The sequence below is a fragment of the Pseudorhodoferax sp. LjRoot39 genome, assembly GCF_964253035.1.
Taxonomy (GTDB): domain Bacteria; phylum Pseudomonadota; class Gammaproteobacteria; order Burkholderiales; family Burkholderiaceae_C; genus Pseudorhodoferax.
Map to the genome: position 1 here is coordinate 4,508,915 of NZ_CAXUQL020000001.1, position 215,565 is coordinate 4,724,479.

Genomic DNA, 215,565 nt, shown 5'->3' on the forward strand with positions numbered 1-215,565 from the left:
ACAACGGCACGGACTACCGGCGCCGCACCATGGAGCAGGTCAAGCTCTACCACACACCGCTCGGCCCCGAGGCCGATGCGCAGATGACGGAGGCGTTCAACCGCCTGGCCGACCACAGCGACGAGGATCCGCTGCTGCACATCGAGGCACGCGAGATCCGCGCCCGGCGCAAGGCGGGCGGCGTGGTCTGGTTCGACTTCCGCACGCTGTGCGGCGGCCCGCGCTCGCAGAACGACTACCTGGAACTGGCCAGCCGCTTCCACACGGTGCTGCTGTCCGACGTGCCGGCCATGCCGGTGCGCATGGCGTCCGAGGCGCGGCGCTTCACCTGGCTCGTGGATGTGCTGTACGACCGGCGCGTCAAGCTGATCATGTCGGCCGCCACGCCACCCGAGGAGCTGTATACCGAAGGCCCTCTGGCGCACGAGTTTCCGCGAACCGTGTCACGCTTGAACGAAATGCAGTCCGTCGAATTCCTCGCGCTCGAGCACCGCACCGTGGACACGGGGCTCACATGAAGGCCGCACGCCTGTGCGCCGGCCTGGCGCTGCTCTGGGCTGCGCAAGCCTGGGGCCAGAGTTCCACTGCGGTGAGCCCGGAGCAACTGGCGGCCGAGCGTGCGCGCATCGCCAGCGAGCGCGCGGCCATCGCCACACGCTTCGCCGCGGAAGAGCGCGCCTGCCACCAGCGCTTTGCGGTCACCGACTGTCTGAACCGCAACCTGGCCTGGCAACGCGCGGCCCTGGCCGACCTGCGGCGCCAGGAAATCGCGCTCAACGATGGCGAGCGGCACCGGCGCGCGGCCGAGCGCCTCGACAGCCTCGAAGAGAAGAGCCGCGCGAGTACGGCAGACCAGGCCGAGCGGCCCGTGGCCGATCCGCGCACGCCCCATGTGGCATCGCAGCCCGGTGGCGGCAAGCTGCCGAAGGCCGGCGCGCCCGCATCGCGCGTACCCGACCAGGCCGCCATCCGCCAGCACCAGGAACGCATGCAGCACAAGCAGGAGCGCCATGCCGAGGCCGAGGTCCAGCGCGCCGAGAAGGCCGCGCAGGGCGAGGACGAGGCTCGTCGCAACGCCGCGCGCGTGCGCCAGGCCGAGGAACGCAAGGCCAGCGTGCTGCGGCGCAACGCGGCCGAACCCAGCAAGGCCCGGGCGCTGCCCGACCCTGCGCCCTGAGTCGCTTCAGGCCAGGTCTTCGATCACGAGCCGGCGGTACTTCTCGGCGAACGAGAAGGGCGCCTGGCGCACCACGCGCATGACCGCCTCGGTGTCGTCGGCGTCTGGCGCATGCACCATGACAGCCCAGTGGCCCTGGCCTGCCAGCGCAGCGTATTGGCGCACGGTGGCAGCTTCGGTGCCTGCCGAGGGCAGGGGGATGTCGGCGCTGCCCACGGTCCGGACCACCTGTTCCAGGATCTGCTGTGGCGACAGCAGCATGACCGGCTTTTCCGACAGGCTGTCGCGCTCCAGTGCCTCGGCGGTGCTGCGGGCATCCTGCTCGGTGGGAAACATCGCGAACACGTAGCCGGTGGGATAGAAGACGCCAGCCAGCGTGAGCATGTCTGGGTCAAGTGCGAAGGCATGCATGTGGAACTCCTTGTGGTGTTCCTGCCATTGCAGCCCACACCGGGTACCGCCGCTGTCGGCCGCTGCGGCTGCCCGGTGTAGGACGCGCTCAGAGGCTGCCGGCCGGCAGCGGCTCCAGGCGCATCGTGGGCTCGCCGACCACACGGGCCTGGCTCTGCAGCGCATCGACCACGCGGTTGGCGAAAAAGCTGTTCTGCGTGTCCGGCTCCAGCGCGGCCACGACCAGGTTGGCCAGGGGCTGAGACAAGGGTACGTAGTAGCTGCCCATGGGCGTGTCGAGCACACCGCGGGCCAGCGCCACCTCCACCTGCACGATGGGCGCGGCGTCGGCGATGGCGCCGCGCACGTCGCTGCGCTCGCCGCTGGTGCGTGCGGTCTCGCGGTAGCTCTCGCCCAACACGGCACCGGGTTCGGCCACGCGCATGACCTGCACGCCGAGTTGCTGCAGGCGCTCCACGGCCTGGGTCGCGGCGGCCGCCAACCAGTAGCCGCAGGGGCGGCCACGGGTCTTGAGCGGGCGCAGCTCGAGCGCGGAATTCCAGTCCACGTCGATGGAGCGGTCGGCGCCTGTGGCCGGGTCCAGCATCACGAGCGCGCGGCGCTGCGGCGTCGGGCCCGCGCTGGTCACCATCTCGCCGCGGCAGGCGTTGCCGGCAGCCTCGCGGTCCATGTAGGAGCGCACCTTGCCGAGGTCTTCGGCGCGTTGCGAGGCGCTTTGCAGCACGCTGGTCAGCGCCACCACCTGGGTGTGCACGCGGCGCTGGATGTGCAGCCGGCCGATGCCCACGCCGCGCGTCTCCAGCAGCAGGCTGACCGAATTGCGCAGGCCGAAGACATTGCGGCCGGTGTCGGGCTGGGTGCCGCCCATTGAGATGCGCAGGTCGTTCGGATCGGTCGAGGTGGTGTAGTACCACTCGTTGGACAGGCCCTCGCGGTTCAGCGCGGCCACCAGCGGGCGGCGGAACCACTCCTCGGAGGCACGCGGCATGAACTCGGACAGGTTGGCCGTGGTGGCGTACTGCAGCAGCGCGTCGAACTTCTGGATGGCACCGAACTTCTCGAGAAAGCGGCCGACCACGGTGTACTCGTGCGCGTCCACGGTCACGGCGGGCTGGTAGTCGCGCTGCAGGCGGGCCAGCGCGCGTGCCTCGGGCGTGCGCAGCAGCAGGTGGTCGCGGTTCATGTCGATGCCGCCGGCCGTCACGCGCTTGCCGGCAGCTGCGCCATCGGGATTGGCGCGCGGCAACAGCACCACGTTGATGCGGTCCAGCAGCGGCTCGAGCCGGCCCCGGGCCAGCTCACGCGCGAGCACCAGCAGGGCCTCGGCCGGGGCCGGTTCGTCGCCATGCTGCTGGCCCACCAGGAGCACCGTGGGCTTGCCACTGGCCAGCAGCGCCGCCGGGTCGGTCGATGCTGCGCGTGTGAGCACCAGGGCCTCGAGCGGCGTGCCGCTCTGCGAGGCGCCCAGGCCGAGCAGGCCGATGCGGCTGCGGCCACCGCCCGCGGCCGCCAGGTCGCGCAGCCAGCCAGAGATCTCGCTGTTGCTGCTGAACTGGTCGCGGCCGCTGGCCAGGCCCGGCGTCTGGTAGACGGTGGACGGGTCGGGGAAGCGCGCGGCGACCTCGGGGCCGTAGGGGGCCGCGGCAGCTTCGGCAGGCGCTGCCGCACTGGCGGCGCCCGGTGGCGGCACGGCTGCGACGATGACGGCCTGCGCCGGGCTCGCCGCCGCGGGCGCACTGGCGGCAGCGCTGCCCATGTTGACGACGGCCGGCGCCGTGCGTGCAGCCGCGCGGTCGGAGGGCCAGGGCGGCAGGGGCGTGCTGCCACAGGCGGCGAGCAGCGCGAGCGCGGCCGGGGCCAGCGCGCGCAGGACATGGGGACGAAGCTTCATGGGGCGTCGGGCAGGGGGGTCAATACTGGCTCTGGCTGGGCGGTGCCAGCACCGCCATCAGCGCCTCGGCGGTGACTTCGAAGGACAGCAGCTTGCGCTCGGTGCCAGGCAGCGAGGCCAGCAGTTCGCGCGTGTTGTCCAGTTCATGGCGCAGGCCCTTGATGGCGTCGAGATCGCCCCGATGCGGTGCCAGCAGCAGCTTGACTGCCGCCAGCAGGGCCAGCTGCGAGCCGGCGGAATCATCAGGGTTCAGGGGCATGGAGGTCTCCGTCGCTGGATGCGTGAGGCGCACAGTATGCCTCGCATGTTTTTCCGGCCGGCCAAGGGCACAATGCCGCTCCGATCGAAGCTCCATGGGACCCGTCGCCGCGCTCTCTCGCCCGCACGCCCGCCGTCTGCGCGAGGTCTACCGTTCCGCCGGCTGGCCCTGGCAGGACGTGGTGGAACTCGAACTGCTGGCGCTGGGCCTGCTCGAGCGCCTGCACGCCGACGGGCGCGACAGCGTGCGCCTGACGGAGGCCGGCATCCAGGCCGTGGCGCAGGCGGCGGTGCGCAACCAGCGGGCGCGTTCGGCGCACGAGGCGTTGGTCGAGCGCGTCGCGCGCGAGCAGGGGCGGGCCGGCCGCATCGCCTGGCGCGGGCTTGCCCTGCGCGCGCTGCTGCCGGCAGCGACGGATGGTGCGGCGCCCAGCTGGTGCGTGGCGTGTCCGGACGTGTTCTCGATCCGCAACACCTCGGTGGCCAGCTATGTCGAGCCCGTGGTGCACGAGATCAAGGTCAGCCGCGCCGACCTGCTCGGCGACCTGCGCAAACCGGCCAAGCGCCAGGCCTACCTGGACCTGGGAGGCCAGTGCTGGTATGTGCTGGGCCGCGACGCGCGTGGGCGTGCGATCGGCGATGCGGATGACGTGCCGGCCGAATGCGGCGTGCTGCTGCAGCAGGAGGACGGCCAGCTCAGCGTGCAGCGCAATGCCCAGCGGCGCGAGCGCCTGGCCTTGCCTTTCCACGTCTGGATGGCGCTGGCCCGCGCCACGCCCTGCGCCGGCCTGGACGAGGATGCCCAGCAGGCGCTGCGCGCCGGCTGATGCAAGTCCCTGCTGCGTGTGCGGTGCGCGGGAACTTCCTGCCATGGGCGTGGCCTACACTTTCGCGCAGCCCGCTTCCCAACGACATGATCCACCGGCCCTCCCGCATCCTCGCCCTCGGCGCGCTGTCGCTCGCGCTGCTCAGCGGCTGCCAGCTGCCACGGCAGAAGCTGGCGCCCCAGGAGCATTTCGATTCGAGTTCGACCTATTCGCGCAGCTTCGGCGCCACGCCCGCGGAAACCTGCGAGGCCGCGCGCCGTGCGCTGCTCAGCCAGGGCTACCTGATCAACACCTCGACCAAGGACCTGGTGGACGGCCGCAAGAACTTTCAGCCGGGCGTGGACACCCATGTGCAGATGGAGATCCGCGTCGTCTGCGCACCCGAGACGCGCAGCGGCAAGAGCACGCTGGGCTTCGTCACCGCGCAGCAGGACCGGTTCTCGCTCAAGAAAAGCGCCACGGCGGCCAGCCTGGGCGTGGGCGCGGTGGGCTCGGTGTCGCTGCCGTTCGCAGCCAGCGACGATTCGCTGGTGCGCATCGGCAGCGAGACCATCGACGCCCAGGAGTTCTACGAGCGCCTGTTCCAGCTGATCAACCGCTTCCTGCTCGACGACGACGAGGAAGACCGGCAGCAGGAAGGCGGCGGCCGGCCGCCGCATCCGGACCAGCCGGCCGCGTGAGGCCGGTAGGCCGGCGCGAGACGCCGCTGTAGGGCGTTTTCCTACAGGGCGGACCGGCGAGGGAGACGCAGCGTCCAGCCAACCCCCGACTCAACAGCTTTTGGGTGGCAACCACAATCCATTTCAACGGATCACGACCCCTCGCCTGCAGTAGACGCAGGCCTTCGGATCCGGTGACTTGCCAAGGAGTGCCGCCATGAACACCGACCAGATCATTGCCGAGATCCGCGAAGCCAACCTCACCTACCTGATGCTGGCCCAGAACCTGATCCGCCAGGACAAGGCGGCGGCACTGTTCCGCCTGGGCATCCAGGAAGAGGCGGCCGACATCCTGGGCACGCTGTCGGCTGCGCAGATCCTCAAGCTGGCCTCCAGCAACATGCTGCTGTGCCACTTCCGCGTGGACGACAACCTGGTCTGGAACCTGTTGACCAACCACGACGTGAAGAAGGTCGGAAACGAGGCCACCAACAAGCTGCACGCCAACATCCTGATGGCCGGCCGCCTGGCCGAAGTCATCTAAGCACCCACCGCCTGCAGGAGAACAGCCATGGCCGCCGCCTCGACCAAGAGTGTGCTGAACGACTCGCGCCAGATCGAGCGCGCCGCGATGCTGATCCAGATGGGCGCCCGCATGCAGGTGCTGGAGTCCGAGACGGACCTCTCCTACGAGCGGCTGCTGCGGCTGTACAAGGAGGTGGCGGGCAAGTCGCCGTCCAAGGGCCAGCTGCCGTTCTCCACGGACTGGTTCCTGTCCTGGCAGGAGAACATCCACTCCTCGCTGTTCCTGAACATCTACGAGTACCTGTCCAAGAGCATGGACATGGACCCGATCGACATGCTGACCAAGGCCTACCGGCTGTACCTGGAGCAGGTCGAGGCGGCCGAGATCGACCCGCTGCTCTCGTTCACGCGGGCCTGGCGTCTGGTCAAGTTCGTCGATGCCAACATGCTCAACATGACGGCCTGCAGCAGCTGCGGCGGCAAGTTCGTCTCCGAGCTGTACGAGAACCCGCGCACCTACCTGTGCGGCCTGTGCAACCCGCCGGCGCGCGCGGGCAAATGCAAGGGCGAACGCTCGCTGATGCTGCAGTAAATCAGCTCCACAGATCCAGCGGCGGCTCGTGCGCCACGGCGCGCACGATGTCGCTGCGCGAGACGAAGCCGACCACGGCCCCCGCGTCGTCCACCACGGGCAGGCCGGGCAGGCCGTCCTCGTGCAGCACGGCGGCCACGCGGCGGATCTCGTTGTCGGCCGAGGTGCTGGGCACGGGCGTCCACATCAGCGCCGACACCGGCTGCGCCATCAGCGCGGCCCAGGCCTCCTGCGACAGTTCCGGCACAGCCATGCGGTCGGCCGGGAACAGGTCGACGCGCAGCAGCAAGCCCACCAGCATGCCGGAGGCACTCACCACGGGCGCCTGCGCGTAGCCGTGGTAGGCCAGCAGTTTCCAGGCTTCCAGCACGGGTGTGTTCTCCGGCAGCGTGAGCACGGGCTGGTGCATGACCTCGGCCACGCGCGTGAGCGGCTGGCGCTGGGTCTCGGGCGCGCTGGTCTGGGCATAGGCGGCCAGCGCCGTCCGGCTCGCCACCGTCGTGCCGGCGGACGGCTCCAGCGTGGTGTTCAGCGTGGGATCGGCCGAGACGCGCTCGGGCAGCACTTCCTCGTTGGGATCGATGCGGCGCGTGCGCGCGGCCGCGTTGACGCGCTCGATCTGGCGCAGTTGCTCGGCCGAACCGGTGAACTGGCGACCGCTGACGCCGTAGACGGAAAACATGGGGAGCCTCCTTGGCGCGTGCGTGGGGCTGGACTGCGCCGGAAATTACCACAGCGCCCGCTTCCTACAATCGCCGCATGCTTCCTTTCGATCCCCCGGCCGCCGATGGCGCGTCGCCGCTGCTGCGCCAGCTCAATCCCGAACAGCTGGCCGCCGTCACCCTGCCGCAGGAACACGCGCTGATCCTGGCCGGCGCCGGTTCCGGCAAGACCCGCGTGCTGACCACCCGCATCGCCTGGCTCATGTCCACCGGGCAGGTCTCGCCCGGCGGCATCCTGGCCGTGACCTTCACCAACAAGGCCGCCAAGGAGATGATGACGCGGCTGGGCGCAATGCTGCCCGTCAACGTGCGCGGCATGTGGATCGGCACCTTCCACGGCCTGTGCAACCGCTTCCTGCGCGCCCACTACAAGCTGGCCAACCTGCCGCAGAGCTTCCAGATCCTGGACACGCAGGACCAGCTCTCGGCCATCAAGCGGCTGCTGAAGCAGCACAACATCGACGACGAGCGCTTTCCGCCCAAGCAGCTGCAGTACTACATCAGCGGCAACAAGGAGGAGGGCCTGCGCGCCCACAACCTCACGGGCCGCGACGAGGACACGCGCAAGAAGATCGAGCTCTACCGCCTGTACGACGAGCAATGCCAGCGCGAGGGCGTGGTCGACTTCGCCGAACTGTTGCTGCGCAGCTTCGAGCTGCTGCGCGACAACGATCCGATCCGCGAGCACTACCAGCGGCGCTTTCGCCACATCCTGATCGACGAGTTCCAGGACACCAACACGCTGCAGTACGCCTGGATCAAGATGCTGGCCGGCAAGGCCGAGATCGACCGCGGCCTGCCCCCAGGCCATGCCGGCAGCGTGCTGGCCGTGGGCGACGACGACCAGAGCATCTACGCCTTCCGCGGTGCGCGCGTGGGCAACATGTCCGACTTCGTGCGCGAGTTCGACGTGCGCCAGCAGATCAAGCTGGAGCAGAACTACCGCAGCCACGGCAACATCCTGGATTCGGCCAATGCGCTGATCGAGCACAACAGCCGCCGCCTGGGCAAGAACCTGCGCACCGACCAGGGCCCGGGCGAGCCGGTGCGCGTGGTCGAGCAGAGCAGCGACTTTGCCGAGGCGCAGTGGATGGTGGACGAGATCCGCCAGTTGGTGCGCGACGACGTACCGCGCAAGGAAATCGCCATCCTGTACCGCAGCAACGCGCAGAGCCGCGTGATCGAGACGGCGCTGTTCAATGCCGGCATGCCTTACCGCGTGTACGGCGGGCTGCGCTTTTTCGAGCGGGCCGAGATCAAGCACGCGCTGGCCTACCTGCGGCTGCTGGAGAACCGGCACGACGACACCAGCTTCCTGCGCGTCGTGAATTTCCCGCCGCGCGGCATCGGCGCGCGGAGCATCGAGCAGCTGCAGGACGCCGCGCGCACGCTCGGCTGCTCGCTCAACGACGCCGTGAGCAGCCTGACCGGCAAGGCCGGCAGCAACCTGACGGCCTTCGTCGCGCGCGTGGACGTCCTGCGCGAGCAGACCGCCGGCCTCACGCTGCGCGAGATCATCGAGCAGGTGCTGGACAACAGCGGCCTCGTTGAGCACTACAAGGCCGACCGCGAGGGCGCGGACCGGGTCGAGAACCTGGAGGAACTCGTCAACGCGGCCGAGAGCTTCGTGACACAGGAAGGCTTCGGCCGCGACGCCGTGGCGCTGCCGCTGGACGAGCATGGCCTGACCCAGTCGCCAGCCAGCCAGGGGCTGGACCCGAACGCGCCGGTCGTCGACGCGCCCTTGCCCGATGTGTCGCCCGACACCGGCGAAACCCTGTCGCCGCTGGCGGCCTTTCTGACCCACGCCGCGCTGGAGGCCGGTGACAACCAGGCCCAGGCCGGCCAGGACGCCGTGCAGCTCATGACCGTGCACTCGGCCAAGGGCCTGGAGTTCGACTGCGTGTTCATCGGCGGCATGGAGGAGGGCCTGTTCCCGCACGAGAACAGCATGACCGAGCGCGACGGCCTCGAAGAGGAGCGCCGCCTCATGTACGTGGCCATCACGCGCGCGCGCGACCGCCTGTACCTGAGCTTCTCGCAGACCCGGCTGCTGCACGGCCAGACCCGCTACAACCTGCGCAGCCGCTTCTTCGAGGAACTGCCCGAGGACGCGCTCAAGTGGATCACGCCGCGCCAGTCGGGCTTCGGCATGGGCAGCCGCGGGGCCGCACCGGGCCGCTTCGGCATCGAAGCAGGCAACTTCCCGTCTGCCGCCGCACCGCTGCCGCCGCAGAAGGCCGCGCCAAGCCACGGCCTGCGCGCCGGCATGAAGGTGTTCCACACCAAGTTCGGCGAGGGGACGGTCAAGCTGCTGGAAGGCAACGGCGACGACGCGCGCGCGCAGATCGACTTCCCGCGCCATGGCGTGAAGTGGCTCGCGCTGGCCGTGGCCAAGCTCACTCCCGTGCCCTGACTACTGGTTTCGCTCTATTTCCGAACTAATTCGTTCGGATATTGTGGGTAGATTCTGAGCTCTGGCGGCCCAAAACGGCCGGTTCCCACATGGCTGCAGCATCCGCTCCGCGTTCCCTCGGCACCGCCCAGCGCCTGGGCATCCTGATCGCCTGCGCGCTGGCGGGCGTGTTGGCGCTGTCCGCAGCCTTCCTGTGGTCCGAGCGCAGCCTCATCATGGAGGAGCGCCAGGCCAGCGTGCGCCAGAACGTGGAGGCAGCCCACAGCGTGCTCGTGCACTACCAGCGCGAGGCGGCCGCGGGCCGGCTCTCCGAGGCCGATGCCAAGCGCCAGGCCATCGCCACCATCAAGGCCATGCGCTACAGCGGCGCGGAGTACTTCTGGATCAACGACTTCACGCCGACCATGGTGATGCACCCGATCCGGCCCGAGCTGGACGGCAAGAACCTGTCGGAAAACAAGGACCCCACGGGCAAGCGCCTGTTCGTCGAGTTCGTCAACGTGGCCCGCGCCGCGGGCGCGGGCCACGTGCCCTACCTGTGGCCCAAGCCGGGCAGCGACAAGCCGGTGCCCAAGACCTCCTACGTGCAGGCCTTCCAGCCCTGGGGCTGGATCATCGGCTCGGGCGTCTATGTGGACACTGTGGAAGCCACGTTCCTCCAGCGCCTGCTGCGCTTCGGCCTCGCGGCGCTGGTGCTGGGCGCGGTGCTGGTCGGCGTCGGCGTGCTGGTCGCGCGCGGGCTGCTGCGCCAGCTGGGCGGCGAGCCGGCCTATGCGGTCGAGGTCGCGCAGCGCATCGCCCAGGGCGAACTCGACGTGGCCATCGCCGTGCCGGCCCGGGCCGAACGCAGCCTGTTGCATGCGATGCGCGGCATGCGCGACAGCATCGCCGGCATCGTGGGCGGCGTGCGCCAGGGTGCGGATGCGATCGCTGCGGCCTCCAGCGAGATCGCGGCGGGCAACCATGACCTGTCGGCGCGGACCGAGCGCCAGGCCAGCGCGCTGGAGCAGACAGCTGCCTCGATGGAGCAACTGACCGGCACCGTCAAGCAGAACGCGGACAACGCACGCCAGGCCAGCCAGCTGTCGGCCACGGCCTCACAGGTGGCGGGCAAGGGTGGGGCGGTGGTGACCGAGGTGGTGGCGACGATGGAGACGCTGACGGCCTCCTCGCGCAAGATCGTGGACATCATCGGCGTGATCGACGGCATCGCGTTCCAGACCAACATCCTCGCGCTGAACGCGGCCGTGGAGGCGGCGCGCGCCGGCGAGCAGGGCCGGGGCTTCGCGGTGGTGGCCGGCGAGGTGCGCCATCTGGCACAACGCTCGGCCGAGGCGGCCAAAGAGGTGCGCACGTTGATCCAGGCCTCGGTGCAGAACGCAGAGCACAGTAGCGGCCTGGTGCACCAGGCCGGCGCGACCATGCAGGAGATCGTGGACAGCGTGCAGCGCGTGTCGGCCATCGTCGCCGAGATCGCCGCCGCGAGCCAGGAGCAATCGCAGGGCATCGACCAGATCAACCAGGCGATCGCCGACATGGATGCCGTCACGCAGCAGAACGCGGCGCTGGTGGAGCAGTCCGCGGCGTCGGCCGCCGCGATGCGCACCCAGGCCGACCAGCTGGCGCAGCAGGTGGGCGTGTTCCGCATCGGCATGGGTTGAAGGCCCGGTCCGACACGATTGCGCCACATTCCGGGGAAGGACTGGCGTCACAGTCCGGGCACCGCCAAGGAGCCTGACACCGCGATGAGCCTGTTCCCCAGCCTGTTTCCCGAAATGAGCATCCGCCTGAAGTTGCTGGGTGCCTTTCTGGTGATGCTGGCGGGCTTCATCGTTCTGGCCGGCGCGGCCGTGGTGTTGCAGCTGGTGGGCGCGCAACGTGCGGCGCTGCAGGAGGCACAGCATGTGGCCGTGGCGGTGGCGCGCATGTCGGACCAGTCGGGCCCGGCGCAGCGCGACCGGCAGAGTTACTTCGACAGCCTGGGCGTGCTGTTCGACCGCGACATCTTCCTCGTCGATGGCCACGGTGTCGTGGTCGCCGCCACCGACCGCCGCGTCATCGGTCAGACCTACGATGTGCCCGAGATCGCGCAGGCCGTGGCCGAGGGCCGGCCGCGCGACTTCGTCGGCCCCGACGTGTCCGGCGGCAGCGAGGCGCACCAGGTCGTGGTGCCGCTGCCGGCGCCCGACGGGCCGGCCAGCCTGCATGGCGGCGATGCCGTGGTGTTCGAGTACACCCAGGTCTACGACACGCTGATGGCCGAGGCCAAGCAGGCCGCGCTGCTGACCGTGGTGGCGACCTTCGTCCTGGCCGTGCTGGGCTGGATCATGGCCTTTCGTGTCACGCACGCGCTGGTGCGCCCCCTGGCCGAACTCGAACAGACGGTGGCATTGGTGGCAGCCGGCAACCATGGCGCGCGCCTGCGTGTACGTTCCCACGACGAGGTCGGCCGGCTGGCCGCAGCCGTCAACCGCATGGCGGCGGACCTGCAGCGCCAGCACGCTGCGCTGCAGGAGCGCCATGCCGACCTGGCACGCAGCAATGCGCTGCTGCAGGACGGCATCACGCGCCAGCAGGAAGCTGCCGAGCGCATCGAGTACCTGGCCTACCACGACAGCCTCACGGCCTTGCCCAACCGCAACCAGTTTGGTGCGCTGCTGGCCGACGCGGTGGCCCGCGCCGAACGCGGACACCACCCCTTCGGCTTGTTCTTCGTCGACCTGGACCGTTTCAAGCAGATCAACGACACACTGGGGCATGGCGCCGGCGATGCGCTGCTGCAGGAGGTGGCCCACCGCCTGCGCCAGACCCTGCGCGCCGGCGATGCGATCGCGCGTTTGGGAGGCGACGAGTTCGTGGTGCTCGTGGACGAGTTGCGCAGCGACCGCCATGCCGAGGCCGTGGCGCACAAGATCCTGCAGGCCGTCGCCAAGCCCTTCGCCATTCCCGGCTACGAACTGCGTGTGACGGCCAGCGTAGGCATCAGCCGCCATGGGCGCGACGGCAGCGATGGGCAGACACTCATGAAGTACGCCGACATCGCCATGTACCAGGCCAAGGCCGCAGGCAAGAACAGCTTCGCCTTCTACTCCCCCGCGCACGACGACAACTCGATCGCCCGGCTGGAACTGGAGTCAAGGCTGCGCTGCGCGCTGGAGCTCGGAGAGCTGGAGCTGCACTACCAGCCCAAGCTCGACCTGCGCAGCGGCCGCATCACGGGCATGGAGGCGCTGCTGCGCTGGCCCAGCCCGGGCTTGGGCATGGTCTCGCCAGAGCAGTTCATTCCCGTGGCCGAGGAAACCGGGCTGATCGTGCCGTTGGGCAAGTGGGCGCTGCGCCAGGCCTGCCGGCAGAACATGGCCTGGCAAGCCCAGGGGCTGGACGGCCTGACGGTGGCCGTGAACCTGTCGCCACGCCAGTTCAGCGATCCCGACCTGTTGACCGACATCGTGTCCATCCTGCACGAGACCGGACTGGACGGCCGCCGGCTGGAGCTGGAGATCACCGAGAGCGCGATCATGCAGGACGCAGAGGCCGGCCGCCGGCTGCTGCGCTCGCTCAAGTCGCTGGGCGTGCGGATTGCCATCGACGATTTCGGCACCGGCTATTCCTCGCTGTCCACACTCAAGCAGTTCCCGATCGACACACTCAAGATCGACCGCTCCTTCATCGCCGACCTGGCCAGCGATCCGGAGGACCGCGGCCTGACCGAGGCCATCTTGCAGATGGCGCGCACGCTCAAGTTGCACGTCGTCGCCGAGGGCGTGGAGAACGAGGTGCAGCGGACCTTCCTGCAGGAGCGCGGCTGCGACGAACTGCAGGGGTTTCTGTTCAGCAAGCCGCTGCCGGCCGAGGCGTTCGTGGCGTTCGTGCGCAGCCAGAGCGGCGTTGACCGGCTGGCGTACTCGGCTTGAGTACAGCCGGGCAAGTGGCCTTGCCTACGGTCAGCGGGTACCTACGGCCGCAAGGCCCTTGCCGCGCTCCGCACCGTCATTGCCAGCGACGATCAGTTGCCGCTGACCATTGGGCAAGTTGAAGCTGACCGCCACTCCGTAGAAGCCTTGGCCCGAGCGGTTGCAGTTGGTGGAAACGTTGAACGCCAACGAGAAGTCGTAGACGTTTTTATTTGATACGCGCGGCTCCAGCTTGCCGCCGACTGCGCAGTAGTTGCCGCTTGCGCCATAGAGTGTGCCGTTCGCCGAGACATTGAAGGTCAAGGTCTCTCCTGCCAGAGTCGTCATCGTCCAACTGCCTGTGACATCGGACTGCACAGCAGGCGCGCTGTAGTCATATCCGTCTGCCAATGACTGGCCGTCCAGAGTCCAGACGGTGCTGCCGAATGTGAACGTGCCTTTGATGGATTTCTGTGCCGCGTCGTAGCTGGATTCGAGTTTGCCGGCGGGGGATGGCGACGCGCTGATGTTCACCGCATCGGGCACGTTGTATTGGCCGTTGCTGGAGGTCCCCGACCCTTGGACGAAGCCCGTCATGCTGAGCACGCCCGATGGTGACTTGTAGCCGTACAACGACCACAGCGCACCGTTCTCCAGTACCAGCGCGAGGAAGGTGTTGTTGTCTCCTGCGCCGCTCAGGCTGCCGCCATATACGCCCTCTGCGGATGCGTCGGGTGTCGGGACCGGCGTCGCAGGGTTCGTGGGTGTCACCACGGCATTCGGCTCGTCCTCGCCGCCACCGCAGGCTGCCAACAGCGCGGCCAATGTGACCGTCAATGCAAATTTGGGGCGGAATACGGATCGGGCTTGTCGCATGATTTGTTTTCGGTGCCGATGGCAGCATGGTTGTAAAAACTGCTTTCATTATAGAAATCGAGTGTGGACAGTTTTAATTCGCAATCTCTGATGTGCACATGAACGGCCGGGGCAGTGGCATCTCCTCCACTTGTCCTACGGCAGCAGTGCCAAAGCACGACGGCGCGCCTCCTTGAGGACCTCTTAAGCTGCATGCATGGTCTGCGCGCGTTCGTGTGTGTCTGTGCAGATCGATGGATAGGAGCATTCATGGACAAAGGCAGCGACTTTTCTTCCGACCCGCTTTCTGCTGACGGCACGCTGCAGCGCGGCATCCACAGGGTGGGCGACAGCCTGCATGGCGGCATCGACAAGGTGGTCGATCCTGTGCACGGCGTGGTGGAGCGCGCATCGGCAAGTGCACACCAAGCCGTGGACCGACTGGCCAGTGGTGTGGCGAGTGCGGCCCAGAATTTAGACGAACGGCTCGACAAGGCCCGTGCCACACCCCGCCATGCCGTAGATTGCGCGCGCGACTACGTGGCGGCACGCCCGCTCAAGGCCGTGGCTCTGGCATTCGCAGTGGGCTGGGTGTGGGGGCGCATCGGCGCCAACCGCTGAACAGGCACCGGCGACGCCGCGGCCGCCGGCACAATGTGCGGCCATGAAATCCAAAGTGCAGTTCCGCCTGCGCATCTACCGCGACGACAGCATCGCCATCGGGCCCGGCAAGGTCGCCCTGCTGGAGGCCGTTGCCGAGACCGGCTCGATCTCGGCGGCGGCGCGCCACCTGGGCATGTCCTACCGCCGGGCCTGGGTGCTCATCGACGAGACCAACCGTGCGCTGGCGCTGCCTGCGGTCAACACCGCGGCGGGCGGCGCGCACGGCGGCGGCACCGCACTGACCGAGGTGGGCATCGAACTCGTCACACGCTACCGGGCGATTGAAAACACGGCACGCCTGGCCGCCGCGGCCGACATCACGGCACTGAACCGCCTGCTCGCACCCTAGGCGGCCGGCTGCTTCGGGCGGGTGTGCCAGAATCTGCGCTGTATCTTCATGGACACGACGCGCGCACTCCTGGCCGGCATGGACTGGCATCCCCTGATCCTGTCGCTGCAGGTGGCCGCCTGGGCCACGGCCGTGGCGCTGGTGCTGGGCATGGCCCTGGGCTGGCTGGTGGGGCGTTGCCATTTCCCGGGCCGCCAGCTGCTCGAGGCCGCCTGCATGCTGCCCCTGGTGCTACCGCCCACCGTGGTCGGCTATGGCATCCTGGTGCTGGCCGGCCGGCGCAGCCCGCTCGGCGCCTGGCTGCGCGAACATTTCGACTACTCCATCATCTTCAGCTGGCATGGGGCCGTGGTGGCCTCGGCCATCGTGGCGCTGCCGCTGGTGCTCAAGTCGGCCAGCGCAGCGTTCGCCGGTGTGGACCGCTCGCTGGAGGCGGCTGCCAAGACACTGCGCCAGTCGCCGCTGTCGGTGTTCCTGCGCGTCACGCTGCCGCTGGCCTGGCCCGGCATCCTGGCCGGCACGCTGCTGGCCTTCGCGCGGGCCATGGGCGAGTTCGGCGCGTCGCTGATGGTGGCCGGTTCCATCCCGCAGCAGACGCAGACGCTGTCCATGGCCATCTATGACGCGAGCCAGGCCGGGCAGGACGATCTCGCGCTGCTGCTGGTCCTCATCACCTCGGTGTTGTCCATCACGGTGCTCGTGCTGTCCAATCGCTTGCTGGCGCCGCGCTGAACATGGCCGCACGCATCGATGTCGATCTGCAACTGACCGTGGCCGACGGGCGGCGCAGTTTCACGCTGTCGGCCGCCTTCGCGTCCGACGCCGCCTTCGTCGCGCTGTACGGCCCCTCGGGGTCGGGCAAGTCGCTCACGCTGCAGGCCATGGCCGGCCTGCTGCGGCCCGGCGCCGGCCATGTGCACGTGGCCGGTCGCACGCTGTTCGACGCGGCCACCGGCGTGGACCTGCCACCGGCCGCGCGTCGCGTCGGCTACCTGTTCCAGGACTACGCGCTGTTCCCGCACCTCACGGTGCGCCAGAACATCGGTTTCGGGCTGACCTCATGGCGCAGCCGGCGGCTGACGCCAGTGCAGCAGGCGCGCATCGACACGCTGCTGCAGAACTTCGGGCTGTCCGCCATGGCCGACAGCCGGCCCCAGACCCTGTCGGGCGGCCAGCGCCAGCGCGTGGCGCTGGCCCGGGCCCTGGCCTGCGAGCCCCAGCTGCTGCTGCTGGACGAACCCTTCGCGGCGCTGAACCCGATGCTGCGCGATGAGTTGCGGGTCGAGCTCGCGAGCGCCTGCCGGCAGGCCGGCATCCCCGCGCTCATGATCACGCACGACGTGGAGGATGCGCTGGCGCTGGCCGACGAGGCCTTCGTCTACGAGGAGGGCTGCGTCGTGCGGCGCGTGGACCTGCGCGCCGGCGTGCAGGTGGAACTGCGGCGCGCGGCGCTGGCCGGCGCGGCCCCGCTGGCCGCCACGCCCTCGCGCGCCAGGCTGCAGCGCATGCTGCTGGGCCGCTGAGCTTCAGGCCTCGCTGGGCAGTGCCGGCGTTTCGCTTTCCACGAAGCAATCGCGGAAGCTGAAGTAGATCGAGGTCGACATCATCGCCGCCATCAGGAAGGCGAACGGCATCATGACCATGCTCGCGGCCTCTGCGCTGCCGACCAGCGAAGCGAAGATCGCGATCACCATGCCCATGGCCATCACCAGGCCGGCCCAGGCCAGTCCGTAGACCAGGAAGGCGCGCGCATTGCGCAGGCAGGCCACGATGCTGAAGAACAGGCTCTTGGCCGGCGAGATGCCATGCCAGTGCACGAGCGCGGGTGCGTGCCAGAACATCAGGAAGATCGGCAGGTGCAGCAGCAGCGTGAGCAGCACCGCGCCACTGACCTGCTGGGCGGCGGCCGGCGTGCCGGCCGCGGCGGGAACCTCAGGCGTGGGCAGCAGCGCCGACACGATCAGCGACACCAGCGTGGACAGCACGGCATAGGCCAGGCCCAGCGCCAGCATGGCCTTCATGCGCTGCTGGCCGGCGCGGAAGGCGCTGGCCAGCACGGTCGGCATCGGGAAGCGCCCCTGCGCGGCCTCGCGCGTGGCGGCCATCAGGCCCAGCGTGCTGGCGGGCACCAGCACGCCAGCCAGCAGCACGCCGATGCCCGGCAGCTGCGAGACGATCAGCATGACCGCCATGTACATGAAGAACAGGCCGACCAGGGCCAGCGGCTGGCGGAAGAAGGTCTGGATGCCCTCGCGCACCCATTGGATGCCGGTGCGGGCGGGGACGATGTTCAGATTCATGCGAAGGCGGGCGCAAAGCGCGTCGCGCGGGCGCGCAGCACGCGCTCGAAGTGGCCGGGGTCGTGCGGGGTCAGCAACGCGGCTTCGCGCGGCAGGTGGAAGTCCCACAGCCGCGAGATCCAGAAGCGCAGGGCGCCGGCGCGCAGCATGGCGGGCAGCAGTTCGCGCTCGGGGCCGGTGAGCGCGCGCTCGGCACCGTAGGCCTGCAGGAAGGCGGCGGCGCGCTTGTCGTCGGCCTGGCCATCCGCAAGCAGGATGCACCAGTCGTTCAGGCACACGGCGATGTCGAACAGCCAGGTGTCCACGCCCGCGAAGTAGAAGTCGAAGAAGCCGGTCAGCACCGGGGCCTGGCCCGGCTGCTGCTCGAACATCACGTTGTCGCGGAACAGGTCGGCGTGCACCGGGCCACGCGGCAATGCCGCGTAGGCGGCCGAGGCAGCGACGTGGTTCTGGTAGGCCAGTTCGCTCTGCAGCAGCGCGGCCTGTTCCGGCTCCAGATGGGGCAGGACCATGGGTGCGGTTTCGTTCCACCAGGGCAGGCCGCGCAGGTTGGGCTGGTGCCGGTCGTAGTCGCGGCCGGCCAGGTGCATGCGCGCCAGCATGGCGCCCACGGCGGCGCAGTGCGCAGGGCCCGGGGACAGCTCGCTCGCACCGCGCAGCCGGTTGACCAGGGCGGCCGGCTTGCCGTTCACACGGTGCAGGATGCTGCCCTCGGCATCGGCCTTTGGGTCGGGCACCGGGATGCCGCGGCGCGCCAGGTGCTGCATCAGATGCAGGTAGAAGGGCAACTGCGCGAACGACAGGCGCTCGAACAGGGTCAGCACATACTGGCCGTGTTCGCTGTCGACGAAGTAGTTGGTGTTCTCGATGCCGCCCTGGATGCCGCGCAGGCCGCGCAGCGCGCCCAGCCCCAGGGTGTTCAGCAGGGCCTGGGCATCGTGTTCTGTGACCTCGGTGAAGACTGCCACGGTGTCAGAAGCCGAGCACTTTCCAGACGCGCTGCCCGGCATTGCCCTGGGCGTTGTCGCGTTCGTTGCCGGGGCGCACGCGCGCGCCGTTGTGCGGCACGATCTCGTAGGCCGGCATGGCGCTGTTGAGCGGCTGCACGGTGATGCTTTGCGGCTCGCCGCCGTAGCGCAGTTCGTCGATGCGCGCGCCCTTGTCCTCGATGCGGATGTGCTCGATCCGCTTGTCGGTGCCGGGCTGGCCCGGGTTGTCGGCCACCAGCGGCGGCGGGGCCGCGGCCGGGGCCTGGCCAAAGGCCGAAACCGTGGCCGCCAGGCTGAAACAGAGGAGGGCGAGTGCGCGCATGGATGGCATTGTAGGTGGCCGCAACGCCCTGGGCGCCGAAGGCACAATGCCCCGATGAGCGACACGAATACCCTGCTGCTGGTCGATGGTTCCAGCTATCTGTACCGGGCCTACCACGCGCTGCCGGACCTGCGCGGCCCCGACCAGTTCCCGACCGGCGCGCTCCACGGCATGGTGGCCATGCTGACCAAGTTGCGGGCGCAGTTCCCGTCGGCCCATGCGGTCTGCGTGTTCGACGCGCCGGGCAAGACCTTCCGCGACGACTGGTACCCCGAGTACAAGGCCAACCGTGCCGCCATGCCCGAGCCGCTGGTGCAGCAGATCGGCCCGATCCACGAGGTGGTGCGGCTGCTGGGCTGGCCGGTGCTGTCGATCGCCGGCATCGAGGCCGACGACGTGATCGGCACGCTGGCGCGTTCCATGGCGGCGCGCGGCGGTACGGTGGTGGTGTCCACCGGCGACAAGGACATGGCGCAGCTGGTCGACGACCACGTCACGCTGATCAACACCATGAGCAACGAGACGCTGGACCCGGCCGGCGTGCTGGCCAAGTTCGGCGTGCCGCCCGAGCGCATCGTGGACTACCTGTCCCTGATCGGCGACACGGTGGACAACGTGCCCGGTGTGGACAAGGTCGGCCCGAAAACAGCCGTGAAATGGCTGACCGAGCACGGCTCGCTCGACGGCGTGATGGCCGCCGCGGGCAGCATCAAAGGTGTGGCCGGCGACAACCTGCGCAAGGCGCTGGACTGGCTGCCGCTGGGCCGCAGGCTCGTGACCATCCGTACCGACTGCGACCTGGCCGAGCACGTGGCCGGCTGGCCGGCCGAGGCCGGCTTCGATGCGCTGAAGTTCGCCGAGCCCGATCCTGTGCAACTGCTTGCCTTCTACCAGCGTTACGGATTCAAGACCATGGCCCGCGAGCTGGAAGCGCGCATGGCTGCCACCAAGCCCGCGCCGGCCGGCACCGACGACCTGTTCGCCGAAGGCCAGGGCGACACCGAGGCACCGGCCGCCACGGCCTGCGAGCCGACACCGCCCAGTGGCAACTACCAGACCATCGCCACCTGGGAACAGCTGGACGCCTGGATCTCCCGCCTGCGCGCCGCGCCGCTGGCCGCCATCGACACCGAGACCGACTCGCTGGACCCGATGCGCGCGCGCATCGTCGGCATCTCGTTCGCGCTGCAGGCACGCGAGGCCGCCTACATCCCGCTCGCCCACAACTACGCCGATGTGCCCGACCAGCTGCCGCTGGACGAGGTGTTGGCCAAGCTGCAACCCTGGCTGGAAGACGAGGCCGCCGGCAAGATGGGCCAGAACATCAAGTACGACAGCCACGTGTTCGCCAACCACGGCATCACGGTGCGCGGCTGGCGCCACGACACGCTGCTGCAGAGCTATGTGATCGAAGCACACAAGCCGCACAGCCTGGAGAGCCTGGCCGACCGCCACCTGGGCCGCAAGGGCCTGTCCTACGAGGAGATCTGCGGCAAGGGCGCCAAGCAGATCCCGTTCGCCCAGGTCGACGTGCAGACCGCCACCACCTATTCGGGCGAGGACAGCGAGATGGTGCTGGACGTGCACCGCGTGCTGTGGCCCGAGCTCGAAGCCGAGCCGGCCGCCGCGCCGAGCCGGCGCTACGTCTACGAGCAGATCGAGATGCCGACCAGCGGCGTGCTGCAGCGCGTGGAGCGCCATGGCGTGCTGGTCGATGCGGCCGTGCTGCACAAGCAGAGCCAGGCCCTGGCCGAGCGCATGATCGCCCTGGAGCAGGAGGCCTACGACCTGGCCGGCCAGCCCTTCAACATGGGCAGTCCCAAGCAGATCGGCGAGATCCTGTTCACCAAGCTTGGCATCCCGGTGCAGAAGAAGACCGCGACGGGCGCGCCGTCCACCGACGAGGAGGTGCTGGAGAAACTCGCGGCCGACTACCCCTTGCCCGCGCGCCTGCTCGAGCACCGCGGCCTGTCCAAGCTCAAGAGCACCTACACCGACAAGCTGCCGCTGATGGTCAACCCGATCACCGGCCGCGTGCACACCAACTACGCGCAGGCCGTGGCCGTGACGGGCCGGCTGTCCAGCAACGAGCCCAACCTGCAGAACATCCCGATCCGCACACCCGAAGGCCGGCGCGTGCGCGAGGCCTTCATCGCGCCGCCGGGCCACCAGATCGCCAGCGCCGACTACTCGCAGATCGAGCTGCGCATCATGGCCCACATCAGCGAGGACCCGGGCCTGCTGGCCGCCTTCGCCGAGGGCCGCGACGTGCACCGCGCCACCGCGGCCGAGGTCTTCGGTGTAGCCGTGGAGGCCGTCAGCAGCGAGCAGCGCCGCTACGCCAAGGTCATCAACTTCGGCCTGATCTACGGCATGGGCGCCTTCGGCCTGGCCAGCAACCTCGGCATCGACCAGAAGGCGGCCAAGAACTACATCGACCGCTACTTCGACCGCTTCGCCGGCGTCAAGCGCTACATGGACGAGACGCGCGCCAAAGCGGCGGAGCAGGGTTATGTGGAGACCCTGTTCGGCCGGCGCATCGTGCTGCCCGAGATCCAGGGCGGCAGCGGCCCGCGCCGCGCCGCGGCCGAGCGCCAGGCCATCAACGCGCCCATGCAGGGCACGGCGGCCGACCTCATCAAGCTGGCCATGATCGCCGTGCAGGCCGAACTCGACCGCACCGGCCAATCCACGCGCATCGTGATGCAGGTGCACGACGAACTCGTGTTCGAGCTGCCCGAGCAGGAAGCCGACTGGGTGCGCACCGAGGTGCCGCGGCTGATGGCCGGCGTGGCCAGCCTCAAGGTGCCGCTGCTGGCCGAGGTGGGCTTCGGCGCCAACTGGGACCAGGCGCACTGAACCCTGCGGGCTGGCGCGACTGCGCTACCGTCGCGCGCGACCGCCCGGCACGGAACTGTCGGCGCCGGCGCGGCTCAGTCCACTTCCATCCACCCAGGAGCCAGCATGCTGCGTGAAGATCTCCAGTCCGATTTCGACTCCTTGCTGCCCGGCAGCACCACCGAACAGGGCGCCTCGCGCCGCACCGCGCTGAAAGCGGCGCTGGGCGTGGGCTACGCGGCCTCGGTCCTGCCCACGATGGCGCAGACGGCGGTCAAGACCTCGTCCGAGGGGCTGACCGTTGGCGAGGTCGGCTTCGAGGTCAACGGCTTCAAGGTGCCGGCCTACCGCGCCGCGCCGGCCGGCAAGACCGGCCTGCCTGTGGTGCTCGTGGTCCAGGAGATCTTCGGTGTGCACGAGTACATCGCCGACACCGCGCGCCGTTTCGCCAAGGCCGGCTACCTGGCGATCGCCCCCGAGCTGTATGCGCGCCAGGGCGATCCGGGCCAGTACGGAGAGATCGCCAGGCTGCAGGCCGAACTGGTGTCCAAGGTGCCCGACGCGCAGGTCATGGCCGACCTGGACGGCGCCGTCCAATGGGCCGGCGCCAACGGGGGCGACGTCACCAAGGTCGGCATCACCGGCTTTTGCTGGGGCGGCCGCATCACCTGGCTGTACAGCGCGCACAGCCCCAACGTGAAGGCCGGCGTGGCCTGGTATGGCCGCTTGGTCGGCAATGCCAGCGCCACCACGCCGCACCACCCGGTCGACGTGGCGGGCCAGTTGCACGGGCCGGTGCTGGGCCTGTATGGCGCGGCCGACACCGGCATCCCGCTGGACACGGTGGAGAAGATGAAGGTCGCGCTGGCCCAGGGCAGTGCGGCCGCCAAGGCCTCCGAGTTCGTCGTCTATCCCGACGCGCCGCATGCCTTCCATGCGGACTACCGGCCCAGCTTCCGCCAGGGCCCGGCCGAAGACGGCTGGCAGCGCGCCCTGGCCTGGTTCAAGGCCAAGGGCGTGGCCTGATCCGGGGCGGCGCTGCGGCCTGCGCCTACGGGCGGCTTCGGGCCTGGACGACGCCGCGGCTGCCGAGGCGCGCCGACCATGGGGACATGTCCCGCGACGGGACCTTGTTCAACCTGAGCGAAGGAGCACCACCATGGCAGCAGCCGACGAACGCGATCTGCGCGACCAGCGCAACCTCGATCCCATCACCGAAGCACCCGGCGCGCATCCTGTAGGCACCGGTGTCGGCGCCACCGGCGGCGGCGTCGCCGGTGCGGCCATCGGCGCCGTCGGCGGCCCGATCGGCGCTGCCGTCGGCCTGGTCGCCGGCGCCATCGTGGGCGGCCTGGCTGGCAAGGCCACGGCCGAGCGCATCAACCCCACGGTCGAGGAAGCCTACTGGCGCGAAAGCTATACGCGCGAGCCCTACTACGAAGCCGGTCGCAGCTTCGACGACTATGGCCCTGCCTATGCCTACGGCTGGGGTGCCACCACGACCTATCCGGGCCCGTTCGAGGAGGTCGAACCGGCGCTGGCGCGCGACTGGGACAGCCGGCGCGGCAACTCGTCGCTGGACTGGCAGCAGGCCCGCCCCGCCACGCGCGCCGCCTGGGACCGCGTGCAGGCGCCAGCCACCAGCACGGGCGACTACGACCGCGACGAGGTGCTGGAGTCGCTGGACGACCTGCTCAAGACCTGCCGCGACGGCGAGAAGGGCTTCAAGGAGGCAGCCGAACACACGCGCACCGCCAGCCTGGCCACCTTGCTGCGCGACCGCGCCCAGAGCTGCGCCCGCGGTGCCGAGGACCTCGTCGCGGCGATCGGTCGCCTGGGCGGTGAGGCCAACGACCGCGGCAGCGCCACGGGCGCGTTGCACCGCGGCTGGGTCAGCGCACGTGGCAGCGTCGGCGCCTTGAGCGACCTGGACATGCTGGAGGAATGCGAGCGCGGCGAGGATGCGGCGCTGGCCCGCTACCGCAAGGTGCTGGCGCAGGCGCTGCCGGCCGATGTGCGCACGCTGGTGCAGCAGCAGATGGCCGGCGCCCAGCGCAACCACGACGAGATCAAGCGCCTGCGCGATGCCGAACGCGCGCGCAAGGGCTGATCGCGGCGCTCAGCCGCCCGTGGCGACCGGACGGCTCCGGTCGCTGCACCAGTCGCTCCAGCTACCGGCATAGAGCGCGGTGGCAGGGTAGCCGGCCACCTGCATGGCGAGCAGGTTGGGCACGGCGCTGACGCCGCTACCGCATTGGTGCACCACGCTGGCCGGGTCGCGTCCGGCCAGCAGCGCGTCGAATTCGGCGCGCAGTTGCTGCGCGGGCTTGAAGCGCCCGTCTTCGCCGATGTTCTGGGCGAACGGGCGGTTCAGCGCGCCCGGGATGTGGCCGGCCACCGGGTCGAGCGGTTCGGTCTCGCCACGAAAACGCGGGCCTGCGCGCGCATCGAGCACGGTCTGCGCGGGACTGTCCAACCGCGCCAGCACCGCATCGGCATCGACGAGGCGCGCCAGCGGCGCACGCAGTTCGAAGTTGCTGCGGAAGTGGCCCGGCTCCTCGCCGGCCACCACCTCGCCGCCGCTGGCCTGCCAGGCCTGCAAACCGCCATCGAGCACGGCCACGGCCTCGTGGCCGGCCCACTTGAGCATCCACCAGAGCCGGCCGCAGTAGTTGGCGCCCTGGCGGTCGTAGACCACCGCCTGCATGCCATTGGCAAAGCCGACGCTGGACAGCCAGATCGCGAACTTCTCGCGGTTGGGCAGCGGGTGGCGTCCACCCGAGGCCGGCGCGTCGGCCGCCTGCGCGGTCAGCGTGCCGTGCCTGCCCGGTGCGCCGTGCATGGCGCTCAGGTGGCGGTCGAGGTCGGCGCGCACAGCGCCGGGGATGTGGGCGTCGCGGTACTGGGCGTCACCGGCCTGCGGCTGCATGAGTTCGAAGCTGCAGTCGAACAGCATCTGCGGCTGGCCGCTGGCGCGCAGGGCGCGCAACTGTTCCGGCGTGATCAGGGTGGTGTACATGGGCACTCGGCTTCGTGTTGGACACGCCATTGTGGCGCCCCGGGCCTCAATGCTCCTCCGCCGGTGCCTTGGGCACGGCGCGCTGGCGCAGCACCGTGGCCACCACCCCGCTCGCGATGACCAGGCCCATGCCCACCACGCCCGTCGTGTCGATCACGTCGTCGAACAGCAGCACGCTGAAGATAGACGCGAAGACGATGCCCGAGTACTGCAGATTGGCCACCACCAGCGTGCCGGCCTGGGTCTTGGCCTGGGCATAGGCGCGCGTCATGCACAGCTGGCCCAGGGCCGCCAGCACGCCGATGGGCAGCAGCCACAGCGCGTGCAGCCAGTTCCAGGGCGACAGGCCGGTGAACAGCATCCACAGCCCGCCCATCGCGGCTGCGCCGAGCGCGAAATAGAACACCGTGCGCGTCTCGGGCTCACCGATGCGCGACAGCGCGATGACCTGCAGGTAGGCGAAGGCCGCCGTGAGGCCCGAGATCAGCCCCACCATGCTGGCGAAGCCCTGGCCGGGGTTCACGTCGGGCTTCAGGATCATCACCACGCCGGCGAAGCCGACCAGCACCGTCAGCGCCAGCACGCCCTGCAGCGGGGGCAGCGGCACGCGGCCGTCGCGGCCCGGGATCGGCACCCAGGCCAGCAGCGCGCCGCCGACCAGGAAGGTGGCGATCCAGATGCTGCTCATGTAGTTCAGCGTCATCGCCGCCGACAGCGGGATGTGCGCGATGGCGTAGAACCAGCAGCCCAGCGAGAAGGTGCCGATCACGCTGCGCCAGACATGCATGCCCGGGTAGCGCGTGGCCAGCGAGACGCCCTGGCGCCGGGCCAGCACGCCGATGAAGACCACGCCGACGATGCCGCGCCAGAACACCAGTTCGGCGCTGTTGAACGAGGCCGATGCGAACTTGACGCACACCCCCATGGCGGCGAACAGGAACGCCGACGCCACCATCCAGAGACCTTGCATGACCGCTCTTGCTTGTTGTTGTGAGGGGGAAAAGAAAAAGGGGCCGAGGCCCCTTGGCAGACGGGCGGGTGCTCAGCGCTCCCGCGTCTGGAACGGCCGCGCCAGCGGCACGCCCCGCAGTTGCCGCCGGTACCACTCGTGGAAGTGCTGCATGCCGTCTTCCATCGGACTCTGGTAGGGGCCGGCCTCGTCGTCGCCGCGCTCCATCAGCGCCTTGCGGCCGGCGTCCATGCGCAGCGCGATCTCGTCGTCCTCCACGCAGGTCTCCATGTAGGCGGCCTGCTGGGCCTGGACGAACTCGGGCTCGAAGGCGGCGATCTCCTCGGGATAGTAGAACTCCACCGTGTTGAGCGTCTTCTGCGGCGACACCGGGTACAGCGTGGACACCGTCAGCACGTGCGGATACCACTCCACCATCACGGTGGGGTAGTAGGTCAGCCAGATCGCGCCGTAGCGCGGGGCCTCGCCGTTGCGGTAGTCCATCAAGGCCTTCTGCCAGCGCTGGTAGGCCGGGCTGCCGGCCTTGCCCAGGCGGCCGGCGATGCCCACGGTCTGCACAGAGTGGTGCTCGCCGAACTCCCAGCGCAGGTCGTCGCAGGTCACGAAGTTCCCGAGGCCGGGATGGAACGGGCCGACGTGGTAGTCCTCCAGGTAGACCTCGATGAAGGTCTTCCAGTTGTAGTCGCACGTGTGCAACTCCACGCGGTCGAACACGTAGCCGTCGAAGCAGAGGTCGGCGCGCGGCCCCAGGCGGGCCAGCTCGCGCTCGACGCGGCCGGGCTCGGCGCCTTCGAACAGCAGGCCGTTCCAGTTCTGCAGCGGGTAGTTCGCCAGGTTCAGGCAGGGGTCCTCGGCGAAATGCGGCGCGCCCAGCAGCGTGCCCGCCTTGTCGCCGCGCCCGCCGCTGTAGGTCCAGCGGTGCAGCGGGCAGACGATGTTGCCGCCCGCGCTGCCGCTCTGCGTATTCGCCAGCGAGCCGCGGCCCTGGAGGATCACGGCCTGCCGGTGGCGGCAGACGTTGGACACCAGGTCCACACCCTGCGGCGTGCGCACCAGCGCGCGGCCCCCGCGTTCCTGCGGCAGCACGTGGTAGTCGCCGACCTGCGGCACCAGGAGTTCATGCCCCACGTAGCGGGGCCCGCGCTGGAAGATCGTCTCCAACTCGCGCTGGAACAGCGCCTCGTCGAAATAGCTGGAAACGGGAAGTTGGCTTTCGGCCTGCTGAAGTTGAAGACTTAAATCAGACATGCACGTCCTGACCTAGAGACTCCCCCTATGAAGGGGCAGGGTAGGCGCCTGTTCCGACGGCACCAAGGCACCAGTGGAGATTTGCGCGGGAGGGGTGGATCGGCTGAGCCGCCGAGGCTCCTTTCGAAGCGTTGCCGCTTGCTAGGGAAAAAGAGGCGCGATTGTAGCCCCGACCGATGTCAGTTCGCCCTGTAAGGAATGCGCGGCGGCGCAGCGCCTAAAATCCCGCCCTTCGCCCCAACTCGCTCCAGATTGCCCATGCCCAAGGCCGCCGCCTCGCCCCCACCCGCCCCGGTCAGCTACGAGGCCGCGCTGCAGGAGCTGGAAGCGCTGGTGGGCCAGATGGAATCGGGCCAGATGCCGCTGGACGGCCTGCTGACCGGCTACCGCCGCGGCGCGGACCTGCTGCAGTTCTGCCGCGGCCGGCTCGACGCCGTGGAAGAGCAGATCCGTGTGCTGGACCAGCAAGGCCAGGTCAAGCCCTGGAGCGCCGAATGAGCGCCGTGCCTGCCTTCGCTGATTTCGATCTCGCCGCCTGGAGCACCGCCACGCTGGACCGCGTCGAGAGCGCGTTGTCGGCCTGGGTCGCACCCGACACGGCCGATGACGACGGCCACGAGGCCCCCGCTGCGCTGCGCGAGGCCATGCGCTATGCCGTGCTGGACGGCGGCAAGCGGCTGCGGCCCCTGCTGGTGCTAGCGGCCCGCGCGGCCGTGGGCGGCGCCGAGCCCGAGGGCATGGCCCGTGCGCTGGACGATGCGGCGCTGCGCGCGGCCTGCGCGGTCGAACTGATCCATGCCTACTCGCTCGTGCACGACGACATGCCCTGCATGGACAACGACGTGCTGCGCCGGGGCAAGCCCACCGTGCACGTGCGCTTCGGCGAAGCCCAGGCCCTGCTGGCAGGCGATGCCCTGCAGGCCCTGGCCTTCGAACTGCTGACGTCCGAGCACGCCACCGCCCCGGCCGGCGTGCAGGCCAGGCTGTGCCGCCTGCTGGCACGCGCCGCGGGCTGCGAGGGCATGGCCGGTGGCCAGGCCATCGACCTGGCCAGCATCGGCCGCAGCCTGTCGGAAGACCAGTTGCGCGACATGCACCGGCTCAAGACCGGCGCGCTGCTGCAGGGCAGCGTGATGATGGGCGCGGCCTGCTGCGATCCGCAGAGCAGCTGCAGCGCGCAGGCGCTGCAGGGCCTCGCGGCCTACGGCGCCGCGCTGGGCCTGGCGTTCCAGGTCGTCGACGACATCCTGGACGTGACGGCCGACTCCGCCACCTTGGGCAAGACCGCCGGCAAGGACGCCGCGCAGGACAAACCCACCTACGTCTCGGTGCTGGGCCTGGCGCGTTCGCAGGCCTATGCCCAGGAACTGCTGGGCCAGGCCCTCATGGCGCTGGATGGCGCCGGCCTGGCCGACACGCGCGCGCTGCGCGCCCTGGCCGACATGGTCGTGAACCGCTCGACCTGAGCGTTACGGAGAGATGAACCCCATGGCGAACCCGGACGCAGCGGCCTACCCGCTGCTCATGCGCATCAACGATCCGGCCGACCTGCGCCGGTTGCCGCGCCACGAACTCAAAACGCTGGCCGACCAGCTGCGCGCCTACGTGCTGGACAGCGTCTCCAGGACCGGCGGCCACCTGAGCTCCAACCTGGGCACCGTGGAGCTCACGGTGGCGCTGCACTACGTCTTCAACACGCCCGCCGACCAGCTGGTCTGGGACGTGGGCCACCAGACCTATCCGCACAAGATCCTGACCGGCCGGCGCGACCGCATGCCCACGCTGCGCCAGCTGGGCGGCCTGTCGGGCTTCCCGATGCGCAGCGAAAGCCCGTACGACACCTTCGGCACGGCGCATTCCTCGACCTCGATCTCGGCGGCGCTGGGCATGGCCATGGCGGCCAAACAGAAGGGCGAGGACACCCACGCCGTAGCCATCATCGGCGACGGTGCGTTGACGGCCGGCATGGCCTTCGAGGCGCTCAACAACGCGGGTGTGTGCGACTGCAATCTGCTCGTGATCCTGAACGACAACGACATGAGCATCAGCCCGCCCGTGGGCGCGCTGAACCGCTACCTGGCCCAGCTGCTGTCGGGCAACTTCTACGCGCGCGCCAAGAACGTCGGCAAGCAGGTGCTCAAGGCCGCGCCGCCGCTGTTCGAGCTGGCCAAGCGGCTGGAGCAGCATGCCAAGGGCATGGTCGTGCCGGGCACCATGTTCGAGCAGTTCGGCTTCAACTACATCGGCCCGATCGACGGGCACGACCTCGAATCGCTGATCCCCACGCTGGAGAACATCCGTCACCTCAAGGGCCCGCAGTTCCTGCACGTGGTGACCAAAAAGGGCCAGGGCTACAAGCTGGCCGAGGCCGATCCCGTCGCCTACCACGGGCCCGGCAAGTTCGATCCGCGCGTGGGCCTGGTCAAGCCCAGCACGCCGGGCAAGCCCACCTTCACGCAGGTGTTCGGCCAGTGGCTGTGCGACATGGCCGCGCACGATCCGCGCCTGGTCGGCATCACGCCAGCCATGCGGGAAGGCTCGGGCATGGTGGAGTTCGAGCAGCGCTTTCCCAAGCGCTACTACGACGTCGGCATCGCCGAGCAGCATGCCGTGACCTTCGCTGCGGGCCTGGCCACCCAGGGCCTCAAGCCCGTGGTGGCGATCTACTCGACCTTCCTGCAGCGCGCCTACGACCAGCTGATCCACGACGTGGCGCTGCAGAACCTGCCCGTGGTGTTCGCGCTCGACCGCGCCGGCCTCGTGGGCGCCGACGGCGCCACGCATGCGGGCGCCTACGACATCCCGTTCCTGCGCTGCATTCCCAACATCGCCATCGCCTGTCCGGCCGACGAAGGCGAATGCCGCGGCCTGCTCAGCGCCGCCTTCGCGCAGGAGCATCCGGTGGCCGTGCGCTATCCGCGCGGTGCCGGTGTCGGCGCCACCGTGGCCACCGACCTGCAGCCCTTGCCCTATGGCAAGGGCGAAGTGCGGCGCCAGGCGCAACGGCCAGCGGCGGGGCGGCGCATCGCCATCCTGGCCTTCGGCAGCCTGCTGTACCCGGCGCTGGAGGCGGCCGAGCGGCTCAATGCCACGGTGGTCAACATGCGCTGGGCCAAGCCGCTGGACACCGAACTGCTGCTGCAGGTCGCGGCCGAACACGACGCGCTGGTGACGGTGGAAGAGGGCGCCATCATGGGCGGCGCCGGCAGCGCCGTGGCCGAGGCACTGGCTGCAGCCGGCCTGGTCAAGCCCCTGCTGCAACTGGGTCTGCCCGACCGCTTCATCGAGCACGGCGACCCGGCCAAGCTGCTGGCCTTGCAGGGCCTGGATGCGCCGGGCATCGCGAAGGCGATCGAGGCCCGCTTCCCGTCTCTCGTCGAGCAGGCCCAGGCCGCACTCAAGCTCGTTGCATGAACCCCTCGTTTGGGGGTAAACCCGCAAGAAGCGGCTTGTAACCGCTTTCTACAATCGGCGCCGACCTTGTGTCCCCGTTTCTCCAAAAGGGAAGCGGGTTTTTCTTTTGTTGAATCTTCGGAGAGCTTTTCAATGGATCGTCGTTCCGTCATCAAGAATGCAGGCATCGCCGGGGTGCTGGCCACGGGCATCGCGCCGGCCGTCCACGCCCAGGCCGCAGTGCGCTGGCGCCTGGCTTCGAGCTTCCCGCGCTCGCTGGACACCATCTTCGGCTCGGCCGAAATGCTGTCCAAGACGGTCAAGGCGCTGTCGGGCGGCAAGTTCGAGATCTCCGTGCACCCGGCCGGCGAACTGATGCCCGCATTCGGCGTGGTCGATGCGCTGCAGGGCGACAACATCGAAATGGCGCAGACCGCGGCCTACTACTTCACCGGCAAGGACCCGGTCTTCGCGTTCAGCTGCGCCGTGCCCTTCGGCCTGACGACGCGCCAGAACACCTCCTGGAAGGACCACGGCAACGGCCGCAAGCTGCTGGACGCCTTCTTCGCGCAGTACAACTTCAAGACCGCCAGCGCCGGCAACACCGGCACGCAGATGGGCGGCTGGTACCGCAAGGAGATCAAGACGGCGGCTGACCTCAAGGGCCTGAAGATGCGCATGGGCGGCGGCGTGTTCGGCGAAGGCATGGCCAAGCTGGGCGTGGTCTCGCAGAACATGCCGGCCGGCGATGTCTACCAGGCGCTGGAAAAGGGCACGCTGGATGCGGCCGAGTTCGTCGGCCCCTACGACGATGCCAAGCTGGGCTTCAACAAGGTGGCCCCGTACTACTACTACCCCGGCTGGTGGGAAGGCGGCGCCGACCTGGAGTTCTTCATCAACGTGAAGAAGTACAACGCGCTGTCCGACGAGAACAAGGCCATCCTGGACGCTGCCTGCAAGGTGGCCGCGACCGACATGACGGCCAAGTACGACGCCTTCAACCCGGTCGCGATCAAGAAGCTCGTGGCCGAAGGCACCAAGCTCATGGCCTTCCCCAAGGCCGTGATCGATGCCGGCTTCAAGTCCTGCATGGAAGTGTTCGCCGAGCACGAGGCCAAGTCGCCCGAGTTCAAGAAGATCCACCAGGACATGCGCGCCTTCCAGCGCGACCAGATCCTGTGGAACCGCTTCTCCGAGTTCCCGTTCAACCAGTACATGAACGGCGTGAAGATCTGATCCTTCAGGCCCCAAGCAAAAAGCCCCGCGGCGCAGGCCGCGGGGCTTTTTTTCATGGTGGGGCAGCTCAGGGCTTTTGCTGCTTGAGCGCGTCCTGCATGGCCTTCATCGGGTCGTCGTCGGCGGCGACCGGGGCCGCCTCGGGTGCCGGCACGGCCGGCGCGGATGCGCCGCCCTCGGGCTCCGCCGGCTTCTCGTCGGCGCCGTAGCCGCCATCGGCACCGTAGCCTTCGCCACCGCTTTCGGGTTGCAGCCCTTCGCGCATCTGTTCGCCGACGGCCTTGAGGTCGTAGCTCTGCACCTTGTCCAAACTGCCCGTGACCAGGCTTGGGAAGGCGATCATCACGCCCACCATGAACAGCTGGATGAACAGGAAGGGAATCGCGCCCTTGTAGATCTGCATGGTCGTGACCGGGTCCATGACCTTCTTGGTCACGCGGTCCACATAGGGTTTGTCCGGCGCCACCGAGCGCAGGAAGAACAGCGCGAAGCCGAACGGCGGGTGCATGAACGAGGTCTGCATGGTCATGGCCAGCAGCACGCCGAACCAGATCAGGTCGATGCCCAGCTTGTTGGCCACCGGTGCGAGCAGCGGCACGACGATGAAGGACAGCTCGAAGTAGTCCAGGAAGAACGCCAGGAAGAACACCAGCAGGTTCACGAAGATCAGGAAACCGATCTGTCCGCCCGGCAGGCTGGCCAGCAGGTGCTCGACCCAGATCGGGCCGTCCGCAGCCTGGAACACCAGCCCGAACACGGTGGCGCCGATCAGGATGAACATCACGAAGCTGCCCAGCTTGGTGGTGCTGGCCAGTGCCTGCTTGAGCAGCGCCAGGCCGAGCCGGCCGCGCATCCACGCCATGACGATGGCGCCGATGGCTCCCATGGCACCGCCCTCGGTCGGCGTCGCCACGCCCAGGAAGATCGTGCCCAGCACCAGGAAGATCAGCAGCAGTGGCGGGATCAGCACGAAGGTCACGCGCTCGGCCAGTCGCGAGAGCAGGCCGAGGCCGGTGAGCTTGTTCAGCAGCGCGATCAGCAATGCCACCATGGCACCGCCGCACATGGCGACCACGACCTTCTCGTCGGTGGCCACCGTGGTGATCTCCTTGTCCAGCCACCAGCTGTGCACCTCGGGCATGTGGCGCGCCAGCACCATCGACACCAGGAAGGAGATGATCGCCAGCGCCAGCAGCGAGGGGTAGCCGCCGCTGCCGTTGGGCTCGCGGTAGATGCGCGCTTCGGGCGGCAAGGCCGGCACGCTGGCCGGCTTGAAGATGGCCAGCGCAGCGATGTAGAGCACGTAGCAGCCCACCAGCAAGAAGGCCGGCACGAAAGCCCCCTTGTACATGTCGCCCACGCTGCGGCCGAGCTGGTCGGCCATGATGATCAGCACCAGCGAGGGCGGGATGATCTGCGCCAGCGTGCCCGAGGCCGCGATCACGCCGCTGGTGAACTTACGGTCGTAGCCGTAGCGCAGCATGATGGGCAGCGAGATCAGGCCCATGGAGATCACCGAGGCCGCCACCACACCGGTGGTGGCCGCCAGCAGTGCGCCGACAAAAACCACGGCGAGCGCCAGGCCGCCGCGCATCGGGCCGAACACCTGGCCGACCGTGTCGAGCAGATCCTCGGCCATGCCGCTGCGCTCCAGGATCAGGCCCATCAGCGTGAAGAACGGCACGGCCAGCAGCGTGTCGTTGGCCATGATGCCGATCAGCCGCTGCGGCAGCCAGGCCAGCACCGAGGCGGGGAACACGCCGAGTTCGATGCCGATGATGCCGAAGCTCAGGCCGCAGGCGCCCAGGCTGAAGGCCACCGGAAATCCCAGCAGCAGAAAGCAGATCAGCCCCGCGAACATGATCGGGGCGAAGTTGGTGGTGATGAATTCCATCGTTGTCGTCTCTGGCGCGCGCTCAGCGGGCCGCCGCAGGGGCCTCGGCGGCCTCGCCCTGCTCGCGTTGGCGCAGGATCTCGGCCAGTTCTTCTTCAGCGCTTTTCTCCCCGGCCTTGACGGTCGGGTCCGGTCCGTCGCCGGTCAGGAAAGCGATGCGCTTGATGAGCTCCGACCAGCCCTGCAGCATCAGCAGCGTGAAGCCCACCGGCAGCGCCAGCCACACGGGCCAGCGGATCAGGCCGCCGGGGTTGCCGGACATCTCGCCGCTCTGGTATTGCTGCAGCGTCATCGGCACGGTGTAGTACAGCACCAGCAGGCACAGCGGCGTGAGGAACAGCGCAAAGCCGACGATGTCGATCCAGACCTGCGCCTTCTTGGGCAGGCGGCTGTTCAGCACGTCGATGCGCACATGCTCGCGGTTGAGCAGCGTCACGCCGGCGGCCACGAGGAAGGACCAGGCGAACAGGTACCACTGGACTTCGAGGTAGGCGTTGGAACTGGTGTTGAACACCTTGCGCACCACGGCATTGATCGCACTGATGGCGGTGGACGCCAGGATCAACCAGATCACCCACCTGCCCACCTGGGCGTTGAGCCAGTCGATGGCCCGCGATAGCTTTAACAAGCCTTGCATGTCTTCCTCGTTGGTGTTGGATGCCCCGGATGCGAAAGCACCCGACACACCGGCGTTGTGCGCCAGCAGGTCGGGTGCGTGAGGCGCGCGGATTTTATAGGCTGTGCCGGTGCGGTCTTCCGCGTGGGAACCCGGGCCGGCGGCCGTGCCCATAATGGCCCATGCCAACGTCTTCCGCCGCTACGCTGTCCGCGTCCGTGGACACGCCCGCCTTCCGCCGCGCCGGCCGCGAGGCCTTGTCGCTGGCCCTGATGGACGCGCGCAACCACACGCTGCACTTGCTGGGCCTGTGCGAGCGCCATGGCGCGGGCATGGCGGGCCGGGCGGGCGATCCTCTTTGGCTGGCCGGCCATGCGGGCTGGTTCGCCGAGCGCTGGATCGGCCGCAACCCGCAGCGCCACCAGGGTGCGGCCTGTCCGCCCCAGCCGCTGCGCCTGGCCTCCATCGAGCCCCGGGCCGACCTGTGGTGGGCCGATGGGGCCGAGCAGGGGCCCGATGCGGCCACCACGCGAGCCTATCTGCTGGAGCAGCTGGAGAGCACGCTGGAACTGCTGGAGAAGGCGCCCGACAACGATGCCGGCCTGTACTTCTTCCGTTTGGCGGTGCTGCACGAGGACCAGCGTGGCGAGGACATCCTGGTGCAGGCCCAGCGCCTGGGCGTGCCGGTGCCGCTGCTGGCGCGCGAACCGCGCCGCCCGTCCGCGCCGCTGCTGGTGCCGGCCACGCGCTGGCAGCTGGGCGCGATGCCCAACGGCCTCGTGCTCGACAACGAGCAATGGGCCCATGCGGTGCAGATCCCCGAATTCGAGATCGATGCCCAGCCAGTCAGCTGGGCCCAGTTCGTGGAGTTCGTCGACGACGGCGGCTACGACCGCGCCGAACTCTGGCAGCCCGAGGGCTGGGCCTGGCTGGAGCGCGCGCAGGCCCAGGACGACGGCCGGCGCGGGCCGCGCTACGTGGAACAGATCGGCGTGGCCAGCGGCGCCGTGCTGCAGCAGCGCTTCGGCCGGCCGGTGCGCATGGCCGCCGAGCACAGCGCCACACACGTGAGCTGGTGGGAAGCCGACGCCTGGTGCCGCTGGGCCGGGCGGCGCCTGCCGGCGGAGGCCGAATGGGATTGCGCCGCGCACACCGCGGCGCGGCGTGGCTTCGACTGGGGCATGGTGCACGAATGGATGGCCGGCACGCTGCAGCCCTGGCCCGGCTTCACGCCGGGGCCCTGGGCGGAGATGAGCCAACCCTGGATGCGCCGCGCGCGGGTGCTGCGCGGGGCCTCCTTCGCCACGCGTGCGCGGTTGCACGACCGTGGCCTGCGCGGCTTCGCGCTGCCCGACGACGACTGGCGCTTCGTCGGTTTTCGCAGCTGCGCGCTCTGAAACTCAGGGCTTGGCGGCGGGCGCCGGTTCCGGCGCGCCGATGGCGGCGTCCAGCTTCTTGCGGATGGAGGCTTCCAGCGCCTTGAGCTTGGGCTCCATGTCGCCGCGCACCTCGGGGCCGAGCTTCTCGGCCAGCGGGCGGAACATCTCTTCGTTGATCTGCTGGTACTTGCGGAAGGCCGGCGCCTCCAGCGCGCCGATCAGCTGCTTGAGTTCGGCTTCGGAGAACTTGGCCTCCAGCACGGCGCCGGTGGTCGAGGGCAGCAGGCGCACCGCGCCTTCACGCAGGACGGGCGTGCTTTCCTCCACGAACTTGCGCACGTCGGCCTGCACCTCGCGGATCAGCGCCTCGCGCTTTTCCAGCGGCACGCGCTGCTGGATCACGGCATTGACCGACTGCATGATCGCCACGGCCGGCCGCTCGGCCAGTCCGCGCACCTGGGTCTCCACGATGGGGCGCTGCAGCTGCAGCACCTTGTTCACGAGCTCCTTCTTGGCGGGCGAGGTTTCGGCGTGGGCCAGGGTGCTGGCCGCGACCAGCAATGCGGCGGCGAGGATCTTGTTCAAAGCGTGTTCCTGTCTTGGAAGAAGCGGGCGTGCCGGCCATTATCACCACGCCCGGTGACACGGCCGGCGCCAGGGTCAGCGCGCCGCCAGCAGCGCCACGAGCTCGGGCAGCAGGCGATCGCCGTTGCCGGCCTGCACCGCCTGCTCCAGCGTCTGGCGCACGCCCTGCGCCACGTCGCGCGCGGCACCGCCGTCCTCGGCCATCTGGGTGTAGTAGTTGAGGTCCTTGAGCGCGTTGGACATGGAAAAGCGCAGGCCCGAGCTGTCCTGGGCCAGCAGGAAGGGCTTGAGCCGTTCCAGCGCCGCGCCGCCGCCGCCACCCTTGGCCAGCACGTCGACGAAGACCTCGGGCGCCACGCCGGCGCGCTGGGCGCAGGCCGCGGCCTCGGCCAGCAAGGTCACGAAGCCCAGCGAGACGTAGTTGTGCAGCAGCTTCATGCGGTGGCCCGCGCCGATGGGGCCGGCATGCGTGATGTTCTCGGCGAAGCAGGCCAGGATGGGCCGGCATTCGGCGAATAGCGCCGCGTCGCCACCGACCAGCAGGTTGAGCCGGCCCTCGTGCGCCTCCTTGGGCGTGCGCGTCATGGGGGTGTCCAGGAAGCGGCCGCCCGCGGCCTGCACGGCCTGCGCCACGCGCTCGGTGGAGGTCGGTACCGCCGTGGAGCAGTCGATCACCACGGTGCCGGGCTTCAAGCCCTCCAGCACGCCGCCCGCGCCCAGCAGCACGGCCTCAACCTGGGGCGTGCCCGTCACGCACAGGATCACGACCTCGGAGGCTGCGGCCACGTCCTTGGCGCTGGTCTGGGTCGTCACGCCCGCGCCCTTCAGTTCGTCCAGAGGCTGGTTGCCGGCGTGCTCGAGCACGGTGAGCGGGTAGCCGTGCCTGGCGATGTTGCGCGCGATGCCGTGGCCCATGAGGCCGATGCCGATCATGCCGATCTTCTGTTTCATGCCGTTGTCCTTGCGTGTTGGCGGAGAGGGAAAGGGGGCCTGCGGCGCCGGATTGTCTGGCATATTCGTCGGCCAACCACCGAGGAGACGAGACAGCCATGCGCAGCTACGACATCGCGACCATCGAAGGCGACGGCATTGGCCCGGAGGTGTGCCGGGCCGCCGTCACCGTGCTCACCGAGGCCTGTGGCGCCAGCGTGCTGCGCTTTGCCAACTTCGACGGCGGGGCCTTGCACTACCAGCGCAGCGGCGCCGTGCTGCCCGACGACACCTTCGCGGCCTGCCAGAGCATGCACGCCATGCTGCACGGGGCGGCCGGCCTGCCGGGCGTGACCTATCCGGACGGCACCGAGGTCGGCAACGACCTGCACCTGCAGCTGCGCTTCAAGCTCGACCTGTTCGCCAATGTGCGGCCGATCCGGCTGTACGCGGGCGTGCAGTCGCCACTGTCGGGCTGGCAGGCAGGCCAGATCGACTATGTGATCGTGCGCGAGAACACCGAGGGCCTGTACGCCAGCCGCGGTGCGGGCGTGAACCTGCGCGGCGAGGTGGTCACCGACCAACTGGTCGTCACGCGCAAGGGCACGGAGCGCGTGGCCAGGTTCTCGTTCGACCTCGCGCGCCGGCGCCAGGGCGCACCGCGCGACGGCAAGCGCCGCGTGACGGTCTGCGACAAGGCCAACATCCTGCGCAGCTATGCGTTCTTCCGCGCCGTCTGCGACGAGGTGGCGGCCGGCTACCCGGACGTGGAGATCGACTACGCCTACGCCGATGCGATCACCGTGCACATGCTCAAGAAGCCCGACTTCTACGATGTGGTCGTGGCCGAGAACATGTTCGGCGACATCATTTCCGACCTCGGCGCCGGCACCGTGGGCGGCCTGGGGATCGCGGCCTCGGCCGAGCTCGGCGAACGCCATGGCCTGTTCCAGGGCGCGCACGGTTCGGCGCCCGACATCGCGGGGCAGAACCTGGCCAGCCCGGTCGCCACCGTGCTGTCGGGTGCGCTGATGCTGCGCTGGCTCGGCGAGCAGCATGGCGACGAGGCACTGCACACGGGCGCCGCGCGGGTCGAGCAGGCCGTGGAAGCGGTGCTGGCCGAGGGCCGCGTGGTACCGCGCGACCTGGGCGGGCAGGCCAGCTGCACCGAGATGACCGCCGCGATCTGCCGGCGCATGAAATGAAACACCCCCGTTTGGATTTCTCACTGCGTGTAGAAATCCCATCCCCCCTCCAGGGGGCGCACCCGGCGGCCTGGCAGAGCCAGTTCCGCGGCTGCGCTGGCACGGCCCGCTCCGCGGCCTTCTGAACTGCTGCGTGCGAGCCGGTTTCGTGCGCTGCGGGTGGCGCGCCGCGCCGTGGGGAATCAGAAGCTGTGAATGAACCGATCGCGGCCACGACGGGGTGCGCCGGGCCACAGGCGTAGGCGCAGGCCGCTGCCCGGGCTCGTGCCCGGGCAAGGACTGCAACGCCCGCATGTGGCCTGGCGTGCCCCGGCCCGAAGGGCGAGGCCCTGGGCGCGGCGATGGTGTTGGAAACCACTGGTCATCGGGCCTCGCGTGGTCGTGAGGGGTTCGTTCACAGCTTCTCAGTCCGCGCTCTGCTGTTGGGCGATGCGCTGGTACATCGCGTTGGAGCGCAGCAGGTGCGCGCGCATGGCTTGTTCGGCTGCGTCGCCATCGTGCGCCGCAATCGCATCGACGATGCGCCGGTGCTCGGCCAGCGTGAGTTGCTCGGCGCCGGGCGCGCGCACCAGCGGCTGGTAGTAGTCGCTGCCCCAGCGGAAGATGGCCTCCACGATCGCCGGGAAGATCGGGTTGCCGCTGATGCGCGCGATCTCGCGGTGGAAGGCCATGTCGCGGTCGAGGAAGCGGTCCAGCTGGGCCAGCGAGGCCTCGTGCTCGGCGATGCGCGCCTGCAGGGCCGCCACGTCTTCTGGCGCGGCACGTGCGGCCGCCATGCGTGCAGTGCCGGCTTCCAGAAACACGCGTGCGTCCTTGAGGTGCTCCAGCGTGTCGGGCTGCATGCTCAGCAGGTGCCGCGCGCCGCTGCCGATCTGGCGGATCAGGTCGTCTGCCGTGGGCACGACCACGCGTGCGCGCTCGCCGTGCGAGATCTCCACGATGCCCGAGCGCTCCATGGCCTGCAGCGCCTCGCGCACGGCGGGCCGGCCCACGCCGTAGAAGTCCATGAGTTCGCGCTCCGGCGGCAGTTGCTCGCCGGGGCGGATCTCGCCGCTTTCGATGCGGGCCATCAGGCGGTCCCGGACCTCCTGGTAGAGCTTGCGTTTCTGGATCGGGCCGGTGGTGCTCATGCGAAAGGCGCGGACGGGCAGGGTGGTGCCGGCGCATTATCCGGTGGCCGGATCCAGGGCCCCGTCGCGCACCCGGGCGAAGAAGTCAGCCCCGCCCATCTGGCCGCCCTTCAGCACGATCTCCAGGCCATCGCGCGCGGGCACGGCCGACCAGGCGCGGCACAGCGGCGCGCCGGGCGCCAGGCCGGCCGCCACCGTCAGCGCCGTGATGCCGAGCGCGGCCGCCACCTCGCCGGAACTGTCGCCACCGGCCACGGCGATGCGCCGCAGCGCAGGCACGCGCTCCAGCAAAGCGCGCACCAGCGCGGCCAGCAGTTCGCCGGTGCGCTGGGCGGCCTGCGCACGCGACAGGCCGGCGCTGGCGGCAGTGGCGTCGAAGGCCTGCACGGCCGGATCGTCGGGGCCGCGCGCGGTGTAGAGCAGCGGGCTGGTGCCCCGGTCCAGTGCCGTGCAGGCCGCATCGAGCACGCGCGCCAGTTCGGCCTGCGCCCCGGTGCCCAGCGCGCGCTCCAGGTCGATCCGCAGCAGCGCGAAGCCATCGGCCCCCGCCTGGTCGATCTGCCGTGCCGTGGCGGGCGAGCAGCTGCCGCTGACGGCCGCGATACGGCCGGCCGGCCTGGCCGCCGGCAACGGCGCGGCCGCAGGCAGCAGTCCTTGCGCGCGCCACCAAGCCGTCAGCGCGTACTGCAGGCCGGAAGAGGAGGCCGTGAACACGCCCGCGCCGCGCTGCTCCCAGACCAGGCGGCCGGCCTCGGCCAGCGTCTGCTCGTCCAGCACATCGATCAGCACCACGGGTGACGTGCGGTTGTTGTGCAGGCACTGGGCGAGCGCCTGCGCGCCGTGCCCGGCCTGGAGCTGCGTGAAATCCACCAGCGCGCACGGCCGCCCGGTCTGCGCGCCCAGGTGGCGGCGCAGGTCGGCCTCGGCCATGGGCGTGACCGGGTGGCGCGACATGGTGGGGTGGCGGTCCAGCCGCCAGCCCTGGCCGTCGGCCACGGCGAACAGGTTGCCGAAGGCCTGGTAGCGGCCCAGCCGCGGCGCACCGACCACCATGGGCGACCAGTTGCCCGGCATCAGAGGCACGCCGATGTCGATGGCGCAGCCGATCGAGCCGGTGCCGGGAGAAGAGTCGAAGGTGGAGCAGACCTTGTACTGCAGCAGCGGCGCGCCGAGGCCCGCCAGCGCCTGCAGGGCCGGGCGCAGGTGGGCCTGCATCCAGGCCGGGTCGCGGCCGCGCGAGGGGCCGGCCAGGCCCACGCAGCGTGCCTGCGGAAAGCGGGCCAGTGCTGCCGCATCCGGCGTCTGCAGGAACAGCACGGTGGGCACGCCGGCCGCCGTGAACGCCTCCAGCACATCGGTGGAACCCGTGAAGTCGTCGCCGTAGTAGGCCAGCAACAGACCGGGGGGCAGCGTCGGTGCCGCCATCACCAGATCCCCAGCGCAGCCTGCAGTTCGGCGTGCTGGCGCGCGTGCTGCGCCAGTGGCACGCCGGCCTGCGCGGCGTCCCAGGCCTGACGCATGGCGGCCACGCCGGCCTGGACGCCGCCCGGGTGGCCCAGGATGCCGCCGCCGGCCGCGTGGATCAGGTCGCAGCCGCCGACGGCCGCATGCGTGGGCGCGGCCTGCAACCCGGTCTGGCCGGAACTGAACACGGGCATGGCGGCCATGGGATGGTCGTCGAAGGCGGGCGCCAGCACCGCTTGGGCGGCCGCGACCACGCTGGCATCGGGCTCGCTGAACTTGTTGGCCAGCCCGTTCACGTGCAGGTGGTCGGCGCCGGCCAGGCGCCACAGCAGTTGCCAGGGCGCGTAGTCCCAGCCCAGGGCCGGGCTGCGCGAGAGGTAGCCCCAGCCGGCACGGTGGGCGTGGATCGGCAGCTGCGCATGCTTGCGCAAGGCCAGCAGGCCGGCGATGCCGATAGCGTTGAGGTTCACCATCACGCAGGTGCCACCAAGCGCCAGCACGAGGTCGTGGCGGCTGCGCATCTCGTCCAGGTCGCCCGTGATGTTGAAGGCCACCATGGCCTTGCGGCCGCTGCGCTCGGCTGCGTCATTGACGACCTGCATGACGGCGCGCGCGCGTTCGTCGAACGGGCAATGCGGCCCGTCGGCCTGCAGCTCATCGTCCTTCACGAAGTCGATGCCGCCTGCCACCAGCAGCCGTACCGTGTCGGCCGTCTGCGCCGGCGACAGGCCCACGCTGGGCTTGACGATGGTGCCGATCAACGGGCCGCTGGCCACACCAGCCAGCCTGCGCGTGCCGGCGATGCCGAAGGCCGGGCCCGGCGCGGCCGTGGCGAATGCCGCCGGCAGCCGCAGATCCAGCAGCCGCAGCCCTGAGACCTGGCGCAGCTCGAACAGGTTGCCGGCCACGGTGGACACGAGGCTGGGCAGCGAAGGCCCGAAGTTGTCGAGCGGCCAGGACAGCGTGAGCCGGCAGCGCGTGTAGCGTGCCGACACCATGCCGCCGGGCAGGCTGGGGCGGTCGCTGTGGTCGATGACCTCCAGCTGTTCCACGCGCGCACCGGCGCGCGCCTTGAGTTCGGGTGTCTCGCCCGGAACGGCCGTGAAGGTGCCGCTGGACTGCTCGCCCGCGATGACCTCGGCGGCGCGCTGCGGGTCGTCGCCGGTTTCCAGCCAGTAGCTGGCGTGGACACGGCCGTCGGGCGATTCGAAGCGGGCCGTCATGCGCTTACTTCACGTCCTGGATCTTCTTGATGTTGTCCGCGCCGAACTCCTTGGCATACGCCACGTAGGCCGGTTTCAGCGCCTCCTGGAACGCGGCCTTGTCGACGGTGCGCACCACCTGCATGCCTTGGCTCTCCAGCAAGGCCACGCCATTGGCATCGTCCTCGTCGACCTTCTTGCGCTGCGCCGCGGCACTGGTCTTGGCGGCATCGAGGAAGACGCGCTTGTCCGCCTCCGACAGCTTGCTCCAGACCGCGTTGGACAGCAGCAGCAGGGCGGGCGAGTAGACATGCCCGGTCAGCGACAGGTGCTTTTGCACCTGCGAGAACTTGGAGCTGGTGATGACCGGGATCGGGTTCTCCTGCCCGTCCACCGTGCCCTGCTGCAGCGCCGTGAAGACCTCGGGGAAGGCCATCGGCGTGGGCAGCATGCCGAAGGTGCGGTAGCCGTCCATGTGCACCTTGTTCTCCATCGTGCGCACCTTCAGGCCCTTGGTGTCGTCGGGGCGGGCGATGGGCCGGCGGCTGTTGGTGATGTGGCGAAAGCCGTTCTCGGTCCAGACCAGCGCGACCAGGCCTTTGGGCGGGAACTTGGTCAGCAGGTCCTGGCCGATGGGGCCGTCGAAGACCTTGCGCGCGTGGTCGTAGTCGCGGAACAGGAACGGGATGTCGACGATCTTGACCTCCGGGACGAAGTTGCCGACCGGGCCGGTGGACGTGATCACCGCGTCCTGCGTGCCCAGCTGCACGGCCTCGATCTGCTCGCGTTCCCCGCCCAGCGCGGAGCTCGGGAACTGCTGGCACTTGAAACGGTTCTGGGTGTTCTTCTCGACCTCGGTGCAGAAGGCGGTGGCGCCGACCCAGTAATGCGAGTCCTTGGCGGGCGTGTAGCCGATCTTGAGCACGGTCTGGGCCTGGGCGCCGATGGCCAGCAGGGCCAGGGCGGCAGCGATGCCGGTGCGGGCGAGGGTGTGCGTGAGGGCGCTGCGGGGCATGCGGTGTCTCCTTTTTTCGTTGTGAACGGTGGCGATCAGGTGATGCGCCGGATGCTCTCGGCGATCTCGTCGCGCTCGAACACGCCCTTCCAGTCCTCGCGCATCAGCCGTGGCTTGCCGAAGGTGATGGCCTTGTTGCAGGCGTCCGAGAACTGGCCCGGGATCTCCTTGAAGATCACCGCCGAGAGGATGGTCATGTGGCCGAGCAGGAAGTCGCGTGCCGCATCGGCCGGCACGCCGCGGCCGACGACCTCGTCCATGGCCTCGCGCATCACGTCCAGGAGCGTGGCGCAGACGGTTTCCGAGAGGCCGGGCTCCAGCAGCGCCATCTGCTCCACCGTCACGCGGTATGAGCGCAGGATGGGCGCATAGATGGTCTTGGCGATCTCTTCGCCCAGGTCGAAATCGGCCGGCGTGCCCTGCATCAGCGCGCTGACAACGGACTGCGGCGCGTGGCCGCCGCCGAAGAAATCGGGCACGCCATCCTTGCGCAGCTCGGCGCTGAAGATCGGTGGGTGACAGGGGTGGGCCACGAAGTAGACGAGGTCGGCCCGCTCGGGCAGGTGGCCGGCGAACGGGGCGGCAGCGTCGAGCAGCATCACCATGGTGCCGGGCGCCAACTGCGGCGCAATGGCGTGGGCGATCTTGCCGATCAGCGTGTCGGGCACGGCCAGGATGACCACCTGTGCGCCGTCCAGCGCCGTGGCCTGGTCCACGCAGTCGATGCCGGCTTCGTCCAGCAGCCGCTTGCGGCCGATCTCGCCCACCTCCACATGGCGCACCGCGAAGCGGGAGCCCTGCAGGTTCTTCGCCAAGCGTACACCCATTTTTCCGCCTGCACCCAGCAGGGCAATCGTTGTCGTCATCGCGTCTCCATTGGTCAACTGGCATGATGGTATGACGACTAGGCCAGATCTGGATGACTGGGATTGTCGTTCTGCGGGTAACTCCCAGGGGCCGCGACGCTGCTGCGGCGCGCGGGCTCAGCGTTGGCCGAGCTTGCGGTAGACCGTCGCGCGGCTGATGCCGAGCCGGCGCGCCGCAAGCGCCACGTTGCCGCGCGCCGCGTCCACGGCCTGGCGGATGAGGGCGTCTTCGACGGTCCTGAGCGGCAGCGGCGCCGCGCAGTCCGCGCGCTGGTCGGCCGCGTGGGCCTGCGCCCAGATGCGCAGCCCAGACCACAGCGGCACGTCGAACGGCCGGCCCAAGCGCGCGGCGTCGAACAGGTTGGCGTGTGGCATGGCGAACAGCGCATCGGCGTGCATCGCAGCGCCGTGCGGCGCCAGCGCCAGCATGGCGCGCGCCGCCGGGTTCGCGGCCACCACCAGGCCGTCGGCGTCCAGGCCCAGCAGCCCGTCGCTGTCGCCGCCGGGCAGGGCGCCGGGCCAGCTCAGGCGCAGGGCCAGCGCGTGCGGCACGGCCAGCGCCAGCGCGTTGTCGATGCTGCGCGCGGCCTGCGCGGCCAGGTGCTGCAGTTCGGGCCGCTCGGCCACGTCGATGCCGGTCAGATCGAGCATGCCGGCCAGCTGCCCGTCCGCCCCGCGCAGCGGCGCGCCGGCGCAGCTGTAGGCGCCCGTGTCGGCGAAGAAGTGCTCGGCCCGGTGCAGCCAGACCGGCTGCTGCTCGAACAGCGCGGCGCCGATGGCGGTGGTGCCCACGCGCTGCTCCGACAGGTCGGCGCCGGTGCGCGTGATCAGCAGGGCGCGCCGGTCGCTGCGGTCGATGGCACCATGGGCATCGACCACCACGCCCTGGGCGTTCGCGAGGATCGCGAAGTAGCGCGTGTGTGCCAGCGCCTGCGCAACGCGTTCCAGCACCGGGCGCGCCGCAGCCACGAGGCGGCGGTTGCTGTCGGCCGCCGCGCGGGCCTGTGCCGGCGACACCGCGTCGAAGCCCAGCGCTTGCTCGGGCCTGTGGCCTGCCGCAAGGCAGCGCTGCCAGGAGCGTTCGATCCACGGCGCCACCAGTCCCTGGACGGCGGGCACGCGCTCGCCCAGCACCTGTTGGCGTGCGCGCCGGATCGGCTCGGTGCGGTCGGGCAGGGGCGGCGGTGAGGGCTGCAGCATGGTCTTCGTGGCGGCGCGCGCATTGTGCGGCTGTTTCATTTTGAGAATATGTTCAGGGCGCTCGCAGGTCCAAGGGTTTCGCCTAGGTGATGTACCGTGGTGCCTCCGAACAATGCGTGCGGACCCCACACCCCACAGATGGAGAAACATCCTATGCAGGTACAACTGACGGTCAACGGCAAGCAGGTTGCGGTGGACGTGCCACCCAACACCCTGCTGGTCCAGACGATCCGCGAACACCTTCACCTGACCGGCACCCACGTGGGCTGCGACACCGCCCAGTGCGGCGCCTGCACCGTGATCCTGAACGGCCGCGCCGTGAAGTCCTGCAACGTGCTGGCGGCCCAGGTGGCCGGCGCCGAGATCACCACCATCGAAGGGCTGGCCAAGGAAGACGGCACGCTGCACCCGATGCAGGCGGCCTTCAAGGAGTGCCACGGCCTGCAATGCGGCTTCTGCACCACCGGCATGGTGATGAGCGCAGTCGACCTGTGCACCCACCATCCCAAGGCCGACGAGACCGAGATCCGCGAGCTGCTGGAAGGCAACATCTGCCGCTGCACCGGCTACCAGAACATCGTCAAGGCGGTGGTGCTGGGCAAGACCAACATGGCCGCTGCGGCCTGAGCGCGAAGGAGCGACACCATGGGCGCTTCCGACTTTTCCAAGCTGCCGCACATCGGCGAGGCCGTCCTGCGCAAGGAGGACTACCGCTTCCTGACCGGCGCGGGCAACTACACCGACGACATCCACCTGGCCCAGGAACAGCAGGCCGTGTTCGTGCGCTCGCCGCACGCACACGCCGTGATCAAGGCCATCGACACCGCCAAGGCCTCCGCCATGCCCGGTGTCATGCGCATCTTCACGGGCAAGGACGTGGAAGGAAAGATGGGCGGCCTGCCCTGCGGCTGGCTCATCACCTCGACCGACGGCCAGCCCATGAAGGAGCCGCCGCACCCCATCCTGGCCCAGGGCAAGGTGCGCTACGTGGGCGACCACGTCGCCATGGTGGTGGCCGCCACGCTGGAGCAGGCCAAGAACGCGGCCGAGGCGGTGGAGGTCGACTACGAGGTGCTGCCCTCCGTCGTCAAGGTCAGCGATGCGGCCAAGGCCGCGGCGCTGCACGAGGCCGCGCCCGACAACTGCTGCTACAAGTGGGCCATCGGCGACAAGGGCCAGGTCGATGCGGCGTTCGCCAACGCCGCGCACATCACCAAGCTGGACCTGACCAACAACCGGCTGATCCCCAACGCGATGGAGCCGCGCGCCGCCATCGGCAGCTACAACCGCGGCGCGGACGAGTACACGCTCTACGTGTCCAACCAGAACCCGCACGTCGAGCGGCTGCTCATGACGGCCTTCGTGCTGGGTCTGCCCGAGCACAAGGTGCGCGTGATCGCGCCCGACGTGGGGGGAGGATTCGGCTCCAAGATCTTCCTGTACGCCGAAGACGTGTGCCTGACCTGGGCCGCCAAGCAGCTCAACTGCAGCATCAAGTGGACGGCCGACCGCAGCGAGGCCTTCCTCTCGGACGCGCACGGGCGCGACCACGTCAGCCACGCCGAGATGGCGATGGACAAGGACGGCAAGTTCCTGGCCATGCGCGTGCACACCGACGCCAACATGGGCGCCTACCTGTCGACCTTCGCTTCGGCCGTGCCGACCATCCTGTACGCCACGCTGCTGGCCGGCCAGTACACCTGCCCGCAGGTGTATGTGGAGGTGGACGCCTGGTTCACCAACACCGCGCCGGTCGACGCCTACCGCGGCGCGGGCCGGCCCGAGGCCACCTACCTGCTCGAGCGCCTGGTCAGCCGCTGCGGCTGGGACATGGGCCTGTCGCAGGACGAGATCCGCAAGCGCAACTTCATCACCCAGTGGCCGTACCAGACGCCCGTGGCGCTGCAGTACGACGTGGGCGACTACATGCAGTGCATGACGAAGGCGCAGGAACTGGCCGACGTGGCAGGCTTCGACGCGCGGCGGCAGGCCAGCGAGGCCAAGGGCCTGAAACGCGGCATCGGCTACAGCAGCTACATCGAGGCCTGCGGCATCGCGCCATCGAACATCGCCGGTGCGCTGGGTGCGCGCGCCGGCCTGTTCGAATGCGGCGAGGTGCGCGTGCACCCGACCGGCAGCGTGACCGTGTTCACGGGCTCGCACAGCCATGGCCAGGGCCACGAGACCACCTTCGCGCAGGTCGTGGCCGGCCGGCTCGGCATTCCGGTCGAGAACGTGGACGTGGTGCATGGCGACACCGGCCGCGTGCCCTTCGGCATGGGCACCTACGGCTCGCGCTCGATCTCGGTTGGCGGCGCTGCCATCATGAAGGCGCTGGACAAGATCGAGACCAAGGCCAAGAAGATCGCCGCGCACCTGATGGAGGCGTCCGACGCCGACATCGAGTTCGCCAACGGCGAGTTCACGGTCAAGGGCACGGACAAGAAGATCCCGTTCGGCCAAGTGGCGCTGACGGCCTACGTGCCGCACAACTACCCGCTGGACAAGCTGGAGCCCGGCCTCAACGAAACCGCCTTCTACGACCCGACCAACTTCACCTTCCCGGCCGGCACCTACATCTGCGAGGTCGAGGTCGACCCGGCCACGGGCGTGGTGCGCGTGGACCGCTTCAGCGCAGTGGACGACTTCGGCACCATCATCAACCCGATGATCGTGGAGGGCCAGGTGCACGGCGGCATCGTGCAGGGCATCGGCCAGGCGCTGATGGAGAACTGCGTCTACGACGAGCACACCGGCCAGCTGCTGACCGGCTCGTTCATGGACTATGCGATGCCGCGCGCCGACGACTTCCCGCATTTCAAGCTGGACACCGTCTGCACGCCGTGTACGCACAACCCGCTCGGAACCAAGGGCTGCGGCGAGGCCGGTGCCATCGGTTCGCCGCCGGCCGTCATCAACGCCGTACTGGATGCGCTGGCGCCGCTGGGCGTGAAGGACTTCGACATGCCGGCCTCGCCGGCCCGTGTCTGGGAAGCCATCCAATCCGCCAAGGCCTGAACGCAGGGAGAACACCATGTACGCATTCACGATCGAACGTCCTGCCAGCGCGGCCGATGCCGCCAAGCTCGCAGCCGCAGGCGCGCGGCCCCTGGCCGGCGGCCAGACTTTGCTGGCCTCCATGAAGCTGCGCCTGGCCGACCCCGGCCAACTGGTCGACCTGGGCGGCATCGCCGACCTGGCCGGCATCAAGAAAGAGGGCGATGCCATCGTCATCGGCGCCATGACGCGGCACCTGGCCGTGGCCAACAGCGCCGAGGTGCAGGCCGCGATCCCTGCGCTGGCCGACCTGGCCTCGCACATCGGCGACCGCCAGGTGCGTGCCATGGGCACGCTGGGCGGCTCGGTGGCCAACAACGATCCCTCGGCCTGCTACCCCAGCGCCGTGCTGGCCCTGGGCGCCACGGTCATCACCACGCAGCGCGAGATCGCCGCCGACGATTTCTTCACCGGCATGTTCTCGACCGCACTGGAGGAGGGCGAGCTGATCACCGCGATCCGCTTCCCGATCCCCAAGCGCGCGGCCTACCTCAAGTTCAAGCAGGCGGCCTCGCGCTTCGCGCTGGTCGGCGTGTTCGTCGCCCAGTTCGACAGCGGTGTGCGCGTGGCCGTGACCGGAGCATCCACGTGCGTGTTCCGCCACGCCGACCTGGAGGCTGCGCTGAGCAAGAGCTTCACGCCCGAAGCTGCGGCGGCCGTGAAGATCGACGCGAGCGACCTCAACGCCGACATCCACGCCTCCGCCGCCTACCGCGCCAACCTGGTCAGCGTGCAGACGCAGCGGGCCGTGGCCAAGGCCCTGGGATAAATTCAGGGTTCCACCGCGTGCGCCAGGCCCCGTTCTTGCGGGGCCTTTTTCCTTGCATGCCATCTGCATGAGGTCGTGCCTTGAGTTGCCCTTTTCCTTCGATCGATGCCCTGTCGGCCGCGCTGGCCGAGGCCGGCTACTTCGCCGACCGCCGCCTTGCCACGGCCGTGTTCCTGGCCTTGAAGCTGGAGCGCCCGCTGCTGCTGGAGGGCGAACCCGGCGTGGGCAAGACCGAGCTGGCCAAGGCCTTGTCCAAGGCCCTGCAGCGCGAGCTGCTGCGCCTGCAGTGCTACGACGGCCTGGAGCAGCGCGAAGCGCTCTACGAATGGAATTACGCCGCCCAGTTGCTGCACATGCGCGCGGCCGAGAGCCATGAAGACTCGGCCACCCTGGAGCGCGAGGTCTACCAGCCGCGCTACCTGATCCGCCGCCCGCTGCTGCAGGCGCTGCAGACGCCCAGCCCTGGCGCCGTGCTGCTGGTCGACGAGGTCGACCGCGCCGACGAGCCCTTCGAGGCCTTCCTGCTCGAGTACCTGGGCGAGTACCAGGTCAGCGTGCCCGAGATCGGCACCATCCGCGCGCTCGTGAATCCCGTGACCATCCTCACCAGCAACCGCACGCGCGAGCTCAACGACGCCGTCAAGCGCCGCTGCCTGTACCACTGGCTCGATTACCCCGAGCGCGAACGCGAGCTGGCCATCGTGCGGGCGCAGGTGCCGCAGGCCAGCGCGGCGCTGTCGGCCCAGGTGGCCGAGGTCGTGGGCCGGCTGCGCAGCGCGCCGTTCGCCGACGCCTTCCAGCGCGCGCCCGGCATCGCCGAGAGCGTGGAATGGGCCAAGGCGTTGGTCGCGCTGGACACCTTGGCCGTCGATCCCGAGGTGATGGCCGATACCGCCGGCATCCTGTTCAAGCAGCGCGAGGATGTGGCCGCGCTGACGCAGGACATGGCCACAGCGCTACTCAAACCTGCGGAGGCTTGATTGCTCCTGGGCGACGCACGCCGCGGCAAGCTGGCCGACAACATCGGCGGCTTCGGCCGCACGCTGCGCCGCGCTGGCGTGCGCGTGGACCCGGCCCGCATCGCGCTCGCGCAGCAGGCCGCGCAGCTCATCGACATCGGCCGCCGCGACGAGCTGGCCTATGCGCTGGAGGCCGTGATGCTGAGCCGCGAGCAGGACCGCACGGTGTTCCGCGAACTGTTCGACGCCTACTTCCGCAACCCCGACGTGGCCAACAAGCTGCTCGCGCAGATGTTGCCCACGAGCGAAGGGCGGGCCGAGCCCAGCAAGCGGCGCCCACGCGTGAACGAGGCGCTGGCGCCGCAGCGGGCCTTCGCCCAGGCCGTGCCGCCCAAGAAGGAAGACGACAAGATCGACTTCGACGCCGCGATGACGGCCAGCGATCTGCAGCGCCTCAAGCAGGCCGACTTCAACACCTTGTCCGCCAGCGAGTACCGGCTCGTCGAGCGGCTCGCGCGCGACATCGCGCTGCCCGTGCCCGAGGTACCCTCGCGCCGCCTGCGGCCCGGCACGCGCGGCGGCCGGCTGCACTGGGCCGGGGTGCGGCGCGAAGCCGCGCGCACGGGCGGCGAGCTGATCCGCCTGCCGAAGCTCGCGCGCCGCAGCCAGCCCTTGCCCTTGCTCGTGCTGGTCGACGTGTCGGGCTCCATGGAGCGCTACGCGCGGCTGCTGCTGGCCTTCCTGCACGCGGCCACGCGGCAACTGCCTCGGCGCGACGTATTCGCCTTCGGCACCCGGCTGACCGACCTCACGCCCAGCTTCCGCCATGCCGACACCGACGACATGCTGGCCGATGCTGGCCAGCGCATCGCCGATTTCGCTGGCGGCACCCAGCTGGGCGCCAGCCTGCAGACCCTGCGCCAGGAGCACGCGCGCCGCCTGGTCGGCCGCCGCACGCTGGTGCTGCTGGTCAGCGACGGACTGGACACGGGCGAGCCCGCCGTGCTGGCCGAGCACCTGGCCTGGCTGCGCCGGCGCTGCCGTCGGCTGCTCTGGCTGAACCCGCTGCTGCGCTTCGGCGGCTACGCCCCCATTGCGCGTGGGGCCGCGCAGCTGCACCGCCAGGCACACGCCATGCTTGCCGTCCACAATCTGGAGCGCCTGCAGGATCTGGCGCGCAGCCTCGCGCAGCTGATGAAACATTGAACGACAACCACAAGGATCCCCCATGGAAATGCAAGGCAGCCGCCAACTCGCCGTGACCCAGCAACAGGCCTGGGACGCATTGAACGACCCCGAGGTGCTCAAGCTGTGCATCCCGGGCTGCGACAAGGTCGAGGCCACGGGCGAGAACCAGTACGCCATCGGCATGGCGCTCAAGATCGGCCCGGTCTCGGCCAAGTTCGGCGGCAAGATCCTGCTCTCCGACATCGTGGCGCCCGCCAGTTACACCATCGCCTTCGAAGGGCAGGGCGGCGTGGCAGGCTTCGGCAAGGGTTCGGCCAAGGTCAACCTGGTGCCGAACGATGAAGGCTGCGAACTGCAGTACGCGGTGCAGGCCCAGGTCGGCGGCAAGGTCGCACAGCTGGGCCAGCGGCTCATCGACGGCGCCGCCAAGTCGCTGTCGGAGGACTTTTTCAAGCGCTTCGACAACGAGATGCGCAAGCGCCATGGCGTGGCGGACGAAGAGCCTGCCGAAGAAGAGAAGAAGGCCGGCTGGCTCGCCAAGCTCACCGGCAAGGGCAAGGAAGCCTGATTCCGAGCGAAAGGACGGCACGATGGAAAACCTCGACGTGATGGTGCTGCGCGGCCTGCGCGACTGGCGCTTGGCCGGCAAGCGCGCGCTGCTGGCCACCGTGGTGCGCACCTGGGGCTCGTCGCCGCGCCCGGTCGGCTCCATCATGGCGCTCAGCGAGGACGGTGCCGTGCTCGGCTCGGTCTCGGGTGGCTGCATCGAGGACGACCTGATCTACCGCTACACGCAGGCCTATGCCTCGGCCGCCACGGCGCCAGCGGACGACGCCACGCACCACATGCCCTCGGGTCCGCCGGCTTTCGTCAAATACGGCATCACGGCCGACGAGGCGCACCGCTTCGGCCTGCCCTGCGGCGGCACGCTGGAACTGCTGCTCGAACACGACCCGGACGCCACGCGCCTGGCCGAACTCGTCACGGCGCTGGAGGCCGGCCGGCTGATGCGCCGCACGGTGCGCCTGGCCGATGGCGCGGTGCAGCTCGAAGAGGCCGATGCACCGGCCGAACTCGATGTCGACGCCGACCGCCTCGTCAACACCTTCGGCCCCGAGTACCGCATGCTGCTGATCGGCGCCGGCCAGCTGACCGAGTACCTGGCCACCATGGCGCTGTTCTCGGGCTTTGCCGTGACCGTCTGTGACCCGCGCGAAGAGTACCGAGGCGCCTGGTCGGTGGCCGGCGCCACGCTGCTGCGCGAGATGCCCGACGACGTGGTGCGCGACTTCCGCCCCGACCGGCGCAGCTGCGTGGTCGCGCTCACGCACGACCCCAAGCTCGACGACCTGGCACTGCTGGAGGCGCTGGAGACCGAGGCCTTCTATGTGGGCGCCATCGGCTCGCGCCGCAACAACGAGGCGCGCCACCAGCGCATGGTCGAGCACTTCGAGCAGACCGACGCCTCGCTGGCCCGCCTGCGCGGCCCCATCGGCATCTACATCGGCAGCAAGACCCCGGCCGAGATCGCGGTCAGCGTGATGGCCGAGATCCTGGCCGTGAAGAACGGCGTGCAGCTGCCGCGCGACATGGCCGTGACGCACGCCAAGAACGCGCGCGGCATTGCGGCCAACGAAGACGAACAGCAGGCCATCCCGGGCGCGTCGGCGGTGTGCGCCGTGCCGCGCTGATCAGCCCTGGCCCAGCATGCGCAGCGCGGTCTCGCGCGAGCGGAACCCCAGCATCGCGCAGACCACGGCCTGGCCGTCCAGGTGCCGCAGGCGCGCGCCGCCCACGTTGAAGAACTTGCCGGAAAGCACGTCGCCGGCGCGCACGCGGGCGCCCTTGATGAACTGCAGGATGGCGCAGCGGCCGCCTTCGATTTCCAGGACCAGGCGGCCCGCCGTTGCAGCGACCGCGATGACGATGCCTTTTTGCATGGGGCCAGTGTAGGCAGCCGCCGTGACAGCGGTGTAACGCCCCCGGTGCAGATAAGCCTTCTGTAGAGTCGGGCGCATGTCGGATTCCCCGCTCGACCATGCCGCCGCCTGCATCGCGCAGGCCGACGCGTTGGTCGTGGCTGCTGGTGCCGGCATGGGGGTGGATTCGGGCCTGCCGGACTTCCGCGGCCCCGAGGGCTTCTGGCGCGCCTATCCGGCGCTCGGCCGCGCCGGCATCGACTTCTACACGGCCGCCTCGCCTGCGAGTTTCCGGCGCGACCCGGCCCTGGCCTGGGGCTTCTACGGGCACCGGCTGGCGCTGTACCGCGCCACGCAGCCGCACGCGGGTTTCGCGTTGCTGGACACCTGGGGCCGTCGGATGCGCGCCGGCTGGGCGGTGTTCACGAGCAATGTCGACGGCCATTTCCAGCAAGCCGGCACGGCACCCGCCGCGCTGCTGGAGTGCCATGGATCGATCCACCGTCTGCAGTGCATCGACGATTGCCGCGGCGCCATCTGGCCGGCAGATGCGTTCGTGCCCGAGGTCGATGCCGCGCAGTGCCGGCTCCTGAACGCGCCGCCGCGCTGCCCGCACTGCGGCGCGCTCGCGCGGCCCAACATCCTGATGTTCGGCGACGGCGATTGGAATGCGCAGCGGGAACAGACGCAGGCGGCGCAGCTGCAGGACTGGCTCGCGGGCCTGCGCCGCATGCGTGCGCGGCTGGTCGTGGTCGAGATCGGCGCCGGCACGGCCGTGCCCTCGGTGCGCCACTTCGTGCAGGGACTGCAGCGCGGCCTCGGTGCGCAACTGGTGCGCATCAACCCACGCGAGGCCGCAGTGCAGGGCCCGTACGACGTCGCCGTGCCCGCTGCCGCGCTGCAGGCCCTGAGCGGCATGGCCGAACGCCTGCCGCTGCCGTCAGGCTGATGCTCAGTTCTGCCAACCAAGGGAATATCCGGGGTCCATTGCGCATAAAAGTATCAATGGTGGGCTGAACAGGTACAACCCACGCAAGGCAGAGTCTCCAGAATCGCGGCACACCGATTCCATGACAGGAGACACCATGCAGCGTTTCGTCCGCACCGCCCCCACTGCCGCCCTGATGGCCGCGCTGGCCACGGCCGGCCTGGCCGTCCAGGCCCAGGAACTCGTCATCGCCACCGTGAACAACGGCCACATGATCGAGATGCAGAAGCTCACGCCCGAGTTCGAGAAGGCCAACCCCGGCATCAAGCTTAAGTGGGTCACGCTGGAGGAGGGCGTGCTGCGCCAGCGCGTGACGACCGACATCGCCACCAAGGGCGGCCAGTTCGACGTCATGACCATCGGCCTGTACGAGGCACCGATCTGGTCCAAGAAGGGCTGGCTCAAGCCCATCACGACCGACGCCGCCTACGACGTGGACGACCTGCTGCCGGCCATCCGCGAAGGCCTGTCCTACCAGGGCAAGCTCTACGCCGCGCCGTTCTACGCCGAAAGTTCCATGCTGATGTACCGCAAGGACCTGGCCGACAAGGCCGGCGTGCAGCTCGGCGAGCAGCCGACCTGGGAGCAGGTCAAGGCCTTCGCGGCCAAGGTGCACGACCCCAAGGCCGGCGTGTACGGCATGTGCCTGCGCGGCAAGCCGGGCTGGGGCGACAACATGGCGCTGATCACCACCATGGTCAACACCTGGGGCGGCCAGTGGTTCGACATGGCCTGGAAGCCGCAGCTCGAGTCCAAGCCCTGGAAGGACGCGATCACCTTCTACGTGGACCTCATGAAGCAGTATGGCCCGCCCGGCGCCTCGGCCAACAGCTTCAATGAGAACCTGGCGCTGTTCAACGAAGGCAAGTGCGCGCAGTGGGTGGATGCGACCATCGCCGCGTCCTTCATCAGCGACCCCAAGCAGTCCAAGGTGGCCGACAAGGTGGCCTTCGCCCAGGCACCGACCGCCGTCACTCCCAAGGGCGCGAACTGGCTGTGGTCCTGGAACCTGGCCGTGCCGGCCAGCTCGACCAAGGACGAGGCCGCGCAGAAGTTCATCCGCTGGGCCACCTCCAAGGACTACATCAACCTGGTGGCCAAGATGCATGGCTGGCATGCCGTGCCCACCGGCACGCGCAAGAGCACCTATGCCAACCCCGAGTTCCAGAAGGCCGCGGTGTTCGCTGCGGCGGAGAAGAAGGCGATCGACTCGGCCAACCCGAACGACAGCACGTTGCCGAAGTCGCCCTACGTGGGCGTGCAGTACGCGGCCATCCCCGAGTTCCAGGCGATCGGCGTGGGCGTGGGCCAGCAGATGAGCGCGGCGCTGGCCGGCCGCTCCACGGTGGACCAGGCGCTCAAGACCTCGCAGACGCTGGCAGACCGCGAGATGAAGAAGGCGGGCTACTACAAGTAAGCGCCAGGAAGGCCTTGCCATGAACCGGCTGTTGCCCCGGGCCTTGATGGCCCCCGCGGTTGTCACGCTCCTCCTCTGGTCGATCGTGCCGCTGCTGATGACGCTGTACTTCTCGTTCGTCAGCTACAACCTCATGCAGCCCGGCGAGCACCCATTCGCCGGTCTCTCGAACTTCGAGTACTTCGTCACCGATCCGGACTTCTGGCCGGCGGTGGGCAACACGCTGGTGCTGATCGGCAGCGTGATCGCGGTCACGCTCATCGGCGGCGTGCTGCTGGCGTTGCTCGTCAACGATCCGTTCCCGGGCCAGGGCATCGTGCGCGTGCTGCTGATCTCGCCCTTCTTCGTCATGCCCGCGGTCAACGCGCTCCTGTGGAAGCACATGATGATGAACCCGATCTACGGGGTCCTGGCCAACCTCTGGAAGTTCTTCGGCGCAGAACCCGTGGACTGGCTGACCGACCTGCCGCTGTTCTCGGTCATCGTCATGGTGGCCTGGCAGTGGCTGCCGTTCGCCTGCCTGATCTTCATCACCTCGCTGCAGTCGCTGGACCGCGAGCAGATGGAGGCCGCGCGCATGGACGGCGCCACTGCCGTGCAGCGCTTCTTCTACCTGACCCTGCCGCACCTGGGCCGGGCCATGGCCGTGGTCATCATGATCGAGATGATCTTCCTGCTCTCGGTGTTCGCCGAGATCGCGATCACCACCAGCGGCGGGCCAGGCAACGCCAGCACCAACCTGACCTACATGATCTTCAAGCAGTCGCTGCTCAACTTCGACGTGGGCGTGGCCTCGGCCGGCGCGCTGTTCGCGGTGGTGCTGGCCAACATCGTGGCGGCCTTCCTGATCCGCATCATCGGCAAGAACCTGGACTGAGCATGCAAGCCAGCACCCCTCCCAACACCTTCTGGCCCACCGCGCTGCGCACGGTGGTGGCCTGGTCCCTCGCGCTGCTGCTGTTCTTCCCGCTCGGCTGGCTGTTCCTGACAGCCTTCAAGACCGAGTTGCAGGCCATCGCGGTGCCGCCGCTGTTCGTGTTCGAGCCCACGCTGCACAACTTCGCCGAGGTGCAGAGCCGCAGCGACTACCTGCTCTACGCCAGGAACTCGCTGATCGCCAGCGTGGCCTCCACCATCCTGGGCCTGGCCATCGCCGCGCCTGCCGCGTACTCCATGGCCTTCTTCAAGACGAAGGCGACGCGCGACATCCTGATGTGGATGCTGTCGACCAAGATGATGCCGGCCGTCGGCGCGCTGGTGCCGATCTACGTGCTGGCCCAGACCGCCGGCATGCTGGACACGCTGCCCGCGCTGATCCTCGTGTTCACGCTGTCCAACCTGCCCATCATGGTCTGGATGCTCTACACCAACTACAAGGAGATCCCGGCTGAGATCCTGGAGGCCGCGCGCATGGACGGCGCCAACCTGTGGACCGAGTTCCGCGAGGTGGTGCTGCCGCTGTCGGTCGGCGGCCTGGCGTCCTGCGGCCTGCTGTGCCTGGTGCTGAGCTGGAACGAGGCCTTCTGGGCGCTCAACCTCACCTCGGCCAAGGCCGGCACGCTGGCCACGCTGATCGCCTCCTACTCCAGCCCCGAGGGCTTGTTCTGGGCCAAGCTGTCAGCGGCCTCGCTGATGGCCATTGCGCCCATCGTCGTCTTCGGCTGGTTCAGCCAGAAACAACTCGTCCAGGGCCTCACCTTTGGTGCGGTCAAGTAAACGGAGCCCCACATGTCCTACCTGGAACTCAAGAACATCAAGAAGAGCTTCGGCGACGCCCACATCATCAAGGGCGTCGACCTCAAGATCGAGAAGGGCGAGTTCATCGTCTTCGTCGGCCCCTCGGGCTGCGGCAAGTCCACGCTGCTGCGGCTCATCGCCGGCCTGGAGCCCATCAGCAGCGGCCAGCTCATGCTGGACGGCCGCGACATCACCTATGCGCCCTCGGGCAAGCGCGACCTGGCCATGGTGTTCCAGAGCTACGCGCTGTACCCCCACATGAGCGTGTACGACAACATGTCGTTCGCGCTCAAGCTGGCCAAGGTCGATCCGGCCGAGATCAAGACCAAGGTCGAGCGCGCGGCCGCGCAGCTGAACCTGTCCAACTACCTGCAGCGCACGCCCAAGGAACTCTCGGGCGGCCAGCGCCAGCGCGTGGCCATCGGCCGCGCCATCGTGCGGGCGCCCAAGGTGTTCCTGTTCGACGAGCCGCTGTCCAACCTGGACGCCGCGCTGCGCGGCAACACGCGCGTGGAGATCAAGAAGCTGCACGAGTCGCTGGGCGCCACCACGATCTACGTCACGCACGACCAGGTCGAGGCCATGACGCTGGCCGACAAGGTGGTGGTGCTCAAGGACGGGCTGATCGAGCAGGTCGGCTCGCCACTGGAGCTCTACGACCGCCCGGCCAACCGTTTCGTCGCGCAGTTCATCGGCATGCCGTCCATGAACATGCTGCCGGCGCAGGCGCTGCCGGGCATCGCGCAGATGACGCAGGGCCGCCTGCCCGTCGACGGCTTCCTGGGCGTGCGGCCGGAAGGCGTGCGCGTGCTGCCGGGCCAGCGCACCGGCCTGCAGGGGCGCGTGGACCTGGTCGAGGCGCTGGGCTCGGACACGCTGATCCATGTGGACGTGAACGGCGTGAACATGATCGCGCGCCAGAACGAGCGCACGCAGCTGGAGGAGGGCGACACGGTCGGCGTGGAGATCGATCCCGCCGTGCTGCACCTGTTCAACCGCGATGGCCGAACCCTGGCCGTGGCCTGAGACATGACCGTCCATACCATCCTGCACCTGGGCCTGGGCTCCTTCCACCGCGCACACCAGGCCGTCTACCTGCAGCGCCTGATGGATGCAGGCGACCGGCGCTGGCAGTTGGCCGGCTGCAACATCCGGCCCGACATGGCCGACGTGCTGCAAGCCCTGGCCGACCAGGGCGGCGCCTACACGCTGGAGACGGTCACGCCGGCCGGCGTGCGCCGCTACGAGCGCATCACGGCCATCCGCGAAGTCATCCCCTACGCGCCCGGCCTGTCGGCCATGGTGGTGCGCGGTGCCGACCCCGCCACGCGCATCGTCTCGTTCACGGTGACCGAGGCCGGCTACTACCTGGACCCCCTGCACCAGCTCGACCCCGGCCAGCCCGAACTCGCGGCCGACATCGCGCGCGCGGCGCGCGGCGAGGCCGGCGAAACCATCTACGGCGCCGTGGCCGCCATCCTGCGCGCGCGCCAGGCGGCCGGCGCCGGCCCGCTCACGCTGCTGAACTGCGACAACCTGCGCCACAACGGCGAGCGCTTCCGCGCCGCGCTGCTGGCGTTCCTGGAGGCTGCGGGCGAGGGCCCGCTGGCAGCCTGGACACGCCAGCACACCACCTGCCCGAACGCCATGGTGGACCGCATCACGCCGCGCCCGCCGCCCGAACTGCGCGAACGCGTGCGCCAGGCCACCGGCGTGGACGACGCCGTACCGGTCACGGGCGAGAGCTTCATCCAATGGGTCATCGAGGACGACTTCGCGGCCGGCCGCCCGGCCTGGGAGCAGGTCGGCGTGGAGCTCGTGCGCTCGGTCCAGCCCTACGAGGAGGCCAAGATCCGCATCCTCAACGCCAGCCACAGCTGCATCGCCTGGGCGGGTACATTGGCCGGCCTGCAGTACATCCACGAGGGCACGCTGGATGCCGAGATCCGGCAGATGGCCTTCGACTACGTGAGCGACGACGTGATCCCCTGCCTGCACCGCCCCGGCCGCGAAAGCCCGGTGGACCTCCCGGCCTACCGAGACGTGGTGCTCGAGCGCTTCGCCAACCCGGCGGTCCACGACACCAACCAGCGCGTGGCGGCCGACGGCTTTGCCAAGATCCCGGGCTTCATCGCGCCCACGGTGCGCGAGCGGCTCGCGGCCGGCCGGAGCATCGCCGCCGTGGCCATGTTGCCCGCGCTGTTCCTGGCCTTCCTGCAGCGCTGGCACGCGGGCCAGCTGCCCTATGCGTACCAGGACCAGGGCATGGACCCGGTCGCCGCGCACGCGATCTGCGCCGCCGCCGATCCCGCGGCGGCGCTCGCGGCCGACCGCACGCTGTGGGGCGAACTGGCCGGCGATGCGCGCCTGCTGTCCGCGCTGCGCGAGGCCGGCCGGCGCGTGGCGGCCTTCGTGCAGGCGAGGGCGACGCCATGAGCATGCGCATCGCCTTCGTCGGTGAAGCCCTGATCGACTTCACGGCCCAGCCCGGCGCCGGCCTGCAGTTCCAGGGCCACGTGGGCGGGGCCCTGCTCAATGGCGCGGTCGCGGCCGCGCGGCTGGGCGCGCCCGTCGGCTACCTCACGCAACTGTCCACCGACCTGTTCGGCGAGCGCCTGCTGGCCCATCTGCAGGCCAACGGCATTTCGACCGAGCTCGTGCTGCGCAGTGCGGCGCCCAGCACGCTGGCCTTCGTGGAGCGCACGCCACAGACCAACCGCTACGCCTTCTACATGCAGGGCACGGCCGACGTGCTGTGGGCGCCCGATCCGCTGCCCGCGCTGCCCGACAGCTGCAACTGGCTGCACTACGGCTCCAACCTGCTCACGCGCGAGCCCTCGGGCCAGCGCGTGCTGGACTTCGCACGTGCCCAGCGCGGCCGTGTGCTGCGCGTGTTCGATCCCAATGCCCGTCCCAGCCTGGTCGAGGACCTGCCGGCCTGGCGTGCGCGCTGCGCCGAATGCATCGCCGAGTGCGAGCTGCTCAAGCTCAGCGACGAGGATTGCGCGCTGCTCGCGCCCGGCCAGCCGTTCGATGCGTTGGCCCAGGCCTGGCTGCAGGCCGGCCCGCGCGCCGTGCTCATCACGCGCGGCGCCGAGGGCGCCACGCTGTACCGCCCAGGCCAGCCGCCGCTGGTGGTGCGGCCGCCGCCTGTGCAGGTGGTCGACACCATCGGTGCCGGCGACACCTTCGGCGCCGGCCTGTCCGTGGCCCTGCTGGACCACGGTGTGCAGGACGCGGCCCGGCTCGCGGCACTGCCCACCACCGCTTGGGCCGAGGTGCTGCGTTTCGCCGCCACAGCCGCGGCGCTGAACTGCGCGCGCGAAGGCGCCGACCCGCCGCAGCGCGCGGCGGTCCAGGCCCTGCAGCCGCAGGCCGCCACCGCTTGAGCGCCATGCCCGCACCGCGCAGCCGCCCGCGCCAGCGTCAGCCCGAACTGGAAGGCGAGTTCGCGCGCTCGCCCGCACTCGGCTACGAGGCACCCGAGGACGGCGGCCTGGTGCGCTGCCTCGCCCACGGCTTTCCAACGCCGCTGGCGCGCTGGCACTTCCACGACGAGTACGAGCTGCACCTGATCACCTGCACCTCGGGCAAGGCCTTCGTGGGCGACTGGATCGGCCAGTTCGAGCCCGGTCACCTGGTGCTGTGCGGCCCGCGCCTGCCGCACAACTGGATCTCGCTGGACGCGGGGGCGGGCGTGCCCGAGCGCGACCTCGTGATCCAGTTCGAGCATGCACCGCTGGCGCGCGCCGCCGAATCGCTGCCCGAGCTGCGCGAGGTCATGGCGCTGCTGCAGCGCGCGCGCCACGGCATCGAGTTCTTCGGCATGTCCGAGCGCGCGCAGGCGCACTGGCAGGCCGTCAAGGCCACGCGCGGCGTGCGCCGCTTCGGCCATTTCTGCGCGTACCTGGCCGACCTGGCCCAGTGCGGCGACTACCGGCTGCTGTCCACGGTGCAGATCCAGAGCGCCGAGGGCGACGGCGAGCTGGAGCAGATCAACCGCATCGTCGACCGCATCACGGGCGACCTGGCGGCCTCGGTGAGCCTGGCGGACCTGGCCGGCGAGCTGGGCATGAGCGAGAGCCGGCTGTCGCGCTTCTTCAAGCGCGCCACCGGCAACAGCTTCACCGACTTCGTGAACATGGTGCGCATCAACAGCGCCTGCCGCCTGCTGATGCAGACCGACCATTTCGTCGCCGACATCTGCTACCAGGTCGGTTTCAACAACGTGGCAAACTTCAACCGCCGTTTTCTGGAGCTCAAGGGCGTGACGCCCACGGAGTTCCGCCGTCAGGCGGAACATCGCTTCGGCGGCGCTTCTTGAAGTGTTCTTGCCATGTACCTGGGCCTCGATCTCGGAACTTCCGAACTCAAAGCAATGCTGCTCGCCGACGACCACGGGGTCGTGGGCGTCGCGCACGCGGCCCTGACCGCGCAGCGGCCGCAGCCGCAGTGGTCCGAGCAGCAGCCGCAGGCCTGGGCCGATGCGCTCGACGTGGTGATGGCCGCGCTGCGCGCGCGCCACCCGGACGCCATGCGCAGCGTGCGCGCCATCGGCCTGTCCGGTCACATGCACGGGGCCGTGCTGCTCGACGAGGCCGACGCCGTACTGCGCCCGGCCATCCTGTGGAACGATGGCCGCAGCGCGGCCCAGTGCGCGGCGCTCACCCAGGCCGTGCCGGACCTGGTCCGCATCACAGGCAACCTGGCCATGCCGGGGTTCACCGCGCCCAAGCTGCTGTGGGTGCGCGAGCATGAGCCCGAGGTGTTCGCCAGGACGCGGCGCGTGCTGCTGCCCAAGGACTGGCTGCGCCTGTGGCTGAGTGGCGAAGCCGTGACCGACATGTCCGATGCCTCCGGCACGCTGTGGCTGGACGTGGCCCGGCGCGACTGGTCCGACGAACTGCTGGCCGCCACCGGCCTCACGCGGGAACACATGCCGCGTCTGGTCGAAGGCAGTGCGGTGTCGGCCACGCTCAAGCCCGAGATGGCGCAGCGCTGGGGCCTGCCGGCCGGCGTCCTGATCGCGGGCGGCGGTGGCGACAACGCCGCCAGCGCGGTCGGCATGGGCCTGGTGGCGCCGGGGCAGGGCTTCGTCTCGCTCGGCACCTCGGGTGTGATCTTCGTCTGCTCCAATGGCTTCGCGCCCAACCCGGCGCGCGCCGTGCACGCCTTCTGCCACGCGCTGCCGGGCCGCTGGCACCAGATGTCGGTCATGCTCTCGGCCGCCAGCAGCGTGGACTGGGCCGTGCGCGCCTACGGCTTCGCCGACATCCCGGGCTTCTTCCACGCCGCGGCATCGCTGGACGACTCCGCACGCGCCCAGGCGCCGCTGTTCCTGCCCTACCTGTCGGGCGAGCGCTCGCCGCACAACGACGCCCGCGCGCGCGGGGTGCTGTACGGACTCACGCCGGCGCATTCGCGCGCCGACATCGCCTACGCCGTGGTCGAGGGGGTGGGCCACGGCCTGCGCGACGGGCTGGACACGCTGTCCCGGCCGCCGAACGCCAGGCCGCTGTCGCTGGTGGGCGGCGGCGCGCGCAGTGCCTGGTGGTCGCAGCTGTTGGCCGACATCCTGCAGACGCCGCTGGCCCTGGGCGCAGGCGGTGAATCGGGCGGCGCGCTGGGCGCCGCGCGCCTGGCCTGGCTGGCCGACGGCGGCGACGAGGCCACGGTCTGCACCGTGCCGCCACGGCGCGGCCTGTTCACGCCTGGCGAGCGCACGGGCGCGCTGCACCAGCCGCGGCTGGAGCGCTTCCGCGCGGTCTATGCCGCACTCAAGCCCGTCTTCGCGCAGGGCGTGGAATGAGCTTGCCGCGCGATGCCCTGGTGCTGTTCTCGGGCGGCCAGGATTCCACCACCTGTCTGGCCCACGCGCTCGTGCAGTACGAGCGCGTCGAGACCATCGCCTTCGACTATGGCCAGCGCCACCGCATCGAGCTCGATGCGCGGATCGAGGTGCTGCGCCAGTTCCGCGTGCAGTTCCCGCACTGGGCCGCCCGCCTGGGCGAAGACCACCTGCTGGCCGTGCCCGTGCTGGGCGAGATCAGCGAAACCTCGCTCACGCGCGACATCGCGATGGAGATGCAGGAGCAGGGCCTGCCCAACAGCTTCGTGCCAGGCCGCAACCTGCTGTTCCTGACGCTGGCCGCCGCGCTGGCCTACCGCCGCGGGCTGGACGTGCTGGTCACGGGCGTCTGCGAGACGGATTTCTCGGGCTATCCGGATTGCCGCGACGACACCATCAAGGCCATGCAGATCGCGCTGTCGCTGGGCATGGACCGGCGCATCCTGATCGACACGCCGCTGATGTGGATCGACAAGGCCGAGACCTGGCGCATGGCCGAGCGGCTGGGCGGGCCGGCCCTGGTCGATCTCATCGTGGAGCACACCCACACCTGCTACCTGGGCGAGCGCGGCGCGTTGCATGCCTGGGGCTACGGCTGTGCCACCTGTCCGGCCTGCGTGTTGCGGGCCAAGGGCTGGGCAGGCTATTCAGACCCAGCCCAGGCCGCCGAGTAGCGCGCCGGCGCCCAGCAGCCACAGCAGGTGCAAGCGCGTGCGCCAGACCAGCACCGCCACCACGGCCGTCAGCAGCCACAACCGCCAGTTCTGTGCCGCTGCCCCCTGGCTGCCGGCCAGCACCCAGCCGGTGGCGACCAGCAAGGCCACGACGATGGGCGCCATGCCGGCCTTGAAGGCGCGCACGCTGCGCCGGTGCCGGTTGCGGTGGCCCCACTGCGCGCTGAGGTAGGTCAGCGTGGAGCTGGGCAGCAGCACGCCGACCATGGTCACCGTGAGGCCCAGCGCGGCCGTGGCGTAGCCGCCTGCGTTGAGTCCCACGTTCCAGCCCATCAGCGCGACGAACAGCACGTTGGGCCCTGGCGCGGCCTGGGCGATGGCGATGGAGGCGCTGAACTGCGGGTCGGTCAGCCAGTGCTGGCGGTCGACCAGGAAGCGGTGCATGTCGGGCGCGGTGGTGATGGCGCCGCCCACGGCCAGCAGGGAGAGCGTGGCGAAATGCAGGAACAGCGCGAGCCAGTCGGCCGGGCCCAGCGACAACGCCGGGCCGATCATGGCGCCAACCGGCGCCAGGCCAGCACGCAGGCCGTTGCGCCCAGGCCGAACAGCACATAGGCCAGCGGCCAGCGCAGCAGCGCAATGCCGGCGAAGCACAACAGGCCGAAGGCGGCGCAGAGCCCGCGCCCCAACACATTGCGCTGCAGAGCCGGGATCAGCTTGATGCCGGTGGCCATGATGAGCCCGGCGGCCACCGCACCCATGCCACGCAGCGCGCCGGCCATGTGCGGGTCGTCGGCCAAGCGGGTGTAGGCCAGCGCCAGCAGCAGCACCACCACGAGCGGCGCCAGCAGCATGCCGGACAAAGCCGCCAATGCGCCGGGCAGGCCGAAGTAGCGTGCGCCGATCATCATCGACAGATTGACCACATTGGGCCCCGGCATGATCTGCGCGACGGACCATTCCTCGACGAACTCGTCGCGGCTCATCCAGCGCTTCTTCTCCACAAGCTCGCGCTGCACCACGGCCAGAACGCCGCCGAAACCCTGCAGCGCGAGCCAGGTGAACGAGAGGAAGAGATCGGTCTTGGAGCGTGGCTGCGCGAGTGCGCCGGAAGGCTCGGGCGCGGAATCGGGGGCGGGCATGGCGCGGATTATCCCGTCGCGCAGCCCGCTTCAGCTTCGTCTAAGTCTCGCGGCGCAGAGTGGGGGCTCTCCCTCACAGAAAGCCCCCCATGCAACTTGACGACGTGCGCCGCGCCTTTGCGATGCCGGCCACCAGCCCCGCATTCCCGTGCGGCCCCTACCGCTTCGTGCGCCGCGAGTTCGTGGTCATCAGCTACCGCACCGACCTGGATGCGCTGCGCGCCGTCGTGCCCGAGCCGCTCGAAGTCGTGGAGCCGCTGGTCAAGTACGAGTTCATCCGGATGCCCGACTCCACGGGCTTCGGCGACTACACGGAATCGGGCCAGGTCATCCCGGTGCAACTGCGCACGGCCAAGGGCCTGGAGCAGGGCGCCTATGTGCATGCCATGTACCTCAACGACCACCCGCCCATCGCTGGCGGCCGCGAACTCTGGGGCTTTCCGAAGAAACTCGCCACGCCGCAGCTGGACTACGAGACCGACACCATCGTGGGCACGCTGGATTACGGCCGGGTGCGGGTGGCCACCGCCACCATGGGCTTCAAGCACCGTACGCTGGCGCCGGGCCCCATCCTGGCGGCGCTGGCCCAGCCGAATTTTCTGCTCAAGATCATTCCGCACGTGGACGGCTCGCCACGCATCTGCGAGCTCGTGCGCTACCACATGGTCGACATCCAGCTGCACGGGGCCTGGAGCGGCCCGGCGGCGCTCGAACTGCACCCGCACGCCCTGGCACCGGTCGCCGACCTGCCGGTGCGCAAGGTCGAATCGGCCGTGCACTACATCGCCGACATGACGCTCGCGCTCGGCACGGTCGAGCACGACTACCTCGCCTGAACTCCTCCAACCGTCTCACACCCGAAGGAACCCACCATGCAACAGCTCCAGAACAAGGTCGCCTACATCACGGGCTCGGCCAGTGGCATCGGCAAGGAGATCGCCACCGTCTTCGCCCGCGAGGGCGCTGCCGTCGTCATCGCCGACCTCAACCCGGCCGCGGCCGAGAGCACGGCCGCCGAGCTGCGCGCCAGCGGCGCCAAGGCCCTGGGCGTGGCCGTGGACGTGACCGACGAGGCGCAGGTCGAGGCGTCGGTGGCGCAGGCGGCCAAGGCCTTCGGCGGCATCGACATCCTGGTCAGCAATGCCGGCATCCAGATCGTGCACCCGGTCGAGGAGTTTTCCTTCGCCGACTGGAAGAAGATGCTCGCCATCCACCTGGACGGCGCCTTCCTGACCACGCGCGCCTGCTTGAAGCACATGTATGCCCAGGGCCGCGGCGGCAGCGTGATCTACATGGGCTCGGTGCACTCCAAGGAGGCCTCGCTGCTCAAGGCACCCTATGTGACGGCCAAGCACGGCCTGATCGGCCTGTGCAAGACCGTGGCCAAGGAGGGCGCGGCGCACGGTGTGCGCGCCAACGTGATTTGCCCTGGCTTCGTGCGCACGCCGCTGGTGGAAAAGCAGATCCCCGAGCAGGCCAGGACGCTGGGCATCAGCGAGGCCGAGGTCGTCAAGAACGTGATGCTCAAGGAGACCGTGGACGGCGAATTCACCACCACCGACGACGTGGCCCAGGTGGCGCTGCTGTTCGCGGGCTTCCCGAGCAACGCGCTGACCGGCCAGTCGCTGGTCGTCAGCCACGGCTGGTTCATGCAGTAGCCGGTCCGGCCAGCGGCAGGCAGATGTCGGTGCGCAGGTCCTCGGGCGCGGTATCGCGCGGGTTGTTCAGGTACTCCTCGAAGACCGGCAGGTCCGCCGCTGCATGGCCGGTCTCGACCAGCCAGCGGCCATACAGCCAGGCATAGGCCGCGCGCATGCTCGCGTAGGGGCCGCGGTGGTGCAGCACGGCGCAGCGCTGGCCGCCCAGCGTGAACGGCACGAGACCGGGCGGCGGGCCGGCGCCGGCCGGCAACGACAGGCCGGCGCGCGCATGCAGCTGGCGTTCGGGCACGGCCTCGGGATCGTCGAAATAGACTGCCAACCAGCGTGTGTCCGGCCGCAGCAACTGCGCGGCGGCCATGTGCGTGAAACTGGTCTCGAAGGCCCGACCGACCTGCATGTAGGCGCCGTGGTGGTCCAGGCCGGCCACTCGCACGGCGGGCACCACGCGGATCTGCACCGTGTAGCCGGCCGCCAGCACGGGCGTCGTGCCCGCGCGGAAGACCTGGTGCATGCCCTGCCGGCGGTAGGCGCTGGGGCTGCTGCCATAGCTGTCGCGGAAGGCGCGCGCGAACGATTGCACGTTCGGATAGCCGCAACGGCGCGCCACGTCCGCCACCGGCAGCGTGCTGTTGGCCAGGTAACCGCTGGCGCGGTGCAGGCGCAACCGGCGCACCGTGGCGGCGAGGGTCTCGCCATACAGCGCGGCGTAGGTGCGGTGCCAGTGGAACGGCGACAGGTGTGCCAGCTCGGCCAGGCGCGGCAGGTCCAGCGGTGCGTCCAGGTGCTCGTGCACATGGGCGATCACGCGCGCCAGGCGCGCCTGGTAGTCGACCCAGCCACGCCGGACACTCATGGCGCGCCGGGCCTGTCGTGGATGCCGACGAAGATGGCGATGCTGCCGTCGGCACCGTAGTGCTCGTAGTCGGCGATATAGCTCTTGGGCAGTTGCCGCGCGGCCCAGACCTGTTGCCAGGCGGCGCCCACCTGTTCGGGTTGGCCGTGCGCAACCGGAAACACGGCGCGCAGCGAGGCGGGCACCACGGCCCGCACCATGCCGGCGGGCACCGAGGCGTTGACCGGTACCTGGGCCCCCACGATCAGCGAGTACAGCCCCTGGTTGTTGCGGCCGGCATGCTCGAAATGGGTGTAAACGGCAAACAGCCCCTCACCGGTGCGCTGCGGTATGTCCTGTAACGCGCCGCAGGCGGTCAGGCGCTGCCAGAACGCTGGGATGGTCTGCGCGGCCTCTTCGTTGCTGGTGCGCAGTTCGACGCCGACCACATGGATGGCCTGGTCCTGGACGATGGTGTGCATGGCATGGATTCCACTGGATGACAGGCGGCCACTCTAGGCCTGCGGACCTGACGATTCTTGCGGAGTTGCCTTCAGAGCTTCAATGCCCAGGTCTCGCCGACCAGCGACTGGCCGAAGTCCTCGTAGGGCTCGCTCTTCTTCAGCACGAAGCCGCGTGCCGCGTAGATGCTGCGCGCGGCCGTGAGGCAGCTGTTGGTCCACAGCACCATCTTGCGGTAACCCTTGGCGCGTGCGAAGGCCAGGCACTCGTCGGTCAGCCGGCTCCCCAGGCCCATGCCGCGCGCGCCCGGCGCCAGGATCAGCAGGCGCAGTTGGGCCACAGTGGCGCTCTTGCGCGCGACGAAGACCGAGCCCACGCGCTGGCCATCGAGTTCCGCGATCCAGCAACGTTCCCAGCCGGGCTGGAAGTTGCGCACGAAGCGCGCCGCAATGTCGGCCACCAGCGCCTCGAAGCGCGCGTCCAGTCCGTACTCGCGGGCATAGAGCTCGCCGTGCTGCTGCACCACCCAACCAATGTCCCCGGGCCGCGGCTCGCGCAGCATGGCCGTGCGGGGGCGCGGCGCCGCGCTGGGGACCGGCGGCGTGAGCAGGCGCTGGACCTTGGCCATGGCGCCGACCAGTTCCGCGCGGTCGGCGCTGGGCAGCCGTTCCAGCAGCGTGCGCGCGGCATCGCGCGATTTCTGCTGCAGCGGCGCGAATGCCGCGTGCCCGGCCTGCGTCAGCCGCAGGAACTGCTGGCGGCCATCGGCCGGGGAACTGCTGCGCTCCAACCAGCCGCGCGCCTCGAAGCGCTTGAGGATGCGGCTCAGGTAGCCGGTGTCCAGGCCCAGCTCGCGGCCGATTCCGCTGGCGGCGCTCTGCTCGCGATGGGCCAGCTCGTAGAGCACGCGCACCTCGGTCAGCGAGAGCGGGCCGTCCAGGTAGGGTTCCAGCAGGCCGGTGCTGCGCGTGTAGCCGCGGTTGAAGGCGCGCACGGCCTTGACCTGTTCGTTGATGACTTCGTCCATGGTTGACGCAGTCTAGCAAAATCAGTTGACTAAGTCAGTCATATGGCGGCTGTGAGGCGACCGATACGCCGGCACCGCGCACGCTGCGGCCATCCGGTCCGCGTTCAGGCTCTGCCAGCCCGGTGCGCAGCGGTGGTCGCGGAGGGTTCCTGCGGCGGTGCTTCATGGCCCAGCGGCGACGGCCCTGACAGCACGACGTTGCGTGTCGGAAACGCAAACTCCACGCCCATGGCCGCGAATTCGCGCATCAGGCCGATGTTGATGGCCTGCTGGTTGTCCATGTAGCGGCCGTAGTCGGCGGTCTGCATGGTGTAGACCACCACGTAGTCCAGCGAACTCTCGCCCAGCTTCGCGAAGTGGGCGCGGTCGAACACCAGCTCGGGCTGCGCCTCGACCACGCGGCGGATCACGGCCGGGAGTTCGGCGGCCTGCGCGGGCGTGGTGGCGTAGCTCACGCCCACCGTGAACTCGATGCGCCGCGTGCGCATGCGCTTGAAATTGCGCAGCGAGCCCTTGAGCAGCTCGGTGTTGGACACCACGATCTGCTCGCCGCTGGGGCTGCGCAGTCGCGTGGTCTTCATGCCCACCTGCTCGACCGTGCCGTTGACGCTGCCGTTGTTGATGGCGTCGCCCACCTCGAAGGGCTTGTCCAGCGCGATGGCGATGGAGGCGAACAGGTCGCCCAGGATGTTCTGCGCGGCCAGTGCGATGGCGATGCCGCCGATGCCCAGGCTGGCCACGAAGGCCGTGATGTTGAAGCCCAGGTTGGACAGCACCGCCAGCGCCACCACGGCCCACAGCGCGGTGTTCAGGCCCCAGCCGATCAGCGTGCTCGACACCGTGGCCTGCGGCGAGCTGCCCGGCGCGGCATGGCGCATGAGCTGGCGCTGCATCAGCACGTCGATGAGCCGCGCGCCCCACAAGGCCAGCTGCAGCGCCACGGTCACGTACCAGAGCTGGGCGACGCGGTCGGACCAGCGCGCGGGCAGGTCCAGCAGCGACAGCCCGACCAGCACCGAAGCCACGGTCAGCAACAGGCCGTTGGTGGCGTCCAGCATCTGCGCGAGCGTGGGCCGCACCTGGCCCAGGCCGCGCGCGGCCGGGTCGGCTTCGGCGCTCTGGCGGATGCGGCCGCGCGCGAACCGCAGGGCGGTGCGCATGACGAAGTAGGCGGCGAGGGCGGCGGCGGCGGCCAGGACCCATTGGGCCATGGGCACGCCGAGCAGCAAGGTGGAGTGGAACCAGTCGGACGGCAGCATCGGCGGTTTATATCCGCTCGGCCGCACAGCGGGCGATCAGCGCTGTCGCGCGCGGCCTGTAGGAGGACTGCCCAAGGACCGCGTCATGCACTGCGTGAGAAGCGCCGCGCGTAGGCCGTGCCGCCCGAGAGGATGGCCGCCAGCGTCCAGAACGCCGGCCCCATGCCGGCGGCCGAGCCCAGGCCGCCGAACAGGATGGGCAGGAACACCTGGCTGGCGTTCATGATGGTGGCGCGCACGCCCAGCGCCTCGCCCGAGCGGCCCGGCGGCGCCACCTGGTGCACCAGGCTCATGACCATGGGCTGGGTGGAGCCCAGGCTCAGGCCGTTGACGAAGGCCAGCGCCAGCAGCAGTGGCACCGCGGTCGTCAGCGGGAACAGCAGGTAGACGGCGGCCGTCACGCCCAGCGAGATGGTCAGCGTCTGCCACTCGTTGAGGTGGCGCTGCAGCACCGGCATGGCCAGGCGCACGACGAAGGTGGCCACGCCGAAGCAGCCCATGATGAGGCCGATGGTGGAGGCCGACAGCCCGATGCGCGCGCCCTGCACGGGCACCATGAAGGTGAACATGTCCCAGCCCATGGACAGCAAGCCGCTGACGATGAACACGGCGCGCATGCGCGGGTTCCTGAGCAGGTCCATGACCTGGCCCGCGCCTGCCACGCCGCCCGGCGCATTGCGCGGCGCCACGCGGATGCGCAGCGCCACGAGCACGATCAGCGCCAGCAGCGGGAACAGCACCAGCAGCGCGAAGGTCCAGCGGTGGCCGATGCCGTCGATGGCGATGCCGGCGATCACGGGGCCCATCACCGTGGAGGTCGAGAAGGCCAGCGCCAGCAGCGTGAAGGCACGCACGCGCGTCTGGTCGTTGGTACTGTGGCCCACCTCGTTGTAGACCGTCATGTGCAGCAGCATGAAGCCGCTGCCCAGCAGCATGCTGGCCAGGCACAGCACCGGCACCGAGGGCCACAGCGCCGGCAGCGCCACGCCCACGGCCGAGATGGCCGTCGCGATGCGGGCCGGCCGCTGCATGCCCACGCGGTCGATCCAGCGCCCCAGCCGCACCGACAGCAGCATGGGCAGCACCGACAGCAGGCTGACCTGCAGGCCGACGACCACGGTGGGCGCGTGCAGCGCGATGGCGTAGAGCGACAGCGCCACGCGCCCCCCGGTGAAGGCCAGGTGCACGAGCACCATCACCGCCATGAGCGGCAGCAGCTGGCGTGCCAGCGAGGGAGGGGTGGCGGGGGAATTCATCGGGGCGGCGGCGCGCGGGAAAGCCGCGCAGTGTCCCACGGCCTGCGGGGCGGTGCTGTGCCGGCCGGCTCAGGCTGCCCCGGTCAGAGGCAGGCGTCCACCTCGCCCACCCAGGCGGCAAGCGCGGTCGGCAGCTCCTCGCCTGCCGCCGGCGCCCAGCGGCGGCGGGCATTGCGCGCCAGCGCGCGCAGCTGCCAGGTCATTTCCTGGGCGATCAGCGAGAGTTCAGCCATGAGCTCGGCATCCTGGTCGTCGCCCAGCATCAGCAATTGATCGCCGCTGGCGCCCACGTCGGCCAGCAGCCGGCGCATCTGCTCGCACTGCTGGCCGATCGCGGCCATGCCCTGCACGCGTGCCGGCGTGGCTGCGGCGCTCTGGCCCAGCGTGGCCGGCCAGGCGGCCAGCAGCCGGTCGAAGGCGATGAGCTGGCCGATGGGCGAGGCCCCGGGCTCCAGGGCCGCCATGCCGGTGACCGAGGCCAGCGCGTTCTCGCTGGCGATGCCGCGCAGCGCATCGAGCACCCGGTCGCCCAGCGCGGGGTCGAACTGGTGGCGGTTGGTGCGCAACAGCAGCGACAGGCGCAGCGCCGACAGGGCGCGCCCCGGCCGCAGCAGGGCCGACATGACCTGGGCCAGGGACACCACGCGGCCCCAAGGGCTGATCCGGTCGCCCGCCAGGTGGGCGGGATAGCCCGAGCCGTCGAGCAGCTCGTGGTGCTCGCGCACGGCGCGGATCAGCTCGCGCGGGTACTCATGGTGGCGTTCCAGCAGCAGCGCGGACACCAGCGGGTGCGAATACAGCTGGCGCCGCTGCTCGCGCGTGAGATCGCCCTGGGGTTGCAGCAGCGCGTGGTCGATGTGCATCATGCCCAGGTCCTGCAGCAGTCCGGCTGCCATCGGCATGATGACGTCGTAGCGCACCATGCCGGGGCGCAGCACCAGCCAGCCGGCCAGCAAGGCCGTGCACACGGCGTACTGGAACAGGGCAGGGTGCACGTCGCGCGCCACGCTGAGCTGGAACGCCACCGGCGGCGGCAGTGGAATGGCTTCCAGCGCATCGAGCAACTGGGCCTGGTGGTTGCCGTGCCCCAGCAGCCGGGCCAGCACGGGCCGGCGCTCCACGAGGTCCTCGGCCGTGCTGCGCAGGGCCTTGCCGTTGATGCTGTCCTGGGCTTGCAGGGCATCTTCCAGTGGGGCCGACAGCTGGTGGCGCAGCAGGCGCTCGTACAGGCGGGGATCGACCTTGACGCCGCGCTCGATCAGCTTGATGCCCTGGGAGCTGTAGATGGCGTTGACGGCGGTCGGCGGCCGGTCGTCCACGAGCTGCTGGACGGCTTCCTGGAAATTTGACGACATTCGTTAAGGATTTTTGTTATATCGCTACGAAGATTTGTAGCACAGCCCGGGCCGCTGTTCCCTTACGCCGGCAGGAACTTGGCGCTGCCGCCTAAAATCCATGGTTCCCCCGCCTGCCGTCCCGCTCCGAGGACAACCCCCACCCGATGAACGCCCCCGTCGACGTTTCCTTTTTCGCGCGCGCCGCCAAGCCGCTGACCAGCTACCGCAAGTACTGGGCGGCCCGCTTTGGCACGGCGAAGTTCCTGCCGACCTCGCGTGAGGAGATGGCGGCCCTGGGCTGGGACAGCTGCGACATCGTGCTGGTCACGGGCGACGCCTATGTGGACCACCCCAGCTTCGGCATGGCCGTGATCGGCCGCATGCTGGAGGCCCAGGGCTTCCGCGTGGGCATCATCGCCCAGCCCGACTGGACCAGCGCCGAGCCCTTCCGCGCACTCGGCAAGCCCAACCTGTTCTGGGGCGTGACGGCCGGGAACATGGATTCCATGATCAACCGCTACACGGCGGACCGCAAGATCCGCAGCGACGACGCCTACACGCCGGGCGACGTGGGCGGTGCGCGGCCCGACCGCGCGGCCATCGTCTACTCGCAGCGCTGCCGCGAGGCCTTCCCCGAGGTGCCCATCGTGCTGGGCGGCATCGAGGGCAGCCTGCGCCGCATCGCCCACTACGACTACTGGAGCGACAAGGTGCGCCGCTCCATCGTGGTGGACGCCAAGTGCGACCTGCTGCTGTACGGCAACGCCGAGCGCGCCATCGTCGAGGTGGCGCACCGGCTGGCGGCGCGCCAGAGCGTGGCCGAGATCACCGATGTGCGCGGCACGGCCTTCGTGCGGCGCGAGACACCCGAGGGCTGGTTCGAGATCGATTCGACCAGCGTGGACCTGCCGGGGCGCGTCGACGCGCACGTGAACCCCTACCTGATGGTGTCCGAGCAGGCCAAGGCCAACGGCGCCACCTGCGCCAAGGAAGACGAGGCCCAGGCCGTGGCCGACCAGGCCAATGCGGTCAACCCGCCGATCCAGGCCATCCAGTTCGTCGCCAACCCGCGCGTGGCCCTGAAGCCGCCGCCGCGCGACAAGAGCGTGGTCCGCCTGCCCAGCTACGAGCAGGTCCGCGCCGATCCCATCCTGTACGCCCACGCCAACCGCGTGCTGCACCTGGAGACCAACCCCGGCAACGCACGCGCGCTGGTGCAGGCGCACGGCGAAGGCCACACGGCGCGCGACGTCTGGATCAACCCGCCGCCGATCCCGCTGACCACGGCCGAGATGGACCACGTGTTCGACCTGCCGTATGCGCGCAGCCCGCACCCGCGCTATGCGGACGAGAACGGCAGCCACGACGGTGCGACCAAGATCCCGGCCTGGGAGATGATCCGCTTCAGCGTGAACATCATGCGCGGCTGCTTCGGTGGCTGCACCTTCTGCTCGATCACCGAGCACGAGGGCCGCATCATCCAGAGCCGCTCGGAAGAGTCGATCATCAAGGAGGTCGAGGCCATCCGCGACAGCGTCGCCGGCTTCACCGGGACCATCTCCGACCTGGGCGGTCCCACGGCCAACATGTACCGGCTGGGCTGCAAGAGCCCCGAGATCGAGGCCGCCTGCCGCAAGCCCAGCTGCGTCTACCCGGGCATCTGCTCCAACCTCACCACCAACCACGACCCGCTGATCAAGATCTACCGGCGTGCGCGCGCGCTCAAGGGCATCAAGAAGATCCTGATCGGCTCGGGCCTGCGCTACGACCTGGCGGTGCAGTCGCCCGAGTACGTCAAGGAACTCGTGCAGCACCACGTGGGCGGCTACCTCAAGATCGCGCCCGAGCACACCGAGCAGGGCCCCTTGTCGAAGATGATGAAGCCGGGCATCGGCAGCTACGACAAGTTCAAGCAGATGTTCGAGAAGTACTCGGAAGAGGCCGGCAAGAAGCAGTACCTGATCCCGTACTTCATCGCCGCGCACCCGGGCACCAGCGATTCGGACATGATGAACCTGGCGATCTGGCTCAAGAAGAACGGTTTCCGCGCCGACCAGGTGCAGACCTTCTACCCGAGCCCCATGGCCACAGCCACGGCGATGTACCACAGCAACCGCAACCCGCTGCGCAAGATCACGCGCGCGGGCTTGGGTGAACATGAAGGCGTGGACATCGTGCGCGGCGAGAAGCGCCGCCGGCTGCACAAAGCCTTCCTGCGCTACCACGACCCGAACAACTGGCCGCTGCTGCGGGAAGCCTTGAAAACCATGGGCCGGGCCGACCTGATCGGCAACGGCAAGCACCACCTGATCCCGACCTGGCAGCCGCTCAACGACGGTGGCTACCAGAGCGCGCGGCGCAAGAACTCCACGCCGGCGCCGCAGGCCAGGGCCGTGGCGGTCAAGACCGTGTCGGACAAGGTGGTCAAGGGCCGGCTGCTGACGCAGCACACGGGCCTGCCGCCGCGCGCCGGCACGGCCGCGCGCAAGCCCGGCAAGGCGCGCTAGATTCCTCGGCCTTTCAGCCCTGGCGGCGCGTGACCTGCACGGCCACGTCCATGCCCTCGTAGGCGTCGGGCTCGCCGAACCAGCTGCCGCTGATCGGCGTGGCCAGGGCCGGGTCGCGCGCCACCCCCACGCGCAGCAGGTGGCCGCTGCCCATGAGGTCGTTGGTCGGGTCGAATGCGACCCAGCCCGCGCCGGGCAGGTAGGCCTGCAGCCAGGCGTGCGTGGCGCCGGCACCCACGATGCTGTCGCCGGCCTGCTGGCCCGCCGCGTCCAGGGCCGGGTCGTACAGGTAGCCCGAGACGAAGCGCGTGGCGATGCCCAGGCGCCGCACGGCCTCCATCATGAGCAGCGCGTAGTCGCGGCAGCTGCCGCCTTGCGCGGCCAGGGTCTGCAGCGGCGTCTGCGTGCCTTCCTCGTCGCGCGACTGGTAGCTGAACGCGGTGTGGATGTGCGCGTTCATGCGCTTGAGCGTCTCGCGCGTGCTGTTGGGCGCGTCGCTCAGCAGGAACTGGTGGGCCCAGCGCAGCAGCAGGCCGTCGGGGTCCTCGTGGTGCGGGCGCAGGTAGTGTTCCAGGTCGAGCCGGTCCTGCAGCGAGTAGGCGAACGGCAGGAACTCGGCCGCCGGGGCCAGCGCCAGCAGGTCGCCGGGGGAGGGCACGTGCTCGACCGTGAAGGCGCAGACGATGGTCAGCGCGGTCGCCTCGCCCTCGGGCTGCACGAGTGCCACGGAATTGGAATGCGGGTCCTGGATCAGCCGCACGGCAGCGGCCGGGCTGATCTGCAGGTCGGTCGCCAGCACACGCAGGTCGTGGCTGTCGCGCGGCCGGAACATCACGCGGTGCAGGCCGAAGCGGACCGGTGTGCGGTAGCGGTAGGTGGTGGTGTGGTGGATGTCGTATTGCGTGGCCATGGCGGCATGCCTCGCGGGGGGAGCGGCCCGCGTTGCACGGGCCGCTGGTGGGCGATCAACCGCCCTTGTGGGAACGCTTGCCCGGGTTCTTCTTGCTGCGCGTGGCCACGCCGCGTTCCAGGCTGACGCGCTGGCCATTGCCGGCGCGGCGGGCGCTCAGGCCGCCTGCGGGCGTGGGTGCGGGGGTGGCGCGGCGATCCGCTTCGGTAACGAGTTTGTTGCCCATGGTCTTCTCCTGTCGGACGGTAAAAATGAACCCGCGATGATCGCACATCGCCCGCTGGGACGGGCCCGTACGCAGTCAGGCAGTGGTCAGTCGCGCTAATTTGATAATCACTCGCATCTAGAATCGGCTCTTGCCGCAACTCCAAAAAGCACTGCCTTGAAGCACTCCACCATCGCCTGGATCCTGGCCGCCACCACCGCGGCCTGCGCACCGGCCTGGGCCCAGAGCCCCGCCGCCAAGCCCGCAGCCTCCAGCAAGGCGGTCGCGGCCGACATCGCGCCGGCCGTGCGCCACCACGCCGTGCTCGTCAGCGCGGCCTACGACGACGCACTGGCCGGCGCCCAGGCGCTGCAGGCAAGCATCCACGCCTTCCTCGACAAACCCTCGCAGGAAGGCCTGGACGCCGCGCGCAAGGCCTGGCTGGAAGCACGCGAGTTCTACGGCCAGACGGAGGCCTTCCGCTTCTACGGCGGCCCGATCGACAGCGACGACGGCCCCGAGGGCCGCATCAACGCCTGGCCCATGGACGAGTCCTATGTGGACTACGTGGTCGACGCGCCCAACGCCGGCATCATCAACAACCGCAAGCTGCAGATCAGCAAGAAGCAGCTGTCCTCGCTCAACGAGCGCGACGGCGAGGAGAACATCGCGACCGGCTGGCACGCGATCGAGTTCCTGCTGTGGGGCCAGGATCTGTCGGAGACCGGCCCGGGCGCACGCCCGTTCAGCGACTTCGTCGATGGCGGCAAGCCCAACGCCGACCGCCGCCGCCAGTACCTGCGCGTGGTGACCGAACTGCTCGTGGACGACCTGCGCTCCGTGGCCCGTGCCTGGGCGCCGAACCAGGCCAAGAACTACCGCGCGCGCTTCGAGCGCGGCGGCATGGAGTCGGTCCGCAAGATGCTCGTGGGCCTGGGCTCGCTGTCGCGCGGCGAATTGGCCGGCGAGCGGCTCGAGGTGGCGCTGGCCAGCCAGGACCAGGAGGACGAGCATTCCTGCTTCTCCGACAACACCAACCGCGATGCCGTGGCCAATGCCACCGGCATCCAGAACGTCTGGCTCGGCCAGTTCAAGCGCCGCGACGGCAGCCAGGTGCAAGGCCCCGGCCTGCGCGACCTGGTGGCCGCGCGCGATGCCGCCGTGGCCGAGAAGACGACCAGGCAGATCGCCACCTCGGTGGCCGCGGCCGAGGCGATCCCTGCGCCGTTCGACCAGGCCATCAAGGTCGGCAACCCGGGCCGCGCCAAGATCCAGGCCACCATCGACAGCCTGACCCAGCAGTCCAAGGACATCGTCGAAGCCGCCAACGCGCTGGGCATCACGAAACTGACCCTGGTGCAACCTTGAGCCCTCGTCGCTTTGCAGGCGCGGCGGCCAGCCTGACGCTGGCCTCGCTGGGCCTGGCCTGGGCGGCTGGCGACCCGGCGCCGGCCGATGACGTCGCTGTCGGCGGCGCCACCACGGTCTACGCCACCGGCCAGAACGCCTTCTCGTTCCCCGCTGCCAACCTGACCGACCCGGAGCGCACGCGCTTCGTGATCGGCAATTCCTTCTTCAAGCGCAACTGGGTGCAGGCACCGGCCTCGACCAAGGCGCGCGACGGCCTGGGCCCGCACTTCATCGCGCGCTCCTGCGGTGGCTGCCACACCCAGGACGGCCGCGGCCAGCCGCCGGACTTCACGAAAGGCCTGTCGGACCAACCCGTGGGCCTGCTGCTGCGCCTGTCGATCCCTGGCCAGGACAAGGCCGGCGGCCCCTTGCCCGATCCGGTCTACGGCGACCAGTTCTCCAACTTCGCGGTGAACGGCGTCAAGCCCGAGGGCAGCATCACGATCCGCTACGAGCCCGTGCACGGCCGCTTCGCCGACGGCACGCGCTACCAGCTGCAAAAGCCCGTCTACGGCTTCAAGGGGCTGAACTATGGCCCCATGGCCAAGGACGTGATGGTCAGTCCGCGGCTGGCGCCGCAGGTGATCGGCATGGGCCTGCTCGAAGCCATTCCCGAGGACGCCATCCGCGGCAACGCACGCGCCCAGGCGGCCGCTGGCGGGGCCATCCGCGGCCAGGCCAACGAGGTCTGGGACCAGCCCTCGCAGAAGATGATGCTGGGCCGCTTCGGCTGGAAGGCCAACGTGGCCACGGTCGCGCACCAGACGGCCGGCGCCTTCCATGGCGACATGGGCATCACCTCCAGCCTGTTCCCCGACGAGACCTGCATGCCTAAGCAGAAGGACTGCCTGGCCGCCCCGCGCGGCGCCCAGGGCAAGCAGCCCGAAGTGGACGACAAGACCTTCGACGAGGTGGTGTTCTACACCGCCACGCTGGCACCGCCCGCGCGCCGCAACGCCACCGACGCACAGGTGCTGCGCGGCCAGCAGCTGTTCAACCAGGCGCAGTGCGCGGTCTGCCACCGGCCTAGCTACACCACGGCCGAGGGGCCGTTCCCGCGGCTGACCAGCAAGGCGCTGTCGGGCCAGACCATCTACCCCTACACCGACCTGCTGCTGCACGACATGGGCGAGGGCCTGGCCGACGGCCGGCCCGACTTCCTGGCCAACGGCCGCCAATGGCGCACGCCGCCGCTGTGGGGCATCGGCCTCATCAAGGACGTCAACGGCCACACCCGGCTGCTGCACGACGGCCGCGCCAACGGCGTGCTCGAGGCCGTGCTGTGGCACGGCGGCGAGGCCCAGGCCAGCCGCGATGCGGTGATCAAGTTCACGGCCGAGGAGCGCGCGGCGCTGGCCAAGTTCGTGGAGTCCCTGTGATGAACCTCGGTGTGGCGCGCAGGCGCCTCGTTCTGAGCGGCCTGGCGGCGCTGGCGCTGCCCGCCGCGGCCCAGCATGTGCCGGGCAACGTGGCGCTGCCGTTCTACGGCCCGCCGGACTTCATGCAGGGCGCCTGGCGCCGCTGGTACGCGCCACGCGCGCAGGACTTCCAGCAGCGCGCGCAGGCGCTGGTGGCCGCGCTGTCGGCCCAGTGCTCGGCACCCGCGGGCGACAGCGCCGCGCTGGCCACGGCACGCAGCGCCTGGGGCGAGGCGGCGCAGGCGCTGGGCCGGCTGTCGGCCGTCTCGATCGGCCCGCTGCTGCAACGGCGCACGCTGCGCCAGATCGACTTCGCGCCCACGCGGCCCGAGCTGATCCGCCGCGCCATCGCCGCGGCGCCAGCGGACGCTGCCGCGCTGGAGCGCATCGGCACGCCGGCCAAGGGCCTGCCCGCGCTCGAATGGCTGCTCTGGACGCAGCCTCCCGCGCCCGGCACGCCAAGCTGCCGCTACGCCCAGCTGCTGGCCGAGAACGTGCTGGCCGAGGCCCAGGCCCTGGCCCAGGCCTTCACGGCCCTGGCCGACGCCCAGCCCGATCCCGACGACGAGGACGCCAACGAATCCGCTGCCGTCGCGATGTCCGAACTCGTGAACCAGTGGGTCGGCGGCGTCGAGCGCCTGCGCTGGCCGTTCATGGACAAGCCGCTCAAGAGCGCGCCCAAGGGCAAGCCGCCGGCTTACCCGCGTGCCGCCAGCGGCCTCGCGCGCGAAGCCTGGGCCGCCCAATGGCAGGGCCTGCGCACGCTGGCCGTGGCGCCCGACGACAGCGTTCCGCAGCCGGGCAAGGACCTCGTGGCGCTGGAGACCTACATGCGCGGCCGCGGCCTGAACCCGCTGGCCGACCGATGGGCCGCCACCGTGCGCAAGGTCGACGAGGCCATGGCCGCCGCGCGGCCCGATGCGCCCGCCAGCGTGCAGGCTGCGTCCAGGGCCGTGGCTGGCCTCAAGCAACTCGCCGAGGCCGAACTGGCGCCGGCGCTCAACATCCGGATCGGCTTCTCCGATGCCGACGGGGATTGACGCCATGCTGACACGCCGCCATTGCCTGGCCCTGGGCGCCGCCGCCCTGGCCATGCCCGCAGCACAGGCCTGGTCCGCTCCTGCAGCCATGCCGCGCCTGCTCGCCGCCTGGCAGTGCGCACCGCAGGACACGGCCGAGGCCGCGCGCTACCAGATCGGCCTGCTGGCCGCCCAGGCCGACGCGCTGGTCGTGGCCCGTGCGCTCGACGTGCCGACGCGCGCCCACGGCCTGCTGGTCGAGGCGGGCGGCACGGTGCTGGCCGTGGCACGCCGCCCGGGCGACTGGCTGCTGCGCTGGAAACCCGGCGACGCGGAGCCGCAGACCGCCTGGATCGAACCCGACCGCGCCTTCAACGGCCATGTGGTCGCCAGCCGCGACGGCCGGCGCCTGTACACCACCGAGACCGACCTGGAGACGGGCGCCGGCCTGATCGGCGTGCGCGACGCCGCCACGCTGGAGAAAGAGGCCGAGTGGCCCACGCGCGGCATGGACCCGCACGAACTGCTGCTCGGTGCCGATGGCACCCTCATCGTGGCCAATGGCGGCATCCCCACGCTGCCCGAGACCGGCCGCCTCAAGATCGGCCTGGAACGCATGGACGCCTCGCTCGTGCGCCTGGACACGCACGATGGCGCCTTGCTGGGCCAATGGCGGCTGTCCGATCCGCGCCTGAGCCTGCGCCACATCGCCTGGGGCGGCCAGGACGGCCGCCTGCTCGGCATCGCCCTGCAGGCCGAGCACAGCGACCCGGCCGCCAAACAGGCCGCGCCGTTGCTGGCCCTGTTCGACGGCAAGGCGCTGCGCACCGCGGCAGCACCGCAGCCGCTGGCCGGCTACGGCGGCGACATCGCCTGGGCCCATGGCGGCTTCGCCGTCAGCACGCCCAAGGTCGACGGCGTCGCCCGCTGGGGCGCCGACGGCCGCTGGCAGGGCTTCACGGCCCTGACCGAGGCCTGTGCGCTGGCGGCGGAGTCGGGCCGGCTCTGGGCCGGTGGGCGGGAGGAGGCGCTGGTGGCCGAAGCCGCCACCGTCGTCACGCGGCCGGTGCCGGCCTTGCGGCTCGACAACCACTGGCTGCGGCTGGGCTGAGCCGCGTTCAGCCGCCAGGCGGCATCCGCGGCGCGATGCGGTAAACGCAGCGCGACGCGCCCGCCAGCAGATGCTGCTCGCGCGTGACGGTCGCATCTGGGCCGGCAATTTCCTGGAACAGCTGCAGCTCGGAGCGGCAAAAGCCCTGGCAGCTGCGCGCCGCGGTGCAGATCGGGCAGTGGTCCTCGGCCAGCAACCAGTCACGGCCATCGCGCTCCACGCGCGCCATGTAGCCCTCGCTGCTGCGCACGGCGGCCAGCTGCTCCAGCCGCTTGCCCAGCGTCTTGCCGGTGCAGGCGCGCTGGTACAGCGTGCGCGCATCGGCTTCGCGCTGCGCGATCAAACGGTCCAGCCCAGCCTCGCCGAACAGCTGGCGGATGCTGGCGATCAGCTGCACGCTGAGCTGCGCATGGGTGTCCGGAAAGCGCCGGTGCCCGGCCTCGGTCAGCACCCAGTTCTGGCGCGGCCGGCCCACGCCCACGGCAACCTCCTGCTGGCCGGCGACGAGGCCGGCGGCGAGCAGCTTGTTCACCTGCTGGCGCGCCGCCTCGGGCGTCATGTCCAGCGCCTGCGCCAGCTGCGCGGTCGAGACCGGGCCGCGCGTCTTGACCTGGAACAGCATGCGCTCGGCCGCCGATGTGCCAGCCTGGTTATCCAAGTCATTGCTTGTGGAAATCATGGACCCTCGGTTAATATCCAAACAACTGCTTTGATATTAAGGCGCGACCGCCGCGCTGTCGAGAACCCCCATGTCCGCTGTCGCTTCTTCCGCCTCAACACCTGTTTTCGCCACCGCCTCCTGGGGCGACCTGCTGCGCGGGCGCAACGGTCTCCTGGCCGTCGCGCTGACCGGCGGCGTGGCGCTGCACGCCATCAACGTGCACATCGTCACCACCGTGCTGCCCTCGGTGGTGCAGGACATCGGCGGGCTCGACTGGTATGCCTGGAACACCACGCTGTTCGTCGTCGCCTCCATCGTCGGCGCGGCGGTGTCGGTGCGGCTGCTGGCCGCGCTGGGGCCGCGCGGTGCCTGCCTGGCGGCGCTGGCGGTGTTCGCGCTGGGCTCGGGCGCCTGCGCCAGTGCCATGGCCATGCCCTGGATGCTGGCCGGGCGCAGCGTGCAGGGCCTGGGTGGCGGCATGCTGGCCGCGCTGAGCTATGCGCTGATCCGCGTGGTGTTCGCGCCGCCGCTGTGGCCGCGCGCCGTCGCGCTGGTCTCGGGCATGTGGGGCGTGGCCACGCTGTGCGGGCCGGCCGTGGGCGGGCTGTTCGCGCAGGCCGGGCACTGGCGCTGGGCGTTCTGGACGCTGCTGCCGGTGTCGGCGCTGCAGGCCGTGCTGGTGGCGGTGCAGCTGCGCGGCAGTGGAGCGGCCGACGACAAGCCTGCCATCGCCGTGCGCCAGATCGCGCTGCTGGCGACCTCGGTGCTGGCCGTCGCGGCGGCCAGCCTGTCGCCGCAGCTGGCCTGGCAGGGCGCGGGCGTGCTGATGGGCCTGGCGCTGGGCGCGGCCGCCATCGCGCTGGACCGGCGCGCGGCCGTGCGCCTGCTGCCGCGGGGCGCCACGGTGCTGGGCTCGTCGCTGGGCGCGGTCTATGGCTGCGTGGCGCTGCTGCTGGTCGGCACCATCACCGAAATCTACGTCCCGTACTTCCTGCAGACCCTGCACGGCTACACGCCGCTGGCGGCCGGCTACCTGACCGCTGCGATGGCGGCCGGCTGGAGCGCGGGCTCGCTGCTGTCCTCGGGCCGTGGCGATGCCGGCGCCGCACGCCTGCTGCGCGCCGGCCCGGTGCTGTGCAGCTTCGGCCTGCTTGCCCTGGCCGTGCTGATTCCGCTGGGCGATGGCCTCGCTGCTGGCGCGCACATGCTGCTGTGCGGCCTCGCGCTGGCCGCCGTGGGGGCCGGCGTGGGCGTGGGCTGGCCGCATCTGCTGACGCGCGTTCTGCGCCTGGCCCCGGCGGGCGAGGGCGGCCTGGCCTCGGCCGCCATCACCACCGTGCAGCTGTACGGCATGGCCATCGGCGCGGCCATCGCCGGCCTGGTGGCGAATGCGGCGGGGCTCACGGCGCCGGGCGGGGTGGCGGGTGCACAGTCGGCCGCCGTCTGGCTGTTTGCCAGCTTCGCGCTGGCGCCCGCGGCGGCGGCCTGGCTAGTGCGCCGGGCCAGCCAGGGATAGGGCTGGGGTGAAAGGCTCTCAGCCGCGGTCAACGAGGATGCCCACGCACAGCGCCGTTCCCACGAGATACAGCAGCCAGGTCTGCGCCACCGCATAGGGATAGAACATCAGAGCGACGCCCAGCCATCTGGTGCGCGCCCGACCGACCCGCTTGCCGTACCCGTATGCCGCCAGTCCCGCAAGGCCGAACAGCACGGCGCCAGCGAGGTAGGACGGGCTGGGAAGCGCAATGCCGAGTGACTGCAGTGTTTCCAGGGTGCCCATGGGACGTGGGATCAAGAGCTTGGCGTGGCCCCAAAGAGAGACCCGCGGCAAGCGCGGGTCAAGGGCAGCCCCTGTGAGGGAGGGGGAGGAAAGCGGGCTGCCGGGTTGCAGTGTGTCCTTTGGGCCTTAGGCGAAACTTAAGAGCCGCGCTTCGGCGCCGCGCACCTGGCTGTGCCGGCCGCGATTCGTCCGCCACCGGTCCGCTCACCGCGAACCTTCCTAGAATCGCGCGCGCCGCTCCGCTGGAGCGGCACGGACGCACGACACAAAACGAAACAGGGGACAGTAGCGTGAGCAAGGCTGGTTCAACCATGGCGCATCGGCGCCCGGCGGCGTCAAGCCGCGCGGTCTTCCTGTTCGGCGTTCCGCTGTTGGTGCTGGCCCTGGGGCACATGCTGTCGAACCTGTTGCGGACCCTGCCCGCGGTGGCGACCGATGTGATCGGCGCTGACATCGGGGTGAGCGCGGCCAGCCTCGCCAGCCTGACAGGCGCCTACCACATCGCGTTCGCGGCAGGCCAGATTCCGGTCGGCGTGGCGCTCGACCGCTACGGCGTGCGCAGCGTCGCGCTGACGCTGCTGGCCATCGTGGCAGTCGGTGCCGTGCTGGCCGCCACGGTCGGTGGCGCCAGCGGCTTCCTGCTCGCCCAGGTCGTGCTGGGCATCGGCTGCTGCGGCATGCTGCTGTGCCCGATGACGCTGGCCGCCAAGCTGCTGACGCCCCAGCAGTTCGGCCTGTGGTCCGGGCTGATCCAGGGCGTCGGCAACACGGGCATGCTGCTGTCCGCCAGTCCGCTGGCGTGGCTGATCGAACACCATGGATGGCGCGCCGGCTTCTGGGCCGCTGCCATCTTCGCCGTGGTCATCGCGGCGCTGGTCACGTTCTTCGTCTCGAATGCGGGCCCCGGTCCTGCGGCCACCGGGCGGACCATCCGGTCGGAGGCGCAGGAGGTGGTGCGGATCGGGCTGTCGCCGCAACTGCGCGGCATCGTCGTGCTGGCCTTTTCGTCCTTTGCGGCGGCCATCGCCGTGCGCGGCCTGTGGGGCGGCCCCTGGCTCATGGACGTGCGGCACCTCGGGCGCATCGAGGCGGGCAACGCGCTGCTGCCCTTGACCATCGCCCTGGTGGTCGGGCCGATGCTCTACGGCGTGATCGACCGCCGCAGCGGCAACCGCCGCCATCTGCTGCTCGCCGGCCACCTGGTCGCCGCGTTGGCGCTGTTCGCCGTCGCAGCCGCGCGGCCGGGCGGCTGGGTGTCGCAGTGGCTCGGTGGCGCCGTGTTGCCGGTGGGCTTCGACGTCGCGGCGTTCCTGCTGTTCGGCGCCGCCATCGCCGTGCAGCCGCTGCTGTTCGCGATGGGCCGCGCGGTGGTGGCGCCGGAACATGCCGGCAAGGCCCTGGCTGCCATCAATCTTTCGTTCTTCGCCGGTGCGGCCGTCGTGCAGGCGCTGACCAGCCCGATCGCTGCGGCATGGGGCCTTTCGGCGGTCATGGTGTTCCTGGGTGCTGTGCTGCTGGCTGCGACCTGGGTGTTCGCGATGCGCACGAGGAAAGGCTGAGGGCTGGCGCTGGGGCGAGGTTGCAGCAGCCTTTGCAGCGGCGCTCGTTCCGCGACAACAGTGGTGCATTCCTTGGCTTGCGCTGTCCGTCTTTCGGCGTGCAGATCAGCGGTGCGATGGCGCTTTGGTCCATTGGCCGATTGAGGGCTCTCTCGAGACTTTGATACGGCCTGGCGTTTCGGCAGGTCGACGGCCTTCCCCAGCAGCAAGCTTTCGAGCCACCCATCCTCTGAAAGCGAGAGCTGTGTAGAAGAGTTCGACGTCCACGAAACCCGCTGTGTGCAGCATGCGCATCTCGTCTTCTGGCGACAGCACCGGAAGTTGCTTCAACGCAGTGAAGTCTCCCGGGCCTTGGCCGTTGCTTTCAGCGTAGCGAGCAACCCGTCCAAGCCATCTGTCGGCCCCATCGTCAGCCGTCGGGAAGCTGTAGTGGGCCATGACGAAAGGTGCGCCAGGCTTGAGCCGAGAGCCGATGGCCTGCAGTGTTCGCAAACGCTCAGGCGGCTTCAGAAAGTGGAACGTGAGAAGGCAGGCGGCCGCGTCGAACTCATTCTGCGGCGCGTCGTCGATGTAGCCAGCTTGAAGTGCGATGCGCGAAACGTGCTCAGCAGTGGTTATCCGTGCAAGTTCGAGCATCTCTTCCGAGGGGTCGATGCCAACAAAACTCCAGCCGCGGTGTAGCTCGGCCCAGGCCTTCAGTTCCATGCCGCCGCCAGCGCCGAGCACCAGCACACGGGCGTCTGGACGCTGCCCCTCCGCAAGCAGAAGGCCAGCCATCCGATGCAGGTCGTGGAGCGCGGGGACAATTCGAGCGGTGCGAACGGCGTAGGTCGACACAGCGGCTTTGTCGGAGAAGGTTGATTGAGCCTCTTTTTTCATGTAACTTATCATGCTACATTATTCTTGCTGCGCATGTTTTGTGGGTGACATTGAGGCCATTTCAGTTCAGGCCGACGCTCCTTCTACGTGGACGAAGTTCTGATGGCGGGTTGTGGCCCGTGCCGCTCCTTTCAAGCCTGATGGTCAGAACGCACGGCTTCTCCACGCGTCGCGGCTTGGTCCAGCCAGCCGTCCGGCATCTGCTGCGAATGCCGTCCCAGCACCTCCTTGGACGCCGTACTTGGTCGGCGCCATTGGCGTTGATTGGTCGCGATGTGCAAGGGCCAGTGCGCGCCGAGCGCGGCCAGCGTGGCGTGCGCATCCGGCATCGCCTCGACCTGCGGCCACAGGGCCATGGCCCGGTCCTGCGGGCCGTCCTCGGCCATCAGCGTGCCGCCCCAGTCGAAGCAGATGCAGCGGACCATCAGCGCGGCAACCCGTGCAGCGGAATGTCCTTCTCGTGCCCCAGTTTCTCCAGCTGCTTGCGCGTGCGCGTGGCGAAGAACGCGGCCACGGCGGCGTGCGTGGAGGCCGCCAGCATGCCCTTGCGCGACGCATCGTCCACACCGGCCGCCGCGCACAGCGCCTTGGCGAAATGTGGCTCCAGCGCGGCCACGGCCACACGACCGTCCTTGCAGGGGTAGACGCGGTAGCCCGCATGCGCACCGCCGACCGAGCCCTTGGCCGTGGTGAGCCCCCAGGCGCGCGGCAGCGCCAGGTAGGCGGCCGCATCGGCCAGCGCCACTTCGAGGAACCCGCCTGTGCCCTTGGCCGCGCGCAGCAGCTGGGCCTGCAGCACGGCCTCGCTGGCGGCCAGCGAGCCGCCCATGTCGGCGTACAGCGTGGGCGGCAGCTCCAGGCCGTTGACCAGGCCGTGCTCGGCCACGTAGGTCAGGTCGTGGCCGGGCTCCTCGGCGCGCTCGCCCGTGGCGCCGACGATGGCCACCTGCGATAGCTGCGGGTACAGCCGGTGCAGCTTGCGCCAGCCCAGGTCGAGCTTGGCCAGCGCCGAGGGGCGGAACGAGGTCAGCAGCACGTCGGTGCGGGCCAGTTCCTTGTGCAAGGCTTGTTGGCCTGGCTCGGTCTTGAGATTGGCCTGCAGCACGCGCACGCCGTCGTGCAGGGTGGCGTAGGCGGCCGGCGCGTAGATCGCCATGGGGTCGCCCGGGCCACCGTCGGGCGCGGGCGGCTCCAGCTTGACGCAGGTCGCGCCCATGGCGCGGCAACGCATCAGCGCGGCGGGGCCAGGCAGGTTGAGCGCCAGGCTCAGGATGCGCACGCCGGCCAGGGGGCGCGGCGCACGGGCGGATCGGGAGGTGGTGCTGGTCATGCGGAAGAGGGCGGCCGAAAGGGCCGCAATCTACCGCACGCTGGGCAGCAGATCCTCGCGTGTGTGTCGCTCACGCGGCTCGGTGTGCGTCTCCACGGCGCGGTGGTTGAGCAGCTTGGCATAGGTCAGCAACTGCTGGTCCGCCTGCTCGGCGTCGGCGCGCACGAGCCGGCCCTGGGCGGTCGCCACCGTGGTCGTGCCACGGCTCTGGTCGTCGATGTCGGTGCGGTGGTAGTTGCCACCCCGGAGGTCGATCTCGGCCTCGCCGAGTGCGCGCAGGACCTGCGCCTGCAGCACGGCGCTGCGCGTCTGCGTCACGGTGATGTCGCCCGTGGCACTCGTGCGCTGCACGCTGGTCTGCTGCGCGACGGCGTAGCTGGCCTGGCTGACCTCGGTCAGGTAGCCGTTCTTGTTGGTCTTGCTGAACTCGCCTTCGATGCGCAGTTCGAAGTCCGCCAGCCCGCTCAGCAGCGGCGCCACCTGGTTCTGCACGGCCTGGGGCGTGCCGTCCAGCGCCTGGGCCTGGCTGCCGTTCGCGCCATGCAGCTGCATGAAGGCCTGGCGCAGCTGGTCCACCAGTTCGGCGCCGATGTGGCCACGCTCGCCGGCGGCCTCGAACTGCGCGAGGTACCGGGCGATGCTGGCCTGGCGCACGTCCTCGCGCGCGGCCGCCAGCGGCGCCGCGGCGTCCAGGCGCAGCGACAGATCGCCGGCCACGCCCTGCACGTCTACGCGCTTCTCGCGCGCGTTGGCCTGCAGGCTGAAGTTGCGCAGCGGGTCGTCCGCCTGCGGGCTGCGCACCGTGAGTTCGATCGACGACAGCTGCTTGGCGTCGTAGGCCAGCAGGCCGGACAGGTCCAGCTGCGGCGCATCCGCGCGGCCCAGGCCGGCGAGGGCCTTGTCGAAACCCTCGGCCAGTGCGCCCAGGGCCTTGCGTTCGGCATCGGTCAGCGCGCCGCTGCTGCGCATGTCCACCTGCAGGCCGCCCTGCACGGGACCCGACCCACGGTTCACGGCGATGGACAGGTCCACCGTCGCGCCCGACTGCGTGCGGATGCGCAGCTGCAGCGTCACGGCGCTGTCGCGCGCGCTGGCCAGCGCATCGCTGGCAGCCACGCCGCTGGCGTGCTGGACCAGCGTCTGCCGGTAGTCGCCGCCTTGTTCGGCCAGCCGCGTGAGCAGGGCGCCGCCCAGGCCACGCCACTGCGACGCCAGGCTGCCCGTGCCGTTGGCGGCATTGCGCTGCATCAGGCTGCTGATCGCGTCGCCCGGTGTGCTGGCCCAGCTGCGGGTCGGACCGGTCGGGCGGTCGTAGACGACGGGGGCTGGCTCGCTGCGCGCAAGCTGCAGCACGGTGGACGGCGGCGTGGCCGTGGTCGCGGCCCCGGGCTGGCGTGCCAGGGCCGTGCTGGTGGCCCATGCCGTGCTGCCGACGGCGGATACGGTGGTCATGCGGGGCGGCACCTCGGTGAAGGGGGGCGCCCGGATGGCGGCCCGTTCATGCGGTATCGGCTTTTCCTGCGCTTTCTGTAGCCTGCAGTTCGGCCCATTCGGCGTCCGTGAACAGCCGCGAACGCGTCAGGAAGCGCTGGCCCGTCGGCCCCTCCAGCGAGAACATGCCGCCACGTCCCGGCACCACGTCGATGATGAGCTGCGTGTGCTGCCAATACTCGAACTGCGGCCCGCTGATGTAGAACGGCATGCCGCCGATGGCGCCGAGCAACCGGTCGTAGTCGCCCACGATGAACTCGCCCGCGCCGTAGCACATGGGCGCGCTGCCGTCGCAGCAGCCACCCGACTGGTGGAACATCAGCGGGCCGTGCCGCGTGCGCAGCTGCGCGATCAGCACCAGCGCGGCTGGTGTGGCGGTGACACGGTCGACCACGGCGTCACCCGAACACCAGCTTGCCCTTCATCACCGACCAGTGGCCGGGGAAGGAGCAGAAGAAGCTGTAGTCGCCGCCCTTGGTGAGCTTGGCGGTGGAAAAGCTGATCTTGGTGCTGGCACCGCCGCCGATGACGGGCGTGGCCGCCAGCACGCGCTCGTCGCCGGGCTTGACGTAGTTGGACGCCACGCCCGCATTCATGCCGGCCAGTGCGACCGAGCGCATGGCTGCTGTCTCGGTCAGCACCCAGTTGTGCCCCATGGCCGTGACCGGCAGCTGACCCGTGTGCTTGAGCGTGAGCTCCACCGTCGTGCAGTCGGCCGCCACCTTGAGCTCGGCCTGGTCGAACTGCATCTGGTCGGTCGAGCCGATGGTGAGCGCGCAGGTCCTGGCCTGCGCGGCGCCGGCCAGCAACAGGCCGGACAGCAAGAGGAACGTCGTTTTCATGGATGCCATTTCCTACCAATCGACGGGGCAGCCCGTGCAGCCCTCGAAATCCACATCGGAGAACACCGCGAAGCGCAGCTTGGTGCCGCGCATCGAGGCGTTGCGAAAGGTCGACGTGCTGAACTTGGTCTCCTGCACGTCGGCGCTGTCCAGCCGCGCGCCCTCGTAGCGGGTGCCGATGGACCAGGCGCCCGAGAGGTTGGCGGCCGTGAGGTCGGCCTGCGCGAAGTCGGACTTGCTCATGCGCGCCGACTCGAAGTCCGCGCCGACCAGCCGGGCCCGCACGAAGCGCGCCTGCGCCAGGTAGGCCTTGCCGAACTGCGCGGCCAGCGCGCTGGCGTCGGTGAAGTCCGCGCCGACCAGGTTGGCCGCGCGCAGGTCGGCGCGGTCCAGGTTCGCGCCGCGGAAGTTCGCGCCCTGCAGGTCCTTGCCCACGAGGTTGGCGAAGCGCAGATCGGCACCGGCGCACTGCGCGCGCGGGCCGGGGGTGCAGGTGGAGACCGTGGTCTGGGCCGCGGCACCCAGGGATGCCGCGAGCGCCGCCACGCCGATCAGGGTGTGCAGCGCATGCATCTCAGACCTTCGGCAGCTTGAAGACCCAGAACGAGCCGCCTTGGGTCACGGTCTTGGTCAGGTCGGCCATGTCGCCACCCCACAGCGGCACGGCGCCGCCATAGCCCGAGGCGATGCCGATGTACTGCTCGCCGTCCTGCTCCCAGGTGGTCGGGATCGCGATGATCCCCGAGCCGGTCTGGAACTTCCAGAGCTCGTCGCCGGTCTTCGCGTCGAAGATCTTCACGTAGCCGTTCGAGGTGCCCGTCACCACCAGGCCGCCGGCCGTGGCCAGCGTGCCGGCCCACAGCGGATAGACCTCCTTCTTCTCCCAGGCGATCTTGCCGGTCTGCGGGTCCAGCGCGCGCAGCGTGCCCACGTGGTCGTCGTGCAGGCGCTTGATGCGGAAACCCATGCCCAGGTAGGCCGAGCCGGGCTTGTAGGCCAGGTGCTCGGCCCAGTAGTCCATGCCCCAGTGGTTGGCCGCGATGTAGAACAGGCCGGTCTCCGGGCTGTAGCTCATCGGGTTCCAGTTCTTTCCGCCCAGGAAGGGTGGCGAGACGAACACCGCCTCGCCCTTGTCCTGGCCTTCGGCCGGCTGCTTGGGGCGCTGGTTCGGGTTCTCGATCGGCCTGCCCGTCTTGAGGTCGAAGCCCTTGGCCCAGGTGATGCCGTCCACGAAGGGGTAGGCCGCCAGCAGCGCCGTGGGCTTGTTCGGGTAGCCCGCGCCCGTGGCCAGCTTGTTCACGTCGGTGACGAAGAAGAAGCCGTTGCGGTCGGCGTGGCCGCCCGCCTTGATGGTCTTGCCGTTCTTGTCCTTGTAGTCGAACAGCACGATCTCGTTGTTGCCCGAGAAGTCCCAGGTGTCGTTGGGCGTGTGCTGGAAGAAGCCCTTGAGTTCGCCCGTGGTCGCGTCCACATAGGCCTGGCCCGAGGTGAACAGGCTGTCGTACTTGGACGGGTCGCCGCCCTGCGGGGTGCGCAGGTTGCCATTCCAGGGCGCGGGGTTGCCCGCGCCGATCACGATGGTGTTGGTCTCGGGGTCGTAGGTGGCGCTCTGCCACGGTGCGCCGCCGCCCTGGCTCCAGGGCTGGACCTTGCCGGTGGCGCTCTTGGGGTCGGCGGGCCAGGAGGGTGCCTTGGGATCGCCCGTGTGGGTGCTGGGCTTGCCGTCCAGCCGGCCCTGGTGGCCCTCGACCAGCGGGCGGGCCCAGACCTCTTCGCCGGTGTCCGGGTCGCGCGCGAACAGCCAGCCGACCACGCCGAACTCGTCGCCCGAGCTGCCGTGGATCAGCAGCACGCGGCCGTTCTTTTCCTTCACCAGCGTGGGCGCGCCGGTCATGGTGTAGCCCACCTTGTGGTCGCCGAACTTCTTGTTCCAGACCACCTTGCCGGTGTCCTTGTTCAGGGCCACCACGCGCGCGTCCAGCGTGCCGAAGTAGACCTTGTCGCCGTAGATCGCGGCGCCGCGGTTGACCACGTCGCAGCAGGGCCGGATGTCGTCGGGCAGGCGGTGCTCGTAGGCCCACAGCTGCTTGCCGGTCTTGGCGTCGAGCGCGAACATGCGCGAGTACGAGGCCGTCACGTAGACCACGCCGTTGTGCACCAGGGCCTGCGTCTCCTGGCCGCGTTGCTTCTCGCCGCCGAACGAGAAGCTCCAGGCCGGCGTGAGCTTGGCCACGTTGCTGCGGTCGATCTGCTTGAGCGTGGAGAAGCGCTGGCCCTTCAGGCCCATGCCGTAGGAGAGCACGTCCTTGGTGCTGGCGTGGTCGTTGGCGATCTCGTCCCAGCTCACGGTGGGGCTGTCGGTCTGCGCGTGGGCGGCGGCGGCCAGCAGCAGGGCTGCGGCGATGGCGATGGTGGTCTTGTGCATTGCGGTGGTCTCCTCGGTGGTGAATCGGTGGTCAGTCGGGCTTCTTGCTGTCGACGTAGCTGCGGATGGCCCAGACGGCTTCCTGCGTGAAGATGTCCTTGAACGGCGGCATGTAGACGCGGCCGTCGCGCGTGCGGCCCTGCACCACGGTGCTGAAGAAGTACTGGTCCATCTCGGCCATGCAGGCCTTGTCGGGCTTCTTGGCGTCGCCACAGTCGGCGTTGAGCTTGCGCAGGTCGGGCGCGATGCCGCCGGACTTGGCCTCCAGCCCGTGGCAGCGCGCGCAATTGGCGTTGTAGGCGGAGCTGCCGATGCGCACGGCTTCGCCGTTCGCGGTGGCCTTGCTGCCCAGTGCGCTGTAGGGGTTGGCGTCCAGCGGCTTGTCGCCGAGCTGGGGCAGGGTGTGCGTGTCCACGGCCTGCGGGGCCATGTCGCCGTGGGCGAACGCGCTGGTGGCCAGGGCCAGGGCCAGCGCCGCGATCAAGGGGCGTGCGGTCTTCATGGTGTGTCTCGTCGTCGTTCGGGCATGCGGCAGCCCAGCCTGGTGCGCCAGGCGTGGGCACAACGGGGTGTCAGCGGCTCAGAAGAAGCCCAGCTTGCTTTCGCTGTAGCTGACCAAGAGGTTCTTGGTCTGCTGGTAGTGGTCCAGCATCATCTTGTGGTTCTCGCGGCCGATGCCCGACTGCTTGTAGCCACCGAAGGCGGCGTGCGCGGGGTACTGGTGGTAGCAGTTGGTCCACACGCGGCCGGCCTGGATGCCCTTGCCCATGCGGAAGGCGCGGTTCATGTCGCGGCTCCAGACGCCGGCACCCAGGCCATACAGCGTGTCGTTGGCGATCGCCAGCGCTTCCTCTTCGTCCTTGAAGGTGGTGACGGAGACCACGGGGCCGAAGATCTCCTCCTGGAAGATGCGCATCTTGTTGTGGCCCAGGAACACGGTGGGTTGCACGTAGTAGCCGCCGGCCAGGTCACCGTCCAGTTCGGCGCGCGCGCCGCCGGTCAGCACGGCCGCGCCTTCCTGGCGGCCGATGTCCAGGTACGACAGGATCTTCTCCAGCTGCTCGCCCGATGCCTGCGCGCCGATCATGGTGGCCATGTCCAGCGGGCTGCCTTGCTTGATGGCCTTCACGCGGGCCAGCGCGCGTTCCATGAAGCGGTCGTAGATGGATTCCTGGATCAGCGCGCGGCTCGGGCAGGTGCAGACCTCGCCCTGGTTCAGCGCGAACATCGCGAAGCCTTCGAGCGCCTTGTCGAAGAAGCCGTCGTCCTTGTCCAGCACGTCGGCGAAGAAGATGTTGGGGCTCTTGCCACCCAGCTCCAGCGTCACCGGGATCAGGTTCTGGCTGGCGTATTGCGAGATCAGCCGGCCGGTGGTGGTCTCGCCCGTGAAGGCGATCTTGCCGATGCGGTTGGACGATGCGAGCGGCTTGCCGGCCTCCACGCCGAAGCCGTTGACGATGTTCAGCACGCCGGGCGGCAGCAGGTCGCCGATCAGTTCGGCCAGCACCAGGATGGAGACTGGCGTCTGCTCGGCGGGCTTCAAGACCACGCAGTTGCCGGCGGCCAGCGCGGGCGCCAGCTTCCAGATGGCCATCAGCAGCGGGAAGTTCCAGGGAATGATCTGGCCCACCACGCCGATGGGCTCGTGGAAGTGGTAGGCGTAGGTCTCGTTGTCGATCTGGCTGATGCCGCCTTCCTGGGCGCGCACGCAGGCCGCGAAGTAGCGGAAGTGGTCGATGCCCAGCGGCAGGTCGGCGGCCATGGTCTCGCGGATCGGCTTGCCGTTGTCCCAGGTCTCGGCCGTGGCCAGCAGCTCGATGTTCTCCTGCATGCGGTCGGCGATCTTGTTCAGGATGTTGGCGCGCTCCGTGGTGGAGGTCTTGCCCCAGGCGGCCTTGGCCTTGTGCGCGGCGTCCAGCGCCAGTTCGATGTCGGCCGCCTTGGAGCGCGGCACCTCGCAGAACGGCTTGCCCGTGATCGGCGTGACGTTCTCGAAGTACTGGCCGTCCACCGGCTCCACCCAGGTGCCGCCGATGAAGTTGCCGTAGCGCTTCTTGAAAGGCACGGCGGTACCGAATTTGCCGGGTTCGAGCATGTCCATTGTTGACTCCGTCTGTCAGTGTTGGCCCCGCGACATGCGGTGGCTGGCCTCAAGGAGTGCAAGCGGCAGGCCCGCATGGATTGGGACAAACACCGGGGGAGTCTCCAGAGGGAGAGCGGGGAATGGCGGGGCGGCGTGGCGCACATTGCGACAGCTGCGCCGCGCAGGCAGCGACGCGCCTGTCGCTGCTTGCGACAGGCCTGGGGATTTCTAGTAGAGGCGGATCGCCACGTCGAAATGCCAGGTGCGGCGGATGTCCACCACGTCGAAGTCGCGCGCCAGCTTGGGCGGGAACTGCGGGTAGTTGGCCTGGGCCCGCACGATGCCGCGCACGGCCTCGTCGATGGCCGCAACGCCGCTGGAGCGCTCGAAGGTGATGGACTCGACCGAGCCGTCGCGGCGCACGGCCACGGTCACGACCGGGGGCTGGTGCGGCTGGCGGGTCATCTCGCGGATCTCGTCGAAACCCATGTTGAGTTCGATCTTGCGGCTCCAGGCGTCGCCGTACAGGCGCAGTTCCTCGTTCGGGTTGCCGCGCCCGAGGATGCGGCCGCGTCGGGCATTGCTCCAGGACGAGGGCAGGTCGGGCGCGGACCGGGCGGCGGCTTCGGCCGCGGCGCGCTGGTCGGCCTCGGCGTTGAGCTGGCGCCCGATGGCGCGCAGCCGCTCTTCGCGCTGGACCTCGTAGGCGCGCGCGGCCTCGCGGCGGGCGGCTTCGCGCTGGGCCGCATCGCTGGGGGCGGGGGCCTGGCGCTGCTCGGCCTGCTGGCGAGCGGCGTCCTGGGCGGCGGCCTGTGCGCGCGCGGCCTCCTGCTGGGCCGCGGCTTCGTCGTGGGCGCTTTGCTGGCGCGCGGCCTCCTGTCGTGCGGCCTCTTGTTGCGCGGCTGCTTGTGCGGCTTCTTGCGCGGCAGCCTGGCGCGCGTTGGCCTGCTCGGCTTCGCGGCGCACGGCCTCTGCGCGGGCTGCCTCCTGGCGCGCGGCGTCGGCGCGTGCAGTGTCCTGTCGGGCTGCTTCTGCCCTGGCGCTGTCCTGGCGCGCAGCTTCCTGCTGTGCGGCGGCTTGCCGGGCCGCCTCGGCACGTTCGGCTTCCTGGCGCAGGGTCTCTGCGCGTGCCGTTTCCTGGCGGGCTGTTTCGGCGCGTGCGGCTTCCAGCCGGGCCGCTTCGGCCCTGGCGCTTTCCTGTTGTGCGGCGGCCTGACGCGCGGCTTCGGCCTGCTCGGCTTCCCGGCGCAGGGCTTGCGCCCGCGCCGCTTCCTGGCGGGCCGCCTCCTGCAGCGCTGCGGCTTGCCGTGCGGCCGCAGCGCGTTCGGCCTCCACCCGCACGGCCTCCTGCGCAGCGGCCTCGGCGCGCGCGGTCTCCTGCCGGGCGGCCTCGGCCCTGGCGCTTTGCTGGCGGGCCAGTTCCTGCTGCGCCGCGGCTTGCAGCGCAGCCTCGGCACGCTCGGCCTCCAGGCGCATGGCCTGCGCCTGGGCGCTTTGCTGGCGCGCCGCCTCCTGCTGGGCCGCTTCGCGCTGCTCGGCCTGCCGCCGGGCCGCTTCCTGGCGCGCCGACTCGGCGGCTCGCGCCAGCTGCTGCGCTGCGGCCAGCTGCTCGGCCGTCTCGCGTTCCTGCGCGAGCCGCGCCGCCTCGGCCTGCGCCGCCTGCTGGCGTTCAGCGTCGTGGCGCTCTGCCTCCTGGCGCTCCAGCGCGGCCACCTGATCGGCTGCCTGCGCAGCCTGTTGCGCAGCGGTTTCGCGGTGCACCGCCTCCTGCTGCGCGCTGGCCAACTGCGCGGCCGCCCGGCGCTCCGCATCCTGGCGTGCCGCCTGCTGCTGTGCCGCCAATGCGGCTGCGCGGCGTTCGGCTTCGCGCGCAGCGGCCTGGGCGTGCCGGCTCGCCCGCAGCGCTGCTTCGGCCTGCCGGGCCGCCTCGGCGCGCGCGACCTGGGCCCGTGCGGCTGCCAGGGTCGCTTCGCGTTCGGCCTGCTGGCGGGCCCGGTCCTGCTGCGCGGCGTCGCTGTCTGCCGAAGACATGGCCACCACGGCGGGGCCGGGTGCATGCGCGGCAGGCGCGGCAGGCGCGGCAGGCGCCGCCACCGGCGCCGGCGGCCGGGCAGCAGGGGGCGCAGCGGCCGGCGCCGTGCCCGTCGCGGTCGGTGCCGGCGGGCTCTCCACGGGTGCCGCTGGCGCCAGCGCTTCGAGCACCACGCGCAGCTCCGGCACCTCGCCGCGCCGCACCTGCCAGGGAAAGACGAGCCCCGGCAGGCCGTACTCGGCGCCGCCGAAGACCAGGCTCAGCAGCAGCGCATGCACCAGCACGGAGCCCAGCACCCCCCGCAGCAGGCCCGTGCCCGGACGGCGCCGGGCCTGGCGCAGCCACTTGTTTTCGATGGAGAGGGAGTCCGCTTTAGCCGACACGTTCTGTGGGTTGCGCCGCCGCGCGGGGAGCGCCGGGGCTGGTGGAGCAGCCGCAAATGTAGTCGCAGCCTTGCCCCGGGAAAGCGCCGAGAAGATTCGCGCTTTGCGACACGCCGCCAGGGCTGTGCGCTTCTACGATGCCGCGCAACCGAGAAAGGCGCCGATGCGAATCCTCCTGCTGCTGTGCACGCTGTTCCTGGCCTTGTCCGCGCAAGGCGCCGACGACCCGCTGCGCTCGCCGCTGTGGAACGGCATGCGCCAGCGCATGCTCGGCAGCGCGGCCGTGGTGTTCGATGCGCGCGTGCAGGTGGCCATGCCGCACAGTGCAGAAGACCCGATGGCCGTGCCTGTGGAGGTGCGTTTCGACGGTCTGGCGGACGTGGACCAGGTGCGCGTGTTCGCCGACCTGAACCCGATCCCGCAGGTGCTGGACTATTGGCCCGGCCGGGCGGGTGGGGCGCTGGCCCTGCGCATCAAGGTCGAGCAGTCGACGCCGGTGCGTGCGGCGGTGCGCACGCGGGGCGGCACCTGGCACGTGGGCGGTGCCTGGGTGGCGGCCGCGGGCGGTGGCTGCACCATGCCCAGCCAGGGCAGCGGCAATGCGGCCTGGCAGGAGCGGCTGGGCGAAGTCTCGGCGCGGCTGTGGCCGCGGCCCGCCGGCGCGAGCCGCTTGCGCCTGCGCGTGGTGCACCCGATGGACACGGGCCTGGCCGGCGGTATCCCGGTGTTCCATGTGGACCAGCTCGCGCTGCGCGATGCCGCGGGGCAGGAGCTCGTGCGGCTGCAACTGCACGAGCCCGTGGCCGAGAACCCCATGCTGAGCGTGGACCTGCAGTACCGCGGTCCCGTGCGCATCGAAGGGCGCGACACGCAGGGCAACCGGATCGCAGCGCAGGTCGTGCCATGAGGCGGATCCGGCAGATCCGCCCCGTGTGGCTGGTGCTCCTGCTGCTCGGCACCGCGGCGTTCGCACGCGACTTTCCCCAGCCGCAGCGCGTGGCCGATGGTGTCTACGTGCTCGAAGGTGCGCGCGAGCACTTCAGCCGCGCCAATGGCGGCGACATCGCCAACACCGGCTTCATCGCCACGCCGGCCGGTGCCGTGGTCATCGACACCGGGGCCTCGCTGCGCTATGGCCAGGCGCAACGCGCGGCGGTGCGGGCGGCGACCGGCCGCGACGCAGTGCAGGTCTACATCACGCACGCCCACCCCGACCATTTCCTGGGCAACCAGGCCTATGCCGACGTGCCGGTCCAGGCCCTGCCGGCCACGGCCGAGCGCATCGCGCAGGGCGGCGACCAGCTGGCCCAGAACCTGTATCTGCTCGTGGGCAGCGCCATGGCCGGCACTGCGGTGCAGGCGCCCGGCGCGCTGGCCATGCCCACGCCCGATGCAGTGGCGTTCGGCGGCCGCCGGCTGCAGCTGATCGCGCTGCAGGGCCACAGCGGCGCCGATCTCGCAGTCTTCGACGAGGCCACGGGCACCCTGTTCGCGGGCGACCTGGTGTTCTTCGAGCGTGCACCGACCACGCCCGACGCCGACCTGCCGGCCTGGCTGGACGCGCTGGACCGGCTCGCGCGGCTGCCCGTGCGCGTGCTGGTGCCGGGCCACGGGCCGGTGGTGCGCGGCCCCGAGGCCATCGCCCAGACCCGCGACTACCTGCTCTGGGTGCAACGCACGCTGCGCGAGGCGGCAGCCCAGGGGCTGGACATGAACGAGGCGATGCGCTTGCAGGCGCCCGAGCGGCTGCGCCGGCTCGCGGTGCTGCAGGCCGAGTGGCAACGCACCGTGATGCACCTGTACCCGGCGGTGGAGGCCGGCAGCCTGCCCAGGCTGGGTCACTGACCCGCGAAGCTGTCGCGCAGAAGGGCGCGCCACCAGGCCTGGGCCGCGCGTGCCTCCCGGGCCCGCTGCGCGGCGTCGCCATCGTCGGCGATGCGTTGCCGCAGCGCCGACATGCGGCCGGCCAGCGCGGCGTAGTCGCCGTGCAGTGCGATGGCCTCCTCGGGCGCCAGCAGGCTGTAGCACTGGCTCTGCAGCTGAGGGGGCGGCGGCGCCGCCTCTCCACGCAGCGCTGCGCAGATGGCCGCGGCACAGGCCAGCGCTGCGCCGTGGGCCGCCATGGCCGACTTGGGCAAGGGGTAGGCCGCGGCGGCATCGCCCAGCACGTGCACGCCCGCGTGGCGCAGCGAGGCGAAACTGTCGGCCTGCACCGGACACCAGCCGGTCTCGTCCACCAGGTCGGCCGCGTGGCACAGCGCAGCGGCCTGCTGCGCCGGGATGATGCAGGCCAGGTCGGGCCGCACGCGCTCGCCGCCGGCCAGGCGGACCTCGCCGCGCGCCGTGTCCACCGCCACGACCTCGCCACCCTGGGCGCGCGGCCACCATTCCACACTGCCGGGCAGCCGCGCCCAGGCGCGCTGGAACAGCGGGCGCAGGCTGAAGTCGTCCTTGGCGTCGGCGACGAGCAGCTTGGCACGCCGCCCCCGCAGCGCCCAGGCGAACAGGCTGGCGCGCTCGTAGGGCCCGGGCGGGCAGCGGTAGGGATGGGCCGGCACCCCGATCAGCACGGTCGCGCCGTCGCGCAGCGCCGCGAAGCGCTGGCGCAGGGCCCGCATCGATGCGTCGCCGAGCCAGCCGTGCGGCATCCGCGCGCTGTTGCCCGCGTCCAGGCCCGCGATGCCGTCCCACACCAGGTCGATGCCGGGCGCCAGCACCAGCCGGTCGGCCGCATGCCAACGGCCCGCGCCGTCGCGCACGCGCAAGCGCACGGGGTCGAGCTCGGCGACGGCCTCGGCGCGCCAGTCCACGCCCAGCGCGGCGAGCCCGGCCGGCGTGGCGGACACCGCCGCCGGATCGCGCAGGCCGGCGAGCATGGCGTTGGCCATCGGCCCTGCCACGAAGCGGCGCCGCGGCTCGAACAGCAGCACCTGCAGCCGCGGCCACAGCCGCTTGAGTGCGCCGGCGCAGCTGGCCCCGGCAAAGCCGCCGCCGACCACGACCACACGCGCGCTGGCCGACGCGCCCGCACTGAAGGCCGGCCCGGCGCTGCACAGCGCGGCTGCCTGGCGCAGGGCGCGCCGACGCTGAAGATCCACCGCCATGGCGCCAGCCTAGCCGCGGCGCCGCCGCAGCGCGACCCGGGGAAAGCGACAGGAAAATTCGCAACTTGCGACAAACCGGCCAGGACGCCGCCCGCTACGATGCCAGCCCGGACCTTGCACAACGGAGACACGCCATGACGGACGCACCCGCCCCGGCCCACCCGCTCGACGGGTGCGATCCGATCGCCCTGGCCCGCGAACTGTTCTTCCGCCAGGGCCGCGAGGCCACCGGCGTCGCCGAGCCCATCGCGCGTTCCTGGCAGCGCAGCCGGCACCTGCCCTGGCAGCACCAAGAGCTCGAGCCGATCACCCAGGGTGAACTCGACGAGCGGCGCGAGCAGTCGCTGCGCCTCCTGGCCTGCGCCCAGCCCGAGCTGGACGGCCTGGCCGAGCACGCCGCCGGCAACGGCTGCGTGGTGATCCTGACCGATGCGAGCGGGCTGATCCTGCACGAGATCGGCAGCCCGGATTTCCTGCCCAAGGCCGAACGCATCGCGCTCAAGCCGGGTGTGGAGTGGTCCGAAGGCGTGCGCGGCACCAATGCCATCGGCACGGCCCTGGTCGAGCGCCATGCCGTGATGGTGCTGGGCGGCGAGCACTACCTGGCGCCCTATGCCCAGCTCGGCTGCGCCGCCGCGCCCATCCTGGACGGCCGCGGCGGGGTGGCCGGCCTGCTGGACATCTCGGGCGACACGCAGCGCGTGAACCAGCATGCGCTGGGCCTGGTGCGCATGTCGGCCCAGCAGGTCGAGCACCGCATGCTGCTGGCCGGCGCCCAGGGCCACGTGCTGCGCTTCCATGCCCGGCCCAGCCTGATCGGCACGCAGCGCGAGGCCATGCTGGTCATCACCGATGGCCGCGTCGTCGCTGCCAACCGGCTCGCGCTGGAGCTGTTCGAGAGCGACTGGGCCGGCCTGCTGGACCGCGACATCCGCGGCCTGCTGGGCCGCGACTGGGGCCGGCTGGAGCACCAGCGCGGCCTGCTGACCCTGCCCGGCGGCCGCCAGATCGCGGGGGTGGTCGAGCGCCTGGGCGCGGCGCTGCATGCGGCACCGCGCCGCCGCGCCAGCGAAGCGCAGGACGTCGGCCCCGATGCCGACCCCGTGGCGCCGCTGCTGGCCAAGGCTGCGCGTGTGCTCGACCAGGGCGTGCCCGTGCTCGTGACCGGCGAGACCGGCAGCGGCAAGGACGTGTTCGCGCGCCGCCTGCATGCGGCCAGCCGGCGCAGCGCCGGCCCGTTCGTGGCGCTGGACTGTGCCTCGCTGCCCGAGAACCTGATCGAGGCCGAACTGTTCGGTTACGAGGACGGCGCCTTCACCGGCGCGCGCAAGCGCGGCAGCCCGGGCCGGGTGCGCGAGGCCGACGGCGGCATCCTGTTCCTGGACGAGATCGGCGAGATGCCGATCGGCCTGCAGAGCCGGCTGCTGCGCGTGCTGGAGAACCGCGTGGTGGTGCCGCTCGGCGGCGGGCGGCCCGTGGCGGTGGATTTCGACCTGGTCTGCGCCACGCACCAGAGCCTTGCGGCCATGGTGCAGGCCGGCCGCTTCCGGGCCGACCTGATGTACCGGCTGGCCGGCTTCACGGCCAGTGTGCCGGCGCTGCGCGAGCGGGCCGACCGGCGCGCGCTCATCGCACGGCTGTTCGACGAACTCGGTGGCCTGCAACGCCGCCTGCGGCTGCGCGAAGAGGTGCTGGACCGGCTCGCCGCGCACAGCTGGCCCGGCAATGTGCGGGAACTGCGCAGCGTGCTGAAGTCGCTGATCGCGCTGGCGGAGGAGGGCGACCAGGTGGGCCTGGACGAATTGCCGGCTTCCCTGCGCGAAGCCATGCCGGCCTCTGCAGCGCCGGCGCTGCCTGCCGAAGCGGTCGACCGTCCCGTTGCAGTGACGGAGTCCCTGCGCGATGCCACCCGGTCGGCGATCGCGCAGGCGCTGGAGGCCAGTGGCAACGATGTGGCACAGGCCGCGCGTCTGCTCGGCGTGCACCGCAGCACGGTGTACCGGCACCTGGCGCGGCGGCAGCCTTAGCAAGGGCGGAACACGGGGTCTGCTTCAAACCCCGACGACGCGCGGGGCCGCAGGGCCATGGCCCAGGGCGCTGCCTCAAACCACGAATGCTGCCTCGTGGTTTGAGGCAGACGTTCTCAGGCTGCGAGCGGGCCCTCGACCACGGGCATGTGCGGGCGGCGCAGCACATGCACGGTCTTGGTCTTGGTGTCGTAGATGAAGTCGGAGATCAGCCGGCGCTCCTTGAGCACGTCCAGTGCCTCCAGCAGGTTGCGGCGAAAACCCGACAGGCAGGTGGCGGTCGATCCGCTGAGGCCGAACAGGGTCTCGACCTTGTAGGGGAACGGCGTCTCGTGGGTGCTGAAGAAGCCGTAGATCCACTGTGCCAGCGGCGTCAAGCCCAGGCGTTCCTCGCCATTGAGCAGGGTGAAGGCATCGGGCTGGAACAGCTCCAGGATGTTGGGGTCGAGGTAGAGCCGCCACTTCTCGCGCGACTTGGAGCCCGCATCGGACCACTCCAGCCGCATGATCAGGTTGCCCGAGAAGCCTTTGCCGTTGGGCTTGTCGACCCAGACCGAGCCTTCGCGCATGCGGGCGATGGAGTCGCGCAGGCGCTTGTAGGTGTCGCCGCTGTTGCCCCAACCGATGGCCACGCCCAGCGAACTGGCCGAGACCTCCACCTGGTCGCCGATGGGCTGCATGCGGGCCAGGTGGACGACCTGCAGCCACACGGTGAGGTCGTCCTGGCGCAGTTCCTTGCCGGTGTAGCGGATCTCCTGACCGGCCACCGAGACGATGACCTGGCGGTCGAAGCTGCGGCGTGGCTTGCGCTTGTCTGCACAGGTGAACAGGGCCGAGCGGGCAAGTGCATTGGGCGCGCCACGCACGCGTTCGCCCCACAGCGGCAGTTGGGTCGGTCCGGCGAGGAGCATGCCGTGGGACTTGCGTTTGGACTTGGGAAGGGTGGCGAGGTCGGTCATCGGGCCGCGACGATAGCAGCCGCCTGTCGTCGCTTGAGGCAGGAGTCTCGTGGTTTGACTCAAGCTGTTCGTGTCTTGAGACAGCCCGCGGTGCCGTCCAGTCCACTTGCGGACCGTCTGGAAGCCCGATCTGTCGTCGGTTGAGGCAGGCTTGTGGCGAACCGGGGCGACAGGCGGGCTGGATCGTGGTTTGAAGCACAGCTGCCTGTCGTGGTTTGACACCGGTTCGACGACATGCGCTATTCGTGGTTTGACACCGTTTCTTGCGCACCCGATCGCGCAGGCCCACGCGCCGGAAACCACCCGGGGCCAGCCCCGGACCCCTTCCGCCATCGATTCCGGCAAGCCGAAATCGACGGCGGCTGCGTTTGCAGATTAAGAATTTGATTCAAAAGAAAGGATTAAAGACCGATTAAAGAGTGATTAGTGGGGCGTCAATACTTGTGCAAGTTATTGATTGGAATAGGAAATTTCGAAAGCCGTCCGATTCATTCGCCGAGTTGCTGCGCCTCATCCGACGAGTGCGGCCGCTTCATCCCGCGATGGGGCCAGCCTCATCCCACGACACGCACTGATTCATCTGCCGAAGGACGGTTCGCGCCGTGGCGTGATTCAAACCCCGAATGGCAGGCACAGCGACCATGCCTCAAACCACGAGCAGCTTGCTGCCCCAGGCGTGCTTCATGCCACGAGAGGCGCTCTGCGACAGCGTGCGTCAAACCACGAGGATCGGCTGCCGTACCGGGGCATGCGGTGATTCGTGGTTTGAGACAGCCGTCGCCCACGGTGCTCCTGGGCCGGTTCAGCGCACCCGCTCGGCGTAGCCGCTGTCGATCCAGGCCGCGGCCCTGTCCGCGCTGAGCTTGAAATCGGCCGCCACGCGGGCCTGGCCCAGGGTCTCGCCCGATTCGTCCTGCGCCGTCAGCACCGCATAGGGGTACTCCTCGTCCGGCACGATGGTCAGGGCCACGCGGATGCGCTCGGAGCCCGCGCCCACGCTCACCTCCTTGTGCAGCCGCGCATGCAGTTGCTGCTCGTGCCGGCGCAGCACCTCGGCCGCGGTCTTCACCAGCGTGTGGAAGGCCGCAGCGTCCAGCGGCTTGGGATTCTTCTTGTCGCGGCCCATGGTCCAGGGGCCGACCAGGGCCGGTTCGGCCTCGCCGCGCAAGGTCATGGACACGGCCCAGCCGTCGTCGTCCTCGTTCTTGATGACCTCGGCGGTCCAGCGCTCGTCACGCCACAGACGGGCTTGCTGGACTGGGCCGTCGGCCGCGGAAGAAAGTGCTTCGTCGTTCATCGCGGCATTGTCCGGCCCGGCTGCAGCCTCCGCGCGCACATGACCGGTATCAAGTTTGACCAGGGTCAAGACCATTGTGTTGATTGCAACGCATGATCTGACGGAAGTTCCCGGTGACGGGTGCTGCGTAGAAGAATGCAGGTCCGCTTTTTACCCCGTGTGCCGTACTTTGTGGCGTCCTGGGCAACGAATGCAGGCACGCGGGCTTTCCTCCGGTTTGTAACAACACAGCACACATGAACAAACTCAAGATCTCCTCGCGCCTGGCTCTTCCGATCGGCATCCTGGTGGTACTGATGGGGGGCATCGGCGCCATTGGCCTGCTGGGCATGGGCCGCACCAATGCGGCCTTCGAAACCGTCTTTCACGACCGCATGGAGCCGCTGCACGCGCTGGCCGAGGTCCAGCGGCTGACGCTGCGCAATCGCATGGAAGCCACCGGCGCACTGGTCGACCAGCGCACCGACGCCACGCGCGCGCGGCTGCAGAGCATGGAGGCCAACACGCGCGAGATCGACAGGCACTGGAAGCGCTACAGGGCCTCGGCCATGACCGCCGGGGAGTCCGAGATGGCCAAGGCCTTCGAGGCCGCGCGCGCACGCTTCCGGGCCCAAGGCCTGCTGCCGATGGAAGAGGCCTTGCTGGCCAGCCGCTACGAGGCGGTGCGCACCGCCACGCTGTCCCTGCTGGCGGGCGGCGTGCCGTTCGCGCTGGTCGTGGGGCGGGTGGTCAGCACCATGCAGGGCATCGAAGAGGGCGCGCGCCGGATGGCCGAGATCATCTCGGTCATCGACGGCATCGCGTTCCAGACCAAGATCCTGGCGCTCAACGCCGCCGCGGAGGCTGCGCGCGCGGGCGGCCTGGTTCAGACGGTCTCGGTGTTCCGCACCGGTGCGGCCGTGCCCGCGCTCCACGCCGCACGCTGACCGATGGTGCAACGGCATCCCGAGGCCCAGGGGGAACAAGGCATCCTGTCGATCGCCGCTGCGCGCAGCATGCAGCGCCAGCTGCGCGATTGCATGCGCGAGGTCAGTGAACTCAATGCCGCGCTGGACGCGCATGCCATCGTGGCCGTGACGGACGCGCGCGGCGTGATCCTGCGCGTCAACGACAAGTTCTGCGCCATCTCGGGCTACGCGCGGGAGGAGCTCGTGGGCAGCACGCACCGCGTCATCTGCTCAGGCAGGCATCCCCAGAGCTTCTTCGCCGAGATGTGGCACTGCATCGCCGGCGGCCAGGTCTGGCATGGCGAGATCTGCAACCGGGCCAAGGATGGCGCGCTGTACTGGGTGGCCACCACCATCGTGCCGTTCCTGGACGCCGACGGCCGGCCCGAGCAGTACATCGCCATCCGCACCGACATCACCCAGCGCAAGCGGGCCGAGGAGGAGGCTCAGCGCATGGCCTTCTTCGACACCCTCACGGGCCTGCCCAACCGGCGCCTCATGCACGACCGGCTGGAGCAACTGCTGGGCCGGACGCGCCGCCACGGCCTGCCCGGCGCGCTGGTGCTGATCGACCTGGACAACTTCAAGGAGATCAACGATACGCTGGGCCACGGCCAGGGCGACGCTCTGCTGCGCCTGGTGGCGCAGCGCCTGCAGTCCTGCATCCGCCGCAGCGACACCGTGGCGCGGCTCGGTGGCGACGAGTTCGTGCTGCTGCTGGGCGATCTCGGCGCCGACCTGTCCGCTGCCACCCTGCGCGCGGCCGACCTGGGCGAGAAGCTGCGCCGCATCCTGGAGCAGCCCTACTTCCTGGACGGCGAGCGCGTGCACGCCGCGCTGAGCGCGGGCGTGGTGCTGCTGCAAGGGCGCGACGAGAGCGTGGACCAGGTGCTCAGCCAGGCCGACATGGCGCTCTACAAGGCCAAGGGCGCAGGCGGCAACCAGGTCTGCTTCTTCGATCCAGCGCTGCAGGCCGACGTGAATGCCCGCGCCGGCCTGCTGGCCGACCTGCGCCAGGCCCAGGCCCGCGGCGAGCTGCGCCTGTACTTCCAGCCCATCGTGCAGGCCGATCGGCAGGTCGGCGGCTTCGAGGCGCTGTTGCGCTGGGTGCATCCGGTGCGCGGCCTGGTGTCGCCGGCCGACTTCATTCCGCTGGCCGAGCAGTCCGGCCTGATCCTGCCGATCGGCCAGTGGGTGCTGGACCAGGCCTGCGCGCAGCTGGCGCGCTGGGCGCAGAGCCCGGCCACGCGCGGCTGGACGCTGGCCGTCAACGTGAGCGCGCGCCAGTTCCGCGATGGCGGCTTCGTGCCCAGCGTGCAGCGCGCGCTGGCCTGCAGCGGCGCCGACCCGCACCGGCTGCGGCTGGAGCTGACCGAGAGCATGCTGCACGCCGACCTGGACGAGACCATCGCCCGCATGGCGGCGCTGCGCCGGCTCGGCGTGCGCTTCGCGCTGGACGATTTCGGCACGGGCTACTCCTCGCTGAGCTACCTCAAGCGCCTGCCGCTGGACCAGCTCAAGATCGACAAGTCCTTCGTCGCCGAGATCACCACAGATCCGGACGATGCGGCGATTGCGCGCACCATCGTCTCGCTGGCCCGCAGCCTGCGGCTGCGCGTGGTGGCCGAGGGCGTGGAGACCGAGGGGCAGTTCGCGTTCCTGCGCCGGATCGGCTGCCATGGCTACCAAGGCTACCTGTTCGCCGCGCCGCAGCCGCTGCACGACGCGGTGCGCAGCGCCGGCGTGGCGCCAGGGGCGCTGCAGTCGCCGGACGGCCTGGCCACACCCTTGCACGCCGCGCTGGAGCAGTGAGCAGGCTCTCAGAGCTGGGCCGTCACGCCGCCGTCCACGTACAGGATGTGTCCGTTGACGAAGCGTGAGGCATCGCTGGCCAGGAAGATCGCCGCGCCCGTCAGGTCCTCGAGTTCGCCCCAGCGCCTGGAGGGCGTGCGGCCGACCAGCCAGTCGGAGAACGCGGCATCGTCCACCAGCGCCTGGTTCAGTTCGGTCCTGAAGTAGCCCGGCCCCAGGCCGTTGACCTGGATGCCGTGGCGGCCCCAGTCGATGGCCATGCCCTTGGTGAGCATCTTCACGGCGCCCTTGCTGGCGGTGTAGGGCGCGATGCCCGGGCGGCCCAGCTCGCTCTGCACCGAGCAGACGTTGACGATCTTGCCGCGCCCGCGCGCGATCATGTGGCGCGCCACGGCCTGGCCGACCAGGAACACGCTGTCCACGTTGGTCTTCATGATCTCGTGCCAGTGCGCCTGCTCGAACTGGTCGAGCGGGCCGCGGCGTTGCATGCCGGCGTTGTTGACGAGGATGTCGATGGCGCCGTGCTCGGCCTCGATGCGGTCGACGGCGGCGCGCACGGCCTCGCCCGCGGTCACGTCGAACGCGGCCGTCAGCACCTCCAGGCCCGCGTGCCGCAGCACCTGCGCCGCCCGCTCGAGCTTGTCGGCGTTGCGCGCATTGAGCACCACGCGCGCACCGGCGCCGGCCAGGCCGCGTGCCAGCGCCAGGCCGATGCCGGTGCTGGAACCGGTGACGAGGGCCAGGCGGCCCGTGAGGTCGAACTGCGCAAGTGCGGGGCGGGCGGGGCCGTGGGCCATGGGGTGCATCTCCTTCAGGGGTTGGGCGCAAGCTGCTGCAGCACGGCGTCGCGCTGGGCCTCTAGCGGCAGCAGCGCATCGACGCGGACCACGCCGGGCTCGCCGACCGGCGACTCCAGTGCCGCAAACTGGTTGGCCACCAGCTGGGCCGGAAAGAAGTGGCCCTGGCGCGCACCCACGCGCGCCTGGGCCTCGGCCTGGCTGATGTCGACGAAGACGAACTGCAGGCCGGGCACATGGCTGCGCAGCAGGTCGCGGTAGCGGCGCTTCAAGGCCGAGCAGGTCAGCACCACGCTGGCCGCGTTGTCGTCGCGCACGCGCTGGCCGAGCTGTTCCAGCCAGGGCCAGCGGTCCTCGTCGGTCAGCGCGATGCCCTGCGCCATCTTGGCCCGGTTGGCCGGCGGGTGGTGGTCGTCGCCCTCGATCAACGCCCCGCCCAGCGTCTGCGCCAGTGCGGCGCCCAGCGAGGACTTGCCGCAACCCGACACCCCCATCACCACCAGCTTCATGGCCATCCCGGTCTCCTGTCGCTTCGCATCACGTGCCGTGTTCTGCCGTCACAAGTTGACAAAGTTTGCAGCATGCCGATGCGTATCATTCTCAATTGGATGTGGCGGGAGACCCCGCCAGCGCAGTGCGCCAGGCGCCTGCCCATCCGCCTACTACGCCGATTGTGCAGGCGGGCCGCAGGCCCACCTGGGCGCAGCCATGCCCGGCTGCCGGCTGCTCTTGTTGTTCGATCTGGAGGATCCATGTCCACGTTTCGTTTTCCGCTCACGGCGACCGCCGTGGCCGCCGGCATGCTGCTGGCCCACCATGCCGCGGCCCAGACCGCCGAGAACGCCGGGCAGCTCGACGCCATCACCGTGACGGCCGGCGGCTACGAGCAGAGCGTCAAGGATGCGCCGGCCTCCATCAGCGTCATCACCGCGGCCGAGATCGCCAAGAAGTCCTACACCGATGTGACCGACGTGCTCAAGAACATCCCGGGCGTGCACATCCAGGGCGGCGGCGTGGAGCAGTCCGTGATGATCCGCGGCATGGGCGCGGACTACACGCTGTTCCTCGTGGACGGCCGCCCGCAGCAGGACAACCAGGCCTTCGGCCTGAACGGCGCGCAGGCCGGCACGCCGATCAACTTCCTGCCGCCGCTGGACGCGATCGAGCGCATCGAGGTGGTGCGCGGCCCGGCCTCCTCGCTGTACGGCTCGGACGCCATCGGCGGGGTCGTCAACATCATCACCAAGAAGGTGGACAACCGGCTCGGCGGCAGCGTGACCACCGAGTACATCCACCCGGGCGCCGGCAACGACGTGACCAACGCCGGCTGGCAGACCAGCCTGGCGCTGAACGTGCCGATCAAGCAGGACGTGCTGTCGCTGCAACTGACCGGCGCTCTGCGCAACCAGAAGGAAGCCGACTTCGTGGGCGGCAGCGACAGCGCCGCGGCCGACCCCAGATTCAAGCGCGGGAACCTGGGCGCCAAGCTCGGCTTCAGGCTCGATGCGCGCAACACCTTCACGCTGGGCGGCGGGCGCAGCACGCAGGAACGCTGGCACCACCCCGGCAAGAGCCTGGCCGCGGACGACGAGGCCAGCTACAGCAAGTCCGTGCGCGACAACTTCTTCGTCACCCACGAGGGCCGCTACCAGGACATGCTGTGGGAGAGCTACATCAACTACGACACCTCGGAGAACCCGACGCGCGTCAACGCCACCACGGGCAACGGCATCGATTTCGACACCCTGACCGCCAACACCCAGGCCACCTTCTTCCTGGGCAGGCACACGGTCACAGCCGGCCTGAACCTCAAGAACGAAAAACTGCAGGACGGTTCGACCAACGGCCTGAACCTGCCTGGCATCGTGGTGCCCACCGACGTGGTGACCATGGAGCGCAAGCAGAAGGCCGTGTTCGTGGAGGACAACTGGCAGCTGACCGACGACCTGGCCCTGCTGCTGTCGGGCCGCTACGACCACAGCGACACCTACGGCGGCAAGTTCAGCCCCAAGGTCTATTCGGTCTACAACCTGACGCCCCTGCTGGCGCTCAAGGGCGGCATGACCACGGGCTACAAGACGCCCAGCCTGCGCTCGGCCGCCACCGACTTCGGCAGCACCTCCATGGGCGGCGTGATCATCGGCAACCCCAACCTCAAGCCCGAGACCACGCGCAACTTCGAGATCGGCCTGAACTACGGCAACCGGCAGACCGGCGTGTCGGGCAGTCTCACGGCCTACAAGAGCCGGTTCAAGGACAAGCTGCTGCGCACCGGCCGCATCTGCGCGCAGAACGTGGTCTGCGAATGGGGTGGCGTGACCTATCCGGCCCACCAGTTCGGCTACACCACGATGACCAACGTGGACTCGGCCGAGCTGCAGGGCGTGGAATGGACGCTGGACTGGAAGATCAACCGCGACCTGACCTGGCGCCACAGCTACACCTATGCCGAGTCGGAGCAGACCTCGGGCACCAACGCCGGCAAGCCGCTCAACGACATCCCCGAGCACATGTTCAACGTCTCGCTGGACTGGCGCGCTGCCGCCCAGTGGAACCTGTGGACGCAGCTGAACTACCGCGGCAAGACCTCGGGCCGGACCACCAATGCCAGCGGCTCGGCCACCAACGACGTGCGCTACCCGGCCTACACCTTCCTGGACCTGGGCGCGGTGTATGACGTCACCAAGGACGTGAAGCTGCGCTTCGGCGTCTACAACCTGACCAACAAGACCGTGACGCCTGAGGACGGCTTCGCCTACGTGCTGGACGGCCGGCGCTACAGCGTCGCCCTCAACGTGCGCTTCTGATGGCGCAGCGCGCCGACGGCTACACCACCGACGTCGACTACCCGGCCTTCTTCTACAAGGAGATGCAGCCGGTGTGGCTGGCCTGCGTGGCGCGCCTGCTGGGGTTCGGCGCGCCCGATGTGGCGCGGCCCTTCCGCTATGGCGAGCTGGGCTGCGGCGTGGGCATCAACCTGCTGGTGGCGGCGGCCTGCCATCCGCAGGCCGCGTTCGTCGGCGTGGATGCCAACGAACGGCACCTGCGCATCGCGCGCGAGGCAGCGCAGGCGGCGGGCCTGGCGAACGTCACGTTCGTCCATAGCGGCTTCACCGAGTTCGCGGCCAGCCGGCCCGTGCCCTTCGACTTCCTGGCCACGCACGGCGTGTGGTCCTGGATCGCGCCGCAGCACCGCGCCGGCCTGCTGGCCTGCGTGCAGGCGCAGCTGGCGCCCGGCGGCCTGTTCTACCTGCACTACATGTGCCACCCGGGCTCCACCGACCTGCAGGAGCTGCAGCAGGTGCTGAACCTGTTCGCGCCGCATGTGCCGGGCGACTCGGCCCGGCAGCTGCAGATGGGCCTGAAGCTGCTGCGCCAGCTGGCCGAGCGCGGCATGTTCGCGGACCGGCCCGGCGTGCTGCGGCACCTGTCGGTGCTGGAAACCAAGGACCCGAGGCATCTGGCCCACGAGTTCCTGACCGACCACTGGCAGCCCCAGCATGGCGTCGATGTGCACAGGCAGGTCGGCGCGCTGGGACTGGATTACCTGGGCAGCGCGGATGTCTTCAACAACCTGGACGTGGCGCTGTCCATCCCAGGGCAGCTGCAGGCCGTGGTGCGGCAGACGCAGATCCCGGCCCTGGCCGAGACGCTCAAGGACATGGCGCGCAACAGCCACCAGCGCATGGACCTGTTCCAGCGCGGCGCCCGGCCGCTGGGGCAGGAGGCGCACACCGCGCAGCTGGGCGCCACGCTGTTCCAGGCCATGCCCGGTGCCCCGGCCGGCGGGCCGGTGGCGTTCAGCACGCCCATCGGCGCGGTCGAGGTGCCGCAGGCGCTCGTCAGCGCGCTGCTGCAGCGGCTGGGGGCCAGTCCTGCCTCATTCGCCGAACTGGCGCGGCTGCCGGCCTTCGCCGGCCAGCCCGCGGTGCTGCTGCAGATCCTGCAGCTCCTGCTGATGCAGGAGCTGGTGCATCCGGTCCAGGCGGCAGCCGGAAACGGTCAGGCACTGACGCAATGGTTCGCGCGCAAGGGCATCGCCTTGCGCGTTCTGGAAGACAGCGGCACGGCCGTGCGCACCGGCGCCGCGCAACACAGGAGGAATTCCCATGCACATTGACAACATGCACCGCCGCCTGGCGCTGGGCGGCATCGCCGGCGCCTGCGCGCTGCTGCTCACACCCGCGGCGCTGGCGCAGGCCCTGGTCGCCGAACATGCGCGCGGCAGCACCAGCTTGCCGGCCCGGCCGCGCCGCGTGGCCGTCTATGACCTCGCGGCGCTGGACCTGCTGCAGGCGCTGGGCGTGGAGGTGGCGGGCGTGCCCAAGGCGCGCATGCCGACGCATCTGGCCGGCTACGAGGCCGAACGCTACGCCAGGATCGGCACGCTGTTCGAGCCGGACTACGCTGCGTTGAAGGCCCTGCAGCCCGACCTCATCATTTGCGGCAGCCGCTCGGCGAACAAGTTCAAAGAACTCAGCGCGGTGGCGCCGACCATCGACCTGTCGACCAGCACGGCGTCGTTCCTTGTGAGCGTCACGCGCAACCTGCTGCTGCTGGGCCGGCTGTTCGACCGCCAGGCCCAGGCGGCGGCGCGTGCCGAGCAAATGCTGACGGCCGTGGCCGGCCTGCAGGCACGCGCAGCCAAGGCCGGCAAGGGGCTGCTGCTGTTCGTGGCCGGGCAGGGTGCCTCGGCGCAGGCGCCGCAGACGCGCTTCGGCATCCTGTACGAACTGGTCGGCATCGCGCCGGCGGTCAGCGCGGTCGATCTGCCCGCGGCGGCTCCGCGCGGCCAGGCGGCACCGGACGAGGCCGAACGCCAGCGCCAGGCCGAGCAGCGCGCCGCGCAGCTGGCCAGCCTGCTGGCGCAGCGCAACCCCGACTGGCTGTTCGTGCTGGACCGCAACGCCGCCACCGGTGGCCAGGCCGTGGCCGAGCAGCTGCTGGCCGGCAACGCCGCGGTGACCGGCACCACGGCCTGGCGCAAACAGCATGTGGTGCACCTGAACGCGCCCGACTGGTACCTCGTGGGCGGTGGCGTCACGGTGATCGATAAGACCGTGGCGCAGATCGGCGCGGCGTTCGACCGGGCCGGCTGATCGGGCGCACACCGTCTCAGGGCAAGCTGACCGTGGCGCGCAACCCGCCCTCGGGCCGGTTGGCCAGCGCCACCTCGCCGCCGTGGGCGCGCACGCAGGAGCGCGCGATCGACAGGCCCAGGCCCACACCGCCGCCCTGGTGGTTGCGGGCCGGGTCCAGCTGGAAGAAGGGCTCGAACACCTGTTCCAGCAGGCCAGGGTCCAGGCCCGGGCCCGCGTCGTCCACCGTGATGCGCACGCCACCCGCGGCCGCGAGGCCCAGGCGCGCCTGCCGGCCGTGGCGCACGGCGTTGTCCACGAGGTTGGCCACGGCGCGCTTGAGGCTCACGGGCCGGGCACGGTAGGGCAGGGCGGGTCCGTCTTCCAACGCCACATCGTGGCCCAGCGCGTGCTGTTCCTGCACCACCTGCTGCAGCAGTTCGCGCAGGTCGACTGCGCGCGTGGGCTCGCTGGCCGCATCGTCCTGCGCGAAGTCCAGCGTCTGCTCCACCATCACGCGCATCTCGTCCAGCGTGCGCACCATGGCCGCGCGCTGCTCGGCGTCGTCCACGAGTTCGGCGCGCAGCCGCAGCGCCGTGAGCGGGGTGCGGAAGTCGTGGCTCACGGCGGCCAGCAGCTGGGTGCGGTGGTCGATGAAGCGCGTGAGCTTGTCCTGCATGAGGTTGAACGCGGACGAGACCTCGCGCGCCTCGCGCGGGCCGACCAGCGGCAGTGGCGCGATGCGCTCGCCGCGGCTCACGCGCTCGGCCGCATCGGCCAGCGCCTTGATCGGCCGCAGCATGCGCCAGACGAAGAACAGCACGATGGCCAGCACCGGCAGGGTGCTGGTGGGCAGCGAGAAGCGCAGCAACCGCCACCACTGGTAGCCGGCCAGCGGCAGCTGGCGCGCATGCAGCCAGCGCCCGTCGGGCAGGCGCACGGCCGATTCCAGCGTCAGGATGGACCAGCCCAGCTCGACCTCGAAGGCCGCGAAGGCCCCGCCGGGCGGCACGTCCAGCACCACGCGGATCGCATCCGCAGGCACATGGGGCAGCTTGGCCGCCAGCGCGCGCAGCATGCGCTCCTCCTCGGCCGAGGGCAGGTGGTCGTGCGCCACCGGCGGCTGCGCGTCGAGCCAGAAGCGCCCGCTCGGCGTGCTGAGCGTGTCCAGCACCTCCTGCACATCCTCGGCATCGGTCAGCTGCAGCACGCGCCAGGTGATGGCCAGGCGCTCCAGCACGCGGTCGCGCGCGACCGGGTTGAGCACCTGGGCGTTGTACTGCAGCGCCACGATGGCCAGCACATGGGTGGCCAACAGGCCCAGCAGCAGCAGGGCGGCGAGCTGGCCCGCCATGCTGCGCGGCCACGGCTTCATGCGCGCGCGCTGACGTTGGCGACGAAGATGTAGCCGTTGCCCCAGGCGGTCTTGATCAGCGCGGGCTTGCGCGGGTCGGCCTCGAGCTTCTGGCGCAGCCGGCTGATCTGCTTGTCGATGCTGCGGTCGAACACGCTTTGCTCGCCGCGCTGGGTGAGGTCCAGCAGGCGCTCGCGGCTCAGCACCTCGTTGGCGTGCTGCACCAGCACCAGCAGCAGCTGGAATTCCACCTCGCTGAGCGGCACGTCCTGGCCGGCCCGGTCGCGCAGTTCGCGCCGCGCCACGTCGAAGGTCCAGCCATCGAAGACCAGGCCGCTGCTGCGCGGGGCCGGCAGCACAGTGCGCGCCTGGCGCCGCAGCACGGCGTGGATGCGGGCCAGCAGTTCGCTGGGCTCGAAGGGCTTGACCACGTAGTCGTCGGCGCCGGTCTGCAGGCCGGTCACGCGGTCGTTCAGCGCGGCGCGCGCCGTCAGCAGGATGACTGGCAGGCCCAGCGTTCCGCCGATGGCGCGGCACAGGTCCAGGCCGCTGGCGTCGGGCAGCATGATGTCGAGCACGACCAGGTCGAAGGGGCTGGCCGCCAGCTGGGCGTGCATGGCGGCCGCACTGCCGGCCGTGGCGACCTGCAGGCCGCAGCGGCGCAGGTAGGTGGCCAGCGGCACGCGGATGTCCTCATGGTCGTCGACCACGAGCACGCGCACCGCGGCTTCGGCAGGCGCCTGGCCAGCCGCAGCATCTCCCGGCGTGCCGGCATGGTCGAACATCGTGCAGATTCCGTGACAATAAGAATGGTTCTCATCATTCTACGGGTCATGCTGCTGTGCACCATTCCTAGACGAAGGCCCAGGTCTTTCCGTTGAAGCGCTGCAGCTTCATGTACTCGACCACGCGGTAATCGGTCGGGCTGGTGCTGATCAGGCTGCCGGGCAGCAGCGCGGGGTTGCGCCAGTCCTTGAGGTTGGCGGCCTGGCGCATGATGTTCTCGCGCGTGAGGTCGTCGCCGCACTGGCGCAGCACCTGCTCCAGCGTGAGCGCAATCGCCCAGCCCATGATGTACAGCGCGTCGTTGAGGTCGGCGTCGGGCTGGTACTTCTTCATCGTGGCGATGAAGGGCGCCAGGTCCGGGTCGTTCGCCCACTGCGGGTCGGTGATGTCCTTGATGAACCCGGCCGTGCGCACCTTGGTGGCGTTGTCCAGGCCCGCGGGCGCCAGCGTGGCGCTGACCGAGGCCGAGCCCAGGTGCAGGTAGATGTCGGGCTGCCAGCGCAGGTCGGCGGCCTTGCGGATGCTTTGGGCCGCATGGCGCGCGTAGGCGAACAGCATCAGCGTGTCCGCGCCTTTCTCCTTGATCGTGATGAGCTGCGAGTCCACCGTCGGGTCGGTGGCCTGGAAGCTCTGTGCCGAGACGATCTGTTTGGCCTTGTCGCCCAGGCCGTCCGTCAGGCCGGCCAGCAGCTCCTTGCCGAAGTCGTCGTCCTGGTAGAGCACGCCGATCCTGGCGTCCGGCCGCTCGGCGAGGATGCTGCGCGCGTAGAAGCGGGCCTCGGCCCGCAGCGTGGGCTGCCAGCCCATGGTCCAGGGGTATTGCTCCGGCTGGGCGAAGGTGTCGGAGCCCGCGGAGATGAACAGCTGCGGCACCTTCTTCTGGTTCAGGTAGCGGCGCGTGCCCACATTCACGGCCGTGCCCAGCACGCCGAAGATCAGCGCCACCTCGTCCTGCTCGACCAGCTTGCGCGTGAGCTCCACCGCCTTGGGCGGTGCGTAGCCGTCATCCAGCGAGAGGAAGTTGATCTTGCGGCCGTTGATGCCGCCGTTGTCGTTGAGGAACTTGAAGTGCGCGGCCTCGGCGCGGCCCAGCTGCGCATAGGCCGAGGCCGGGCCGCTGTAGGGCAGGGTCTGGCCGATGCGGATCTCGGTGTCGCTGGTGCCGGGGCCGTACTTCTTGGCCTGGGCCCGGCCCGCCAGCGGCGCGGCGGCGAGCGCGAACACCAGGGCGCGGCGCTGGATGGGGTGGTGCATGTCGTCTCCGGTGTTGTTGGGAGCGGCCACGGTAGTGACCGCCACCCGGAGACGGCATCGTCGGAAGCGACTATTTTTCGCGCGTGCGGCCAGCGTCTTCCTTGCGTACGATGCGCAGCCACGGAGGTGCATGCGCATGGACATCGACGACCAGGATCTGTACGCGGTGCTCGACCCCATCCGATGGGTGGCGGACATGGGCGATTTCGCGGCGGCGTCGGCCGAGTCGCTCGGCCGCCTGCTGGGTGCCGGCAAGGCGGTGTTCATCGACCGTGGAACGGGCGGCACGGCGCCGTCGCCGGACGACGTGCATTTCCTGCACTGGCCGGGTTGGGCCAAGCAGCACTACTGCGAGCACGTGCGCCGACGCGACCCGATCGGACGCTGGCTGGCTGCAGTGCAGGCCCGGCGCGCTGGCGATGTCGCGCGGCTGTCGGACCTGGTACCGCCCGGCCAGATGGTGCGCACGCGCTACTTCCGCGAGCTGATGCAGCCCAGCGATGCCGGCCATGTGCTCACGCTGGCGGTGCGCCAGGGCGCGGCGGTGGCCGGAGCGCTGAGCCTCGTGCGCGGCGCCGATGCACCTGATTTCGGCCCGCGCGAGCATGCGCTGGCCCAGTCGCTCGCACCGTTGCTCGGCCTGGCCTATGGCATTGCGCTGGAGCGTGCCGGCCGTGGCCTGGCCGGCGGGCAGCAGGCCCGCAATGCGGATTGCGGTCCGGACTGTGGTGTGATGGCCGGGCTCACGCCGCGAGAGCGTGAGGTGGCTGCGCTGGTGGCCGCCGGCCACCCCAACAAGGAGATCGCCCGGCGGCTGTGCACCAGCCACTGGACCGTGAAGAACCAGCTGCGCGCCATCTTCTCCAAGCTGGACGTGCACAGCCGCACCGGCCTGTGCGCGCGCCTGGGGCGTGCCGGCGCGCCTTGATTCAGGCCAGCTCCATCAACTGTTCGGCCGCCTGCATGCCGGACCAGTGCGACTGGCCCACGGTGCTGTTGCTCAAGTAGTCGCCGCAGAACACCACGCGTTCCAGCTGGCCCAGCGCCTGGAAGCGCTGCAGCCCGGCAATGTAACCCTTGGGCCGCTTGCAGATGGCATCGGGCTGGCGCGAGATGAAGCTGTCCAGCACCCGCGTGGTGGCCAGCTCGGGCAGCACGTCCACCACGTCGCGCCAGGCGATGTCCAGCAGTTCGGCGTCGCTGGCGCCTGCGTGCCGGCGGCAGCCCCAGTCTTTCCATTGCGAGTGCGCGAAGGTCTTGCCGTTGCCCATGTCGGTGAACCGCAGGTTGCCGGTGCGCTTGAAGCCATCCGCCGCGGGCAGCACATAGGTGTCCAGCAGTTCGCCCTTGGGGCGGTCGAGCAGGTAGTAGACGATGTGGTGGCCGGCATAGTCCACGCTGTCGAAGAAGGCGCGGCGTGCATCGTCCAGCTCGGGCATCAGGCCGGCGACGTGGTTGCCCGGCACCGCCATCACCACGGCGTCGCCCGTCACGGTGCCGGCATCGGTTTCGATGCGCACGCCCTGGCCTTGCGGGTGCACGCTGCGCACCGCCTGGCCCAGCCGCAGGTCGCAACCCGGGTCCTGGCGCAGGTGCTCGCCCAGCGCCCAGGTCAGCCGGCCGGCACCGCGCTCCTTGAAGCTCCAGATGTTCTTGGCGCCCCATGACAGCCGGCCCGACGAACTCCAGACCGTCCAGGCCAGCGAGAAATCGTCCTCGCCGTAGCCGCAGAACATGCCCATGCAGGGCTCCAGAAAATAGTCGACGAAGGTGGGCGAGTAGCGGCGGAAGTACGCGCAGGCATTCACGTCGTCGAAGGCGGCAGCGCTGGTGATGTCGCGCGGGTCGCCCGCGATCACCTGCCTGGCCAACGCCGGGATGGTGGCCAGCAGCCTCGCCTTCTCGCCGAACGGGATGAACGGGTGGCGCGCCGCGCCCAGAAGGTCGAACGAGCCGAAGTGAACCGCCTGCTTGCGCTTGACCCACACGTTCCATTGGTGCGCCGCCGTCAGGTCGGCCAGCTGGTCGGGCTGGTGGATGCCGAGCTTCTTGGCTTGTTCGGTCAGGTTGGTCTCGGATCCCAGGAAGGCGAAAGCGCCCGTCACGGCCCACACGCCGTTCCACAGTACCGAGCGGCAGCGGCCACCGACTTCGGTGTCTTTCTCCAGCAGCACCACCGCGTGCCCGGCCTCGCGCAGGCGAAACGCCGCGCCCAGGCCTGCGATGCCCCCTCCGACCACGATCACGCGCATGCTGCTGTCCTTCCCGTTGGCGATGGGGCATCGTAGGGTCGCGGTGCCTGCGGTTCCATGGCACCGATGGGCTATGGCGCGCGCGCCGTTGCCCCGGCATGCTGGTGGCCTGGCACGCCGATCTCGGCGCCGCCAGTCGCATCCAACGATCCCATCCAGGACGAACGCCATGAGCCCTGCCACCGAATCCCTGCGCGTCGACGGCCACCGCCTGTGGCGCAGCCTGATGGACCTGGCCGCCATCGGCGCCACGCCCAAGGGCGGCGTTTGCCGCCTGGCGCTGTCCGACCTGGACCGCGAGGGCCGCGCGCTGGTGACCGGCTGGGCGCGCGAGGCCGGCATGACCGTCACCGTCGACCAGATCGGCAACACGTTCATGCGGCGTGCAGGCCGCGACAACGCGTTGCCGCCCGTCGTGACCGGTAGCCACATCGACACCCAGCCCACGGGCGGCAAGTTCGACGGCAACTACGGGGTGCTGGCCGGGTTGGAGGTGGTGCGCCGCCTGAATGAACTGGGCATCCAGACCGAGGCGCCGGTCGAGGTCGTGTTCTGGACCAACGAGGAAGGCTCGCGCTTCGTGCCGGTGATGATGGGCTCGGGCGTGTTCGCGGGTGCCATCGCGCTGGAGAAGGCGCACGCGGCGCGCGACACGGACGGGCGCAGCGTGCGCGAGGAACTCCTGCGCATCGGCGCCCTGGGCGACGAGGAACCCGGCGCACGCCCCATGGGGACCTACTTCGAGGTCCACATCGAGCAGGGGCCGGTGCTCGAACAGCACGGCATTCCCATCGGCGTGGTGCTGGGCACGCTGGGCGTGCGCTGGTTCGACTGCACCGTCACGGGCATGGAGGCGCATGCCGGCCCCACGCCCATGGCGGTGCGCCGCGATGCGTTGCAGGGCGCCGCGGCGCTGATGCAGGAGGTGGTTGCCATCGCCGCCCTCCATCCGCCGCACGGCCGCGGCACCGTGGGCATGGTGCAGGTGTTCCCGAACAGCCGCAACGTGATCCCGGGGCAGGTGAAGTTCTCGGTGGACCTGCGCAACGCCAGCGACGCTCTGCTGGACGCCATGGCGCAGGACATGCGCGACGGTGCCGCACGCCTGGCCGCGGCCACGGGCCTGCAGGTGGTGCTGGAGCCGGTATCCAGCTACCCGGCCCAGCCCTTCGATGCCGGTTGTATCGATGCGGTGGAGCGCGCAGCGCAGGCGCTTGGCCATGCCAGCCTGCGCCTGGTCTCGGGCGCCGGGCACGACGCCGTGTACACGGCACGGCGGGCGCCCACGGGCATGGTGTTCATCCCCTGCAAAGACGGCATCAGCCACAACGAGGCAGAGGACGCGCTGCCCGCGCACGTGGCGGCCGGCGCCGACGTTCTGCTGCAGGTGGTGCTGGCCTACGCGGGGCGCGCCGCCTGAATCACCACTCGGCCGGCAGCCCCACGTAGTTCTCGGCCAGCGCGGTCGAGGCCGCGTGCGACTTCACGAGGTAGTCGAGCTCGGCTTCCTGGATCTTCTGGCCGAAGGCGCCGGTGTCGGGGAAGCGGTGCATGAGCGAGGTGAACCACCAGGAGAAGCGCTCGGCCTTCCAGACGCGGCGCAGGCAGGTGGCGGAGTAGTGGTCGATGCCGCTCGTGCTTTTGTCGGCATAGAACTCACGCAGCGCATGCCAGAGGTAGCCCACGTCCGAGGCCGCCAGGTTCAGGCCCTTGGCTCCCGTGGGCGGCACGATGTGGGCCGCATCGCCGGCCAGGAACAGCCGGCCGAAGCGCATGGGCTCGGCCACGAAGCTGCGCAGCGGCGCGATGCTCTTCTCCAGCGACGGGCCGGTGACGAGCTGCTCGGCGGCCTCGGGGTCGAGCCGGCTGCGCAGCTCGTTCCAGAAGGCCTCGTCGCTCCAGTCCTCGGCCTTCTCGGTCAGGTTGCACTGCACGTAGTAGCGGCTGCGTGTGGCGCTGCGCTGGCTGCACAGCGCGAAGCCGCGCTCGGTGTTGGCGTAGATCAGCTCGTGCGAGACCGGCGGCACATCGGCCAGGATGCCGAGCCAGCCGAAGGGGTAGACCTTCTCGTACTCCGTGATCGCGCCGGCCGGCACGCTCTGGCGGCTGATGCCGTGGTAGCCGTCGCAACCGGCGATGAAGTCGCATTGCAGGGTCTGGCGCTGGCCGTCCTCTGTCCAGCTCACGCTGGGGCTGGCGCCGTCGAAGTCGTGCAGCTGCACGTCGGCAGCCTGGTAGATGGTCGTGAGGCCGGCGGCGGCGCGCGCCTCCATGAGGTCGCGCGTGACCTCGGTCTGGCCGTACACCACCACGCGTTTGCCGCCCGACAGTCCATGCAGGTCGATGCGGTGGCGCTGGCCCTTGAACAGCAGTTCGATGCCGTCGTGCGGCAGGCCTTCGGCGCGCGCCCGCTGGTCCACGCCGGCAGCCGCCAGCAGGTCCATGGTGATCTGCTCCAGCACGCCAGCGCGGATGCGCCCCAGCACGTAGTCGCCGCTCTGGCGCTCCAGGATCACGTTGTCGATGCCGGCCTGGTGCAGCAGCTGGCCGAGCAGAAGGCCGGAAGGGCCGGCGCCGATGATGGCGACTTGGGTGCGCATGGGGTGTCTCCGCGGGTCAAAAAAAGGGATGCCGCGAGCGTAGGGCGCCGACGCGCCGCGTGGGGTGGCAGGTGCGCGCCGTTGTGCGATCATCGGCCTGCCTGCGCGATGATCGCGCAGTTCTGCGAGATGCCGGAGGGATTGCATGACCATTGCCAAAGCAGACCTCATCGAAGGCATGGCCAAGGGCATGGCCGTGCTGGAGAGCTTCGACACCGAGCGCCAGCGGCTCAACGCCACGCTGGCGGCCCAGCGTGCCGGCATCACGCGCGCCGCAGCGCGGCGCCACCTGCTGACGCTGGCGCACCTGGGCTACCTGGAAACCGACGGCAGCCACTTCTGGCTGGCACCCAAGGTGCTGCGCTTTTCGGGCAGCTACCTGGCCTCGGCGCGGCTGCCGCGTGCGATCCAGCCCACGCTGAACCGGCTCGCGGCGCAGACGGGCGAATCCTTCTCGGCCGTGGTGCGCGACGGTGACGAGGTCGTCATCGTGGCGCGCAGCGGCACCTTGCGCATGCTGGCCTACGGCCTGCACCTGGGGGCGCGGCTGCCGCTGCATGCCACCTCCACGGGGCGGGTGCTGCTGGCGGCCGAGACACGCACCGCCTTCGCGGACTGGATGAAGGGCAGGGCGCTGGCCCGGCTGACGGTGCACACGGCCACGGACACCAGGCGCTTTCGCGAACTCATCGCCGAGGTGCGCCGTCTCGACTACTGCGTGGCCATCGAAGAGCACGAGCTCGGCGTGCACGCGCTGGCGGTGCCGCTGCGCAACATGCAGGGCCGCACGGTGGCGGCGCTCAACGTGGTGGCCTCGCCTGCGCGCACCGGGCGCGAGGCCATGGAGCGCGAGCTGCTGCCGGCCATGCTGGATGCGGCGCGTGAGTTGCGCGGGCTGTTGTAGCCCCGCTTGTTGGCTTGATGCGGGTCAAGCTACGATGGCCGCCGCCAACTCTTGCGCGGGGCACACCATGACAACCACGAGATCGCTGCTGGCCTGCGTGCTCGCCTGCTGCATGGCTTGGCTCGCAGGCTGTGCCGCGCTGCCCGCACGCCAGCCACCACCACCGGCCTACGCCTTGGCCGACGTGGGCGCCGCGACCCTGGCGCGCGTGGCCGCGGCCAGCACACCGGCCGATGCGGCCGGCAGGTCGGGCCTGCGCATGCTGCCCGAAGGCCCGTTCTCGCTCGATGCCCGGCTGGCCCTGGCCGCCGCAGCGCAGAAGTCGCTGGACCTGCAGTACTACCAGCTGCAGAGCGACAGCGTGGGTTTCATGCTGTTGCGCGCTGCGCGCGACGCGGCAGCGCGCGGCGTGCGCGTGCGCCTGCTGGTCGACGACTTCTACACCGCGGGGCAGGACGAGCTGTTCAGCACGCTGGCCGCCTACCCGAACGTGCAGGTGCGGCTGTTCAACCCGCTGCCCGAGCGCAAGGGTAGCTTCGTGGGCCGCTTCATCGGCTCCGCCGCGGTGTTCTCGCGCATCAACCACCGCATGCACAACAAGCTGTTCATCGCAGACAACAGCATCTCGGTGGCCGGCGGCCGCAACATCGGCGACGAATACTTCATGCAGAGCGAGACGGCCAACTTCATCGACGCCGATGTGCTGGCCACGGGACCCGTGGTGCGCGAGCAGTCGGCTGCCTTCGACCTGTACTGGAACAGCGCCCATGTCTGGCCCATCGAGCAGGTGGTGCCGCCCTTGCTGGCGCCCGAGGACGCACGCCGGCGTTTCGACGAGATTGCCGGCCCGCAGGGACCGCCGGTTCCGGTCCGCGCGCACGACGTGCTGGGCAAGACCTCCGTGCACCAGCAACTGGCCGAGGGCCGGCTCGACCTGATGTTCGCCAAGGCGACGGTGCTGGTCGACCAGCCCGACAAGATCACGCGCACGACCCCGGCCGAACAGTTCGACGGCAGCGTCACGCAGCATGTGATGGAGCTGATGGACACGGCACGCACGCAGGTGCTGATCATCTCGCCGTACTTCATTCCGGGCCGGCGCGGCATGGAGCGGCTGGGCCGCGCTGTGGGCAACGGTGTCAAGGTCACCATCTACACCAACTCGCTGAGCTCCACCGACGAGCCGCTGGTCTACCTGGGCTACGCCCGCTATCGCGACGACCTGCTCAAGCTCGGTTTCGAGATCTACGAGGTGGCACCGCACCGCGGCGCCAGCACCAACCTGGGCGCCTTCGGCACTTCGATCTCGCGCCTGCACGCCAAGATCTCGGTGGTGGACGACGACCGCATCTTCGTCGGCTCGATGAACCTGGACAGCCGCTCGGCCCGCATCAACACCGAGATCGGTCTCATCGTCGAAAGCGCCGAGGTGGTGCGCGAGTTCCGCCGGCTGATCCCGGCGCGCGGCTTCCAGTCGGCCTACCGGCTGCGGCTGTCCGACAGCGGCCGGGTGGAGTGGCTGGAGCCGCGCGAGGACGGCGGCTTCACCGTGCACCACGACAACCCCGGCACCAACTGGATCGCCGAGTTCTGGAACTGGTTCAACGCGTTGTTCGTCGGCGAGGAACAGCTCTAGCGTCTCAACGGGCCGCCATGGCCATGTAGTCCACCGTCAGGTGCGACAGCGTGCGCACCCCGACCAGCAGGCTGGCCTCGTCGACGAAGAAGCGCGGCGAGTGGTTGGGCTCGGCCTTGGCCGCATCCTTGCCCGGCGGCGTGGCGCCGATGAACACGAACAGGCCCGGCACGGCCTGGGCGAAGAACGAGAAGTCTTCGCCGCCCGTGCTCTTGGGCACGATGCCGGCGCGCGCACCGGGCACGCGCTGCAGGCTGGGTGCCATCTTCTCGGTCAGCGCGGGGTCGTTCACGGTGGGCGCGTAGCCGTCGGGCTCGAAGTGCACATGGGCCTGGCCGCCACCGCTCTGTGCGATCAGCGATGCCGTCTCGCCCATGCGCTGCATGATGAACTTGCGCATGTCCTCGTCGTAGGTGCGCAGCGTGCCGCTCATCTTCACCTCGTCGGGGATGATGTTGTAGCGCGTGCCGCCGTTGATCGTGCCCACGCTGAGCACCGAGGGTTCCTGGGTCACGTTGACCTGGCGGCTCTCGATGGTCTGAAAGCCCAGCACGATCTGCGAGGCCAGCACGATGGGGTCGATGCCCGACCAGGGCTGCGAGCCGTGCGTCTGGCGGCCCTTGACGTCGACCTTGAAAGCGTCCGAGCCGGCCAGGATGGGGCCGGCCTTGTAGCCGATGGTGCCGGTGTTGCCGCCCGACATCAGGTGCAGGCCGAACACCACTTCCGGCTTGGGCGCATCGAAGGCGCCTTCGGCCAGCATGCGGCGCGAACCGCCGATCTCGCCGTTCGGCAGCTTCTCCTCGGCCGGCTGGAACAGGAGCTTGACGGTGCCGGGCAACTGCTCCTTCATGGAGGCCAGCACCTCGGCCACGCCCATCAGGATGGCGACATGGCCGTCGTGGCCGCAGGCGTGCATCACGTCGACTTCCTTGCCGTCCCAGACGGCGCGGGCCTTGGAGGCGAAGGGCAGGTCGACCTGCTCCTTGACGGGCAGCGCATCCATGTCGGCGCGCAGCGCCACCACGGGGCCGGGTCGGCCGCCCTTGAGCGTGGCGACCAGGCCGGTCACGGCCACGCCCTCGCGCACCGTGAAGCCCAGCCGCTTGAGGTGGGCCGCGACCAGGGCCGCGGTGCGCTTTTCCTGGTTGCCGAGCTCAGGGTGTTCGTGGATGTCGCGGCGCCAGGCGATGACCTGCTGCTCGATGGCCTGCGAGCGCTGCGCGATCAGCGGGTACAGGGCCTGGGCGGCGGCCGGCGGCGGCGGAGTCTGGGCCGCGGCGCAGAGCGACAGCGTGGCGAGCAGTGCCGGCAGCAGCCGGCGGGCGGGCAGTGAAAGGGCGTTGGTCATCGGAGGGCGTGGACAGGAGGAGAAGGGCGCGAGCTTAGGCGGCGCTACGATAGGCGTCCAATCCAATATCGATGCTTTGATAAGCATTGCCTATCGATGACCAGCCCGCCCACCTCCGGCCCCGTGCTGCACGAACGCCTGTTGGCGCGGCTGCGGCTGCGGCACCTGAAGCTCGTCGATGCGCTGGCCAGCCACGCCCACCTGCGCCGCGCTGCGCAAGCAGTGCACATCAGCCAGCCGGCCGCCACGCAGCTGCTGCGCGAGCTGGAGGACCTGCTGGGCCTGCCGCTGTTCGAGCGCCATGCGCGCGGCATGCGCATCACCGAGGCCGGCCGCGTGCTGGCCCGCCATGCACGCGTGGCGATCGAGGCGCTGGCCAGCACGGCCGAGGCACTCGCGCAGCAGGCTGCCGGGCAGCAGCGGCCGCTGCGCGTGGGCGCGATCCTGGGCGCGCTGTCCAGCGTGCTGCGGCCTGCGCTGCCGGTCTTGCGCACCCAGCACCCCGCGCTGCGGCTGGCGATCGAGGAGGCCAGCATCGAACGCCTGCTGGCCGGCCTGCAGGGCGGCGCGCTCGACCTGGTGCTGCTGCGCCGCCCCGCACCCGTGCCCGAGGGCTGCCGCTTCGAGCCGCTGCGGCCCGACCGCATGGTCGTGCTGGCCGGCGCCGGCCACCCCTGGACGGGCCGCAAGCGCCTGCGCCTGCGCGACCTGGCGCAGGCGCGCTGGGTGCTGCCGCCTCCGCACTTCGCGGTGCGCCAGGTGCTGGATGCCGCCTTCGCCCTGGAAGGCGCCCAGCCCCAGGCCCATGCCATCCAGGTGCTGGTGCCGGAACTGCTGCCCGTGGTGCTGGCCGAGCCGGGCGTACTGGCGCCCGTGCCGCACAGCGCGCTGGACCGGCTGGAAGGCGCCAGCGTGGAGGTGCTGCCGCTGGCGCTGGACGCACCGCTGGAGCCGCTGGGCATGCTCTACCGCGACGCCGACCTCGGTGCGGCGCTGGCGCCGCTGGACCAGCTCGTGCAGTTCCTGCGCGACCTGGGGGCCGGGCAAGGCGCAGCCTGAATGCCCGCCGGGCCGGTGGCCGGCCCGCACGTGCGGCAGGCTAGGAGCGTTCTTGGAGCGCCGCGCCGGCGTCCGCGCCTGCACGCGCGCCCGCGCCCAAACCGGCGAAAGCGCAGCGCCGCCGGCCGGCCTGCTTGGCCTCGTACATGGCGGCGTCGGCCGCGGCCAGGAGTTCCTGCTCGGCCGTACCGACCGTAGCGCTCAGCGCCACGCCGATGCTGCAGCCCACCGTGACCAGCGCCCCGCCGTCGAGCGCGATCGGTTGTTCTATGGCGTCCATGCAGCGCAGCAGCACCGGATGGACGTCCTGCGCGCTGGCCACGCCGGACAGGATCCAGGCGAACTCGTCGCCGCCCAGCCGGGCCACCGTGTCGTTGGCGCGCAGTTCGTTGTGCAGGCGCAAGCCCACCGCGCGCAGCACCGCGTCGCCGGCCTCGTGGCCGTGGTGGTCGTTCACCGGCTTGAAGCCGTCCAGGTCCATGTAGCAGACCGCGAAGCCCTCGCCGGAGCGCTGCGCCTGGGCCGCGCTGCGCCGCAGCTGGTCCTCGAACAGGCGGCGGTTGGCCAGCCCTGTCAGCGCATCGTGCAGGGCCTGGTGCTGGGCCCGCTGCTCGCTGTGCTTGAGCCCGTCGATGTCGACGATCATCCAGATGGATTCGGTGTCGCTGAGCGCGGCGCCGCTGAGGTCGACCCACAGCGCGCCGCCCGCGCGGGTCTGCACCCTGAGCTGGGTGCGGAAGTGCCCGGCGCTGCGCAGCGCCGGCCCGGCCTCGCGCCAGGTCTCCTCGAAGGCCGCGTCGCTCGGGTACAGGATGCGGGTGGATTGGCCTGGCAAGCTGGCTGGGGCATGGCCGAGCAGGCGCTCCATTGCGCGGTTGGCCCACAGGATCCTGCGGTCCTGCACCCGCACCATGCCGACCATGTCGTTGTCCAGGATCAGGTTCTGCTGCCGGGCCAGGCGCGACGCATAGGTGCTGATCGCGAACTGGCGTCTGTGCTGCAGCAGCATGAAGCCGAACACCGCGACGACCAGGCCGAAGGTGGCGCCGGCGATGGCCCAGTGCCGCCGCGCGCTGCTGGCCCAGGGCGTGAGGTAGTTCTCCGCGCTGAAGCCGACGAGCACGGTCAGCGGATAGCCCGCGACACGGCGGTAGGCGGTGATGCGTTCGACATGGTCGAGCGCGGTGGGCGTGATGTACGCGCCGGCGTCGCGCCGCTGTGCGAACGCGCGCTGGAGTTCCGCCGAGACTTCGCGCCCGCCCAGCCCACGCGTGGATGCCGGCTCGGCCGCCGAGTGGCGGGCCGCCAGGGCCAGTGTGTCGGTGCGCAGCGAGACAGCACCGCTCTCACCGATCGACATCTGGGCGAACAGGCGCTGGAAATGGCTGGAGAGCAGCACCGCATAGACGATGCCGCCGAACTCCCCGGACTGCGAATGCAGCCGCAGCGCCACCACGATGCCCCACTCCTGGGTGACCCGGCTGAACAGCGGTTCGGAGATGACATGGCGGGGCGATTGGCGGGCCTGCGCGAAGTAGGCCCGGTCGCCGACGGCGACCGGCGGGCCGCCCGGCGGGAGCCCGGCCACGACCGCGCCCGACGCGTCCGTGGCGCGCAGCGCGCTGGCGAAGGGGATCAGTGCGTGCTGCTCCTCGATGGCAGAGCGCAGCCGTTCGGCCACAGGCCGCGTGTCGGTGCGGTGGCGGTAGTCCAGTGCAATGGTGGTCAAGGCGTTCTCGACGAGGCGCAATTCGGACGCGATCTCGATACCCAGGCCGTGGGCCAGGTTGCCGGCGGCATCGCGGGCGCGCGCCAGGTCGCTCTGGCGGGCGGCATCCAGGCTCGCCCAGGTGGCGGCGAACAAGGCCATCCCGATCAGCACGGCGCCGCCAATGGTCCACGACGCGGTTTGCCAAAGGGGCCGCGTCGGCATCCGTACCAGCCTGTCTACCACGGTCGATTTCCTCTTCGCACGGTACGAGGACAGCGAACAGGCTCCCGAACGAGCGAATGCACCCCTGAAACGGCATGCGGCCGCACGTTCTGGCCTCTCACGCGCAGACGGCTTGACCGCTGCGCGATCAACTTTATCCGCAAAATGATGGAGGAATGGCTCCCCAAGGCCTTGCATTCGCTTGCACATCTTTGGCGCCGGTTGGCGAGCAGACCGGCGCCGTGCGACGGCTGCGCAGCAGCCCCTACACTTGCGGCCCGCGCACGATCCCGCCGCCGCGGCATCGCTCCTGCATCCGTCCTCCGTGCCTTCCCCGCTTCTCGCTTCCAGTCCCTCGCCCGGCACCCTTGCCCAGAGCGCGCTCGAGGCATTCGACCGCGTTCTGGCGCGCAACGCCGGCCTGCGCGCGCGCGAAGGGCAGCGCCAGATGGCCGAGTGCGTGGCCCGCACCTTCGCCACGGGCCAGCTGGGCCAGGTCGAGGAGGGCGAGGAGCCCGAGCGCGCCATCGCCGTGATCGAAGCCGGCACCGGCGTGGGCAAGTCGCTGGCCTATGCGGCGCCGGCCATCGCGCTGGCCCTGTCGCGCAAGACCCGCGTGCTGATCTCCTCCGCCACCGTGGCGCTGCAGGAGCAGCTGGTGCACAAGGACCTGCCGGCGCTGGCCGCCGCGATGGACGAGCCCTTCCGCTTCGCGCTGGCCAAGGGCCGCGGCCGCTACGTCTGCAAGCTCAAGCTGGCGCGCCAGGCAGGCGAAGAAGGCGGCGGCGAGGACGACCTGTTCGCCGACGAGGGCGGCGACGACGGCAGCGGCCTGCCGCCCGGCTCCGATGCCGAGCGCCAGGCGCGGCTGCAGTTCTACGGCGCACTCTCCAAGAGCCTGGGCCGCGACTGGGACGGCGACCGCGACAACCTGGCCCAGCAGCCCGCGCCCGAGGCCTGGTGGCCGGTGGCGGCCGAGGCCAGTTCCTGCACCGGCAAGCACTGCCCGGCCTTCAACGGCTGCACCTACTTCGAAAAGCGCCGCGAACTGGTCGGCGCCCAGGTCATCGTGGTCAACCACGACCTGCTGCTGGCCTCGCTGGGCGGGCGCAACCTGCCGGCGCTGGACAACAGCCTGCTGGTGCTCGACGAGGCCCACCACCTGCCTGCGGTGGCGCTGGAGCGCTTCGCCTGCAGCATGGACCTGGCGGCCACGGCCTGGATCGAGACGCTGGGTGCGCGCTGCAAGCGCATCGGGGCGCTGATGCTGGTCTCCGAGGCGGCCGATGCGCCGCGCCAGGCGGCCCAGCTGCAGCAGAGCCTGATCGACCTGCAGCGTCTGGTGCTCGATGTCTACGCGGCCGACTTTGCAGAGGCCCGCGAAGGCCCGGACGGCAGCCGCGTGCGCGTGCCCGACAGCCGGCTGCCCGAGGTGCTGGTCGAACCCCTGGAACTGGTCAGCGCCATGGCCGACAGCTTCCTCGCGGCACTGTCTGGCGTGGCCAAGGCCTTGCGCGCGCAGATCCGCGACCTGCCCGACGAGGCGCGCCGCCTGTCCGTGCTCTACGCCCAGCTGGGCATGCTCACGCCGCGGCTGGAGCAGGTTCACGCCACGGCCCAACTGCTGCTGCAGGAGACGGTGGGCACCGCCGCCCCCGTGGCCAAATGGTTCAGCCTGCACGGCGGCGGCGTGCGCGGCCCGCGCGTGCGTGCCCATGCCAGCCATGTGCTGCCGGGCGGCAGCCTGCGCGCCCAGCTGTGGAGCGGTGCGCGCGCCGTGGTCATGAGCTCGGCCACGCTGCGCGCGGGCGATGCCTTCGACTTCTTCCTGCGCGAGGCGGGCCTGGCCGGCGACGCGGCCGTGACCACGCTGGCCGTGGCCAGCCCCTTCGACTACCCGAAACAGGGCCGCTTCATCGTCGTGGAGACGCGCGCCGACCCCAAGGACGCCGCGCGCTTCACGCCAGAAATGGTGGGCCTGCTCATGGCCGACCTGGCCGAGGTGCGGCGTGGCGCGCTGGTGCTGTTCACCTCGCGCGAGCAGATGCGCCAGGCCGTGTCCGCGCTGCCTGCGGCGCTGCGCGCGCTGGTGCTGGTGCAGGGCGAGCTGCCGCGCACCGTGCTGCTGGAGCGCCACCGCGCGGCCGTGGCGTCCGGCGGGCCGTCCATCGTGTTCGGCCTGCAGTCCTTCGGCGAGGGCATGGACCTGCCCGGCGCGCAGTGCGAGCAGCTGTTCATCACCAAGCTGCCGTTCGCCTCGCCCGACGACCCGGTCGGCGAGACGCGCGCGGCCTGGCTGCGCAGCAACGGCCGCGACGCCTTCAGCGAACTGGTGCTGCCGGCCACGGCCATGCGGCTCGCGCAATGGGCCGGCCGCGCCATCCGCACCGAAGACGACCAGTGCAGCATCCACTGCTACGACCGGCGCCTCGTGGCCACGGCCTTCGGCCGGCGGCTGCTGGCGGCGCTGCCGCCGTTCGCGCGCTGGCGTCGCGACGCGCAGGGGCGCATGCACGCCTTCCAGTGAGGCTCAGGCGCTGCGCCGCGCGAACAGCAGCAAGGTGCCCATCAGCGCGAACAGGCTGCCGCAGACGCGGTTGATCCAGCGCGCCGGCCCGCTGCGCGCCAGCCAGGGCGCCAGCCGCGCCACGCCGAGCGCGCAGGCCGTCAGCACGCTGAATTCGAGTGCCATGAAGCTCAGCGCCAGCAGCGCGAACTGGGGCAGCATGGGCGCGGCCGGGTTCAGGAACTGCGGGAAGAAGGCCGCGAAGAACAGCACGGCCTTGGGGTTGCTGGCGCCGACCAGGAAGCCCTGCAGGTAGGACGAGCGGCGCGAGGGCCCGGCCGTGGTATCGATCTGCAGCGCCGGTGCCGGGCTGCGCAGCGTCTTGATGCCCAGCCAGACCAGGTAGGCCGCGCCCAGTGTCTTGGCCACCGTGAAGGCCGTCTCAGAGGAGGCCAGCAGCGCGCCCAGGCCCATGGCCGACAGCAGCATCACGCACAGCACGGCACTGACCGATCCGGCCACGCTGGTCATCGCGGCGCGCGGGCCGTGGTGCAGCGCGCGCGTCATGCACATGAGCATGGTGGGGCCGGGCGTCACGACCAGCAGCAGCACGGCGGCCAGGTAGAGCAGGTAGGTGGAGAGGGTCATGGGGAGAGTCTCAGGTGAGGGCGTGGGCCAGCCAGGCGCGGCACCAGTCCACGCCCGCCGTCTCAGCCTCTTCGTCGCCGCTGGCGTCGTGGGTGAAGACCTCGCCGATGCGTTGGGCGCCCAGGTCCTGCAAGGCCGCGTCGAACTTGAGGCCGCCTTCGACGAAGGTGGCGGCATGCGCGCCGGCATCGCCGAGCGCAATGAGGCCGTAGCGCAGCTTGCCCAGGTAGCGCGGCTCGTTGAGGAGGGAAGCGTACAGCGCCTGGGCGTTGTCGGGCACGTCGCCCGCGCCGGTGGTGGAGGTGCAGACCAGGAACAGCGCGTCCTCGTCGAACACGCCGATGTCCAGCCCGTCCATGGGCACAACGGCGATGTCGGCGACCAGGTCGGTGCACGAGAGTTGGATGGCCTGGGCCACGGACAGGGCGTTGCCGGTCACGGTGCCGACGAGGATCTTCAGTTGCATGGCGCCGAGCATAGCGGCGCCGCGCTTCAGGCGGCCCGCACGGTGCGGTGCAGGGCGCGGATCAGGTCGGACTGCGTGATCACGCCGACCACGCGGCGCTCCTCGTCGAGGACCGGGATGTGGTGGTGACCGGCATCGGAGAACAGCGGCAGCAGCTCGCTGATGTAGCGGTCGGCGCTGGCGATGCGCACCTGGCGCGTCATGATCTGGCCCACCACGTGGGGCTTGTCGTCGTGCGTGAGGCCGCTGGCGCGGATCAGGCTGCGCAGCCGCGCGCCCAGGCCCTCGATGGACGCGAAATCCGCGTGCTTCATGAAGTCGGCCACCGTCACGATGCCGGCGATGCGCTGGGCGCGATCGACCACGGGCAGGGCCTTGATGCGGCGCGCGCGCATGCGCTGCCAGGCCTCTTCCAGCGTGCAGCCGAAAGGCACCGTGAGCGGCGGCGTGGACATCACGTCGCGGCAGCGCAACTCGCCGAACTTGCGCTCGTAGGCCGCCGCCTCGGCGAACTGCAGCAGTTGCTCCAGGTCCTGCCGGCTGATGTCCAGCACCTGGTCGTAGTGGGCCAGTGCGGCGTCCAGGTCGGCGGCCGAGAAACGGGCTGGCGCGGCCGCGGCGGCGGCCGGGCGCAGCGATACCGTGTGCGGATAGGCCCGCCCGGTCAGCCGGTTGTAGGCCACGCCGACCAGCACGATGACCAGCGTGTCCATCAGCACGGGCGACAAGGCGAAGACGGGTTCCACGCCCGACAACGCCGCCAGCAGGGCCGTGGCGCCGCCGGGCGGATGCAGGCAGCGCAGCGCGAACATGGCGGCGATCGCCAGGCCCACGGCCAGCGGCGCGGCCAGGCCCAGGTCGCCGGCGTAGCGCGCGCACAGCGCCCCGACCAGTGCCGACACGGTATTGCCGGCCACGGCCGGCCAGGGCTGGGCCAGCGGGCTGGCCGGCACGGCGAACACCAGCACCGCCGTGGCCCCCATGGGCGCGATCAACCCCAGTGCGGGCAGGCCGGGCGCCAGCGCATGCGCGACCAGCGAGGCGACCAGGATGCCCACCGCGCTGCCGAGCGCGGCGCGGCCGATCTCGCGCGAACTCACGCGGCCACCGGCCACCAGACCGGTGGTCCAGAAGCCGTGGGCCAGCGCCTTGAGGCGTGCGAGGAACGGAGAGGGGATCAAACGCGATGCCGGTGCAAGCGGCACATCCGAAAAGCCGCAAATCCTATCATCACGTGATGCTTTCAGGCGATGGCGGCGCCGCGTGCGGCCAGCAGCTCACGCAGCAGCGCGCGGTGGCAGCGCGCCTCGTGCTCGCAGTAGCAGCCCACCGACAGGTTGGCGCCGTGCGACAGCGCGGCCAGCAGGTCCAGGCTGCGGCTGGCCTCGGGGGTGTTCATCTCGCGCAGGTACTGCTTGCGAAAGCCGACCCAGGCCTTGGCATCGTCCGCGGCCTGGGCCGCCTGGCCCAGGGCCATGGTCTCGGCGCTGGGCGCGAGGTTGGGGTACCAGCAGTCGTACCAGTCCTGGCTGGCGAACGCAGTCTTGGGCACGCCGCGCGGCGGCCGGCGGACCGTGCCGATGCGCAGGCCTTCGTCGGCGGCACGTGGCGAACCGAGGCGAACGATGCGGATGCTCATGTTGTTTGTCTCCGTTCTACAGGAATGCCCGCGCGTCCAGGCTAGAATGGCGGGCTTCGGAGCGTAGCGCAGTCTGGTAGCGCATCTGGTTTGGGACCAGAGGGTCGTAGGTTCGAATCCTATCGCTCCGACCACATTTGACGGGGGTTAGCAGGTTAGGGCCTGCTAACCCCTCTTTCTTTTGCGCGACTTTCTGCGCGACTTTATCCGTTCACCACCCGCAAGAGCGTCGTTCGGTCAGTCGTCCGGGTCACGCTGTTCGCCGCATCGAGCAGCCGCCGCAAGGTCGCCGTGGCGTAGTGCTGAGACATTCCCTGGCGGGCGTGCCCCATCAGCAGGTCGCGGTCTTCCTCCGGCACGCCGGCCTCGCGCAGCCGCTGCCCGAACGTGTGGCGCAGGTCATGCACCCGTACGTGCTCCAGGCCAACCGCGCACCGGGCCTTCTGCCAAGCCGAGTTGTTCTGGCCGGCGAACGGCTTCGGGCTCGGCTTCTTCTTCCTGGCGGTTGGGTGCAGGCAGGTGAAGACGTTGGTGTCGTGCTTGCCGCGCTGCCGCTCCACGATGCCCCAGGCCACGTCGTTCAAGACCAAAACGTGCTTGCGCCCGCTCTTGAACTCAGACTCGGGGACCACGAACACGCTCCGCCCGATCTCCGGCACCGGCACCTCCCACGACCATTGCAGCCCGCACACATTGCTGTCGCGCGCGCCAGTGTTCAGGGAGAACTCGACCGTGGCCTGCAGGTGCGCCGGCAGCCTTGTGAGCAGCCGGGCCTGCTCGGCCCAGGTGATGGGGTAGGGCTCACGCTTGTTGGTCCGCTCGTCCAGCATCTCGATCAGCGGTGCGCTTCGGAGCCAGAACTTCCCGTTGTCGCGCCAGACGCGCGATGCGCGAAGCACCGTCGTCCGCACGACTTCGAGCGTCCTGTTGATGGTCGAGTTCTTCGCGCCGGCCTTGCGCCGGTCCGCGATGAACCCCTCCAGTGCCTCGTTGCAGATGTCCCGCATGGGTAGATCGCCGATGTAGGGCAGCAAGTCCGTGACGTGCCTGCTGATCATGCTCAGGGTGCGCGATTCGCGCGTCTTGCACTCGGTCAGGTACTTCGCTGCGGCGGCTCGCCACAAGCGATCATCGCCCTTTCGAAGGGCGTCAACCGCTGCGGCGTCGATTTCCGCCTGCCGGCCGCGTAGCCACGCCTCGGCGTCGTCCTGGCTGACCTCGCCGAGGCGCTGGAAGATGCGCTGTCCTTTGTGTTGCTTGTTGACAACCCGCTCACTTCCTTCGAGCAGGATGCCCTTTGTCCGAGTTCGCATAGTTCTTTTCCTTTCTCGTTGCGACCCGGGCGTCCACAGGCAGCTTTATACGCGTCGGCCCAGGCGTCAAGCTCCAGGCGGTCGAAGGCGATGGCGCGGGCGCCAAGGGGGATGACGGTCAGCCGCGGGCGGACCTCGGCGTCGAACTTGTTGCGGTCGATGCCCAGGTAGCCGGGCGCGCTGGAATGCCGGATGAAGCGTGGTTGCATCCCGTTCTCCAAGAAAAAAGCCCGCACGTGGCGGGCTCGGTGTTGCTGGTTGCAGGGGGCGGGTCAGTCGGTGCCCGCCTTCTGTGGGCGGCCGCGTGGGAGGATCAAGCCCGCCCGCTGGCAGGCCCTGCTGAGCGTCACGCGGTCGATGCCCAGCAGCTCGGCGGTTTCGCGCTGCCGCGGCAACTCTCCGGCCGCCAGGCGCTGCCGGATCAGCTCGACGCCTCGTGTCACGAGGGGGGACTCAGTTCGCGGCATCGGACGCATCTCGTTCGAGCTCGCTGCCGTCCGGAGCGGGTTGCGGCAGCGGTTGACGCCGCCGGCTGCGGCCGTCGTCAATGCGCATCAGATGCTCACCGTAGATCAACAGCTCATCCCACCGCGCGACCGTGTTTTTGCCGGCAACATCGAACGCATCGCCAAGCGCGCGCACGCGCCAGAGATTGCCCTGCCAGCCGCCGTCTGTGCGCCGGCCCTGCACCGGCATGTGGATGTAGACGACGCGTCCTATGTTCGCACTCGCGTCGAGTTCGGGCCGATCCAGGACGTAGGCTTTGAGCAATATCGCGTCATCCGCCCGACCGATGACAGAGTGCATCGAATCGAGGCCGGTGGATTCGCGGTCAGCCGCAGCGCGCGTGCGCAGCGGCGACTGATCCTCCCACCAGCGCGGCCCGCGCGACCCGATCACTTCCGCGAATCGCTCATGCGTCAACTCGTGATGCGTGCTGACGAAACGCCGAGCGGCGAGATCGTAGTACCCCGTGCCATACCCCAGCCCCCAGTCCTCCGCGAACCGGAATCCCTCGAAATAGACGCGACGGTGCACCATGTCGGAACTCGACCAGTAGCGCCCACCGACCGATTCCAGCCGCTTGATGATTGCGAAATCGAGCGCCTGACGCGCCGCTTCCTCGGGCGGCAGCGCGGGGCGCTGCAGGCGATTGCTGCGGCTCATGCGGCTGCCATCGCTGACATCAGGCCAGCATGCGACCAGTCGCCCAGCGGCAGGCCGGCCGGATACTCTGCGTTCGCATCTTCCTGCAGCCGCTTTGCAGCGCGGCCCACTTCGGCGGACACAATCAGCGCGGCCTCGTGCCAAATGCCCCATTGCGCGAAATCATCGACGGCGGGCATTTCGATGCCTTCTGCGGCGCGGCGCGCGGTCTCTTTCTCACGCGCGGCGCGCATGGCCTGCTGCACTTGCGGGAGAACTGCGAGGCCGGGCACCCACGCCGTTTTCAGATCATGACCAGCATCGACCACGGCTGACAGGTAGATGGCGATTTCACGAATGGCGGTTGCGGTCATTGAATTTCTCCGGTGGGCGCCGCGGTGTGCAGCGCATGGGTATTAATGTAGCGTTATTCAAATGGAAGCGCAACATTTGTTTTGCGTCACTGCTGGCCCTCCTTCTGTGGGGGTTGAATTTCTGCGGCCAGGGTGCGAAGCTGGGCGGTCGTCGCCGGACCCTTCCGAAGCTCGGCGATGACCTTGTTGCGTCGGCGCTGCGGCAGCCGGATCAGTTCCGTGAACGCCGACATGACCGACGCGGCCACCAGGCGTTCGCTCATCGTCAACGAACTGGCGTAGCGGGCCGCCCACTCCAACTCGTTCAGGCCCTTGCCTGGGACTGGCCACGACATGCCGTTGAAGTTGCGGTGCATGGCTGGCAGCGCCGGCATCTGTGGTGTGTCAGGCATGGGACGGCTCCTTTGGCCAGGCCGTGCGGTACTCCGGCCATGTGTCCTTGATGGCATCTTCGGCCACGAGCTCGGGGTGCGTGTCCTCGTAGCCCTCGGGCCGCTTCAATGCCACGAGCACTTCGTCGTCGGCAACTTCGACGGTGATGGTCTTCATCCTGCCTCCCCGGGCTGGTTGGTCTTGCCGATCTGGGCGGCAGCCAGAACGATAGCGAGGCGCATGGCTGCGTATCGGTCGGCGCCGTTCGCCACAACCTCGGACTCCTGCTCGATCATCCCCGGCCGCTTCCACCACTGCACGGAGCTTTTGACCTCGCCCGGGCTCGTGCTGATGCCAAGCGCCACAGCCAGACGCATCGCATCGCCGTCGTCGGTCAGAGGGTTCCACCCTGGGAACGCCGAACCCGAGCCGGGGAGTCGTGCTCGCATCATCCCGACAGCGCCATCCCAGCGATATTCGAGGCCGGCCGCCTTGGCCGCCAGCTCCAGCAGTTCCCGACCTGTGCTCATGGCATCCGTCCTTCCTGGGGGTGGGATTTTGCAGAGGTGGCCGGCCCCTTTCGAAGCTCAGCGATGATCTTGTTGCGCTGGCGCTGTGGCAACCGGACGAGTTCCGAGTAGGCCGACAGGACCGACGCGACAACCATCCTGTCGCTTGTCGATGGCTCGCCTGCGTAGCGTTGCCGCCACTCCAGCTCGTTCAATGCCATGCCCGGAACCGGCCAGCACATGCCGTCGAAGTTCCGATGGAAGGGGTCACTTGCCATGACCATCTCCAGAGGTGGTGGCCGGGAAAGCGCGGTCGATGCACTGCGCCACCTCGATGGCCCAGCCGTTCAACTCGTCCACGTCGTCAGGCCCGTAGTTCGACAGGTTCAGCTCGGGACAAACGGATGACAGGCGCCGCAACTCGGCGATGTCTTGCTGCCCCTGTTGCGCCGCCTCCACCCCGGCCGGCTTTGTCGGGATGATGGCATCCCGCAACAGCGCTTGCGCCTGCTCCAACGTCAAAATATCTTCAGCTGCTGAGGACCATTCGTGCCGCCAAAGGCTCCAGACTTCGCGGTAGCCCTTTGGGTGCATGCGGCAGATCGCGTAGTGGCCTCGCACACCATCGGCTCGATCCGAAAGGTAAGGTTCCCAGGGCTGCCGCTCCACCCCGGCCGGCGCCTGGGATGGCCCCGCTTGCGCAAGTTCTTCCGGTGTCGGAGTCCAGCCCTGGGTTTGGCCTGCCTCAATGATGCATTCGCGGGAGTGGTTCAGGCCATTTCTCGTGGTGAACATGCAGCGATCACCCAGGCACCGGCCTTCCGCCGCCCGCTCTGCCGCTGCTGGTTGCGTGGCCTCGGCTGCTCGGGCTGGCGCCGTGGCCCGGAGAACCTCAATGTAGCCGGACCTGCTGGCAACCAGCTTGCTCAGCGCATCGGGGTCATCGCTGGCCGCGGCATTGAAGCCGGCTTGCGCGCCAGCGACATAGGCAGCGTCGCACAACGCATCGACGCGCTCTGCTGGTGCCGTGGGCTGCGGGGTGGGGATGACCTCCCGCGTGCACGGCAGGCCCAGCAGTTCGTACAGATCGCATGTCGCATGCTGGGAGTGGTAGCGGCCCTTGGCTGCATGCATGCGCTTGACGGCATGGATCAGGGCTTCGCGCGTCGGCTCCCCCTGCGTGGCGGCCGGTGCAGATGCGAGGGCTGCGCGGGCGCTCCAGGCGTCCCAGGCGTCGCGCACGGCGCCGAGCGCCCAGTTCGGCGCGTTGTGTCCACCGAAACCCTGGCGGGTCTTGGCGTACTCGGCGAACTTTTCAGCTTCGGTCATGGGTCATTCCTTCGGTGTGGGGTGGGAGGTGGCGGCAGCCGCTTCCGCCCAGGCAGCCAGCAGCTTGCGCGCGAACTTGCGGATCTCTTCCGGGCCAGCAATAACGCTGTACGGTGCCATTCCGAGATTGCCGACGCAGGCGTCGATCTCGTCGTCGGTCAGATCGACCTGGGCGAATCCGCAGCCCTCGGGGGTGGCTTTCTCGGCCTCGGGCACGGGCACGGGCACGGGCCAGCGTGCATGCGCCGCCTCGAAGATCGGGTCGAGCCAGGCGTCGTCTTCCTCCTCCACGGCGTCCATGTTGGACAGGGCGTCTCCCAGGTACTCCATCAGCGCGGCGCTGGACTCGCCGATTCGCTCGGTGGCGGTCGGCACCTTGCCAGACGCGATGATGAGGGCGCGAGCGACGTGCACCTCGGCCAGGGCCAGCGCCATGTGCACGACAGCGCGGCATTGGTCGTGAGCCAGGCCGGCATCGCCCGCCAGGTTCAGGGCGTCGGGCACGGCAGGCACGGCCGACAGGTTCCGCTCCAAGATCGTGCGCAGGTCCGACACCCGAAGCTCAACGGTGTCGGTGTCGTGCTTCGCGGGCACTTCGCACTCGCATGCGTCCCGGATGATGAGGTCGATGGTGTTCATGATGTATGTCGGCAGGGGATTGAAAAATCAGGCGTCAGCAGGCACCGCCAGCAGGTCTACCGTGCTGCCGCGCATGTCGTGGTCGCAGTCATCCAGAAACTGCGCCTGCCCGTCCGTGATCCACGAGTGGCAGCGGAACGTGCTGCCGGTGGTCAGGACAGACGGGCGCAGCGTCGGTGCATCGGTGCTGCCGTTCCACGTCCAGTTGCCCGTGCCGGCGCGCGTGCCGCTGGTCTGCACGGGCAACGTCAAGAGGCCGGTTGGTCCCGGGACGTTGAGCGTGATGTGCGTGGCGTCGCCGATGTCGCATGGCAAGTAGCGCCCGGCCACCAGCTTGACGGGCAGTGCCTTCACGGACGCTGGCGCGGCACGGCCGGCCTTGAAGGCGTCGAAGGCCCAGTTCGTGAGGCCAGATGCGTAGCAGTCGCGGTCTGCGGTGGCGCAGTGCAGGTCCAGTTTGTCTTTGGCCCACGCCTCAAATTCGTCTCGGATGTTCATTTCAATGCGTCCGGCAAGGGGGCCAGAAAGTCAGATCGCTTCCAGCGCGTTGCACTTCGCGCAACGGCGGCGCGGCTGCTCGGTGCCGAAGTGGTGGAAATCATGGTCGCAAGCCGGCGCCTGGGCGGCCTCGCGTTCTTCCGTCGTCGTGCCTGGTGGATGCCAGTCGCCCTGGTCGAGAGGAATGCAGCCCTCCTCGGGGTAGTCGGTGAGCCAGCAGTAGTAGCCCGCTGCCAGCGGCTCGCCCTCGGTGCTGGTCCGGTCCGGCCCCCAAGCGATGGTCACTTCGGCTTCGCGCTGGTCCTCGTCGGCATCGAAGTCTGGCGCAACGAAGTCCAGGGCGTTGCGCAGATTCAGCGCCGTCAGGGTGACGGTGGCGGGTGCTGGAGGTGCTGCGGCCAGGCGCTCCAGCGCTTCCAGGGCCTCGCGGCACAGGTAGTCGATGGCGCGAGAGTTGGTGGCGCGGCCAGCGGCACGCAGCTTCTCTAGGGCGATCTGCAGGTCGGTGTCGGTGGTCATGTGTTTCCCATGTGTCAGCGGGGGTGATTGAAAGCGGCGCTCACGCCGGCTGCGCGTTGACTTCATTCCAGACCAGGCCGGCAGCCACGTCGCACAGACCGTCCATGCGCTCGGGATAGGCCTCGCTGGTGCTCATGGCGTAGACGCGCTGGCACATGGCCTGCATCGTCTGCATGTGCTTCTCGATGGCTTGTTCGACCGTGTAGCCCTTGGCGATCCACACCGACAGGCCTGCCAGGTAGGACTCCAGATTCGATTCGCTGACGTTCATCAGCTTGGCGAGTTCTGCTTTGTTCATGTCGGGCTCCAAGTGCGTTGCGTTGGAATTAATGTAAAACATCAAATGCGAGATTGCAAGGTATTTTTGTAAAACATCAAATCCGCTACACTGCAGTCATGGACGAACAACCGAAGCGCCCGCGTGGCCGCCCGCCTGCGCCACCAGAAACCGCCTTGAACGCCTACGTCGGCTTCCGCTGCTCGCAGGCGCTCAAGGAAAAGATCAAGCTCCATGGCGATGCTTGGGCGCGCGCGGTGCTGGACAAGGCGAAGCCGCCGAAAGAGTCGCCGTAGCTCATCCCCCTTGTTGGCGGGTTGAAAAGTTGGTCATGCTGCGATGAGAAGGTCGGGTTGCGAAAGCCGTTCAGCGATGAGGGCGCATTGGCTCTCCCGCTTCTCGATGCCGATGGCGCGGCGCCCGGTCTTCCGTGCGACTGCCAACGTGGTGCCGCTGCCCGCGAAGCAGTCGATCAGCAGGCCGCCGGGCGGCACGCTGAACTCCACCAACGGCTGGACGATCTCCTCAGGCTTCTGCGTCTCGTTGACGGCGAAGCCGTGGCAGCTGCGGGCGTAGATCACACTGCGCATGCGCCGCGGGCCGCCGTCCTCGCTAACGTAGGTGGCGCCGCCGATGTCGCCCCAGTGCGGCGGCCGAGCCTTGCGGCGGACGGAACGCGCGGTCGCATCGTTGGTGAACTGCGGCTGCTTGTAGAGCGGCTTCCAGTCGCCTTGGTAGAAGTGCAGGGCGAGCTCGTGCACGCGCCGGAACCTGTCGTTCGCCGCGCCGCTGCCGTTGTGCTTCTCCCAGACGATGTCCTGGGCCAGCTTCCAGCCGGCCAGGTCTGCGCCCTTGTCCATGAACATGCGCATGCTGCCGAAGCACCACATCTGCGGCGCGACGTGGCGCGCCAGGGCCGGCCAGCCTGCGGGCCAGGTGTCCCACTCGAGGCTGGTCTCGCCGTAGGGCGGATCGGTGATCACGGCATCGGCCCGCGGCAGGTGCTCCAGCAGGTTCATGGCGTCGCCGCAGTACAGCGTGACGGCCGAGTCCTGGTAGTACGGGGTCAAAGTCATGCTGTGCATTCCGTGCATTGGCCGTGGTACTTGCCCTGGGCGTCATAGATGACGCCACTGCCGGTGCAGTAGGAGCAAGGTGGGCGGGCCTGCGCAGCCGCAGCAGAACCAGGGGCGGGCGGCAGGTGCATCCAGTGCGACGGCGTGCCGCGCATCTTCCGCCAGTCGCGGCGCTCGTTCTGCGCGAGCAGCTGCCCTGTGGCATCAACGAAGCCCTGGACCGTGATGCCGTTGACGAGGTAGAGGCGTGCTGCCATGTCTTCGGGCACAGTGGCGATGGGTCGCCATCCGCCTGCTTGGGGGGTAGTTTTTTCGGTCATGCCGGGGCCTTTCCGTAGACGGCTTCACAGACCGCGCGGCACTTGTCCAGGCTGAACTGATCGCGCTCGTCGCGCACGCCGGTCTCCATGTCGATCCAGTAGCGGATGTCCTGCTTGCCGATGGTGCCCAGGACTTCGGCCACGTTCTCGGGGCGCAGGCCGCCTGCATAGCCGCACAGCGTTGACTGGGCGGCGACTGGCCAGGCCTGCGGCAAGATGCCGCGCCCGCCGCTGGCGTCGAACAGCACATCGACCGACGCCACGCGCGGGAAATCGCCGCGGCACTGGAGAATGGCGCGCAGGTTGTGCCTGGCCGCCCAGTTGCCGATCTGGCTCGGCATGACGTTAGGGTCTGCCGTGTTGATCTGCGCGCGCTGGAAGTACTGCAGCAGGTTTGCGTGCGCCGACTGGCCGCCATCGATCACCGCGCGGGCGTCGCCGCCGCACAGGTGCGCCGACCATTTCAGGCGCGGCAGTTCGGTGACCAGCCAGCCGATGGTGTCCAGGCGCGGATAGCGGGCCTCGATGCCCTGGCGCTTGGGCGAGAACAGGATGCCCCACTCGATGGGGTATTCCTCCGACAGCTCGACCATGCCATGGGGGTCGGTGGCGTCGTCTACGCCGGTAAAGGTGATGAATGCGGGCTTCATGCTGCTACTCGCTTTTTCAATGTGTCGCAGATGGGGATGGGGTCACGCCGCCGGCGCGGCGCGCAGCTCGATCTCGCCGCCCAGGGCCTGCAGCAAGCCAGGCAGCAGCCGGCCGAGTTCGCCGGTGGTGATCGCGGCGTCGGCGTCGAAGCTGTCTTCCTTCTCGATCGAGGTCTTCTCGAAGACGCCGTCTTGAAAGCGGATCTTGCGCACCTGCATGCTCTCTGTCAGGACGAACGACACGCGCTCGTCCCAGGTCATGGCAAGGCGCGTGGGCAGCTTTCCCTCGCTGATGTGCTGCTGGATCTCGGCAATGTCCAGCGGGTGGTGGCCGTAGCGCACGGCGGCCTTGCTGGCGTCGGTGGCGCGCAGCTCGCATTCGCGGTCGATGCTGAAGCCGGCCGGCGGCTCCTGGCTGCTGAGCCATTCGGACATCGCGGCCGTGGCCGAGGTGGCGGTGTGCACCTCCTGCACCACGAAGCCGTCCAGCACCTTGACCAGCAGCGTGATGATCTCGTCCACGCGGTTCTGGCTGCCGGCGTCCACCACGAAGCGGCGCGCCTGCGGGTCGATCCAGACCCAGGTGGCGCCACGCTTGGTGAAGGCCACGGGCAGCAGCGCCTGTTTCGCCTCCTCGCGCAGGTCGCGAATCTCCTTCTTGCCCGGCTTGCGGCCGGTCGTGGCCTCGATCTGCTGGGCGCGCTCCTCGGCCTTGCGCTTCACGACCGAAGCGGGAACTGCCTTGGTCTCGACCATGAGCCGCAGCAGGTACTGGCCGCCGATGGACTCGACCAGCGGGCCGTGTTCCTCGCCGCGCGGCGGCACCCAGCCGGCCGAGCGCTCCTGCGTGGCGCCGCATTCCTCGAAGGCCTGCGTCTGCAGGGCGGTCTCGATGGCTTCGAGGCTGGGCAGCGAGCCGCCCAGCTTGTAGATCAGTGCGTCCTTGAACATGCTGTCCCCGGGTTAGGCCATGGAAAGGTGGAAGCCGCGGCGGGCGAGCGGGTCGCGGAACGGGATGTCGTCGTCCATGTCGTCGAAGCCAGACCCGCCACCCTGGCGCGGGGCCGGCGCGGGTGCTGCGCGCCGCTGCGGAGGTGGCGCCGCCCGTCCGCCGCCGCGCGAGTCGTTCCGGCCGTCGTTGCGCTGCGGTTGCCGCTGGCCGCCGCGGTCCTCGTAGCCGTCTTCCCGGCCGCGCTGCTCGCGCTGGTCGCCACCTTCCTGGCGGTGGCTGAGCATTTGCATGTGGTCGGCGCGGATCTCGGTGGTGTACCGGTCCTGGCCGTCCTTGTCCTGCCACTTGCGGGTGCGCAGCGAGCCCTCGACGTAGACCTGCGAGCCCTTGCGCAGGTACTGGTCTGCGATCTCGGCCAGGCGGTCGTGGAAGGTGACGTTGTGCCACTCCGTGCGCTCCTGCACGTCGCCGCTCTGCTTGTCCTTCCAGCGGTCGGTTGTGGCGATGCGGACGTTGCAGACCTGGCCGCCGCTCGGGAAGGTGCGGGTCTCGGGATCGCGGCCGAGGTTGCCCACGATGATGACTTTGTTGACGGATGCCATGGGGCTCCTTATGCGGCGGCCTGGGCCTGTTGATCGTTGGCGGCCAGGGCGGCGCGCAGGGTGGCTTCGGCCTTGTCGACCAGGCGCATGAAGGCGACCATGTCGGCTTCCAAGGCCTCGATGGCGGCCTCGTCGCGCTCAATGCGGTGGATGACGAGATGGGCGAAGTCGGGCGTCCAGAGGCAGAGGTCGACCCACTTGCGGCCGAGGAGCCACAGGTAGCCCATGCACTGGTCCATGTAGGCCGACAGGTCTTGATCGGCCACCGCGGTGAACAACGTGTCGCTGGAGACCATGGTCTTGATCTCCAGCACGCCGTCGTCGTCGATCAGGCCATCGGGCGACAGGCCGAAGCGCTTGTCCTCGGTCGTGAAGAAGCCGACCTCTTCGACGAGGTTGCCGGTGCGCGCCTCGTACAGCCGGCGAGCGATCGGTTCTTGCTCGGTGCCGGTCTTCATGGCCGCGTTCTGGAACTTGGCCGGCACCACGCCGCCGCAGCGCTCGCGGGCGGTGTCGTGGGCGTAGGACAGGGCGGCCTGGGCCGGCGCGCCGCTCTTGAGCTTGGCGCGGGCGTCCTTGAAGCGGCTGCCGGTGACGACGCCGCGACGAGCTTCGAGCCATTCGGGGGAGCCCTGGGCGTGGGTGTGATGGATCATGGTCATGCTTGTTTCTCCTTGTGGGCGTCAGCGTCCTTGGCCGCTCTCTTGAGGTTGTCGCTTTCCGGGCCGAGCTGGATGCGCTCCTTCTCGGTGATGCCAGCGATGTACTTAGACAAGGACTTCCATCCGCCCATCGCGGCCTCGCGCGCGCTTGCAAGAAGCGCGTCCGGAATGTCGGGGCCAGTCGGGCCGCCCGCGCCATCGTTGCCCTCGCCTGCCTCGGCGACACCGCAGATTTGCTTGAGCGTGTGGCGCTGCAGGTAGGTGGTGGTGGAGATGACGGCCTGGATGCCGTTCTTGCCGCCGCTGGCGTCCGCGCCAGCGGAAAGGCTAACCTGCTCGCTGTGGCCCAGCTTGTGGCGCAGGACGCAGGCGACGGTGATGCTCCCGCCGTCCTGCTTTGTCTTCCAGGACCATGCGAAACCGTGTTCCGACAGTCCCGGCCCGACGGCCTGCACTACGTCGTCCAGCTCCGCGTGCTTGTAAGTGGTCCGGCCCTTCTGCGTCTCGAAGTCCACCACCTTGCGCTTCACGATCTTGATGTTCAGCGACTTGAACGCCGCCAGCGCCTCGTTGTAGGCCTTCTCGGCTTCGCGCTTCTCGTTGCGCTCGACGAGGTCCATCATCTTCTCGATCTGCTCGAGAGATGCGCCGCGGTCCATCAAGGACAGCATGATCCCGGTGTGCGAGTTGGCGGCCACGGAAAGCGGCTGCGGCATGCGCTCTTGCTGTGGCGCCAACTCCAGCGATTCGGCAGCTGTGATTGCGTTCATGTCGATCCTCAGTAGTTAATGGAGACCGCCGGAATGGACTTCTTGGCGATCAGGGTGACGGCGACGCGCGCGCAGTCCTCGGACAGACCGCCGGCCATGAAGGCGTCCAGGGCGGCGCGGTTGATGCGGGTCTTGTGGGCGCGGTCGGCTTCGCGGCGCTTGGCGTCCGCCTCTTCCTGGGCCTTCGCGGCGGCAGCGCGGCGACGCTCGTCCTCGACGGCCTGTTGGGCCCGGCGTTCGGTTTCGGCCTTGGCCTCCTGCAGGCGCTGCTGGGCCTCGGCCTTCTCGCGCTCGGCCTTCTCGTTGGCCAGCCGCAGTTCCAACTCGCGGCGCTCGGCGGCTGCTGCTGCCTCCGCTTCGCGGCGGGTCGCGGCGTCGCGCTCGGTCTGGGCCTTGGCGTCGGCTTCGCGCTGGGCCTTCTCGGCCGCCTCGCGGGCGATGCGCTCCTCGCGGTCCTTCTGCTCGCGCGCCGCGGCCTCCTGGCGCAGCCGGGCCAGCTCGGCCTGCTCGTTCTCGTACTTGACCCTGGCATCCAGCGCGGCGCGCAGCGCCTTGACGGCGCGGTCCTTGACCATCGCCACCTCGGCCGTGAACTCCTCGTACTTCTCGTCGACGACGATCTCCTCGACCTCAGCCAGCCGGTGGGCCAATGCGTCGCTGTCGAAGCCGTCGAGGTCGCGGCCGGCGTTCTGGATCTCGGCGATGCGGTCGCGGTGTCGCTGCTGCCTGGCCTCTTCGGCCTTCTCCCAGTCGGTCAGAGGCTGGCGCACTTCGTCCTTCCACTGGTCGAGCAAGTCGCGCATGCGCTTGCGCTCGGCATCGACCAGGGCCGGCTCCTTCTTCATCTCGGCCACCAGGTCTTTGCCCAGGTTGTCGAGCGCCGTTTTGCCCTTGGCGACCTTGTAGGCCATGGACGCGATGGCGTCGCGGCCCTTCTTGGTGGAGACGTCGCCTTCGAATTTGTCCAGCTCGGCGCGGATGTGCGCGAGGTACGGGTCCAGGCCCTGCGCGGTGGTGAAGACCCGGCGCACCGATTCCGCGGGCGGCAGGACTGCCAAGGCTGTGCTGTCAGTGGTCATGGTGTGTTCAGAAGAAGAGGTTCACGAACAAGTAGGGGTTGCGGGCGATGAAGACGCCCAGGGTGATCAGCAGGGCGACCAGCGCCGCAAGGGCCAGGAGCAACACGGCGTCGTCGACGGCGTCGAACTGCTTGATCGGCGGCATCTCGGGGATGCGGCAGGCATCAGGGCAGGGGCATGCGGTGCGGCCTTGACCGCAGGCATCGGAGCGGCAGGCGTTCACATCCACCTCCAGATGGCGCCCAGGATCCGGCGCCACAGCGGCCAGACCTCGGCAGTTCGGGGCTCGAGCAGGGCGGCCTGCAGGAGGTCTTCGTCCATGGCATCCAGGACGTTGGGAAATGCGGGCTCGTTCATCACTGCCCGCCTGCAGCCATCTGCTCGGCGAACTCGCGGTACTTGTCCGCGAAGGCCACGGACAGCTTGGCGCTGTTGATCGGATCGGCGCGTAGCCAGGCCTGGGCCAGGTGCGAGATGAAGCCGCCGCCGCGCCGGCGCATGAAGTCCAGGACGCGCGGGTCGGCGCCGATGGGCTCGCGTGCTGCGAACTGCTCGGCCGTGAATTCGGCGGCGCGCTGGTCCATTAGCCGGCGGCGCTCCAGCTCGACGAACGAGATCTGCGGGGCGGTCAGTGGGCGGGGTAGGGTGCTGGCGTTCACTGCATTGCCTCCTTGATGACGGACAGGCCGATGGCCTTCTGCAGGTGCGCGATGACCTGCCTGGCCTCGAACTGCAGCGACCCCTCGATGCCCATGCTGTGCGCGCGCTTGGCATTTGCGAGGGCGATGTCGGCGTGCGCGAGGTGGTAATCGACCGTGAAGCCTTCCTCGTCAACAGCAGGCGGAACTGCGCGCCGCTCGCTTTCCGCCCGGATGGCGTTCGCCGCCTTGTGGTCGTCGGTGTAGCGGCCCATCACGAACCTCCTTCGATCTTCTCGACCGTGCAGCGCTGGATCCAGCCGCCGGCCGAGAAGGTCTCCACCCAGGCCACCAGCAGCGCCACGACGCGCAGGCGGTAAGGGCCGAGCTCGAACGTGTCATGCACGCGCTCTTCGGTGCGCTGGCCCGTGGGCGTCTGTTCGCTGCGGCGCAGGCTGCGCACGGCAACCACTCGGTAGCGGCCGCGCCGGCCGCGCTTGTCAGGGCTCTTGGTGTTCAAGGGCTCCTCCTGTGTGTTGGTGAGCGCGGCGCGTGGCCGCAAAAAAGCCCGCGCGGGGCGGGCTGGGTGGTCTTCGGTGTGCCGGCGGTTATGGGGTCGGCGCAGGTGGTGTGCGCGCCCCCTTGAACGACTGGCGCAAGCGGAACAGGATCTCCGCGTTGAAGCCGCGCTCCGCCTCTGCTGCCGCTTTGTGCAGCGCGGAATGCAGATCGGGCGGGACTCTCAATGCGGTTTTGATGAAGTCCTTCTGGGTGCGTTCTTTGATTGCCACGTTGTGTCCTCCTTGAAACCACAGCCCTGCACGCAAGGCTCTGGTTTGCGCCCTGTTGCCAGGGCACGCCGGGATTCCAACCGGCATGACTGTTCGTTTTGGCCGTCTTGGCCTCACCGCGATTGCGGGTAGCGAGATCGAGCGGCCATCTATCCACTCGCTCGCTTGCTCTCCCATTTCTGTTCCTGGCTGGGCTCGCCTCGCACGGTGTTCACGACGCCGTCACTCGCCCCTTTAGAGGGAATTCGCAGTGAGATGTGATGGGCGGGCAGGGCGCTACTCCTGCTTGGGCGCTTGCTTGCAAGGCTCCGACCCAGGGGACGGAAGAGCCCAGGCCCTCGGCAAACTTAATCCGACGCATGCCTGCACGTCTGCTTTCCGTGCTGCCGCCCATCACATCTCACTGCTCAGCTTGTTAAGGAGCCTGGCGGCTCGGTCGATCCCGTGGCGCCATCGCTGCGTGGTGTGCTGCGATAGACGAAGAATACCCGTAGGTATCTTTCGGAGTCAATACCCCAAGGTATCTTTTGGAAAATAGTTTGGCTGTACATTTGTCCAGCTATGCAAGTGATCTTGTATGTCCTGCGCGAGGACGGCCGCCCGCTGAGCTACACGGAGGTCAAGGCGCGGTCACGGCCTGAAGGCCGGTTGGTGCTGGGAACGTGGGGCAACCCAGAGGTGCACGCCAAGCTGTTGGGCGCCTGGCCCGAGATGAACGCGCCGAAGCTCAGCCATGCACGGGTGATACGGATCGGCAATGGCTGCATCCTCCTGTTCGGCCAACAGTGGCAGCCAAGCCATCCGTACCCGCGCCAGACCTGGCTGTGCGCGCTGAGCGAGGAAGCGGGGGAGGCCGCGCTGCGAAAGATCAGGCCACCGAGGCCGGCCGACTTCCCATTCGGCGGGCTGGAAGACGACGACCGGCCCGACTGACCGCACAAACGACGAAGCCGCCCAGAGGCGGCTTGGTTCGGTCCCGGCAAGGGAGCCCCGGCGAGGGTGGTGGGGCTCCGCCGAGATTGCCTATGCGCCCCGCAGCGGGGTGGGCATCGGTCAGGCCTGCGCGCGCGTGTCCTTGCGCCGGCGGACCCAGAACAGGCCAGCCAAGCCGGCGCCGATGAGGGCGACGGGAGAGGGCTCGGGGATCATCTGCGCAGCGTAGGTCACGGATATGGCGCGGAACGAATGGTTCCCGTAGAGCGTTATCTCGGCGGCGAAACTGCTTGTGTCGTACCAGTTGGTTAAGGGGTCGGCCGCCACCTCAAGGCCCTTGGCCAGGCCAAAAAAATTGATGGTGACGGCGCAGTCGTTGCTGGGATACAGGGACTCCATATAGAACCCGGCTCCAGAGGTTCGAAAGCCAGAAATGCTGCCGCCCCACGCGCTTTCACAAGCTGCCACCGCCTGGTTTCCTCCGACTCTCCATCGGAACCAGCTACCGTTCTGCGCATAGCCGGCCGTGCCGTTGGCGATGGCCGCGGTATCCATCTCTATGTACAGCGCAAACGGGACAATCTCCGAAATGCCCTCTGGGTTGAACTCGTGTTCGGTGAGCCCCTTGAACTGCCAACCCACGATTGCGGCTTGTGCGCCGAGTACGCCTGCGCTCAGTGCGAGCGCTATCGCTATCCTTTTCATGCTGGTCTCCTTTCATTCCGGCGTCACAGCCCGCCGAGGTGGCCGGCAAGTGTGTTGCTGGTTGTAAGGAGGTGCCGCGATGGCCTTCCACCATTTTGTGGAGGTTTGCATCGCAAACTCGCAGGCCAGGGAACGCTGCGCCGCGTCGCAAACCTGTGGTGGCCCGTGCAAAGATCCTGGTTACCGCTGGGGCGGCTCGCAGAGGCTGATCACCCCCAGCAAGGCGGGCACCATGCCGGCTTGCGGCTCCCTCGCGTACCGCCCGCCACTCCCGCAGACGTGATCACCCGCGTGGTCCAGCGTCACATACATGACGCCGGCGAGATCGCCCGCAAGCGCCCTTGATAGAAGGCGCTCAAGCTTCTCCACTACGTCGAGCTGGTCGGCCTTCTTCGAAGGTGCCAGCGTCAGAACCTGTCCCATGATTCTTCCCCTCTGCGTCTGATTCGCGAGGGATAGTATCTAAATGTTTCTGAACATTGAGACGCCGCTCGTACGGCTCAGGGGTCATGCGGCCCGGTGCGGGCCTGGAGTTGTCGGACAACAACGGAAGGAATTGACGTAAGTCAAGTTTTCTCAAGCCGTCGGGATCGCTGAACATGACTCGCAGAAGTGTTCGCAGCACGGTCTTTTGCTCTGTGTCCAGCTTGCTCGCCAATTCGCCCATCAATTGGCCCACATCCTCAACATATGCAGCGACGTATTCACTTGACAGGTCGGTCGCCGGCAGGGCGATGTGTCGTAATGGGGCCGGTCCGTCGTCGTCCGCTCCGATCGCCGCGCGCGCCTCGTCGCGGGTCATTTCCCAGAAGCCTCGAGGCAGGCTGAAGGCCCTGGTGCACGCCGCTTGGATGTCGGGGCCGATGCCTTTAGCGCCGTTCTTGTCGCGCGCGTAGAACAGGCGGCGGACATAGGTCGCGTCCTTGTTGATCTGCTCAGCCAGCCGGGTCGAGTTGCCTGCGCAGTAGACCTCGCGCAGCAGCAACAGCAGCGCCTGGTAACGCTCATAGTTTTCCATTGTTCGATGGTGCCGAGGCACTACCTGTAGGTAAACGACCTATAGGTATTGCGCGAAACAATACCCTCAGGTATCCTTGCGTCATGGACAACCTCAAAACCCGCATCCTCGGGATGAAGACCGAGGAGCGCGACGAACTCGCCAAGGGCGCCGGCACAACCCGCGGGCTGGTGAACCAGATTGCCTTCGGCGGCAAGAAGGTCGAGCTCGGTCTCGCGGACTGCTTCGTGGCGCTCCTGCCCGGTTTGACGCTCGACGGCATCCCCCTCACGGACCGAGCTCGGCAGCAGGCAAAGGTGCGAGCTTCCGCGAAGAAGCGCCGCGCGGTCGTCGCGCAAGCAGGGCAGGGCGCCTGAGTCATGACCACCGCTGCCGCCATCGCCGCCCCTGGCCTCGTCCTGGCCCTCACGGGCTGGTTTGCGCTGCGGAGTCGCAGGCCCTTCGCGTCCATCTTCCTTTTGGGCCTGTTGCTCGCGCTCGTGTCGCACGCAGCCACGCAGCAGCCACTCCGGTAGCGCGTCGAACGCGTTCACCCACCCACTAACCGAATCACAAGAACCCAGGGAGTTTGAAACATGTCGTACCGCAACCGTGCCCTTGTTCGTGAGCCACTCGCGTTGATTCGCGGCAGCAGCGACGAACAAGAGGAGATGGATTTCCTCATCGAGGAATACGGCGGAGTTTCTCGAGCCGAGGCCTATCGGCTGGCTCTGCTGGATATGGCGAGGATGAAACGGCATGCCCGGAATTCTTTGTCTCCGTCCCGCATTGGCCAATCCCTTGACAAGAGCTCGTTCGGCGGACTCGTCGCGGCGTAGCGCCGCATTCATTCATTTAGGGTCGCACATGAAGGCAGACAACGAGCAACACGACATCGCGACCGTATCCCGCGAGGGCTTTGATGCGCAAGACATTCAAGCTATCAAAGATGAAGCAACTCGGCTTGGCGTCTCATTCGATGAGGCCTGCAAGCAGTTTCTGCTTCAGCGCTCCCGCCAAATACGCCGAGGCCAGCGCATGAGCGTGATCGGGAAGCTGATCAGTAACTGTTCAGTTCATTAAGAGTTACTCAATAGTTACTCCGAGTGATTTTTCTCACGCAATCAGGAGTCCACATGCACACGGACCTCTTCGGCTACACCCCCCCCCTGAGCCCTTTCAAGGACATCCGCAACCAGCGCAGTGGCGTGGCCGAGGAGAAGGCCATGCTGTGTAAGCGCCTCAACGCGATGCTCCGCCGCATCCCGCAGTCCGTGGCGCACGGCTCCATCCAGAAGGTCCGCGACTACCAGTCCAGCCACAAAGTGGCCAAGAAGACGCTCGAGGACAAGCGCGCAAGCGTGCAGCAGTTGGCCTCCGCCATCAACAGCATGGAGCGATTCGAGTGAATCCGTTGCACCTCGTTCGCGCCACCGACCCGCTGTCGTCGATCCAGGCGGCCGAGCGCGCGCCGGAGTTTGCCGGCAACCACTGCGACCGCATCCTGGCGGCCATCGCGCGTGTCGGCCGCACCCAACTGGGCGCCACGGCCGCCGAGATCGGCCAGGCATGCGGCCTGTCCGTGGTGCAGGTTGATCGCCGCTTGCCAGAGCTCAAGGAGGCCGGCCGCGTCACGGTGCTGCAGTACGAAGGCGGCGACCTCATGCGCGGCGCCTATCGCGTCTGGGCGCTGGCGAAGGCGGGCACGTGAAGCGTCCCTCGTTCCAGTTCTACCCGGCCGATTGGACGACCGACCTGGCCCTGCGCCGCTGCTCTCCTGCGGCCCGTGGCGTGTGGATGGACGTGCTCTGCGCCCTGCACAACTCCGACGACCAGTACGGCCTACTGCGCTGGCCGCTGAAGGAGATCGCCAGCACCATCGGCGCGCCCATGGCCGCCATGCGCGAGCTGGTGGAGAAGGGCGTCTTGAAGGGCTCCGACAAGCGCATTGATGAAGCCTTGGTGTACGTACCGCGGCATGGTCGGAAGGATGGCGAACCCGTCATCCTGATCGACACCCAAGCCGGGCCCCTGTGGTACTCGAAGCGGCTCGTGAAGGATGAATACATCCGCACCATTCGTGGCGAATCTTCGCGCTTCGTTGCTGCCGATGGTGAGGCATCGAAGGCCACACCAAGGGCTGCACCTAAGCCCCCCTTTGGTGACGGCACTACATCTTCATCTTCATCTTCATCTTCGGGTAATTCAGAAGCTAACGCTTCTGCCGGCAAGCCGGCCCTCGAACCCGCCGAGATCATTTTTGGCTACGGGCTCCCATTGCTGACGAACGCAGGGACGCCGGAGAAGCAGGCCCGGTCGTTCCTCGGTGCGCTGCGCAAGCGGCCTGGCGGCGACGCAGCCGTGGTCAATGCCATCCGCGATTGCCTGCGTGAAAAGCCGCTTCAGCCGCTGGAGTGGCTGGCCGCGGCGCTGCCGCCAGCGTCGGTGGAGGCCAGGCCCAAGGCTGAGCCGGTTTCGTTCGCCGAGCAAGAGCGCCGTGCAGGCTGGGCGCGCTGGGAGGAGATGAGCGGCGAGCGCCACCCTGAGTTGGAAAAGCTCCGCAACACCGGCGACGTGATTGACGTTCTGCCCACCAACACCGCCCCGAGGATCGCCCATGTCGCTGCCTAACAAAGCCATTGACCACCTGTTCCAGCGCCTGTCCGGCGCGTACATGGCGGCGTGGGACCGTGCCCTCGGCAATTCCCCGCTGAACGACGTGAAGTCCGCGTGGGCCCACGAGCTTGCCGAGTTCGGCCGCTCGCATGAGGCCATGACCCGAATCGCCTGGGCGCTGGACAACCTGCCGGACCATCCGCCAAGCGCGCCGGCGTTCAAGCGGCTGTGTCGCAGTGCGCCGGCGCCTGAGGCCTCAGCGCTGCCCATGCCGAAGGCCGACCCGGAGCGCGTCAAGGCCGAACTGGCCAAGATGGGTCACCTGCGCAAGCCTGCTGAGACCGCCAGTGCCGGCTACCACAAGCAGTGGGCGCATCGCATCCTGGACCGCCACGCACAGGGCGACAAGATCCTGCCGAACACCCTCAAATGCGCCCAGGACGCGGTGCGCTCACACCTGCAGCCGGAGGGCGCTTGAGTGCCGCCGCCATGCCCAGCGTGCGCCGAGGCTGCCAGCCGGCCGGTGTGCGGCAGCTACCGGATGGACTGCCTGGAGTGTTGCGCGCGCCTCGTGCTCAGCACGCACCCGGACAAGAACCTCGCCGAGGCCATGCTCGCGGCCATCGCGAGGGTGACGGGTTCGCCTTCTCGGGCGGACGTGCTTGCGTGCGTCGGCCGGACATTGACGAAACGCCGCTCAGCAGCGCTGAAGTCTGGCGCGGACTCGTGCGCGGTCTGATCTTGGAGGCGGCATGCTGACCGTCTCCATACCCTTGCGCACCACCAACGGCCAGAACGCCCGCGAGCACCACATGGCGCGCGCCCGCCGGGTCAAGGCCGAGCGCGCCGCCGTCACCTGGCTGCTGCGCCGCCACAAGGCGCCGGCCGGCCCGGTCACGGTGCTGCTGCGCCGCGTCTCGCCGCCCGGCGCCACCGGCCGCTGGGTTCCGCTCGACGAGCACGACAACTTGCGCGGCGCACTCAAGGCGCCCGTCGACGCCGTGGCCGCATGGCTCGGTCGGGACGACGCTGACCCGTCCATCGTCTGGAAGTACGCGCAGCGGCGCGGCGAGCCCAAGGAATGGGCTGTGGAGATCGAGGTGGTCGCATGAAGCAGCTGCTGGATCCCAAATATGAAGAGCGCGCGATCGGGATGGACGCCACGCGCGCCGCGAAGCTCGGCGAGACGCCGGAGCGGGCGTGCAGCCACGAAATGGGCACGTGGCAGCACCTGCTGTGGCTGCACATCTACGCCAGCGAGAAGCTGCGTGCGAAGGAGGCGATGCAATGAAGGCGGTTCTGATCAAGACCCCGGCCGGCCTCCGCGGCAGCACGCCGGCCGACCAAGACGCCTGGGCCAAGTTCCGCCGCCGGCTGGAGACCATGAAGCCGGGGAAGTGGCTGCGCTTCGAGTGGTCGAGCCCGCGCAACGGCCGGCACCACCGCAAGCTGATGGCCCTGCTGCAGCTGATCGCCGAGAACAGCGAGACCTACCCGACGGTCGAGAAGGCGCTGATCGCCGTGAAGCTGGTCACGGGCCACTTCGACCTGATGGCCGATCCCAAAACGGGCGAGATCATCCAGATCCCGAAGTCCATCAGCTACGAGGCGATGGGTCAGGAGGACTTCGACGCCTGGTACAGCGAGGCCATCGACGGCGTTCTTCAGCACATCCTGGCCACCATGCCGCGCGAGACGGCTGATCGCCTGCTGGATCTGATCGTGGAGGGCTGGGCCTGATGTTCCGGTCCGCACGCCGCGAACGCGAGGACACTGACCGCCGTGAGCGCGAGAAGGCCGCGCGCCTTCATGCCCTGGCCAACACCGTCGGCCGCGCCGCCAACATGGGGCCGGCCGATCTCCTGCCGGCGCCCAAGGACGTGCCCGGCCGCAACGCTGCGGTGCTGGAGATGGCCCACGGCCGGCCATGCCTGCTGATCGCCGTTCCTGGCTGCCACGGCCTGCGCGACGACCACAGCACCACGGTTGCCTGCCACCAGAACGAGGGCAAGGGTATGGGCACCAAGCGGCCCGACCAGTACAGCGTCTGGGGCTGCATCGCCTGCCACCAGTGGCTGGACCAGTCCGGCGCGCCGCGCGAGACCAAGCGCGCCCGCTTCCTGTCCGCTCACGTGCGCCAGGTCGACTACTGGCGCCACATCGCCACCAGCCCGGCCGAGCCGGTGCGCTACCGCAACGGCGCGCAGTGGGCGCTGCAGATGCTCAATGCCACACCCGTCATCGACCTGGAGACCGCGCCATGACCGCCGCCGTCGAGGAACTGCGCGTCATGCGCACCGAGTTGCGCAAGGCCGGCCGAAACATCGAGGCCATGGTGATCACGCGCGCCATCGCCCGCCTGCAGCGCCGCATCAAGTGGGCCGGCGCTGCCACCGCACAACAACAGGGAGCCACCGCATGATCCGGGAAAACGCACCCGACGCCGACGCCCAGCCCTTCGACCTCCCCGACGACGAGTTCGACGCGCCGGTGATCCGTGCGCTGGTCTCTGCCGACGGCCTGCCCATTCCGGCTGCCGCGATGAAGTCGCCGGCCTCCATCTTCCAGCTGGCTGATCGCCCGATCCGCGTGCGCACGCCCAAGAACGAGGAGCCGATCAGCGCCTGCTACGCCCACCTGTCCGTAGCATCGGGCGTCACCCGGGTGGCCGGCGCGGCGTACCCAGTCCGCTGGACGCCGGCCGACCACCAGCGCGAGGCCGACCGGCGCCAGCGCCAACGCCCGCCGCGCCCTGTGGCCGGCGCGCGCACCAAGAGCCGCAAGCTGCGCGACCTGATCGGAGATGACGATGAAACGTGAGGCCGCTAAGGGCAAGGCGGTCCCGGGCCGGCCTCAGCCGCCGGCCGAGCTGCTCGAAAGCAGGCATGCGGCGTTCGCCCCGGCGCCTGAGGTGCTGGAGTGGATTCAGGCCGAGGTCATCGCCGACGACGGCCGCATCCACAACCCCGACCACCTGCATCTGGAGGAATGCGACCTGCAAGTCCTGTGGGCCAGCAGCGGTTTCCAGCGACAGGGCCGTACGGTCATCGGGAAGGCCGAGCAGGTGGCATTCCGCTGCGACGCCTGGCAGAAGGGCCGGCAGGAGCAGCAGATGCGGGAATGGTTCGGCGAGGTGCCCGAGTTCCTAATCACTCTGGACGCCCGCTACTGCTCGACCTGCAGCGACGCGGAGTTCTGCGCGCTGGTCGAGCACGAGCTCTACCACCTGTCTCACAAGGCCGACCCGTTCGGCGCGCCGAGCTTCACGAAGGAGGGCGACCCCAAGATCGAGATCCGCGGCCACGACGTCGAGGAGTTCACGGGCGTGGTGCGGCGCTACGGCGTGGGCTCGCCCGACAGCAACCTCGCCCAGATGATCCGGGCCGCCCAGAAGGCACCCGAGGTCGCCCCGATCCGCATCGCGCAGGCCTGCGGAACCTGCCTCCTGCGTGTTGCGTAATCCCGACAGGCCCCAGACATGGCAAAACTCACAGAACCGATGAAGCTGGCGATCGTTCAGGCGCTGGCCTGCTACGACACGCCGTCCGAGGTGGCCGAAGCGGTAAAGGAGCAATTCGGGGTCGTCATCACCCGCCAGCAGGTGGCCGGCTACGACCCTACGAAGGGCTCGTGCAAGGGCATGGCCAGGAAACTGCGCGACGTGTTCGAGCAGACCCGTAAGGCATTCCTGGCCGACGTGTCGACCATCCCGATCGCTCAGCAGGCCGTGCGCCTGCGCGCGCTGCAGCGTGAGTTCGAGCGTGCCAAAGCCAGGGGAAACACGGCCATGGTGGCGCAGCTGCTCGAGCAGGCGGCCAAGGAATGCGGCGGCGTGCTGACCAACCGGCGCGAGCTGACCGGTAAGGGCGGCGGGCCCATCCAGCAGGCCAACTTGTCCTCCGAGGAGTTCGCGGAGGCGGCGCGCCGCATCGCCGCAGAGGTGTGAAGCGGGACTTCTCGGCCGCCGAGGCCATGGCCGCCCAGGAAATGGCGCGCCAGGACCTGTACTTCTTCAGCCGGTGGATGTTCCTGCAGCGCAAGGGCTACACCTGGCGGCGGGCCCGGCACCACAAGCTGATCTGCGACGCGCTCATGCGGGTCTACCGCGGGGAGTGCAAGCGCCTGGTGATCAACATCCCGCCCCGGTACTCCAAGACCGAGCTCGCGGTGGTCAACTTCATCGCCTGGTGCATGGGCCGCGTGCCCGACTGCGAGTTCATCCACACCAGCTATTCCGGCGCGCTGGCGGTCAACAACAGCACCGCCGTGCGCGGCGTGGTGCAGCACGAGGCCTTCGGCGGCATCTTCCCCGAGCTGCAGCTGGCCAGCGACGCGCAGCACCACTGGAAGACCAGCAAGGGCGGCGTGCTGTACGCCACGGGCACGGGCGGCACGATCACGGGCTTCGGCGCCGGCAAGCACCGCGAGGGCTTCGGCGGGGCCATCGTCATCGACGACCCCCACAAGGCCGATGAGGCAACGTCGGACGTCATCCGGCAGGGCGTGATCGACTGGTTCCAGAACACGCTGGAGAGCCGCAAGAACAGTCCGGACACGCCGATCATCGTGATCATGCAGCGCCTGCACGAGAAGGACTTGGCGGGCTGGCTGCTGGGGGACCGCGGGAAGGATGGCAGCGGCCCGGCGGTGGCCGGCGGCAACGGCGAGGTCTGGGAGCGGCTGTGCCTGTCGGCCTGGAATGAGGACAACACGCCCCTGTGGCCCGAGAAGCACAGCGCCGAAGACCTGCGGCGCATGGAGAAGGCCGCGCCCTACGTGTTCGCCGGCCAGTACCGCCAGCTGCCCGCGCCGCCCGAGGGCGGGGTGATCAAGCCCGACATGCTGGTTGAGGTCGACACCGTGCCGGCCAATGTGGTCGAGTGGTGCCGCGGCTGGGACTTGGGCGCCTCGACGGGCGGCGATTTCACGGCCGGCGCGCGCATGGGCCGCCTGGCGGATGGCCGCTACGTCATCGCCGGCATGGTGCGCGAGCAGTTCGAGACCAACAAGCGCGACACGCTGATCAAGACCACGGCAGACAACGACGGACGCGGCCGGGTGAAGCAGTCCCTGCCGCAAGACCCCGGCCAGGCCGGCAAGAGCCAGGTGCTGGCCTTCGCCCAGCTGCTGGCCGGCCACAGCGTGCACTTCAGCCCGGAATCAGGCGACAAGGTCACGCGCGCCACGCCGCTGGCCAGTCAGATCAACGCCGGCAACGTGCTGATCGTGAAGGGCGCTTGGAACGACCCATTCAAGGAGGAGTGCCGCATGTTCCCGAACGGCACCTATGACGACCAAGTCGACGCGGCGGCGCGTGGGTTCAACCAGCTGCTGCATACTCCAGCGGGGATATTCGCCTAGCCTTGGCGCCTGGCCTTGGCTTGTTGGATCTGGGCCGGCAACGTATAGAGATAAACGAGGATGAAATGCGCCAAGTGATGCATTTGCTCGGTCATTTCTTCGGTCGCGTCATCATCCCCGTGCAGCGCTTCGTTCCCATCGAGCCTTAGCTCGTGCGCCCATTCCTGTATCTCTTTGGTAATCCGGTTCTCGCCCGCGAGCTTGTCAATTCTCTTTTCCAGTTTCCAGGCCTCCACGTCAGGCGCAAAAGCCTTCAACGCTAGCTCCATTGTCCTTCTATACATCCCACAGGAGGCATTCCAGGACTTGCGATTTCGCGCCTCTGCTGCCTCGACGTAGGAGCGCGCGACCTTCTCCGGCACGGCATCCGGCGCCTCGACATTGATTGGCCGCGGCCAAGTCTGCATCCCGAACATTCTTGGGTTATCCAGCAGGTTGCCTTCCGTTTTGGATGGATCAATGTTGGAGCCGTGCCTGCTTCTTATAACGGCGATCACTGGCTTCCGGCAAGAGTTGCAGCTTGCAGTTACTGCCCAAGTAATTCCACCTCCTTCCAGATCGTATTGGCTGCGAAATCCAAACCCGGAATTTTGAGTACTGCAGTGAGGGCAATTCAGGACAAGAGTCGGCATATATTTTTTTGGTGAAAAGTTGGATGGTAGCCAACGATCTGCCTCCCTAGCATGGGGTGATGCCCGAACAGCTCGCCGTCAACACCTACGAACTCGCACGCGCCCGCGAGGACTTCGCCCGAGCGTTCGGCGCCCTGGATGCCAAGCGTCCGGGTGCATGGCAGCAGTACGGCTACAAGTCCGACCTCACGTTCGCCGACTTCAAGCAGGCCTATGACCGCGGTGGCGCGGCCCATGGCGCCGTGCACCGCCTGCTGGACGGCTGCTGGCAGAAGCTCCCCCGCATCAAGCAGCCCAAGGCCGACAAAGAGACGGCGTGGGAAACCAAGGTCGCCAAGGCCATCAAGGCCATCAACGGCTGGCAGAAGCTGCGCGACTTCGACCGCCGCAACATGGTGGGGCGGTACGCGGCCCTGATCTACCGCATGGCGGACAACCAGCCGCTGAGCGCGCCGCTGGCCACTGCGACCAAACTGGTCGACCTGGTGCCGGTCTTCGAGGACCAGATCAAGGTGACGAAGTGGGATGAGGTCAAGACCTCGGAGCGCTACGGCCAGCCCGAGACCTATCAGTACCGCACGCGCCCGCTCGGCGAGCTCGACACGCAGGCTGCCCCGTCCGACTGGGAGACCGTGCACTGGACCCGCGTGCAGATCCTGGCCGAGGGCAGCGTGGGCGACATGTTCGACGGCGTGCCGCTGCTGCGCGCCGGCTTCAACAACCTGGTCGACATTGAGAAGCTGAGCGGCGGCGGCGCCGAGTCGGCGCTGAAGAACAGCGCGCGGACCATCGTGTTCCAGTACGAGCCGACGGCATCCGTGCAGGCCATCTCCACGCAGAACCCCGACGGCAGCGTCGGGACCAAGTCCGTACGCGAGGTGCATGAGGAGCAGACGCGGGCCTTGAACCGCAATCAGGACGCCTCGATCGTGCTGCAGGGCGGCGAGGCCACCACGCTGCAGACCACCCAGTCCGACCTGGAGCCGCAGTTCAACATCTCGGCCAACCTGTTCGCCGCCTCGGTGCGCATGCCGTTCACTGTGCTGTTCGGTCAGCAGACTGGACGCCTGGCCAGCGACGAGGACAAGGCGGACTTCGGCGCGCGCTGCGCAAGCCGGCAGGCCAACGACCTGACACCGATGCTCGAGGAGTTCGTGCGGCGCATGCAGGCCTGCGGCATCTTCGACAAGGGCGACTTCGAGGTGGAGTGGCCGCCGGTCAACGCGCCCAGCGACAAAGACAAGCTCGAGAACCTGGGCAAGGCCACGGCAGCCATGCAGCAGGCGTTCCAGGCCGGGCTGACCGAGCCGCTGTTCGACGCGAACGAGCTGCGCGCCATGGTCGGGTTCGAGCCGCGCACCGATGACGGGATGCCGGAGGAGGGGGATCCGGCCGACGACCCTGATGCGGACCCGGCCGCGCAGCGGCAGGCCAAGGCCCAGAAGGGCGGCACGCCATGAGGATCAGCGTCGACAAGTCGCACCCCGCATACAGCCCGCGGTGCATGGGCTCCAGGGTCTTGCTCGATGGCGTTGAGCAGTCCTTCGTGATTACGGCGGACGAGGACCGCGGCTACATCGTGCGCTACGTCCGCGACCAGGCCGGCAGACTCCACCTCAACGAAGACCGCACGGAAGTGGTTCGAGAGCAGGTGTCGGGCGCAGTGCGCGTCGACCTGCCTGCGCGGTTCTGGGCGTGACGCCCGTCCGCAACCCGGCCATCCCGGGCACGCCGCGTGACCGCACCGGCACGGCCGGCATCCTGCGCAAGGCCGTCGCCGAGATCAACAGCCGTTTCAGGCTCCTGCAGTCCGACGTCCTGGCCATCTTCGCCCGCATCCCGGTCTACGCCGCCAACGACGTCGGCGACATCACGCTGTACGGGCTGACGCCCGAGCAGATGCAGGCCATCTCGTCTGAGCTGATGGCCGCCGTCGAGCGCTGGATCGCATCGGGCCGTGACCCTGCGCACAGCCTGTGGTGGAGCACGTACGACCAGCAGGCCATGCAGCTGGGCGCGGCGCAGAGCGCGGCCAACCTCTCCAACCTGTCGGCCAGCTACGCAGCCAGCCGCTCGCTCGAGCAGATCATCTACAGCACGCCGTACAAGACCCGCCTGGGCATGGCGCAGATCCGCAGCAGCGAGTACTGGACGGGCCTGGCCACCGCGCAGAAGACCGAGCTGGCGCAGATCATCGGCCGAGCTGTGGTCGACGGCAAGAACCCCAAGGCCGTGCGGACCGAGATCATGGGGCGCATTGGCGTTGGCCGGGCGCGCGCCGCGCAGTACGCGCAGACCGACATCACCAACACGCTGCGCGAGTCGCGCCAAGCGGAAGCTGACTACGCCGAGACGGAGTTGGGCATCAAGCTGGGCCTGCTGTGGACGTCGGCCCTGCTGCCGACCACGCGGCACTGGCACGCCTCGCGCAACGGCAAGGTCTACACGACGGCCCAGGTGAAGGAGTTCTATTCGGTCAACGGCAACCGCTTCCGGTGTCACTGCGCGCAGACCGAGTGCCTGCTGGACGCGGCCGGCAATCCCATCCTGACCAAGAAACTGAAGGCCACCATGGCGAACGAGCTGGCCGCCTGGAAGAAGGCGAATTCGGACTAGCTGCCGTCCGGCGGCGCCTGTTCCGCCTCGCGCTTCGCCTTCTCAGACGCTTCCGCTGCGGCCTGGTCCGCGAGGAATCGCCGGTCCTTGACCGCGTACGCGCCCAGGATGCGCAGCGCCGTGTCGTCGTGCTCGGGTATCTCAATCGGCGGCTGCGGCGGGCTCATCCGGGCAGTGTAGCGGCCTCCCTAGCATGCCTTTGCATGAGCAAACGCGTCCACATCCTCTCGGCCGTCAACGCTGCGAACATCAGCAAGGACGGCTCGACATACACGATCCGCGACGTTTGCTGCGCCGTGGATGGCATCGTCATGAACCGCCGGCTGTACCCCGCCGACCAGCTGGCTGCAGGCTTCGCCACGTTGGAGGGCAAGCCGGCGCCGGCCGGCCACCCCAAGAACGCGGCGGGCCAGCACATCAGCGCGCTCAACGGCGAGGCGCTGGCATCGGCGTGGATCGGCAGCTACGCGCGCAACGCGCGGCACGCCGCCGGCCGCACGCTGGTGGACGTGGTCGTCAACGAGAGCCAGGCTCGCGCTCATCCCAAGGGTCTGCAGCTGGTCGCGCGCCTGGACGCCGCAATCGCTGGCACCAACGTCGAGCCCGTGCACGTGTCCACCGGACTGATGCTCGACGAGATCAAGGCCAACGGCGAGAGCAATGGCAAGGCCTACGACACGGTGGCCAGCAATCTGCGCTACGACCATCTGGCCATCCTCGTTGACGAGATCGGCGCGGGCACTCCGGAGGAGGGTGTCGGCATGTTCCTCAACAGCGCCGGCCAGGCCGAGGAGGTCGAGGCCGCCGCACTCAACGCCGCAGAACCCGAGGACAAACGGCACGCCGGCCTGATGGGCTGGATCCGCAAGCTCGTCACCAACGGTGGCGACGTCTCGTTCGATCAGATCGTCGACGGCATCCGCGCGCTGCTGCCCAAGGAGGCCTACCCGCGGGAGGTGTTCCAGCGCTACGTGGTCTGGGCCGACTACGCCAACGACAAGCTGTTCCGCCAGGACTATGCAGTCGGTTCTGACGGCTCCGTAGCATTTATTTCTGACCCCGTCGAGGTCACTCGAAAGGTCGAGTACCAACCCGTTACCAACTCGCAAAGGGACGATCCAGTGAAAGACAAAATTCTCGCCGCGCTGAATGCAGCAGGCATCAACACGGCGAGCCTGGACGATGCCCAGCTGCTGACCGCCTACAACTCCCTGGTCACGAAGCCTGGCCAGGACGCGCTGACTGCCGCCAACAGCAAGCTCGCCGAACTGGAGCTGGCCGCGAACGCTGCCAAGGACGCCGAGCTGACCGCGCTGGCCACCGAGCTCGCGGTGAACACGTCGCTGAAGCCCGAGGACTTCAAGGCCATGGGCCTGGAGCGCTGCAAGGAGCTGAAGGCGAACGCCAAGGCCGCCCCCATCGTGCCGGGCACGCCCGCAGCCAACGCCGCCGCCGACGAGTTCGCCGGCTACGACCTCAACAAGCTGGAGGCATAAGTCATGAACCGCATTTTCCGCAGCGGCAGCGGCGTTCCGCGCCCCCGCACCATCTCCGACAAGACCGTCTCCGGCGCGCTGTTGCCTGGCACTTTCGTTCTGATCGGCGCCACGCAGCTGACGCAGGCGACGTCTGCCAGCGGCGGCCGACTGGCCCTCCTGGGTGACCGCGACTTCTACAGCTCGCAGGGTGTGGGCACGAACACCGACCCCCTGATGACGCCCTACGCATCGGGCGAAACGGGCATCGCCTACCTGCCGAAGCCTGACGACGAGTTCGCCGCAGCCCTGGCCGCCGGCACCTACACCTACGGCCAAGAACTGACCGTCGGCGCTGCTGGTCGGCTGACCGCCGCGGCCTCGGGCGGCATCGTCGTCGCGCACTACGACCAAGCCGGCAAGACCGTCAGCGCTGGCGAGCTGGCGGACGTCGTCATCGCCAATTCCTACACCAAGGCCTGAGGTCTACATGCTCAAGTTCAGCAAACTCCAACAGGACATGATCCTGGCCGCGCGCTCCGCTTTCAACGCGCGCATGACCGCCATGGCCGCCAACTCGGCCGGCGTCATCGAGGGCAACTCGCTCGCGATCCCGCTCGACGCCTGGCGTCGCATCGACTCGCGCGCGCAGCTGCTGGCGCGCAGCCGCCTGCCCATCTTCAACCGCCTGGCGCAGGCGAGCACCATCCCGGTCAGCATTGCCGACCTGGTGAACTTCTACCCGCGCATCGGCGACAGCGGCGAGGTGCTGGTGTCCATGGACGGCCGCAATGCCGCCAAGGCGGATGCGCCGGCCCTGGACTACGCCGGCACGCCCGTTCCGATCCTGACGTCCAACGCCCGCCTTGGCTGGCGCCAGATGGAGGTGATGCGCAAGGGCGGCAGCATGCTGGACACCACGGCCATCGGCAACAACCAGCGCAAGATCGCCGAGAAGATGGAAGACATGGTCCTGAACGGCCTGTCGTCGATCAACGTCAGCGGCCACACCATCTACGGTCTGCGCAACCTGCCGGCCCGCAACACCTTCGTGCACGGCTTCGATCTGGCAGCCGCCACTGGCGCGCAGTGGCTGTCGGTCGTGAAGGCGGCCATCGCCCAGGCCATGGGTGACAACCAGTACGGCCAGATCACGCTGTTCGTGAACCAGGGTGACTACACCGCCGCGGACACGACCGACTACGCGGCCAACTACCCCGGCACGATCCTGACCCGCCTGAAGACCATCAACCAGGTCAAGGAGATCATTCCCGCGTCCTCTCTGCCGATCAACGAGATCATCGGCATCGTGGACCTGGACGCGGGCGAGTGGGGCGGCATCCTGTCCGCCATGCCGCTGGCCACGCGGCCGAAGACCCGCCTGGAGCCGGAAGACGACTACGTATTCGGCGTGATCGCTGCAGCTGCGCCGCAGTTCCGCAGCGACTACGCCGGCCAGTCGGCCTTCATCCACGGCACCAAGGCCTGAGGAAGCGCGCCATGCTGTACGAGATCAAGGTACTCAAGGCGCCGTGGCCGGCCGGCGCGAAGGTCGGCGACGTGGTGGACATGCCCTACCTGCCCACCTGGGCGCAGGGCAAGTGCTCGGTCGCGCAAGATGGCGCCGAGGCCACCATCGAGTTCGTCGAGCCCGTGGCGGCCGATGGCGTGAACCGCCCGCTGACCGGCGATGGCTCTGGCCAGGCCCTGCCGTCGATCGAGTCCATCAGCGCCGAGCTGGAGCGCGCGCGCGGCGAGGTCGCCGCCGCCCACGACCAGGCCCGCGTGCTGCGCGAGCAGTTCGACGCGTCCTTCGACGCGGCCGAGAACGACCGGCGCAAGGCCGAAGCAGAAGCCGAGGGGCTGCGCGCACGCCTGCAGCAAGCCGAGGCGCACGCCGCCGCCCTGCAGGCAAAGCTCGATGCGGCCGAGACCGACGAAGGCAGGGCCGCCGCCGCGGTGAAGGCTGCCGATGAGCAGGCCGCCAGCGAGCGCGCTGCATCCGAGGCAAAGGCCAAGGGCAAGAAGTGATCACGAGCACGCAGGCGCAGCAGTACCTGGACCAGGCACTCGGCGTCAGCGTGCCGTCCTTCATTGTCGATGCCGCCGTCGCCAAGGTGGCTGCGGCAGAGCAGGCCATGGTGGACGCCGGCTACAGCGCTCACACGCAGCTGCTGGTGCAGACCTATGCAGTCGCGCTCATCGCCTCGGCCGGTGCGCCGCGCCGCATCCAGTCCCAGGGGGCGCCCTCCGGCGCGTCCCGCTCGTTCAAGAACGACGACGGCGCGCTGACCCAGTTGCGCCGCTCGCTTGCCAGCCTGGACACCGCGGGCACCGTCGCCGACTTGATCGGCCCGGACCCCGCATCCAACACCCTTTTCATGGTCGTTTGCTGACGGCCACCGGAGAACTCAATGCCGATTCTTAGCGCAGGCGCCCACGCAGACGTGGTGCTGGCCGTCGGGGAGGTGCTGCGCGTCAGTGCGGCCGGCGTGGCCACCGTCGCCTCTTCGTACGGCGCCCCCGCCGGCACCACGACGGTGACGGCCAACACCCAGGACTTCGGCCCGTACTCGGTCCCGGCCAAGCTCGCGCTGACGGCTGTCAGCGGCACCTGCAACTACTCGATGCCGGGGCAGGTGCCCGTCACCTACGACCCGTCCACTGGCGAATTCAACGCACCAATCGCCTCGGGGGTCAAAGTGCAACCCATCCGTTCTGGCCCCTCGACACTCGTGCAGGCAGACGCAGGCACGGTCGTCCCCGTCTCCGGCGCTGTCGCAATCACCGTCCCGCAGGGCCTGACTGGCTTCGGCGCGCAGATCCTGCGACACGACGCTGCCACGCTCACGGTGCAGCCGGCGGCCGGCGTCACGCTGTACCACGGCGGCGTCTCGGTCTCGTCGTTGAGCGTCGCCGCCAAGGGCGACTGGATCCTGCTGATGCCTGGCGCCGTGGCGAACGAGTACTACCTGTCTCGCTACACGGGGGCCTGAGCATGCTGACGTTTGATTCCGCGACGACTTCGGCACTAAACGGCGCCACCTCAAAAACACTCTGGTGCGAGCTGCTTGCGTTGAGCCTGGGCGGTTCACGCAAGATGGTGTGTGCACGAGCTGATAGCGGCGACCCGTTCAACACATCGAATGCGACTCGGCAAGTGTTCCGAGATCTGGATCTATCGGGCGCAATCAGCACCGATGGCGCGTTCATTTCGAACTTCGGTTCAACACGCAATGCGCGCGTGAAGCTCGCGACTGACCTTTCCACGGGAGTGGCTGCACTCCGAATCACTAACACCGACGGAAGCCGCTGGATCCAGGGATCTCTCGGCCTGCCTGGCTCTGGCGCCGATTTCATTCTGGGAGCGAATCCGACCGCTTCGAGTGGGGAGTCCATTTCGGCAGCCGTCTTGCCTCCGCAGACTCTCGCGAGTGGCTTGGGGCCGGCGGCACCTGAGTGGCATGCGCGCACGCCAAAAACTGTGGTACTGGAATCCTACGCCTCAGGTGTCTGGACCGAGGTGGATCGAGTCGATTTCACCGAGCGACAGAAGGACGTGTCGCTGTCCCACCAGTTTCTCGGCGGGCAGATCGGCGACGTAGCATGGTGGATTCCGTCTCGCTCGATGCGGCTGGACGGCCCCGATGGGGAGGCGCACTGGTTCTTCCCGCAGCTGTTCAGGCACGACGCAAGCTGCGGACGGTCGGGCGCTCGCCCGTACGAAACGATTTGGGTCAGCGCGCGGCCGGTGGATGAGCAAGCCGGGGACTGGAACACGTTCCCCGCCATGGGCACGGGCCCTCAGAGTGGCGGCACGATTGTCTACGACAAAGAAAATCCGCGGCACTCCACCATTCCGCTCAACTTCCGGCTTCGCTACTTGAACACCGCAGGCGTCGAAGAGGGTCGCTCCGACTGGCCCGATCTCACGGGCGCGTATCCACAAGGGCGGCCGATCAACGATCGTACGGCAGTTCAGAACCAGTTCTACAACCCAGCAACAGGCGGGAAGGCCGCTCTTACCGTCGTGACGCCACCCGCTGTTCCGGACGGCACCGGGCCGGCTTGGGGCGATGCAGGCGTTGTGGTCGAGCCGTTCTGGAACATCGCGCAGCCGATCTGGTGGGAAAGCGAAATGCCGGCGGACATGCCTGGCGTGCTGATGAACGGGTTTGCCAGCGATGTCCTGATTCCGCAGGCGCGCTATTACTCCACGACGAACCCTGCCGACTACCTGTACGCGCGATACGCGGACCAGATGCTGGGCCTGAATTTCCCTTGGGTGATGACGGAATATCCGCGTAGTCGTGGCGTACAGACCCACATGACTCCGGCCGACCCGCAATCATCCGATCCGAACAACGTTGGCGACTACCGTGGCTGGGCAATCGGCTATCGAAGCGTGGCAGGCTGGCGTAATGGTCACGACATCTACCCGGGGCCTGGGGGTCAGCGATTTGACCGTGCAGCCATCCCGCACCAAGTAGCCCTGTTCTTGTCCGACCGCGATGGCGTGCGCACAGAAGGCGCCGTTCCGAATCGGACCATCGCATGGGAGTTCTGCAAGGGATATGCGAACCTGTCGCGCGCTTTTGTGAAGGACAGGTTCCTGGGAAGCATTCCGAAGAGCGAAGGCATCGCAGGGGCCTGGAACCTCAAGGCCGCCCACTACGGCTCTGGAAACAAGGCGTACGACAAGCAAATCGAAATGTGCAAGATTGCCGATGCCAAATACCAGGCAGTGGACTATGCAGGTCGGCATCCCTACAGCTGGCAGCAGCCAGAAGGGATTCACCACGGCTACACCCAAGCTGGTATTGGTCTTTTGGCCTTCAAAGACATCCGTTTTGCCATCTTGCAGAGGTTCCACTGGGACACGCATTGGATGTCGACGCTCGGCTACTCTGGCGCATCAGCAAATCCGGCTGGAGAAACCGAAGGCCACTTCGGTACTCGCCAGGGGGCTTGGCGCTTCCAAGCGCATCTGTTCACGTGGCTCTCCGCCGGTGAGCATCCTTTGCTGCACTCCATGAGCTCCGTGGAGAACCGGTTCCAGACGGAGCTTCAGCTGATCGGGTCGAACATCTGGCAGCCTGCGATGGTCGCCAACGAGCCGACGCTGTACATGCAAGGCGTCAAACGATTCGGCCAGCCAATGAAGGTGGGGAACAATGTCAACGGTGGCGTGGAGGTTGGTGGCAACAAGGCGTACTACATGGGCCTCATTGCGTTCCTGATGAAGACATCCGGGATGTGGGACAAGATGAAGGCCAAGTCCCCCGGCTGCGCCAACGGATTGGCGGCCACGCTGCACATGCTGGACACCGGCAGCATCGACTGGGTTATGGGGACGGATGCCAAATGGACGGGCTACGTCTTCGCAGGCGACCCCAACGATGAAACCAACGACACCGGCACAAACTCAGGCCACATGGTCTGTTCTGCGGACAAGACGACGGGCACGCCCACCGTCGCCGACCTGCCTGCGGATTGGTACGGCGTTCCTGCCGTGATGTCGCTGAACAACTTGGATGCAGGGTTCTTGAAGACGCAGAACGGCGCGTTCCGCATCACTGACTGGGATCCGCCTGAGCACAACCGAGCAGCTTGGCCGGCGCTGCGCTTGATGGCCGGCTTCGCCGCGGACTATCCGAAGGCCAATGTGGCCGCAGCCAGGGATCGCTTCGCAGGGTACTACGCTGAACGCACCGCCTGGTCGAATGAGTCCACGACGGAGTTCGGGAAGATGTCCCGCAACTGCCGTTCGCGCATCGTTCCGATGGGATTCCCAAATCCGCTTGCAGAGGTCTAGGCAATGGCAACTATCGCTTTGCACTACGGCGCCGGTCAGGCGTACACAACGTGGCAGGATTTGCGCGCGGCAGCGGTGGCCATCAACCTCGCTGGAACGGACCAGCAGGGCGAGATCATCCTGCATGAGAGCATCACGATTGCGAACAACACCCTGGACTGGCTGGGTCTTGGGATTGACGCGAACCACTACTGGCGGATCAAGCCCGCTCCTGGTCTTGGCTGGAAGGATGCGGGGCTGGCCTACAGCAAGCCTGCGACGGGCATCAAGATCACGGCGAATGCCGGTGCATCCAATGGCTTCAAGGCATCGAACGGATTTGTTCTGGATGGGCTAATCCTGGAAGGCACGAACACTACGGCCGCGAAGCCGCAGTTCGACGTCGGCCGCACGTCAGGTACGGACAATGACGTGGCTGGAGTTGAGAACTGCTGGATGGATCTCAACAACGGCGCCAGCTATCCGCTGATGCTGCGGCGTTCGCCCAAGGCCACTGGGGCACTCCCAACAGTGTTCGCCCGTCGCAACGTGATCGTGGTCAGCGGTGGCACGCAGCCGGCCCTCGTCACTCAGGGCAACCCACTGGTGGAGCGCAACACGATTCGTGTACCAACGCCAGCAAGCGTGAACGGAATCCGCGTCATCATCGGTGCAAACAACCATGGCGGATGGTGTCGTGACAACGCAGTGGACGGTGGAATTCTGGAGGAGCACACGGGCGCGTTCAGCATTGAAGCTGCCGCTGCCACGGCGAGTGTGAACAACCACTACTCAGGCGCTTTCACGAAGACCGGCACGGGTGCGGGGTACAACTTGTCTGGCTGGGTCAACGACCTGACTTCCGCGGCGTTCGATGGGACAGGCTACCGCCCTGCATCTGGTGGGGTGCTGGTCGGCGCTGCAAGTGCGACCGCAGAGAACACGCCGGACATCAACGGGAGCAACAGCGGCATGGACCCGGATGTCGGGGCGATCCAACGCGATGCTGCTGCGCCGCTGGCCACGGGCTCCATCACCAGTGTGGCAACCAGCGGCCAGCAAGTCTCTGTTAGCGGCACGCAATCGCTAGCGGTATCTGGCTCGGCGTCACTCACAGGAAGCACGTCTGGTGGCACGGTCCCGCTAACGATTGGCTCCGGCGTTTTCGCCGCGGAGTTTGCGGACGTGCCCCCCGGGAGTTACTCTTGCCAGGTGTTGCTGTACAACTCGGAAGGCGCCGTGACGTCGGTCACGGGCGGTTCCGTGGTCATCAACGACATCACCGGGACGCCTGAGGGTCCGGCTGTGGACGACGCGATCCCGCCGCAGATGCAGGGCGCTATCAGCCTGTCAAACCTCACGCAAGACAGCTACACAACTGGCGTGGACGCCGCGACCGATAACGTCGCAGTGACGGGCTACCGCGTGAGCCAGGACGGAGGATCGACCTGGATCGACAAGGGCACCGCCCGGACGCACAGCCACACCGGCCGCACACCTGGCGCAACGGACCAAGTCCGCTGGAGTGCGCGCGACGAAGCGGGCAACTGGGCAACGCCGCTGTCTCGTGCGGTGACGCTTGCCGCCGCGCCCGACACGACCCCTCCGGTCATGACCGGCAGCATCGCCGTCTCTGCCAAAACCCACAACAGCTACACGCTGACGTGGCAAGCAGCGACGGACGCTGTCGGCGTGACCGGCTACGAGTACAGCCTGAACGGTGGCACCAGCTACGCGGACGCCGGCGCGGTCTTGACCGTGAACGTCACCGGCCGGGCACCCAGCGCCACCGATCAGGTCCGAGTGCGGGCCTACGACGCGGCCGGGAACAAGGCCACGCCGCTGTCCGCGTCGGTGACCCTGGACGCCGCCCCTGACACCCAGGCGCCGGTGATGACGGGCGCGATCGCATCCTCGCTGGTGACGCAGACCAACTACACGATCGACTGGCCGGCCGCCACGGACAACGTGGCCGTCACCGGCTACGAAGTCAGCCTGAACGGTGGGACGACCTACACCGACAACGGCACGGCTCGCACGCGCGCTGTCACCGGCCGCACCCCTGGCAGCACCGACCAGGTGCGGGTCCGGGCCTACGATGCCGCCGGCAACCGCGCAACGCCACTCTCGCTCAGCGTGGCACTGCAGACTGGTGGTGGCACGCTTCCTCCGGGGCCTGGCGGGAAGATCGATGGCTTCGCGCCGGCTGCCTTCTTCCAGATGCTAGCCATGGCGGGGGAGAGCTGATTTGAGCGCCGCAGCAAGCTGGTCCTACACGGCCGCGGCTACGCTGTGGCCGTGGCTTGGCCGCGACGACTGGAGCGGGGTCGAGCAGTTCGGCCCGCCCCAGGTGTTCGCCTGCGACTACAGCGCCGAGTCGAAGCGCATGACCGACGCGAAGGGCGTCGAGTTCACCACGCAGCAGATCCTCTACACCGAGCGCGCGGACATCAAACAGGGCGACCGTGTGCTGATCGGCGAGAGCGCGCTGGCCAGCCCCATCGCTGCCGGCGCGCTCGAGGTGCGCACCGTCAAGCGCGACGCCGACACCTTCGACCGCGTGGCCGATGATTTTCAGGTCGTGACCTGATGGCCCGGCCGCGCATCACCAACAACCTTCCTCGCTTCACTGCGGGCGTACAGATCAAGGCCGCGCGCGGCATGACGCAGGCGCTGGTACTCGGCGCGGCCGAGGCCAGCGTGTTGACGCCGATCGACACGAGCACGCTGCTGAATTCGCAGTACCGCAGCGTCGACAAGCAGGGCGCCAAGGTGGTCGGCACGGTGGGTTACACCGCCGAGTACGCAGCCGCGGTGCACGACCCCGACAACGCGCAGACCTTCCGCCGGCCGTCGGCCGAGAAGGAATTTCTGAAGGAGGGCTTCGAGCGCGCGGAGCCCAACATTCGAGCGGTGATTCGAGGCGCGATCAAGACTTAACGCCTCCCTAGCATGGCCGCATGAACGCCGCCGATGCCTTGCGAACCTTCGTCACCGACCTCCTGCCGGGCTGGCGCGTGCAGTTTGGCCGTTGGCGCGACGACGGCGGCGCGCACAACTACGCCGTGATCAAGCCCGTGGGCGGCCTGCCTGCGGAACTGGTGCGCCGGCCCGAGTTCACGTTGTCGCTGGTCGGCCAGGCGAACGCCGATGCCGCCCAAGTGACGGCAGCAGGGGAATCCGTCATCGAGGCCATGCGCGCCAACAGTGGGGCGCTTGTCTTCATGCAACCGGGCGAGCCGGTTTTCTTGGCCACCAGCGACGGCCGGCCACTTCTTGAAATCGCCATCTCGGCAATCACCAACTAGGAGTCACCATGGGTGCACATGTGGGGCGCGACGTACTCGTCGAATTCGCCATCGCTGACGAGGATGCCAACCCGGCATCGCTGAACTTCATCAACCTCGGCATGATGCGCGGCAAGTCCATGAAGACGAGCTGGGACACCGCCGACACCACGGCGGACGACTCGCCGAACTTCACCAAGACCTCGCTGGTGACGTTCAAGAATGTCGAGTTCTCGGGCGACGGCGTCAGCTACGACGACGCCGTGTTCAACCAGGAGGCCTTGGAGGCGCACGTCGTCAGCCCGGGCCCCGCCACGGCCAACCAGCCCAAGGTCTGGTTCCGCCTGACCTACCCGAGCGGCAAGAAGTACGAGGGCCCGTTCATCGTGTCCGAGTGGTCCAACGACAGCCCGTACGCCGATGCCGCCACCTGGAGCATCACGGCCGCCAGCAATGGCGACGTTGTCCTCACCCCAGCCTAAGGAGCCTGAATCATGGCAGCCATTTCCTCCATCGACGCTGGCCAGGTCGGCCCGTTCGCCGCCGCCATTGCGACCCTGTCGGCCGACGACACGATCACGATCAATCCCAAGAAGAAGCAGCTGCTGGTGCTGACCAACACCACGGGCGGCTCGCTGACGGCTACCATCGACGGCACCCTCGGCACGACCGTCAGCGTGCCCGGCGTGGGCTCGGTGGACGTGTCCGCAGGCAAGGCCATCGTGGTCTCCGCCGGCCTGAGCGTGGCCGTGATGCTGAACACGATCAGCGCCTACTGCCAAGGGGTGGTGCACATCACCGGTGCGGCGACGCTCAAGGCTCAGCTGTTCGACATCTGATCCATGCTAGTCGAGTGCGGGTTTGTTCGCGCGTGCACCCACGACGGCCTTGAATTCACGTTCAAGCCGTCGTTCCGGCGCATCTCCGAACTGGGCGACCCGCAGGCAATAGTGGCCACGTACGCGGGCCTTTTCGGTCCGCGCGCAGAGCTGGAGGCGGCATTCGTGTTGGCCTGCCTGTGCGAGCAGGAGGATCCGACGCCCTTGATCGGCTGGGTCGATGACCACGGCCAGCATGCCGGCGCGATGCCCGCGGCCGAGCAGATCCTGATCGCCCGTCACCTCATGCAACACGGCATCGCCGGCAAGGCCCGGCCCGGCAAGGGCGACGGCAAGTTCTCCGACCGCTTCGACTGCGCCGAGTACATCAGCGCCGCGCGCGTGCACCTGGGCCTGTCCAGCGCTGATGCGGAGTCGCTGAGCATGACCGAGTTCCAGATCATGGTGGCCATGAAGTTTCCCAACCAGGGGAGCAAGGATCGTGATGTCCCCAGCCGCGAAGAGTACGACGCAGCCATGAAGGCCCATCAGGAGCGCAGCCGTGTCTGAAAAGGTCGGAGAGATCTACTACGACGTCACCCTGGACACCCGGGGGATGATTGACGGACAGCGCAGGGTCAGCCGCGAGCTCGAAAGTACCAACCGAACACTCACGGCCGCTGCCGCTGCGGTGGCGGCGCTCGCTGCTGCCTATGCCTCGCTGCATCTCGCCAAGCTTGCCGACGAGTTTCGCCTTCTGGGCGCGCGGGTTGAGGTGGCCGCGGGCAGCATGGAGTCGGGGTCGGCCGCATTCGCCGAGCTAGTCAAGATCAGCCGGCAGACGCAGAGCAGCCTGGCCGGCAACATCGAGGTGTTCACCCGCCTTAACCAGTCCATCCTGCAGATGGGCGGCACGCAGCGCGACACGCTGATCGTGACGGAACTGCTGGCCAAGGCCATCAAGGTCTCTGGCGCGTCGGCCGTAGAGGCCAAGGCGGCCATGCTGCAGTTCGGCCAGGCCCTCGGGTCTGGAAAGCTGCAGGGTGACGAGTTGCGCTCGCTGATGGAGACCGCGCCGTACCTGATGCGCCAACTGGCGGACGGCATCGGCGTGCCCGTCGGCGCCCTCAAGAAGCTAGGCGAGGAAGGCAAGCTGACCGCGGATGTCGTGACCAACGCACTGACGCAGGCCGCGGCCAAGATCGACGCCGACTTCAAGAAGTTTCCCCAGACGATCGAGTCCGCAATGGTCGTGGCGCAGGACTCGGCGGCGCTGGCTGCGCTGAAGTTCGACGAGTTGAGCGGGAGCAGCGCCGCGCTCACCGGCGTGGTGAAGGGCGTGGGCGAGGTGCTGGACAAGCTCGCAGACCAGTTCGGCGCGGCCAACGACGAAGCCGGAACGCTCGGGCGAAACACCGCAGTCAAGGGCTGGGCGGACACTTCCCGGGAGGCGATTTCCTACCTCATCGACGCGGCCGATGTCGTGTGGCAGACCCTGAGCGTGCTGGGCCGCAACGTCGCATTTGTGTTCACGGGAGTTGGCAAGGAGATCGGCGGCATTGGTGCGCAGGTCATGGCGGTGCTGCGCGGCGACTTCGCGGGCGCCAAGGCGATCAGCGATGCAATGGTCGCCGACTCCGAGCAGCGGCGCAAAGCCCTGGACGCGGCCGACGCCAAGACGCTGAGCCGTGCGAAGACTGCGGGGCAGGCCATGCGCGATGCCTGGGAGCAGGGCGCAGGCGGCGGGCGCGGCTCTGTCAACCCGACGCCTGCGGCATCGAAGCTCAAGCCTCCCGTCGTGGAGGAGAAGAAGCCCAAAAAGGCGAAGGCCGAGAAATTCGATGAGGAGGCCTACATGGCAAGCCTTCGCATCGCGCAGGCCTCCGAGATCAACGTGGTCAACGAGACCGAGACCGAGAAGCTGCGCATTGCGAAGAAGAACCTGGACGAGAAGAAGATCAGCGAAACCGCATACGCCGAGGCCGTCAAGCTGATCAACCAGGCAGCCGAAGATGATCGCGTCAGGATCATGGCCAGGGCGCAGGAGAAGATCGACAGAGACCGCGAGAAGTCCGATAAGGAGGCGGCCGACGCACGCGAGAAGAACAAGCGCGAGCAGGAAAAGGCCATCGAGTACGCGGCCAACTTGACCCGGGCGATCAACCCCGTCGACGCACTGCGCCAGGAGTACGAGGCCAAGCTGCAACTGGTCACGCAGTACGAAGGGCTGATGGCCCAGGCCGGCGTGGACATTACCGAGCAGGGCCTGCTTGCGCGCGCGCAGCTCGAAAGCCAGTACCAGCTGCAGCGGACGGCCCTGGCCGAGCAGACGTTCCGGTCGCAGAACGAGGCGAACGCATTCCTGATCGACTCGCTGAATGCGCTGAGCTCGTCGGCCACCGGCACGATCATGGGCCTGATCGACGGCACCATGACCGCACAGGAGGCGATGCGCGGCCTGGCTACCACGGTGCTGAACGAGGCCGTCAGCGCGCTCGTGCAGATCGGCGTGCAGCAGGTTAAAAACGCGCTGCTGGGCGATACGCTGGCGGCGGCCGACAAGGCGAAGAAGGCGGCGAACGGTGCCGTCTACGCCGCGAGCATCGGTGCGCAAGTCACCGGCATGAGCGCGCTTGCCGCACAGAACGCTTTCGCGGCCACCGCTGCTATCCCGATCATCGGCCCGGCGCTGGCGCCGGCTGCCGCCGCAGCCGCCGGCGCAGCTGCGGCCGGCCTGGGCGCGCCCGCACTGGCCACCGCGCCGCTGGCCGGCGCGCGGCAGTACGGCGGACCGGTGTCGGCCGGCGGCATGTACCGCGTCAACGAGACCGGCGCCCCGGAGATGTTCACCGGCTCCAACGGCCAGCAGTACATGCTCCCGACCAAGTCGGGCCAGGTTACGGCGGCCGATCAGGTCGGAGGCAATCCGGAGTGGAAGATCATCATCAACCAGGCCCCGCCGGGCACAACCGCCACGGTCGACCAGACCGAGCGGACGGTCAAGATCGCCATCGGCGAGATCGCAAGCCAGTTCCGAAGCAATGAGGGAGAGGCGTGGTCCGCGCTGCGCGGCGCGTCGAACGTGCGCGGCGCGCTCTGAGCGCCTACTTCCGCGGCTGATCGACCGTGGCGGGCTGGATCTGGCCGGCGGCGGCGCCCATGCCGCTGCCCATGGCGCTTGAGGAGCTGGTCGTGTCAATCAGCCTGTCGGCCGCGTCAAACCTGAGCGTCGCAGTGTTCGTCGACGAGTCCGAGCCGCCCGCAAACGCGCCAACTACCGGAATGAAGGTGGCTGGCCGCACCTTGGCTTCGTAGTAGCTGTAGACGACGATCGACGTTCCGTCAGCCAGGCGCATCTGCATGGTCGGAGCGCCGAGCATCGCAAGCACCTGGGCCTTGGTCGTCTCGCCCGCCTTGAGGCTGGTCAGCTGATCGTCGGTGACCTTGACGCCGCCGGCCGCGCAGGCGGCGAGGGCTACCGAGACGACGGCGATGGCGAGGGTTCTCATGGGTGTGGCGACGGATGGCGGTGGCCGCGAGTCTACGGCAGGGTGCCGCTCCGTAGCATGGGCAGGTGCCCATCCCAGCCTATCCCGCCCACCTGCCGGCCCTGCTGAGGGCGACGAAGATCCGCAGCCAGGCGCCAGCGTTCTCGATCTACGAGCCACGCCGCGGCTATGGGTACGCCCAGGCCGTCGGCACCGATGTCCCGGTATTTTGGGACGGGGAGTTCCGCTTCGCGCCTTCGGAGGCCGTCGTATTTCAGCTCTGGCTCAAGACCGCGTTGTTGGGCGGTCTGCTCGAGTTCACTATGCCGATCCTCACAGAGTTTGGCCTGCTCGAGCACGTTTGCCGATTCCTGCCGGACAGTCTTGCAGACGCGACCGAGCAAGCAGGGGTCTACACCTACAAGGTAAAGATCATGGCGCGCGCGCAGGTGTTCCCCGACGGCTACCTCGGTGCTGCCGACCTCATCATCGGCCTGCCCGACTGGCCGAGCTGGCTCGATCCCCTGGACCGCGCTATTAACGTCGAGATGCCGGAGGCCTGATGGACAAGAAGGAGTTCTGGTCCACGAAGAACCCGGGGCCGCAGTACGAGGCGGTCGTGTTCACGAATTCCGCCTTCGCGGCGCCGATCCGCCTGGTGTCCAACGTCTTCGAGGCAGTTTCGCTAGGCGGCCATGTCCACCAGCCGGTGCCGATGACCATCAAGCCGCCGGACAAGACCAGCACAACTGCGAAGCTCACGCTCGCATTCCCGCGCAACGTCGTCGGGCGCGAGTTCAAGCGGCAACTGGGCCTGCTGCGCGCCGCCGGCACGCGGGAGCCGATCGCCGTGCAGTACGCCGTCTACTTTGACGATCTGGCCGCCCCGAAAGTGGCTTGGCAACTGTTCGTGGCGGAGGATGGCGGTGTGGCGTTCAACGCGGAGGCCGTGCAGGTGACAGCCACCGTGGACAACCCAGCGCGGCGCTCGGGCGCCATCATCTACGAGCCCGGGGTTTTCACTGGGCTGGAGCTGATCTAACCTCGCTCCCTAGCATGGGGCGGGTGCCGGATCTCCTGACCCCCTCTCAGTTCGCAGCTCGCGCAGTTGGCATCCCGTGGATCCGCTGGCGATCCGACTTCGACGGCATGGACTGCTTCGGCTGCATCGTGCTGTACCACCGGCACGTTCTCGGGGTCGAGCTCGGCGAGGTGCCGGCAACCGATATCGGCGCAGGCTTCCGCGCCGCGGCTGGCTGGCGAGAGTGCGAACCCGAGGCTGGCGTCACGTGCTTCATGGCTTGGCGGAACGGCGCGCCAGCGCACTGCGGCGTGCTCCTGACGCCCACCGAAGTTCTGCACTCCGAGGGCAGCCAGGATCACCCCGGGAGCGTGCGCGTGTCGCGCCTGGCCGTCGTGCAGAGGATCTACGGCCAGATCAAGTTCTACCGCTACACCGATGCTGACGATCCTCAATGACCCCACGGGCGCTCTGGGCCTGCAGCGCCACGCCTGGGACTACGGCCTCACCATCCAGCAGAACATTGAGCGGCACTTGCAGAGCGGTGGCGGCGCCAAACTGCTGTTCAACGGGATCGAGGCCGACCCGCTGACCGATCCGCGCATGGACGCCAGGCCGTCCATTGCGGACTTCGTGACCGTCGTGCGCCGGCCTGAGGGCTTCGACCCAATCACCTGGCTGTACATCGCCGTCGCGGCATTGGCGGTGGCCACGTACGTCCTTATGCCGAAGCCGCCAGGAGCTGGCGGGGTCGGCAAGGACAGCCCGAACAACAGCCTCACCGGCCAGACCAACGTTGCGCGGACTTACCAAGCCATCCCCGACGTCTACGGCTACCGCCGCGTCTGGCCGGACCTCATCCAGCCCAGCACAGTCGAGTACATCGACCAGATCAAGTACGTGACGGAATGGATGTGTGTCAGCCGCGGCGTCGGCACCATCTCGAATGTCCAGTATGCCGAGACGCCGCTAGGCGACATCGAGGGCGCGAGCTACGAGGTGTTTGCGCCAGCGCCGTCGGCTGGCTATGCCGAGTTCAGCACCACCACGCTGAGCGACGTGCTGGAGACCTTCGCGAGCGAGGAGGTGAACGGGCAGGAATTGGAGTACCCGGTCGCATATCCCGCAGTGCAGACGATTGGCTCGTTCTCGGCGCTGCTGGGTGCGACGACTTTCACCGTGACAGTTCCAGACGCGCCATCACTGAGCCTTCTCAAGGCTATGGCCCCCTCTGGCTCGGCGGCGGTGTCGTTCTCATACACCCCGGACGAAACATTTAGCGCTGCATGCGTGGTGTTAGCGGTTTCGGTTGTCTCTGGGAACACGACATTCACCTTCAGCAGCCCGTCCTGGGCGGCCGACACGGCCGAGTCAGGCGTTCTGTTCACCCTTCGCCCCATCGGGCAGACCTCGACCACGCTCGGCCCGTACACCTTGCCCGTGGACGGCCAGCGGCTGCGCTGGAGCACCGTGTTTCTGCGCGGCCTTAGGGGGTCGGTGACGATCCGGGCGGAATGGTGGAAGGTTGACGGCTCGGGGGTCGAGGTTCCTGGCACGCGAGAGCACCAAGACAACACCTACACAGCCGACACGTACGACCAGCGCTTCTACACCAACGACGCCACGCCCGTCGGAGGAACCGGCCGTTACCGAGTCCAGTTCACGCGCACGACGCTGCAGATCGGCGAAAGCGGCGCCGATGTCGCGAAGCTGGAGGAGCTGTACGCGGTTCGGCACTACGTCGAGAAGGTGCTTCCGGGGGTGACGGTTCTGAGGGTCACAACGAAGGCGACGATCGAGGCGACAGGCTTCAGCGATCGGAAGTTCAATCTGCGCTGGCTTCGCCACGTGCGGCAGTTGGACTCCGATGCGGTGAGCGAGTCGCGCAACTTCGCGCGGGCGATCGCGCACATCTGGACCCTGGCCGGCAACAGCATGGACGAGATCGACACCGACAAGCTCGCCACCATCAACGCGGAGCTGGGGGAGACGTCGCCGCTGCTGTCGTTCGACATGAGCATCGACGATGCGGACATGAGCCTGGGCGAGCGCCTGCAGCTGGTGGCCGATTGCGCGCGTTGTGTGGTGTGGCGCGACGGGACAAAGTGGACCTTCACGCGGGACCAGGCGCGCGCTTACCCGGAGCTGCAGCTGGACTACCGCAACCTGGCCATCGGAGGCGAGTCGGCGATCAGCTATGCCGCGCACCTCCCGGCATCGAATGACGGCGTTGAGATCGAGTACGTCGACGAGGCGAGCCAGTCGAAGAAGGCCTATGTGCGGATGGATGTCTCGTCTGGGACGGTGGTCCTGGGGCTGAGCAGGAGCCCGAAGAAGATCAAGCAGCCAGGATGCGTGACGCTAGCTCAAGCCACGAACCGTGCGCAGTTAGAAGCGCGCCGCATTCTGTATCAGCGCGTCAGCGTCAGCGACACCGCCTTGAGTGATGGTGGCTCTCTCGGCCGCGGGTCGCTCGTCCGATGGGTCGACCCCAACGACTTCGCAGGAGACGACGGTCTACAGGCCGGCGAGGTCTTGACCATCTCTGGCGTCGTGATCCAGACCAGCGAGCCAATCGACTGGAAAGGGGCGAGCGAAGGACGGATGCTGTTTACGGGTGCGAATGGCGCCTATCTCGGCGCACCTGTCGCCTGCTACCCGGATGCGGGCGGCGTCCGCGTGCCGAGCCTGCCGCAGGGGGTCTACACCGCTGGTGCTGATCGCCAACTCGGCAGTCGCTATGCCTTCGCGGTTGGCCTGACTGAGGCCGAGATCGAAGCCTCCGGTCTGTACACGGTCACCGACATTCGAGCCGTGGACAAGAACAGCTGCTCCCTAGCATTGGTCGAATATGACGAACGAATCTACGAGGCCGATGCATGACCACGCCGACTTCTAACCCGGTTCCGAGCAGTAGCGTCGTCGACCTGTTGTTCAACGCCGAGAAGATGGATGAGGTGGTCAACTCGGCTGCCCCCACTTATCTTGATCGGTTTGGGCAGGCCAGGCTAACCGCCCAGGGCGCGGTTGACACCATCAAGAGCATCACCATGCGCGGAGCATGGGCGGCCGGCACTGCCTACGCGGCGAAGGATCTGGCGCTGGTGTCGGGCACTTGGTACATCGCTGTCGAGCCGCACACGTCGAGCGCTGCCTTCGCGACAGATGCCGCCAAGTGGCGGGTCTATCAGGGCATCATGGCCTCCACCCTGGCGGCGGCCAACGGAGCCTCGAACATCGGCTTTCAGCGGCCTGAGGCTGGCGCAGTGCTGCTGACTCTGCTCGCCAAAATGCTCTCCGTTCGCCCCGGCCTGGTGGACTTCGGCGGCGTAGCTGACGGTGTCACGAGCGCATCTGCCGCCATCGAGGCACTGGCAGCGATCGCCGACACGGTGCGCATCGATGGACCGGTGGTGGCCACCACCACTACTCCCGCCGAGGTTGCCGACGTGACGTTCCGCGGCGAGGGCTCGCTGTCCGGCATCTATGGCAAGCGCGTGATTCCCGACAACGCTGCGGGCGACAGCTTGTTCGCGGCCGACCTGGTGCCGGCCCGGCATCTGCGGCGGTTTTGCGCCGCCGCGTCTCCAGTTGCGGTCCTGGTCGGCGACAGTCTGAGCACGTTCTTTGCGAACAGCATCGCGCGCAGCGACATGCTGTCTGAAGTGCTGCGCACGACGATGCGCGACCAGGTGCCCCGGCTCACATTTCACAACCGCGCCGTCGGCGGGACGACCTACTCAAACTTCCTCGGCACGTTGGCGTCGGGCGCCGCCAGTTGGTACACGAACACCGCGCAGCTGTGGTCCACCTACGTGCAATCGCTGGCGCCTGACTTGGTGATCCTCTCTTGGGGCATGAACGACTCGTTCAATGTGCGCGTCCAGGCAATGAAGAACACCATCGACCACATCCAGAGCTGGTCAAAGGTCCCGTCAATCGTGGTGTGCACAAACCTCGTCCCAGGACTTGCATCGACCGACTTCCCGGAAGGACAGGCCGGCCAGGAGTCGCGCGACAAGGCGGCTGGTTTGATTCGTTCTTACGCGAAGTACCGAGGCGTGGGGCTGATCGACCTGCACCGCAAAGGACGGATGGTCCGTGACGGGTTTGACCCCCTGTCTAGCGTCATGACGCGGGGCGACACGATCACGGCGGTGGCGAGCGGTGCGACCTATGTTGCGACCGGCACTAGAAGAGTCACTGACTACAAGGCCCGGATTCGTTTTGATTCTTCCGCCATGAGCCTCGCGCAGTGGGTGACATGCAAGACCGGACCAGGTGCCACCGACTTCCTTCAAATTCAAAAGGTGGATGGCGCCAACATTCGAATCTCGGCCTACTGCGGGGACATCGATAACCTGGCCTATCAGAGCCAGAACTACTCCCACACCCTGCCAGCGGGAACTGACTACCACTTGACCGTGGAGGTGTCGGCCAACACAGTTGTGGTCTACACGGACTACGACGCTCAGTTCGGCGCCACCAACGCTCCGGTCGCTACCTTCCCCCGCGTGGCCCTTGGGGGCGAGTTCGTGCCGTCCGTGCAGGACAACGCTGGCCACGTTCTCTACGCTGTGGACTACAGCTATGGCGAGCAGCGCGTGAACGTGCCGTCGGTCACCAATTCGCTACTGTGGGGTGACGGCACAAGCGCCATCGATGTGCACGGCGGATCGGGCTGGAACCACCCCGGCGGCTTCGCGGCTTCGCAGATCTACCGGCCCGTCATCCAGGGCATTAAGTGGTGGGAGCCCATCGCGCCGTCCGGCTCCATCGCGTTGGCCTCGGGCATAACCTCGATCACCGTGCCATTCCCGGCGGACGAGGCCAGCACCGCCTACAACATTACCTATGCCATCGAGGGCAACGACATCGGCGTGCGGCACTTCGTGCAGGCGAAGGATCTGGGTTCTTTCCGCATCGCCTTCTCGGGCGCGACGACCGCACCTGGTGGTCTGGTGTGGCGCATGGACCGGCAGTACTGAGGAGTGGCCATGGCCACGAGGCAAGTCGTCGACCTGAGCAAGTGGGTAGAGCAGGCCTGCGCGCTTCCACTCAAGCCGCCCACCCAGTCGGCTCTTCTTTCGCCTGAAAGACCCTCATGCCATGACTAGCAAGACCCGTCCAATGCCGCTTGACGCGGCGCACCACGACACCAACCAAGGGCGTCGCTTCATGAAGTTCGATCCGACCGTCAACACGGGGACCATTCTGCAAATCGCCACGATGGTGGTCGTCGGGGCGATCGCATTCGCCACGTTGCGCGGCGAGCTGATGACGCAGAAGGTCGAGATTGAGGCCAACCGGCTGACCGCCGAACGCGAGAACAGGCGGAACGAGGACTCCTTGAAGGAGTTGAAGGCCGACATGCGCGAGCTCCAGAAGTCGATGAACGACATCAAGGAGGGTGTCGCGATCCTGCGCGGGCGCGCCGCTGACGTGGGGTCGAAGCGATGACGCCGGTCGACAACTGGCCGCGTGTGCTGCGCAAGGCGTGGAGTGTGCGCCTTGCCATTCTCTCGGCCGGCCTGTCAGCCGTTGAGTTCGCGATGCCCTTCCTGGCGCCTGAGCGGCCCAGCGGCTGGTTTGCGGGCGCCGCGGTGCTGGTCTCGCTGGCCGCCGCTGGAGCACGCATCGTCGCGCAGCCCGGGAGCCTGCCGTGAGGCCGGCGCAGCGGCGCGCAGCCGCCACCATCGTGGTGGCCGGGGCCACACTGGTTGCCGGCAGCCCGTTTCTCATGGCGTTTCTGGGCAAGTGGGAGAGCGGCGGCGCAATGCCGGTGCTGACCGTCTACGCCGACAAGTTGGCCGGCGGCCTGCCCACGGTCTGCAATGGTCTGACGCGGCACGTGACCAGCACGCCGATCATCGTGGGCCAGCGCTGGACGGTCGAGCAGTGCGAGGCCGAGGAGCGCGCAGCGGTCACTCGGGTGCAGCAGCAGCTCGCGCCGTGCTTCAAGCTGCCGCCCAGCCAGACCGTTTTTGACATGGCCACCTCGCACGCGTGGAACCTCGGGGCGCGCAGCACCTGTGGCAGCGGCGCCATGCAGGCCTGGAACCGCGGCGAGTGGGCGCGTGGCTGCCAGCGGATCGCCCGCGGCGACGACGGCCGGCTCGTTTGGTCCTACGTGAGCCGGCCGGACGGCTCTAAGCAGTTCGTGCAGGGCCTGGCAAACCGCCGGGCGGATGAGGCCGCGCTGTGCGCGGGCGCCGCATGAGGCTCGCACTCAAGAAGACCGCCCGGCCGACGCTGTTCGGCCCGGTCTCGCACGCCATCGGCAAGCGCCTTGACCATGGCCCCTACAGCCACGTCGAGCTGATCCTGCCCAACGGTCTCAGCGCGAGCGCGGTGATGGGAGAGGGCGTCCGCATCAAGGCCATCGGCTACAGCGGCGGCGTCGAGGCCTGGGACTTCTACGAACTGCCGGGCTCGCTCGGCGCGCGGGCGCACCGTTGGTTCGCAGATCACGCCGGCGAGGGCTACGACTACGGCGCCATGGTGCGCTTCTGGTGGGGCGTGGTGGCAGAGGAGCGAGGCCGCTGGACCTGCTGCGAGGCCGTCGGCGCAGCCTTGGGGTGGAGTCGGCCCTGGCCGTACAGCCCGAGCGGCCTGCTGGCACGGGCGGTGGACCACTACGCCGCCAGGAAGGTGGCCGGCCCCTGGCCGGACGACATGGAACGCATGTCACCGTCGCTGCGGCACCTCATCGGGTCGGGCCAGGCAGCGCTCAGCGATTGGGGGCGGCTATGAACGCGGTCTTCTGGGCCATGCTGCCCATGTGGTGGCGCATCCCTCTCACCCTCGCGCAGCCGCCTGCCTGGTGCTGCGCCTGCGGCATGCCTGGTCACATCGCGGCGCATTGCCCGTACGAGCTCTGGAGGCGCAAGTGATCCCGGCGATCTACACCCATCTGGCCGCCGCCGGCGCCGCCCTGGCCATCGGTGTCGGCGGCGCTTGGTGGGCGCAAGACCAGCGCTACGGCCTGCAGATCGAGCAGCTGAAGCACCAAGCCACCAGCACCGAGCTGGCCGGCACCAGGCAGGCCGTCATCGACATGGCTGGCTTTCAGAAAGGATTGAACGATGCCCTCACCAACTTCCAAGCCGTCGGACAGCGCAACGCCGCTGCGCAACAGGATCTCTCGCGCAGCCTTGTTGAGCTGCGCGGCACTACTGCCGGCCTGCGCGGCGACTTTGCCAACCTGCCCGGTCGAATCGAGCGCGCTGCCCGCGGCCCCCTCGCGCAGTACGCCAGCACCTGCACAGCCCTACTCGAAGACCTGGCAGCTCGAGGTGAACGACTGGCGGAGCGCGGTGCAGACATCGCGGGAAAAGCTGATGGCCATTCCGCTGACACCGGACTGATGGAACAGGCTTGGCCGCGCAAGTGAGCGGCGCACCATCGCCGGCGGCCCTGCACATCACCCTGCAGGTCGACGCAAGGCTGCTCGGAGGCGACCTTCTCGAGCTCATCCGGGAAGCGGTGTCCGCCGGCAATGTCGTGGCCGCCGCGCCGCCGCCGGCGCTGCATCGGCCGCCCGAGCCGTCGGGCCCAGCGGCGGAGCGGACCGTCGGCCAGTGGCTTGTGGTCTACCGCGACATCCTGGCGCGCCGCCCGTACAAGCCGGCCACTCTGGTCAACCACACCTCGAACCTGAAGCACATTGAGCGACTGTGGGGCCAGATGCCCATCCGCTCGGTCAAGGCCCGCCACATCACGGCAGCAGCGCAGGATGCTTTCGGCGCTCGCGCCGCGCTGGCCCGGCGGGTCATCGACCACCTGAAGGACGTGATGCAGGAGGCGCTCATCAACGAGTGGATCGACGTGAACCCGGTGCTGGCCACGCGCCGCGTCCGGGTGAGGGTCACCCGCAAGCGCATGAGCTTGGAGACGTTCGACGCCATGGCCGAGGTGGCGATCGCGCACCGCCAGCCGTGGATTGCGCCCATGATCCTGTTGGGCCTGGTCACTGGCCAGCGCCGGGCCGACCTGGCCAAGATGCGCTTCGACGACGTGGTGGACGGCCATCTGCACGTCGAGCAGCAGAAGGAAGCGGGGAAGGGCTACGGCGCGCGTGTGGCGATCCCGCTGTCCTTGCGCCTGGACGTGCTGGGGCTGACGGTCGGCGAAGTCATCGAACTGTGCCGCGACTACGGCGCTCCAGGCCCCACGCTGCTGCGCAAGACCTCAGGTCGGCCGCTCGAGCTGTCCAGCCTGTCGGTGCGATTCCACGAGGTCATTCGCGCCGCGCTGGGCGACGACGCCTATGGGCCTCGCGAGTGGCCGTCGCTGCATGAACTGCGCTCGCTGTCGGAGCGCCTGTACCGCGCCCAGGGCATCGACACACAGACCCTGCTCGGCCACTCCTCCAAGGAGATGACCGACAAGTACAACGACGATCGCGGGCTGACGGCGAAGGAGTTCAAGCGCGTGAAGATCGCGGCGGAGCTCGAGGCAGAGACCGCGTGACGGCGCTGCGCGACTTTTGCGCGAGTCTTGCCAGCACTCCCGGGCAAACCGCAGCAGATCAAATTGGGTGGACGCCCGTAAGTCATTGATCTAACACGGATTCATTGCGCCAAATCTGGTTTGGGACCAGAGGGTCGTAGGTTCGAATCCTATCGCTCCGACCACATGAGACGGCCAAGGGCGTCCGGCAGACATGCCGGACGCCCTTTGTCATTGGGGAGCACGTGGGTGCGCCCTCAGCCCGGCTTGCGCGCTGTGTATTCGGAGAACACGCCGAGCTCGATGTGTCGCTGGACCAGCTCGAAGCCGGCCTCGCGCAGCGCGCGCTGGGCCTCGGCAAAGGCTGCGCTCAAGGACATCGACGGCGGCTGAGCCTCGGCTGTGAGTTGGGGAACAATGGTGCGATGGGTGCCGCCGACTTTCTTCTTTCCCCGACCGTCCAGCACATCCTGCAACTGGTGCTGGCCGAGCCCGCCAGGCAGTTCGCCGCCGCCGACTTCGCCAAGCTGTGCAAGCTGGACCTGCCGCAGGTCGAGGAGACCTTGACCCATCTGCTGGGCAACGGCGTGCTGGCACGCGGCGAGGCCCGGGAAGGGCAGCCCGAGACCGTCGCGGCCAACACCGCGTTCGTGTTCTATCCCGAGCTGCGCCGCATCGCGCTCAAGTCCTTCGCGGCCGCCGAACCCTTGCGCGCGATGCTGCAGTCCAAGTTCCGCGCCTCGGTGCAGCGGGCCTTCCTGCTCGGCGAGGATGCCGAGACCGGGGCCCTGAATTTGTTGCTGGTGTATGCCGAGGTCGCTCCAGAGCGCGAGGCCCTCGACCAGGCCTTGCGCAAGCTGCTCAAGTCTGGCGCGCTGCGCCAGCATGTGCAGGCCGACGTGGTGCCCGCGCGGCGCTTCGAAGCGCTCAGGCGCGGCGATGTGTTGCACGCCCGGCTGGCGGCGGACGGCTGCATCGACATCTCGCCCACGGCGCCGAAGAAGTCCAGGGCCGTGCCTGCACCATCCATGGGCTTCCTGCAGCGCGCGCGCCAGCGCCTGGGTGGCTTCGGGCCCTGAAAGCCGCCGACTGTAGGACCCGCGGCCCGCGCACAAGGGCTGGCCGCTGACAGCGCCGCGCAGGCGTCGGCCCTACCGTGCAGCCCATGCTGCTCGATACCCGCGCCACCATCACCGTCGAATGTCCCCATGCCTGCCCGGTCGTGGCCATGCTGCGTCCGCGCAGCGGCGCCGCGCAGTGGGTGGTGTCCGAGCACTACGGCATCGCGCCCTGGATCCGCCCGCGCGAGTACGAGGACGCCTTCGGCAACCTGTGCCAGCGCTTCACGGTGCCGCCGGGCCGCACCCTGCTTGACGTGCGCTCGCAGGTGGAGGTGGATGCGGAGCTTGCGGTGGCGCCCGACGCCGCACCCACACCGATCGACCTGCTGCCCGACGATGTGTTGGTCTACCTGCTGCAAAGCCGCTACTGTCCTTCCGACAAGCTCGAGGCGCGGGCGCGCGACATCGTCGCGGGCGTGGTGCCGGGCTATGCGCAGGTGGAGGCCATCCGCCACTGGATCCACGCCAACCACGCATACCGCTACGGCGTGAGCCAGGAGAGCACCGATGCGCTGGACACCATGCAGGCCAAGGCCGGCGTGTGCCGCGACTTCGCCCACGTCGGCGCTGCACTGTGCCGCAGCCTGCGCATCCCGGCCCGCATCGTCGTGGGCTACCTGTACCAATTGGATCCGATGGATCTGCATGCCTGGTTCGAGGCCTTCGTGGGCGGGCGCTGGTACAGCTTCGACGCCACCCAGACCGCGCCGCGCGGCGGTCGTGTGGTGATGGCCTATGGGCGCGACGCGGCCGACGTGGCCTTCCTGTCGAACTACGCCGACATGCAGGTGGTGGACATGCAGGTCAGCGTGGCGCTGGCCGGCGAGCAGCGCGTGCCCATGGCTTGATTTGCCCCCATCTGCGCAGCTTGCACACGCACGACCGCAAATGGGGTTACACTCGCCGGCCTGCCGTGTCTTGCTCTCCCCCACGGCAGCCATCGTCTGACATGCACGCGCCCTCTACCAGGGCACCTGCCACGCTCCATGACCGGGCCCCACCCGGTACCCCGCGGTCGTCGAACATCTCCGCGGCGAGCATCACCGCTCCGGCCCTTTGGCTGGATCTCCAACGCGTAGCGGCCAGCTTGGCCGAAACGCTGTTCATGTCCGATTTTTCAAGCACAACCCTCACGCTCGGCAGATACCTCATCTCGCCTTTGATCCGCAGCGCCGACTGCGGCGGCTACAGTGCCTCCGTCTCGATCAAGAGCGGCCGCGGCAGCGCCACCCACGACCGCGTGTTGCGCCTGGTCGGCCGTTTCTGCACGGCCGAAGGTGCCCAGTCCCACGCACTGGCCAAGGCCATCGAATACATTCGCCCACGCTTCGGTGCCGCGGGTGTTCTTTTTCCACATACCCAAGGAGCCGAATGAGCAAGGAAGAACTGATCGAGATGCGCGGCAAGGTGGACGAAGTCCTGCCTGACTCGCGTTTCCGCGTGACCCTGGAGAACGGCCACTCGCTGGTGGCCTACACCGGTGGCAAGATGCGCAAGCACCGCATCCGCATTCTCGCGGGCGACAACGTCTCGCTCGAACTTTCCCCTTACGACCTGACCAAGGGCCGGATCACCTTCCGGCATCTGGAACCCCGCGCTGGCGGCGCCCCGGCCCGCCCGCAATACCGACGCTAAATCTTCACCCTAGGAATCTCTCCATGAGCACCCGCATCTACGTTGGCAACCTTGCCTACAGCATCACCTCCGACTCCCTGCGCGAGAACTTCGCCGCGTACGGCGAAGTCAAGTCCGCCCAAGTCATGCAGGACCGCGACAGCGGCCGCTCCAAGGGCTTCGGCTTTGTCGAAATGGGCTCTGCCGCAGAAGCCCAGGCCGCCATTAACGGCCTGAACGGCGCCATGGCCGACGGCCGTGCGCTGACGGTCAACGAAGCCCGCCCCCGTGAAGAAGGCGGCGGTGGCCGCGGCTTCGGCGGCGGCGGCGGTGGCCGTGGCGGCTACGGCGGCGGTGGTGGTGGCGGCGGCTACGGCGGTGGCCGCAGCAACTACTGATCGCCAAGGCGCCTGCGCCTGTGCATCGACACAACCGCCTTCGGGCGGTTTTGTCGTTTCTGGAGCGCTTAGAACGTGTTCAAGGTCTTTTCGGGGTCGCGTCAGTGCCTTTGCGGGATGGGATGCAAGGCGCGGCGCGCAGCCAATAGCGGGGCTATAGGCAAGCGTCGCAACGCCGCAGACCGCCCGCAAAGGCACTGACCCTTCGGGTTGGGGCGAAATCGGGCGCCTTCTTTGCCTTGTCGCTTGCATGGGCACCAGCCCATGCGGCGCGCCAACGCTTCGAACGCATCCCGATTGCGCCTCAACGCGATCCCCGAAAAGACCTTGAACACGTTCTTCAGCTTGTCCCACGTGGCCGTGGGCAAGGCTGTGGACAAGGGCAGGGGATTCGTCGCAAAGCCAAGCCTGGCGCGGCCTGCGACAGGATGCCTGCGAAACAGGCAGCGGCTCGGTCGAACCCGATGTTGCCGGCCTTGATCTCCTCCTGCGGCTGCGGCCCGCGCTGCTTGCATAAGGTTCTAACGATTGGTTCGTTCCCTTCTCGCAGGGGCTTGCACACAATCCGCCCGTTCTTTGCGACGGCCCGTGTGGCCGCCGTCTCTTGCAGGAGTTGTTCCCATGGCCCATGCCCTGACCTTTTCGTCCGATCCGACCGCCATCCCCGCCGACTGGGCCAGCCGCGTGCTGGACGCGACCGCCCGCGCCTGGCAACTGGCGCCGCGCTCGACGCAGGCCCTGGCCCGTCGCGCCCCCCACGGCTATGTGCCGCGCCGGGCCCGCCTGCGTGCCGCTGCGCTGACCGCGGTGCAGCCGGCCTTGCCCAAGTTGCTGGCGCATTCGTGGTGAAAGCCATGGACATTCAGGCCATCAACCGTGTGCAGCTGCCGTTCCCGCCGGCTCTGGCCAGCGCGGTCACGCATTTCTACGGCGAGCTGCTGGGCCTCACGCTGATGCCGCAGCCGCCCGGGCCGGTGCTGCGCTTCGCCGCGCGCGGCCAGCGCGTGGACCTGGTCGCCACCGAGCAGGCCGCTACCGCGGCGCCCGGGCTCACGCCGCTGTCCTTCGAGGTGCAAGGCCTGCCGCAACTGCGCAAGCGCCTGCTCGATGCTGCCTTTCCGCTTGAAGAGAACCAGCCGCTGCCGGGGTATCTGCGCTTTTTCGTGCACGATCCGGCTGGCAACCGGCTCGAGTTCGTCGAGCCGGATGTGAACTGAACCACCCCCAAGGAGACCCATGTCCAAAGACTGGAAATTCGAGACCCTGTCCGTGCATGCCGGCTACTCGCCGGACCCGACCACGCGTGCCGTGGTGCCGCCGATCTACCAGACGGCCGCCTACGCCTTCGACAGCGCGCAGCACGGCGCCGACCTGTTCGACCTCAAGGTGCCGGGCAACATCTACACGCGCATCATGAACCCGACGCAGGACGTGCTGGAGCAGCGCGTGGCGGCGCTGGAAGGCGGCATCGCGGCGCTGGCCCTGGCTTCGGGCCAGGCCGCCGTGACCTACGCGATCCAGACCATCGCCGAGGCGGGCGACAACATCATCAGCAGCACCGCGCTGTATGGAGGCACCTACAACCTGTTCGCGCACACGCTGCCGCTGTCGGGCATCACCACGCGCTTCGCCGACCACCGCGACCCGGCCAGCTTCGAAAAGCTGTTCGACGAGAAAACCAAGGCCGTGTTCGTCGAGTCGCTGGGCAACCCTGCCGGCAACGTGACCGACATCGCCACCATCGCAGACATCGCGCACCGCCATGGCGTGCCGCTGATCGTGGACAACACCGTGCCTTCGCCCTACCTCAGCCGGCCGATCGAGCACGGCGCCGACATCGTCGTGCACTCGCTGACCAAGTACCTGGGCGGCCACGGCAACAGCATCGGCGGGGCCATCGTCGACTCAGGCAAGTTCCCCTGGGCCCAGCACAAGCAGCGCTTCAAGCGCCTGAACGAGCCCGACGTGAGCTACCACGGCGTGGTCTACACCGAGGCGCTGGGCCCGGCCGCCTACATCGGTCGCGCGCGCGTGGTGCCGCTGCGCAACACGGGCGCGGCGATCTCGCCGTTCAATGCCTTCCTGATCCTGCAGGGCATCGAGACGCTGGCGCTGCGCATGGACCGCATCACGAGCAACACGCTGGCGCTGGCGCAGCACCTGCAGGGGCATGCCAAGGTCAGCTGGGTCAACTACGCGGGCCTGCAAGACCACCCCGAGCATGGGCTGGCGAAGAAGTACCTGCGCGGCACGGGCTCGGGCATCCTGACCTTCGGCGTCAAGGGCCAGGGCGGCCGCGAGGCCGGCGCGCGCTTCCTCGATGCGCTGCAGCTGTTCACGCGGCTCGTCAACATCGGCGACGTGCGCTCGCTGGCCACGCACCCGGCCTCGACCACGCATCGGCAGCTGTCGCCCGAGGAACTGGCCAGGACCGGCGTGAGCGAAGAGACGGTGCGCCTGTCGGTCGGCATCGAGCACATCGACGACCTCAAGGCCGATCTGGAGCAGGCACTGGCAGCGGTCTGAACGCCGAGCGCGGCATGGGCCGCACGCGGTCCCCGTGAGGGGGCTGCGTGCGGCCCTTTTCTTTGGCCGCGCGCTTATGCGTTGGGGTTCTTTGAAAACCAGAAAACAGTCGTTTGTTCTGCGCGGCATGCCCCCTACATTCGTTTCACCCCATCCCGCAACGCCCCATTCCCCAGGAGTCCTTGATGTCGTCCGATCTCGCTGAAATCGTCTTGCCCGCCGCGTTGGAGCATGCCCGTGCGCAGGCTGCGGAGCAGGGGCTGTCCTATGCCGGCGGCGTGACGCCGCAGCAGGCCTGGCAGCTGCTGCAGGACGGCGCCGCGCAGCTGGTCGACGTGCGTTCGGCCGAGGAACTCAAGTTCGTCGGCCAGGTGCCCGGCAGCCAGCACGTGGCCTGGGCCACGGGCACGGCGCTCACGCGCAACCCGCGCTTCGTGCGCGAGCTCGAAGCCAAGCTGGCCAAGGCCGGCGGCAAGGAAGCGACGGTGCTGCTGCTGTGCCGCAGCGGCAAGCGCTCGGCGCTGGCGGCCGATGCCGCGGCCAAGGCCGGTTTCACCAATGTCTACAACGTGCTCGAAGGCTTCGAGGGCGAGATCGATGCCAAGGGCCAGCGCGGCCATGGCGACGGCTGGCGCTTCCACGGCCTGCCCTGGCAACAGGACTGAACGGCGGCCGAGCCCCACGATCCGCCAGCACCAACAAGGAAAAGATTTGGCCCAGTTCGAAGTCGCAGACATCGTGCGCGCGCTGCATGGCGTGCGCGACGAATGGCGCGCCGCGCAAAAGCGCTCGCGCGAACCCGGGGGCCGCGAGTTCCCTTCGCGCGACGCGCTGGCGCGCATCGTCGAGGGCTTGAAGGGCGTGCTGTTCCCGATGCGCCTGGGCCCGCCGGACCTGCGCGTGGAGAGCGAGGACTACTACGTCGCCCATGAGCTGGACACCGCGCTGCACGGCCTGCTGCAGCAGGCCCGGCTCGAGCTGAACTACGCGCACCGCCATGCGCCGCTGCCGGCCGAGCAGATCGACCAGCGTGCACACGAAGCCGTCAAGGCCTTCGCCGCCAGCCTGCCGGCGACGCGCCGCCTGCTCGACAGCGACGTGCTGGCCGCCTTCCATGGCGACCCGGCCGCCGGCAGCGTGGACGAGGTGCTGCTGTGCTACCCGGGCGTGCTGTCCATCATCCACCACCGGCTGGCCCACACGCTGTACGGCCTGGGCCTGCCGCTCTTGGCGCGCATCATCGCCGAGCTGGCCCATGCGCAGACCGGCATCGACCTGCATCCGGGCGCCAGCATCGGCGCGGGCTTCTTCATCGACCATGGCACCGGCGTCGTGATCGGCGAAACGGCCCTGATCGGCCAGCGCGTGCGCATCTACCAGGCCGTGACGCTGGGCGCCAAGCGCTTTCCGACCGACAGCGACGGCAAGCTCAGGAAGGGTCTGCCGCGCCATCCGCTGGTCGAGGACGACGTGGTCATCTACGCCGGCGCCACCATCCTGGGCCGCGTGACCATCGGCGCGGGCGCCGTGGTCGGCGGCAATGTCTGGATCACCGACGACGTGCCGCGCGGCGCCAGCGTGACCCAGGCCAGCCTGCAGAACGCGCCCTTGCCGCGCTGAGCCATGAGCAGCCTGGTCGAGCATTTCGGCATCGCCGTGCGCCAGCTGCGCGAGCAGCGCGGCTGGTCGCAGGAGCACCTGGCAGCGCTGTCGGACCTGAACCGCAGCTATGTGGGCGAGATCGAGCGCGGCCGCGTGATCGTGTCCATCGTCACCGTGCAGAAGCTGGCCGTGGCCTTGCAGCTCGAACCGGCTTCGCTGCTGGCGCGCGGCGAGCAGGTCGCTTCCGTGCGGCGTGCACACCACGACGCCTTGGCGGCTATAGGCGGTTGAGACCGCCCGAGGCAGGCCAGACACTGGCCACCGTCCTTTTTGTGTACACCCCTGGAGTTTGAATGACTGCAACCGTCGGCGGCACCACCGCCCTGGGCGATAGCGCCGCACGCCAACTTGCCAATGCCACCAAGACCGTTCCCCAGCTGGCGACGATCACGCCGCGCTGGCTCACGCACTTGCTGCAGTGGGTGCCGGTGGAGGCGGGCATCTACCGCCTGAACAAGGTCAAGAACCCCGAGGCGATCAAGGTCACCTGCACGGCCAAGGAATCCGAGAACCAGCTGCCGCGCACCTATGTCGACTACGAAGAACACCCGCGCGAGTACTTCCTGAACGCCGTCAGCACCGTGCTGGACGTGCACACGCGCATCTCCGACCTGTACAGCAGCCCGCACGACCAGATCAAGGAGCAGCTGCGCCTGACGATCGAGACGATCAAGGAGAACCAGGAGAGCGAGCTCATCAACAACCCGGACTACGGCCTCCTGGCCCAGGTCACGGACGAGCAGCGCATCTTCCCGCTCTCCGGCGCGCCCACGCCCGACGACCTGGACGAGCTGCTGACCCGGGTCTGGAAAGAGCCGGCCTTCTTCCTGGCGCACCCTTTGAGCATTGCCGCCTTCGGCCGCGAAGCCACGCGCCGCGGCACGCCGCCGCCCACCGTGAGCCTGTTCGGCTCGCAGTTCATCACCTGGCGCGGTGTGCCGCTGATCCCTTCGGACAAGGTGCCCGTGGCCGACGGCAAGAGCAAGATCATCCTGCTGCGCGTGGGCGACAAGCGCCAGGGCGTGGTCGGCCTGTTCCAGCCCGGTCTGCCGGGCGAGCAGGGCCCCGGCCTGTCGGTGCGCTTCATGGGCATCAACAACCACGCCATCGCCTCCTACCTGATCTCGCAGTACTGCTCGCTCGCCGTGCTGACGCCCGACGCGCTCGCGGTGCTGGACGACGTGGAGATCAACCGCTACCACGACTACTCGGTCCTGGACACCTACAAATGAGTCCCCCCCGTTTGGACGGACTCACTGCGTGTAGCCGTCCAATACCCCCCAGGGGGCGCACCCAGCGGCCTGGCAGAGCCAGTTCCGCGGGTGCACTTGCATGGCCTGCTCCGCGGCCACTTGAACCATCGATTGCGTCGGCCGCCGTATGCGATGCGTCCGACGCGCACCACCCGAGTTCGTCCAAATGACCATTGCTTCTCTGCCGTCCCAGGCTGTGGGGCCGGAGGCGCCGATCGATCCCGCGGTGCTCGCGCGCATGGCCAACGCCCTGTTCGCGGCCTTGCCAGGTACGCCCCCTTCATCCGTGCCTGCATTGGGTACGGGGGGCGTGCCGGCCGGCGTGCAGGCACCCGTGAACATCGCGCCGCCCGGTTCGCCGCTGGTCAGCCCGGCGGGCTTCGGCCCCTCGGTGCCTGGCACGCCGTTCCCGCAGGGCATCGCCCCCGGCGCCAACCTGCTGCCGGCCTCGCCGACGCCGCTGGCCTCGCTGGCGCACCGCGCGCCGGCACTGCTGCCGCACGCCCAGGCCGGCAACGGCCTGCCCGACACCGTGGTCACCGCCTTGCCGGCCTATGAGCCGCGCTTCGGCGGTGCTGCGTTCGGCGTGCCCGAGGCCTCCGGCGCCACGGCCCAGCAGGCCGCCACGCACCCGGCCACGGGGGCCGTGCCGTACTACTTCCTCGACACCTCGCATGGCCATCCTGCGGCCGGCGGTGCCGACCCCGGCCGCGCTGCCGATCCGCTGGACGCGCTGGCCGGCCTGCCGTTCACGGGCCATGCCGCGCCACCGCAGGCCGCCGGCATTCCCGCAGGTAGCGGCGTGCCGCAGGCCACGCCCTCGGCCGAGCCGAAGTTCTACTTCGTCGACGCGGTGGTGCTGCCCAGCGGCTATGTGACACCCGCGAAGCCTGCGCCCCATGGCACGGCGCCGCTGGCCGACCAGGGCCGCCACCCGGCCTTCGACGTGAACGCCGTGCGGCGCGACTTTCCGATCCTGGCCGAGCGCGTCAACGGCCGCCAGCTGGTCTGGTTCGACAACGCCGCCACCACGCACAAGCCGCGTTCGGTGATCGACCGCATCAGCGACTTCTACGAGCACGAGAACTCCAACATCCACCGCGCCGCGCACGCGCTCGCGGCCCGCGCCACGGACGCCTACGAAGGCGCCCGCCAGCGGGTCAAGAACTTCATCAACGCGCCGGACGTGAACGAGGTCATCTTCGTGCGCGGCACCACCGAGGCCATCAACCTGGTGGCCAAGAGCTGGGGCGGCCAGCATGTGGGCGAGGGCGACGAGATCATCGTCTCCAACCTGGAGCACCACGCCAACATCGTGCCCTGGCAGCAGCTGGCCGCCGCCAAGGGCGCCAGGTTGCGCGTGATCCCGGTCGACGACTCGGGCCAGGTGCTGCTGGACGAGTACAGGAAGCTGCTCAACGACCGCACCAAGATCGTGGCCGTGACCCAGGTCTCCAACGCGCTGGGCACCGTGGTGCCGGTCAAGGAGATCGTGGAACTGGCGCACCGCGCCGGCGCCAAGGCGCTGGTCGACGGCGCGCAGTCGGTCTCGCACATGCGCGTGGACGTGCAGGACATCGGCGCCGACTTCTTCGTGTTCTCGGGCCACAAGGTGTTCGGTCCCACCGGCATCGGCGTGGTCTGGGGCAAGCGCGAGGTGCTCGAGGACATGCCGCCCTGGCAGGGCGGCGGCAACATGATTGCCGACGTGACCTTCGAGAAGACGGTGTTCCAGCCGCTGCCCAACACCTTCGAGGCCGGCACCGGCAACATCGCCGACGCGGTGGGCCTGGGCGCTGCCATCGACTACGTGAACCGGGTCGGCATCGAGAACATCGCGCGCTACGAGCACGAGCTGCTGGTCTACGGCATGGCGCAGCTGCGCGAGATCCCGGGTGTGCGGCTGATCGGCACGGCCGCGGACAAGGCCAGCGTGATGTCCTTCGTGCTCAAGGGCTACAGCACCGAGGAGGTCGGCAAGGCGCTCAACGAGGAGGGCATCGCCGTGCGCACGGGCCACCACTGCGCCCAGCCCATCCTGCGCCGCTTCGGCGTGGAGACCACGGTGCGGCCCTCGCTGGCGTTCTACAACACCTTCGGCGAGATTGACCAGCTCGCCACCGTGGTGCGCCGGCTGGCGTCGCAGCGCCGGGCCGGCTGATCGGCCGGGCGCCTGGCGGCGCCCGGTTCATGTGCCTCAGCCGCGGCGGCGGCGGGCCGTGCCCGCCAGGCCGGCGATGCCGGCCAGCAGCAGCGCCGAGGTGCCCGGCTCGGGCACCTCGGCGACGCTGCCGATGCGCAAGTCGGAGATGTCCAGCGTGGAGACCAGGTCGGTGGAATTCACGTCCAGGATGCCGAAGGCCAGCGAATGCTCGCCGGCGCCGAAGGTGTAGCTGAACTGCCCGTTGACGGCCGTGAGCGCCACGTCGGCCAGGGACTCGAACAGCGTGCCGTCGATCACGACGAAGGCGCGATCCAGGTAGTCCGCATCGAACAAGGCGGTGCTCAGCGTCCAGGCAAAGCTGATGGTCGTGCTGGTCGGCGCGCTGAAGCCGAACTGCAGGCCCGAGCCTTCGATGGTGTCCGCCGGCAGCAGCCCGGGCGCCATGCCCAGGGCCGGTTCCAGTTCATAGAACAGCAGGGCGCTGGCGGTGCCCGCCGGCTGCTCGCCGGAATCGACGGCAGCCGTGGTGATGCGGGCCGAGGTGGCCGAGCCGACGCTGACGTCGCCGGCCGACGTCCATTGCGCCAGGTTGGCGGAGACGGGGGCGGCGGCTGCGCTGCCGGCCCACAGGCTGGCGAGCAGGGCGGCGAGGAGGAGATGCTTGTGCATGGTGGTGTTCCGGGTCGGGTTCATTGCACGCCGAGGTCGCGGCTGGGCGAGAGGCTGGCCGGGTTGACGTTGCGCAGCGTGGCCAGCGTGCGGGCGCCGACCGGGCCGGCGCTGCCGTCGACATCGATCTGCAGCAGCGTGTCGGCGCCGGAGGCCAACAGCCTGACCTCGCCGAAGCCGTAGGCATTGCTGCCGGCGCCGATGGAGGCCAGCAGTGCGCCCAGGTCGATGCGGTCCTTGCCCGGCACGAAGTCGGTGATGACATCGCCGAGGTCGCGCATCGACTGGTACACGAACACGTTGCGGCCGCCACCGCCGGTCAGCGCGTCGGGGCCAGCGCCGCCGATGATCACGTCGTCGCCCGCGCTGCCGACGATCACGTCGCGGCCGGTCGTGCCGGTGAAGGTCTTGGCGTAGTTCAGGCCGATGACCACCGGATCGTGGTCCGAGGAGCGGTACGGCGAGACCTGGTAGGGGTCGGCGGGGCAGACGGCGCCGTTGCAGGTCTGCGGTGCCTTGAACTCCAGGTTGTAGTCGGCCAGCGCCGTCTCGTCGGCATTGATGTGCCAGTGCACGGCGCGGTTCACGCGGGCCGACAGCGTGCCGCTGGCCAGCGCGTGGTCGAGCCGGCCGGCGGCACCGTCGAACACGTACGAGTAGCCCGAGGCGTTGAAGCGGCCGATCTGGTCGACGAAGCCGTTGCTGGTCAGCTGGAAGATCGGGTCTTCCTGGGCGTAGGCGTTGAAGTCGCCGACCAGCAGCGCGTCGTTGCTGCCCGCTGCCACCTGGCGCTGCGCCACGAACATGGCCAGGCGCTGGGCCTGCTGCACGCGCTGCGCGTTCCAGCAGCCCTGGCCGTCGCCGCTGTCGGTGTTGCCGGCGGCGTCGGCATCGCCCGCGGCCGGGCAGCTGCCCTTGGACTTCAGGTGGTTGACGAACAGCGTGAAGCGCTCGCCGCCGGCCAGGCTGAAGGTCTGGGCCAGCGTCGGCCGGTTGTTGACCGGGTCGGCATCGCTGACGGCCGGGCCGACCACCGTCAGCTTGGCGGGCTTGTAGATCACCGCGACGCGGATGGCGTCGGTGCCCGTGCCTTCGGCCGGCACGGTGGTGGTGCGGTAGGTGTTGGCGCCCATGCGGGCGTTCAGCGCGTCCACCAGGTTCTGCGTGGCGACGTTGCCGTTGTTCTGGATCTCCATGAGGCCCAGCGCGTCGGCGTCGATGGCGGCCATGGCCTCGACGATCTTGGCGCGCTGGCGCTGGAACTCCTCCAGGTTGCTGGCACCGCGGCAGTTGCCCGCGCTGACCGCGCTGCCCAGCGTGCAGCCCTGGCCGGTCTGGCCGCTGGCGGTGGCGCCGTTGGTGAACGTGGTGAAGTAGTTCAGCACGTTGAAGCTGGCGACCTTGACGTTGCCGCCCACATCCTGCGGCGCGGCCGTGCGCGGGTTGGCGATGGAGAAGCTCGGCGCGAGGGTCGGATGGATCTTGTAGTCGCCAAAGCCCGTGTTGCTGTTGGTCGCCAGGCCGTAGTCGATCACGCCGGTGATGGACCCGGTCAGGTCGCCTGCGCGCGGCAGCGCGTCGGCACCGAGGTAGGGCGTGGGGTTCGGGTTCTGCAGGCTGCTGCCGTCGTCCAGGATGATGCGCCGGCGCGCGTTCTCGTCGGCCAGCGCGTTGGCCTGGGGCCCCGGGCGGAAGCGGTTGGTCGGCGTCTCGATGCGGCCGCCCACGGCCAGCGTCAACTGGCCGTAGCGGCCCTGGAAGAAGTTCTGCTGGATGGTGAACGGCCCGTTCAGGGTCACCAGCATGCCCTCGTAGCGCTCCAGCTCGCCGTCGACGGCTTCGGGCAGGTTCACGACGGTCGGCGCGATGGCAAAGCCGCTGTTGAGGAAGGCCACGGCGCTCACGCCGCCCAGCTGCGTCACGGTGCGGGCCAGCGTGTCGGCGTTGCTGGCGGCGCCGGTGTTGAACTCGGCCACGGTGGCCGTCACCTCGACCAGGTTGCCGACCGCGACCGCCGGGAAGACGGCCTGGCCCGTGAAGACGAAGATGCCGTCCGAGGTCAGCGGGTTGTTGTCGCCCGTCTGGTCCTGCAGGAAGAAGCCGTTGTTCAGGAGCTTGGTGACGACACCGCGCGTGCGCACGGACCGGCCCACCATGGCGCTCTTCGCGCCGCTGCCCTGGATCTCGTAGATGGCTGCGGCCACCGGCTGCGCCGGGCCGGTGTCGCCGCTGCACAGAGCGGCGGCGGCGGTGCTGTTGCGCGGCGCGGGGGCGGCGACGGTGAAGTCGCTGGCGTTGTTGCCGGTGTCGGTGCAGCCGGCGGCGTTGCGCAGGGCCGCGGTGGTGTTGGACAGCGCGGGGGTCGGGCTGCCTTCGGTCGGCGTCGCGCTGCCGAAGCTCATGATGTCCACGAGTGCGCCACCCACCGGTGTGGTGCCGGACAGCGCGCTGGCGTTGCTGGCCAGCGCGACCTTGCCGTTGCTGCCCGACATCGCGATCGTGCCGCTCAGGTCGCCGGCCACGTCGACCGTGCCGCCGTTGCCTTCGGCCTGGCGCACGAGCAGGTAGCGGCCGGGCTGCAGCACCGTGCCGACCGGAATCGGCGTGAGCTGCCAGGAGGCGCCGCCGGCCGAGGCGTACTGCACCGACCAGCCGCCGATGTCGACGGCCGCGCTGCCGTTGTTGAAGATCTCGATGAAGTCGTTCTTCAGCGTCGCGCCGGAGTTGCCGCCGCCGCCGTAGACCTGGCTGATCACCACCGCCTGGGCCGGTGCGGCCAGGGCCACCAGGCCGAGTGCGAGAGCGGGGGAGAGCGCGGCCGGCAGCCGGCGCAGGGTCGAACCTTTGGGCATGTGCATGTGTTCCCGTGGTACCGCATGGGGGGCTGGCCGCAGGCGGCCAGGCTGGCGGCATGCTAGGAAGGCTGCGTGAAGCGCGGATGACATGCGCCGCGCAAGGGTGAACGCGCAGCGCGGCCCGCCGCGGGTGTCAGCGGGCGCAGGCCGCCTTGATCACCTTGTCCAGCGGGTTGGGGTCGAACAGCCTGAACTCCATGGGGCGCACCTGGTCGGGCGGATAGCGGAGCTCCTGCACCGGCGTGCGCCACAAGGGCTCGGCGTAGAACTGGCTGCGCAGGAAGCGCGCGGTCGACTGCGCGCAGTCGAAGCCCACCTCGCCACGGAACGAACGGAACTGCACACCGTCGCGGCTGGTGCGCACGATGCTGCGGCTCACACGGATCTCCATCACCACGGACCGGCCTTGCCGCGAGACCGCGATGGGGTTCATCTCGATGGTGTCCGCGTTCGGGTCGTTGCGGTCGCCGACGATGGTGAACCAGGGCACGTCCGCCCAGGCCGATGCGGCCAGGCAGGCGAGCAGCAGCAGGGCCCGCTTCATGGGGCCTCCCCGTGGCGCGTGGGGCGCGTGGGGCACGCGGCCGGCTGTGGCGCAAGCCAGCGGTCCAGCAGTGCGAGCAAGGCGTCGGGCGCCACCGGCTTCGTCAGGTGGGCATCGAAGCCGGCCGCCGCCGTCTTCTCGCGGTCGCGTTGGGTGCCCCAGCCGGTCAGCGCCACGATGCGCGCGGCGCTCAGGCCCAGGTCGCGGCGCAGCCGCGCCGCCACCTCGTAGCCGTCCATGCCGGGCAGGCCCAGGTCGAGCAGCACGATGTCTGGCGGCCACTGCGCGGCAGACTGCAGTGCGCGGTCGCCGTCCGGCGCGCCGCGGACCTCGTGGCCCTCCGCCTCGATCAGTTCCACCAGTGCCGCCAATCCGTCGACGTTGTCCTCGACGACCAGGATGCGCCCCCGTGCCTGCGCCGTGGCCCGCGGCGCAGGCGCCTGCGCCGCGGACGGCGGCGGTGCGGCCAGCGGCAGTTCGACCCAGAAGGTGCTGCCCTGGTGCAGTCCGTCGCTGCGCACGCCGACGGCGCCGCCGTGCATGTCCACCAGGTGCTTGACGAGGGACAGCCCGATGCCGAGCCCGCCGTGGGCCTTGGTGCCGGTGTGCGGGAGCTGGGTGAACATCTCGAACACGCGGCCATGGTCCGCCGGATCGATGCCCAGGCCGTTGTCCTGCAGCTCGATGCGCACCGCCTGGCCTGCCGTCCAGACCGACAGGTGGATCCGGCCCTGGTCCGGCGTGTACTTGGCGGCGTTCGTCAACAGGTTGGTCACGGCCTGGACCACGCGCGCCGGGTCCACATCGACCCAGGCCGGTGCGTCCTGGATCTCCACGCTGAGCCGGTGCCCGGCGCGCTCGATGGCCGGCGCGACGGCTTCCAGGGCCTGGGACACCAGCGGCCCGAGCGCGACGACCTCGCGCTTCAGTTCGACCAGGCCGCGGTTGATGCGCGAGACATCCAGCAGGTCGTCGACCAGTCGGACCAGGTGCCTGGCCTGCCGCTCGATGACGGCGCGCGAGCGCGCCTGGTCCTCGGCGGCGGGGTTGCGCTGGAGCAGGGCCAGCGAGAACAGCATCGGCGCGATGGGATTGCGCAGCTCGTGCGCCAGCGTGGCCAGGAACTCGTCCTTGCGCCGGTCCTGGTCGCGCAGGGCTTCGGCGTCGCGCACCCGCTCGATGTGGGCCCAGCAGCGGTCGACCACGTCCGTGATGATGCGCAGCTCGTCCTCGGTCCAGCGCCGCGGATGCGCCTGGTGCACCGCCATCATGGCCACCAGCTGTCCGGCCTTGACCAGCCCGGCGCAGACGATGGCCTTGATGCCGATGGCGTTGAACATGCGGCCGCCGCCGTCTTCGCCCAGCTCGGCATCCACGTCGTGCACGACCAGGTGGCTGCCATTGCGCAGCTTGGCCGTCGCCCGCGGCCCGAACAGGTCCAGCGTGTAGACGCCGGCACTGGAGGGCACACCCGGCCGCGACCAGTCGCTGCGGATCGTGAAGCGGTTGCCGTCGGGCTCCACGTCGGCGTAGGCGCAGCGCGTCGCGCCCAGGTGCTCGCCGAGCGAGCGGGTGGTGACCTGCATGACCTCGCCCGGATCGGTCAATGTCCGGGTGGCGCGCTCGATGCGGTCCAGCAGGTGCAGCCGCTGCTGCGCCTGGTGCTGCAGCGCCTCGGCCTCCTTGCGCCGTGTGATGTCGATGGCCGTGCCGATGGCGCGCCTGCACACGCCGGCCTCGTCGAACAGGCCACGGCCCTTGGCGGCCACCCAGCGCACCTGCCCGTCCTCCTTGCCGACGGTGCGGTACTCCACGTCGTAGACCGCGCGCAGGGCCGGATCCTGGGCATCGGCGAAGGCCTGCAGCACCGCGGGCCGGTCGTCGGGGTGCAGGCCGGCGGCGAAGTCGTCCAGGACCGCCGGCGCGTGCGCGGAGATGCCGAACATGGCCTTGACCCGGGCTGGCCAGTACAAGGTGCCGGTGACCACGTCCACGTCCCACAGGCCGACTTCGGCCGCCTCGACGGCCAGCCGCAACTGTTCTTCGCTGTCCTGGAGCGACATCGCGCCCGGTGGAACACGGTGGCTTGCTGCATTCATGAACGATGGCGCCTCTGGGGGCGTGTCTGTCGGCCCGCGCTGGTCGGCCGGTGCGGCATGGTAGCGGGGTGGCGGGCCGCCGCAGCGGATGCCGCCAGGGGCCTACTCGACACCGCTGGCGCCGTCCAGAACCTGGCGGACCTTGCGCGCGAGGTCCTGCGGCAGGAAGGGTTTGGAGATGACCGGCAGTTCGCTGCCGCCCACGTCGGTGCGTTCGATCGAGTTCTCGGCATAGCCCGTCATCAACAGCGTGCACATCGCAGGCCAGCGCTGCCTGGCCTCGCGCGCCAGCATCACGCCGTTCATGCCACCGGGCATCACGAGGTCGGTCAGCAGCAGATCGAAGCTGCGCTGCTCCAGGATGGCCAGGGCACCGGCCGCGCTGTAGGTCACCTCGGCGGCGTAGCCGTAGTCCTCCAGCATCAGCTGCGCGAGGTCGGCCACATCCTGGCGGTCGTCCACGATCAGCAGCCGCTCCGAGCCGCGGCGTCGCGGCTGCACGGGCTGCGCAGCCTCGCGCTCGGTCGCCTCATCCGCCGCGGGGAAGTACATGCGCACCGTGGTGCCGATGCCCTCTTCGGAGTAGATCCGCACGATGCCGCCCGATTGCCTGGCGAAGCCGTAGACCATCGACAGGCCCAATCCCGTGCCCTTCCCCTCTTCCTTGGTGGTGAAGAAAGGGTCCATCACCCGCGCTGCCACGGCCGGCGGCATGCCGACGCCGTTGTCGGTGAAGGACACGCTCACGTAGCGGCCCGGCAGGAGCTCGTCGAAGCCGGCGCGCGCGCTGGGCTGGACATCGACGTTCTTGGTCTGGATGCTGAACTGCGGGTCGGACCGGCCCTGCAGCGCATCCCGGGCATTCAGGTAGACGTTCAGGAAGGCGACTTCCATCTGGGTCGGGTCGATGCGGCTGTTCCAGAGCGGCCGGGCCAGGTCCACACGCAAGGCCGCGCCACCGAGCGACTGCCGCGCCAGGTCCAGGGACGACTCCACCAGGGTGTTGAGGTTCACGACGCGGCCATGGAGCTTCTGCTTGCGCGAGAACGCCAGCAACTGCTGCGTGAGGGTGCTCGCGCGTTGCGCGGCGACACGGGCGCTGGCCACGCTGCGGGCGATCTTCTCGCGTTCGGGCCGCGGCGCGCCCACGGCCCGGTCGAGGATGTCCAGGTGCCCCAGCATCACCTGCAGCAGGTTGTTGAAGTCGTGCGCGATGCCGCCCGTGAGCTGGCCGAGGGCCTCCATCTTCTGCGCCTGCCGCAGACCTTCCTCGGCGTCGCGGCGCCGGCTCACGTCGAGCTGGGAGGCGAAGAAATAGGTCAGTTCGCCGGACTCGTTGAGCACCGGCGAGATGAACAGGGCGTTCCAGAAGGCCGAGCCGTCCTTCTTGTAGTTCACCAGCTCCACGGCGATCTCGCGCCGTTCCGCGATCGCGCTGCGCACCTGCGCGACGATGGCGCGGTCGGTGTCCGGACCCTGCAGGAAGCGGCAGTTGGCGCCGATGATCTCGCTGGCCTCGTAGCCCGTCATCTCCAGGAACGCGTGGTTGGCGAAGACGATGGGGTTGTCTTCGCGGTGCGGGTCGGTCACCAGCATCGGCATGCGCGTCGTCTGCACGGCAGCGAAGAAGATGTTGTGGCCTTCCCTGCTGATGTCGCCGGTCGCGCTGTCGAGCACCCGGACGGGTGCCGTCTTGTGGACTGCCATGGACGTTGCCGCTCCAAGAAATGTGGTTGTTGTCGTCTGAGGCGCACGCGCCGCGCCGCAGCGGCTGTGCCGCAGGCCGCCTGCGCGCTTTCTCAGGCGCGCAGTCTCCCTGCATGGAACGCTGATTGTCTGTAGGACAGGGCGGGACACACGCGCACGCCCACTGCGATGGGGAGCGCGCGCAGCGCGCACGCCACGGTCGTCAGGCCGCTGCGGAGGAGGGCGCGTTACCCCCGCGCGTGCGACGCCGTGCCGGCCTGGCCAGCTGTGTGCCATTGGTCAGCGGGTCTTCCTGGAGCACCAGGCGCGACACGGCCCAGCCGCCCTTGTGGTGCTTGCGCAGCATCTCGCGCAGCAGCGGCCCCGCACGGTCGCGCAGCGCGGCCAGCATCTCGCCATGCTCCTGCACGGCCTGGCGCCAGCGGCCGGCCTGCTGGTTGCCGGCGTAGCGGTAGCGCCGGATGCGCGCGCACTCGGCCGCGTAGATGCGCGAGAGCACCGGGTTGCGGGCCGCGTCCACCATGCACTGGTGGATGGCCTGGTTGATTTCGAAGTAGGACATCAGGTCGCCGGCCGCATGCGCCGCCACCATGCGCGCGTGCAAAGCATCGATGGCCAGCAGCTCGCCGTCGCTGATGCGCTCGCAGGCCGGCTCGGCCGCCATGCTCTCCAGGCCGATCAGCACTTCGATGGCTGCCTCGACCTCGGCCAACGAGAGGGCCGTGACCACGGCACCGCGGTTGGGCTCCAGCGTCAGCAGCCCCTCGGCCGCGAGGATCTTGAAGGCCTCGCGCAGCGGCGTGCGCGAAATGCCTTCCAGCTGCTCGGCGATCACGCGCTCGGACAAGCGCTGGCCCGGCGTCAGCGTGCCCGAAACGATCAAGGTGCGCAGCCGCGCGGCCGCCTGTTCGGTGCGCATGCCATCGCGGCCCGCGCCCTTGCGCGGCGTTGCTGGTGCCTGGTCTTGTTCGGTGTCCACAACCATCTTGTACCTCGAAGTTCATGCACTTTGGCATCGAGCGCGCCTTAACCTAGGGTTTTCCCTGGCCTGAAACACGCAAAGTGCATGCAAACTCGCTTCATTCCTCTTCACGGTGCGCCCGAACCCGCCGTTCTGCGCGCCAACTGCATTCACATGGACCATCTTCACCGATACGCCGGCGTCACCCAGCCCATCGAGGTGTGCGTCGTCGGCAGCGGCGGCTTCGGCCGCAGTTTCCTGGCCCAGTCGATCCGCGTGCGCACCGTCAGCACCCGCGTGGCCGTCGATCTCACGCCGGCCATCGCGGCCGAAGCCTTCGCTGCCATCGGCCTTGCGGCCGACCAGGTCGCGCAGTGTCACACGCCGGCCGAGGCCGCCGCGGCCTGGGAGCAGGGCCTGTGCATCGCCGCCGGCGACGTGGCCACCGTGCTCGGCCTTCCGCTGCAGGTGATGGTGGAGGCCACCGGCCACCCCGAGGCCGGTGCGCGCCATGCGCGACTCGCGATCGAGGCCGGCCTGCACGTCGCGCTGGCCTCCAAGGAGGTGGACAGCGTGGTCGGTCCCGAGCTGTCGCGCCTGGCCCGCGCCAAGCGCCGCGTGGTCACGCCGGTGGACGGCGACCAGCCCTCGCTGCTGATCGGCCTCGTGACCTGGGCCCAGGCCCTGGGCTTCACGGTGCTGTCGGCCGGCAAGTCCAGCGAGTACGACTTCGTGTTCGACGCCGCCACCGAGACCATGCACAGCAATGGCCAGGCGGTCGCCGTGCCGGGCTTCGGCGCGCACTTCGGGCTGGGCGAGGGCGCCGTGGGCGCACGCGTGCAGGCCCGTGCCGAGATCTGTGCCGCGCTGCCGCAGCGCGCCGTGCCCGACCTCTGCGAACTGCAGGTGGTGGCCAACAGCACCGGTCTGATGGCCGACGTGTCGCCGCTGCACGCGCCGATCGCGCGGCCGGCCGAGGTGCCCGACCTGTTCGCCACGCAGGCCGAGGGCGGCCTGTTCGCACGCGACGGTGCGATCGACGTGTTCCACTGCCTGCGCCGGCCCGACGAGCTGAGCTTCGCCGGCGGCGTGTTCGTGGTGATCGGCTGCGACGACGCACCGACCTGGGAGCTGCTGGCGGGCAAGGGCCATGTGCTGAGCCGCGACCGGCGCCGCGCCATGGTCTACATCCCGCGCCACCTGCTGGGCCTGGAGGCCATGACCAGCGTGCTCGATGCCGCCTTGCTGGGCGTCTCCAGCGGCGCGCAGGCACCGCAGCCGCGGCTGGACCTGGTGGCACGCAGCACGAAGGCGCTGGCGGCCGGCACGGTGCTGGCCATGGGCGGCCACCACCACACGATCGACGGCATGGCGGCCGAACTGGTGCCGGCCGCGCCGCTGGCCGCCGGCACGCCGGCGCCGTTCTACCTGGTCGGCAACCACCGCCTGGTGCGCGACATCGCCGCCGGCCAGCTGGTCTGCTTCGACGACATCGCCATCGACCCGGATTCCGAGCTGCTGCGCCTGCGCCGGCAGCAGGACGCCGCCTTCTTCCCCGCAGCCTGAACGATTCCCAAGGAGACACCATGCGCACCGCATTCCGCTCGCTTTCCGTCGCCGCCGCCATTGCCGGCGTCTTCGCTGCCCAGCCGGTCCTGGCCGATTGGAAGCCGACCCGCCCGGTCGAGTTCGTCGTGACCGCCGGCCCTGGCGGCGGCACCGACCAGTTCGCCCGCGTGGTGCAGGCCACGGTGCAAAAGCACAAGCTGATGCCTGTGCCCATCATCGTGACCAACAAGGGCGGCGGCGCCGGCTCCGAGGCCATGGTCTACCTGCAGTCCTCGCAGGGCGATGCGAACAAGCTGGTGTTCTCCACCAACCTGGCCTACCTGATGCCCATGATCACCAAGGTGGGCTACAAGATCGAGACCATGACGCCGGTGGCCATCATGGCGGCCGACGAGTTCCTGCTGTGGTCCAACGCCGAGAGCCCGTACAAGGACGCCAAGGGCTTCATCGACGCGGCACGCGCCAAGCCGAACGGCATCAAGATGGGCGGCGCCCAGTCCAAGGATACCGATCACATCCTCACGCGCCAGATCGAGATGACCACCGGCGTGCAGATGACCTATGTGCCGTTCAAGTCGGGCGGCGAGGTCGCGGCCCAGCTGTCGGGCGGCCATGTGGATGCCAACCTCAACAACCCGTCCGAGAACGTCTCGCACTGGCGCGCCGGCAAGGTGCAGCCGCTGTGCGTGTTCACCAAGGAACGCCTGAAGATCGACGGCAAGGTGCAGGGCGGCAAGGGCTTCGCCGACGTGCCGACCTGCAAGGAGTCGGGCATCGCCATCGACACCTTCAACATGCCGCGCACGGTCTGGGCCGCCGGCGGCCTCACGCCCGAGCAGGTCAGGTACTACGAAAACGTGATGGCCCAGGTGCGCGAGAAGCCCGAGTTCAAGGAGTGGCTGGCGCGCGGCCTGCAGACCGAGATGTTCCTGACCGGCGCCAAGCTCAAGGACTACATCGCCGCCGACGCGGCCAAGAACAAGGCCCAGTTCGCCAAGGACGACTGGCTCGTCAAGGACTGAACGCCATGTCGGTCTCGATCCGGCGCCAGGCCATGGAGGTGACCATGGCCGGGCTTCTCGCCGCCTTCTCGGCGGTCGTCATCTACGGCAGCCTGCAGCTCGACTCGGGCTGGGGCAGCACCGGCCCGCAGGCCGGCTACTTCCCGCTGCGCCTGGGCGTGCTGCTGCTGGCCGTGAGCCTGCTGCTGGTGGTCAACGCCGTGCGCCAGCCCGTGGACGGCCCCTTCGCCGACGGCACGCAGCTGCGCCGCGTGTTCTCGCTGTTCGGCCCCACGGTGGTGCTGGCCCTGGCCGCGCCCTTCCTGGGCTTTTACCTCGCCTCGGCGCTGTTCCTCCTGTACATGTGCCGCGTGCACGGTGGCTTCGGCTGGGGCCGTTCGCTGTTGATCGGCTTCGGTGCCGCCGTGGTGCTGTACGCCGTGTTCGAACTGTGGTTCGGCGTGCCGCTGGCGCGCGGCCCGCTCGAGGACTGGCTCGATATCCTGCGCACCGCCGCCTGATCGCTTCGCCATGCTGGACCAACTCAACTACCTCGCCATCGGCTTCGAGACCGCGCTGACGCTGCACCATGTGCTGCTGATGGCCGGCGGCGTGCTGCTCGGCATCCTGGTCGGCGTGCTGCCCGGCCTGGGCGCGCCCAACGGCGTCACGCTGCTGCTGCCGCTGACCTTCACGATGGACCCGGTGTCCGCCATCATCCTGCTCTCGTCCATGTACTGGGGCGCGCTGTTCGGCGGATCGACCACCTCCATCCTGTTCAACATCCCGGGCGAGCCCTCGTCGGTGGCGACCACCTTCGACGGCTACCCGATGGCCCGCAACGGCCGCGCGCCCGAGGCGCTGGCCACGGCCTTCCTGGCGGCCGGCTTCGGCGCCATGGCCGGCGTCATCGTGGTCACGCTGATCGCCAACGCGATCGCCGATTTCGCGCTCAAGTTCGGCCCGCCGGAGTTCTTCGCGGTCTACCTGCTGACCTTCTGCAGCTACCTGGTCTCGGGCGGCTCGCCGCTCAAGACGCTGGCCTCGCTGCTGGTCGGCCTGATCCTGGCCACCGTGGGCATGGACACCGTGTCGGGCGAGATCCGCCTGACCTACGGCTCGGACACGCTGGTCAGCGGCATCTCCTTCCTGGCGGCCGTGGTCGGGCTGTTCGGCATCGGCGAGTTGCTGGTGACGATCGAGGAGGGCCTCAAGTTCAACGGCCTGAAGGCGCGCATGAGCTGGGGCGTGGTCTGGGATGCCGCCAAGAAGATGCCCAGCCATGCCGTCACGCTGGTGCGCTCCACCATCGTGGGCTGCTGGATGGGCATCACGCCGGGCGGGCCGACGGCTGCGTCCTTCATGTCCTACGGGCTGGCCAAGCGCTTCTCCAAGCGCCGCGCCAACTTCGGCAAGGGCGAGCCCGACGGCGTGGTCGCGCCCGAGGCGGCCGACCACTCGGCCGGCGTCTCGGCGCTCCTGCCCATGCTCGCTCTGGGCGTGCCGGGCTCGGCCACGGCCGCCGTGATGATGGGCGGCCTCATGATCTGGGGCCTGCAGCCCGGGCCCATGCTGTTCATCGAGCGGCCCGAGTTCGTCTGGGGCCTGATCTCGTCCATGTACGTGGCCAACATCGTGGCCGTGGTGCTGGTGCTGGCGACGATCCCGCTGTTCTCGTCCATCCTGCGCGCGCCGTTCGCGGTGGTGGGGCCGCTGATCATCGTGGTCTGCCTGATCGGGGCTTACACCATCAGCGGCAAGATGTCCGACGTGTACATTGCGCTGGCCTTCGGGGTGCTGGGCTACGTGTTCAAGAAGCTCGACTACCCGATCGCACCGCTGATCCTGGCCATGGTGCTGGGCGACAAGACCGAGGACGCGTTCCGCCAGAGCATGCTGCTGTCCGACGGCGCCATGGGCGTGTTCTTCGCCAACGGCCTGGTCGGCACCATCACCACGGCTGCGCTGGCGCTGCTGGCATGGGGCCTGGTGGGGCGCCTGTTCTCCAGGCGCGAACTGCCGGCCGCGGGCTGAACGACAAGGACAAGACATGGGTAATTCGACGGAACGCAAGGGCGGCGTGCGGCTGGGCTGCATCGCCGACGACTTCACGGGCGCGACCGACCTGGCCAACAACCTGGTGCGCGCGGGCATGCGCGTGGTGCAGACCATCGGCGTGCCGGGCGCGCCGCTCGATGCGCAGGCCGACGCCGTGGTGGTGGCCTTGAAAAGCCGCACCATCGCGCCGGCCGAGGCCGTGGCCCAGTCGCTGGCCGCGCTGCAGTGGCTGAAAGAGCAGGGCGCCGAGCAGATCTACTTCAAGTACTGCTCGACCTTCGACAGCACGCCCGAGGGCAACATCGGCCCCGTGACCGATGCACTGATGCAGGCGCTCGGGACCGGCTTCACGGTCGCCACGCCGGCCTTCCCGGACAACAAGCGCACGGTCTTCAAGGGCTACCTGTTCGCGGGCGATGTGCTGCTCAACGAGTCGGGCATGCAGGACCATCCGCTGACGCCCATGAAGGATCCCAACCTCGTGCGCGTGCTGCAGGCGCAGACGCAGAAGAAGGTCGGCCTGGTGGACTACCAGACCATCGCCCAGGGCGCAGAAGCGGTCCGCGCGCGCTTCGCGGCCCTGCAGGCCGAGGGCGTGGGCATCGCCATCGTCGATGCGCTGGCCAATGCCGACCTCGTGACCCTGGGCGCTGCGCTGAAGGGCATGCCGCTGGTCACGGCCGGGTCGGGCGTGGCCATTGGCCTGCCGGCCAATTTCGGCATCGCGCCGGATTCGCAGGCCGCCGCGCTGCCGGCGGCCGAGGGCCTGCAGGCCGTGGTCTCGGGCAGCTGCTCGGTCGCGACCAACCAACAGGTGGCCGCGTTCATCGCCACGGGCCGGCCCGCGCTGGCCATCGATCCGCTGCGCATCGCAGAAGGGGCGGATGTGCGTGGCGAGGCACTGGCCTGGGCCAGGGACAAATTGGCCAGCGGTCCGGTGCTGGTCTATTCCACGGCCGAACCCGCCTCGGTGCGCGCCATCCAGGGCCGCCTGGGCGTGGAGAAGGCCGGTGCCATGGTCGAGGAGACCATCGCCGGCATCGCGCGCGGCCTGGTCGAACTGGGCGTGCGCCAGCTGGTCGTGGCCGGTGGCGAGACCTCGGGCGCCTGCGTGCAGGCACTGGAGATCGCGCAGATGCGCATCGGCGCGCAGATCGACCCGGGCGTGCCCTGGTGCCATGCCCTGAGCCCGGCCGCGCCGCAGGGCCTGCACATCACGCTCAAGTCGGGCAACTTCGGCACGCCGGACTTCTTCACCAAGGCTTTCGCCAAGCGATGAGCGGGTTGCTCGATGAAGCCACGGCCCGTGCCGAGATCGTGCGCGTGGGCGCCAGCCTGTTCGCGCGCGGCTACGTGCACGCCACGGCCGGCAACGTCAGCGTGCGCCTGGCCGACGGCTACCTGATCACGCCGACCGACGCCTGCCTCGGCACGCTGGACCCCGCGCGCCTGGCCCGCCTGGACGCGCAAGGCCAGCAGACCGGCGGCGACCGCGCCAGCAAGACCATCGTGCTGCACCGGCGCATCTACGAGGCCAGCGCCGCCACGGCCCAGCCCGCGCGCTGCATCATCCACACGCACAGCACCCACCTCGTGGCCTGTTCGCTGCGCGACGAGGAGGCGGCCGAACTGCTGCCGCCGATCACGCCGTACTTCGTCATGAAGGTCGGCCGCGTGCCGCACATCGCCTACCGCCGCCCGGGTGCGCCCGAGGCCGCCGAAGCCGTGGCCGACGCCATCGCCCGGTACCAGCAGGAGGGCCGGCCGATCCGCGCCGTGATGCTCGCGCGCCTGGGTCCCAACGTCTGGCACGACAGCCCGGCTGCGGCCATGGCCACGCTGGAGGAGCTGGAGGAGACGGCCCGGCTCTGGCTGCTGACCCAGCCGAGGCCGCTGAACGCCGAGCAGATCGACGAATTGCGCCGCCAGTTCGGCGCCAGCTGGTGAATACACGTCCGTCTAGAATCGCCGGCTGTTTGCAAACCAACCGGGACGAGGAACTCTGAGCATGTACCAGGAAGACAAGGACGACACCCAGCGCGTGGGTCTGTGGATCACCTTCGGCATCGTGGCCCTGGTGGTCATCAGCACGGTCAGCGCCATGGTGGTGCGCCAGCTGCAAAGCATCGAAGCGCCGGCACCCGCTGCCGCGGTGGCCACACCGGTGGCCGTGGTGGTCGTCGAAGAGATCGTGCTGATCGAAGCCCCGCTGGCCGGCGACCTGGCCGCCACGCTGTATTTCGGCACCGGGGAGTCCGCGCTGCCGGCCGATGCCGCACCCCTGATCACCGCCGTGGCCCAGGCCCTGGCCGCCGCGCCGGCCCGCAAGGTCGTGCTGTCGGGCTTCCACGACGAGACCGGCGACGCCGCCAGGAACGCCGAGCTGGCCAAGCAGCGCGCGCTGTCGGTCCGTACTGCGCTGGTCGCTGCCGGCGTCGACAAGTCGCGCATCGCGCTGCGCAAGCCCGAGGTCACGACCGGCACGGGCTCCGACCAGGAAGCGCGCCGCGTGGAGCTGCGGCTGGTCGACTGAGCGCCAGGCGGCATCGACGCGAACCGGGCCTGGCCCGGTTTTTTTTTGGGCAACGGATCCGCATTTCTTTTGTGTTGTGTCATCTGGATGACACGCAGCGTTCATAACATTTCCTCACATTTGAGGATGCGTTCCCATGTCCGCTGCCGCCGAGTACCTGACCGATTCCCGTCCCCGTTTCCGCCAGCCCAGTGCCGCCGACCTGTGCATGGCGGTGCCGTGCATGACCACCGACGAGACCAATGAGAAGGTCATGGAGATGTTCAGCCGGCACCGCGACCTGGTCAGCCTGCCGGTGGTGGAGGGCCGACGGCCGATCGGCCTCATCAACCGCAGCATTTTCCTGTCGCAGATGAGCAAGCAGTTCCGCATGGAGCTGTACGGGCGCAAGAGCTGCATCGCCTTCATGGACAAGGAGCCGCTCGTCGTCGACGCGGCCATGGACATCGACACGCTGACCTTCAAGACCGTGGAGCACGGCGAGAAGGCGCTGTCCGACGGCTTCATCATCACGCAGGGCGGTGCCTTCCTGGGCGTGGGCAACGGCCTGCAGCTCATGCGCGTGGTGGCGGACATGCAGGCCTCGCGCAACCGCCAGATCATGCACAGCATCGAGTACGCCAGCGTGATCCAGCAGTCCACGCTGCGCAGCTCGCGCGAGGCGCTGGCGCGCGCGTGCCCTGCGGCCGACCTGGTCTGGGAGCCGCGCGACGTGGTCGGCGGCGACTTCTACCAGTTCAGCGAAGGCGAGGGCGGCTGGTTCGGCGCGGTGGCCGACTGCACCGGCCACGGCGTGCCGGGCGCGTTCATGACGCTGATCGCTTCCAGCGCGCTGACACAAGCGCTCGACCAGCACGGCACGCGCGACCCGGCGCAACTGCTGGGCGCCGTCAACCGCAGCATCAAGCAGACGCTGGGCCAGCAGGGCGGCGAGGACGCCACGCCAGGCTCGGACGACGGCATGGACGCGGCCTTCTTCTGGTTCGAGCCCGGCAGCCGCCGCCTGGTGTTCGCCGGTGCGCGGCTGGCGCTGTTCGTGCTGCCTCCCGGCGGCACGGAGGTGGAGCTCGTGGAGGGCCAGCGCAAGGGCGTGGGCTACGTGGACAGCGAGGCCGGCTACGCCTGGAACAACCACGAACGCACCCTGGAGGCCGGCAGCCTGGTGTTCATCACCACCGACGGCCTGATCGACCAGGTCGGCGGCCCGCGCGCGATCGCGCTGGGCAAGAAGCGCGTGCGCGAGGCCGTGCTGGCTGCGCCCGCCCGCACGCCCGCGGCCGTCAACGGCGCCGTGCTCGAGGCCCTGCGCGCCTGGCAGGGCGCGCACCACCGCCGCGACGACCTGACCTTCTTCAGCTTCTGCGCCTGAACGCCGCCGCCATGCCCACGCACCCCATCGCCGACAAATACGGCTCCTTCTTCAACCTGGCGCGCGAGCACCAGGTGATCTTCTACTACATGGGCTACTTCTCGCAGCACATCGTGGCGGCCATGGCCGACGCCGTGAAGCTGCAGCTGGAGGTGACCGGCGTGGCCGGCCCGACGCGGCGCAAGCTGTTCTCCTGCTTCATCGAGATGGCGCAGAACATCGTGCACTACTCGGCCGACGCGCTGACCTCGCCGACCCAGCGCGAGGGCGAGGTGCGCCACGGGTCGGTCTGCATCCGGCGCGAGAACGACGGCAGCTTCCTGCTGCTGTGCGCCAACCCCGTGGAGGCCCGCATCGCCGAGGAGCTGCGCGGCAAGCTCGAGGCACTGCGCAGCATGACGCTGGACGAGATCAAGCAGGCCTACCGCAAGACGCTGCGCGAGGAGACACCCGAGGGCAGCAAGGGCGCGGGCATCGGCCTCTTGACTGTCGCGCGCGACGCACGCGAGCCGCTGGAGTTCGACTTCGACGCCGCCGACGCGGCCGACGGCGCGCCGGTCTTCTACCTCAAGGCGGCCATCTGAGCCCCACCCGAGATACAGCATGGACAACCTCTACATCGCCCCGACGCCCAGTTCGCCCGAGGTGGACTTCCGCTTCGACCAGCACCAGCTGCACCTGCGCGGCGAGTCCTATCCGGAGAACGCCGCCGCCTTCTACGGCGAGGTCATCGCGCAGCTCAAGGACTACCTGGCGGCGCAGGACGGGCGCCGCATCGAGATCCACATCGCGCTGGCCTACTTCAACAGCTCCAGCACCAAGATGCTGTTCAACCTGATCGAGGCGCTGGACGATGCCGTGGAGGCCGGCAACCAGGTCGCTCTGCACTGGTACCACGACGCCGAGGACGACACCATCCTGGAGTTCGGCGAGGAGCTGCGCGACGACTTCCCGGCCATCGCCTTCACCAGCCATCCCGTGGAGCAGGGCTGAATGGACGCGCTCGGCGAGGCGCCCGACCTGTTCGAGGCCGAACACCGTGCGCTGCTGGCCGCGCGCGCGGCCCATGACGCCGGCCCCGGTGGCGCGCACGCGGCCCTGGGCGAGCTGCTGGTCGCCTATGAACGCCTGCTGCGCGAGACGCGCCGCCTGGTGCGCCGCAGCGACCGCGCCGAGCTGGAGATGACCCAGCTGAACCAGCGCCTGCAGGACCTGGCCGGCGAACTGCAGTACCGTGCCACGCACGACCCGCTGACCGGCGTGCTGAACCGCGCCGCCATCATCGAGCGCGTGAACCAGCTGTTCGCGCGCAACGGGCTCACGCTGATCGTGCTGGACATCGACCATTTCAAGCGCGTCAACGACAGCTTCGGCCATCCCATGGGCGACAAGGTGATCCTGGGCGTGGTGGCCTGCCTGCAGCAGGCGGTGCCGGCGCAGGGCCTGATCGGCCGTGTGGGCGGCGAGGAGTTCACGCTGCTGCTGCCGCACGACGACGCCGAGGCCGCCGAGGCCGTGGCCCAGCGCGCGCGCCGCGCGATCGAGGCCCATGCCTTCGGCCTGCCCGACGGCAGCCGCGTGACGGCCAGCTTCGGCATCAGCTGCCTGCCCACCGGCGCCAGCTTCGACGAGGCCTACGGCCAGGCGGACGAGGCGCTGTATGCCGCCAAGCGACGCGGCCGCAACTGCGTGGCGCACGCCGGCGGCGACCTGCAACTCCATCACTG

Annotated in this window: 232 protein-coding genes, 1 tRNA gene and 2 pseudogenes (2 of these 235 only partly in view); 135 read left to right on the plus strand and 100 right to left on the minus strand. The window is 69.1% G+C overall.

Annotation, left to right across the window (positions count from 1 at the left end; all coding sequences use genetic code 11):
- Both zapE and ACSQ4M_RS20915 read left to right on the plus strand, forming a co-directional pair.
- A protein-coding gene (zapE, locus tag ACSQ4M_RS20910) for a cell division protein ZapE (RefSeq protein ID WP_436191340.1) crosses the window boundary here: on the plus strand, positions 1–518 show its 3' end. 586 nt of this gene lie to the left of the window's left edge; only the last 518 of its 1,104 coding nucleotides appear in the window; the start codon falls outside the window, past its left edge; its stop codon occupies positions 516–518.
- The gene (locus ACSQ4M_RS20915) at positions 515–1,177 is read left to right on the plus strand and encodes a hypothetical protein (protein ID WP_436191341.1); all 663 of its coding nucleotides are present in this window, start codon (positions 515–517) and stop codon (positions 1,175–1,177) included. The genes zapE and ACSQ4M_RS20915 overlap by 4 nt, the downstream gene beginning before the upstream one ends.
- A gap of 6 nt (positions 1,178–1,183) precedes the next feature.
- On the opposite strand, the gene ACSQ4M_RS20920 is transcribed toward ACSQ4M_RS20915, so the two are convergent.
- The 3 genes from ACSQ4M_RS20920 to ACSQ4M_RS20930 form a co-directional block, all read right to left on the minus strand.
- Complete coding sequence (locus ACSQ4M_RS20920; protein ID WP_436191342.1) at positions 1,184–1,588, minus strand: RNA-binding protein; 405 nt, start codon at positions 1,586–1,588, stop codon at positions 1,184–1,186.
- Between the two features lie 88 nt (positions 1,589–1,676).
- The gene (locus ACSQ4M_RS20925; RefSeq protein ID WP_436191343.1) at positions 1,677–3,479 is read right to left on the minus strand and encodes a M14 family metallopeptidase; all 1,803 of its coding nucleotides are present in this window, start codon (positions 3,477–3,479) and stop codon (positions 1,677–1,679) included.
- 19 nt (positions 3,480–3,498) lie between these two features.
- On the minus strand, positions 3,499–3,738 hold the full coding sequence (locus ACSQ4M_RS20930) for a hypothetical protein (protein ID WP_436191344.1): 240 nt from the start codon (positions 3,736–3,738) through the stop codon (positions 3,499–3,501).
- 94 nt (positions 3,739–3,832) lie between these two features.
- On the opposite strand from ACSQ4M_RS20930, the gene ACSQ4M_RS20935 reads away from it, so the two are divergent.
- The 4 genes from ACSQ4M_RS20935 to flhC all read left to right on the plus strand — a co-directional run bounded on the left by ACSQ4M_RS20935 (position 3,833) and on the right by flhC (position 6,340).
- Positions 3,833–4,564: a hypothetical protein gene (locus ACSQ4M_RS20935; protein ID WP_436191345.1), complete on the plus strand. Its 732-nt coding sequence runs from the start codon at positions 3,833–3,835 to the stop codon at positions 4,562–4,564.
- Positions 4,565–4,650: 86 nt separating this feature from the next.
- Positions 4,651–5,244, plus strand: a complete 594-nt coding sequence (locus tag ACSQ4M_RS20940; RefSeq protein WP_436191346.1) for a DUF2242 domain-containing protein — start codon at positions 4,651–4,653, stop codon at positions 5,242–5,244.
- A gap of 196 nt (positions 5,245–5,440) precedes the next feature.
- Positions 5,441–5,767 carry a flagellar transcriptional regulator FlhD gene (gene flhD / locus ACSQ4M_RS20945; protein WP_436191347.1) on the plus strand — a complete coding sequence of 109 codons (327 nt, stop codon included), beginning with the start codon at positions 5,441–5,443 and terminating at the stop codon, positions 5,765–5,767.
- Between the two features lie 27 nt (positions 5,768–5,794).
- Positions 5,795–6,340 (plus strand): flagellar transcriptional regulator FlhC, encoded by a 546-nt coding sequence (gene flhC / locus ACSQ4M_RS20950; protein WP_056666639.1) that lies wholly within the window; start codon positions 5,795–5,797, stop codon positions 6,338–6,340.
- Between the two features lies 1 nt (position 6,341).
- On the opposite strand, the gene ACSQ4M_RS20955 is transcribed toward flhC, so the two are convergent.
- A complete protein-coding gene (locus ACSQ4M_RS20955; RefSeq protein ID WP_436191348.1) occupies positions 6,342–7,022 on the minus strand; it encodes a CBS domain-containing protein in 681 nt (226 codons plus the stop codon).
- Positions 7,023–7,099: 77 nt separating this feature from the next.
- Between ACSQ4M_RS20955 and ACSQ4M_RS20960 the strand changes: the two genes are divergently transcribed.
- The 3 genes from ACSQ4M_RS20960 (at position 7,100) to ACSQ4M_RS20970 (ending at position 13,392) form a co-directional block, all read left to right on the plus strand.
- Positions 7,100–9,478: a UvrD-helicase domain-containing protein gene (locus tag ACSQ4M_RS20960; RefSeq protein WP_436191349.1), complete on the plus strand. Its 2,379-nt coding sequence runs from the start codon at positions 7,100–7,102 to the stop codon at positions 9,476–9,478.
- Between the two features lie 89 nt (positions 9,479–9,567).
- Positions 9,568–11,139, plus strand: coding sequence for a methyl-accepting chemotaxis protein (locus ACSQ4M_RS20965; protein WP_436191350.1), 1,572 nt, complete (start codon positions 9,568–9,570; stop codon positions 11,137–11,139).
- A gap of 84 nt (positions 11,140–11,223) precedes the next feature.
- Positions 11,224–13,392: a putative bifunctional diguanylate cyclase/phosphodiesterase gene (locus tag ACSQ4M_RS20970; protein ID WP_436191351.1), complete on the plus strand. Its 2,169-nt coding sequence runs from the start codon at positions 11,224–11,226 to the stop codon at positions 13,390–13,392.
- 30 nt (positions 13,393–13,422) lie between these two features.
- Here ACSQ4M_RS20970 and ACSQ4M_RS20975 read toward each other — a convergent pair whose 3' ends face one another.
- Positions 13,423–14,247 (minus strand): hypothetical protein, encoded by an 825-nt coding sequence (locus ACSQ4M_RS20975; RefSeq protein ID WP_436191352.1) that lies wholly within the window; start codon positions 14,245–14,247, stop codon positions 13,423–13,425.
- Between the two features lie 249 nt (positions 14,248–14,496).
- On the opposite strand from ACSQ4M_RS20975, the gene ACSQ4M_RS20980 reads away from it, so the two are divergent.
- The 4 genes from ACSQ4M_RS20980 to ACSQ4M_RS20995 are packed head-to-tail and all read left to right on the plus strand — an operon-like array spanning position 14,497 to position 16,761.
- Positions 14,497–14,847: a DUF883 family protein gene (locus tag ACSQ4M_RS20980; protein WP_436191353.1), complete on the plus strand. Its 351-nt coding sequence runs from the start codon at positions 14,497–14,499 to the stop codon at positions 14,845–14,847.
- A gap of 43 nt (positions 14,848–14,890) precedes the next feature.
- Entirely contained in the window at positions 14,891–15,238 is a 348-nt protein-coding gene (locus ACSQ4M_RS20985) for a winged helix-turn-helix domain-containing protein (RefSeq protein ID WP_436191354.1), read from the plus strand.
- 48 nt (positions 15,239–15,286) lie between these two features.
- Positions 15,287–15,970: a molybdate ABC transporter permease subunit gene (gene modB, locus ACSQ4M_RS20990; protein WP_436191355.1), complete on the plus strand. Its 684-nt coding sequence runs from the start codon at positions 15,287–15,289 to the stop codon at positions 15,968–15,970.
- Positions 15,971–15,972: 2 nt separating this feature from the next.
- Positions 15,973–16,761 (plus strand): ABC transporter ATP-binding protein, encoded by a 789-nt coding sequence (locus ACSQ4M_RS20995; protein ID WP_436191356.1) that lies wholly within the window; start codon positions 15,973–15,975, stop codon positions 16,759–16,761.
- Positions 16,762–16,764: 3 nt separating this feature from the next.
- Here ACSQ4M_RS20995 and ACSQ4M_RS21000 read toward each other — a convergent pair whose 3' ends face one another.
- From ACSQ4M_RS21000 to ACSQ4M_RS21010, 3 genes are read right to left on the minus strand one after another with little or no spacing between them, the layout of a single operon-like run.
- Entirely contained in the window at positions 16,765–17,538 is a 774-nt protein-coding gene (locus tag ACSQ4M_RS21000) for a BPSS1780 family membrane protein (RefSeq protein WP_436191357.1), read from the minus strand.
- Entirely contained in the window at positions 17,535–18,506 is a 972-nt protein-coding gene (locus tag ACSQ4M_RS21005) for a homoserine kinase (protein WP_436191358.1), read from the minus strand. Before ACSQ4M_RS21005 ends, ACSQ4M_RS21000 begins: the two co-directional genes overlap by 4 nt.
- Positions 18,507–18,510: 4 nt before the next feature.
- Positions 18,511–18,849 (minus strand): hypothetical protein, encoded by a 339-nt coding sequence (locus tag ACSQ4M_RS21010; protein WP_436191359.1) that lies wholly within the window; start codon positions 18,847–18,849, stop codon positions 18,511–18,513.
- 54 nt (positions 18,850–18,903) lie between these two features.
- On the opposite strand from ACSQ4M_RS21010, the gene polA reads away from it, so the two are divergent.
- The 3 genes from polA to ACSQ4M_RS21025 all read left to right on the plus strand — a co-directional run bounded on the left by polA (position 18,904) and on the right by ACSQ4M_RS21025 (position 23,797).
- Positions 18,904–21,708, plus strand: a complete 2,805-nt coding sequence (gene polA, locus ACSQ4M_RS21015; protein WP_436191360.1) for a DNA polymerase I — start codon at positions 18,904–18,906, stop codon at positions 21,706–21,708.
- A 105-nt stretch (positions 21,709–21,813) separates the two neighbouring features.
- Entirely contained in the window at positions 21,814–22,713 is a 900-nt protein-coding gene (locus tag ACSQ4M_RS21020; protein ID WP_436191361.1) for a dienelactone hydrolase family protein, read from the plus strand.
- A gap of 133 nt (positions 22,714–22,846) precedes the next feature.
- The gene (locus ACSQ4M_RS21025; protein WP_436191362.1) at positions 22,847–23,797 is read left to right on the plus strand and encodes a ferritin-like domain-containing protein; all 951 of its coding nucleotides are present in this window, start codon (positions 22,847–22,849) and stop codon (positions 23,795–23,797) included.
- Between the two features lie 9 nt (positions 23,798–23,806).
- Here the strand turns inward: ACSQ4M_RS21025 and ACSQ4M_RS21030 are convergent, their stop codons facing one another.
- The 3 genes from ACSQ4M_RS21030 to ACSQ4M_RS21040 form a co-directional block, all read right to left on the minus strand.
- Positions 23,807–24,706, minus strand: coding sequence for a sulfurtransferase (locus ACSQ4M_RS21030; RefSeq protein WP_436191363.1), 900 nt, complete (start codon positions 24,704–24,706; stop codon positions 23,807–23,809).
- Positions 24,707–24,752: 46 nt separating this feature from the next.
- A complete protein-coding gene (locus tag ACSQ4M_RS21035) occupies positions 24,753–25,676 on the minus strand; it encodes a DMT family transporter (protein ID WP_436191364.1) in 924 nt (307 codons plus the stop codon).
- 72 nt (positions 25,677–25,748) lie between these two features.
- Positions 25,749–26,924: an aromatic ring-hydroxylating oxygenase subunit alpha gene (locus ACSQ4M_RS21040; protein WP_436191365.1), complete on the minus strand. Its 1,176-nt coding sequence runs from the start codon at positions 26,922–26,924 to the stop codon at positions 25,749–25,751.
- 258 nt (positions 26,925–27,182) lie between these two features.
- Between ACSQ4M_RS21040 and xseB the strand changes: the two genes are divergently transcribed.
- The 4 genes from xseB to ACSQ4M_RS21060 all read left to right on the plus strand — a co-directional run bounded on the left by xseB (position 27,183) and on the right by ACSQ4M_RS21060 (position 31,553).
- Positions 27,183–27,422, plus strand: coding sequence for an exodeoxyribonuclease VII small subunit (gene xseB / locus ACSQ4M_RS21045; protein WP_056666587.1), 240 nt, complete (start codon positions 27,183–27,185; stop codon positions 27,420–27,422).
- Positions 27,419–28,390 (plus strand): polyprenyl synthetase family protein, encoded by a 972-nt coding sequence (locus ACSQ4M_RS21050; protein ID WP_436191366.1) that lies wholly within the window; start codon positions 27,419–27,421, stop codon positions 28,388–28,390. The genes xseB and ACSQ4M_RS21050 overlap by 4 nt, the downstream gene beginning before the upstream one ends.
- 22 nt (positions 28,391–28,412) lie before the next feature.
- Entirely contained in the window at positions 28,413–30,338 is a 1,926-nt protein-coding gene (dxs, locus tag ACSQ4M_RS21055) for a 1-deoxy-D-xylulose-5-phosphate synthase (RefSeq protein ID WP_436191367.1), read from the plus strand.
- Between the two features lie 132 nt (positions 30,339–30,470).
- On the plus strand, positions 30,471–31,553 hold the full coding sequence (locus ACSQ4M_RS21060; RefSeq protein WP_436191368.1) for a TRAP transporter substrate-binding protein: 1,083 nt from the start codon (positions 30,471–30,473) through the stop codon (positions 31,551–31,553).
- Between the two features lie 67 nt (positions 31,554–31,620).
- On the opposite strand, the gene ACSQ4M_RS21065 is transcribed toward ACSQ4M_RS21060, so the two are convergent.
- Complete coding sequence (locus ACSQ4M_RS21065) at positions 31,621–33,447, minus strand: TRAP transporter large permease (protein ID WP_436191369.1); 1,827 nt, start codon at positions 33,445–33,447, stop codon at positions 31,621–31,623.
- A gap of 22 nt (positions 33,448–33,469) precedes the next feature.
- Positions 33,470–34,084: a TRAP transporter small permease subunit gene (locus tag ACSQ4M_RS21070; RefSeq protein WP_436191370.1), complete on the minus strand. Its 615-nt coding sequence runs from the start codon at positions 34,082–34,084 to the stop codon at positions 33,470–33,472.
- A 161-nt stretch (positions 34,085–34,245) separates the two neighbouring features.
- Between ACSQ4M_RS21070 and ACSQ4M_RS21075 the strand changes: the two genes are divergently transcribed.
- The gene (locus ACSQ4M_RS21075) at positions 34,246–35,460 is read left to right on the plus strand and encodes an SUMF1/EgtB/PvdO family nonheme iron enzyme (RefSeq protein ID WP_436191371.1); all 1,215 of its coding nucleotides are present in this window, start codon (positions 34,246–34,248) and stop codon (positions 35,458–35,460) included.
- A 3-nt stretch (positions 35,461–35,463) separates the two neighbouring features.
- Here the strand turns inward: ACSQ4M_RS21075 and ACSQ4M_RS21080 are convergent, their stop codons facing one another.
- A complete protein-coding gene (locus ACSQ4M_RS21080; protein ID WP_436191372.1) occupies positions 35,464–36,027 on the minus strand; it encodes a hypothetical protein in 564 nt (187 codons plus the stop codon).
- A gap of 75 nt (positions 36,028–36,102) precedes the next feature.
- Positions 36,103–36,978, minus strand: coding sequence for an NAD(P)-dependent oxidoreductase (locus tag ACSQ4M_RS21085; RefSeq protein WP_436191373.1), 876 nt, complete (start codon positions 36,976–36,978; stop codon positions 36,103–36,105).
- A gap of 98 nt (positions 36,979–37,076) precedes the next feature.
- On the opposite strand from ACSQ4M_RS21085, the gene ACSQ4M_RS21090 reads away from it, so the two are divergent.
- Positions 37,077–38,162 carry an isocitrate/isopropylmalate dehydrogenase family protein gene (locus tag ACSQ4M_RS21090; protein ID WP_436191374.1) on the plus strand — a complete coding sequence of 362 codons (1,086 nt, stop codon included), beginning with the start codon at positions 37,077–37,079 and terminating at the stop codon, positions 38,160–38,162.
- 404 nt (positions 38,163–38,566) lie between these two features.
- On the opposite strand, the gene ACSQ4M_RS21095 is transcribed toward ACSQ4M_RS21090, so the two are convergent.
- The 6 genes from ACSQ4M_RS21095 to ACSQ4M_RS21120 form a co-directional block, all read right to left on the minus strand.
- Positions 38,567–39,292 carry a transcriptional regulator NanR gene (locus tag ACSQ4M_RS21095; RefSeq protein WP_436191375.1) on the minus strand — a complete coding sequence of 242 codons (726 nt, stop codon included), beginning with the start codon at positions 39,290–39,292 and terminating at the stop codon, positions 38,567–38,569.
- A gap of 36 nt (positions 39,293–39,328) precedes the next feature.
- Complete coding sequence (oiaK, locus tag ACSQ4M_RS21100) at positions 39,329–40,717, minus strand: 3-oxo-isoapionate kinase OiaK (RefSeq protein ID WP_436191376.1); 1,389 nt, start codon at positions 40,715–40,717, stop codon at positions 39,329–39,331.
- Positions 40,717–41,979, minus strand: a complete 1,263-nt coding sequence (locus tag ACSQ4M_RS21105) for a ribulose-bisphosphate carboxylase large subunit family protein (protein ID WP_436191377.1) — start codon at positions 41,977–41,979, stop codon at positions 40,717–40,719. Before ACSQ4M_RS21105 ends, oiaK begins: the two co-directional genes overlap by 1 nt.
- Before the next feature lie 4 nt (positions 41,980–41,983).
- Positions 41,984–42,973 (minus strand): TRAP transporter substrate-binding protein, encoded by a 990-nt coding sequence (locus tag ACSQ4M_RS21110; RefSeq protein ID WP_436191378.1) that lies wholly within the window; start codon positions 42,971–42,973, stop codon positions 41,984–41,986.
- A gap of 35 nt (positions 42,974–43,008) precedes the next feature.
- Positions 43,009–43,839, minus strand: coding sequence for a phosphogluconate dehydrogenase C-terminal domain-containing protein (locus ACSQ4M_RS21115; RefSeq protein ID WP_436191379.1), 831 nt, complete (start codon positions 43,837–43,839; stop codon positions 43,009–43,011).
- A 117-nt stretch (positions 43,840–43,956) separates the two neighbouring features.
- Positions 43,957–45,078, minus strand: coding sequence for a helix-turn-helix domain-containing protein (locus ACSQ4M_RS21120; protein WP_436191380.1), 1,122 nt, complete (start codon positions 45,076–45,078; stop codon positions 43,957–43,959).
- A 114-nt stretch (positions 45,079–45,192) separates the two neighbouring features.
- On the opposite strand from ACSQ4M_RS21120, the gene ACSQ4M_RS21125 reads away from it, so the two are divergent.
- The 7 genes from ACSQ4M_RS21125 to ACSQ4M_RS21155 all read left to right on the plus strand — a co-directional run bounded on the left by ACSQ4M_RS21125 (position 45,193) and on the right by ACSQ4M_RS21155 (position 52,703).
- Positions 45,193–45,666 carry a (2Fe-2S)-binding protein gene (locus ACSQ4M_RS21125; RefSeq protein WP_436191381.1) on the plus strand — a complete coding sequence of 158 codons (474 nt, stop codon included), beginning with the start codon at positions 45,193–45,195 and terminating at the stop codon, positions 45,664–45,666.
- Between the two features lie 18 nt (positions 45,667–45,684).
- Complete coding sequence (locus ACSQ4M_RS21130) at positions 45,685–48,057, plus strand: xanthine dehydrogenase family protein molybdopterin-binding subunit (protein WP_436191382.1); 2,373 nt, start codon at positions 45,685–45,687, stop codon at positions 48,055–48,057.
- A 16-nt stretch (positions 48,058–48,073) separates the two neighbouring features.
- Entirely contained in the window at positions 48,074–48,865 is a 792-nt protein-coding gene (locus ACSQ4M_RS21135) for an FAD binding domain-containing protein (RefSeq protein WP_436191383.1), read from the plus strand.
- An 80-nt stretch (positions 48,866–48,945) separates the two neighbouring features.
- The gene (locus tag ACSQ4M_RS21140) at positions 48,946–49,845 is read left to right on the plus strand and encodes an AAA family ATPase (RefSeq protein ID WP_436191384.1); all 900 of its coding nucleotides are present in this window, start codon (positions 48,946–48,948) and stop codon (positions 49,843–49,845) included.
- A complete protein-coding gene (locus ACSQ4M_RS21145; protein ID WP_436191385.1) occupies positions 49,846–51,030 on the plus strand; it encodes a vWA domain-containing protein in 1,185 nt (394 codons plus the stop codon). It begins immediately after the preceding gene.
- A gap of 22 nt (positions 51,031–51,052) precedes the next feature.
- Positions 51,053–51,580 carry a CoxG family protein gene (locus ACSQ4M_RS21150; protein ID WP_436191386.1) on the plus strand — a complete coding sequence of 176 codons (528 nt, stop codon included), beginning with the start codon at positions 51,053–51,055 and terminating at the stop codon, positions 51,578–51,580.
- A 22-nt stretch (positions 51,581–51,602) separates the two neighbouring features.
- On the plus strand, positions 51,603–52,703 hold the full coding sequence (locus ACSQ4M_RS21155) for an XdhC family protein (RefSeq protein ID WP_436191387.1): 1,101 nt from the start codon (positions 51,603–51,605) through the stop codon (positions 52,701–52,703).
- Here ACSQ4M_RS21155 and ACSQ4M_RS21160 read toward each other — a convergent pair whose 3' ends face one another.
- The gene (locus ACSQ4M_RS21160) at positions 52,704–52,952 is read right to left on the minus strand and encodes a hypothetical protein (RefSeq protein WP_436191388.1); all 249 of its coding nucleotides are present in this window, start codon (positions 52,950–52,952) and stop codon (positions 52,704–52,706) included.
- 76 nt (positions 52,953–53,028) lie between these two features.
- Here ACSQ4M_RS21160 and ACSQ4M_RS21165 point away from each other — a divergent pair, with 76 nt between their 5' ends.
- From ACSQ4M_RS21165 to queC, 10 genes are all read left to right on the plus strand, one after another.
- On the plus strand, positions 53,029–53,880 hold the full coding sequence (locus ACSQ4M_RS21165) for an SIR2 family NAD-dependent protein deacylase (RefSeq protein ID WP_436191389.1): 852 nt from the start codon (positions 53,029–53,031) through the stop codon (positions 53,878–53,880).
- 136 nt (positions 53,881–54,016) lie between these two features.
- On the plus strand, positions 54,017–55,336 hold the full coding sequence (locus ACSQ4M_RS21170) for an ABC transporter substrate-binding protein (protein WP_436191390.1): 1,320 nt from the start codon (positions 54,017–54,019) through the stop codon (positions 55,334–55,336).
- A 19-nt stretch (positions 55,337–55,355) separates the two neighbouring features.
- Positions 55,356–56,213 carry a carbohydrate ABC transporter permease gene (locus ACSQ4M_RS21175; RefSeq protein WP_436191391.1) on the plus strand — a complete coding sequence of 286 codons (858 nt, stop codon included), beginning with the start codon at positions 55,356–55,358 and terminating at the stop codon, positions 56,211–56,213.
- Positions 56,214–56,215: 2 nt separating this feature from the next.
- Complete coding sequence (locus ACSQ4M_RS21180; RefSeq protein WP_436191392.1) at positions 56,216–57,052, plus strand: carbohydrate ABC transporter permease; 837 nt, start codon at positions 56,216–56,218, stop codon at positions 57,050–57,052.
- 12 nt (positions 57,053–57,064) lie between these two features.
- Complete coding sequence (locus ACSQ4M_RS21185) at positions 57,065–58,099, plus strand: ABC transporter ATP-binding protein (protein WP_436191393.1); 1,035 nt, start codon at positions 57,065–57,067, stop codon at positions 58,097–58,099.
- A 3-nt stretch (positions 58,100–58,102) separates the two neighbouring features.
- On the plus strand, positions 58,103–59,509 hold the full coding sequence (gene dalD / locus ACSQ4M_RS21190) for a D-arabinitol 4-dehydrogenase (protein ID WP_436191394.1): 1,407 nt from the start codon (positions 58,103–58,105) through the stop codon (positions 59,507–59,509).
- A gap of 2 nt (positions 59,510–59,511) precedes the next feature.
- The gene (locus ACSQ4M_RS21195) at positions 59,512–60,462 is read left to right on the plus strand and encodes a carbohydrate kinase family protein (RefSeq protein WP_436194048.1); all 951 of its coding nucleotides are present in this window, start codon (positions 59,512–59,514) and stop codon (positions 60,460–60,462) included.
- Positions 60,463–60,467: 5 nt separating this feature from the next.
- Positions 60,468–61,397, plus strand: coding sequence for an AraC family transcriptional regulator (locus tag ACSQ4M_RS21200; protein WP_436191395.1), 930 nt, complete (start codon positions 60,468–60,470; stop codon positions 61,395–61,397).
- A gap of 12 nt (positions 61,398–61,409) precedes the next feature.
- Entirely contained in the window at positions 61,410–62,882 is a 1,473-nt protein-coding gene (gene xylB / locus ACSQ4M_RS21205) for a xylulokinase (RefSeq protein ID WP_436191396.1), read from the plus strand.
- The gene (gene queC, locus ACSQ4M_RS21210; protein WP_436191397.1) at positions 62,879–63,595 is read left to right on the plus strand and encodes a 7-cyano-7-deazaguanine synthase QueC; all 717 of its coding nucleotides are present in this window, start codon (positions 62,879–62,881) and stop codon (positions 63,593–63,595) included. The genes xylB and queC overlap by 4 nt, the downstream gene beginning before the upstream one ends.
- On the opposite strand, the gene ACSQ4M_RS21215 is transcribed toward queC, so the two are convergent.
- Both ACSQ4M_RS21215 and ACSQ4M_RS21220 read right to left on the minus strand, forming a co-directional pair.
- Positions 63,569–64,150, minus strand: coding sequence for a chromate transporter (locus ACSQ4M_RS21215; protein ID WP_436191398.1), 582 nt, complete (start codon positions 64,148–64,150; stop codon positions 63,569–63,571). The two genes, queC and ACSQ4M_RS21215, sit on opposite strands and share 27 nt — an antisense overlap.
- Positions 64,147–64,737, minus strand: a complete 591-nt coding sequence (locus ACSQ4M_RS21220; RefSeq protein WP_436191399.1) for a chromate transporter — start codon at positions 64,735–64,737, stop codon at positions 64,147–64,149. The genes ACSQ4M_RS21215 and ACSQ4M_RS21220 overlap by 4 nt, the downstream gene beginning before the upstream one ends.
- 89 nt (positions 64,738–64,826) lie before the next feature.
- Here ACSQ4M_RS21220 and ACSQ4M_RS21225 point away from each other — a divergent pair, with 89 nt between their 5' ends.
- Both ACSQ4M_RS21225 and ACSQ4M_RS21230 read left to right on the plus strand, forming a co-directional pair.
- Complete coding sequence (locus ACSQ4M_RS21225; protein ID WP_436191400.1) at positions 64,827–65,573, plus strand: acetoacetate decarboxylase; 747 nt, start codon at positions 64,827–64,829, stop codon at positions 65,571–65,573.
- Between the two features lie 36 nt (positions 65,574–65,609).
- On the plus strand, positions 65,610–66,395 hold the full coding sequence (locus tag ACSQ4M_RS21230) for a 3-hydroxybutyrate dehydrogenase (RefSeq protein WP_436191401.1): 786 nt from the start codon (positions 65,610–65,612) through the stop codon (positions 66,393–66,395).
- Here ACSQ4M_RS21230 and ACSQ4M_RS21235 read toward each other — a convergent pair.
- From ACSQ4M_RS21235 to ACSQ4M_RS21260, 6 genes are all read right to left on the minus strand, one after another.
- The gene (locus ACSQ4M_RS21235) at positions 66,385–67,251 is read right to left on the minus strand and encodes an AraC family transcriptional regulator (protein WP_436191402.1); all 867 of its coding nucleotides are present in this window, start codon (positions 67,249–67,251) and stop codon (positions 66,385–66,387) included. The genes ACSQ4M_RS21230 and ACSQ4M_RS21235 overlap by 11 nt on opposite strands.
- Positions 67,248–67,712 carry a GyrI-like domain-containing protein gene (locus ACSQ4M_RS21240; protein ID WP_436191403.1) on the minus strand — a complete coding sequence of 155 codons (465 nt, stop codon included), beginning with the start codon at positions 67,710–67,712 and terminating at the stop codon, positions 67,248–67,250. Before ACSQ4M_RS21240 ends, ACSQ4M_RS21235 begins: the two co-directional genes overlap by 4 nt.
- Before the next feature lie 71 nt (positions 67,713–67,783).
- The gene (locus ACSQ4M_RS21245; protein WP_436191404.1) at positions 67,784–68,719 is read right to left on the minus strand and encodes a bifunctional helix-turn-helix transcriptional regulator/GNAT family N-acetyltransferase; all 936 of its coding nucleotides are present in this window, start codon (positions 68,717–68,719) and stop codon (positions 67,784–67,786) included.
- Positions 68,720–68,823: 104 nt separating this feature from the next.
- Positions 68,824–69,978: a mechanosensitive ion channel family protein gene (locus ACSQ4M_RS21250; RefSeq protein WP_436191405.1), complete on the minus strand. Its 1,155-nt coding sequence runs from the start codon at positions 69,976–69,978 to the stop codon at positions 68,824–68,826.
- An 83-nt stretch (positions 69,979–70,061) separates the two neighbouring features.
- The gene (locus tag ACSQ4M_RS21255; protein ID WP_436191406.1) at positions 70,062–71,234 is read right to left on the minus strand and encodes an MFS transporter; all 1,173 of its coding nucleotides are present in this window, start codon (positions 71,232–71,234) and stop codon (positions 70,062–70,064) included.
- 83 nt (positions 71,235–71,317) lie between these two features.
- Positions 71,318–72,589, minus strand: a complete 1,272-nt coding sequence (locus ACSQ4M_RS21260; protein ID WP_436191407.1) for an HD-GYP domain-containing protein — start codon at positions 72,587–72,589, stop codon at positions 71,318–71,320.
- Positions 72,590–72,735: 146 nt separating this feature from the next.
- Between ACSQ4M_RS21260 and ACSQ4M_RS21265 the strand changes: the two genes are divergently transcribed.
- A complete protein-coding gene (locus ACSQ4M_RS21265) occupies positions 72,736–75,078 on the plus strand; it encodes a YgiQ family radical SAM protein (protein WP_436191408.1) in 2,343 nt (780 codons plus the stop codon).
- A 13-nt stretch (positions 75,079–75,091) separates the two neighbouring features.
- Here ACSQ4M_RS21265 and ACSQ4M_RS21270 read toward each other — a convergent pair whose 3' ends face one another.
- Positions 75,092–75,988 (minus strand): transglutaminase family protein, encoded by an 897-nt coding sequence (locus tag ACSQ4M_RS21270; RefSeq protein ID WP_436191409.1) that lies wholly within the window; start codon positions 75,986–75,988, stop codon positions 75,092–75,094.
- A 55-nt stretch (positions 75,989–76,043) separates the two neighbouring features.
- Entirely contained in the window at positions 76,044–76,214 is a 171-nt protein-coding gene (locus ACSQ4M_RS21275; RefSeq protein WP_436191410.1) for a hypothetical protein, read from the minus strand.
- A 156-nt stretch (positions 76,215–76,370) separates the two neighbouring features.
- Here ACSQ4M_RS21275 and ACSQ4M_RS21280 point away from each other — a divergent pair, with 156 nt between their 5' ends.
- The 4 genes from ACSQ4M_RS21280 to ACSQ4M_RS21295 are packed head-to-tail and all read left to right on the plus strand — an operon-like array spanning position 76,371 to position 81,151.
- Positions 76,371–77,561: an imelysin family protein gene (locus ACSQ4M_RS21280; RefSeq protein WP_436191411.1), complete on the plus strand. Its 1,191-nt coding sequence runs from the start codon at positions 76,371–76,373 to the stop codon at positions 77,559–77,561.
- Positions 77,558–78,982, plus strand: coding sequence for a di-heme oxidoredictase family protein (locus ACSQ4M_RS21285; protein ID WP_436191412.1), 1,425 nt, complete (start codon positions 77,558–77,560; stop codon positions 78,980–78,982). Before ACSQ4M_RS21280 ends, ACSQ4M_RS21285 begins: the two co-directional genes overlap by 4 nt.
- Complete coding sequence (locus tag ACSQ4M_RS21290) at positions 78,982–80,061, plus strand: imelysin family protein (protein ID WP_436191413.1); 1,080 nt, start codon at positions 78,982–78,984, stop codon at positions 80,059–80,061. The genes ACSQ4M_RS21285 and ACSQ4M_RS21290 overlap by 1 nt, the downstream gene beginning before the upstream one ends.
- Positions 80,062–80,065: 4 nt before the next feature.
- A complete protein-coding gene (locus ACSQ4M_RS21295; protein WP_436191414.1) occupies positions 80,066–81,151 on the plus strand; it encodes a DUF1513 domain-containing protein in 1,086 nt (361 codons plus the stop codon).
- 7 nt (positions 81,152–81,158) lie between these two features.
- Here ACSQ4M_RS21295 and ACSQ4M_RS21300 read toward each other — a convergent pair whose 3' ends face one another.
- Positions 81,159–81,830 (minus strand): helix-turn-helix transcriptional regulator, encoded by a 672-nt coding sequence (locus ACSQ4M_RS21300; protein WP_436191415.1) that lies wholly within the window; start codon positions 81,828–81,830, stop codon positions 81,159–81,161.
- 70 nt (positions 81,831–81,900) lie between these two features.
- Between ACSQ4M_RS21300 and ACSQ4M_RS21305 the strand changes: the two genes are divergently transcribed.
- Entirely contained in the window at positions 81,901–83,328 is a 1,428-nt protein-coding gene (locus tag ACSQ4M_RS21305) for an MFS transporter (protein WP_436191416.1), read from the plus strand.
- Between the two features lie 18 nt (positions 83,329–83,346).
- Here the strand turns inward: ACSQ4M_RS21305 and ACSQ4M_RS21310 are convergent, their stop codons facing one another.
- The gene (locus ACSQ4M_RS21310) at positions 83,347–83,592 is read right to left on the minus strand and encodes a hypothetical protein (RefSeq protein ID WP_436191417.1); all 246 of its coding nucleotides are present in this window, start codon (positions 83,590–83,592) and stop codon (positions 83,347–83,349) included.
- A 311-nt stretch (positions 83,593–83,903) separates the two neighbouring features.
- On the opposite strand from ACSQ4M_RS21310, the gene ACSQ4M_RS21315 reads away from it, so the two are divergent.
- Positions 83,904–85,151: an MFS transporter gene (locus ACSQ4M_RS21315; protein WP_436191418.1), complete on the plus strand. Its 1,248-nt coding sequence runs from the start codon at positions 83,904–83,906 to the stop codon at positions 85,149–85,151.
- Positions 85,152–85,256: 105 nt separating this feature from the next.
- Here ACSQ4M_RS21315 and ACSQ4M_RS21320 read toward each other — a convergent pair whose 3' ends face one another.
- The 11 genes from ACSQ4M_RS21320 to ACSQ4M_RS21370 all read right to left on the minus strand — a co-directional run bounded on the left by ACSQ4M_RS21320 (position 85,257) and on the right by ACSQ4M_RS21370 (position 96,616).
- Positions 85,257–86,030 (minus strand): class I SAM-dependent methyltransferase, encoded by a 774-nt coding sequence (locus ACSQ4M_RS21320; RefSeq protein WP_436191419.1) that lies wholly within the window; start codon positions 86,028–86,030, stop codon positions 85,257–85,259.
- A 131-nt stretch (positions 86,031–86,161) separates the two neighbouring features.
- Positions 86,162–86,455, minus strand: a complete 294-nt coding sequence (locus ACSQ4M_RS21325; RefSeq protein ID WP_436191420.1) for a hypothetical protein — start codon at positions 86,453–86,455, stop codon at positions 86,162–86,164.
- The gene (locus ACSQ4M_RS21330; protein WP_436191421.1) at positions 86,455–87,360 is read right to left on the minus strand and encodes a CoA transferase; all 906 of its coding nucleotides are present in this window, start codon (positions 87,358–87,360) and stop codon (positions 86,455–86,457) included. Before ACSQ4M_RS21330 ends, ACSQ4M_RS21325 begins: the two co-directional genes overlap by 1 nt.
- A 30-nt stretch (positions 87,361–87,390) precedes the next feature.
- Positions 87,391–88,812 carry a hypothetical protein gene (locus tag ACSQ4M_RS21335; protein ID WP_436191422.1) on the minus strand — a complete coding sequence of 474 codons (1,422 nt, stop codon included), beginning with the start codon at positions 88,810–88,812 and terminating at the stop codon, positions 87,391–87,393.
- 46 nt (positions 88,813–88,858) lie between these two features.
- Entirely contained in the window at positions 88,859–89,245 is a 387-nt protein-coding gene (locus ACSQ4M_RS21340; RefSeq protein WP_436191423.1) for a DUF779 domain-containing protein, read from the minus strand.
- Positions 89,246–89,249: 4 nt separating this feature from the next.
- A complete protein-coding gene (gene azu / locus ACSQ4M_RS21345) occupies positions 89,250–89,693 on the minus strand; it encodes an azurin (RefSeq protein ID WP_436191424.1) in 444 nt (147 codons plus the stop codon).
- Positions 89,694–89,705: 12 nt separating this feature from the next.
- Positions 89,706–90,266: a pentapeptide repeat-containing protein gene (locus ACSQ4M_RS21350; RefSeq protein WP_436191425.1), complete on the minus strand. Its 561-nt coding sequence runs from the start codon at positions 90,264–90,266 to the stop codon at positions 89,706–89,708.
- A 1-nt stretch (position 90,267) separates the two neighbouring features.
- A complete protein-coding gene (locus tag ACSQ4M_RS21355; protein WP_436191426.1) occupies positions 90,268–92,118 on the minus strand; it encodes a methanol/ethanol family PQQ-dependent dehydrogenase in 1,851 nt (616 codons plus the stop codon).
- A gap of 31 nt (positions 92,119–92,149) precedes the next feature.
- On the minus strand, positions 92,150–92,620 hold the full coding sequence (gene pedF / locus ACSQ4M_RS21360) for a cytochrome c-550 PedF (RefSeq protein ID WP_436191427.1): 471 nt from the start codon (positions 92,618–92,620) through the stop codon (positions 92,150–92,152).
- Positions 92,621–92,698: 78 nt separating this feature from the next.
- Entirely contained in the window at positions 92,699–94,219 is a 1,521-nt protein-coding gene (adh, locus tag ACSQ4M_RS21365) for an aldehyde dehydrogenase (RefSeq protein ID WP_436191428.1), read from the minus strand.
- Between the two features lie 210 nt (positions 94,220–94,429).
- A complete protein-coding gene (locus tag ACSQ4M_RS21370) occupies positions 94,430–96,616 on the minus strand; it encodes a TonB C-terminal domain-containing protein (RefSeq protein ID WP_436191429.1) in 2,187 nt (728 codons plus the stop codon).
- 163 nt (positions 96,617–96,779) lie between these two features.
- Between ACSQ4M_RS21370 and ACSQ4M_RS21375 the strand changes: the two genes are divergently transcribed.
- A complete protein-coding gene (locus ACSQ4M_RS21375; protein ID WP_436191430.1) occupies positions 96,780–97,523 on the plus strand; it encodes a quinoprotein dehydrogenase-associated SoxYZ-like carrier in 744 nt (247 codons plus the stop codon).
- Positions 97,520–98,461 (plus strand): quinoprotein relay system zinc metallohydrolase 1, encoded by a 942-nt coding sequence (locus ACSQ4M_RS21380; protein WP_436191431.1) that lies wholly within the window; start codon positions 97,520–97,522, stop codon positions 98,459–98,461. The genes ACSQ4M_RS21375 and ACSQ4M_RS21380 overlap by 4 nt, the downstream gene beginning before the upstream one ends.
- Here ACSQ4M_RS21380 and ACSQ4M_RS21385 read toward each other — a convergent pair.
- Entirely contained in the window at positions 98,455–99,720 is a 1,266-nt protein-coding gene (locus tag ACSQ4M_RS21385) for an FCSD flavin-binding domain-containing protein (protein ID WP_436191432.1), read from the minus strand. The two genes, ACSQ4M_RS21380 and ACSQ4M_RS21385, sit on opposite strands and share 7 nt — an antisense overlap.
- 134 nt (positions 99,721–99,854) lie before the next feature.
- Between ACSQ4M_RS21385 and ACSQ4M_RS21390 the strand changes: the two genes are divergently transcribed.
- Positions 99,855–101,747: a sigma-54-dependent Fis family transcriptional regulator gene (locus ACSQ4M_RS21390; protein ID WP_436191433.1), complete on the plus strand. Its 1,893-nt coding sequence runs from the start codon at positions 99,855–99,857 to the stop codon at positions 101,745–101,747.
- A 116-nt stretch (positions 101,748–101,863) separates the two neighbouring features.
- Here the strand turns inward: ACSQ4M_RS21390 and trfA are convergent, their stop codons facing one another.
- Both trfA and ACSQ4M_RS21400 read right to left on the minus strand, forming a co-directional pair.
- Positions 101,864–102,706: a plasmid replication initiator TrfA gene (gene trfA / locus ACSQ4M_RS21395; RefSeq protein ID WP_056666384.1), complete on the minus strand. Its 843-nt coding sequence runs from the start codon at positions 102,704–102,706 to the stop codon at positions 101,864–101,866.
- An 802-nt stretch (positions 102,707–103,508) separates the two neighbouring features.
- On the minus strand, positions 103,509–104,003 hold the full coding sequence (locus ACSQ4M_RS21400; protein WP_436191434.1) for a hypothetical protein: 495 nt from the start codon (positions 104,001–104,003) through the stop codon (positions 103,509–103,511).
- Between the two features lie 236 nt (positions 104,004–104,239).
- On the opposite strand from ACSQ4M_RS21400, the pseudogene ACSQ4M_RS21405 reads away from it, so the two are divergent.
- From ACSQ4M_RS21405 to ACSQ4M_RS21415, 3 genes and pseudogenes are all read left to right on the plus strand, one after another.
- Positions 104,240–104,662, plus strand: a pseudogene (locus ACSQ4M_RS21405) (Tar ligand binding domain-containing protein); the annotation flags it as partial.
- 54 nt (positions 104,663–104,716) lie between these two features.
- Positions 104,717–104,860: pseudogene (locus tag ACSQ4M_RS21410) on the plus strand (methyl-accepting chemotaxis protein); the annotation flags it as partial.
- 72 nt (positions 104,861–104,932) lie between these two features.
- Positions 104,933–106,762 carry a putative bifunctional diguanylate cyclase/phosphodiesterase gene (locus ACSQ4M_RS21415; RefSeq protein WP_436191435.1) on the plus strand — a complete coding sequence of 610 codons (1,830 nt, stop codon included), beginning with the start codon at positions 104,933–104,935 and terminating at the stop codon, positions 106,760–106,762.
- A gap of 8 nt (positions 106,763–106,770) precedes the next feature.
- Here the strand turns inward: ACSQ4M_RS21415 and ACSQ4M_RS21420 are convergent, their stop codons facing one another.
- Together ACSQ4M_RS21420 and ACSQ4M_RS21425 are read right to left on the minus strand one after the other, a co-directional pair.
- The gene (locus ACSQ4M_RS21420) at positions 106,771–107,559 is read right to left on the minus strand and encodes a glucose 1-dehydrogenase (protein ID WP_436191436.1); all 789 of its coding nucleotides are present in this window, start codon (positions 107,557–107,559) and stop codon (positions 106,771–106,773) included.
- A gap of 14 nt (positions 107,560–107,573) precedes the next feature.
- Entirely contained in the window at positions 107,574–108,074 is a 501-nt protein-coding gene (locus tag ACSQ4M_RS21425) for a gluconokinase (RefSeq protein WP_436191437.1), read from the minus strand.
- A 237-nt stretch (positions 108,075–108,311) separates the two neighbouring features.
- On the opposite strand from ACSQ4M_RS21425, the gene ACSQ4M_RS21430 reads away from it, so the two are divergent.
- From ACSQ4M_RS21430 to ACSQ4M_RS21440, 3 genes are read left to right on the plus strand one after another with little or no spacing between them, the layout of a single operon-like run.
- The gene (locus ACSQ4M_RS21430; protein ID WP_436191438.1) at positions 108,312–110,366 is read left to right on the plus strand and encodes a TonB-dependent receptor domain-containing protein; all 2,055 of its coding nucleotides are present in this window, start codon (positions 108,312–108,314) and stop codon (positions 110,364–110,366) included.
- Positions 110,366–111,679, plus strand: coding sequence for a methyltransferase regulatory domain-containing protein (locus ACSQ4M_RS21435; RefSeq protein ID WP_436191439.1), 1,314 nt, complete (start codon positions 110,366–110,368; stop codon positions 111,677–111,679). Before ACSQ4M_RS21430 ends, ACSQ4M_RS21435 begins: the two co-directional genes overlap by 1 nt.
- Complete coding sequence (locus tag ACSQ4M_RS21440) at positions 111,669–112,658, plus strand: siderophore ABC transporter substrate-binding protein (RefSeq protein ID WP_436191440.1); 990 nt, start codon at positions 111,669–111,671, stop codon at positions 112,656–112,658. Before ACSQ4M_RS21435 ends, ACSQ4M_RS21440 begins: the two co-directional genes overlap by 11 nt.
- Before the next feature lie 16 nt (positions 112,659–112,674).
- On the opposite strand, the gene ACSQ4M_RS21445 is transcribed toward ACSQ4M_RS21440, so the two are convergent.
- The 3 genes from ACSQ4M_RS21445 to ACSQ4M_RS21455 all read right to left on the minus strand — a co-directional run bounded on the left by ACSQ4M_RS21445 (position 112,675) and on the right by ACSQ4M_RS21455 (position 116,031).
- Complete coding sequence (locus tag ACSQ4M_RS21445) at positions 112,675–114,012, minus strand: ATP-binding protein (protein WP_436191441.1); 1,338 nt, start codon at positions 114,010–114,012, stop codon at positions 112,675–112,677.
- On the minus strand, positions 114,009–114,776 hold the full coding sequence (locus tag ACSQ4M_RS21450; protein ID WP_436191442.1) for a response regulator: 768 nt from the start codon (positions 114,774–114,776) through the stop codon (positions 114,009–114,011). The genes ACSQ4M_RS21445 and ACSQ4M_RS21450 overlap by 4 nt, the downstream gene beginning before the upstream one ends.
- A gap of 67 nt (positions 114,777–114,843) precedes the next feature.
- Positions 114,844–116,031: an ABC transporter substrate-binding protein gene (locus ACSQ4M_RS21455; RefSeq protein ID WP_436191443.1), complete on the minus strand. Its 1,188-nt coding sequence runs from the start codon at positions 116,029–116,031 to the stop codon at positions 114,844–114,846.
- Positions 116,032–116,167: 136 nt separating this feature from the next.
- Here ACSQ4M_RS21455 and ACSQ4M_RS21460 point away from each other — a divergent pair, with 136 nt between their 5' ends.
- Positions 116,168–116,959 carry a helix-turn-helix transcriptional regulator gene (locus ACSQ4M_RS21460; protein WP_436191444.1) on the plus strand — a complete coding sequence of 264 codons (792 nt, stop codon included), beginning with the start codon at positions 116,168–116,170 and terminating at the stop codon, positions 116,957–116,959.
- A 1-nt stretch (position 116,960) separates the two neighbouring features.
- Here ACSQ4M_RS21460 and ACSQ4M_RS21465 read toward each other — a convergent pair whose 3' ends face one another.
- Complete coding sequence (locus tag ACSQ4M_RS21465) at positions 116,961–118,283, minus strand: protoporphyrinogen/coproporphyrinogen oxidase (RefSeq protein ID WP_436191445.1); 1,323 nt, start codon at positions 118,281–118,283, stop codon at positions 116,961–116,963.
- A gap of 169 nt (positions 118,284–118,452) precedes the next feature.
- Between ACSQ4M_RS21465 and ACSQ4M_RS21470 the strand changes: the two genes are divergently transcribed.
- Positions 118,453–119,703, plus strand: a complete 1,251-nt coding sequence (locus ACSQ4M_RS21470) for a Zn-dependent hydrolase (protein WP_436191446.1) — start codon at positions 118,453–118,455, stop codon at positions 119,701–119,703.
- Position 119,704: 1 nt separating this feature from the next.
- Here ACSQ4M_RS21470 and pobA read toward each other — a convergent pair whose 3' ends face one another.
- A complete protein-coding gene (gene pobA / locus ACSQ4M_RS21475; RefSeq protein WP_436191447.1) occupies positions 119,705–120,883 on the minus strand; it encodes a 4-hydroxybenzoate 3-monooxygenase in 1,179 nt (392 codons plus the stop codon).
- 145 nt (positions 120,884–121,028) lie between these two features.
- Here pobA and ACSQ4M_RS21480 point away from each other — a divergent pair, with 145 nt between their 5' ends.
- A complete protein-coding gene (locus ACSQ4M_RS21480; RefSeq protein WP_436191448.1) occupies positions 121,029–121,787 on the plus strand; it encodes an IclR family transcriptional regulator domain-containing protein in 759 nt (252 codons plus the stop codon).
- Between the two features lie 67 nt (positions 121,788–121,854).
- Positions 121,855–123,423: a phospholipase D family protein gene (locus ACSQ4M_RS21485; protein WP_436191449.1), complete on the plus strand. Its 1,569-nt coding sequence runs from the start codon at positions 121,855–121,857 to the stop codon at positions 123,421–123,423.
- 4 nt (positions 123,424–123,427) lie between these two features.
- Here the strand turns inward: ACSQ4M_RS21485 and ACSQ4M_RS21490 are convergent, their stop codons facing one another.
- Entirely contained in the window at positions 123,428–124,774 is a 1,347-nt protein-coding gene (locus ACSQ4M_RS21490) for an amidohydrolase (RefSeq protein WP_436191450.1), read from the minus strand.
- Between the two features lie 96 nt (positions 124,775–124,870).
- On the opposite strand from ACSQ4M_RS21490, the gene ACSQ4M_RS21495 reads away from it, so the two are divergent.
- Positions 124,871–125,833: a LysR family transcriptional regulator gene (locus ACSQ4M_RS21495; protein ID WP_436191451.1), complete on the plus strand. Its 963-nt coding sequence runs from the start codon at positions 124,871–124,873 to the stop codon at positions 125,831–125,833.
- Between the two features lie 40 nt (positions 125,834–125,873).
- Here ACSQ4M_RS21495 and ACSQ4M_RS21500 read toward each other — a convergent pair whose 3' ends face one another.
- Entirely contained in the window at positions 125,874–127,703 is a 1,830-nt protein-coding gene (locus ACSQ4M_RS21500; protein ID WP_436191452.1) for a diguanylate cyclase, read from the minus strand.
- Between the two features lie 388 nt (positions 127,704–128,091).
- Here ACSQ4M_RS21500 and dinG point away from each other — a divergent pair, with 388 nt between their 5' ends.
- Entirely contained in the window at positions 128,092–130,293 is a 2,202-nt protein-coding gene (gene dinG / locus ACSQ4M_RS21505) for an ATP-dependent DNA helicase DinG (protein ID WP_436191453.1), read from the plus strand.
- Positions 130,294–130,296: 3 nt separating this feature from the next.
- Here the strand turns inward: dinG and ACSQ4M_RS21510 are convergent, their stop codons facing one another.
- From ACSQ4M_RS21510 to ACSQ4M_RS21525, 4 genes are all read right to left on the minus strand, one after another.
- Positions 130,297–130,920: a LysE family translocator gene (locus tag ACSQ4M_RS21510; RefSeq protein WP_436191454.1), complete on the minus strand. Its 624-nt coding sequence runs from the start codon at positions 130,918–130,920 to the stop codon at positions 130,297–130,299.
- Between the two features lie 10 nt (positions 130,921–130,930).
- The gene (locus ACSQ4M_RS21515; RefSeq protein WP_436191455.1) at positions 130,931–131,386 is read right to left on the minus strand and encodes a flavodoxin domain-containing protein; all 456 of its coding nucleotides are present in this window, start codon (positions 131,384–131,386) and stop codon (positions 130,931–130,933) included.
- A 26-nt stretch (positions 131,387–131,412) separates the two neighbouring features.
- Positions 131,413–132,564: an HPP family protein gene (locus ACSQ4M_RS21520; RefSeq protein WP_436194049.1), complete on the minus strand. Its 1,152-nt coding sequence runs from the start codon at positions 132,562–132,564 to the stop codon at positions 131,413–131,415.
- A gap of 65 nt (positions 132,565–132,629) precedes the next feature.
- A complete protein-coding gene (locus ACSQ4M_RS21525; RefSeq protein WP_436191456.1) occupies positions 132,630–133,025 on the minus strand; it encodes a DUF488 domain-containing protein in 396 nt (131 codons plus the stop codon).
- Positions 133,026–133,082: 57 nt separating this feature from the next.
- Here ACSQ4M_RS21525 and ACSQ4M_RS21530 point away from each other — a divergent pair.
- A tRNA-Pro gene (locus tag ACSQ4M_RS21530) sits at positions 133,083–133,159 on the plus strand.
- A gap of 69 nt (positions 133,160–133,228) precedes the next feature.
- Here the strand turns inward: ACSQ4M_RS21530 and ACSQ4M_RS21535 are convergent.
- The 13 genes from ACSQ4M_RS21535 to ACSQ4M_RS21595 form a co-directional block, all read right to left on the minus strand.
- The gene (locus tag ACSQ4M_RS21535; protein WP_436191457.1) at positions 133,229–134,338 is read right to left on the minus strand and encodes a tyrosine-type recombinase/integrase; all 1,110 of its coding nucleotides are present in this window, start codon (positions 134,336–134,338) and stop codon (positions 133,229–133,231) included.
- Between the two features lie 272 nt (positions 134,339–134,610).
- The gene (locus tag ACSQ4M_RS21540; RefSeq protein WP_436191458.1) at positions 134,611–134,781 is read right to left on the minus strand and encodes a hypothetical protein; all 171 of its coding nucleotides are present in this window, start codon (positions 134,779–134,781) and stop codon (positions 134,611–134,613) included.
- Between the two features lie 10 nt (positions 134,782–134,791).
- Complete coding sequence (locus tag ACSQ4M_RS21545) at positions 134,792–135,505, minus strand: hypothetical protein (protein WP_436191459.1); 714 nt, start codon at positions 135,503–135,505, stop codon at positions 134,792–134,794.
- The gene (locus tag ACSQ4M_RS21550) at positions 135,502–135,858 is read right to left on the minus strand and encodes a hypothetical protein (RefSeq protein ID WP_436191460.1); all 357 of its coding nucleotides are present in this window, start codon (positions 135,856–135,858) and stop codon (positions 135,502–135,504) included. Before ACSQ4M_RS21550 ends, ACSQ4M_RS21545 begins: the two co-directional genes overlap by 4 nt.
- Before the next feature lie 86 nt (positions 135,859–135,944).
- The gene (locus ACSQ4M_RS21555; RefSeq protein ID WP_436191461.1) at positions 135,945–136,250 is read right to left on the minus strand and encodes a hypothetical protein; all 306 of its coding nucleotides are present in this window, start codon (positions 136,248–136,250) and stop codon (positions 135,945–135,947) included.
- Complete coding sequence (locus ACSQ4M_RS21560) at positions 136,243–136,407, minus strand: hypothetical protein (RefSeq protein ID WP_436191462.1); 165 nt, start codon at positions 136,405–136,407, stop codon at positions 136,243–136,245. Before ACSQ4M_RS21560 ends, ACSQ4M_RS21555 begins: the two co-directional genes overlap by 8 nt.
- Positions 136,404–136,760 carry a hypothetical protein gene (locus ACSQ4M_RS21565; RefSeq protein ID WP_436191463.1) on the minus strand — a complete coding sequence of 119 codons (357 nt, stop codon included), beginning with the start codon at positions 136,758–136,760 and terminating at the stop codon, positions 136,404–136,406. Before ACSQ4M_RS21565 ends, ACSQ4M_RS21560 begins: the two co-directional genes overlap by 4 nt.
- Positions 136,757–137,017 (minus strand): hypothetical protein, encoded by a 261-nt coding sequence (locus ACSQ4M_RS21570; protein WP_436191464.1) that lies wholly within the window; start codon positions 137,015–137,017, stop codon positions 136,757–136,759. The genes ACSQ4M_RS21565 and ACSQ4M_RS21570 overlap by 4 nt, the downstream gene beginning before the upstream one ends.
- The gene (locus ACSQ4M_RS21575; RefSeq protein WP_436191465.1) at positions 137,007–138,068 is read right to left on the minus strand and encodes a hypothetical protein; all 1,062 of its coding nucleotides are present in this window, start codon (positions 138,066–138,068) and stop codon (positions 137,007–137,009) included. The genes ACSQ4M_RS21570 and ACSQ4M_RS21575 overlap by 11 nt, the downstream gene beginning before the upstream one ends.
- Positions 138,069–138,071: 3 nt before the next feature.
- A complete protein-coding gene (locus tag ACSQ4M_RS21580) occupies positions 138,072–138,707 on the minus strand; it encodes a hypothetical protein (protein ID WP_436191466.1) in 636 nt (211 codons plus the stop codon).
- A 27-nt stretch (positions 138,708–138,734) separates the two neighbouring features.
- Entirely contained in the window at positions 138,735–139,205 is a 471-nt protein-coding gene (locus ACSQ4M_RS21585; RefSeq protein ID WP_436191467.1) for a DUF6527 family protein, read from the minus strand.
- 30 nt (positions 139,206–139,235) lie between these two features.
- The gene (locus tag ACSQ4M_RS21590) at positions 139,236–139,724 is read right to left on the minus strand and encodes a hypothetical protein (RefSeq protein WP_436191468.1); all 489 of its coding nucleotides are present in this window, start codon (positions 139,722–139,724) and stop codon (positions 139,236–139,238) included.
- 40 nt (positions 139,725–139,764) lie between these two features.
- Positions 139,765–140,022 carry a hypothetical protein gene (locus ACSQ4M_RS21595; protein WP_436191469.1) on the minus strand — a complete coding sequence of 86 codons (258 nt, stop codon included), beginning with the start codon at positions 140,020–140,022 and terminating at the stop codon, positions 139,765–139,767.
- A 98-nt stretch (positions 140,023–140,120) separates the two neighbouring features.
- Here ACSQ4M_RS21595 and ACSQ4M_RS21600 point away from each other — a divergent pair, with 98 nt between their 5' ends.
- Positions 140,121–140,297, plus strand: a complete 177-nt coding sequence (locus ACSQ4M_RS21600) for a hypothetical protein (RefSeq protein ID WP_436191470.1) — start codon at positions 140,121–140,123, stop codon at positions 140,295–140,297.
- 33 nt (positions 140,298–140,330) lie between these two features.
- Here ACSQ4M_RS21600 and ACSQ4M_RS21605 read toward each other — a convergent pair whose 3' ends face one another.
- The 14 genes from ACSQ4M_RS21605 to ACSQ4M_RS21670 all read right to left on the minus strand — a co-directional run bounded on the left by ACSQ4M_RS21605 (position 140,331) and on the right by ACSQ4M_RS21670 (position 147,541).
- Entirely contained in the window at positions 140,331–141,077 is a 747-nt protein-coding gene (locus tag ACSQ4M_RS21605; protein ID WP_436191471.1) for a DNA-methyltransferase, read from the minus strand.
- Positions 141,074–141,334 carry a hypothetical protein gene (locus ACSQ4M_RS21610; RefSeq protein ID WP_436191472.1) on the minus strand — a complete coding sequence of 87 codons (261 nt, stop codon included), beginning with the start codon at positions 141,332–141,334 and terminating at the stop codon, positions 141,074–141,076. The genes ACSQ4M_RS21605 and ACSQ4M_RS21610 overlap by 4 nt, the downstream gene beginning before the upstream one ends.
- 59 nt (positions 141,335–141,393) lie before the next feature.
- Positions 141,394–142,047 (minus strand): hypothetical protein, encoded by a 654-nt coding sequence (locus ACSQ4M_RS21615; RefSeq protein WP_436191473.1) that lies wholly within the window; start codon positions 142,045–142,047, stop codon positions 141,394–141,396.
- A 42-nt stretch (positions 142,048–142,089) separates the two neighbouring features.
- The gene (locus ACSQ4M_RS21620) at positions 142,090–142,998 is read right to left on the minus strand and encodes a recombination-associated protein RdgC (RefSeq protein ID WP_436191474.1); all 909 of its coding nucleotides are present in this window, start codon (positions 142,996–142,998) and stop codon (positions 142,090–142,092) included.
- A 12-nt stretch (positions 142,999–143,010) separates the two neighbouring features.
- Entirely contained in the window at positions 143,011–143,601 is a 591-nt protein-coding gene (gene ssb / locus ACSQ4M_RS21625; RefSeq protein WP_436191475.1) for a single-stranded DNA-binding protein, read from the minus strand.
- Positions 143,602–143,609: 8 nt separating this feature from the next.
- On the minus strand, positions 143,610–144,263 hold the full coding sequence (locus ACSQ4M_RS21630) for a lambda exonuclease family protein (protein ID WP_436191476.1): 654 nt from the start codon (positions 144,261–144,263) through the stop codon (positions 143,610–143,612).
- Entirely contained in the window at positions 144,260–145,033 is a 774-nt protein-coding gene (locus ACSQ4M_RS21635; RefSeq protein WP_436191477.1) for an ERF family protein, read from the minus strand. Before ACSQ4M_RS21635 ends, ACSQ4M_RS21630 begins: the two co-directional genes overlap by 4 nt.
- Before the next feature lie 8 nt (positions 145,034–145,041).
- Positions 145,042–146,112 (minus strand): hypothetical protein, encoded by a 1,071-nt coding sequence (locus ACSQ4M_RS21640; protein WP_436191478.1) that lies wholly within the window; start codon positions 146,110–146,112, stop codon positions 145,042–145,044.
- 7 nt (positions 146,113–146,119) lie between these two features.
- Entirely contained in the window at positions 146,120–146,335 is a 216-nt protein-coding gene (locus ACSQ4M_RS21645; RefSeq protein ID WP_436191479.1) for a hypothetical protein, read from the minus strand.
- Positions 146,332–146,469, minus strand: a complete 138-nt coding sequence (locus ACSQ4M_RS21650) for a hypothetical protein (protein ID WP_436191480.1) — start codon at positions 146,467–146,469, stop codon at positions 146,332–146,334. Before ACSQ4M_RS21650 ends, ACSQ4M_RS21645 begins: the two co-directional genes overlap by 4 nt.
- Positions 146,469–146,771, minus strand: a complete 303-nt coding sequence (locus ACSQ4M_RS21655; protein ID WP_436191481.1) for a hypothetical protein — start codon at positions 146,769–146,771, stop codon at positions 146,469–146,471. Before ACSQ4M_RS21655 ends, ACSQ4M_RS21650 begins: the two co-directional genes overlap by 1 nt.
- A complete protein-coding gene (locus ACSQ4M_RS21660) occupies positions 146,768–147,025 on the minus strand; it encodes a hypothetical protein (RefSeq protein ID WP_436191482.1) in 258 nt (85 codons plus the stop codon). The genes ACSQ4M_RS21655 and ACSQ4M_RS21660 overlap by 4 nt, the downstream gene beginning before the upstream one ends.
- Positions 147,025–147,270 (minus strand): hypothetical protein, encoded by a 246-nt coding sequence (locus ACSQ4M_RS21665; RefSeq protein WP_436191483.1) that lies wholly within the window; start codon positions 147,268–147,270, stop codon positions 147,025–147,027. The genes ACSQ4M_RS21660 and ACSQ4M_RS21665 overlap by 1 nt, the downstream gene beginning before the upstream one ends.
- A gap of 88 nt (positions 147,271–147,358) precedes the next feature.
- Positions 147,359–147,541 (minus strand): Arc family DNA-binding protein, encoded by a 183-nt coding sequence (locus ACSQ4M_RS21670; protein WP_436191484.1) that lies wholly within the window; start codon positions 147,539–147,541, stop codon positions 147,359–147,361.
- Between the two features lie 561 nt (positions 147,542–148,102).
- Here ACSQ4M_RS21670 and ACSQ4M_RS21675 point away from each other — a divergent pair.
- A complete protein-coding gene (locus ACSQ4M_RS21675; RefSeq protein WP_436191485.1) occupies positions 148,103–148,474 on the plus strand; it encodes a hypothetical protein in 372 nt (123 codons plus the stop codon).
- 120 nt (positions 148,475–148,594) lie between these two features.
- Here ACSQ4M_RS21675 and ACSQ4M_RS21680 read toward each other — a convergent pair whose 3' ends face one another.
- Entirely contained in the window at positions 148,595–149,179 is a 585-nt protein-coding gene (locus ACSQ4M_RS21680; protein WP_436191486.1) for a PEP-CTERM sorting domain-containing protein, read from the minus strand.
- 355 nt (positions 149,180–149,534) lie between these two features.
- On the minus strand, positions 149,535–150,197 hold the full coding sequence (locus ACSQ4M_RS21685) for a hypothetical protein (RefSeq protein WP_436191487.1): 663 nt from the start codon (positions 150,195–150,197) through the stop codon (positions 149,535–149,537).
- An 83-nt stretch (positions 150,198–150,280) separates the two neighbouring features.
- Here ACSQ4M_RS21685 and ACSQ4M_RS21690 point away from each other — a divergent pair, with 83 nt between their 5' ends.
- The 16 genes from ACSQ4M_RS21690 (at position 150,281) to terL (ending at position 158,153) form a co-directional block, all read left to right on the plus strand.
- Positions 150,281–150,553: a hypothetical protein gene (locus tag ACSQ4M_RS21690; RefSeq protein WP_436191488.1), complete on the plus strand. Its 273-nt coding sequence runs from the start codon at positions 150,281–150,283 to the stop codon at positions 150,551–150,553.
- A 219-nt stretch (positions 150,554–150,772) separates the two neighbouring features.
- Positions 150,773–151,015, plus strand: a complete 243-nt coding sequence (locus ACSQ4M_RS21695) for a hypothetical protein (RefSeq protein ID WP_436191489.1) — start codon at positions 150,773–150,775, stop codon at positions 151,013–151,015.
- A gap of 28 nt (positions 151,016–151,043) precedes the next feature.
- Complete coding sequence (locus ACSQ4M_RS21700; RefSeq protein ID WP_436191490.1) at positions 151,044–151,259, plus strand: hypothetical protein; 216 nt, start codon at positions 151,044–151,046, stop codon at positions 151,257–151,259.
- Positions 151,260–151,312: 53 nt separating this feature from the next.
- Positions 151,313–151,585 (plus strand): hypothetical protein, encoded by a 273-nt coding sequence (locus ACSQ4M_RS21705; RefSeq protein WP_436191491.1) that lies wholly within the window; start codon positions 151,313–151,315, stop codon positions 151,583–151,585.
- A 5-nt stretch (positions 151,586–151,590) separates the two neighbouring features.
- Positions 151,591–151,887 (plus strand): hypothetical protein, encoded by a 297-nt coding sequence (locus ACSQ4M_RS21710; RefSeq protein WP_436191492.1) that lies wholly within the window; start codon positions 151,591–151,593, stop codon positions 151,885–151,887.
- Positions 151,884–152,807, plus strand: coding sequence for a hypothetical protein (locus ACSQ4M_RS21715; RefSeq protein ID WP_436191493.1), 924 nt, complete (start codon positions 151,884–151,886; stop codon positions 152,805–152,807). The genes ACSQ4M_RS21710 and ACSQ4M_RS21715 overlap by 4 nt, the downstream gene beginning before the upstream one ends.
- Positions 152,794–153,270, plus strand: coding sequence for a hypothetical protein (locus ACSQ4M_RS21720; protein WP_436191494.1), 477 nt, complete (start codon positions 152,794–152,796; stop codon positions 153,268–153,270). The genes ACSQ4M_RS21715 and ACSQ4M_RS21720 overlap by 14 nt, the downstream gene beginning before the upstream one ends.
- A 274-nt stretch (positions 153,271–153,544) precedes the next feature.
- Positions 153,545–153,904: a hypothetical protein gene (locus ACSQ4M_RS21725; protein WP_436191495.1), complete on the plus strand. Its 360-nt coding sequence runs from the start codon at positions 153,545–153,547 to the stop codon at positions 153,902–153,904.
- Positions 153,901–154,083: a hypothetical protein gene (locus tag ACSQ4M_RS21730; RefSeq protein WP_436191496.1), complete on the plus strand. Its 183-nt coding sequence runs from the start codon at positions 153,901–153,903 to the stop codon at positions 154,081–154,083. Before ACSQ4M_RS21725 ends, ACSQ4M_RS21730 begins: the two co-directional genes overlap by 4 nt.
- Complete coding sequence (locus ACSQ4M_RS21735) at positions 154,080–154,532, plus strand: hypothetical protein (protein ID WP_436191497.1); 453 nt, start codon at positions 154,080–154,082, stop codon at positions 154,530–154,532. Before ACSQ4M_RS21730 ends, ACSQ4M_RS21735 begins: the two co-directional genes overlap by 4 nt.
- The gene (locus ACSQ4M_RS21740) at positions 154,532–155,056 is read left to right on the plus strand and encodes a nuclease domain-containing protein (RefSeq protein ID WP_436191498.1); all 525 of its coding nucleotides are present in this window, start codon (positions 154,532–154,534) and stop codon (positions 155,054–155,056) included. The genes ACSQ4M_RS21735 and ACSQ4M_RS21740 overlap by 1 nt, the downstream gene beginning before the upstream one ends.
- Positions 155,053–155,214 (plus strand): hypothetical protein, encoded by a 162-nt coding sequence (locus ACSQ4M_RS21745; protein ID WP_436191499.1) that lies wholly within the window; start codon positions 155,053–155,055, stop codon positions 155,212–155,214. Before ACSQ4M_RS21740 ends, ACSQ4M_RS21745 begins: the two co-directional genes overlap by 4 nt.
- The gene (locus ACSQ4M_RS21750) at positions 155,211–155,612 is read left to right on the plus strand and encodes a hypothetical protein (RefSeq protein WP_436191500.1); all 402 of its coding nucleotides are present in this window, start codon (positions 155,211–155,213) and stop codon (positions 155,610–155,612) included. Before ACSQ4M_RS21745 ends, ACSQ4M_RS21750 begins: the two co-directional genes overlap by 4 nt.
- Positions 155,596–156,252 carry a putative metallopeptidase gene (locus ACSQ4M_RS21755; protein ID WP_436191501.1) on the plus strand — a complete coding sequence of 219 codons (657 nt, stop codon included), beginning with the start codon at positions 155,596–155,598 and terminating at the stop codon, positions 156,250–156,252. The genes ACSQ4M_RS21750 and ACSQ4M_RS21755 overlap by 17 nt, the downstream gene beginning before the upstream one ends.
- An 18-nt stretch (positions 156,253–156,270) precedes the next feature.
- Positions 156,271–156,738, plus strand: a complete 468-nt coding sequence (locus tag ACSQ4M_RS21760) for a DUF2280 domain-containing protein (protein WP_436191502.1) — start codon at positions 156,271–156,273, stop codon at positions 156,736–156,738.
- Positions 156,735–158,153, plus strand: coding sequence for a phage terminase large subunit (gene terL / locus ACSQ4M_RS21765; RefSeq protein WP_436191503.1), 1,419 nt, complete (start codon positions 156,735–156,737; stop codon positions 158,151–158,153). The genes ACSQ4M_RS21760 and terL overlap by 4 nt, the downstream gene beginning before the upstream one ends.
- Here the strand turns inward: terL and ACSQ4M_RS21770 are convergent.
- Positions 158,150–158,650, minus strand: a complete 501-nt coding sequence (locus ACSQ4M_RS21770; protein WP_436191504.1) for a DUF4145 domain-containing protein — start codon at positions 158,648–158,650, stop codon at positions 158,150–158,152. The two genes, terL and ACSQ4M_RS21770, sit on opposite strands and share 4 nt — an antisense overlap.
- Before the next feature lie 194 nt (positions 158,651–158,844).
- Between ACSQ4M_RS21770 and ACSQ4M_RS21775 the strand changes: the two genes are divergently transcribed.
- Genes ACSQ4M_RS21775 through ACSQ4M_RS21785 form a run of 3 tightly spaced genes read left to right on the plus strand, consistent with a single transcriptional unit; the run spans position 158,845 to position 161,401 of the window.
- Complete coding sequence (locus ACSQ4M_RS21775; RefSeq protein ID WP_436191505.1) at positions 158,845–160,245, plus strand: anti-CBASS protein Acb1 family protein; 1,401 nt, start codon at positions 158,845–158,847, stop codon at positions 160,243–160,245.
- Positions 160,242–160,484 carry a hypothetical protein gene (locus ACSQ4M_RS21780; protein WP_436191506.1) on the plus strand — a complete coding sequence of 81 codons (243 nt, stop codon included), beginning with the start codon at positions 160,242–160,244 and terminating at the stop codon, positions 160,482–160,484. The genes ACSQ4M_RS21775 and ACSQ4M_RS21780 overlap by 4 nt, the downstream gene beginning before the upstream one ends.
- Positions 160,481–161,401 carry a phage minor head protein gene (locus tag ACSQ4M_RS21785; RefSeq protein WP_436191507.1) on the plus strand — a complete coding sequence of 307 codons (921 nt, stop codon included), beginning with the start codon at positions 160,481–160,483 and terminating at the stop codon, positions 161,399–161,401. The genes ACSQ4M_RS21780 and ACSQ4M_RS21785 overlap by 4 nt, the downstream gene beginning before the upstream one ends.
- Here the strand turns inward: ACSQ4M_RS21785 and ACSQ4M_RS21790 are convergent.
- Positions 161,398–161,568 (minus strand): hypothetical protein, encoded by a 171-nt coding sequence (locus ACSQ4M_RS21790; RefSeq protein ID WP_436191508.1) that lies wholly within the window; start codon positions 161,566–161,568, stop codon positions 161,398–161,400. The two genes, ACSQ4M_RS21785 and ACSQ4M_RS21790, sit on opposite strands and share 4 nt — an antisense overlap.
- Before the next feature lie 36 nt (positions 161,569–161,604).
- Here ACSQ4M_RS21790 and ACSQ4M_RS21795 point away from each other — a divergent pair, with 36 nt between their 5' ends.
- The 15 genes from ACSQ4M_RS21795 to ACSQ4M_RS21865 are packed head-to-tail and all read left to right on the plus strand — an operon-like array spanning position 161,605 to position 175,875.
- Complete coding sequence (locus ACSQ4M_RS21795; protein ID WP_436191509.1) at positions 161,605–162,897, plus strand: hypothetical protein; 1,293 nt, start codon at positions 161,605–161,607, stop codon at positions 162,895–162,897.
- 3 nt (positions 162,898–162,900) lie between these two features.
- Entirely contained in the window at positions 162,901–163,359 is a 459-nt protein-coding gene (locus tag ACSQ4M_RS21800; RefSeq protein WP_436191510.1) for a hypothetical protein, read from the plus strand.
- Positions 163,360–163,366: 7 nt separating this feature from the next.
- Entirely contained in the window at positions 163,367–164,365 is a 999-nt protein-coding gene (locus tag ACSQ4M_RS21805) for a major capsid protein (protein ID WP_436191511.1), read from the plus strand.
- Positions 164,366–164,376: 11 nt separating this feature from the next.
- Positions 164,377–164,907, plus strand: a complete 531-nt coding sequence (locus ACSQ4M_RS21810) for a hypothetical protein (RefSeq protein ID WP_436191512.1) — start codon at positions 164,377–164,379, stop codon at positions 164,905–164,907.
- A complete protein-coding gene (locus tag ACSQ4M_RS21815; RefSeq protein ID WP_436191513.1) occupies positions 164,904–165,272 on the plus strand; it encodes a DUF7370 family protein in 369 nt (122 codons plus the stop codon). Before ACSQ4M_RS21810 ends, ACSQ4M_RS21815 begins: the two co-directional genes overlap by 4 nt.
- Before the next feature lie 18 nt (positions 165,273–165,290).
- Positions 165,291–165,872: a hypothetical protein gene (locus tag ACSQ4M_RS21820; RefSeq protein ID WP_436191514.1), complete on the plus strand. Its 582-nt coding sequence runs from the start codon at positions 165,291–165,293 to the stop codon at positions 165,870–165,872.
- A 2-nt stretch (positions 165,873–165,874) separates the two neighbouring features.
- Positions 165,875–168,691 carry a hypothetical protein gene (locus ACSQ4M_RS21825; RefSeq protein ID WP_436191515.1) on the plus strand — a complete coding sequence of 939 codons (2,817 nt, stop codon included), beginning with the start codon at positions 165,875–165,877 and terminating at the stop codon, positions 168,689–168,691.
- A 3-nt stretch (positions 168,692–168,694) separates the two neighbouring features.
- Positions 168,695–170,917 (plus strand): hypothetical protein, encoded by a 2,223-nt coding sequence (locus ACSQ4M_RS21830; protein WP_436191516.1) that lies wholly within the window; start codon positions 168,695–168,697, stop codon positions 170,915–170,917.
- 1 nt (position 170,918) lies between these two features.
- Positions 170,919–171,260 (plus strand): hypothetical protein, encoded by a 342-nt coding sequence (locus tag ACSQ4M_RS21835; RefSeq protein ID WP_436191517.1) that lies wholly within the window; start codon positions 170,919–170,921, stop codon positions 171,258–171,260.
- Complete coding sequence (locus ACSQ4M_RS21840) at positions 171,260–171,610, plus strand: hypothetical protein (protein WP_436191518.1); 351 nt, start codon at positions 171,260–171,262, stop codon at positions 171,608–171,610. Before ACSQ4M_RS21835 ends, ACSQ4M_RS21840 begins: the two co-directional genes overlap by 1 nt.
- 20 nt (positions 171,611–171,630) lie before the next feature.
- Complete coding sequence (locus ACSQ4M_RS21845; protein WP_436191519.1) at positions 171,631–171,978, plus strand: phage tail termination protein; 348 nt, start codon at positions 171,631–171,633, stop codon at positions 171,976–171,978.
- A gap of 8 nt (positions 171,979–171,986) precedes the next feature.
- Positions 171,987–172,439: a phage tail tube protein gene (locus ACSQ4M_RS21850; RefSeq protein ID WP_436191520.1), complete on the plus strand. Its 453-nt coding sequence runs from the start codon at positions 171,987–171,989 to the stop codon at positions 172,437–172,439.
- A gap of 12 nt (positions 172,440–172,451) precedes the next feature.
- The gene (locus ACSQ4M_RS21855; protein WP_436191521.1) at positions 172,452–172,796 is read left to right on the plus strand and encodes a hypothetical protein; all 345 of its coding nucleotides are present in this window, start codon (positions 172,452–172,454) and stop codon (positions 172,794–172,796) included.
- A 3-nt stretch (positions 172,797–172,799) separates the two neighbouring features.
- Positions 172,800–173,345, plus strand: coding sequence for a DUF6246 family protein (locus ACSQ4M_RS21860; RefSeq protein WP_436191522.1), 546 nt, complete (start codon positions 172,800–172,802; stop codon positions 173,343–173,345).
- Complete coding sequence (locus ACSQ4M_RS21865; protein ID WP_436191523.1) at positions 173,338–175,875, plus strand: tape measure protein; 2,538 nt, start codon at positions 173,338–173,340, stop codon at positions 175,873–175,875. Before ACSQ4M_RS21860 ends, ACSQ4M_RS21865 begins: the two co-directional genes overlap by 8 nt.
- A gap of 4 nt (positions 175,876–175,879) precedes the next feature.
- On the opposite strand, the gene bamE is transcribed toward ACSQ4M_RS21865, so the two are convergent.
- The gene (gene bamE / locus ACSQ4M_RS21870) at positions 175,880–176,284 is read right to left on the minus strand and encodes an outer membrane protein assembly factor BamE domain-containing protein (protein ID WP_436191524.1); all 405 of its coding nucleotides are present in this window, start codon (positions 176,282–176,284) and stop codon (positions 175,880–175,882) included.
- A 65-nt stretch (positions 176,285–176,349) separates the two neighbouring features.
- On the opposite strand from bamE, the gene ACSQ4M_RS21875 reads away from it, so the two are divergent.
- The 11 genes from ACSQ4M_RS21875 (at position 176,350) to ACSQ4M_RS21925 (ending at position 185,756) form a co-directional block, all read left to right on the plus strand.
- The gene (locus tag ACSQ4M_RS21875) at positions 176,350–176,826 is read left to right on the plus strand and encodes a hypothetical protein (protein WP_436191525.1); all 477 of its coding nucleotides are present in this window, start codon (positions 176,350–176,352) and stop codon (positions 176,824–176,826) included.
- Positions 176,826–177,305: a hypothetical protein gene (locus tag ACSQ4M_RS21880; protein WP_436191526.1), complete on the plus strand. Its 480-nt coding sequence runs from the start codon at positions 176,826–176,828 to the stop codon at positions 177,303–177,305. Before ACSQ4M_RS21875 ends, ACSQ4M_RS21880 begins: the two co-directional genes overlap by 1 nt.
- A 107-nt stretch (positions 177,306–177,412) precedes the next feature.
- Positions 177,413–177,742: a hypothetical protein gene (locus tag ACSQ4M_RS21885; RefSeq protein WP_436191527.1), complete on the plus strand. Its 330-nt coding sequence runs from the start codon at positions 177,413–177,415 to the stop codon at positions 177,740–177,742.
- Positions 177,723–180,167: a host specificity factor TipJ family phage tail protein gene (locus tag ACSQ4M_RS21890; protein WP_436191528.1), complete on the plus strand. Its 2,445-nt coding sequence runs from the start codon at positions 177,723–177,725 to the stop codon at positions 180,165–180,167. The genes ACSQ4M_RS21885 and ACSQ4M_RS21890 overlap by 20 nt, the downstream gene beginning before the upstream one ends.
- Entirely contained in the window at positions 180,164–182,272 is a 2,109-nt protein-coding gene (locus tag ACSQ4M_RS21895; RefSeq protein ID WP_436191529.1) for an SGNH/GDSL hydrolase family protein, read from the plus strand. Before ACSQ4M_RS21890 ends, ACSQ4M_RS21895 begins: the two co-directional genes overlap by 4 nt.
- Before the next feature lie 121 nt (positions 182,273–182,393).
- A complete protein-coding gene (locus ACSQ4M_RS21900) occupies positions 182,394–182,744 on the plus strand; it encodes a hypothetical protein (protein WP_436191530.1) in 351 nt (116 codons plus the stop codon).
- Positions 182,741–182,950: a hypothetical protein gene (locus tag ACSQ4M_RS21905; RefSeq protein WP_436191531.1), complete on the plus strand. Its 210-nt coding sequence runs from the start codon at positions 182,741–182,743 to the stop codon at positions 182,948–182,950. The genes ACSQ4M_RS21900 and ACSQ4M_RS21905 overlap by 4 nt, the downstream gene beginning before the upstream one ends.
- Entirely contained in the window at positions 182,947–183,504 is a 558-nt protein-coding gene (locus tag ACSQ4M_RS21910; RefSeq protein ID WP_436191532.1) for a lysozyme, read from the plus strand. The genes ACSQ4M_RS21905 and ACSQ4M_RS21910 overlap by 4 nt, the downstream gene beginning before the upstream one ends.
- The gene (locus ACSQ4M_RS21915; protein WP_436191533.1) at positions 183,501–184,037 is read left to right on the plus strand and encodes a hypothetical protein; all 537 of its coding nucleotides are present in this window, start codon (positions 183,501–183,503) and stop codon (positions 184,035–184,037) included. The genes ACSQ4M_RS21910 and ACSQ4M_RS21915 overlap by 4 nt, the downstream gene beginning before the upstream one ends.
- Before the next feature lie 136 nt (positions 184,038–184,173).
- On the plus strand, positions 184,174–184,677 hold the full coding sequence (locus ACSQ4M_RS21920; protein ID WP_436191534.1) for a hypothetical protein: 504 nt from the start codon (positions 184,174–184,176) through the stop codon (positions 184,675–184,677).
- Positions 184,662–185,756, plus strand: coding sequence for a tyrosine-type recombinase/integrase (locus ACSQ4M_RS21925; protein ID WP_436191535.1), 1,095 nt, complete (start codon positions 184,662–184,664; stop codon positions 185,754–185,756). Before ACSQ4M_RS21920 ends, ACSQ4M_RS21925 begins: the two co-directional genes overlap by 16 nt.
- A gap of 236 nt (positions 185,757–185,992) precedes the next feature.
- Here ACSQ4M_RS21925 and ACSQ4M_RS21930 read toward each other — a convergent pair whose 3' ends face one another.
- The gene (locus tag ACSQ4M_RS21930) at positions 185,993–186,115 is read right to left on the minus strand and encodes a hypothetical protein (RefSeq protein ID WP_436191536.1); all 123 of its coding nucleotides are present in this window, start codon (positions 186,113–186,115) and stop codon (positions 185,993–185,995) included.
- 45 nt (positions 186,116–186,160) lie between these two features.
- Between ACSQ4M_RS21930 and ACSQ4M_RS21935 the strand changes: the two genes are divergently transcribed.
- The 13 genes from ACSQ4M_RS21935 (at position 186,161) to ACSQ4M_RS21995 (ending at position 196,470) form a co-directional block, all read left to right on the plus strand.
- Positions 186,161–186,814 carry a hypothetical protein gene (locus tag ACSQ4M_RS21935; protein ID WP_436191537.1) on the plus strand — a complete coding sequence of 218 codons (654 nt, stop codon included), beginning with the start codon at positions 186,161–186,163 and terminating at the stop codon, positions 186,812–186,814.
- A gap of 86 nt (positions 186,815–186,900) precedes the next feature.
- Positions 186,901–187,704: a transglutaminase family protein gene (locus tag ACSQ4M_RS21940; protein WP_436191538.1), complete on the plus strand. Its 804-nt coding sequence runs from the start codon at positions 186,901–186,903 to the stop codon at positions 187,702–187,704.
- A 239-nt stretch (positions 187,705–187,943) separates the two neighbouring features.
- A complete protein-coding gene (locus ACSQ4M_RS21945) occupies positions 187,944–188,231 on the plus strand; it encodes a hypothetical protein (protein WP_436191539.1) in 288 nt (95 codons plus the stop codon).
- On the plus strand, positions 188,228–188,491 hold the full coding sequence (gene infA / locus ACSQ4M_RS21950; protein WP_056666238.1) for a translation initiation factor IF-1: 264 nt from the start codon (positions 188,228–188,230) through the stop codon (positions 188,489–188,491). The genes ACSQ4M_RS21945 and infA overlap by 4 nt, the downstream gene beginning before the upstream one ends.
- Positions 188,492–188,514: 23 nt before the next feature.
- Complete coding sequence (locus tag ACSQ4M_RS21955) at positions 188,515–188,868, plus strand: RNA recognition motif domain-containing protein (RefSeq protein WP_436191540.1); 354 nt, start codon at positions 188,515–188,517, stop codon at positions 188,866–188,868.
- Between the two features lie 621 nt (positions 188,869–189,489).
- Entirely contained in the window at positions 189,490–189,717 is a 228-nt protein-coding gene (locus ACSQ4M_RS21960) for a hypothetical protein (protein WP_436191541.1), read from the plus strand.
- Between the two features lie 5 nt (positions 189,718–189,722).
- Positions 189,723–190,085 (plus strand): VOC family protein, encoded by a 363-nt coding sequence (locus ACSQ4M_RS21965; RefSeq protein WP_436191542.1) that lies wholly within the window; start codon positions 189,723–189,725, stop codon positions 190,083–190,085.
- A 19-nt stretch (positions 190,086–190,104) separates the two neighbouring features.
- Entirely contained in the window at positions 190,105–191,394 is a 1,290-nt protein-coding gene (locus ACSQ4M_RS21970; RefSeq protein WP_436191543.1) for an O-acetylhomoserine aminocarboxypropyltransferase/cysteine synthase family protein, read from the plus strand.
- 185 nt (positions 191,395–191,579) lie between these two features.
- Positions 191,580–192,059, plus strand: a complete 480-nt coding sequence (locus ACSQ4M_RS21975; protein WP_436191544.1) for a rhodanese-like domain-containing protein — start codon at positions 191,580–191,582, stop codon at positions 192,057–192,059.
- A gap of 46 nt (positions 192,060–192,105) precedes the next feature.
- Positions 192,106–193,014, plus strand: a complete 909-nt coding sequence (epsC, locus tag ACSQ4M_RS21980; protein WP_436191545.1) for a serine O-acetyltransferase EpsC — start codon at positions 192,106–192,108, stop codon at positions 193,012–193,014.
- Between the two features lie 3 nt (positions 193,015–193,017).
- Positions 193,018–193,287: a helix-turn-helix domain-containing protein gene (locus ACSQ4M_RS21985; protein WP_436191546.1), complete on the plus strand. Its 270-nt coding sequence runs from the start codon at positions 193,018–193,020 to the stop codon at positions 193,285–193,287.
- Positions 193,288–193,349: 62 nt separating this feature from the next.
- Complete coding sequence (locus tag ACSQ4M_RS21990; RefSeq protein WP_436191547.1) at positions 193,350–194,288, plus strand: family 2A encapsulin nanocompartment shell protein; 939 nt, start codon at positions 193,350–193,352, stop codon at positions 194,286–194,288.
- Positions 194,289–194,475: 187 nt separating this feature from the next.
- Positions 194,476–196,470, plus strand: coding sequence for a family 2A encapsulin nanocompartment cargo protein cysteine desulfurase (locus tag ACSQ4M_RS21995; RefSeq protein WP_436191548.1), 1,995 nt, complete (start codon positions 194,476–194,478; stop codon positions 196,468–196,470).
- Between the two features lie 36 nt (positions 196,471–196,506).
- On the opposite strand, the gene ACSQ4M_RS22000 is transcribed toward ACSQ4M_RS21995, so the two are convergent.
- The 6 genes from ACSQ4M_RS22000 to ACSQ4M_RS22025 all read right to left on the minus strand — a co-directional run bounded on the left by ACSQ4M_RS22000 (position 196,507) and on the right by ACSQ4M_RS22025 (position 205,326).
- Positions 196,507–197,142: a PEP-CTERM sorting domain-containing protein gene (locus tag ACSQ4M_RS22000; protein ID WP_436191549.1), complete on the minus strand. Its 636-nt coding sequence runs from the start codon at positions 197,140–197,142 to the stop codon at positions 196,507–196,509.
- Positions 197,143–197,162: 20 nt separating this feature from the next.
- On the minus strand, positions 197,163–199,994 hold the full coding sequence (locus tag ACSQ4M_RS22005; protein WP_436191550.1) for an ExeM/NucH family extracellular endonuclease: 2,832 nt from the start codon (positions 199,992–199,994) through the stop codon (positions 197,163–197,165).
- Positions 199,995–200,130: 136 nt separating this feature from the next.
- Complete coding sequence (locus tag ACSQ4M_RS22010) at positions 200,131–200,541, minus strand: surface-adhesin E family protein (protein WP_436191551.1); 411 nt, start codon at positions 200,539–200,541, stop codon at positions 200,131–200,133.
- Positions 200,538–202,640 (minus strand): ATP-binding protein, encoded by a 2,103-nt coding sequence (locus ACSQ4M_RS22015; RefSeq protein ID WP_436191552.1) that lies wholly within the window; start codon positions 202,638–202,640, stop codon positions 200,538–200,540. The genes ACSQ4M_RS22010 and ACSQ4M_RS22015 overlap by 4 nt, the downstream gene beginning before the upstream one ends.
- 102 nt (positions 202,641–202,742) lie before the next feature.
- Positions 202,743–204,347: a histidine kinase famiy protein gene (locus tag ACSQ4M_RS22020; protein WP_436191553.1), complete on the minus strand. Its 1,605-nt coding sequence runs from the start codon at positions 204,345–204,347 to the stop codon at positions 202,743–202,745.
- Positions 204,348–204,549: 202 nt separating this feature from the next.
- Positions 204,550–205,326, minus strand: a complete 777-nt coding sequence (locus tag ACSQ4M_RS22025) for a GntR family transcriptional regulator (protein WP_436191554.1) — start codon at positions 205,324–205,326, stop codon at positions 204,550–204,552.
- Between the two features lie 156 nt (positions 205,327–205,482).
- On the opposite strand from ACSQ4M_RS22025, the gene ACSQ4M_RS22030 reads away from it, so the two are divergent.
- From ACSQ4M_RS22030 to ACSQ4M_RS22080, 11 genes are all read left to right on the plus strand, one after another.
- Positions 205,483–206,874 carry an NAD(P)H-dependent oxidoreductase gene (locus ACSQ4M_RS22030; RefSeq protein WP_436191555.1) on the plus strand — a complete coding sequence of 464 codons (1,392 nt, stop codon included), beginning with the start codon at positions 205,483–205,485 and terminating at the stop codon, positions 206,872–206,874.
- A gap of 20 nt (positions 206,875–206,894) precedes the next feature.
- Positions 206,895–207,899 (plus strand): tripartite tricarboxylate transporter substrate binding protein, encoded by a 1,005-nt coding sequence (locus tag ACSQ4M_RS22035; protein WP_436191556.1) that lies wholly within the window; start codon positions 206,895–206,897, stop codon positions 207,897–207,899.
- Positions 207,900–207,904: 5 nt separating this feature from the next.
- Complete coding sequence (locus tag ACSQ4M_RS22040; RefSeq protein WP_436191557.1) at positions 207,905–208,399, plus strand: tripartite tricarboxylate transporter TctB family protein; 495 nt, start codon at positions 207,905–207,907, stop codon at positions 208,397–208,399.
- Between the two features lie 13 nt (positions 208,400–208,412).
- Entirely contained in the window at positions 208,413–209,912 is a 1,500-nt protein-coding gene (locus ACSQ4M_RS22045) for a tripartite tricarboxylate transporter permease (RefSeq protein ID WP_056666984.1), read from the plus strand.
- A 16-nt stretch (positions 209,913–209,928) separates the two neighbouring features.
- Positions 209,929–211,215, plus strand: coding sequence for a 3-oxo-tetronate kinase (gene otnK / locus ACSQ4M_RS22050; RefSeq protein WP_436191558.1), 1,287 nt, complete (start codon positions 209,929–209,931; stop codon positions 211,213–211,215).
- A complete protein-coding gene (locus tag ACSQ4M_RS22055) occupies positions 211,212–211,883 on the plus strand; it encodes a class II aldolase/adducin family protein (protein ID WP_436191559.1) in 672 nt (223 codons plus the stop codon). Before otnK ends, ACSQ4M_RS22055 begins: the two co-directional genes overlap by 4 nt.
- Positions 211,884–211,944: 61 nt before the next feature.
- Complete coding sequence (locus ACSQ4M_RS22060; protein ID WP_436191560.1) at positions 211,945–212,469, plus strand: OmpA family protein; 525 nt, start codon at positions 211,945–211,947, stop codon at positions 212,467–212,469.
- A gap of 136 nt (positions 212,470–212,605) precedes the next feature.
- Positions 212,606–213,838, plus strand: coding sequence for a SpoIIE family protein phosphatase (locus ACSQ4M_RS22065; protein ID WP_436191561.1), 1,233 nt, complete (start codon positions 212,606–212,608; stop codon positions 213,836–213,838).
- An 11-nt stretch (positions 213,839–213,849) separates the two neighbouring features.
- On the plus strand, positions 213,850–214,422 hold the full coding sequence (locus ACSQ4M_RS22070; protein WP_436191562.1) for a SiaB family protein kinase: 573 nt from the start codon (positions 213,850–213,852) through the stop codon (positions 214,420–214,422).
- A 19-nt stretch (positions 214,423–214,441) separates the two neighbouring features.
- A complete protein-coding gene (locus tag ACSQ4M_RS22075; protein ID WP_436191563.1) occupies positions 214,442–214,831 on the plus strand; it encodes a DUF1987 domain-containing protein in 390 nt (129 codons plus the stop codon).
- Positions 214,832–215,565, plus strand: partial view of a GGDEF domain-containing protein gene (locus ACSQ4M_RS22080; protein WP_436191564.1) — the 5' portion only. 1 nt of this gene lie beyond the right edge of the window; only the first 734 of its 735 coding nucleotides appear in the window; it begins with the start codon at positions 214,832–214,834; only part of the stop codon is in view: it crosses the right edge, with 2 bases visible at positions 215,564–215,565.

What these genes read in the sequence shown, in the direction of transcription:
- ACSQ4M_RS21435 (WP_436191439.1), top strand. Translation starts at nt 110,366, where the DNA reads ATGGCGCAGCGCGCCGACGGCTACACCACCGACGTCGACTACCCGGCC.
- ACSQ4M_RS21685 (WP_436191487.1), bottom strand. Translation starts at nt 150,197, where the DNA reads ATGGAAAACTATGAGCGTTACCAGGCGCTGCTGTTGCTGCTGCGCGAG.
- ACSQ4M_RS21900 (WP_436191530.1), top strand. Translation starts at nt 182,394, where the DNA reads ATGACTAGCAAGACCCGTCCAATGCCGCTTGACGCGGCGCACCACGAC.
- ACSQ4M_RS21485 (WP_436191449.1), top strand. Translation starts at nt 121,855, where the DNA reads ATGACAACCACGAGATCGCTGCTGGCCTGCGTGCTCGCCTGCTGCATG.
- ACSQ4M_RS21230 (WP_436191401.1), top strand. Translation starts at nt 65,610, where the DNA reads ATGCAACAGCTCCAGAACAAGGTCGCCTACATCACGGGCTCGGCCAGT.
- ACSQ4M_RS21415 (WP_436191435.1), top strand. Translation starts at nt 104,933, where the DNA reads ATGGTGCAACGGCATCCCGAGGCCCAGGGGGAACAAGGCATCCTGTCG.
- ACSQ4M_RS21200 (WP_436191395.1), top strand. Translation starts at nt 60,468, where the DNA reads ATGCCCGCACCGCGCAGCCGCCCGCGCCAGCGTCAGCCCGAACTGGAA.
- ACSQ4M_RS21290 (WP_436191413.1), top strand. Translation starts at nt 78,982, where the DNA reads ATGAACCTCGGTGTGGCGCGCAGGCGCCTCGTTCTGAGCGGCCTGGCG.
- ACSQ4M_RS21570 (WP_436191464.1), bottom strand. Translation starts at nt 137,017, where the DNA reads ATGGCAAGTGACCCCTTCCATCGGAACTTCGACGGCATGTGCTGGCCG.
- ACSQ4M_RS21660 (WP_436191482.1), bottom strand. Translation starts at nt 147,025, where the DNA reads ATGGGCCGCTACACCGACGACCACAAGGCGGCGAACGCCATCCGGGCG.
- ACSQ4M_RS21110 (WP_436191378.1), bottom strand. Translation starts at nt 42,973, where the DNA reads ATGCCCCGCAGCGCCCTCACGCACACCCTCGCCCGCACCGGCATCGCT.
- ACSQ4M_RS21040 (WP_436191365.1), bottom strand. Translation starts at nt 26,924, where the DNA reads ATGTCTGATTTAAGTCTTCAACTTCAGCAGGCCGAAAGCCAACTTCCC.
- ACSQ4M_RS21240 (WP_436191403.1), bottom strand. Translation starts at nt 67,712, where the DNA reads ATGCACACCATCGTCCAGGACCAGGCCATCCATGTGGTCGGCGTCGAA.
- ACSQ4M_RS20925 (WP_436191343.1), bottom strand. Translation starts at nt 3,479, where the DNA reads ATGAAGCTTCGTCCCCATGTCCTGCGCGCGCTGGCCCCGGCCGCGCTC.
- ACSQ4M_RS21275 (WP_436191410.1), bottom strand. Translation starts at nt 76,214, where the DNA reads ATGGGCAACAAACTCGTTACCGAAGCGGATCGCCGCGCCACCCCCGCA.
- ACSQ4M_RS21255 (WP_436191406.1), bottom strand. Translation starts at nt 71,234, where the DNA reads ATGAATTCCCCCGCCACCCCTCCCTCGCTGGCACGCCAGCTGCTGCCG.
- ACSQ4M_RS21335 (WP_436191422.1), bottom strand. Translation starts at nt 88,812, where the DNA reads ATGACCACCGTATCCGCCGTCGGCAGCACGGCATGGGCCACCAGCACG.
- ACSQ4M_RS21125 (WP_436191381.1), top strand. Translation starts at nt 45,193, where the DNA reads ATGCAGGTACAACTGACGGTCAACGGCAAGCAGGTTGCGGTGGACGTG.
- ACSQ4M_RS21545 (WP_436191459.1), bottom strand. Translation starts at nt 135,505, where the DNA reads ATGAGCCGCAGCAATCGCCTGCAGCGCCCCGCGCTGCCGCCCGAGGAA.
- ACSQ4M_RS21450 (WP_436191442.1), bottom strand. Translation starts at nt 114,776, where the DNA reads ATGTTCGACCATGCCGGCACGCCGGGAGATGCTGCGGCTGGCCAGGCG.
- ACSQ4M_RS21555 (WP_436191461.1), bottom strand. Translation starts at nt 136,250, where the DNA reads ATGCCTGACACACCACAGATGCCGGCGCTGCCAGCCATGCACCGCAAC.
- queC (WP_436191397.1), top strand. Translation starts at nt 62,879, where the DNA reads ATGAGCTTGCCGCGCGATGCCCTGGTGCTGTTCTCGGGCGGCCAGGAT.
- ACSQ4M_RS21420 (WP_436191436.1), bottom strand. Translation starts at nt 107,559, where the DNA reads ATGGCCCACGGCCCCGCCCGCCCCGCACTTGCGCAGTTCGACCTCACG.
- ACSQ4M_RS21000 (WP_436191357.1), bottom strand. Translation starts at nt 17,538, where the DNA reads ATGAATCTGAACATCGTCCCCGCCCGCACCGGCATCCAATGGGTGCGC.
- ACSQ4M_RS22055 (WP_436191559.1), top strand. Translation starts at nt 211,212, where the DNA reads ATGAGCGGGTTGCTCGATGAAGCCACGGCCCGTGCCGAGATCGTGCGC.
- ACSQ4M_RS21465 (WP_436191445.1), bottom strand. Translation starts at nt 118,283, where the DNA reads ATGCGCGTGATCGTGGTCGGAGGGGGCATCGCAGGCCTGGGCGCGGCG.
- ACSQ4M_RS22060 (WP_436191560.1), top strand. Translation starts at nt 211,945, where the DNA reads ATGTACCAGGAAGACAAGGACGACACCCAGCGCGTGGGTCTGTGGATC.
- ACSQ4M_RS21480 (WP_436191448.1), top strand. Translation starts at nt 121,029, where the DNA reads ATGACCATTGCCAAAGCAGACCTCATCGAAGGCATGGCCAAGGGCATG.
- ACSQ4M_RS21460 (WP_436191444.1), top strand. Translation starts at nt 116,168, where the DNA reads ATGGACATCGACGACCAGGATCTGTACGCGGTGCTCGACCCCATCCGA.
- ACSQ4M_RS22075 (WP_436191563.1), top strand. Translation starts at nt 214,442, where the DNA reads ATGGACAACCTCTACATCGCCCCGACGCCCAGTTCGCCCGAGGTGGAC.
- ACSQ4M_RS21775 (WP_436191505.1), top strand. Translation starts at nt 158,845, where the DNA reads ATGCCCGAACAGCTCGCCGTCAACACCTACGAACTCGCACGCGCCCGC.
- ACSQ4M_RS22065 (WP_436191561.1), top strand. Translation starts at nt 212,606, where the DNA reads ATGTCCGCTGCCGCCGAGTACCTGACCGATTCCCGTCCCCGTTTCCGC.
- ACSQ4M_RS21560 (WP_436191462.1), bottom strand. Translation starts at nt 136,407, where the DNA reads ATGAAGACCATCACCGTCGAAGTTGCCGACGACGAAGTGCTCGTGGCA.
- bamE (WP_436191524.1), bottom strand. Translation starts at nt 176,284, where the DNA reads ATGAGAACCCTCGCCATCGCCGTCGTCTCGGTAGCCCTCGCCGCCTGC.
- ACSQ4M_RS21355 (WP_436191426.1), bottom strand. Translation starts at nt 92,118, where the DNA reads ATGCACAAGACCACCATCGCCATCGCCGCAGCCCTGCTGCTGGCCGCC.
- ACSQ4M_RS21830 (WP_436191516.1), top strand. Translation starts at nt 168,695, where the DNA reads ATGGCAACTATCGCTTTGCACTACGGCGCCGGTCAGGCGTACACAACG.
- ACSQ4M_RS21495 (WP_436191451.1), top strand. Translation starts at nt 124,871, where the DNA reads ATGACCAGCCCGCCCACCTCCGGCCCCGTGCTGCACGAACGCCTGTTG.
- ACSQ4M_RS21615 (WP_436191473.1), bottom strand. Translation starts at nt 142,047, where the DNA reads ATGAAGCCCGCATTCATCACCTTTACCGGCGTAGACGACGCCACCGAC.
- pedF (WP_436191427.1), bottom strand. Translation starts at nt 92,620, where the DNA reads ATGAAGACCGCACGCCCCTTGATCGCGGCGCTGGCCCTGGCCCTGGCC.
- otnK (WP_436191558.1), top strand. Translation starts at nt 209,929, where the DNA reads ATGGGTAATTCGACGGAACGCAAGGGCGGCGTGCGGCTGGGCTGCATC.
- ACSQ4M_RS21050 (WP_436191366.1), top strand. Translation starts at nt 27,419, where the DNA reads ATGAGCGCCGTGCCTGCCTTCGCTGATTTCGATCTCGCCGCCTGGAGC.
- ACSQ4M_RS21600 (WP_436191470.1), top strand. Translation starts at nt 140,121, where the DNA reads ATGGACGAACAACCGAAGCGCCCGCGTGGCCGCCCGCCTGCGCCACCA.
- ACSQ4M_RS21720 (WP_436191494.1), top strand. Translation starts at nt 152,794, where the DNA reads ATGTCGCTGCCTAACAAAGCCATTGACCACCTGTTCCAGCGCCTGTCC.
- ACSQ4M_RS20955 (WP_436191348.1), bottom strand. Translation starts at nt 7,022, where the DNA reads ATGTTTTCCGTCTACGGCGTCAGCGGTCGCCAGTTCACCGGTTCGGCC.
- ACSQ4M_RS22030 (WP_436191555.1), top strand. Translation starts at nt 205,483, where the DNA reads ATGGACCATCTTCACCGATACGCCGGCGTCACCCAGCCCATCGAGGTG.
- ACSQ4M_RS21975 (WP_436191544.1), top strand. Translation starts at nt 191,580, where the DNA reads ATGTCGTCCGATCTCGCTGAAATCGTCTTGCCCGCCGCGTTGGAGCAT.
- xseB (WP_056666587.1), top strand. Translation starts at nt 27,183, where the DNA reads ATGCCCAAGGCCGCCGCCTCGCCCCCACCCGCCCCGGTCAGCTACGAG.
- ACSQ4M_RS21610 (WP_436191472.1), bottom strand. Translation starts at nt 141,334, where the DNA reads ATGGCAGCACGCCTCTACCTCGTCAACGGCATCACGGTCCAGGGCTTC.
- ACSQ4M_RS21295 (WP_436191414.1), top strand. Translation starts at nt 80,066, where the DNA reads ATGCTGACACGCCGCCATTGCCTGGCCCTGGGCGCCGCCGCCCTGGCC.
- trfA (WP_056666384.1), bottom strand. Translation starts at nt 102,706, where the DNA reads ATGACCGACCTCGCCACCCTTCCCAAGTCCAAACGCAAGTCCCACGGC.
- ACSQ4M_RS21010 (WP_436191359.1), bottom strand. Translation starts at nt 18,849, where the DNA reads ATGCGCGCACTCGCCCTCCTCTGTTTCAGCCTGGCGGCCACGGTTTCG.
- ACSQ4M_RS21740 (WP_436191498.1), top strand. Translation starts at nt 154,532, where the DNA reads ATGTTCCGGTCCGCACGCCGCGAACGCGAGGACACTGACCGCCGTGAG.
- ACSQ4M_RS22005 (WP_436191550.1), bottom strand. Translation starts at nt 199,994, where the DNA reads ATGCCCAAAGGTTCGACCCTGCGCCGGCTGCCGGCCGCGCTCTCCCCC.
- ACSQ4M_RS21970 (WP_436191543.1), top strand. Translation starts at nt 190,105, where the DNA reads ATGTCCAAAGACTGGAAATTCGAGACCCTGTCCGTGCATGCCGGCTAC.
- ACSQ4M_RS21705 (WP_436191491.1), top strand. Translation starts at nt 151,313, where the DNA reads ATGCACACGGACCTCTTCGGCTACACCCCCCCCCTGAGCCCTTTCAAG.
- polA (WP_436191360.1), top strand. Translation starts at nt 18,904, where the DNA reads ATGAGCGACACGAATACCCTGCTGCTGGTCGATGGTTCCAGCTATCTG.
- ACSQ4M_RS21350 (WP_436191425.1), bottom strand. Translation starts at nt 90,266, where the DNA reads ATGCATGCGCTGCACACCCTGATCGGCGTGGCGGCGCTCGCGGCATCC.
- ACSQ4M_RS21115 (WP_436191379.1), bottom strand. Translation starts at nt 43,839, where the DNA reads ATGACGACAACGATTGCCCTGCTGGGTGCAGGCGGAAAAATGGGTGTA.
- ACSQ4M_RS21490 (WP_436191450.1), bottom strand. Translation starts at nt 124,774, where the DNA reads ATGACCAACGCCCTTTCACTGCCCGCCCGCCGGCTGCTGCCGGCACTG.
- ACSQ4M_RS21850 (WP_436191520.1), top strand. Translation starts at nt 171,987, where the DNA reads ATGGGTGCACATGTGGGGCGCGACGTACTCGTCGAATTCGCCATCGCT.
- ACSQ4M_RS21035 (WP_436191364.1), bottom strand. Translation starts at nt 25,676, where the DNA reads ATGCAAGGTCTCTGGATGGTGGCGTCGGCGTTCCTGTTCGCCGCCATG.
- ACSQ4M_RS20970 (WP_436191351.1), top strand. Translation starts at nt 11,224, where the DNA reads ATGAGCCTGTTCCCCAGCCTGTTTCCCGAAATGAGCATCCGCCTGAAG.
- ACSQ4M_RS21070 (WP_436191370.1), bottom strand. Translation starts at nt 34,084, where the DNA reads ATGCAAGGCTTGTTAAAGCTATCGCGGGCCATCGACTGGCTCAACGCC.
- ACSQ4M_RS21985 (WP_436191546.1), top strand. Translation starts at nt 193,018, where the DNA reads ATGAGCAGCCTGGTCGAGCATTTCGGCATCGCCGTGCGCCAGCTGCGC.
- ACSQ4M_RS21385 (WP_436191432.1), bottom strand. Translation starts at nt 99,720, where the DNA reads ATGGCGGTGGATCTTCAGCGTCGGCGCGCCCTGCGCCAGGCAGCCGCG.
- ACSQ4M_RS21515 (WP_436191455.1), bottom strand. Translation starts at nt 131,386, where the DNA reads ATGCAACTGAAGATCCTCGTCGGCACCGTGACCGGCAACGCCCTGTCC.
- ACSQ4M_RS21650 (WP_436191480.1), bottom strand. Translation starts at nt 146,469, where the DNA reads ATGAACGAGCCCGCATTTCCCAACGTCCTGGATGCCATGGACGAAGAC.
- ACSQ4M_RS21895 (WP_436191529.1), top strand. Translation starts at nt 180,164, where the DNA reads ATGACCACGCCGACTTCTAACCCGGTTCCGAGCAGTAGCGTCGTCGAC.
- ACSQ4M_RS21760 (WP_436191502.1), top strand. Translation starts at nt 156,271, where the DNA reads ATGGCAAAACTCACAGAACCGATGAAGCTGGCGATCGTTCAGGCGCTG.
- ACSQ4M_RS21445 (WP_436191441.1), bottom strand. Translation starts at nt 114,012, where the DNA reads ATGAAGCCGTGGCCGCGCAGCATGGCGGGCCAGCTCGCCGCCCTGCTG.
- ACSQ4M_RS21320 (WP_436191419.1), bottom strand. Translation starts at nt 86,030, where the DNA reads ATGAAAAAAGAGGCTCAATCAACCTTCTCCGACAAAGCCGCTGTGTCG.
- ACSQ4M_RS21700 (WP_436191490.1), top strand. Translation starts at nt 151,044, where the DNA reads ATGAAGGCAGACAACGAGCAACACGACATCGCGACCGTATCCCGCGAG.
- ACSQ4M_RS22020 (WP_436191553.1), bottom strand. Translation starts at nt 204,347, where the DNA reads ATGGCAGTCCACAAGACGGCACCCGTCCGGGTGCTCGACAGCGCGACC.
- flhC (WP_056666639.1), top strand. Translation starts at nt 5,795, where the DNA reads ATGGCCGCCGCCTCGACCAAGAGTGTGCTGAACGACTCGCGCCAGATC.
- ACSQ4M_RS21425 (WP_436191437.1), bottom strand. Translation starts at nt 108,074, where the DNA reads ATGGCCATGAAGCTGGTGGTGATGGGGGTGTCGGGTTGCGGCAAGTCC.
- flhD (WP_436191347.1), top strand. Translation starts at nt 5,441, where the DNA reads ATGAACACCGACCAGATCATTGCCGAGATCCGCGAAGCCAACCTCACC.
- ACSQ4M_RS21955 (WP_436191540.1), top strand. Translation starts at nt 188,515, where the DNA reads ATGAGCACCCGCATCTACGTTGGCAACCTTGCCTACAGCATCACCTCC.
- ACSQ4M_RS22010 (WP_436191551.1), bottom strand. Translation starts at nt 200,541, where the DNA reads ATGAAGCGGGCCCTGCTGCTGCTCGCCTGCCTGGCCGCATCGGCCTGG.
- ssb (WP_436191475.1), bottom strand. Translation starts at nt 143,601, where the DNA reads ATGGCATCCGTCAACAAAGTCATCATCGTGGGCAACCTCGGCCGCGAT.
- adh (WP_436191428.1), bottom strand. Translation starts at nt 94,219, where the DNA reads ATGGACATGCTCGAACCCGGCAAATTCGGTACCGCCGTGCCTTTCAAG.
- ACSQ4M_RS21375 (WP_436191430.1), top strand. Translation starts at nt 96,780, where the DNA reads ATGCGAATCCTCCTGCTGCTGTGCACGCTGTTCCTGGCCTTGTCCGCG.
- ACSQ4M_RS21090 (WP_436191374.1), top strand. Translation starts at nt 37,077, where the DNA reads ATGCGCAGCTACGACATCGCGACCATCGAAGGCGACGGCATTGGCCCG.
- ACSQ4M_RS21310 (WP_436191417.1), bottom strand. Translation starts at nt 83,592, where the DNA reads ATGGGCACCCTGGAAACACTGCAGTCACTCGGCATTGCGCTTCCCAGC.
- ACSQ4M_RS21905 (WP_436191531.1), top strand. Translation starts at nt 182,741, where the DNA reads ATGACGCCGGTCGACAACTGGCCGCGTGTGCTGCGCAAGGCGTGGAGT.
- ACSQ4M_RS21260 (WP_436191407.1), bottom strand. Translation starts at nt 72,589, where the DNA reads ATGTCGTCAAATTTCCAGGAAGCCGTCCAGCAGCTCGTGGACGACCGG.
- ACSQ4M_RS21780 (WP_436191506.1), top strand. Translation starts at nt 160,242, where the DNA reads ATGAGGATCAGCGTCGACAAGTCGCACCCCGCATACAGCCCGCGGTGC.
- ACSQ4M_RS21400 (WP_436191434.1), bottom strand. Translation starts at nt 104,003, where the DNA reads ATGAACGACGAAGCACTTTCTTCCGCGGCCGACGGCCCAGTCCAGCAA.
- ACSQ4M_RS20975 (WP_436191352.1), bottom strand. Translation starts at nt 14,247, where the DNA reads ATGCGACAAGCCCGATCCGTATTCCGCCCCAAATTTGCATTGACGGTC.
- pobA (WP_436191447.1), bottom strand. Translation starts at nt 120,883, where the DNA reads ATGCGCACCCAAGTCGCCATCATCGGCGCCGGCCCTTCCGGCCTTCTG.
- ACSQ4M_RS21105 (WP_436191377.1), bottom strand. Translation starts at nt 41,979, where the DNA reads ATGACGGCCCGCTTCGAATCGCCCGACGGCCGTGTCCACGCCAGCTAC.
- ACSQ4M_RS21915 (WP_436191533.1), top strand. Translation starts at nt 183,501, where the DNA reads ATGAGGCTCGCACTCAAGAAGACCGCCCGGCCGACGCTGTTCGGCCCG.
- ACSQ4M_RS21885 (WP_436191527.1), top strand. Translation starts at nt 177,413, where the DNA reads ATGGACTGCTTCGGCTGCATCGTGCTGTACCACCGGCACGTTCTCGGG.
- ACSQ4M_RS21215 (WP_436191398.1), bottom strand. Translation starts at nt 64,150, where the DNA reads ATGATCGGCCCGGCGTTGTCGCTGGGCCCGGCCGACTGGCTCGCGCTG.
- ACSQ4M_RS22035 (WP_436191556.1), top strand. Translation starts at nt 206,895, where the DNA reads ATGCGCACCGCATTCCGCTCGCTTTCCGTCGCCGCCGCCATTGCCGGC.
- ACSQ4M_RS22000 (WP_436191549.1), bottom strand. Translation starts at nt 197,142, where the DNA reads ATGCACAAGCATCTCCTCCTCGCCGCCCTGCTCGCCAGCCTGTGGGCC.
- ACSQ4M_RS21995 (WP_436191548.1), top strand. Translation starts at nt 194,476, where the DNA reads ATGACCATTGCTTCTCTGCCGTCCCAGGCTGTGGGGCCGGAGGCGCCG.
- ACSQ4M_RS21635 (WP_436191477.1), bottom strand. Translation starts at nt 145,033, where the DNA reads ATGAACGCAATCACAGCTGCCGAATCGCTGGAGTTGGCGCCACAGCAA.
- ACSQ4M_RS21075 (WP_436191371.1), top strand. Translation starts at nt 34,246, where the DNA reads ATGCCAACGTCTTCCGCCGCTACGCTGTCCGCGTCCGTGGACACGCCC.
- ACSQ4M_RS21155 (WP_436191387.1), top strand. Translation starts at nt 51,603, where the DNA reads ATGGAAAACCTCGACGTGATGGTGCTGCGCGGCCTGCGCGACTGGCGC.
- ACSQ4M_RS21840 (WP_436191518.1), top strand. Translation starts at nt 171,260, where the DNA reads ATGGCCCGGCCGCGCATCACCAACAACCTTCCTCGCTTCACTGCGGGC.
- ACSQ4M_RS20985 (WP_436191354.1), top strand. Translation starts at nt 14,891, where the DNA reads ATGAAATCCAAAGTGCAGTTCCGCCTGCGCATCTACCGCGACGACAGC.
- ACSQ4M_RS21250 (WP_436191405.1), bottom strand. Translation starts at nt 69,978, where the DNA reads ATGCTGCCGTCCGACTGGTTCCACTCCACCTTGCTGCTCGGCGTGCCC.
- ACSQ4M_RS20930 (WP_436191344.1), bottom strand. Translation starts at nt 3,738, where the DNA reads ATGCCCCTGAACCCTGATGATTCCGCCGGCTCGCAGCTGGCCCTGCTG.
- ACSQ4M_RS21430 (WP_436191438.1), top strand. Translation starts at nt 108,312, where the DNA reads ATGTCCACGTTTCGTTTTCCGCTCACGGCGACCGCCGTGGCCGCCGGC.
- ACSQ4M_RS21095 (WP_436191375.1), bottom strand. Translation starts at nt 39,292, where the DNA reads ATGAGCACCACCGGCCCGATCCAGAAACGCAAGCTCTACCAGGAGGTC.
- ACSQ4M_RS21130 (WP_436191382.1), top strand. Translation starts at nt 45,685, where the DNA reads ATGGGCGCTTCCGACTTTTCCAAGCTGCCGCACATCGGCGAGGCCGTC.
- ACSQ4M_RS21605 (WP_436191471.1), bottom strand. Translation starts at nt 141,077, where the DNA reads ATGACTTTGACCCCGTACTACCAGGACTCGGCCGTCACGCTGTACTGC.
- ACSQ4M_RS21180 (WP_436191392.1), top strand. Translation starts at nt 56,216, where the DNA reads ATGCAAGCCAGCACCCCTCCCAACACCTTCTGGCCCACCGCGCTGCGC.
- ACSQ4M_RS21750 (WP_436191500.1), top strand. Translation starts at nt 155,211, where the DNA reads ATGATCCGGGAAAACGCACCCGACGCCGACGCCCAGCCCTTCGACCTC.
- ACSQ4M_RS21185 (WP_436191393.1), top strand. Translation starts at nt 57,065, where the DNA reads ATGTCCTACCTGGAACTCAAGAACATCAAGAAGAGCTTCGGCGACGCC.
- ACSQ4M_RS21120 (WP_436191380.1), bottom strand. Translation starts at nt 45,078, where the DNA reads ATGAAACAGCCGCACAATGCGCGCGCCGCCACGAAGACCATGCTGCAG.
- ACSQ4M_RS21640 (WP_436191478.1), bottom strand. Translation starts at nt 146,112, where the DNA reads ATGACCACTGACAGCACAGCCTTGGCAGTCCTGCCGCCCGCGGAATCG.
- ACSQ4M_RS21030 (WP_436191363.1), bottom strand. Translation starts at nt 24,706, where the DNA reads ATGTACACCACCCTGATCACGCCGGAACAGTTGCGCGCCCTGCGCGCC.
- ACSQ4M_RS20980 (WP_436191353.1), top strand. Translation starts at nt 14,497, where the DNA reads ATGGACAAAGGCAGCGACTTTTCTTCCGACCCGCTTTCTGCTGACGGC.
- ACSQ4M_RS21060 (WP_436191368.1), top strand. Translation starts at nt 30,471, where the DNA reads ATGGATCGTCGTTCCGTCATCAAGAATGCAGGCATCGCCGGGGTGCTG.
- ACSQ4M_RS21535 (WP_436191457.1), bottom strand. Translation starts at nt 134,338, where the DNA reads ATGCGAACTCGGACAAAGGGCATCCTGCTCGAAGGAAGTGAGCGGGTT.
- ACSQ4M_RS21730 (WP_436191496.1), top strand. Translation starts at nt 153,901, where the DNA reads ATGAAGCAGCTGCTGGATCCCAAATATGAAGAGCGCGCGATCGGGATG.
- xylB (WP_436191396.1), top strand. Translation starts at nt 61,410, where the DNA reads ATGTACCTGGGCCTCGATCTCGGAACTTCCGAACTCAAAGCAATGCTG.
- ACSQ4M_RS21455 (WP_436191443.1), bottom strand. Translation starts at nt 116,031, where the DNA reads ATGCACCACCCCATCCAGCGCCGCGCCCTGGTGTTCGCGCTCGCCGCC.
- ACSQ4M_RS21675 (WP_436191485.1), top strand. Translation starts at nt 148,103, where the DNA reads ATGCAAGTGATCTTGTATGTCCTGCGCGAGGACGGCCGCCCGCTGAGC.
- ACSQ4M_RS21990 (WP_436191547.1), top strand. Translation starts at nt 193,350, where the DNA reads ATGACTGCAACCGTCGGCGGCACCACCGCCCTGGGCGATAGCGCCGCA.
- ACSQ4M_RS21245 (WP_436191404.1), bottom strand. Translation starts at nt 68,719, where the DNA reads ATGGACGAAGTCATCAACGAACAGGTCAAGGCCGTGCGCGCCTTCAAC.
- ACSQ4M_RS21025 (WP_436191362.1), top strand. Translation starts at nt 22,847, where the DNA reads ATGGCAGCAGCCGACGAACGCGATCTGCGCGACCAGCGCAACCTCGAT.
- ACSQ4M_RS21470 (WP_436191446.1), top strand. Translation starts at nt 118,453, where the DNA reads ATGAGCCCTGCCACCGAATCCCTGCGCGTCGACGGCCACCGCCTGTGG.
- ACSQ4M_RS21565 (WP_436191463.1), bottom strand. Translation starts at nt 136,760, where the DNA reads ATGAGCACAGGTCGGGAACTGCTGGAGCTGGCGGCCAAGGCGGCCGGC.
- ACSQ4M_RS22040 (WP_436191557.1), top strand. Translation starts at nt 207,905, where the DNA reads ATGTCGGTCTCGATCCGGCGCCAGGCCATGGAGGTGACCATGGCCGGG.
- ACSQ4M_RS21820 (WP_436191514.1), top strand. Translation starts at nt 165,291, where the DNA reads ATGCCGATTCTTAGCGCAGGCGCCCACGCAGACGTGGTGCTGGCCGTC.
- infA (WP_056666238.1), top strand. Translation starts at nt 188,228, where the DNA reads ATGAGCAAGGAAGAACTGATCGAGATGCGCGGCAAGGTGGACGAAGTC.
- ACSQ4M_RS20995 (WP_436191356.1), top strand. Translation starts at nt 15,973, where the DNA reads ATGGCCGCACGCATCGATGTCGATCTGCAACTGACCGTGGCCGACGGG.
- ACSQ4M_RS21380 (WP_436191431.1), top strand. Translation starts at nt 97,520, where the DNA reads ATGAGGCGGATCCGGCAGATCCGCCCCGTGTGGCTGGTGCTCCTGCTG.
- ACSQ4M_RS21270 (WP_436191409.1), bottom strand. Translation starts at nt 75,988, where the DNA reads ATGGCCACGCAATACGACATCCACCACACCACCACCTACCGCTACCGC.
- ACSQ4M_RS21135 (WP_436191383.1), top strand. Translation starts at nt 48,074, where the DNA reads ATGTACGCATTCACGATCGAACGTCCTGCCAGCGCGGCCGATGCCGCC.
- ACSQ4M_RS21935 (WP_436191537.1), top strand. Translation starts at nt 186,161, where the DNA reads ATGGGTGCCGCCGACTTTCTTCTTTCCCCGACCGTCCAGCACATCCTG.
- ACSQ4M_RS21880 (WP_436191526.1), top strand. Translation starts at nt 176,826, where the DNA reads ATGGACAAGAAGGAGTTCTGGTCCACGAAGAACCCGGGGCCGCAGTAC.
- ACSQ4M_RS21965 (WP_436191542.1), top strand. Translation starts at nt 189,723, where the DNA reads ATGGACATTCAGGCCATCAACCGTGTGCAGCTGCCGTTCCCGCCGGCT.
- ACSQ4M_RS21940 (WP_436191538.1), top strand. Translation starts at nt 186,901, where the DNA reads ATGCTGCTCGATACCCGCGCCACCATCACCGTCGAATGTCCCCATGCC.
- ACSQ4M_RS21745 (WP_436191499.1), top strand. Translation starts at nt 155,053, where the DNA reads ATGACCGCCGCCGTCGAGGAACTGCGCGTCATGCGCACCGAGTTGCGC.
- ACSQ4M_RS21695 (WP_436191489.1), top strand. Translation starts at nt 150,773, where the DNA reads ATGTCGTACCGCAACCGTGCCCTTGTTCGTGAGCCACTCGCGTTGATT.
- ACSQ4M_RS21235 (WP_436191402.1), bottom strand. Translation starts at nt 67,251, where the DNA reads ATGAGTGTCCGGCGTGGCTGGGTCGACTACCAGGCGCGCCTGGCGCGC.
- ACSQ4M_RS21590 (WP_436191468.1), bottom strand. Translation starts at nt 139,724, where the DNA reads ATGACCACCGACACCGACCTGCAGATCGCCCTAGAGAAGCTGCGTGCC.
- ACSQ4M_RS21170 (WP_436191390.1), top strand. Translation starts at nt 54,017, where the DNA reads ATGCAGCGTTTCGTCCGCACCGCCCCCACTGCCGCCCTGATGGCCGCG.
- ACSQ4M_RS21165 (WP_436191389.1), top strand. Translation starts at nt 53,029, where the DNA reads ATGTCGGATTCCCCGCTCGACCATGCCGCCGCCTGCATCGCGCAGGCC.
- oiaK (WP_436191376.1), bottom strand. Translation starts at nt 40,717, where the DNA reads ATGGCGGCACCGACGCTGCCCCCCGGTCTGTTGCTGGCCTACTACGGC.
- ACSQ4M_RS20965 (WP_436191350.1), top strand. Translation starts at nt 9,568, where the DNA reads ATGGCTGCAGCATCCGCTCCGCGTTCCCTCGGCACCGCCCAGCGCCTG.
- ACSQ4M_RS21690 (WP_436191488.1), top strand. Translation starts at nt 150,281, where the DNA reads ATGGACAACCTCAAAACCCGCATCCTCGGGATGAAGACCGAGGAGCGC.
- ACSQ4M_RS21680 (WP_436191486.1), bottom strand. Translation starts at nt 149,179, where the DNA reads ATGAAAAGGATAGCGATAGCGCTCGCACTGAGCGCAGGCGTACTCGGC.
- ACSQ4M_RS21300 (WP_436191415.1), bottom strand. Translation starts at nt 81,830, where the DNA reads ATGATTTCCACAAGCAATGACTTGGATAACCAGGCTGGCACATCGGCG.
- ACSQ4M_RS21725 (WP_436191495.1), top strand. Translation starts at nt 153,545, where the DNA reads ATGCTGACCGTCTCCATACCCTTGCGCACCACCAACGGCCAGAACGCC.
- ACSQ4M_RS21315 (WP_436191418.1), top strand. Translation starts at nt 83,904, where the DNA reads ATGGCGCATCGGCGCCCGGCGGCGTCAAGCCGCGCGGTCTTCCTGTTC.
- ACSQ4M_RS20935 (WP_436191345.1), top strand. Translation starts at nt 3,833, where the DNA reads ATGGGACCCGTCGCCGCGCTCTCTCGCCCGCACGCCCGCCGTCTGCGC.
- ACSQ4M_RS21550 (WP_436191460.1), bottom strand. Translation starts at nt 135,858, where the DNA reads ATGACCGCAACCGCCATTCGTGAAATCGCCATCTACCTGTCAGCCGTG.
- ACSQ4M_RS21855 (WP_436191521.1), top strand. Translation starts at nt 172,452, where the DNA reads ATGGCAGCCATTTCCTCCATCGACGCTGGCCAGGTCGGCCCGTTCGCC.
- ACSQ4M_RS21805 (WP_436191511.1), top strand. Translation starts at nt 163,367, where the DNA reads ATGCTCAAGTTCAGCAAACTCCAACAGGACATGATCCTGGCCGCGCGC.
- ACSQ4M_RS21620 (WP_436191474.1), bottom strand. Translation starts at nt 142,998, where the DNA reads ATGTTCAAGGACGCACTGATCTACAAGCTGGGCGGCTCGCTGCCCAGC.
- ACSQ4M_RS21160 (WP_436191388.1), bottom strand. Translation starts at nt 52,952, where the DNA reads ATGCAAAAAGGCATCGTCATCGCGGTCGCTGCAACGGCGGGCCGCCTG.
- azu (WP_436191424.1), bottom strand. Translation starts at nt 89,693, where the DNA reads ATGAAAACGACGTTCCTCTTGCTGTCCGGCCTGTTGCTGGCCGGCGCC.
- ACSQ4M_RS21575 (WP_436191465.1), bottom strand. Translation starts at nt 138,068, where the DNA reads ATGACCGAAGCTGAAAAGTTCGCCGAGTACGCCAAGACCCGCCAGGGT.
- ACSQ4M_RS22015 (WP_436191552.1), bottom strand. Translation starts at nt 202,640, where the DNA reads ATGAATGCAGCAAGCCACCGTGTTCCACCGGGCGCGATGTCGCTCCAG.
- ACSQ4M_RS21150 (WP_436191386.1), top strand. Translation starts at nt 51,053, where the DNA reads ATGGAAATGCAAGGCAGCCGCCAACTCGCCGTGACCCAGCAACAGGCC.
- ACSQ4M_RS21085 (WP_436191373.1), bottom strand. Translation starts at nt 36,978, where the DNA reads ATGAAACAGAAGATCGGCATGATCGGCATCGGCCTCATGGGCCACGGC.
- ACSQ4M_RS21195 (WP_436194048.1), top strand. Translation starts at nt 59,512, where the DNA reads ATGCGCATCGCCTTCGTCGGTGAAGCCCTGATCGACTTCACGGCCCAG.
- ACSQ4M_RS21225 (WP_436191400.1), top strand. Translation starts at nt 64,827, where the DNA reads ATGCAACTTGACGACGTGCGCCGCGCCTTTGCGATGCCGGCCACCAGC.
- ACSQ4M_RS21330 (WP_436191421.1), bottom strand. Translation starts at nt 87,360, where the DNA reads ATGACCAGCACCACCTCCCGATCCGCCCGTGCGCCGCGCCCCCTGGCC.
- ACSQ4M_RS21585 (WP_436191467.1), bottom strand. Translation starts at nt 139,205, where the DNA reads ATGAACATCCGAGACGAATTTGAGGCGTGGGCCAAAGACAAACTGGAC.
- ACSQ4M_RS21735 (WP_436191497.1), top strand. Translation starts at nt 154,080, where the DNA reads ATGAAGGCGGTTCTGATCAAGACCCCGGCCGGCCTCCGCGGCAGCACG.
- ACSQ4M_RS20940 (WP_436191346.1), top strand. Translation starts at nt 4,651, where the DNA reads ATGATCCACCGGCCCTCCCGCATCCTCGCCCTCGGCGCGCTGTCGCTC.
- ACSQ4M_RS21860 (WP_436191522.1), top strand. Translation starts at nt 172,800, where the DNA reads ATGCTAGTCGAGTGCGGGTTTGTTCGCGCGTGCACCCACGACGGCCTT.
- ACSQ4M_RS21440 (WP_436191440.1), top strand. Translation starts at nt 111,669, where the DNA reads ATGCACATTGACAACATGCACCGCCGCCTGGCGCTGGGCGGCATCGCC.
- ACSQ4M_RS21325 (WP_436191420.1), bottom strand. Translation starts at nt 86,455, where the DNA reads ATGGTCCGCTGCATCTGCTTCGACTGGGGCGGCACGCTGATGGCCGAG.
- ACSQ4M_RS21175 (WP_436191391.1), top strand. Translation starts at nt 55,356, where the DNA reads ATGAACCGGCTGTTGCCCCGGGCCTTGATGGCCCCCGCGGTTGTCACG.
- ACSQ4M_RS21800 (WP_436191510.1), top strand. Translation starts at nt 162,901, where the DNA reads ATGAACCGCATTTTCCGCAGCGGCAGCGGCGTTCCGCGCCCCCGCACC.
- ACSQ4M_RS21390 (WP_436191433.1), top strand. Translation starts at nt 99,855, where the DNA reads ATGACGGACGCACCCGCCCCGGCCCACCCGCTCGACGGGTGCGATCCG.
- ACSQ4M_RS21755 (WP_436191501.1), top strand. Translation starts at nt 155,596, where the DNA reads ATGACGATGAAACGTGAGGCCGCTAAGGGCAAGGCGGTCCCGGGCCGG.
- dxs (WP_436191367.1), top strand. Translation starts at nt 28,413, where the DNA reads ATGGCGAACCCGGACGCAGCGGCCTACCCGCTGCTCATGCGCATCAAC.
- ACSQ4M_RS21825 (WP_436191515.1), top strand. Translation starts at nt 165,875, where the DNA reads ATGCTGACGTTTGATTCCGCGACGACTTCGGCACTAAACGGCGCCACC.
- ACSQ4M_RS21265 (WP_436191408.1), top strand. Translation starts at nt 72,736, where the DNA reads ATGAACGCCCCCGTCGACGTTTCCTTTTTCGCGCGCGCCGCCAAGCCG.
- ACSQ4M_RS20960 (WP_436191349.1), top strand. Translation starts at nt 7,100, where the DNA reads ATGCTTCCTTTCGATCCCCCGGCCGCCGATGGCGCGTCGCCGCTGCTG.
- ACSQ4M_RS21525 (WP_436191456.1), bottom strand. Translation starts at nt 133,025, where the DNA reads ATGAGCATCCGCATCGTTCGCCTCGGTTCGCCACGTGCCGCCGACGAA.
- ACSQ4M_RS20920 (WP_436191342.1), bottom strand. Translation starts at nt 1,588, where the DNA reads ATGCATGCCTTCGCACTTGACCCAGACATGCTCACGCTGGCTGGCGTC.
- ACSQ4M_RS20915 (WP_436191341.1), top strand. Translation starts at nt 515, where the DNA reads ATGAAGGCCGCACGCCTGTGCGCCGGCCTGGCGCTGCTCTGGGCTGCG.
- ACSQ4M_RS21580 (WP_436191466.1), bottom strand. Translation starts at nt 138,707, where the DNA reads ATGAACACCATCGACCTCATCATCCGGGACGCATGCGAGTGCGAAGTG.
- ACSQ4M_RS21890 (WP_436191528.1), top strand. Translation starts at nt 177,723, where the DNA reads ATGCTGACGATCCTCAATGACCCCACGGGCGCTCTGGGCCTGCAGCGC.
- ACSQ4M_RS21500 (WP_436191452.1), bottom strand. Translation starts at nt 127,703, where the DNA reads ATGGCCTTGTTCGCCGCCACCTGGGCGAGCCTGGATGCCGCCCGCCAG.
- ACSQ4M_RS22070 (WP_436191562.1), top strand. Translation starts at nt 213,850, where the DNA reads ATGCCCACGCACCCCATCGCCGACAAATACGGCTCCTTCTTCAACCTG.
- ACSQ4M_RS21510 (WP_436191454.1), bottom strand. Translation starts at nt 130,920, where the DNA reads ATGACCCTCTCCACCTACCTGCTCTACCTGGCCGCCGTGCTGCTGCTG.
- ACSQ4M_RS21020 (WP_436191361.1), top strand. Translation starts at nt 21,814, where the DNA reads ATGCTGCGTGAAGATCTCCAGTCCGATTTCGACTCCTTGCTGCCCGGC.
- ACSQ4M_RS21795 (WP_436191509.1), top strand. Translation starts at nt 161,605, where the DNA reads ATGAGCAAACGCGTCCACATCCTCTCGGCCGTCAACGCTGCGAACATC.
- ACSQ4M_RS21960 (WP_436191541.1), top strand. Translation starts at nt 189,490, where the DNA reads ATGGCCCATGCCCTGACCTTTTCGTCCGATCCGACCGCCATCCCCGCC.
- modB (WP_436191355.1), top strand. Translation starts at nt 15,287, where the DNA reads ATGGACACGACGCGCGCACTCCTGGCCGGCATGGACTGGCATCCCCTG.
- ACSQ4M_RS21845 (WP_436191519.1), top strand. Translation starts at nt 171,631, where the DNA reads ATGAACGCCGCCGATGCCTTGCGAACCTTCGTCACCGACCTCCTGCCG.
- ACSQ4M_RS21810 (WP_436191512.1), top strand. Translation starts at nt 164,377, where the DNA reads ATGCTGTACGAGATCAAGGTACTCAAGGCGCCGTGGCCGGCCGGCGCG.
- dalD (WP_436191394.1), top strand. Translation starts at nt 58,103, where the DNA reads ATGACCGTCCATACCATCCTGCACCTGGGCCTGGGCTCCTTCCACCGC.
- ACSQ4M_RS21930 (WP_436191536.1), bottom strand. Translation starts at nt 186,115, where the DNA reads ATGTCCTTGAGCGCAGCCTTTGCCGAGGCCCAGCGCGCGCTGCGCGAG.
- ACSQ4M_RS21065 (WP_436191369.1), bottom strand. Translation starts at nt 33,447, where the DNA reads ATGGAATTCATCACCACCAACTTCGCCCCGATCATGTTCGCGGGGCTG.
- ACSQ4M_RS21790 (WP_436191508.1), bottom strand. Translation starts at nt 161,568, where the DNA reads ATGAGCCCGCCGCAGCCGCCGATTGAGATACCCGAGCACGACGACACG.
- ACSQ4M_RS21595 (WP_436191469.1), bottom strand. Translation starts at nt 140,022, where the DNA reads ATGAACAAAGCAGAACTCGCCAAGCTGATGAACGTCAGCGAATCGAAT.
- ACSQ4M_RS21630 (WP_436191476.1), bottom strand. Translation starts at nt 144,263, where the DNA reads ATGACCATGATCCATCACACCCACGCCCAGGGCTCCCCCGAATGGCTC.
- ACSQ4M_RS21305 (WP_436191416.1), top strand. Translation starts at nt 81,901, where the DNA reads ATGTCCGCTGTCGCTTCTTCCGCCTCAACACCTGTTTTCGCCACCGCC.
- ACSQ4M_RS21220 (WP_436191399.1), bottom strand. Translation starts at nt 64,737, where the DNA reads ATGCCCGCCCCCGATTCCGCGCCCGAGCCTTCCGGCGCACTCGCGCAG.